The organism is Salmonella sp. 2020_1459, assembly GCF_043847915.1.
Lineage (GTDB): Bacteria > Pseudomonadota > Gammaproteobacteria > Enterobacterales > Enterobacteriaceae > Salmonella > Salmonella enterica.
In genome coordinates this window covers 1-230,686 of sequence record NZ_JBCMFA010000008.1, presented here as the reverse complement: position 1 = coordinate 230,686, position 230,686 = coordinate 1, and the positions used below count along the sequence as shown (strand labels likewise).

The window sequence follows — 230,686 nt, the reverse complement described above, 5'->3', positions numbered from 1 at the left end:
CGCGCGACGTTGATTCCGACTATTGCGGTTCCGGTGGTGTTGTTGGGAACCTTTGCCGTGCTTGCGGCATTCGGTTTCTCGATAAACACGCTGACGATGTTCGGGATGGTGCTCGCCATCGGCTTGCTGGTGGATGACGCCATCGTGGTGGTCGAGAACGTCGAACGTGTTATGACGGAAGAAGGCCTTCCGCCGAAGGAAGCGACGCGCAAATCCATGGGCCAGATTCAGGGCGCATTGGTGGGTATCGCGATGGTACTGTCGGCGGTATTTATTCCGATGGCCTTCTTTGGCGGCTCAACCGGGGCAATTTATCGTCAGTTCTCTATCACCATCGTATCGGCGATGGCGCTGTCGGTGCTGGTCGCGCTGATCCTGACGCCTGCGCTGTGCGCGACGATGCTCAAACCCGTCGCCAAAGGCGATCATGGCGAAGGGAAAAAAGGCTTTTTCGGCTGGTTTAACCGCCTGTTTGATAAGAGCACGCATCACTACACCGATAGCGTAGGCAATATTCTGCGCAGCACCGGGCGTTATCTGCTGCTCTATCTCATTATCGTCGTCGGTATGGCTTATCTGTTCGTTCGTCTGCCAAGCTCTTTCTTGCCGGATGAAGACCAGGGCGTATTCCTGACAATGGTCCAGCTCCCCGCGGGCGCAACGCAAGAGCGCACGCAAAAAGTGCTGGATGAGGTCACGGATTACTATCTGAACAAAGAGAAAGCCAACGTTGAATCGGTATTCGCCGTCAACGGCTTCGGTTTTGCAGGGCGCGGTCAGAATACCGGTATTGCATTCGTGTCGTTGAAAGACTGGGCCGATCGTCCAGGCGAAAAAAACAAGGTTGAAGCGATTACCCAGCGGGCAACCGCAGCGTTTTCACAAATTAAAGATGCGATGGTCTTCGCCTTTAACCTGCCGGCGATCGTTGAGCTGGGCACCGCAACCGGCTTTGACTTCGAGTTGATTGACCAGGCGGGACTTGGTCATGAAAAACTCACCCAGGCACGTAATCAGTTGTTCGGCGAGGTGGCGAAATATCCTGATCTGCTGGTCGGCGTTCGACCTAACGGTCTGGAAGATACGCCGCAGTTTAAAATCGATATCGACCAGGAAAAAGCTCAGGCGCTGGGCGTATCTATTAGCGACATTAATACCACGCTGGGCGCAGCATGGGGCGGCAGCTATGTAAACGACTTTATCGATCGCGGTCGTGTGAAGAAAGTTTACGTGATGTCCGAAGCGAAATACCGCATGTTGCCGGATGATATTAACGACTGGTACGTTCGTGGTAGCGATGGTCAGATGGTGCCATTCTCCGCATTCTCCTCTTCCCGCTGGGAATATGGTTCGCCGCGTCTGGAACGCTATAACGGTCTGCCTTCGATGGAAATTCTGGGGCAGGCGGCGCCAGGCAAGAGTACCGGTGAAGCGATGGCGATGATGGAAGAACTGGCCAGCAAGCTGCCGTCAGGCATTGGGTATGACTGGACCGGGATGTCCTACCAGGAGCGGTTGTCCGGCAACCAGGCCCCTGCCCTGTATGCTATATCGCTGATCGTCGTCTTCCTGTGTCTGGCGGCATTGTATGAGAGCTGGTCTATCCCGTTCTCCGTAATGCTGGTTGTTCCGCTTGGGGTTATCGGCGCGCTGCTGGCTGCGACCTTCCGCGGACTGACTAACGACGTTTACTTCCAGGTGGGCCTGCTCACAACCATTGGGTTGTCGGCGAAGAACGCGATACTTATCGTCGAATTCGCCAAAGACTTAATGGATAAAGAAGGGAAAGGTCTGGTAGAAGCGACGCTGGAGGCCGTCCGGATGCGTTTGCGCCCGATTCTGATGACCTCGTTAGCGTTCATGCTGGGGGTTATGCCGCTGGTTATCAGTTCCGGCGCGGGTTCCGGCGCGCAGAATGCGGTAGGTACTGGCGTACTGGGCGGGATGGTAACGGCAACCGTACTGGCTATTTTCTTCGTACCGGTCTTCTTCGTGGTGGTACGCCGCCGCTTTAGCCGTAAAAGCGAAGATATTGAGCATAGTCATTCGACAGAACATCGCTGATTTGCTCACTGTTGATAAGGCCGCGCAAGCGGCCTTTTTTACGCAAAAATCATAAAATACGCTTATTGTTAGATTGATTATTTTTTGCCATATTAATAAAAGGTATAATCCTTACTGCGTTAAAGGCTTTTCTTAGGAAAGTTGACCATTTCTTAATTCAGCCATTAATTAAGAAATATTAAGAATATTCCTGGCTATTTTCTCCTGTCAGAGTCTATTGTTTTAGCCTGAAAAGCTAAAAAACGTTAACCCAATGATTACACAAACAATAAAACTGGTTCCTTTTTAGGCGACCGACGATCACTGTTAAAATTCGAAAAAGTATGGCAACACGCGGCTTTCACGCAATTGTAATTTTTAGTAATATGACGATGAAAAGTTTTTTAGAGTAGATTATAGTTAAATCATAAGGTGACGTGGGAAGTACCAGGTTAGTTAGTTGTATCCATCCCGAAGGTGTTCGGTTAGTTTAAGCCACTAAAAAGGGGATGCATTATGGACGAATACTCACCCAAAAGACATGATATAGCACAGCTTAAATTTCTTTGCGAAACCCTGTATCATGACTGTCTTGCAAACCTTGAAGAAAGCAACCATGGCTGGGTTAATGACCCGACCTCAGCAGTCAACCTGCAGCTCAATGAGCTGATAGAGCATATTGCAACTTTCGCGCTTAATTATAAAATTAAGTACAATGAAGACAATAAATTGATTGCGCAGATAGATGAATACCTGGACGACACCTTTATGTTGTTCAGCAGCTATGGTATTAATACGCAGGATTTGCAAAAATGGCGTAAATCGGGCAACCGCCTGTTCCGTTGTTTCGTCAACGCCACCAGGGCCAATCCTGTTAGTTTGTCTTGTTAAAAATTATTACAATCATAGGTAGAATTTATGTCTGATAAACCATTAACTAAAACTGATTATTTGATGCGTTTACGGCGCTGTCAGACAATTGACACTCTGGAGCGCGTCATTGAGAAAAATAAATATGAATTGTCCGACAATGAGCTGGCTGTATTTTACTCAGCTGCGGATCACCGTCTTGCAGAATTGACGATGAACAAACTCTACGACAAGATCCCCTCTTCAGTATGGAAATTCATTCGTTAATCACGCTACATTACTTTTTAGAGAACACGCAGGTGTTATCTGCCTCCTCGTTCTGGCTAATAACACAACGGGCTATTATAGAACAGTGATATAGATCACATAGCAATAGCAGGGAACGTTCCCTCTAATACTTTATTATTGCTTCTATTGCGATAATATCCACCAAGGGGAGCGCGCGATGAGTGACGAAAAACAAAAAATGATCGCTGGGGCACTGTATTGCCCGACCGATGAAACTTTATGCCAGGATCGACTGCGGGCGCGTCAACTCATCCATCAATACAATTATACTACGCCTGATGAAATAAATAAGCGTCAGGCGATTTTACGCGACCTGTTGGGTCGATGCGAAGACGCCTATATTGAACCTTCCTTCCGTTGCGACTACGGCTATAATATTTTTCTTGGTCACTCCTTTTACGCTAACTTCGACTGCGTCATGCTTGATGTTTGCCCAATTCATATTGGCGATAATTGTATGCTCGCGCCAGGGGTACATATCTATACCGCCACGCATCCGCTGGACGCCGTCGAACGCAACAGCGGCAGAGAATTAGGTAAACCCGTCACTATCGGAAATAATGTCTGGATAGGCGGACGAGCCGTCGTTAATCCGGGCGTAACCATCGGCGATAACGTCGTCGTCGCTTCAGGCGCTGTGGTGATAAAAAACGTACCGCCAGACGTTGTGGTAGGCGGAAATCCGGCGCGAATCATTAAAAAATTGTAGTCAAAATGATAACTGTTATGCTAATTCGTGGTTAATCTGTTACTTTTTTCACGTTACACCTCCCTTTAAAATGGGCTGTTACTACCCCTATGTCGCAGAAATCATGAAGGCAAAAGATGACAGAGATACAGCGCCTGCTTAGCGAAACTATTGATGACTTAAACATCCGTGAAAAACGCGATAACAGGCCGCGTTTTAGTATCAGTTTTATCCGCAAGCATCCTGGGTTATTTATCGCGATGTATGCAGCCTGGTTTGCGACGCTGGCGGTCATGCTGCAATCAGAAACGCTGGTGGGGTCAGTGTGGCTGTTAGTGGTGTTATTTATCGCATTTAATGGCTTCTTCTTTTTCGACATCGCCCCGCGTTATCACTATAACGACATCGATGTGCTGGACCTCCGGGTCTGTTACAACGGCGAATGGTACAACACCCGCTTTGTTCCCCCCACGCTCATTGAGACGATTCTTCAGTCTCCACAGGTGGATAATGAACATAAAGTCCAGCTGCAAAAAATGGTTGCCCGTAAGGGCGAACTTTCCTTCTACGATATTTTTACGCTGGCCCGCGCAGAAGCCAGCCGGTAATAAAAAAGTGCGCACCCTCCCTGGTACGCACTGCTTTCCCTGAACTGTTGGTTTTTTAACGTCTTTTTTTACGCCCCTGAACCGCCTTAAAACGCGGATTTGTTTTACAAATCACGTATAAGCGTCCTTTGCGTTTGACTATCTGGCAATCCGGATGCCGTTGTTTTGCATTGCGAAGTGAGTTTAACACCTGCATTTCATTTACCCCCGTTTAGCGCCGATAAAATGACCGAAACGTTTCTGGAAGCGTGCGGCGCTACTTTCGCTATCAAACGTTTTCTGTCTACCGGTATAAAAAGGATGCGATTTTGATGACACATCAATAGTGACATACGGATATGTCACGCCGTCCAGTTCGATTTCACGTTCAGTTTTGATAGTTGATCCCACTTTCACATATTCATTTGCGCTGGTGTCGTGAAATACGACGGTGCGGTATACAGGATGAATATCAGGTTTCATTGCGCCCTCTCAATTATGTTATAACATAACAATAAAATACGCTATCAACGCTCCTTTTTCAACCGGTAAACATTCACGATCTCTTCCTGGCGGCAAAAGCAACGTGGCGTAACGCGTTAGCCTGGCGCCTGAATCTGTAAAATCGATAAAATAGCTTTATCATTCAAGGGCGCGATTTACGATCGGATATACTTTCTCTACGCTGTGTTTATAAGGACATCACTGTGACAACACGACATCTGGTCAGCCTGGTAACGGGAGTGCTTATCCTGTCTGTCCTTTTCCCGATAGGATTGAGCCTGTGGCTGGCGCACCGTCAAGTTGAAAAAAGGTTTAACGAAGAGCTGGATATCTTCTCGTCCCGGGTGGCGCTACGTACAGAAAGGGTCAGTGACCAGGCAAAAGCCGCGTTAACGCATATTGCCTCCTTTAAAGGCGAGCCCTGCAGCAGCGCCCATTTACTCGCCATGCGCCGCGTGTCTTATAGCTTTCGGTATGTCCAGGAAGTTCTGTATCTTAAAAATTCGATTCCCGTTTGCTCCTCACTTGAAAAAGAGAGCCATATTCCCGCGTTCCCTCCGCCCATGAAAATCACTCGCGACGGTTATCGCGCCTGGTTTACGGCGCAAAACGATCTGGGTATAAAACGCTATATGGCGGCACTCGGGAGCGACAGCTATATCGTGATGATCGACCCGGCGTCCTTTATCGATGTGATTCCGTTTGGCGCATGGCCGATTGACGTCGCTATTATTGGCCGGGAACGCAATACTGTGGTTGCCAGCAGCGGTAACCTTGACCCCGCTATTCTTCCGCTCATTCACCATGAGACGCCCCTGCGGCTGGAAAACCGAGGCATTCAGTATGCTATCCACCCCTTTCCGGAAATGGGCATTACTATCGTAAGCTGGGCACCGACCGCTCCGCTGGAAAGGAGCTGGTATCGACAGGCGTTTATCTGGCTACCGGCGGGCATCGTAACGGGTCTGCTGGCCGCGGCCTTTATTCTGCGTATTTTGCGTCGACTACAGTCGCCCCGCCACCGTCTCCAGGATGCGATAGACAATCGCGAAATTAACGTACACTATCAGCCTATTGTCTCCCTGAGCAGCGGAAAAATTGTCGGTGCCGAAGCCTTAGCTCGCTGGCAACAGGCGGACGGCACCTTCCTTTCGCCGGAAATTTTTATCGCGCTGGCTGAACAAACCGGGCTCACGGAGCCGCTAACCCGGCTAATCATCGACACCGTTTTTGAAGACATGGGGAGTTGGTTAAAGTCCCATCCCGAACAACATATTTCAATCAATCTTGAGGCATCCGATCTGGCGTCGGAAACGTTGCCGACGCTGTTAAGCACGCTGCTGAACCGTAGCCAAATTTCTCCGTCGCAAATCGCGCTTGAGTTAACGGAACGCGAGTTCGCCGATCCGAAAACCAGCGCGCCCATTGTCGCCAGATACCGTAACGCGGGACATTCAATTTATATTGATGACTTTGGCACCGGCTATTCCAGCCTCAGCTACTTACAAAATCTGGATGTGGATGTCCTTAAAATTGATAAATCTTTTGTCGATGCGCTGGAATATAAAAACGTCACGCCGCATATTATTGAAATGGCGAAAACGCTCAAACTTAAGATGGTCGCAGAAGGCATCGAAACGGCCAGGCAAGAACAGTGGCTACGCCAGCATGGCGTACATTATGGTCAGGGCTGGTTATACAGTAAACCCCTACCCGCTACGGCATTTATTCTTTGGGCGGAACAGCGGCTATAACGTCGCACAGCAGAAAAGAACAGTGTGGAGAGGCACAAATGGGTGGGGGCCCTGCCAGCTACATCCCGGCACACGCGTCATCTGCCTTGGCTGCTTCCTTCCGGACCTGACCTGGTAAACAGAGTAGCGTTGCGGGAGAACCAACAGAGCCCCCATTGAGAGCGTTGTGAACCAACGCGCAGGCGCATTATCACTGCTATATCGTGCAATTGCAACCCATCAGGCATCGGATGCTGGTTTCTTGCGCATCCGGGCTTTCCTCCCCCCTTATTCCAGATTATCCTGAAGCATTAACGCAGGATTCTATTATGGATATTCAGGACACATTTCCTCAACGCGTCTGGCAAATCGTCGCCTCGATCCCGGAAGGGTTTGTCACGACCTACGGCGATGTCGCCCGGCTTGCCGGTTCGCCTCGGGCGGCGCGTCAGGTCGGCGGAGTTTTAAAACGTCTGCCGGAAGGCAGCACTTTACCATGGCATCGGGTGGTGAACCGCCACGGCGCAATATCACTTACCGGGCCGGATCTACAGCGGCAACGTCAGGCATTACTGGCGGAAGGCGTGGTGGTGTCGGGAAGCGGACAAATCGATTTACAACGCTATCGCTGGGTGTATTAACCCTCTCCGTAACGGAGAGGGTTGGCGCAGGATTAATACTGGGTAGGCGCAGGAACGGCAGAAGACGAATTGACCTGGGTCGGCGAAGTCGATGGAACCGTCGTCGTCGCACCACCGCTGGCCTGCACAGGCACCGCCGTTTGCTGTACCGGTACCAGCGTCAGATCCGCTTTAGTGCCGCCATTATTAATCACCGGTTTCACGCTATCGGTAATAAATACCAGCTTATTATCAACGGTGATGGCCGCGCTCAGGAGGATGCGCGCGTTAGGTTGAATATCTGATGGGTTAAACGGCAACACAAAACTGAAAGGCGCCTGTTTACCTTCGGTACGTACCGCTTTTTGCGACAGCACCTTAGACGGCGCATCAGCCAGCGAAGCATCTGAAAGCGTCACGGTCAGCACCGCATCTGGCGGCAGAGCGACCTTCTGGCGGATCCAGACGGTACCGGAAACATTGGGTTGCTGAATAGTAGACTGGTTAGCTGTAATCGACATGTTAGGGTTTGGCGCAGGCGTCTGGATATCAGCGCTTTTATCAGCGCAGGCCGCCAGAGATATCGCAACCGCTAAACCACTTACGATGTGCACGAGTTTCATTCAATTCTCCTTATCATCAATGCACCAGCAGGCCTTTCCCCCCGCCGGAAGAGTGGTTAACAGAAACATAACGTGATTAAGTGTGGCACATGTCACTCATTTTTGCCTGGAATTGGTCTGTTATTCAGACTTTTGTACCCATCGGACCACTTGCAAAATTGCGTTATACTCTGCCCTACCTCGCTTCGGCATCGTTGTCACCTGGAGAGTATGTATGAGTCAGACACTGAATAATTTGCTGACATTATTGAATCTGGAAAAAATTGAAGAAGGACTCTTTCGGGGCCAAAGTGAAGACTTAGGGCTGCGCCAGGTATTTGGCGGTCAGGTGGTGGGCCAGGCGCTCTATGCCGCCAAAGAAACGGTGCCGGAAGCGCGACTGGTGCATTCATTCCACAGTTATTTTCTGCGGCCAGGCGACAGCCAAAAACCCATTATCTATGACGTAGAAGTGCTGCGCGATGGGAATAGCTTCAGCGCCCGCCGCGTTGCCGCTATTCAGAACGGGAAACCCATCTTTTACATGACCGCCTCATTCCAGGCGCCGGAACCGGGTTTTGAACATCAAAAAACCATGCCGACGGTAGTCGGGCCGGAAGGACTACCGTCAGAAACGGAAATCGCGCAATCGCTGGCGCATTTACTGCCGCCGATTCTGAAAGAAAAGTTTCTCTGCGATCGCCCGCTGGAAATTCGTCCCGTCGAATTTCACAATCCGTTGAAAGGTCACGTCGCCGCGCCTGTGCGTCAGGTATGGATTCGCGCCAACGGCACCGTTCCGGATGACATTCGCGTCCATCAATATTTACTGGGATATGCCTCTGACCTGAATTTCCTTCCCGTCGCGCTTCAGCCTCACGGCATCGGTTTTCTGGAAAAGGGCATTCAGATCGCCACTATCGATCACTCTATGTGGTTCCATCGCCCGTTCAATTTTAATGAATGGCTACTTTATAGCGTGGAGAGCACTTCCGCCTCCAGCGCCCGGGGCTTTGTTCGCGGCGAGTTTTATACTCAGGATGGCGCGCTGGTCGCTTCAACCGTGCAGGAAGGGGTAATGCGCAATCACAATTAAAAAACATGCCGCTATGCGGCGTTAATGGCCTGATGACGCTGCGCTTATCCGGCCTACGGTAAACTGGATAAGCGCAGCGCCATCAGGCATGTTGCGCAATCACGCGTTATACGCATTCTCGCCGTGACTGTTCACATCCAGCCCCTCGCGCTCCTGCTCTTCCGGTACACGCAGTCCAACAAGGATATCCGCCAGTTTGTAACCAACAAACGCGACAACGCCGGACCAGACGACCGTAATAGCAATACTTTCCAGCTGTACCATCACCTGATGTCCCATCGTAACGCCGTCGACAAAGCCAACGCCGCCCAGCGAACTGGCGGCAAAAACGCCGGTCAGGATACAGCCGACTATTCCGCAAACGCCGTGAACGCCAAATACGTCGCACGGATCATCTACCCGTAGCAGACGTTTAAGCATGGTGACTCCCCACAATCCCGCCAGACCCGCAATAACGCCGATAACCAGCGCGCCGCCAACGCCAACATAGCCACAGGCTGGCGTCACGCCGACCAGACCGGCAATCGCGCCGGAACACGCTCCCAGCAGGGAAGGCTTACCGCGTAGCGTCCACTCGCCGATAATCCACCCCAGAATCGCGGCGGCGGTCGCCACCACGGTGTTCACAAAGGCCAGCGCTGCTATCTCGTTTGCGCTACCGGCAGAACCCGCGTTAAATCCAAACCAGCCGATATACAGAATCGCAGTACCGGTAAAGACCATCGGCAGGTTATGGGGTTTAAATGCTTCCTTCCCAAAGCCGACGCGTTTGCCAATTAAATAAGCCCCCACCAGCCCAGCGATAGCGGCGTTAATATGCACCACTGTACCACCAGCAAAATCCAGCGCGCCGTGAGCAGCCAGCAGGCCGCCGCCCCACACCATGTGCGCAATCGGGATATAAGAGAGCGTGAACCACACCACGACAAAAATCAGTACCGCCGAAAAACGAATACGCTCCGCCAGCGCGCCGACAATCAGCCCGACGGTAATACAGGCGAAAGATCCCTGAAACGCGACATGAATATACTGATAAATCGTACCCGTTACCGCCGTCAACGCGATATTCTTCAACATCGCCCCATCGGCATTACCGAAAAAATGATTCCCTTCGCCAAAAGCCAGCGAATAGCCGTACACCACCCATAAAATACAGACCAGCGCAAAGGTGACGGTCACTTGCGTTAACATTGACAGCACGTTCTTGGCGCGAATTAATCCGCCGTAAAACAGCGCGATACCCGGTATCGTCATGAACAGCACCAGCGCGGTGCAAATCATCATAAAAGCACTATCCGCTTTATCGGCAACCGCCGGCGCGGCTATCGTTAGCCCAGGCAGCAGCGCCAGTGAAGCCAGTGTGGTTTTTATCATCGCTATCTTCATTTTTTCATTTCCTGTTGCTGTGTGGCGGGTCTTACAGCGCTGCTTCGTCAGCTTCGCCGGTACGAATCCGAATAACGCGCATGAGCTCCGCGACGAAAATTTTGCCGTCGCCAATTTTTCCGGTGTAAGCCGCTTTACTGATGATATCGATCACCTCTTCCAGTTGGTCGTCGGCGATAGCCACATCAATTTTGACCTTCGGCAGGAAATTCACGCTGTACTCCGCGCCGCGATACAGTTCGGCGTGTCCTTTCTGACGGCCAAACCCTTTCACTTCGGTGACGGTCAGTCCCTGAATGCCAATGGAAGAAAGCGCCTCCCGCACGTCCTCCAGCTTGAACGGTTTGATAATCACGGTAACCAGCTTCATAGAACCCTCCAGTCAGAATTAGGTAACGGCTGCCGCCGCGCATGGACTCTTCTGAATGGATATTGCAAAGGATGTGCCAGAAGCTGGCGAGCGAGGAAAAGCGCGGTTAGCGGCGCGTCTTTATATTGACGCGCCCCAAAATCGAAACAGGGAAAGAAAAACGCACCACGACGGTGCATGATGGGCGAGGTTTTGCCCTGTGGCGCCAAACCTTACGCCGCAGGGCCGGGTTCTTCGTGTACGCTGGCGGCTAACTCCTCGCCAACTAACTGTAATTGATACATTTGCCAGTAGCGTCCTTGTGCCGCCAGCAATTGTTGATGCGTCCCGCGCTCCACCGCCTGGCCGCGATGGAGAACCAGAATGGTATCCGCCTCCACGATTGTCGATAGCCGATGGGCAATAACCACCAGCGTGGTGCGCTCGCGAATCGCCGCCAGCGCCTGCTGTATCGCCTGCTCAGTGCCGGAATCGATGCTGGCCGTCGCTTCATCAAGAATTAATATTTGCGGGGCGTCAACCAGCACGCGCGCCAGCGCCAATAGCTGTTTTTGCCCGACGGACAGCGTATTTCCCTGCTCGCCGAGATGCGTATGCAGCCCGTCGCTCAGGCCGCGCGCCAGATCTGCCAGTTGTACCGTTTCCAGCGCCTGCCACACCTGCGCCTCGGAGACATCGCGCCCCAGCGTCACATTAGCCAGAAAGGTATCCGCCATCACTACCGGGTCCTGTTGAACCATCGCCACGCCCTGGCGTAAAACGCGATGATTAAGAGAGGCGATTTCTCGCCCATCCAGCCGAATTTCGCCTTGTGTCAGGGGGTAATACCCCATTAATAAGCTGGCGAGCGTGCTCTTCCCGCTGCCGGTGTGCCCCACCAGCGCCACAAAGCTACGGGACGGTACTGATAGCGTAATGTCCTGTAAAACAAGATTATCGTCGCGGTAAGCAAACGACAGATGATCAATATCAATCGCCCCGCTTTGTAACGGCCTGTCGTCGCTGCCATAGCGCTGGCGCGGGCGATCCATCAGTTCAAAAACACGTTCTCCCGCCACAACCGCCTGCTGTAGCATGGATTGCTGGGTGGTCAGTTCAATGAGCGGCTCGTTCAGACGTGACAAATAGCTAATGAACGCATACAGCACCCCGACCTCAATCGTGCCGGCAGACGTAAAGCTGAAAAGCATCAACAAACCGCATAAAATGAGCGCGGAAAAGAGGCTAAGCAGCGGACGCAATAAAAAGCCATCCAAGCGCAGCGTCTGCATCCGCGCCATGTAGTGCGAGCGGCTGGCCTCGCCCATGCGTTCGCCGAAGCGCGCCTGCTGGCGAAACTGCTGGATTACGCTCATCCCATTGATGATTTCGTTAAAGCCGTCGTTAATATCCGCCAGGTATGCCCGCACGCGGCGTACAATCGGCGTGCTGTAGCGCTGATAAATGATCATCACGGTCAATACCGCCGGAAAAATCAAAATCGCCACCAGCGCCATCCGCCAGTCAAGGCTGAACATAGCGACCAGCATGGCGCCGATCAACGCCGCGCTACGTAATACCGTTGCGACGACCGTGACGTACAGATCGCGGATGACTTCCGTATCGTTGGTCACGCGTGAAATTAATTGTCCGACAGGCTGCGTGTCGAAGGCGCTTAGCGGCTGGCGCAAGGCGGCATCCATGACGTCCGTGCGCAAGGACTGAACCACGCCAACGGCCGCCCGGTTAAATAATAAAGACTGGGCGTAATGCAGACCCGCCGCCAGAAATTGTAGCCCCACATAGGCGGCCGCCAGCCCCGCGACCTTGCCCAACGGTAAATGGTGGCGGGCCACCATGTTATCAATGAAATAGCTGATCAGCAGCGGACCGCTAACCTCCGCCGCCGCCGCAATCCACAGCATCATCACCGCGACAGAGAGCGGTTTTCGCCATGGCGAGCCATACGCCAGCAACCGTTTCAGCGTCGGCCATAGCTGTCCAAAACTACGCATTCACCGCCTCCTCGCCGCGTTCCGGCGCGTCATCCAGCGCGGCCTCCAGTTGCTGATAGCGATACATATCGCGATACCAGCCAATCTGCTGCGCCAGTTGATCGTGATCGCCGCGCTGAACAACATGACCATGTTGCATAACGATAATTTCATTGGCGTCGGTCAGCGCGGATAAACGATGCGCGCTGATGATGACCGTACGCCCTTCGCCCCACTGGCGCAAATTATGCAAAATCTGATGCTCCGTGCGGCCATCTACTGCAGAAAGCGCATCATCGAGAAGCAGAATTTCCGCATTTAACAGTAGCGCTCTGGCAATCGAGATACGCTGTTTTTGCCCTCCCGATAACATGACGCCACGTTCACCTACCTGCGTGTCGTAGCCCTGAGGCAAGCGGAGAATATCCTCATGTACGCTGGCTAAACGCGCCACCTGTTCAATCTCCTCCTGAGTCGCCTCCGGGCGTCCGAGCGCAATATTATTCGCAATAGAGTCCGAGAACAAAAACGGCGTCTGGCTGACAACCGCCAGTCGGCTACGCCAGCTATCCAGTTGCAGATGCGTCAACGGCATGTCATGGAATCGGATCTCTCCCTGCGTCACATCAAAATGGCGCTGGATAAGCGACAATATTGTGCTTTTCCCCGCGCCGGTCGGACCGCATATCCCCAGCATCTGACCCGGTTTAAGACGAAAGTTCACATTCTCCAGCGCCGGATGCGTCGTTTGCGGATAGCAAAACTCACGAATGGCCGCCGTCAGTTCGCCGCGCCCCGCCGGGACCGGCTCTTCGCCATCCTTAACTACCGGCGCTTCCGCCAGCATGGCGCGGATGCGGCTGTATGCGGCGCTACCCCGCTCCACGATATTAAACATCCAGGCCAGCGCCAGCATCGGCCAAATCATCAACCCCAGATACATCATAAAGCTGGTGAGTTCGCCCAGCGTCAGGCTGCCGTTAACCACCATCCAGCTTCCGCCGCTAATCGCGAGCAGGTTCGCCATGCCAATGGCGATGTAAATGGTTGGATCAAAACGCGCGTCAATACGCGCCACGCGCATATTTTTCTTGCCGGTATCTTCGGCATCCGCCGCAAACAGCGAAGACTGGCGGTCCTCCAGACCAAACGCTTTGATCATGCGGATGCTGGTCAGACTCTCCTGCGTGCGGTCGTTCAGGCTGGAGAAGGCGGCCTGCGCCAGTTTGAAATAATCATGCAGCCGATCGCCGTAACGTTTGATCATCAGCGCCATAATCGGCATCGGCAACAGCGCTAATAGCGTTAGCTGCCAGCTAATTTGCGTCGACATGACAATCAGTACCGCACAGCCCATTACCAGCGAGTCAACCAGCGTCAGAACGCCCTCGCCCGCTGCAAATACGACGCGATCCACATCATTCGTCGCACGCGCGATAAGATCGCCCGTCCGATGGCGCTGATAAAATTCAGGATGCTGACGACTCAACTGGCGATAATAATCTTCACGCAGTTCAACGGCTAATTGATAAGAGGCGCCAAATAGCAGCACGCGCCAGACATAGCGCAACAAATAGACCACTACGGCGATCAGGGCAATGGTGCCAATCCACATCGCTATTCGGCCTGGAGTAAACTGCTGTGCGGTTACGCCATCCACGACAATCCCCACCACTTTGGGCGGGATTAGCTGTAGCATCGCAATAAGCATAAGCAGGGCCACTGCGCCAAGATAGCGACGCCATTCCCGGCGAAAGTACCAGCTTAATTGAGCAAATAATCGCACGCGTTATTTCCTGATATGATTTCCGGCAATACCGGGAGAATTATTCAATGGGCAGAGAGGTGGTGTACTTAATCTGTTCCATCGCAAAACTGGAGGTGACGTCTGACAGTCCTGGGACGCTATTGACCAGACGTTTATAGAAGTCGTCATACCGCTTCATGTCGGCCACCTGAACTCGCATCAGATAGTCGTATTCCCCCGCCATCCGCCAGAAGCCAAGCACTTCCGGCATCTCAGAGACGACGGTCACGAACCGACAGTACCATTCACTGCTGTGGTGCTGCGTTTTTATCAACACGAAAGCGGTTAATCCCAGCCCCAGTTTTTCCGGGTCCAGCAGCGCGACCCTGCCAAGCAGGATACCGTCATCTTCCAGGCGTTTAAGCCGCTTCCAGCAAGGCGTTGTCGTCAGATTAACGGCATCCGCCAGCGCCTGCAAAGAGAGGGTACAATCCTGCTGCAATAAGCAAAGCAGCTTACGGTCAATTTTATCTAACATACCCACTCCATAGAGAATATTTTTCTCCTTACATTGTAATTTAAAGGTCAAATAGCAACAATTTTTTCCGTACTTTTCGCTACTCTTGGCACAAAATGATAAATGGATATTAATGATGAGTAGCAATTGGGTTAAAAATGCCATTAATGAAATTAACGCTGACCACCAGCGCTCGGCGGATACGCATCTTATTCGTTTGCCCCTGTCGGCATTTCCAGGTATCCAGCTTTACCTGAAAGACGAAAGCACGCATCCCACCGGTAGCCTCAAGCATCGTCTGGCGCGCTCGCTGTTCCTTTATGGGCTGTGCAATGGCTGGATTAAAGAAGGCACTCCGATTATTGAAGCGTCATCAGGCTCAACGGCGATTTCCGAAGCCTGGTTCGCGCGTTTACTGGGACTGCCGTTCATCGCCGTCATGCCCGCCTGTACCGCAAAACGTAAAATCGAACAGATTCAATTTTACGGCGGCCACTGTCATTTTGTGGAGAGCGCCTGCGAAATTTATGCCGCCTCCGAGCGGCTGGCGCATGAACTGAACGGTCACTATATGGACCAGTTTACCTACGCAGAACGAGCTACCGACTGGCGGGGCAACAATAATATTGCCGACAGTATTTTCCGCCAGATGCGCAACGAACCCCATCCGGTACCGCGATTTATCGTCATGAGCGCCGGAACGGGCGGAACCTCTGCGACGATTGGGCGCTATATTCGCTGCCAGGGCTATGATACTCAGCTCATGGTGGTGGATCCGGAAAATTCCGTCTTTTTACCTTACTGGCAGGATCGCGACGCTTCATTACGCAGCCCGGTGGGCAGTAAGATTGAAGGAATTGGTCGTCCGCGAGTAGAGCCTTCTTTTATTCCGGATGTCGTGGATGAGATGCTGCGCGTGCCGGACGCCGCCAGCGTTGCCACCGCACACTGGCTGGAAACGCAGCTAGGCCGTAAAGTCGGCGCCTCTACCGGCACGAATATGTGGGGAGCGCTGCAGCTTGCGGCCCGGATGCGCGAGGCTGGAGAAACCGGCGCTATCGTGACGTTATTGTGCGATAGCGGTGATCGCTATCTGGATACCTATTACCATCCGTCCTGGGTTAGCGACCATATCGGCGATTTGACGCCGTGGTCAGCGGCCATCGAAAAATTACTTACCGGCGACTAGAAACAAAAAAAAGCCAGACTGAATGTCTGGCTTGCTGGAAGAGATCTCTCATTCGGGGGAATAAGGTAGATGCGGATTGTCCAGCCAATGCGTCAAAAAGTGTGATACCGCTTGATTACCACAATGTCCGATAACCGAAAGGTGTGGCAGCGCGGCGATAAGCTGCGGCATGGCATTGCCCATAATGAGCCCCCGCCCGACGCTGCCCAGCATTTCCCGATCGTTCATCGCGTCGCCAAACGCCATGCAATCTGCCAGTGAAAGCCCTAAATGGTTGCTCAATACCGCCAGCGCCGATCCTTTATTGCACCCCAGCGGTAGCACTTCCAGGCAGTCGACGGCAGAGAAACAGAGGTGCGCGCGTTCTTCCAGCGCCTCATTGAGCTGAATGCGCAAACGGATCAGATCGTCATGATCGCCGCAAAAACAGATCTTCGTCACCTGATGGGCCGGAATACTTTTTATATCGATAACCTGATAACGAAAGCCGCTGTAGACGTGCGCCTGGAGTAGCGCGGGGATCTCCTGGCCTGTAAACCAGCCGTTGTCATTAAACACATGCATACTGGCTCGGGTATCCCAGGCATGGTGCATCACCGTATCGGCAACCTGAGGATCGAGATCCTGACGATGCAGCACGTCGCCTTCCAGCGAGTGAATTCGCGTCCCGTTACCGGTAATAAGATAAGCATCCAGTGAAAGCGTCCCCAGAATATGCCGCATCTCCAGCACGTGACGACCCGTAGCGAATGTCAGAGTGATATCGCGTTCGCGCAGACGCGACAGCGTGGCGATCGTTTCTCTACCCAAATGGTGATCGGGCATTAATAACGTGCCATCCATATCAAATGCTGCCAAACGGGCCATCTCTTTCTCCACACTGTGACGCGGTTAACTTGTTGTTCAGTATTACCTGAGATATACGGAAGTAATAGTGAACAGATAAAAGGAAGTGTTCCGGGTTTCTATGAGGCTACTGAATCGGCTTAATCAATATCAACGCCTCTGGCAGCCTTCCGCCGGGGAAACGCAACATGTCACCGTTAGCGAACTGGCCGAACGCTGTTTTTGTAGCGAGCGCCATCTGCGAACGCTGCTGCGTCAGGCCCAGCAGGCGGGTTGGCTAAGATGGGAGGCGCAGTCCGGACGCGGGAAACGTGGACGGCTCCAGTTTCTGGTCACGCCGGAATCGCTCCGCACCGCCATGATGGAACAGGCGCTGGAAAAAGGGCAGCAGCTCAACGTACTGGAACTGGCGCAGCTGGCGCCGGGCGAGTTACGGGCGATGCTCCAGCCTTTTATGGGCGGCCAATGGCAAAACGATACGCCGACATTGCGTATTCCCTACTATCGTCCGCTTGATCCGCTGCAGCCGGGTTTTCTGCCAGGACGCGCGGAACAGCATCTCGCAGGGCAAGTTTTTTCCGGGTTAACGCGCTTCGACCGCGATAGCCAATATCCTTGCGGGGATTTGGCGCATCACTGGAAGGTTTCCGCCGACGGTTTACGCTGGGATTTTTATATTCGCTCCACGCTGCACTGGCATAATGGCGATGCGGTGGATACCGCGCAGCTACACGAACGCCTGGAAAGGCTGCTTACCCTACCGGCGCTAAGCAAATTGTTTATTAGCGTCGCACGGATCGAAGTAACGCATCCTCAGTGCCTGACCTTTCTCCTTCACCGACCTGATTACTGGCTGGCGCATCGTCTGGCGAGCTATTGTAGCGGTCTGGCGCATCCTGACCTGCCGCTTATCGGCACCGGTCCTTTTCGCCTGGCGTTGTTCACGCCGGAACTGGTGCGTCTGGAAAGTCATGACCATTATCACCTCAGCCATCCGCTGCTGAAAGCGATTGAATTCTGGATCACCCCGCAACTGTTTGCCCAGGATCTGGGCACCAGTTGCCGCCATCCGGTGCAGATTGCCATCGGCAAACCGGAAGAGCTGGCGACGCTGAGTCAGGTAAGTAGTGGTATCAGTCTTGGCTTTTGTTATTTAACCCTCAAAAAGGGCTCACGGCTCAACGTACAGCAGGCGCGGCGTCTGATACATATTATCCATCATACTTCGCTGCTGAAAACCTTACCGGTAGATGAGAACTTGATTATGCCAAGTCAGGGGCTGCTACCCGGCTGGACAATCCCGCAATGGCAGGACGTTGATGAAACCCCATTGCCGAAAAAACTTACCCTGGCGTATCACCTTCCCGTAGAGCTGCATACGATGGCGGAACAGCTTCGACATTACCTGGCGACGCTCGGCTGTGAGTTAACGTTGATTTTTCATAATGCCAAAAACTGGGATAACTGCCCTGCGTTGGCGCAAGCGGATCTGATGATGGGCGACAGGCTGATCGGCGAAGCGCCGGAATATACGCTGGAGCAGTGGCTACGTTGCGATCAGATCTGGCCGCATGTCCTTGACGCGCCTGCGTTTTCCCATCTGCAGGCTACGCTTGACGCTCTGCAAATTCAGCCCAATGAAAAAGATCGCCGCGCCGTGCTACAACAAGTTTTTGCCAACCTGATGGATGACGCCACACTTACGCCACTATTTAATTATCACTATCGCATCAGCGCCCCACCGGGCGTTAACGGCGTTCGACTCACCCCTCGCGGCTGGTTTGAATTTAGCGAAGCCTGGCTTCCGCCGCCTTCGCCGTGAAGAAGCTGGTCGGGATTATCCGTACGCGTTACCATATTGGCTTTCGTCATTGATCAGGATAACTATGAAACGCGCCGTTGTTGTATTTAGTGGAGGTCAGGACTCCACCACTTGTCTGGCGCAAGCGCGGCATCAGTATGATGAAGTGCATTGTGTCACGTTTGATTATGGTCAGCGCCACCGCGCAGAGATTGATGTCGCGCGCGCACTGGCGTTAAAACTTGGCGCACGCGCGCATAAAGTGCTGGATGTCACTTTGCTGAACGAACTGGCGGTCAGCAGCCTGACGCGGGATAGCATTCCGGTGCCGGACTATGAACCGAACGCTGACGGTATCCCCAATACTTTCGTACCGGGACGCAATATTCTCTTTCTGACGCTGGCGGCGATTTACGCTTATCAGGTCAAAGCCGAAGCGGTGATCACCGGCGTTTGCGAGACCGATTTTTCCGGCTATCCAGACTGTCGCGATGAGTTCGTCAAAGCGCTGAATCACGCGGTGAATCTGGGCATGGCGAAAGATATCCGTTTCGAAACGCCCTTAATGTGGATTGATAAAGCTGAAACCTGGGCGCTGGCCGATTATTGGGGCCAACTGGATTTGGTTCGCGAAGAGACGCTGACCTGCTATAACGGCATTAAAGGCGATGGCTGTGGTCATTGCGCGGCCTGTAATCTGCGCGCTAACGGCCTGAATCATTATCTGTCGAATAAAGCGGCGGTGATGGCGGCAATGAAGCAAAAAACCGGGTTAAGGTGATTGTTTTGCCGGATGGCGGCGCACGCGCCTTATCCGGCCTGGCGATATGCACCATGGTCAATATCGCCAGGCCGGACAAGTTCAACGCCATCAGACAGCGAGGCGTTATTGCACCATCTGTTCCAGCTTTTCACGCAATTCGCCTTCCAGCGGCAGCGCTTTTTGCGTTTTTAAATCAATACAAACAAACGTGATGAGCGCATCGGCCACCACCTGCCCTTCTGGCTCCAGCGTAATCGTCTGGCTTAATACGCCGCTTTTACCGTTAAGCTGTTGTACCTGGCTGGTCACGGTCAATAGATCGCTCAATACCGCCGGGCGACGGTAATTTATATTGATGTTTACCACCACAAAGGCAATATTGCGGGCCGTCATCCACTGAAAGCTGTCGCTGTTTTCCAGACCATCCCAACGGGCCTCTTCCAGAAACTCCAGATAGCGGGCATTATTAACATGTTGATAAACATCAAGATGATATCCACGAACTTTGATTTGTGTTTGCATAGCGCAATAACCTTACGTTGTTGTTATAAGTAAACGACAAGTACAGAGGTCATAACTGGTATGACCTCTACAGTCTGGCAAATTTTGGCCACTGTGCAAGTGATTACAATGTTAAAACTGCCAGATTACGCTCCACCAGCGCGCTTCCCATTCCCGGCACCAGCTTTAAATCATCCACCGTTTTAAAAGGACCATACTCCTCCCGATAGCTCACAATAGCCTGCGCTTTTTTCAGCCCAACGCCGTTCATCACCCGCGCCAGATCCTCCGCAGACGCGGTATTAATGCTCACCCTGGTACCTTCATCATCGCTGGCTTTAGCAGGTAATGCCGCTTTGGCGGAGGATGAAGAAGGCGTATCCGCTTTTGTTTCCACCGCTGCATTTTTTGCGACAGGCGTCGCCGCCAGCGCGCTATGGGCCATGCCCGCGCAGGTTAAAGAAAGCGTAATAAGCAGTGCTTTAATTCCGTGTTTCATACTGTTTTCTCCTTGTTTGTTAACAGTGCAGCCACGATAGCGGGACGGAGAAAAACGAACAAACGGCAATTCTCAGAAATGGAAAAGGCCGCGAAAGCGGCCTTTGTGAGATACAACGTTTTGCAATTTTTTGCGAAGCGCCTCGACGATTACTGCTGTTCCAGAGCGTCGCCGATTTTGATTTTCGCCTCTTTACGCAGATTGCTCATCAGCGCCTCAAAGACAATTTGCGCATTGTTCTGCGTGATGCCCTGCACCATCGCTTTTTTCTGCGCTTCCGGCATGGCGCCCGCTTTCACCTCGTCAAACGCCAGCAGAACGACGTTACCCTGCATATCGTTCGCCACGCCATAAACTGGCTTATCTTTCGTCGGAAGGCTTAACGCAAAGGCCGCCTGACTCACCGGATCCTGACTGGTACGACTTAACGTTTTAGGCTCGCCAAAACTCAGACCCGCCGCTTTCATCGCTTCCGCGCCTTTGCCCGCTTTCAGCTCGACCAGCAGTTTTTCCGCATCCAGCTTCGCCTGTTGTTCCGCTTTGTTATGCTTCACCAGGGCAGTGACCTGTTCTTTCACTTCTGCCAACGGCTTCACGGCTTCAGGTTTATGTTCGCTCACGCGCACGACAAAAGCCCGGTCGCCATCCACGGTGATAATGTCTGAATTCGGCCCCGGCGTACCGTTTTCGCCCACCAGACCGCCATTAAAGATAGCATCGGCTACCGGTTTGAAGTTCAGCTCTTCCGGTAAGGTGTCACGGCTAAACCAGCCGGTTTCAACGGCTTTTACGCCAGCGACCTGTTCAGCGCCTGCTAACGACTCATTGTCGTTGCTTGCCGCATCGCTCACTTTCTGCTGCAACGCATAGTAAGCATCCAGCGCTTTTTCCTGTTTCACTTTCGCGGCAATGTCGTCGCGAACCTCGCTTAACGGTTTCACTTTGGCAGGCTGAATATCATCCAGACGCGCCACCAGAAAACCGACAGACGACTTAATCACGCCAGATATCTGGCCTTTTTCTTTTAATCCGGCGTTTTTCAGTTCCGGCACCGTGGCAGACTCTTCCAGCCAGCCCATATCGCCGCCATTACGCGCAGAGATGATATCGGTAGATTTCTCTTTCGCCAGCGTGGCGAAATCTTCGCCCTTGTTCAGCGCATCCAGTACCGCTTTCGCATCATCTTCCGTTTTGGTCTGAATAATGCTGTAACGAATACGCTCCGGCTGAGTAAACTGATCTACATGCTGGTCATAATAGGCCTGAATATCCGCATCGCTGACCGGTGCCTGCATCGTCGCGGCATCCAGCTTGATATAGCTTACGCGGAACTGTTCCGGCGTCATAAAGCGGACTTTATTCTGATCGTAGTAGCTGGACACTTCCTGATCGGTCACCTGCTGCTTCGCCGCCAGCGCGTTGACATCAATAACGGCTTCACGCACCACGCGCTGTTGAGAGACTAATGCCGCCAGTTCGTCGGTTTCCCCTTTCAGCATAAAATCAGTACCGGCCACGCCGTTGATCAGTTGCTGAGTGGTAAGCTGGTTACGCAGCGCCTGAGCGTACTGATCGGCCGTCATTCCCATCTGATTCACAATCGCGTTATAGCGGTTGTTGTCAAACTTACCGTCCACCTGAAAAGCGGGAGTGGCGAAAATCGCCTGCTTTACCTGCTCATCGCTGATGCCCAGTTTCAGTTCGCGGGAATATTGATCCAACAGCGCTTCATCTATCAGACGATTCAGCACCTGCTGGCGCAGGCTTTTCATATAACCTTCGTTGGCCGCCAGTTCAGAATACCTGTCGCCCAATTGCTGCTGCATACGGTTACGTTCGTTGTTAAACGCATTCTCAAACTGTGCCCGGCTGATTTCCTGGCCATTCACTTTTGCGGCGTAGTTATTGCTTCCGCCAATCAGGTAACCACTAACGCCGGTCAAAATGAACGACACGATAATGATAACGAAAATAATCTTGAGCACGAGACTGTTTGCAGCCGTGCGTAAGCTGTCCATCATGGTGTAACCACACTCCGCTGTAGGTGACTTTACACTTTATCTTTCAGGCGGCTTCTCTGCTGGCTACTGAGTGCTTCGCTCAGTCGCCGCGTCGACGCAACCTGAATGATTTGCGTATAGAGACTTCACGCGCATCGCATTTTCTGAACGCGGCGCACAAAAGCCTATTGTGACAAGAAACGAGGGCAATTGTCAGCCCGCAACGCACAGAAAGTCCCGAATCGCCAATAAAAAAGGCACATCAGTTGATGCGCCCTTGTACTTTGTCACATCCCCCGAGGGGATCACGCTTAGTTTACCGCGTCTTTCAGCGCTTTACCTGCACGGAAACTCGGCACTTTGGCAGCGGCGATGGTGATCTCTTTACCTGTTTGCGGGTTGCGACCAGTACGGGCAGCACGCTCTTTAACAGCAAAAGTACCAAAGCCTACCAGTGCAACGTCATCCCCTTCTTTCAGAGATTCGGTAACAGAAGCAATAATCGCATCTAACGCACGTCCAGCCGCAGCCTTAGAGATATCAGCCCCTGCAGCAATTTTTTCGATCAGTTGAGATTTATTCACTCTTCTCTTCCTCTTTATAATTTATATCGCACCTGAATCCTTCGAAGTACGACCGCGCAGCAGTTATATCAGGCCTGCCACGCCCTTACAACACCCGTTAATGGTGGCAGACCCAATCAACCATCTAAATTAGCTATACAAAAAAAGGCTGGCAAGTCCGAAATAGCCTGCCAGCCCTGTTTTTATTAGCGCTATTTGCGCGAGGTCACTATTTTGCGGTTACAACCTGCATTCCAGACGGTTCGTTTTGCAGAGCAAGCGTCAGAACTTCCTCAATACGCTTAACCGGGTGAATATCCAGATCGGCAATGACGTTGTCCGGAATTTCCTCCAGGTCACGTTTATTTTCGAATGGAATTAAGACCGTTTTAATCCCGCCGCGATGCGCCGCCAACAGTTTTTCTTTCAGGCCGCCGATCGGCAATACCTGACCACGCAGCGTGATCTCACCGGTCATTGCCACATCTGCGCGCACCGGATTACCGGTCAGGCAGGAAACCAGCGCGGTACACATCGCGATACCGGCGCTTGGACCGTCTTTCGGCGTTGCGCCTTCCGGCACGTGAACGTGGATATCGCGTTTTTCGTAAAAGTCCGGATTAATACCCAGTTTTTCCGCGCGCGCGCGCACCACGGTCAGCGCCGCCTGAATGGATTCCTGCATCACTTCACCGAGCGAGCCGGTGTAGGTCAACTTGCCTTTGCCCGGTACGCAGGCGGTTTCGATGGTCAACAGATCGCCGCCCACTTCCGTCCACGCCAGCCCCGTCACCTGACCTACGCGGTTTTCGCTATCCGCGCGGCCATAATCAAAGCGCTGCACACCGAGGTAGTCGTGCAGATTATCGCCGTTAATTTCGATATGTTTTAACGACTTATCGAGCAACAGTTGTTTAACCGCTTTGCGGCACAGTTTGGAGATTTCACGCTCCAGACTACGCACGCCCGCTTCACGCGTGTAATAGCGGATAATACCGATAATCGCGCTATCGTCGACCGTCAGTTCGCCTTTCTTCAGCGCGTTACGCTCGATCTGCTTCGGCAACAGGTGACGTTTAGCAATATTCAGCTTCTCGTCTTCGGTATAACCGGACAGACGGATCACTTCCATACGATCCAGCAGCGGCGCCGGAATGTTCATGGAGTTGGAAGTGGCGACGAACATCACATCGCTGAGATCGTAATCCACTTCCAGGTAATGATCGCTGAACGCCACGTTCTGCTCCGGATCCAGCACTTCCAGCAGGGCGGAAGCCGGATCGCCGCGCATGTCAGAAGACATTTTGTCGATCTCATCGAGCAGGAACAGTGGGTTTTTAACCCCCACTTTGGCCATTTTTTGGATCAGTTTACCCGGCATAGAGCCAATGTAAGTCCGGCGATGACCGCGGATTTCCGCTTCATCACGCACGCCGCCCAGCGCCATACGGATGTATTTACGCCCTGTTGCTTTAGCGATGGACTGGCCCAACGAGGTTTTACCTACCCCCGGCGGCCCCACCAGACACAGGATCGGCCCCTTGATTTTATTTACACGGCTTTGAACCGCGAGATACTCAAGGATGCGGTCTTTCACGCGCTCCAGACCATAATGGTCAGTATCGAGGATTTCCTGCGCCTGACGCAGGTCTTTTTTGACCTTGCTACGCGCATTCCACGGCACCTGCACCATCCAGTCGATGTAGCCGCGCACCACGGTCGCTTCCGCCGACATCGGAGACATCATTTTCAGCTTCTGCAGTTCCGCTTCCGCTTTCTCTTTCGCCTCTTTCGGCATTTTCGCCGCGTCGATCTTACGCTTCAGCGCTTCGTTTTCGTCCGGCGCGTCGTCCATCTCGCCAAGTTCTTTCTGAATCGCTTTCATTTGCTCGTTCAGATAGTACTCGCGCTGGGATTTCTCCATCTGCTTTTTCACGCGGTTGCGAATGCGTTTCTCAACCTGCAGCAGATCGATTTCAGATTCCATCATCGCCATCAGATATTCCAGACGTTCGTTAACGTCGGACATCTCCAGTACGGACTGTTTATCCGCCAGTTTCAGCGGCATATGCGCGGCGATGGTGTCAGCCAGACGTGCAGGGTCGTCAATGCTATTGAGTGACGTCAGCACTTCCGGCGGAATTTTTTTGTTCAGCTTGATGTAGCCTTCGAACTGGCTGATAGCGGTACGCACCAGCACTTCTTGTTCTCGCTCATCAATGGCTGGCGAATCAAGGTACTCCGCCTTCGCGGAGAAATGTTCGCCGTTGTCAGACAGCGCGGAAATACGCGCGCGCTGTAACCCCTCGACCAGCACTTTTACGGTGCCGTCAGGCAGTTTCAACATCTGCAAAATAGAGGCCACGGTCCCGACGGTGAAAAGATCGTTTACACCCGGCTCATCCGTCGATGCTTCCTTCTGGGCGACCAGCATGATTTTTTTATCATGGTCCATAGCCGCTTCCAGACAACGGATAGATTTTTCCCGCCCTACAAATAAGGGTATGACCATGTGCGGATAAACCACCACATCGCGCAAGGGCAATACGGGGATTTCAATGCGTTCAGAACGCTCAGGATTCATAGAGCTCTCTCTTAGTTTAGTGTCCGCCAGGTAATCAGATAGTATAGCTGTGCTCCATACCACCTATAACATGTACGTCAGTATATGGGGATGTTTCCCACACATTCAACGGCGTGTTTACAGGAAAAACGAAAGGGGAGATAAAATCCCCCCTTTTTTGGCTAACTGATTGTATGAATGTTTAATTATTCGCCAGAAGCCTGCGCTTCCGGTTTGCCGTAAATCAGCAACGGCTTACTCTGACCGGCAATAACGGACTCGTCGATCACCACTTTTTCGACGTCTTCCATAGATGGCAAATCGTACATGGTATCCAGCAGCGCCGCTTCGACGATAGAACGCAGGCCACGGGCGCCGGTTTTACGCGCCATTGCTTTCCTGGCGATAGCGTCCAGCGCTTCGTCACGGAATTCCAGATCGACGCCTTCCAGGTTAAACAGCGCCTGATACTGCTTGGTCAGCGCATTTTTCGGCTCTTTCAGGATTTGAATCAGCGCTTCTTCGCTGAGTTCGTTCAGCGTCGCCACCACTGGCAGACGACCGATAAACTCAGGAATCAGACCAAATTTGATCAAATCTTCCGGTTCAACCTGCGACAACAGCTCGCCTTCGCTGGCTTTGTCGGACTTCGCTTTCACCGTCGCGCCAAAACCAATGCCGGAGCCGGTTTCAACACGGTTAGCGATCACTTTATCCAGACCGGCAAACGCGCCGCCGCAGATAAACAGAATCTTAGAGGTATCTACCTGTAAGAACTCCTGCTGCGGATGTTTGCGACCGCCCTGCGGTGGAACCGCGGCGACAGTGCCTTCGATCAGTTTCAGCAACGCCTGCTGTACGCCTTCGCCGGAAACATCGCGGGGAATGGACGGATTGTCTGATTTACGCGAAATCTTATCGATTTCATCAATGTAGACAATCCCACGCTGCGCTTTTTGCACGTCGTAGTCGCATTTCTGCAACAGTTTCTGAATGATATTCTCGACGTCTTCACCAACGTAACCCGCTTCGGTTAGCGTGGTCGCATCCGCCATAGTGAACGGCACATCCAGCAAGCGCGCCAGCGTTTCCGCCAGCAGCGTTTTACCGGAACCGGTCGGTCCAATCAGCAGAATGTTGCTTTTGCCTAACTCGACGCCATTGCTGGTATCGCCGTTACGCAGACGCTTGTAGTGGTTATAGACCGCCACCGCCAGCACTTTTTTCGCCTGCTCCTGGCCGATAACGTAATCGTCCAGGTGGGTACGAATTTCATGCGGCGTCGGCAGCGCACTACGTTCACGGTGCGGAGCAACTTCTTTAATTTCTTCGCGAATAATGTCGTTACATAAATCGACGCATTCGTCGCAGATATACACGGATGGACCGGCAATCAGCTTGCGCACTTCATGCTGGCTTTTGCCGCAAAAAGAGCAGTACAACAATTTGCCCGAGCCATCTTTGCGTTTATCTGTCATGAGTCAAAACCTCTTCTTTGTTCTTTGTGCCGCACACGACGACGCAAATGCCATTCTCAGGCGCAAGCCGCTAATCAGCGTTGTGCCGCCCTTCATTAGTATATACACAAAATCATTCGAGCTACATCAAGGCGGCAACTCGGCGACTCCGCAGGCGCTTACATAAGTAAGTCACTGGGAGGCGCGCTGGCAGCCAACACCGAGGTAGCGTGAAGGATGAAGTGTATAGCGGCACACTTGCGTCCAGGGCATCAATTACGATGGGTCAAAATTGAGTCAACCAAACCGTACTCTACCGCTTCAGGCGCGGAGAGGAAGCGATCGCGCTCAGTATCACGTTCAATCTGCTCAAGAGATTGACCCGTATGATGCGCCATAAGTTCATTCATGCGCCCTTTTACTTTCAAAATTTCGCGGGCGTGAATTTCAATATCCGTCGCCTGGCCCTGGTAGCCGCCCAGCGGCTGGTGGATCATGACGCGAGAGTTCGGCAAGCAGAAACGTTTGCCTTTCGCCCCGGCAGTCAGCAGAAACGCCCCCATAGAGGCCGCCTGTCCCATACAAATGGTGCTGACGTCTGGCTTAATAAACTGCATGGTGTCATAGATGGACATCCCCGCAGTAATTACGCCGCCAGGAGAATTAATGTACAGATAGATATCTTTTTCCGGATTTTCCGCTTCCAGGAACAGCATCTGCGCCACGATCAGGTTAGCCATATGGTCTTCGACCTGGCCGGTCAGAAATATGACGCGTTCCTTAAGTAGACGAGAATAGATATCAAAAGAGCGCTCACCGCGTGAGGTCTGTTCAATGACCATCGGCACCAGCGCCATATGAGGGGCCAAATTATCTCGTTCTCCGCTGTATGACATTTCCGTCTCCTGGATAAAAATTGAAAAAACCTGCTGTACTGATTGTAACCTGATGGACGGATTATCAGCCAGTCCCTCTGTAATGGGTACGGCATCGCCATAATTCAAGCATAACAATCTTTTGCTCTAACGCTAACACTGAAACGCGGTTTTCGCACCCTTACCATGCAAAATGCGTGACAAAAAAAACCCGTCACTGAAAGGTGACGGGTTTTTGTGCAAATTTCGTGCTTTTAACGCGAAAAATTACGCCTGCTGGTTCATCAGCTCATTGAAGGAAGTGGCTTTTTCAGACACTTTCGCTTTTGCCAGAACCGCTTCAACAGCCTGTTCTTCCAGAGCGACGTTACGCATATTGTCCATCAGCTCTTTATTTTTGCTGTAGAACTCAATCACTTCTTTCGGATCTTCGTAAGCAGACGCCATCTCTTCGATCAGGCCTTTAACGCGTTCTTCGTCCGCTTTCAGCTCGTTGGTACGAATGACTTCGCCGAGCAGCAGACCGACAACTACACGACGCTTAGCCTGTTCTTCGAACAGTTCGCGCGGCAGCTCCAGAGCCTGTTTCTCGTTACCACCAAAACGCTGCGCAGCCTGACGACGCAGAACGTCGATTTCGCTGTCGATCAGCGCAGCCGGTACGTCGATGTCGTTAGCTTTTACCAGACCTTCGATCGCCTGAGACTTAACGCGGTTACGCACCGCGCCTTTCAGCTCGCGTTCCATGTTTTTACGTACTTCAGCGCGCAGACCGGCTACGGAACCATCTTCAACGCCGAAACGTTTGATGAATTCTTCGGTCAGTTCCGGCAGTTCGCGTTCTTCAACTTTCTTCAGGTTGATAACGAACTTAGCCGCTTTACCTTTCAGGTTTTCAGCATGGTACTCTTCCGGGAAGGTCACATCGATAGTGAACTCTTCGCCAGCTTTGTGGCCTTTAACGCCGTCTTCAAAGCCCGGAATCATACGACCCTGGCCCATCGCCAGAACGAAATCGGTCGCTTTGCCGCCTTCGAACTCTTCGCCGTCTACAGAGCCGGTGAAGTCGATGGTCACGCGGTCTTCCGCATCAGCAGCGCCGTCTTTTTCTTTCCAGGTCGCCTGCTGCTTACGCAGGGTGTCCAGCATCACATCAACGTCAGCGTCGGTGACTTCAACAACCGGTTTTTCAACTTCGATGGACTCGAGGCCGGTCAGCTCAACTTCCGGATAGACTTCAAACTCGACGGAGTAAGTGAAGTCTTCACCCACTTTGTATTCGCCCGGAACATAGTTCGGCGCGCCTGCCGGGTTAATTTTTTCTTTGATGATCGCGTCAACGAAGTTGCGGCTCATCAGATCGCCCAGCACGTCCTGGCGAACAGAAGCGCCATAACGCTGAGCGACGATATTCATCGGTACTTTGCCTTTACGGAAGCCGTCAATACGTACTTTTTTCGCTACGTTGACCAGCTCGCTTTTTACAGCGGTCTCGATGCTGTCAGCAGCGATTGTAATCGTTACACGGCGGCCAAGGCCCTGAGTGGTTTCAACTGAAACTTGCATCTTGTTACCTCAAAAAATCACAGTGCTCGGTCAACTCTACTCCGCAAGCACGTGCTATTTGCTTCGCGGAACCGGGATGTTCTCATAATCAATCACATTCCCTGTCGTCAGAATCATCCCGAAGACGTTCATATATAAGACGGCGCATTATAGCGGCATCACTTTTGTGAGTCGAGAACGGTGATTGTGCGATGCTGCGGCGGTTTTCACAATTCTCGGCTAATTTTTGTCTGAATACTGTACGACACGCTCAAAATTCAGACAAAACAAAACGGCCCGCAGGCCGTTTTCACATAATTCTGTAGCAACATACTGGAAAAGCGGAGGTAGTTGCAAATCCGTTTTGCTACGCGATGCTTCCCGCGCCGCGACAAGGAGGCGACGCGAAGATAGTATCCTGCAACCCTTCCCACTCTTTGAGGGTATAAGTATGCAGTGCCAGCGCATGTACGGTTGTGGAGAGTTCCGCCGTTAACGTACCGTAAATCATCCGATGACGATTAAGAAAACGTTCGCCTGTAAAGCGATCGCTCACCAGCACGACCTTAAAATGGCTTTCCGATCCTGCAGGAACATTGTGACGATAGCTTTCATCCACAACTTCGAGAAACACGGGGTCGAACGCTGTCCTTAATTTTTCTTCTATTTGCTCACGTATCATCATGAAAATCTCCTCCGACAACGCTGTGATGTCACCCATCCCTTTAAATACTAGCCGCTTTTACCGTTTCCATTACAGCATGACAACAAAAATTTAGCTTTCGTCTGATTATTTCAGCCAAACGTATGAAGTTTACTGCCTTAATCATTCTTTTAGCGCTCAAAATCCCCGCTCGCGCCGTTATCAATACCAAATCGGACATTACGACGAATTTACCTGCGTTGACCACTTCCCCTCGCCGTTAGCGGTGTTATGATGGCGGGAATTTTTACCTATCACGTTTTAAGCGTCATTGAGAGCCTGAATATGTTAAAAAAACTTCTCTTTCCGTTAGTCGCTCTGTTTATGCTGGCAGGATGCGCCACACCGCCGACGACCATTGACGTCGCGCCGAAGATCACCTTGCCACAGCAGGACCCGAGCCTGATGGGCGTCACCGTTAGCATTACCGGCGCGGACCAGCGCCAGGATCAAGCGTTAGCGAAAGTCACGCGTAACAACCAGCTGGTAACGTTAACCGCCTCCCGCGATTTACGCTTCCTGTTACAAGAAGTCCTGGAAAAACAGATGACGGCGCGGGGCTATATGATCGGGCCTAACGGCGCGGTTAATCTGCAGATTATTGTTAACCAACTGTATGCTGATGTTTCCCAGGGCAGCGTGCGCTACAACATCGCGACCAAAGCGGATATCGCGATTATTGCGACCGCGGCAAATGGCAGCAAGATGACCAAAAACTATCGCGCCAACTACTCTATTGAAGGGGCGTTCCAGGCCTCTAACCAGAATATTGCCGACGCGGTGAACAGCGTTCTGACCGATACCATTGCTGATATGTCTCAGGACACCAGTATTCACGATTTTATCAAGCAAAACGCCCGTTAATAGCAACAACAAGACCCGGCAGAAGCCGGGTCTGTAGATGCCTATGTCAAGTCAATATTTACGTATTTTCCAGCAACCGCGTTCAGCCATTCTGCTGATATTGGGTTTTGCCTCTGGCCTCCCGCTGGCGCTCACCTCCGGTACGCTACAGGCGTGGATGACCGTCGAGAATATCGATCTTAAAACGATTGGCTTCTTCTCGCTGGTTGGTCAGGCCTATGTGTTTAAGTTTCTCTGGTCCCCGCTGATGGACCGCTACACGCCGCCTTTTTTAGGTCGTCGTCGCGGTTGGTTACTCGCCACCCAACTGTTGTTACTGGCGGCGATTGCGGCGATGGGCTTTCTTGAACCCGGCACGCAGCTACGCTGGATGGCGGCGCTGGCGGTGGTGATTGCTTTTTGCTCCGCCTCGCAGGATATCGTGTTCGACGCCTGGAAAACCGATGTTTTACCCGCAGAAGAACGCGGCGCTGGCGCGGCAATCAGCGTGCTTGGCTACCGGTTGGGGATGCTGGTTTCCGGCGGACTGGCGCTATGGCTGGCCGATCGCTGGCTCGGCTGGCAGGGCATGTACTGGCTGATGGCGGCATTGTTGATCCCCTGCATTATCGCCACCTTACTGGCGCCGGAACCGACCGATACTATCCCGTCCCCGAAATCGCTGGAGCAGGCCGTCGTCGCGCCGCTACGCGATTTCTTTGGCCGTAACAACGCCTGGCTGATTTTACTGCTCATTGTGCTTTATAAACTGGGTGACGCCTTCGCCATGAGCCTGACCACCACCTTTTTGATTCGCGGCGTCGGCTTTGACGCCGGCGAAGTCGGCGTGGTCAATAAAACGCTGGGCCTGCTGGCAACGATCGTCGGCGCGTTATACGGCGGCATATTAATGCAGCGTCTTTCGCTGTTTCGCGCGCTGCTGATTTTCGGCATTTTGCAAGGCGCGTCCAACGCCGGTTACTGGTTGCTCTCCATTACCGATAAAAACATGTTCAGCATGGGCGCGGCGGTCTTTTTCGAAAATCTGTGCGGCGGGATGGGTACTGCCGCCTTTGTCGCCTTATTAATGACGCTATGTAATAAGTCGTTTTCCGCAACACAGTTTGCCCTACTGTCGGCCCTCTCCGCAGTAGGCCGCGTTTATGTTGGTCCTGTGGCGGGCTGGTTCGTTGAAGCGCACGGCTGGCCGACATTCTACCTCTTCTCGGTTGTTGCCGCCGTTCCCGGGCTGTTACTGTTGCTGGTCTGTCGGCAAACGCTGGAATATAGCTGGCAGAGCGAGCGTTTCATTCCCCGCACGCAATACCGTGGCGCCTACAATTTCGCGCTTTCAATCCTGCTCGCGGGCGTCGCTTTGCTGGCGGTATGGGTACTCCTGCTGACCATGAACGCGGTGGATTACACTAACTTCTCATTCCTGCCCGAATTGCTTGAGACTGCGGTAGTGGTTGCCGTGTGCGGCATTGTCTTTGGCGGGTTGCTGGACTACCTGGCGCTACGAAAAACACGCCTGCTCTAAAACATTATTTGCCGTTGTAATAACGACCCGGAATTATAACGGCTAAATAACCATCAATTGATAAAAAATATATTTGTCTTTTTGTGCGCAACAGAATTTTGGAAATTATTGGTAATTTCTACGCTACCTATTTTCTTTACACGATTCAGCCGATTAAATTTAAATTTCTGCCGTTGATTGTCCTTTTATTGATAATAAATTGTTAAGTAATTGTTTTATTTTTACATTGGTTATACCAATTATCCCTCAACATCCCACTTACAGACCTCATCCGTTATAACGCAAAGTTTCAACAGTGTCTTAAAGTTATTTCGACATACTTGGCAACATATGTGACATGCGCGGCAGAACTTGGTAACACAGAACCAATCATGTTTACAGTAATGTAACCTTACCGTAAAATGCCCCTACACTTTAAACGCCACCAGGTCCCGTGGAATTGAGGTCGTTAAATGAGACTCAGGAAATACAATAAAAGTTTGGGATGGTTGTCATTAATTGCAGGCACTGCATTACTCAGTGGCTGTAATTCTGCGCTGCTGGATCCCAAAGGACAGATTGGACTGGAGCAACGTTCGCTGATACTGACGGCATTTGGCCTGATGTTGATCGTCGTTATTCCCGCCATCTTGATGGCTGTTGGTTTCGCCTGGAAGTATCGTGCGAGTAATAAGGATGCGAAGTATAGCCCGAACTGGTCACACTCCAATAAAGTGGAAGCCGTGGTCTGGACGGTGCCTATCTTGATCATCATTTTCCTTGCCGTACTGACCTGGAAAACCACGCACGCGCTTGAACCAAGCAAGCCGCTGGCGCATGACGAAAAACCGATCACCATCGAAGTGGTTTCCATGGACTGGAAATGGTTCTTCATCTATCCGGAGCAGGGTATCGCCACCGTCAACGAGATCGCCTTCCCGGCGAACACGCCGGTTTATTTCAAAGTGACCTCCAACTCCGTGATGAACTCCTTCTTTATCCCGCGTCTGGGTAGCCAGATTTATGCCATGGCCGGTATGCAAACACGTTTGCATCTGATCGCCAACGAACCCGGAACCTACGATGGCATCTCCGCCAGCTATAGCGGCCCGGGCTTCTCTGGTATGAAGTTTAAAGCTATCGCCACCAAAGACCGCGCAGAATTCGACCAATGGGTCGCAAAAGCGAAGCAGTCTCCGAACACCATGAATGATATGGCGGCGTTCGAGAAAGTGGCTATGCCAAGCGAGTACAACAAGGTGGAATATTTCTCCAGCGTGAAACCAGATTTGTTCAAGGACGTTATTAACAAATTCATGGACCACGGTAAGAGCATGGACATGACCCAACCTGAAGGTGAGCACAGCTCGCATGAAGGAATGGAAGGTATGGACATGAGCCACGCGGAATCCGCCAACTCCAAGGGTTGAGGAAGATAAGATGTTCGGAAAATTATCACTGGATGCAGTACCGTTCCATGAACCTATCGTCATGGTAACAATCGCTGCAATTATCGTCGGGGGACTGGCGATACTGGCAGCGATTACTTACTTCGGTAAGTGGACCTACCTATGGAAAGAGTGGTTAACGTCGGTTGACCATAAACGCCTCGGCATCATGTATATCATCGTCGCGATTGTGATGCTGTTACGTGGCTTCGCCGATGCCATCATGATGCGTAGCCAGCAGGCGCTTGCCTCCGCAGGCGAAGCGGGTTTTCTACCGCCGCACCACTACGATCAGATCTTTACCGCTCACGGCGTAATCATGATCTTCTTCGTGGCGATGCCCTTCGTTATCGGTCTGATGAACCTGGTGGTTCCGCTGCAGATCGGCGCGCGCGACGTTGCTTTCCCTTTCCTGAACAACCTGAGCTTCTGGTTCACCGTTGTCGGCGTTATTCTGGTTAACCTCTCGCTGGGCGTGGGTGAATTCGCGCAGACAGGGTGGCTGGCTTATCCGCCGCTATCGGGAATAGAGTACAGTCCCAGCGTCGGGGTCGATTACTGGATATGGGCGTTGCAACTCTCGGGTATTGGTACGACGTTAACCGGTATCAACTTCTTCGTGACGATCCTGAAGATGCGTGCGCCGGGTATGACAATGTTCAAGATGCCGGTCTTTACCTGGGCCTCTTTGTGCGCCAACGTACTGATCATCGCCTCTTTCCCGATTCTGACGGTTACCGTCGCGTTGCTGACCCTGGATCGCTATCTGGGCACCCATTTCTTTACCAACGATATGGGCGGCAACATGATGATGTACATCAACCTGATTTGGGCCTGGGGCCATCCGGAAGTGTACATTCTGATTCTGCCGGTCTTCGGGGTATTCTCCGAAATCGCAGCGACCTTCTCGCGTAAACGTCTGTTCGGCTATACCTCGCTGGTTTGGGCGACCGTCTGTATTACCGTACTGTCGTTTATCGTTTGGCTGCACCACTTCTTCACGATGGGCGCGGGCGCGAACGTTAACGCCTTCTTCGGTATCACCACCATGATTATCGCCATCCCGACCGGGGTGAAGATCTTCAACTGGTTGTTCACCATGTATCAGGGCCGTATCGTCTTCCATTCCGCAATGATGTGGACCATTGGCTTTATCGTGACCTTCTCGGTCGGCGGTATGACCGGCGTTCTGCTGGCGGTACCGGGCGCGGACTTCGTCCTGCACAACAGTCTGTTCCTGATTGCGCACTTCCATAACGTGATCATCGGCGGCGTGGTGTTTGGCTGCTTCGCAGGTATGACCTACTGGTGGCCGAAGGCGTTTGGCTTCAAGCTGAACGAAACCTGGGGTAAACGCGCCTTCTGGTTCTGGATTATCGGTTTCTTTGTAGCCTTTATGCCGCTGTACGTACTGGGCTTCATGGGCATGACCCGTCGCCTCAGCCAGCAAATTGATCCGCAGTTCCATACGATGCTGATGGTTGCCGCCGCCGGCGCCGCGCTGATTGCGCTGGGTATCCTGTGCCAACTGATTCAGATCTTCGTTTCTATTCGCGACCGCGATCAGAACCGCGATCTGACCGGCGACCCATGGGGTGGCCGTACGCTGGAGTGGTCAACCTCGTCTCCGCCGCCGTTCTATAACTTTGCCGTTGTGCCGCACGTTCACGAACGTGACGCCTTCTGGGAAATGAAAGAAAAAGGCGAAGCGTACCAACAGCCTGGACAGTATGAAGAGATTCATATGCCGAAAAATAGCGGTGCCGGTATTGTTATCGCCGCCTTCGCAACGGTATTTGGCTTCGCCATGATCTGGCATATCTGGTGGCTGGCGATAGTGGGTTTCGCAGGCATGATCATCAGCTGGATTGTAAAAAGCTTTGATGAAGATGTGGATTACTACGTGCCGGTCCCGGAAGTCGAAAAACTGGAAAACCAGCATTTCGATGAGATTACTAAGGCAGGGCTGAAAAATGGCAACTGATACTTTAACGCACGCGACTGCCCACGCGCACGAACACGGGCACCATGACGCAGGCCAGAACAAAATCTTCGGATTTTGGGTCTACCTGATGAGCGACTGCATTCTGTTCTCTATTCTGTTTGCTACCTATGCCGTTCTGGTGAACGGCACCGCTGGCGGCCCGACAGGTAAGGACATTTTCGAACTGCCGTTCGTTCTGGTTGAAACCTTCCTGCTGTTATTTAGCTCCATTACCTACGGCATGGCGGCGATCGCCATGCACAAGAACAACAAGAGCCAGGTTATCTCCTGGCTGGCGTTGACCTTCTTGTTTGGCGCCGGATTTATCGGGATGGAACTCTATGAATTCCATCACCTGATTGTTAACGGTATGGGCCCGGATCGCAGCGGCTTCCTGTCTGCGTTCTTCGCGCTGGTCGGCACGCACGGTCTGCACGTCACTTCCGGTTTGATCTGGATGGCGGTGCTGATGGTGCAAGTTGCCCGTCGCGGTCTGACCAGCACTAACCGTACCCGCATCATGTGTCTGAGCCTGTTCTGGCACTTCCTGGATGTGATTTGGATTTGCGTATTCACTGTTGTTTATCTGATGGGGGCGATGTAATGAGTCATTCTACCGAGAGCGGCGGCGCATCCCACGGCAGCGTAAAAACGTACATGACCGGCTTTATCCTGTCGGTCATCCTGACGGTTATTCCATTCTGGATGGTGATGACCGGCGCTGCCTCTCCGGCCGTTATTCTGGGATCTATCCTGGCAATGGCAGTGGTGCAGATTTTGGTGCATCTGGTGTGTTTCCTGCACATGAACACCAAATCTGATGAAGGCTGGAACATGACGGCCTTCATCTTTACCGTGCTGATCATCGCCATCCTGGTTGTGGGCTCCATCTGGATTATGTGGAACCTCAACTACAACATGATGATGCACTAAGAGCGGCGAGTATGATGTTTAAGCAATACCTGCAAGTAACGAAACCAGGCATCATCTTTGGCAACCTGATCTCGGTGATCGGGGGATTTCTGTTGGCCTCAAAGGGCAGCATTGACTATCCCCTGTTCATTTATACGCTGGTCGGGGTGTCACTGGTTGTGGCGTCGGGTTGTGTATTTAACAACTACATCGACAGGGATATCGACAGGAAGATGGAAAGGACCAAGAATCGGGTGCTGGTCAAAGGCCTGATTTCTCCTGGCGTCTCGCTGGTATACGCCACCCTGCTGGGTATTGCTGGCTTTATGCTGCTGTGGTTTGGCGCCAATCCTCTGGCCTGCTGGCTGGGGGTGATGGGCTTCGTGGTCTACGTTGGCGTGTACAGCTTGTACATGAAGCGTCACTCCGTCTACGGAACGCTGATTGGTTCTCTCTCCGGCGCAGCGCCGCCGGTGATTGGCTACTGCGCCGTAACGGGCGACTTTGATAGCGGCGCGGCGATCCTGTTGGCTATTTTCAGCCTCTGGCAGATGCCGCACTCTTACGCCATCGCCATTTTCCGCTTTAAGGACTATCAGGCGGCCAATATCCCGGTTCTGCCGGTGGTAAAAGGAATCTCAGTCGCTAAAAACCACATTACGCTGTACATCATTGCGTTTGCCGTTGCAACGCTAATGCTCACGTTGGGCGGTTATGCCGGTTACAAATACCTGGTGGTCGCCGCGGCGGTCAGCGTTTGGTGGCTCGGCATGGCGCTACGTGGTTACAAAGTGGAAGATGATAAGGTCTGGGCGCGCAAGCTGTTCGGCTTCTCTATCATTGCGATTACCGCGCTGAGTATCATGATGTCCGTTGATTTTATGGTGCCGAATTCGCAGAATCTGCTGACTTACGTCTGGTAACAAGCGTTGCTATTGAAAAAACCGCCGTGTCACAAACGGCGGTTTTTTTATCCATTTCATCAGGCAGTAACGCCCCACGAGTTATCGATTCTGAATAATATGTAAATTATCCGTTTTCAGTAAATCAACTTTTTTACCATTGATTGTTGCCGTCGCTGACTTCACGGTGAAAGTAAGTTTATGGTAATCACACAAGTCACCGTTTTTCATCAAGAGATATCCCATCGACTTAAAAGAATCCCCCATACCCTGTTCAGCACCCAGAGTATTGAGACCCAAAGGAGGAAAAGCGACCATTCTTTCGTCACTAACTCCAGCATCATTTTTTAATATCAATTTCACACGTAAGTTCGCAACATGAATTAACTTATTCGTATTGACAACAAATCCAATCTGACACAGAGGAATATTATCAATCCTGCCAAATAATCCCGCATATTTTTCTAATGTCAGCTCAGGAAGTTGCTGACTAAAATCATTACGGCGCTTTCGATCTTTTTCACAATAATCAAGATAATCGCGTTGTGTCATCTTTTTTATATAGCTGTTATCGTAATAGTGCCAGGATTGTTGGCAATCGACATCTACACTCTGGCCATTAAAATACATCTGTGCTAAATAATCAGCGGCCACCTGTAATTCTTTCTCATAAGCTTTTTTAAAAAAATACAGCGCTTTATCGTAATCAACGTTAACCATTACGCCAGAATAGTACATACGACCTAACGTATACAATGCTTCTCCATTACCTTGCTGCGCCGCCATTTCATACCATTTCCTGGCTTTCTCTCCATCTGGTTGTAATCCCAATCCAGCGTGTTCATAAAGAAAACCTAACAGCGTCTGTGAGTCGGCATCCCCCTTCTCGGCCGAAATTCGGAGCCATTTCAGCGCTTCAGCAATATCTATCGTTTTCGTTTCATTATTAAAATACAAAGTAGAGACCAGTTTTGCCGTCTGATACGCGACCTCAGGATCACCCTCTCTCGCCCAGAGTATCGCTATCCGCGCAAGATGTGATGAGTCAAAACCTATTCGACTCAGCAGTTTTCGCTCATCTGATTGCGGGGCATAAAAATAGAAACTTAAGCCTTGAATAAAATGAGGACGAAATGAAATGTCTCTATATGCCTCAAGTTTATTACTATAAACACTCCCAATTATACGTTCACTCACCTTTTTATCGAGATTGATATTGGATAGATTAATTTTTTCTCTAAGCTGTTTTGCTAATGTTTTCGCTTGCGTAATGTCCTTTTGGGTACCGATGCCATATTCATAGAAATAAGCTGCATTAAAGCAACCATAATCACCGTCCAAATCACAAGCCTGCTCGTAGTACTTTATTGCTTGCGGAATATCCACAGATACTGAAACACCGTACTCATAAATAAACCCCAACTCCGCCAGCGCTTGAGCATTATTATCTTTGGCTAACGCTTTTAGCTCATTTAGCGCCTGAATATCTTTCTGCGCAATACGGCTATACAACGCGTCAATATCATCACCTGCCTGACATACCGATGCGAAAGAAAGCCCAAGCAGAAGCAAAAGATTCCATTTCCGTTTTATCATTTTTCATTCCCTTATTCTTTATCTAAAAAGCGCACACTGTCAGCTTTCAGTAAATCGACATTCTTACCGTTAATCGTTGCCGTAGCGGATTTCAGCGTAAAATGGATATCGCCGATCCCGTGACAAAAATCTTGCGTATACAGCGGGAGATCGTATGGGGTAACGAGAGGATCAACATCATGATTTTGTATATCTATCCCCAGTGTATTCAAACCGAATGGCGGAATCATTAACGTTTCCTCAGTTGCCATTCCATCATCATTTTTCAGCTCAAGCGTAATATGCAAATTCGCCATGTTACGGATTTTATCTGTGCCAATCTGAAAAATTAGTGCGCATTCTTTCGGTTTAGCCGTTATCCCGCGAGAGAAAATACTCTCTTTTTTTAGGGTTACTTTGGGTAAAGCATCCGCGTTGTTTTTTCGACTCTGAATATCCGCTGCGCATTTACTTAAAAATATTTTTTCCTCAACCTTCTTACCTACATATCGAGATGCTTTCTTGTAATACGACCAGGCTTTATCACAATCAGGTGCAGTACCTAAACCGTTATAATACATCCAACTCAACGGCATCGTTGAGCGCGAATTAGTACCATCATTTTCAACCTGCGTAAATAATGCCAGCGCTTTAGCGTAATCAGTGCGCCCTGTTGCGCCAGAATAATAGATTTTACCTAACGCAATCTGTGCATCGCTGTCCCCCTGCTCAGCCGCCTGACCATACCATTTTTGTGCTTCCTGAATGTCTGGCTTAATCCCCCACTCATCGCCCTCTCCCCCCGAATAAATACCCCCTAAGAGAGATTGGGCCTCAACGACGCCTTTTTCCGCGGCGGCGCGAAAGCACTTCAATGACGCAGGTCTGGCTTGATAAGGCTCGTCCGCATAGCGACCGGAAAAGTCATTAAGGGTGAGTCGCCCCATCTGATAATCCATTTGCGGGTCGCCATCCTGCGACCATAACGTAGCCAGCCGGAATGTTTTTTCTTGGTTAAATCCAATACGGCTAAAAAAAAGCGCATCGCTCTCGGGTCTATTATTTAGAGCATGAATTAGTATACTAATAAATGCCGCCCGCTGCGATTTATCCGTATCGGCCAATGCTTTTGCCATGTAAATTTCTTGCGAAAACTTATCAATATATTCTTGCTCAATCAATAAATTATCCAGATTCATTTTCTTAGCATACTTATTGGCCTGAGCGCTATCTTTCGCCACTCCGTCGCCATACTGATAAGCATACTTCACATTATAACAGCCGTAGTTACCGCCAAGCTCACAGGCCTGCTTGTAATACTGCAACGCCTGTTCGCGATTCATCGGTACATTAAGGCCGTATTCATGGATAAACCCCAGTTCATCCAGAACCGAAGCTCTTTTTTCCACAGGCAAAGCATCAAGATCCTTCTGGGTAAGCGCAGCATATTTTACATCATCTTTACCGTTGTTCTCTGAAGCATTCACCTGGCTAACAAATAAAACACCCGCTAAAATACATAATGATAAGAATTTAATTTTCACAACTAATTCACTCCTTGAATAATATAATAAATAAGACTGATGACGAACCTTCTGCCTGATAAACGCGCGCCATCACGCAGAAAGTTTGCTATCAGTCTCGGCGTTGTTGAATAAATCAAATTTTCAGGAGATGGACGGTTCTGATCATTGCCATCGTTTCAGAATCGGCTTCCTATGGCAAAGCAAAATTTTAAAGTCACCCACCGGCCAGCCACACTCAGGCAGCGCGGTTCGCTGACAGTCTGGCTTGACGAGTTCTGCTATTGCGACATGGAGCAACAGCGCGCACAGCCTGAAGGCCGTGGCTAACCGCTACACTATACTGAGATGGCTCAGATAGCCACTACAGCTCAAGGAGATCGGAATATGAATGAGCACAAGGCTATGCTGACTCTCCCGATCGCCCCTATCGTGTTAACAATTTATCTCTTTTTTAGCTCAACTGTTTCAAAAACATAATATTTGCTAATTAACCCTCTATTTACCCGGCACACTCCCCGCACTACACTACTCCCAGCTTTTATACAGAGGTGGCAATGAACGATTATAAAATGACGCCAGGGGAGCTGCGCGCCACATGGGGTTTAGGGACCGTCTTTTCGTTGCGTATGCTGGGCATGTTTATGGTTCTACCAGTACTGACCACATACGGTATGGCGCTACAGGGCGCCAGCGAAGCATTAATCGGCATTGCGATCGGCATTTACGGGCTGGCGCAGGCTATCTTTCAAATTCCCTTTGGGCTGCTGTCCGACCGCATTGGCCGCAAACCGCTGATTGTCGGCGGACTGGCGGTATTTGTCGCGGGCAGCGTCATTGCCGCGCTCTCCCACTCAATCTGGGGCATTATTCTGGGGCGAGCGCTACAAGGGTCCGGCGCTATTGCCGCCGCCGTCATGGCGCTCCTGTCTGACCTCACCCGCGAGCAAAACCGTACCAAAGCGATGGCGTTTATCGGCGTCAGCTTTGGTATCACCTTCGCGATTGCGATGGTATTAGGGCCGATCGTTACCCATAGTCTGGGATTGAACGCGTTGTTCTGGATGATCGCCGCCCTCGCCACCCTGGGCATTATTTTGACGATCTGGGTGGTTCCCAACAGTACCAACCATGTGCTGAATCGCGAATCCGGGATGGTCAAAGGCAGCTTCAGTAAAGTGCTGGCGGAGCCGAGGCTGCTCAAGCTCAATTTCGGCATTATGTGTCTGCATATTTTATTGATGTCCACCTTTGTCGCCCTGCCCGGCCAGCTTGCCGATGCCGGTTTTCCTGCCGCCGAACACTGGAAGGTGTATCTGGCAACCATGGTGATCGCCTTTGCCGCCGTCGTGCCTTTTATTATCTATGCTGAAGTCAAACGGCGGATGAAGCAGGTATTCCTGTTCTGCGTGGGGCTCATTGTCGTCGCAGAAATCGTGTTGTGGGGAGCGGGCCAGCATTTCTGGGAGCTGGTGATTGGCGTACAACTCTTTTTCCTCGCCTTTAATCTGATGGAGGCGATGCTGCCTTCGCTTATTAGCAAAGAGTCGCCCGCGGGGTATAAAGGAACGGCGATGGGCGTCTATTCTACCAGTCAGTTTCTTGGCGTGGCGCTTGGCGGCTCGCTGGGCGGCTGGATAGACGGCACGTTTGATGGGCAAACCGTTTTCCTTGCCGGGGCCGTACTGGCGATGGTATGGCTGGCGGTGGCAAGTACCATGAAAGAGCCGCCCTATGTCAGCAGCCTGCGCGTGGAAATTCCAGCGGATATCGTTGCTGACGACAGGCTAAAACAGCGACTGTTGGCAATGAAAGGCGTAAGCGAAGCGCTGATCGTGGCGGAAGAGCATTCCGCTTACGTCAAAATCGACAGCAAAGTGACCAATCGCTTTGAAGTTGAACAGCTTATCAGCAAAGGATGAATGCTGCATTGCCGGATGGCGGCGAGGCTCTATCCGGCATAACAACTTAATCGCGGAAGTTTTTGAACTGGAACGGCTGGCCCAAATCGCCGCCGCGAACCAGCGCCATTACCGATTGCAGATCGTCACGTGATTTGCCCGTCACGCGAATCTCTTCCCCCTGAATTTGCGCCTGCACCTTCAGTTTGCTGTCTTTAATCAGCTTGACGATTTTCTTCTGCACGGCGCTTTCAATGCCCTGCTTCAGCTTCGCTTCCACATACCAGGTTTTACCGCTATGCACGAACTCGTCCGGTACATCCAGCGAAGCGCCTTCAATACCGCGTTTAAGCAGCTTGGCGCGCAGAATATCGAGCAACTGATTGACCTGGAAATCGGACTCGCTCAGCACCTTGATGGTTTTATTGGCATCGTTCAGTTCAATAGTCGCCTCTACGCCACGAAAGTCAAAACGAGACTCAACCTCGCGAACCGCGTTATCCACGCCGTTACGCGCTTCCTGCAGATCAACTTCAGAAACAATATCGAAAGATGGCATCTTTTCTTCTCCCTTCATTTTCGTTGCGTTGCATAATACCTGCAACGAGGCTTAACGAGAAGCTTAGCTGATGACGCTATAATTAGCGCCATAACACCTGGCGCTGTTGCAGGTGAGGAGGAACAATGAAAATTACTGTACTGGGATGCGGAGCCTTAGGACAACTTTGGCTTTCGGCACTGTGCAAACATGGACATGACGTACAGGGCTGGCTACGGGTGCCACAACCTTATTGCAGCGTAAATCTGATCGATACCGATGGTTCCTTTTTCAACGAATCACTGACGGCAAACGATCCGGATTTTTTGGCGAAGAGCGAACTGTTGTTAGTCACGCTGAAAGCGTGGCAGGTTTCCGACGCAGTACGAACCCTGGCGTCAACCCTACCGGTGACGTCGCCTATTCTGCTCATTCATAATGGAATGGGAACCATAGAAGAACTGCAAAATATCCAACAGCCGATGTTGATGGGGACTATCACCCATGCTGCGCGCCGCGACGGTAATATCATTATTCATGTCGCTAACGGTACTACGCATATTGGCCCGGCACGCGAGCAAGACGGCGATTACAGTTATCTCGCCGATATCCTGCAGGGGGTACTGCCCGATGTCGCCTGGCATAACAATATCCGCGCAGAGATGTGGCGCAAACTGGCGGTCAACTGTGTTATCAACCCGCTCACCGCGCTTTGGAACTGCCCGAACGGCGAGCTGCGCCATCATACTGATGAAATCAACGCGATTTGCGAAGAGGTCGCCGCCGTGATTGAACGTGAAGGCTACCACACATCGGCAGACGATTTACGCTATTATGTTGAGCAAGTGATTGACAGTACGGCAGAAAACATCTCATCCATGTTGCAGGACGTGCGTGCCATGCGCCATACCGAAATTGACTACATCACCGGTTATTTACTCAAGCGCGCCCGCGTGCACGGTCTCGCCGTTCCGGAAAATAGCCGCCTGTTTGAAATGGTAAAGCGAAAGGAGAGTGAGTATGAGCGCTCAGGCACTGGTATGCCTCGCCCCTGGTAGTGAAGAGACCGAAGCGGTCACCACTATCGATCTGCTGGTTCGCGGCGGAATCCACGTCACTACCGCCAGCGTCGCCAGCGACGGCAACCTGACGATTGTCTGCTCGCGCGGTGTAAAGCTACTGGCGGATGCGCCGCTGGTTGAAGTTGCCGACGGCGATTATGACATCATCGTGTTGCCCGGCGGAATTAAAGGCGCCGAGTGCTTTCGCGACAGCCCGCTGCTGGTCGAAACCGTAAAACAGTTTCACCGCTCCGGGCGCATTGTCGCAGCCATTTGCGCCGCAGCCGCCACAGTGCTCGTGCCGCACGATATCTTCCCTATCGGCAATATGACCGGTTTTCCGGCGCTGAAAGATAAGATCCCCGCCGAACAGTGGCAGGATAAGCGTGTGGTGTGGGATGCGCGGGTAAAATTATTAACCAGCCAGGGACCGGGTACCGCTATCGATTTTGGTTTGAAAATCATCGACCTGTTGGCTGGTCGTGAAAAAGCGCATGAAGTAGCTTCGCAACTGGTGATGGCGGCGGGGATTTATAACTACTACGAATAAGAATGATTGCCGGATGGCGGCGTAAACACCTTATCCGGCCTACAAAACGGTACAGTCTGTAGGCCGAATAAGCGGCAGCGCCATCCGGCAGTTATTTTACGGGCGTTCGCCCTGCGCCAGACGCGCATTAATATGCGCAATCACCCCAGGTAAATCCGCCAGTGAATCCACCACGTAATGCGCCCCGGCGGCGTACAGCTTGCTGGCCGCGTGCTCGCGGCGGACCGCAACGTCCTCTTTCGACATTGTCTGATAGGCGTCCCATGTTGCGCCGAATTCGTTACCCGATACCGCCAACCCCACCGTCCACATCCCCGCGTTAAGCCCCTCGCTAATGCCTGGCGCGGCATCATCTACCTTCACACAGTGCGCGACCGCATCAATGCCCAGCGCAATCACGTTTTGCAGCGCCATCCACGGCCCCGGGCGACCACCCGCGGCCAGGTCGTCCGTTGCCACCCAATGATCCGGACAATAGCCATGCCCGGCGGCGGCGGGGACCAGGCGCTCCATCACCGCTCGTGGGTAACCAGAGCAGGAGCCTATCTTAATGCCCTCGGCTCGTAGCGCCGCGATCGTGTCGATAACTCCGGCAATAGGAGAAGAAAAATCGACAACTTTAGCAATCTGTAACGGCATGAAGGCGGAATAGATGGCATCAATATCTGCTGCGTTCATGGAGCGGCCAAACTTTGCCTGCCAGCGCGCGTCAACAGCAGGTAATTTTCCCAGCGCTTCAATGTGTTGCCATTTACCCAGCCCCATTGGCACGCGTGCTTCGGCGAGGGTGATCTCCACATCAAATGCCTGACGGAACGCCTCGACGAAAATTTGCGTCGGCGCGAAGGAGCCAAAATCGACGGTGGTGCCCGCCCAGTCGAGAATAACAGCGTGAATACGGTTCATCATGGTTCCTTATTTCGTCCAGTACATGGCGGTACGAATGGCGGTCAGCAGGGCAGTGATATCGGCGGCATATACTTCGCCAATGTTGCCGATGCGGAAGCAGTCGCTTTGCGACACTTTGCCAGGATAGATAACAAAGCCCTGCTCTTTGAGGCGGCGATAAAATTCGCTAAAGCGATACTGCGGGTCTTCCGGTGAATAAAAGGCGGTGATAATGGGCGAATGAAGTTTGTCATCCAGCAGCGTGTTAAAGCCCAGCGCCCGCATTCCGGCCACCAGGCTGCGCTGATTTTGCTGATAGCGTTGATGACGTGCCGCCACGCCACCTTCTTTCGCCAGCTCTTTCAGCGCCTGGGCAAACGCCAGGACGGTATGTGTGGGCGAAGTAAAACGCCATTTGCCGTGGTTATCCTCCATACAGCGCCACTGGGCGTAGAGATCTAACGACAGCGAGCGGGAACGCCCTTTGCACGCGGCCAGTTTTTGCTCGCGGGCAATCACGAAGGCAAAACCCGGCACGCCCTGAATGCATTTATTGGCGGAGCTGATCAGATAGTCGATGTGTAATGCTGCAATATCCATGGGGATGCCGCCGAAGCTGCTCATGGCGTCAACGATGTAGGTTTTGCCATAGCGATGCGCCAGAGCGCCCACCTCATCAATGGGGTTGAGCATCCCGGTGGTCGTTTCGCTATGCACCATGGCGATATGGCTGATCGTCGGGTCGGCGTTGAGGATCGCGTCGATCGCCTGCACGTCCGGGCGCGCAACTTCGCCGCAGTCGTAAGCGTGATGGGCGATACCCATAAGGCCGGCCATCTCGACCATTCGTGCGCCGTATGCACCGTTGCTGACGATCAGCACCTTATCCTGCGGCCCCAATGCGCTGCCCAGTACGGCTTCCACAGCATAGCTACCGCTGCCTTGCAGTAGTACGGAGGTGTAGCCTTCGGAGGCCGTTGCCAGTTCGGTCAGCTGCTGGCGGATCTGTTCCACCACGCCGATATTGTAATCATCATCCCAGGTACAGCTATCGAACAACATCGCTTCTTTCACGGTACGAGAGGTGGTGAGCGGGCCAGGAGTCAGCAACAGATAGTTACGCGAAGTCATGTTATTTACCTTTGGTCTATACCAGATTGCATTTATCATGACGATCTTTGCCGCGACGGGTCAAAGAGAAAATCGCGCTGCAACAAAAAATTCATCTCTGCTTGTATAATGGCGGCAGGCAAAACGGAAGCGAGTAAGCATGAAATCTATCCCGGGCGATATCCCGCAGTACCTGTTGATCAAGGCACAGCTTCAGGCGCGTATTCAGAGCGGTGCGTTGAAAAGCGGTGATAAACTGCCGTCTGAACGCGAACTGTGCGCGATCTTCAACACCACGCGAATTACTATTCGCGAAAGTCTGGCGCAGCTGGAGTCCAGTGGGCTTATCTGGCGCGCCGATCGTCGCGGTTGGTTCGTTACGCCGGAACGCCTGTGGCTGGATCCGACCCAGAACACCAACTTCCATAAGCTTTGCCGCGAGCAGGGGCGGGAGCCAAAAACCGCGCTACTGAGCGGCGTGTTAACCACCGTGCCTGTCGAGGTCATGGAGCCCCTCCAGCTCCAGCCATTTGATCAAATCTATCTGCTGACCCGTCTGCGTTACGCCGATGGCCGCGCCGTGTGCTACTGCGAAAACCATTGTTTGCCCGCCCGCGTGCCTGAGCTGCTGCAGTACGATCTCAACGGCAGCCTGACCGAGGTATACGAGTCGCACTACAACCTCATCTATACCAGCATGCATCTGTCGTTCTACCCCACCGCCATGCCTGCGCAGGCCGCACATGCGCTGGGAGTTATGGAAGGACGCCCGGCGCTGTTGCTGCGCCGTCTGAACTACGATCAACACGGGCGAGTGCTGGATCTGGATATCGAATACTGGCGTCACGACAGCCTGCGTATTGAGGTAGATACCCACTAGCGGATGCGCCGGATGTTGGCTGCGGGACTTATCCGGCCTACCAATCGTATCGTCTCACGGCTATCCGGATAAGCGCAGCATCATCCAGCGTGGACTGATTTATTTCTCTTTCATCGTTTTGTCATATAAGCCGTTTAGCGTAAAAAGCAAACCTGGTATAGGCCAGAAAATGCAACGTACGCTATGAGGCTATTACGATGAAACTTTCCCGACTTGCTCTGCTGTCTGTCTTCGCTCTCGCCAGCGCCCCGTCATGGGCGGAATCGGTGGTCACGGTGTACTCCATCGACGGGCTGCACGATGGCGATAACAGCTGGTACCAGGTGCAGTTTGACGCATTCACCAAAGCGACCGGCATTACCGTACGCTATGTTGAAGGCGGTGGTGGCGTGGTAGTGGAACGTCTGGCAAAAGAGCGTACGAATCCACAGGCCGACGTGCTGGTAACCGCGCCGCCATTCATTCAGCGCGCCGCCGCCGAAAAGCTGCTGGCGAACTTTAACACCGACGCCGCCTCGGCTATCCCCGATGCCAACAACCTTTATTCGCCGCTGGTAAAGAACTATCTGAGCTTTATCTACAACAGCAAGCTGCTGAAAACTGCCCCGGCGAGCTGGCAGGATCTGCTTGACGGTAAATTCAAAAATAAACTCCAGTATTCCACGCCAGGTCAGGCCGCTGACGGCACGGCGGTGATGCTGCAGGCTTTCCACAGCTTCGGCAGTAAAGATGCCGGTTTTGCGTATCTCGGCAAGCTGCAGGCCAATAACGTCGGGCCATCTGCCTCTACCGGCAAGCTAACCGCGCTGGTTAATAAAGGTGAAATCTACGTCGCTAACGGCGACCTGCAAATGAACCTCGCGCAGATGGAACGTAACCCGAACGTGAAAATCTTCTGGCCGGCCAACGACAAAGGCGAGCGCAGCGCGCTGGCCATCCCTTATGTCATTGGCCTGGTCCAGGGGGCGCCGCAGAGTGAAAATGGTAAAAAGCTGATTAACTTCCTGCTGAGTAAAGAAGCGCAGACTCGCGTCAGCGAACTCTCCTGGGGAATGCCGGTACGCAGCGACGTGACGCCGAGCGACGAACATTACAAGGCCGCCACTGCCGCGTTGGAAGGCGTGCAGAGCTGGCAGCCAAATTGGGATGACGTAGCCGTTTCGCTGTCGGCAGATATTAGCCGTTGGCACAAAGTGACCGAAAGCGAGTAAGCCTGATGCTGATGAAAACGACCGCCGTTCACGCCCCTGCATCGCAGGGGACATCGGGGATAGTCCTCGACTCGCTGCGCGTTGCGTATCACGGCAACGTGGTGCTTAAACCGCTCTCTTTGACGATTGAACCTGGCGAAGTGCTGGCGCTGATTGGCCCATCAGGATCTGGAAAAACGACGGTGCTGCGTGCGGTGGCGGGCTTTGTGCAACCTGCAGGCGGTCGTATTCTGATTGGCGATACGGACGTCACCCATCTGCCACCCTATAAACGCGGGTTGGCGATGGTGGTGCAGAACTACGCCTTGTTCCCGCATCTGAAAGTGGAAGACAACGTCGCTTTTGGCCTGCGTGCGCAGAAGCAGCCAAAGGCGCTAATTAATGAGCGTGTAACGCAGGCGCTGAAAACGGTTGGCATGAGTGATTACGCCGCCCGTTATCCGCATCAACTTTCCGGCGGCCAGCAGCAACGCGTGGCCATCGCCCGCGCGATTGCCGTGCGCCCGCGCGTGCTGTTGCTGGATGAACCACTGTCAGCGCTGGACGCACAGATTCGTCATAATATGGTGGAAGAAATCGCCCGTCTTCACCGTGAGCTGCCGGAACTCACTATTCTCTACGTCACCCACGATCAAACGGAAGCGCTCACTCTGGCCGATAAAATCGGCATTATGAAGGATGGCTCGCTGATTGCTCACGGCGAAACCCGCGCGCTATATCAGCATCCGCCCAATCGTTTTGCCGCCGAATTCTTAGGTCGCGCCAATATTCTCTCCGCTATCGCGCTGGGGATAACGGAGGCTCCGGGGCTGGTGGACGTCAGCTGCGGCGGTGCGGTGATTCGCGCGTTCAGCCGGGGCAGCCACCACGGTTACAACAAACTGCTGTGCATTCGTCCTCAGCACCTCAGCCTGACGCCGCGTTCGGCCTACAGCAACCGCTTCAACGCCACACTGCAATCGGTGCACTGGCAGGGCGATTTAACCCATCTGCTGTGTGACGTTGCTGGCGAAACGGTGCGGATGGTGTTGACGCATGTCAATCCGCTGCCGCGCGTGGGCGACAAGCTGGCGCTGTGGTTCGAACCGGATGATGCGGTCCTGATTGAGGTATAACCATGTCACTCATTTTACCTCTGGAAAAACCGGCGCTTAACCTACGCCCACTGCTGTGGCTGCTGCTCCCGTTGCTGGTGCTGGCGACGCTGTTTTTCTGGCCTCTGTCGCTCATCGTTGAACAGGCGCTACGCGGTGCCAATGGCGAGATCGGGCTCGAGACCTTCCGGCAGGTGGTCGACTCGAAACGCTTTGTCGGCGCGTTGCTGAACACGTTGCAAATCGCCTTTTTCGCCACCGCCGGTTGCCTGCTGCTGGGCAGCGTGATGTCGCTGATTCTGGTGTTTATTCCTTTCCCCGGCAGCGAGTTGATTGGTCGGGTCGTCGATACTTTTATTGCGCTGCCGACCTTCCTGATTACGCTGGCGTTCACCTTTATTTATGGGTCAGCGGGTCTGCTCAACGGTGCGCTGATGAGCCTGTTTGCCTTTGAGCTACCGCCGGTGGATTTTCTCTACTCGATGCAGGGCGTCATTCTGGCGGAGATCACGGTGTTCACTCCGCTGGTGATGCGGCCACTGATGGCCGCGCTGCGGCAAATTGATAAAAGCCAGCTAGAGGCAGCCAGTATTCTGGGGGCGCACCCGTTACGGGTGATTGGGCAGGTGATTTTCCCGGCGGCGCTACCGGCGCTGATGGCTGGTGGCAGCCTGTGCCTACTGTTGACCACTAACGAGTTCGGCATCGTACTGTTTATTGGCGCGAAAGGGGTTAACACCCTGCCGATGATGGTTTACAGCAAAGCGATTCTGGAGTCCGACTATACGGTCGCCTGCATGATTGCGTTGATTAACATTGTCTTGTCGCTGGGGCTGTTCTCCCTCTATCGCCTGGCGGCATCGCGTACCGGCGTAAGGAGCTAGCCATGCTAATTTGGTCACCTAAAGGACGCGCAGCGGCGGGCGTTGTGGCTAGCGTACTGTTTATCGTGTTCTTTTTCCTGCCGCTGGCGGTGATTCTGATGTCCAGCCTTAGCCAGCAGTGGAACGGTATTCTGCCGAGTGGCTTCACGCTGAACCACTTTGTTAACGCTCTGCACGGTGCGGCATGGGATGCCCTACTTGCCAGCCTCACGATTGGCTTTTGCGCCAGCCTGTTTGCGCTGCTTTGCGGCGTTTGGGCGGCGCTGGCGCTGCGTCAATATGGGGTGAAAACGCAGAAGTGGTTAAGTATGGTGTTCTATCTGCCGAGTGCGATTCCGTCAGTGTCCGTGGGTCTGGGCATTCTGGTTGCTTTCAGCCAGGGGCCATTGCAAATGAACGGCACCCTATGGATTGTGCTGACAGCGCACTTTGTGCTGATTTCCGCCTTTACCTTCAGTAACGTGTCGACCGGACTGGCGCGCATTTCCGCCGATATTGAAAACGTCGCGTCGAGTCTGGGGGCATCGCCCTGGTATCGTCTGCGTCACGTGACGTTGCCGTTATTGATGCCGTGGATGGTGTCAGCGCTGGCGCTGAGTTTATCGCTCTCCATGGGGGAGTTGGGCGCGACGATGATGATTTATCCACCGGGCTGGACGACGCTGCCGGTAGCTATCTTTAGCCTGACCGACCGTGGAAATATTGCCGACGGCGCGGCGCTGACTATTGTGCTGGTGGCCATTACGCTGCTGCTGATGATGAAGCTGGAGCGCATTGCAAAACGGTTGGGGCAGAAATAAAACGGTAGGCCGGGTAGGACATAGCCGCCACCCGGCAAAGGAATTACGGACGATACACTTTCACGTTTTCAAAGCCCTGCTCGCGCAGATAGAGCGCCTGCAGGCGGCTCATTACCCCGCGTTCGCACCACAGCAGCCAGGTTTTGCTCTGATCGAGGTCGCCAAATTTAGTGCTCAGCTTGTAGAACGGCAGCGAAACGACGTCCACACCTTCCACTTTCAGCGGCTTGTCATCCTGCTCATCCACAGAACGGATATCCAGAATCACGTCGTTCGGGCCGAAACCGCTCACGGTTTCTACTTCCACCACCTCCTGCTGGGTCTGCTGGGCGATTTCACGAATATCGACGTTGTTCGCTTCTTCTACCACCTTATCGAGAATACTGAAGTCGAAATTTTCTTCTTCAGCTTCAATTTTCGCTTTAATGGCTTTCACCGTCGGACTTTTTGAAATCACGCCACAGTATTCCGGCATCGTACGGGCAAAATCTTCCGTACCAATCTGGCGCGCCAGGTTGATAATGTGCTCTTTATCGTAAGAGATCAGCGGGCGCAGGATCAGCGTGTCAGACACGTTATCGATCAAGCGCAAGTTGGTTAGCGTCTGGCTGGACACCTGGCCCAGCGCTTCGCCGGTCACCAGCGCCTGTACGCCGTAACGTTCCGCTACTTTCGACGCCGCGCGTACCATCATACGTTTGAGCACCACGCCCATCTGGCCGTCGTCAACTTTCTCCAGAATCTCGCCGACCACCGGTTCGAAGTTAATCGCCACAAAACGCACGCGATGGGAGCTGCCAAAGCGGTTCCACAGGTAATGCGCCACCTGGCGAACACCGATTTCATGCGCCGCGCCGCCAAGGTTAAAGAAGCAGTAGTGTACGCGACAGCCGCGACGCATCAGCATATAGCTGGAGACGCCGGAGTCAAAACCGCCGGAGATCAGCGACAGCACGTCTTCCTGGGTGCCAATCGGGAAACCGCCAATACCTTCATAACGCCCTTTGATCAGCAGCAGGCGATCATCTTCCACTTCCAGATGCACCGTCACATCCGGGTTAGTGAGCTTCACGCGCGCCGATTCAATATGCTGATTTAATCCGCCGCCGACATAGCGCTCCACCTCAATGGAGCTAAACTCATGCTTACCGCGACGTTTTACGCGCACGCAGAAGGTTTTGCCTTCAAGCTGCTCGCGATACTGCGCCAACGCTTTCTCGAAAATGTCGTGCATATCGGTGAACGGCACATCTTCGACTTCAAGAATATGGTGGATCCCCGGAATGCGGGTCAGCGCGTCGCGAATCGCCAGACGCTGGTTTTCATCTTTGGCGCGAACTTCAATGTTATCCCAGTGACGGACAACCGCGAGGGTCTCATCGTAGTGCTTTAAAACGTTACGGATGTTCCCGGTTAAAATTTTTATAAAGCGCAAACGCACAGATTGGCTTTTGATAGTGATTTCCGGGAACAATTTAATGATAAACTTCATGGCGGCAATGGTTCTTTAGCAAGCTATCTAAGGCTTGTCGTGGAGAAATAGTACAGCAGCCCATACCTACGGCTGCATCCAGGCGCGGAAGTATATCACTATCACGGACATCTTGCGCATTTCCCCTTACCATTGCGCGTTATTTGCTTATCAGTGTGAGTCCGTTACCATAGACTTGTGCTGCCATTACAGAGAGTCAAACAGTCATCATGCCGAAGAAAAATGAGGCGCCCGCCAGCTTTGAAACTGCGCTGAGCGAGCTGGAACATATTGTTACCCGCCTGGAAAGCGGCGATTTGCCGCTGGAAGACGCGCTGAATGAATTCGAGCGCGGCGTACAACTGGCGCGTCAGGGGCAGGCAAAACTGCAGCAGGCGGAACAGCGCGTGCAAATTTTGCTGTCTGATAATGAAGAGGCTTCACCTGAGCCTTTTATCGCGGATAATGAGTAAATGGACTTTACGCAGCAGCTACAGGCTTGCGTAACGCAAGCGAATCAGGCGCTGAGCCGTTTTATCGCGCCACTGCCCTTTCAGAACACTCCCGTGGTCGAAGCCATGCAGTATGGCGCATTATTAGGCGGTAAACGCCTGCGGCCATTTCTGGTTTACGCCACCGGTCAAATGTTTGGCGTCAGTACGGCAACGCTGGATGCGCCAGCTGCGGCGGTCGAATGCATTCATGCCTATTCGCTGATCCATGACGACCTGCCAGCGATGGACGATGACGATTTGCGTCGCGGCCTGCCGACTTGCCATATTAAATTTGGCGAAGCCAACGCAATCCTGGCGGGAGACGCGTTGCAAACGCTGGCGTTTGCCATTATCAGCGACGCGCCGATGCCGGAAGTCACCGATCGCGATCGTATCGCGATGATCGCCGAACTGGCGAACGCCAGCGGCATCGCCGGCATGTGCGGCGGTCAGGCATTGGATCTGGCGGCAGAAGGCCAGCGGATCACTCTGGACGCGCTGGAACGCATTCATCGCCATAAGACCGGCGCGCTCATTCGCGCCGCCGTTAGACTTGGCGCGTTGAGCGCGGGCGATAAAGGACGGAATACTCTGCCGATACTTGACCGCTATGCAGAGAGTATCGGCCTTGCCTTCCAGGTTCAGGATGACATTCTGGATGTGGTGGGCGATACTGCAACGTTAGGTAAACGTCAGGGCGCAGACCAGCAGCTTGGCAAAAGTACCTATCCTGCACTTCTGGGTCTTGAGCAAGCCCGGAATAAAGCCCGGGACCTGATAGAGGACGCCCGTCAGTCGTTACATCAGCTGGCCGCGCAATCACTGGACACCTCGGCACTGGAAGCGCTAGCGAACTACATAATCCAGCGTGATAAATAAACCCCATATCCAATGAGCTTGCGATGAGTTTTGATATAGCCAAATACCCTACCCTGGCATTGGTCGACTCCACCCAGGAGTTACGACTGTTACCGAAAGAGAGTCTGCCGAAACTCTGCGACGAGCTACGCCGCTACTTACTCGACAGCGTAAGCCGTTCCAGCGGGCATTTCGCTTCCGGGCTGGGCACGGTAGAACTTACCGTGGCGCTGCATTATGTCTACAACACCCCGTTTGACCAGCTAATCTGGGATGTTGGACACCAGGCTTATCCACATAAAATCCTTACCGGTCGTCGCGACAAAATCGGCACCATTCGCCAGAAAGGCGGTCTGCACCCGTTCCCGTGGCGCGGAGAAAGCGAATACGATGTGCTGAGCGTTGGGCATTCCTCCACCTCCATCAGCGCCGGTATCGGTATTGCCGTAGCGGCGGAGAAAGAAGGCAAAGATCGCCGCACCGTCTGTGTGATTGGCGACGGCGCCATCACCGCCGGTATGGCGTTTGAAGCAATGAATCACGCAGGCGATATCCGGCCCGACATGCTGGTCATTCTGAACGACAATGAAATGTCGATTTCGGAAAACGTCGGCGCGCTCAACAACCATCTGGCGCAGCTACTTTCCGGTAAGCTTTACTCTTCTCTGCGCGAAGGCGGAAAAAAGGTCTTCTCCGGCGTACCGCCAATTAAAGAACTGCTCAAGCGTACCGAAGAACATATTAAAGGCATGGTTGTGCCGGGAACCCTGTTCGAAGAGCTGGGCTTTAACTACATCGGGCCGGTCGATGGTCACGATGTCATGGGGCTTATCAGCACATTGAAGAACATGCGTGACCTGAAAGGCCCGCAGTTCCTGCATATCATGACCAAGAAAGGCCGCGGTTATGAGCCCGCGGAAAAAGATCCGATCACTTTCCATGCGGTGCCTAAATTTGATCCCTCCAGCGGATGTTTGCCGAAAAGCAGCGGCGGTCTGCCAGGTTATTCAAAAATCTTCGGTGACTGGCTGTGTGAAACTGCCGCCAAAGACAGCAAGCTGATGGCGATCACCCCGGCAATGCGCGAAGGTTCCGGCATGGTGGAATTTTCACGTAAATTCCCGGATCGCTATTTTGACGTCGCCATCGCCGAACAGCATGCCGTCACCTTCGCCGCAGGCCTGGCGATTGGCGGCTATAAGCCCGTCGTGGCGATCTACTCTACTTTCCTGCAACGCGCCTACGATCAGGTCATCCATGACGTCGCTATCCAGAAACTGCCGGTCATGTTCGCCATCGATCGCGCCGGTATCGTTGGCGCGGATGGGCAAACACACCAGGGCGCGTTCGATCTCTCCTATCTGCGCTGCATCCCGGATATGGTGATCATGACGCCAAGCGACGAGAACGAATGTCGCCAGATGTTATTTACCGGGTATCACTATAACGACGGCCCGACGGCAGTACGTTATCCACGCGGTAATGCGCAGGGCGTGGCGCTAACCCCGCTGGAAAAACTGCCTATTGGTAAAGGCCTTGTGAAGCGTCATGGCGAAAAACTGGCGATTCTGAACTTTGGCACCTTAATGCCTGAGGCGGCGAAAGTCGCCGAAGCGCTGAACGCCACGCTGGTCGACATGCGCTTTGTTAAGCCGCTGGACGACACGTTAATTCTGGAGATGGCCGCGCAGCATGACGCGCTGGTGACGCTGGAAGAAAACGCCATTATGGGCGGCGCTGGCAGCGGCGTAAACGAAGTGCTAATGGCCCATCGTAAACCTGTACCTGTGCTGAATATCGGTCTTCCGGATTTCTTTATCCCGCAAGGAACGCAGGAAGAAGCCCGCGCGGAACTGGGGCTTGACGCCGCAGGCATTGAAGCCAAAATCAAGGCCTGGCTGGCATAATCCCCTCTTTGCTCCTGCTATGCTTGAAGAGTGACGGGTATAACAGGAGCGGAGTCATGCAATACAACACGTTAGGAAATACAGATCTTCAGGTGTCCCGCCTTTGTCTGGGCTGTATGACGTTCGGCGAGCCGAGTCGCGGCAATCACGCCTGGACGCTTCCCGAAGAGAGCAGCCGTCCCATCATCAAGCGCGCCCTTGAGGGCGGCATTAACTTTTTTGATACCGCCAACAGCTACTCCGACGGCAGCAGCGAAGAGATTGTCGGCCGCGCGCTGCGTGATTTCGCCCGGCGCGACGAGGTGGTGGTAGCGACGAAAGTCTTCCATCGCGTCGGCGATCTGCCGGAAGGATTGTCCCGCGCGCAAATCCTGCGCTCTATTGACGATAGCCTCACCCGTCTGGGAATGGAGTATGTCGATATCCTGCAAATCCACCGCTGGGATTACACCACGCCGATAGAAGAGACTCTGGAAGCGCTAAACGACGTGGTGAAGGCGGGTAAAGCCCGCTATATCGGCGCTTCCTCAATGCACGCCTCACAATTTGCCCAGGCACTGGCGCTACAAAAACAACACGGCTGGGCGCCGTTTGTCACCATGCAGGATCACTATAACCTGATCTACCGCGAGGAAGAGCGAGAGATGCTACCGCTGTGCTGGCAGGAAGGCGTTGCCGTGATTCCGTGGAGTCCGCTGGCGCGCGGGCGCTTAACTCGCCCCTGGGGAGAAACCACGGCCCGGCTGGTCTCGGATGACGTGGGCAAAAATTTATACGCTGAAAGCGATAAAAATGATGCGCAAATAGCGGAACGGCTGGCTGGCGTCAGCGAGGCGCTTGGCGCAACGCGAGCGCAGGTTGCGCTGGCCTGGCTACTCAGCAAACGAGGCGTCGCCGCGCCGATTATCGGCGCTTCGCGTGAAGAGCAGTTAGATGAGTTGCTGAATGCCGTTGATTTAACGCTCAAACCGGAGCAGATTGCCGAACTCGAAACACCGTACAAACAGCATCCGGTGGTGGGATTTAAATAATCTGCCATTGCTCGATGGCGCGGCGCTTATCGGGCCTGTGAAATCGACATATTGTTCGGGGGTAGGCCGGATAAGGCATTTACGCCGCCATCCGGCAAACCCTTTAAATAATACCGAGCGGCCAGTGATGACCGATAAAATACAGTATGCCGGCGGATATCACGCCGGCGACGATATCATCGATCATAATCCCCATGCCGCCGTGCACGTTGCGATCAAACCAACGGATCGGCCAGGGTTTCCACATATCCAGAATGCGGAAAATAACGAACCCGGCAGCCACCCACTGCCAGTCCGTCGTCGGCAACGCCATTAGCGTTATCCACATACCGATAAATTCATCCCAGACAATACTGCCGTGGTCGTGTACGCCCATATCTTTCGCCGTCTGATGGCAAAGATAAACGCCAATACAGATCCCAAACATCACGACCAGCGAATAAAGCTGCCACGGCAGAAACGTCATCAGATACCAGAAGGGGATCGCCGCCAGAGAGCCCATCGTACCCGGCACCACGGGGCTCAGCCCGCTGCCAAAGCCGGTAGCGAGCAGATGCCACGGATTGCGCAAATTCAGGCGGCTTTTCGCAACATCTTTATGGCGTGGCAAAATGGTCATATCCTTTCCAGTCAAAAGTGACAGGTTCTCCGTCACGCACAAAGGCGATCCCTTCGATATCCGCCGTCATTTGCCCGATACAGGTAAACGGCACGCCCAGATGACCAAGCGCGACATCCAGCGCGCCACGGTTCAGCTCCGGGACGGTAAAGCACAGTTCATAATCTTCGCCGCCGGATAACATCCAGCGAAGCTTTTGTTCGGGATCATTGGCATGTCCCCACAGTTCTTCGGAGTCAGGCAGCGCCTCCAAATCGATTCGCGCGCCGCAGTTGCTGGCTTGCAGAATGTGACCAAGATCGGAGATCAAACCGTCGGAAAGATCGATCGCCGAACTGGCGAGATCGCGTAGCGCCTGTCCTTGTAAAATACGCGGCGTCGGGCGCAGATGGCGTTTGACCAGATAGTCGGCATCCCCCCAGCTTCCCACGCGAAAATCACCCCGTAGAATCGCCAGCCCGGCAGCGCTATCGCCCAACGTGCCAGTAACATAAATCCAGTCGCCCGGTTTTGCGCCAGAACGTTTCAGCGCCCGACCGGCTGGCACAAGGCCATGAATACCGAGCGTCATCGACAGCGGGCCGCGCGTGGTATCGCCGCCAATGAGCTGCATGTCGTAGTAATCCAGTTGTTCAAACAGGCTGTCGCTGAACGCGGCAAGCCACGCCTCATCGACGTCAGGAAGCGTGAGCGCCAGCGTTAACCATGCCGGATCGGCGCCCATCGCCGCCAGATCGCTTAAATTCACCGCCAGCGCTTTATACGCCAGATCGGCAGGATCGATATCGGGTAAGAAATGGATGCCCGCCACCAGCGTATCGGTACTGATCGCCAGGGTCTGTTTTTCAGGAATATTCAGGAGCGCGCAATCGTCGCCAATACCGGTTTCAACATCAAGACGAGAGCTTCTTACACGGTCAAAATAACGGGCAATCAGGGAAAACTCGCCACATGCCATACGTTATGCCTCAGCAGAAAAAAAGAAAAGGCCGGAGACGGCGGGTATCGATCGCCCGCTATCTTTCCGGCCTGTGAATCACTTTTTGTTGGGACGAATCACCGGAGCTGCTTTATCCAGTACGCCGTTGACGAATTTGTGGCTGTCTTCAGCGCCAAAGGTTTTCGCCAGTTCAATCGCTTCGTTGATGGCCACTTTATAAGGCACATCGCTGCGTTTTGACAGCTCAAACAACGCAATACGCAGCACGGCTTTTTCAACCTGTCCCAGCTCTTCAAGCAGGCGGGACAGATACGGTTTCATTAAACCATCCAGGTACGCGCTGTTAGTCGCCACCCCGGATAGCAGTTCACGGAAATAGAGAACGTCGACGTCTTTTACGTCCTGTTCCGCCAGGAACTGGTATTCAACATCAGCGATGTCGTTCTGGGACAACTGCCAGGAGTAAAGCGCCTGGACGGCACACTCACGGGCGCGGCGACGAGCAGCAGGTTTCACGGAATTCCCCTTACAAAAAATCAGGCCTTAATGGCTTTCAATACATTAATCATTTCAAGCGCGGTCAGCGCAGCTTCTGCGCCTTTATTACCGGCTTTTGTACCAGCACGTTCGATGGCTTGTTCAATACTCTCGGTGGTCAGAACACCAAAGGCTACCGGCACGCCGCTGTCCTGGGCAACGCTTGCCAGGCCATTGCTGGCGCCGCCTGCCACATATTCAAAGTGCGCAGTCCCCCCGCGAATCACGGTTCCCAGCGCAACCACGGCGTCGTATTTACCGCTTTTCGCCAGCGCTTCGGTCGCCAGCGGCAGTTCATAGGCGCCAGGCACCCACACTACGGTAATATTATCATCTTTTACCTGACCAATACGCGTCAGGGCATCAACCGCGCCATCCAGCAGGCTGTCGTTGATAAACTGATTGAAACGCGCAATAGTGATGGCGACACGAGCGTCAGGGGCTGCAACGTTAGCTTTAATAATGTTCATATTCTCTCTTCCAGGGTTCATTTGGCCCCGCAGGGGGGCGGATTTTATCATAATAATTTGAGCGCTGCTCCCCTTTCGACGGGAGAACTCATGCGCTCACCATATGCAGGCAAACATCCGGGCCGACATGACGTATTTCGCTGAAGGTAAATTGCGGCGCGTCGGCGAGCTTCTCAAGCCCCGGCAATTCGCATAATCCCCGCGCCTGGGTTCCCAACAATTTAGGCGCGACATAGACAATCAGTTCATCCACCAGCCCGGCTTGCAGCAACGCGCCCGCCAGTCCCGGTCCGGCTTCAACCCATATGCTATTAATCTGCTGCCTGCCTAACTGCATCATCAGCACAACCAGATCCAAATGTCCGTTGTGCGCCGGCACGCTGATAGTACGAACCGAATCGGGCCACGCGCGGCTATCTTCCTGGGTACGCGCGATCCACGTTTCGCCAGGCTGCTGCACAATACGATGCGCAGGCGTTACCCGGTTTTGGCTGTCGATAACAATTCGCACCGGCTGGCGCAGATTTTCCTGCGGGTAAGACGCCTGCGTAGAGGCGTCTAACTCCGCCCAACGCACCGTCAAGGCCGGATCGTCAGCCAATACCGTCGCGCTACTGGTTAAGATAGCGTGACTTTGCGCACGCAAGCGCTGAACGTCGCGCCGGGCCTGCGGCGAGGTGATCCACTGGCTTTCGCCGCTGGCCATCGCCGTCCGTCCATCCACGGAGGCGCCCAGTTTAAGCTGAAGATAAGGGAATCCGGTACGCATCCGCTTGAGGAAGCCTTTATTGAGCGCCTCCGCTTCACTCATCATTAACCCGTGGCTGACCGCAATACCCGCCTGTTGCAGACGATACAGTCCGCGCCCGGCGACCTGTGGGTTCGGGTCCTGCATCGCGGCGACCACGCGCGCGACGCCGGCCGCAATCAGCGCATCGCAACATGGCGGCGTTCGCCCATGATGGCTACAGGGTTCAAGCGTGACATAGGCGGTTGCGCCTTTGGCTTTTGCGCCCGCCATCCGCAGCGCATGGACCTCGGCGTGCGGCTCTCCGGCGCGATGGTGATAACCTTCGCCGACGATGTCGCCATTGTTAACAATGACACAGCCGACATTAGGGTTCGGGTGAGTGGTGAAACGTCCACGCTGCGCCAGTTTGAGCGCTCGCGCCATGTAAAACTCATCCTGCATGGCTTAGTCCTGTAGGCGAGCGATTTCTTCGCCAAAGTCTTTGATATCTTCGAAACTGCGATAGACGGAGGCAAAGCGAATATACGCGACTTTATCGAGTTTTTTCAGCTGCTCCATGACCAGGTTGCCAATCATCTTGCTGGGAACTTCACGCTCCCCAGTGGCACGTAATTGTGACTTAATATGGTTCAATGCCATTTCAACATCATCTGCGCTGACGGGTCTTTTTTCCAGCGCTCTCAACATGCCGCTACGCAGCTTATCCTCATTAAAGGGTTCGCGCACATCGTTGCTTTTTATCACGCGCGGCATGACCAGTTCAGCCACTTCAAAGGTCGTAAAGCGTTCATTACACACCAGGCACTGCCGACGGCGGCGCACGGACGAGCCCTCGCCTACAAGACGAGAGTCAATGACTTTGGTATCTACGGCGAAACAAAATGGGCAATGCATACGGCGTCCTGACCAGATGATTTAGGAAATGCTATTTTACCCTGAACTGGCGCGACAACAAAGGCGGAGCGCTTTTGAGATAAAGGATCGGTGCCTTTGTGCGTATAGCGCACTACCATTACGCTATCGAACCATGAAGGAAATGATCGACATGACAAGACGTTACCTAAGAATTCTCCTGGTGGGAAGTCTCTTGAGCCTGACCGCCTGCGCGCCGCAGAGCGAAGTTCGCCAGATGCATCAAAGCATTAGCACCCTGAATAAAGAGATGACCCAACTGAATCAGGAAACGGTAAAAATTACCCAACAAAATAAGCTGAATGCGGAGTCAACCCGCGGCGTCTATTTGTTGCCTGGCGCCAATACGCCTGCCCGGCTGGAGAGCCAGATCGGTACGCTACGTATGACATTGCTGGAAATTACGCCTGTCGCAGACGGCGCTCACGCAACGTTACACATTCAGGGCGAGTCCCGCGATCCGCTGCCGGCATTCAGCGCTACCGTAGAGTACGGGCAACTTCAGGGCACTACGGAGAACTATCAGGAGGTGAATGCACAGAGCCTTCTGGTAAATGCCCCAGCCAGCTTGCTGGCGCCCAGTGATGTCAATATTTCGTTACCGTTGAAGGGGATCACTCCGGCGCAGTTAGGCTTCATTCGCATCCATGATATTCAGCCTGTTAATCAATAAACGTTCTGGCGGAGCGTTTTGTGCGTTCCGCAACATCCCCCGCGCGACTTTTGTTGCCCTACTGACATTCCCGTCATTTATGACATGGATTGGTAATATTCATGAAAGATAGTACTGTCGCCGCGTCTAAAATGCGCAAACGTGAACGCAATCGATTACGTAAATGATAGATATGTGAAACAAGACATATTTTTGTGAGCAATGATTTTTATAATAGGCTCCGCAGAAACACGAAATATTTAGAAACGCAAATTGCGTTCTTTTCACTCCCGCAAGGGATTTCAAACAGTGGCATACATATGAAAAAAACTTTACTCGCAGTCAGCGCAGCGCTGGCGCTCACCTCATCTTTTACTGCTAACGCAGCAGAAAATGATCAGCCCCAGTATTTGTCCGACTGGTGGCACCAGAGCGTAAACGTGGTAGGCAGCTACCATACCCGTTTCTCGCCGAAATTGAACAACGACGTCTATCTGGAATATGAAGCATTTGCCAAAAAAGACTGGTTTGATTTCTACGGCTATATCGATATTCCCAAAACCTTTGATTGGGGTAACGGCAACGATAAAGGTATCTGGTCCGACGGTTCTCCGCTGTTCATGGAAATCGAACCGCGTTTCTCAATTGATAAGCTGACCGGCGCAGACCTGAGCTTCGGCCCGTTTAAAGAGTGGTATTTCGCCAACAACTACATCTACGATATGGGCGATAACAAAGCCAGCCGCCAGAGCACGTGGTATATGGGTCTGGGGACCGATATCGACACCGGCCTGCCGATGGGCCTGTCGCTGAACGTGTATGCGAAATATCAGTGGCAAAACTACGGCGCGTCCAATGAAAACGAATGGGACGGCTACCGTTTCAAAGTGAAATACTTCGTCCCCATCACCGATCTGTGGGGCGGTAAACTGAGCTATATCGGCTTTACCAACTTTGACTGGGGATCTGATTTAGGCGACGATCCGAACCGTACCAGCAACTCCATCGCTTCCAGCCATATCCTGGCGCTGAACTACGATCACTGGCACTACTCGGTCGTTGCGCGTTACTTCCATAACGGCGGACAGTGGCAGAATGGCGCAAAACTGAACTGGGGCGACGGCGATTTCAGCGCGAAATCTACCGGCTGGGGCGGCTACCTGGTCGTGGGTTACAACTTCTAAACCTGCAAAAAAGGCCAGAGGTCGTCCTCTGGCCCGTTTCGGGCGCATGCTGCCATGCGGCGGCGAGTCGCGCCCACTTCACATTACTTCCGGCGATGCCACCAGCCTAAAAACAGACCTGTCGCAATCCCGACCAGCGTTGGTGCCGCCAGATCGTGCCAGATAGTAATGCTCAACTCTGTGAGCGTCATATTGCCGCCTTTGTTGCAATGGCAACGGTTCGCGGCTATCCTCAACTTGTCTGGAGTCAAGTTAGCCCCCGTAATGTTGCCGGTGAATACCGAACAATGTGCGGGGGTTTTCTCTTTCCAGCGACAAGGCTACCGGGGATCAAGCCCCCGCAACATTGCGCCTCACCGGGTTGCCCCGGCTTACCGCTGATTCTATTCTGCTCGCCAGTATCGGCAGGACTTAAAAACAAAAAAATCCCAACCTTGCGATCGGGATTCCAGTGACAATGTATGCGTTACAGGACGTTTGGGGGCTGACGACAAACTCCGGGGCTGAAAAAATGTCGGATTGCATCCGACCTACGAAAACCAATAATTCATTTATATTGCGGATTCCGTTGGGTGGAGCGAAGCGTAACCTAACATTCAACAGCACCAACAGCTTTGTCAGCAGTCTGCTTATTTCTTTTTGTTCATCATCGCTTTCAGATCGGCAAACGGGTTATAAGTCGCCTCGCCGACATCTTTTTGCGCATCTTCCCCAGCAATGACCGTCGAACCGTACTGATCGGCTTCGGTATATTTGGAATGCTCGTGATCGTGGCAGTAGAGGCACAATAGCTCCCAGTTGCTGCCGTCTTCCGGATTATTGGTGTGGTCATGATCGATATGATGCACCGTCAGCTCACGCAGATTTGAATACACAAACTCACGGGAACAACGTCCGCACACCCACGGAAACAGCTTCAGCGCTTTTTCACGATAGCCGCTTTCCAGGCGCGCGTAGTTTTTTGGGATGATAGCCATAATTAACAGGTACCTGAATAATACAAAGGGTTATGCGCAGTTTCCCGCGAAGCCGGGCTTTTAGCAATGATTCTGTGCAACTTATATATCCAGGTAAGCAAGGCTATTTCAGGCAAACTGATGACCAATCAACCCGTTTTACAAGCGTTAGAGGTATCGCTATCACATCTTACGGCATTTTTTCGTGCTCGACTTTTCGCAAAAAATCACGCAAAGAACGGTCGATTGTTTCACGAAATCGCCGGTTAAGCGGAGTAATTTGTAAACAGCGATCGAGGCGAAAACACCGATAGTCTTCCCGTCTCTCACACCAGGCAACCAGCAGCCAGTGCTCTCCCCAGAAAAACAATCCCAGCGGTTGTATATCCCGCGAAGAGAGATGCCCCGCTTCATCACGATAATGTAGCGCCAACACCTGCTGCGCCGAAACGGCCTGATGGATAAGATCAAACGCGCTGCGCGAATGTGGAGATGTACCCAAATCCGGAGCGTAAATCCGTGTCTGCTCCGCTTTACGACGGCTCTCTTCCGGTAAAATAGCCAACACTTTTTCCTGGGCGGATTCAAGCTCGCGCGATAGCGAATCGCCGCCCCAGGTTTTCAATAACCGTATAGCCACCATCAGTGCTTCCGATTCACGATGGGTAAGCATCAAGGGCGGCAGATCAAAACCCGCCATTAAACGGTATCCGCTCCCCGCTTCACCTTCGACAGGCACACCGGATAACGACAGATCGCGAATATCGCGATAAATCGTCCGTTCAGAAACCGCAAGCCGCTGTGCCAACAGCGCTGCCGTCGTCAGTCGTCTACCCCGCAAAATTTGCACGATCTGAAACAAACGGTCAGCGCGTCTGGTCATATTGACTCTCTACATTTAGCAAATATCACGCAGGTTGATGTAAACCTATTCGGTTGCCTTCGCTGTCAATAAACAACGCGATGGTTCCAATGTCATCTCCGGGAACCATGGGTTCCAGAACACACTTGCCACCGGCAAGGACGACACGTTCAATCGAGGCTAACAAATCGGCGGTATGCAGATAAATAACGACTCCCTGCGCAACTGGAGCGACATCATCCTGCTTTATCAGCGCTCCGCCGGGTCCGGGTTCAACATACGGGAATACGGCCAGGTCCGCCCCATCCATGGTTTCCCGACGTAACGATATCTGCATCACTTGCTCATAAAAGGCGATTGCACGCGCCATATCAGTAACTGGAATTTCAAACCAGTTAATCAAGTTTTTCATACATCCTCCTGCGAGTGTGGGTAAATTCATGAGGAGTGTATGGCAGGGCTCCTGACAGCATACTGTCAGTAATGTTTATCGTCATGGTACATAAAAAAAATCCCGATCGCATGACCGGGATTCAGATAACACTTAAATACGTGTTTACGGCAGAATGGACGGCTGATCCGCCCCTTCTTTTTCGACTTTCTGCTGCAGCATATGCTCGCGCTTCATACCGAGTTTCAGCGCCAGCGCCGATGCGACATAGATAGAAGATGCCGTACCAATAGAGACACCGATCAGCATCGTCAGCGAGAAGCCTTCCAGTACCGGACCGCCGAAGAGGTACAGCATCAGAATTACCACTAACGTCGTACCGGAGGTAATCAACGTACGGTGTAGCGTCTGGGTCAGCGACACGTTAAAGATTTCGTAAGGCGTCCCGCGACGGATTTTGCGGAAGTTTTCACGAATACGGTCAGACACCACGATACTGTCGTTCAGCGAGTAACCGATCACCGACATCAACGATGCCACAATGGTCAGGTCAATCTCGATATGGAAAAGCGACAGTATCCCCAGCGTAATGATCACGTCGTGCGCCAGCGCGATGACCACCCCTGCCGCCAGTCGCCACTCAAAGCGGAAACCGACATAAACGAGGATAGAGATCAACGCCACCAGCAGCGCCATGGCGCCGGTTTGCGCCAGATCGGCGCCCACGCTTGGCCCCACGAATTCAATACGCTTCACGGCCGCGTTCTGGTTGGTGGCTTCATTAATGATCGTCACCACTTTGCTACCCAGTACCTGACCGCCGGTTTCACCTTCGGTTGGCGGCATACGCACCATAATGTCGTGACTGCTGCCAAAGTTCTGCAACTGCGGCTCTTCATAGCCCGCTTTTTGCAGCGCTTCGCGCATCACGTCCATTTCAGCCGGTTTTTCCAGCGTGATTTCAATTACCGTACCACCGGTGAAATCCAGCCCCCAGTTAAACCCGCGTACGCCCATAATGACAATGGCCGCGATCAGCAACAGCCCGGAGATGCCGAATGCCCAGAAGTCCCAGCGCATAAAGTCATAGACTTTACGGCCGTGGTTTAGTTGTTCAACAGTGTATTCCTGTGCCACATCGCACTCCTCAGATTGACAGCTTAGTGACGCGCTTGCCGCCATATAGCAGGTTTACGATAGCACGCGTACCGATAATCGCGGTAAACATCGACGTCGCCACACCGATACCGGTCGTAATCGCGAACCCTTTAATTGCCCCGGTACCGACAGCATACAGAATGATGACTTTAATCAGCGTCGTGATGTTCGCATCGAAGATGGAACTGAACGCGCCGGCATAGCCTTCGTTTATCGCCTGCTGTACCGTGCGGCCATTACTCAACTCTTCTTTGATACGTTCGTTAATCAGAACGTTGGCGTCGACCGCCACCGCAAGGGTTAACACGATACCCGCAATCCCCGGCATACTGAGCGTTGCCCCCGGCAACAGCGACATGATACCGACAATCAACACCAGGTTAGCCACTAACGCGCTGGTCGCAATCAGACCAAACTTCTTATAGAAGAAGATCATGAACAGGATGGAGACCACCAGACCGGCCAGACAGGCTTCCAGGCCCTGCTTAATATTTTGCATACCCAAAGTCGGGCCAATGGTGCGCTCTTCAACGATCTGAATCGGCGCAATCAGGGCACCCGCACGCAGCAACAACGAGAGCTGACGCGCTTCGTTCGGGTTGCTGATACCAGTAATACGGAAGCTGTTACCCAGCCGAGACTGAATGTTGGCAATGTTAATCACCTCTTCCTGTTTCACCAGTACGGCGCGACCGTTAGCGTCTTTCTTACCGCTGTCTTTATACTCCACAAACAGGGTCGCCATCGGTTTGCCGATATTGTCCTTAGTGAAGTTAGACATGATATTGCCGCCTGCGCTATCCAGCGAGATGTTAACCTGCGGTTGGTTATATTCATCCTGGCTGGACGTCGAGTCGGTGATATGGTCGCCGGTGAGGATCACGCGTTTGTACAATACCACCGGCTGACCTTCGCGGGTCTGTTTCACTTCGGAATCACCCGGTACGCGCCCGGCAGCAGCGGCGGCCTGGTCAACGTTGGTATTCACCAGACGGAATTCCAGCGTCGCGGTCGCGCCGAGAATTTCTTTCGCGCGAGCGGTATCCTGGATACCCGGCAGCTCAACCACAATACGGTCTGCGCCCTGGCGTTGTACGACAGGCTCCGCGACGCCCAGTTGGTTAACACGGTTACGCAGAATATTAATGTTCTGCTGAACGGCGTATTCGCGCGCTTCGCTCAGGCGCGCATCGGTCATTACCGCGCGAAGTTGATTACCGCCCTGGCTGGAAATCACCAGGTCACGATGACGCGGCGTCAGATAGGCGATCGCCTCATCACGCGCTTTGCTGTCACGGAACGTGATGCTCAACCCATAATTATTTTCTTTACGAACGGTGGTATAAGGAATGCCTTTTTCACGCAGATCGCTGCGCAGGCTATCGATATTTTGTTCCTGGAGTTTACCTAACGCGGTATCCATATCCACTTCCATCAGGAAGTGAACGCCGCCGCGCAGATCAAGACCGAGCTTCATCGGATCGGCGTGAATAGCCGCCAACCAGCGCGGCGTAGCCGGCGCAAGGTTAAGCGCCACGACATATTTATCCCCCAGCACGCTCATCAGCGCTTCACGGGCGCGTAGCTGGGTATCGGTGGTGTCGAAGCGCGCAAGAATAGCGCCCTCTTCCAGTGCCACAGACTTAGCGGGAATTTTTTCTTCTTGTAACGTTTTCTGGACCTGGATCAGCGTTTGCTCACTGGCGGCGACGCCGCGCACGCCAGTGATTTGAACAGCCGGATCCTCACCATACAGGTTGGGAAGTGCGTAAAGCAGGCCGACGATAATCACGACGACCAGCATGATGTACTTCCACAAAGGATAACGGTTTAACACGGCAGTTCCCTTTGGGAAAACGAAATATTACAGCGCCTTCATGGTGCCTTTCGGCAGAACGGCAGCTACGAAGTCACGTTTGATAACCACTTCCGTGGTGTCATTCAGCGCGATGGCAATGTAGCCGGCTTCCGCTACTTTGGTCACTCGACCGACCAGACCGCCATTCGTCAGAACTTCATCACCTTTCGCAATGGAGTCCATCAGCTTTTTGTGCTCTTTGGTGCGCTTCTGCTGCGGGCGCAGGATCATGAAATAGAAAATCAGACCAAACACCACCAGCATTAAAATCAGAGACATCGGGCTGCCCTGCGCTGGAGCACCTGTTGCCGCTACCGCATCAGAAATAAAAAAGCTCATTCAAATTCCCTCATTATTAAAATTAATCAACGTTCAAAGGTGGAACGGGTCGCCCCTGACGTTGGTAAAACTCGGTTACGAAGCTCTCTAATTTACCCTCTTCAATAGCCTTGCGTAAACCCGCCATCAAACGCTGGTAGTAACGCAAGTTATGAATGGTATTGAGACGCGCACCTAATATTTCGTTGCAACGGTCGAGATGATGCAAGTAAGCGCGTGAATAATTGCGACAGGTGTAGCAATCGCACTCGGCGTCAAGCGGGCTGGTGTCGCTTTTATGCTTTGCATTACGAATCTTCACCACGCCGTCGGTCACAAACAGATGACCATTACGGGCATTTCGCGTTGGCATGACACAGTCAAACATATCAATACCGCGACGCACCCCTTCCACCAGATCTTCCGGTTTACCCACGCCCATCAGGTAACGCGGTTTGTCAGCCGGGATCTGCGGGCAAACGTGCTCCAGAATGCGGTGCATATCTGCTTTCGGCTCACCGACAGCCAAACCGCCGACAGCGTAGCCATCAAAGCCAATCTCTACCAGACCTTTCACCGAGATATCGCGTAAATCTTCGTAAACGCTGCCCTGAATGATGCCAAAAAGCGCATTCTTATTGCCAAGGCTATCAAAACGGTCGCGGCTACGCTTCGCCCAACGCAACGACATCTCCATCGAGCGTTTAGCATAGTCCCAGTCTGCCGGGTACGGCGTACATTCATCAAAGATCATCACGATATCGGAACCGAGATCGTACTGGATCTCCATCGACTTTTCCGGATCGAGGAAAATCGGATCGCCGTTGATCGGGTTACGGAAGTGCACGCCTTGCTCGGTAATCTTACGAATATCGCCGAGGCTGAAGACCTGGAAGCCGCCGGAATCGGTAAGAATCGGCCCTTTCCACTGCATAAAATCGTGCAGGTCACCATGCAGCTTCATGATTTCCTGACCCGGGCGCAGCCACAGGTGGAAAGTGTTGCCGAGAATAATCTGCGCGCCGGTCGCTTCCACTTCTTCCGGCGTCATGCCTTTCACGGTACCGTAAGTACCCACAGGCATAAAAGCAGGCGTTTCCACTACGCCACGATCAAACACCAGACGACCGCGACGCGCGCGACCATCGGTGGTATCTAACTCAAATTTCATTATCACTCCTGCGTCAGAAAAACAGTCCGACGTTTAACGATTCGCTACGGAATGATTCCATAGCTAATAAATTCCCGAAGGCGTCATCGGCGCAGCCAGTTTGGGGTCGACCAGCGCACAACCACCGGAGCGTACACGCAGTACGTGAGGATGGCGAGCACTGCCCGGCGTCAAAATGGCAAGTGAGATAGCCTTCTTACGGACGCTCAAAAATAGCCTGCGGATTGTACGTGATAAACATCGCGTCCCCGTAGCTAAAAAAGCGATATTTTTGTTCTACCGCAGTCTTATAGGCATTCATGGTGTGTTGATAACCGGCAAATGCGGAAACCAGCATAATCAACGTCGATTCCGGCAGATGGAAGTTGGTGATCAGCGCATCAATCACTTTGTATTGATAACCTGGATAAATAAAGATTTGCGTATCGCCGAAGAACGGCTCTATCAAATCGCTTTTTGCCGCCTGCGCCGCGCTTTCCAGCGAGCGTACCGAGGTCGTGCCGACCGCAATCACGCGGTTGCCGCGCACTTTCGCCGCCAGCACCGCGTCGACCACCTCTTGCGGCACCTCAGCATATTCGGAGTGCATGATGTGATCTTCAATGGTATCGACACGCACCGGCTGGAAAGTGCCCGCGCCTACGTGTAGCGTAACAAACGCCATTTCGATACCTTTCTCACGAAGCGCCGCCAGCAGCGGCTCATCAAAGTGCAGCCCCGCGGTCGGCGCGGCGACGGCGCCCGGTTTTTCACTGTAGACCGTCTGGTACAGTTCGCGATCGGCGTCCTCGTCCGGACGGTCGATGTACGGCGGCAACGGCATATGGCCGATGGCGTTGAGAATATCCAGCACCGGACGCGGGTCATTAAACTCAACTTCAAACAGAGCGCCGTGACGCGCGGTCATGGTCGCGTGGATACTTTCGTCGTCGCCCAGTAGCAGTTCCGTGCCCGGTTTTGGCGCTTTAGAAGCGCGAATATGCGCCAGGATGCGTTTATCATCGAGCATACGTTCGACCAGCACTTCTATCTTGCCGCCGCTGGCTTTACGGCCAAAGAGCCGCGCCGGGATCACGCGGGTATTATTGAAGACCAGCAAATCGCCAGGGTTGAGCTTATCGAGCAGATCGGTGAAAGTACCGTGCGTCAGCGCGCCCGTCGGCCCCTCTAATGACAGCAAACGGCAGCGACTGCGTTCCGGCTGTGGGTAGTGGGCAATCAGGGATTCGGGTAGTTCAAAGGAAAAATCGGTAACGCGCATGACTCTGACTCAGACTAAAATAAGAGGCGGGTAGTCTAGTGCCGGGGCGTTCCCGCTGCAACCGTTACCCGCTTTTTGGACAGAGAATCAATAATGAATTTTCTTGCTCACCTGCATCTGGCGCACCTTGCCGACAGCTCGCTTTCCGGTAATCTTCTGGCCGATTTTGTCCGCGGTAACCCGGCAACGCATTATCCTCCTGACGTGGTAGAGGGTATTTATATGCATCGGCGTATTGACGTCATGACCGACAACCTGCCGGAAGTTCGTGAGGCGCGAGAGTGGTTCCGCCATGAAACGCGGCGCGTGGCGCCCATTACGCTGGACGTCATGTGGGATCATTTTTTATCGCGCCACTGGACGCAAATCTCTCCCGATTTTCCACTTCAGGCGTTTGTCGGCTACGCCCATGCGCAGGTCGCGACGATTCTGCCCGACTCCCCGCCGCGCTTTGTCAACCTGAATGATTATCTTTGGTCAGAAAAATGGTTAGAGCGGTATCGCGATATGGATTTCATTCAAAACGTGCTGAATGGCATGGCGAATCGCCGTCCCCGGCTGGATGCCTTGCGTGATTCCTGGTACGATCTGGACGCGCACTACGACGCGTTAGAAGAGCGCTTCTGGCATTTTTATCCGCGTATGATGGCACAGGCCGCCCGCAAAGCGCTGTGACGGCCTGATAGCGAGGGCGTGCGTCAGATCCGCCGTTGGCAGAAAGATGGTTCGCTGTCATAAAGGGGTCATCATTACGATTTATAATGACCCGATCGATAGGCAAAAGCTGTCTCATTGATTGTCAAGACCGCATTGTTTTGTCGCTTCGCCCTCCCTATACTGCCCGCGTTGCGTTCTAAAACCCTTAATATTGCAGGAGAATTATTATGGTACTGGTTACTCGTCAGGCCCCGGATTTCACCGCTGCGGCGGTACTGGGTAGCGGTGAGATTGTTGATAAATTCAACTTCAAACAGCACACCAATGGTAAAACGACCGTTCTGTTCTTCTGGCCGATGGACTTCACTTTTGTTTGCCCGTCTGAGCTGATCGCCTTTGATAAACGTTATGAAGAATTCCAGAAGCGCGGCGTTGAAGTGGTCGGCGTTTCTTTCGACTCTGAGTTCGTTCACAACGCATGGCGTAACACCCCTGTCGATAAAGGCGGCATTGGCCCGGTGAAATACGCAATGGTCGCCGACGTGAAGCGTGAAATTCAGAAAGCTTACGGTATCGAACACCCGGACGAAGGCGTTGCGCTGCGCGGCTCTTTCCTGATTGACGCTAACGGTATTGTTCGCCACCAGGTCGTAAACGATCTGCCGCTGGGTCGTAATATCGACGAAATGCTGCGTATGGTCGACGCGCTGCAGTTCCACGAAGAGCACGGTGATGTCTGCCCGGCGCAGTGGGAAAAAGGCAAAGAAGGCATGAACGCCTCTCCGGACGGCGTGGCTAAATACCTGGCTGAGAACATTTCCAGCCTGTAAGTCAGTGCATTGATAAAAGGCTCGCGAATGCGAGCCTTTTTTATGCGTAAGGTGTTACGAACCACCTCGCCTCAACGATTCATCCATACCGTCGCGGAAATCGCGGGTAAACTAAGTCTTCCCTCGCGGATATCACCGCTTCCCGTTTTACATTGCCATCCGGCCACGTTCAGCAACGGTAACGCTTCCAGCGCCACTTCACAGGCCTCGCCCCGGTTAATCGCCACCAGCGCCCGCTGCTGCTGATAAACCCGCACGAATACCACTACGTCACCTTCGGCATACAGCGCCTGGCATCCGCCACGACGCAGCGCCAGGCTGCGCTGGCGCAGTTTCGCCATACGCTGGTACAGCGCCAGCAAGCTGCCGTCCTGCTTGCGTTCATCCCACGGGAACGGTTTGCGGCACATGGGGTCATTTGCGCCGTCCACGCCGACTTCATCGCCGTAATAAATACATGGCACGCCGGGCCAGGTAAACAGCCAGACCACCGCCAGCGGCAGGCGCGCCGCGTCTTTACCCAGCAGGGTTTTAAAGCGCGCAGTATCATGACTGTCGAGTTGATTAAACATGCGTAGTTGTTGCTGATGTGACAGCCCGGCGCGGTAGTTATCCATCCACGCGATACAGGTCCGGGCATCAATATGCTGTGGTTCGTAAGCGATATCAGTATTGGCGAGAAATCCCCACAGCGGGAAGGTGAAGCCGCGATAATTCATGGCGGCATCTTCCGCATCGGCCTGTAGCCACTGCCGCGCATCGCCGAAATGTTCCCCCACAATATAGGCTTCGGGCTGCGCTTCTTTTGCCGCCCGGGTAATGCCGGCGACGTGCTGCAAATTGTGGCGCGCCCCGCCCGCCTCGCCCAGCATATGTACGACATCCAGCCGCCAGCCGTCCATATTCCACGGTGCCTTTAGCCAGTGACGAACGATACTGTCCTCACCGCGATAGATCTCATCCACCAGCGTTTCTGATTGATAATCGAGTTTCGGCAGGCTCGGATAACCCAGCCAGTCCAGCGCCACGCCTTGTGGTGAAAAGGAGTACCAGTCACGCCACGGCGAGTCCGGGTGATGGCACGCGCCGCCAGTGCTGCGGTTATGCCTGTCAAACCACGCATGCGAGTCGCCGCTATGGTTAAACACGCCATCCAGCACCAGCCTCATGCCCTGTGCTTGCGTTTCACGCCGCAGGCGTAGCAGCGCCCGATCGCCGCCAAATTGCGGATCGACATGGCGATAATCTTCCGTGTCGTACTTATGGACGCTCGGCGCGGTAAATACCGGATTCAGATATAGCGCTGTGACACCCAGTTTTTTCAGATACGGCAGCTTCTCACAAATGCCATTCAGACAGCCGCCGTAAAAGGTGGAACCGCCCGCCTGGGGAGTGAGCGGTTCATCCCACTCTTTACGCACGATGTCGTGACCGGCAGCATGGTGGTAATACACCTTATCCTGCCCGGCTTCACGAGACTGGCTGCGGGCAAAACGATCCGGGAAGATCTGATAAAAAATTTGATCGGCGACCCACTGCGGGCCGCTATCCGGCACATCAACCGCAAATTGTTCCAGACGCGCGGGCGGAAAGCAGCTAAATCCCTGCGGCGTAAACCAAAGCTGGCGGTCGTGCCAAAGCAATTTAAAGCTGTAACGGCGACGGGGCTGCCCTAACGCGATATTGAGCGTCGCTCGCCACGCCGTCACGCCCGGCTGCGGCTGGCGGCGCTGTTTGCGCATCGCCAGTGAGATTTCTTCATTATCGAATTCTGAGCGCAACGTCACGCGAGACGGCGGATTTTCTCCGCTCAGCCACAGCGTAATGGTTAATTTATCGTTATGTTGCTTCACAAATGGGGCAACCGGTAAGTGCCAGGCATTCAACATCTCGTATCCCCTCTACTGAAAATGGGGCCACCTTGCCACAGAGATTTAAAGGATAACTCATCATCCAGGGATTTATTAGGGGAGGAGACTCCAGGAGGAGAAACGGCTCCGCTTATCCGGCCTACCATTGTCTGCAGACCGGATAAGGCAGAGAAAAACGACTACGCCTGCGCCAATTGACGGTCGCGACGGCGTTTAAACATCCAGCCAATCAACAGCAGAACTATCCAGGCGAAGCCCACGTACAGTGAGATGCGGGTATCCGGATGGTAGCCGATAAGCGCAATAATGAAGACCAGGAAAATCAGACCCGCTATCGTCGTGACGACACCGCCCGGCACCTTAAACTTCAGCGCTTTTACCTCTTCCGGCGGTAAACGACGGCGGAAGGCGATTTGCGACAGCAGGATCATAATCCATACCCATACCGTGGCAAACGTCGCCAGCGAAGCAATCACCAGGAAAACGTTTTCCGGCATGATGTAGTTCAGGTAAACCGCAAACAGCAGCGCAATCGTCATCACCAGCACAGTGACCCACGGAATACCACGGCGTGACGTTTTGGCAAAGATTTTCGGCGCGCTCCCCTGCTCCGCCATACCATGCAGCATACGGCCTACGCCAAACACATCAGAATTGATAGCGGAAAGCGAGGCGGTCAATACCACAAAGTTCAGAATGCTGGCGGCAAAGGTAATCCCCATATGCTGGAACGTCAGCACAAATGGGCTGCCGTTTGTGCCGACCTGATTCCACGGATAGATAGACATAATGACGAACAGCGTGCCGACATAAAATACCAGGATACGCATCGGTACTGAGTTAATGGCGCGCGGAATGGATTTCTCCGGGTCTTTCGCTTCCCCGGCGGTGATACCGATAATCTCAATCCCGCCATAAGCGAACATCACCATTTGCAGCGACATGATCATTCCCAGCCAGCCATTGCTGAAGAAGCCGCCGTTGCTCCACAGGTTATGAATGCCGGTCGGCTGCCCGCCGTTGCCAATTCCCCACACAATGATGCCGATACCCGCGACAATCATGATAATAATGGTGGCGACTTTGAAGAAGGAGAACCAAAACTCCAGCTCGCCGAACACCTTGACGCTCATCAGGTTGATGGCGCAAATGATCAGCACCACGCTAAGTACCCAAATCCAGTGCGGCACGGCGGGGAACCAGACCCCCATATAAATGCCGAACGCGGTCACGTCGGCAATGGCGACGATCAGGATCTCAAAACAGTAGGTCCAGCCGGTAATATAGCCCGCAAGCGGGCCGAGGTTTTCCTGCGCATAGCGCGAAAATGAGCTGGCGGCAGGGTTATGAACGGACATTTCCCCCAATGCGCGCATAATGATATATGCCGCGACCCCGCCAATAATATAGGCCAACAGCACGCTCGGCCCCGCCATTTTGATGGCGTCCGCCGAGCCGTAAAACAGGCCGGTGCCGATTGCCGAACCTAATGCCATAAAGCGAATGTGCCGGGTGCTCAGCCCACGCTTTAGCTTATTATTGCTTTCCATCAATTTCTGACCTATCAACACAATAAAAAACCACGGGGCGTTAAGCCCCGTGGTGTACACATATGTCAGCGATTTTAGTGAGCGCTGGAGGTCACCTGCCGACCCGCCGCGCGATCCCAGATAATCGCCAGGATCACCATCACCACCGTTGGCATCAACCACGCCAGTCCCTGTTCCGCCAGCGGTAAACGCTGACTCCAGGCTGGCAGCATATCGCCAAAGGCAGATGCTTTGATGCCGTCAAGGATACCAAAAAGCAGACTGATAAACATGGCCGGCGCGATGATGCGGGTGGAATTATGCCACCATGAGCGGGTAAAACTTAATACAACCAGTGCGATACACGGCGGATAGATAGCCGTCAGCACCGGAATGGAGATTTGAATCAGATGGCTCAGTCCGAGGTTTGACACCACCATAGAGAAGCCGCCGAGAATAAAGACCAGCGTGCGGTAAGACAGCGGAATATACTGCGCGAAAAACTCAGCGCAGGCGCAGGTCAGCCCCACCGCCGTCACCAGACACGCGATAAAGATCAGCGCCGCCAGCAGGAAGCTTCCCGCGCCGCCAAAGGTATGCTGAACGTAGGCATGAAGAATCGCCGCGCCGTTCGCTGACTGATCGACCAGCGTCGCGCTATCAGAACCTAAGCGGAACAAGGCAAGGTAAAGCAGCGTCAGCCCCACGCCCGCCATCAGGCCGGCCCAGACCGTGTAACGCGTCAACAGGCGCGCTTCGGTAACGCCGCGAGAACGCGCCGCGTTCACAATAACGATACCAAACACCATCGCGCCCAGCGTATCCATCGTCAGATAGCCGTTCACAAATCCGTTAGAAAAGGCCGCATTCTGATAAGCGTCCAGGGCGTTGCTGATTGGACCGGCAGGCCAAACGATAGCCGCGACGGACAGGATGACCAGCGCAATAATTTTCAACGGCGCCAGGAAATTCCCTACCGTATCCAGCAGCTTACCCGGATAGAGGGAAACCAGAATAACGATAGCGAAATAGACCACGCTGTAAATCAGCAACGGCATTGCAGAATCGCCGGTCAACGGAGCGATACCGACCTCAAACGACACCGTCGCGGTACGCGGCGTCGCAAATAACGGCCCGACGGCCAGATAGCAAACGGTCGCCAGCAGGAGTCCCGCCACTTTGCCAATCGGCGTACTGAGGCTGTCTACGCCGCCGCCGACTTTCGCCAGCGCCACAACAGTAAGAACCGGTAGCCCTACGGCGGTAATCAGAAAGCCAATAGCGGCTGTCCAGACGTGTTCACCCGCCTGCAAACCGACCATAGGAGGAAAGATAATATTGCCTGCGCCAACGAACAGCGCAAATGTCATAAAGCCCAGGGCGATGATATCGCGCGATTTTAACTGATGGGTCATAAAGTCTTACTGCCTGTGGATGGTGATGTTGTAAACATTAAAATTTTTGCCTTTCCCGGAGGATTATAAAGCGGCGTTTTTTATCAATTTCAGCGGGAAAAGCTCCCGGACCGATGCGGCGAAGAATTGTTTTTCGATTTACCGCGCAAATGCAGTCGTAATGACAGCACCTGAAGCGCAATTTAAACGCTTATAACGTTTTAAAGCAAGGTGGGATCTAAAAACCAGATGAATATAGCGATATGAAATTTACAACCAGAATAAAACACCATTCTCATGAAAAAGTTATGGCTAATCATGCGAACAAAAAATCACCAAACGTTGAATGTTTCAACGAGCCCGTCTTAACTGCAAAGAAAATAAGCCAGCATCCGCTGGCTTATGGAAAGTTATACTTACGAAAGGCAATTAATCGCTATTTTTGGCAATTAAACGTTCCGGCAGCACAAAGCTAAATCGCGTTCCTTTGCCAGGCGAACTGTCGATTTGAAGGCGGCTTTCATGGTGATTCAACGCATGTTTCACAATCGCCAATCCCAGGCCGCTGCCGCCCGTTTGCCGCGAACGCGCTTTATCGACGCGGTAGAAGCGTTCGGTCAGACGAGGAATATGCTCGGCAGCAATCCCCGGACCGTTATCTTGAATGCAAAATTCAGCGCCATGCGCGGCACGTCGCCAGCTCACCGTAATATGCGTTCCCGCCGGCGTATGGTTTACCGCGTTATACACCAGGTTTGAGATCGCGCTACGTAGCTGCTCTTCGTTGCCCAGAACGCTAAGACTATCGTCGACCTCAAACGTAAAGGTATGTTTCTGCTGGCTGAGCGTCTGCGCTTCACGCTCCACGACCCGCAGCATCATCGGTACATCCACTTTTTCATTTAATAACAGCGCCGGGGCCGCCTCAATTTTAGACAGCGTAAGCAGTTGTTTTACCAGCCCTTCCATACGATACGTTTGCTCGCGCATCGTATGCAGCGCTTTCTCTCGCGTCGCCCCTTCCAGCGCCTGTTCCTGCATCATTTCCAGATAGCCTTGCAATACCGTCAAGGGCGTACGCAACTCATGGCTAACGTTGGCGAAAAAGTTACGTCTGGCGCCTTCAAGCTGATGCATTTGCGTCACATCGCGCGCCACCATCAGGAGTTGTTTATCGGTATAAGGCATGACGCGGATCTCCAGATGCCGCCCGGTATTGAGCACCAAATGAAGCGGACGGGTGAAATCACGCGTTTTTAAATACTGGGTAAACTCCGGATAACGCAGTAGATTGAGAATATTCTGCCCGTTGTCATCCGGCCAGCGTAGCCCCAGTATCTGTTGCGCCAAACCGTTACACCAAAAAATGCCGCCCTCTTCTGTGGTCAGTACCACGGCATCAGGCAGCGACTCCGCGCCACTGCGAAAACGTTTAATCAGGTTCCCCAGCTCGCGGCGACGCTTCTTATTTCGCAACTGCATCTGGTGTAAACCGTATAACAGCGGTTCCCAACTTCCCCGTCCCGGCGGCGGCGTCATACTTCTGTCGACCCAAAGCCACCAGGAGAGGCGTAACAAATTCCAGAAATGCCAGACAAGCAGTCCCGTCACCGCCGCCAGTAAAAACCACGGCAGATAACCAAAAAAAGCGCTAAGGATAAGCGCGGGGATGCAACAGAGCACCAGCTCCAGCACCAGCCTTTTCCATGACAGCCGTTCCAGCACGCGTCATACTCCCTCAAGAATGGAAAGCCTTCTCCGCCAGAAACCTGTGTTCTACTGGCGGAAAAGGCATTAAAAGCGGGTCGAAAAACGATACCCTGTCCCGCGTACCGTTTGCACCATCCGGTCGTGGCCGCTGTGCTCCAGCGCCTTACGCAAACGGCGAATATGCACGTCGACCGTCCGGTCTTCAACGTACACATTGGTGCCCCAGACATGATTGAGTAGCTGCTCGCGACTGTAAACCCGTTCCGGGTGCGTCATAAAGAAATGGAGTAATTTAAATTCGGTCGGCCCCATATCCAGCGGGCTGTCGCCGGTCATCACGCGGTGAGAGCCGGGATCAAGGCTCAGTCCCTGCATCTCGATCACCTCTTCGACCGCCATCGGCGAGATGCGCCGCATAACGGCTTTAATGCGCGCCACCAACTCCTTGGGGGAAAACGGCTTGGTAATGTAATCGTCAGCGCCGGTTTCCAGCCCGCGCACACGATCTTCTTCCTCACCTCTTGCGGTCAGCATAACCACAGGAATATCCCGGGTCATGGCTTCACGTTTGAGATGTTTAATAAACTGTAACCCTGACCCGCCGGGCAACATCCAGTCAAGAAGGATGAGATCCGGCCAGGGTTCATTAAGTTTATTCACCGCACTGTCATAATCTTCGGCTTCTACGGGCTGAAAGCCATTTTGTTCGAGCACGAAGCACACCATTTCACGGATCGGCGCCTCATCTTCTACGACCAGAATACGTCTCGCCATAATTTGCCCTGTTAGTCGTTAGTTATCAATGCCGCGCCATTATGCGTCAGATTTATGACAGATTTATGAAAAAAAAAGGCGGCATTGACAGCATGTTGATGATTTATGACACCGGTGAAACCATGCATTACCGTGTACCGGCGGTAAATTGCGCCCAAAAATGGAAGGGATGACGTGTATAATCCCGTTCACGCTTTTTTTGCATGGAACAATTATGCGCATCCTCCACACCTCTGACTGGCATCTGGGACAAAATTTCTACAGTAAAAGCCGCGCCGCGGAGCATCAGGCTTTTCTGGACTGGCTGCTGGAGACCGCGCAGGCCCATCAGGTGGATGCCATTATTGTCGCTGGCGATATTTTTGATACCGGTTCGCCTCCAAGCTATGCCCGAGAACTTTATAACCGTTTCGTCGTTAATTTACAGCAAACGGGCTGTCATCTGGTGGTGCTGGCCGGTAATCATGATTCCGTCGCCACGCTAAACGAATCGCGCGACATTCTGGCGTTTCTCAATACAACCGTGATCGCCAGCGCGGGCTATGCGCCGCGGCTACTTCATCGTCGCGACGGGTCTCCGGGCGCCGTACTGTGCCCCATTCCCTTTTTGCGCCCGCGCGACATTATTACCAGTCAGGCGGGATTATCCGGCAGCGAGAAACAGCAGCAACTTCTTCATGCGATTGCCGATTATTATCAACAGCAGTATCAGGAAGCGTGCCAGCTACGCGGCGAACGAAAGCTGCCGGTTATCGCGACGGGACATTTAACCACCGTCGGCGCCAGCAAAAGCGATGCGGTTCGCGACATTTATATCGGTACGCTGGATGCCTTTCCGGCGCAGCATTTCCCCCCCGCGGATTATATCGCATTGGGACACATTCACCGCGCGCAATGTGTCGGCGGCACGGAGCATATCCGCTATTGCGGCTCACCCATCGCCCTCAGCTTTGATGAGTGCGGCAAAAGCAAATGCGTGCATCTGGTGACCTTCGAGCAGGGGAAATGGCAAAGTACCGAAAGTCTGGCTGTCCCCGTGACTCAACCGCTGGCGGTTTTAAAAGGCGACCTGGCGTCAATTACCGAACAGCTTGAGCAGTGGCGCGGCGTTGAGCAATCGCCCCCCGTCTGGCTGGATATTGAAATCACCACCGATGATTATCTGCACGATATCCAACGCAGAATACAGACATTAACGGAGTCACTCCCCGTAGAGGTATTACTGGTGCGCCGTAGCCGCGAACAGCGCGAGCGCTCGCTGGCGAACGAGCGGCGGGAAACATTAAGCGAGCTTAGCGTGGAGGAGGTTTTTGCGCGGCGTCTGGCGCTGGAAGCGTTAGATCCCCCGCAGCGCGAGCGCCTGAATCAGCTCTTTTCCAGCACGCTCTACGCGTTGAATGAGGAGCATGAGGCATGAAAATTCTCAGTTTGCGTCTGAAAAACCTGAACTCGCTGAAAGGAGAATGGAAGGTCGACTTTACCGCCGAACCGTTTGCCAGTAACGGGTTATTCGCCATTACCGGCCCGACCGGCGCGGGAAAAACCACCTTGCTTGACGCCATCTGCCTGGCGCTGTACCACGAAACGCCGCGCCTGAATACGGTATCGCAATCGCAAAACGATTTGATGACGCGCGATACAGCGGAATGTCTGGCCGAAGTGGAGTTTGAGGTAAAAGGCGAAGCCTGGCGCGCGTTCTGGAGCCAGAACCGAGCCCGAAATCAGCCTGACGGCAATCTCCAGGCCCCACGCGTAGAGCTGGCACGGTGTTCAGACGGAAAGATCTTTGCCGATAAGGTAAAGGATAAACTGGAGATGATCGCCACGTTGACCGGGCTGGACTACGGGCGCTTCACCCGTTCGATGTTGTTATCACAGGGGCAGTTCGCCGCCTTTCTTAACGCCAAAGCGAAAGAGCGCGCAGAGCTTCTGGAGGAGCTCACCGGCACTGAGATTTACGGGCAGATCTCCGCACAGGTATTTGAAAAACATAAATCAGCCCGTCTCGAACTGGAAAAGTTACAAGCGCAGGCCAGCGGCGTCGCCCTATTGGCGGACGAACAGTTACAGCAACTGGAAGCCAGTTTGCAGGCGCTTACTGACGAAGAGAAACGCCTGCTGGCCGACCAGCAGGGACAGCAGCAGCACCTTCACTGGCTGACCCGAAAAAACGAGCTCCACACTGAATTACACGCCCGGCAGCAGGCGCTGTACGCGGCGCAAGAGGCGCGAGAAAAAGCGCAGCCGCAGCTCGCGGCGTTGACACTGGCGCAACCTGCTCGCCAGTTGCGCCCGCACTGGGAGCGCATTCAGGAACAAACCCGCGCCGTTGAGCGTGTTCGCCAGCACAGTGATGAAGTGAATGCTCGCTTACAAAGCGCGTATCGCCTGCGCCAGCGTATCCGCGCCTGCGCGCATCGACAATTCACGCAACTGAACGCCACAGGGCAGCGGTTGAAGACATGGCTGGCGGAACACGACGGCATCCGCGTCTGGCGCAGCGAACTGGCGGGGTGGCGAGCATTATTAACACAACAATCCCACGATCGGGCGCAACTGAGCCAATGGCAACAGCAGTTGCTGAGCGATACGCGTCAGCGTGATGCGCTACCGCCGCTCACGCTCGACCTCACGCCACAGGCGCTGGCGGAAGCCAGAGCATTGCATACCCGGCAGCGTCCGCTACGCCATCGTCTCGCCGCGCTTCAGGGGCAAATTCTCCCGAAACAAAAGCGTCAGGCGCAGCTACAGGCAGCTATCGCGCGTCATCATCAGGAGCAGGCGCAATACACCCAACGTCTGGCGGATAAGCGTTTGAGTTATAAGACTAAAGCGCAGGAGCTTGCGGACGTTCGCACTATTTGCGAGCAGGAGGCGCGCATCAAAGATCTGGAAAGCCAGCGGGCGCACTTACAGTCCGGCCAGCCGTGTCCGCTTTGCGGCTCGACGACGCACCCCGCCATCGCCGCCTATCAGGCGCTGGAACTGAGCGCGAATCAAACCCGCCGCGACGCGCTGGAAAAAGAGGTCAAAACGCTGGCGGAAGAAGGCGCGGCGCTGCGAGGACAGTTAGATGCCTTAACGCAACAATTACAGCGGGATGAAAGCGAGGCGCAGTCGTTGTTGCAGGAGGAGCAAGCGCTTACTGAGGAATGGCAAACGCTGTGCGCTACGCTGGGCGTTCAGCTCCAGCCGCAAGAAGACCTCGCGGGCTGGCTGACCGCCGCGGAAGAGCATGAGCAACAGTTGGATCAGCTCAGCCAGCGTCATGCTCTACAAACGCAAATCGCGGCGCATACTGAACAGGTAGCGCGCTTTACCGCGCAGATTGCGCAGCGTCAGGCGTCGCTGACGGCAGATTTGGCGCAGTATACGCTTTCCCTTCCTGCGCCAGAAGACGAGGCTTCGTGGCTGAATGAGCGCGCCGACGAAGCGAAAATATGGCAACAGCGTCAGACAGAGTTCGCGGATTTGCAAATGCAGATCGACAGGCTTGCCCCGTTGCTGGAGACGCTACCGCAAACGGATACCGCGGATTCCGACGACGACGTGCCGCTGGATAACTGGCGGCAGGCGCATGATGAGTGCGTGTCATTACAAAGCCAGTTGCAAACCCTGCAGGAACAAACGACGCAGGAGCAGCAGCGCGCCGCCGAGGCGATAGCGCACTTTGATGCGGCGTTAAAAAATAGCCCGTTTGACAGCCAGGCAACGTTCCTGGCGGCGTTGCTGGATGAAGAGACCGTGACCCGTCTGGAAAAACAACAACAAACGCTGGAAAGTCAGCTACAACAAGCGAAGGCGTTAAGCGCGCAGTCCGCGCAGGCGCTGGCTGACCATCAGCAACAGCCGCCCGCAGGTCTGGACCCAACGTGTACGGCGGAGCAGCTCGCGCAGCGGCTGACGCAGTTGGCGCAACAACTGCGCGAGAACACGACACGCCAGGGGGAAATCCGCCAGCAAATTAAACAGGATGCAGATAATCGGCAGCGCCAACGCGCGCTGATGACGGAAATGAAGCAAGCCTCTCAGCAAGCGGAAGACTGGGGCTATCTCAATGCGCTGATCGGCTCTAAAGAAGGTGATAAGTTCCGCAAATTCGCCCAGGGACTGACGCTGGATAATCTGGTCTGGCTGGCGAATCATCAGCTCACCCGCCTGCATGGCCGCTATTTATTGCAGCGCAAAGCCAGCGACGCGCTGGAACTGGAGGTTGTCGATACCTGGCAGGCCGACGCCGTGCGCGATACGCGAACGTTATCAGGCGGCGAAAGTTTCCTGGTCAGCCTGGCGCTGGCGCTGGCGTTATCAGATTTGGTCAGCCATAAAACGCGCATTGATTCTTTGTTCCTCGACGAAGGCTTCGGCACGCTTGATAGCGAAACGCTGGACGCCGCGCTGGATGCGCTCGATGCGCTGAATGCCAGCGGGAAGACCATCGGTGTGATTAGTCACGTGGAAGCCATGAAAGAACGTATCCCTGTGCAGATAAAAGTGAAAAAAATCAATGGGCTTGGTTATAGCAAACTGGACAAAGCGTTTGCCGTGGAGTAACACGAGTGTCATCCTGCGCACAGCATACCGTCATGACATAGCATAATAATGAATACACAAAGACGGATAAGGAATGGTATTACCTCGCGCTTATCCGCAAGCTATACGTTGATTGGCTGTGACAATTCACAGCCACAGCGCGCAACATGCGCCTTTATTTTCGGCAGGTGGTATGAAAAAAGTTATTTTTTCTTTGGCGCTGGGTACGTTCGGACTGGGGATGGCCGAGTTTGGCATTATGGGCGTGCTGACGGAGCTGGCACGCGATGTCGGGATAACAATTCCCGCCGCCGGGCATATGATCTCGTTTTACGCCTTCGGCGTCGTGCTGGGCGCGCCTGTTATGGCGCTCTTTTCCAGCCGCTTTTCGCTTAAACATATACTGTTGTTTCTGGTCATGTTGTGCGTGATGGGCAATGCCATATTTACCTTTTCCTCGTCATATCTGATGCTCGCCGTCGGCAGACTGGTTTCCGGCTTTCCGCACGGTGCCTTTTTTGGCGTCGGCGCCATTGTCTTGTCAAAGATTATCCGCCCCGGGAAGGTCACCGCCGCCGTCGCGGGTATGGTTTCAGGGATGACGGTGGCGAATCTGGTGGGCATTCCGTTCGGCACTTACCTGAGCCAGGAATTTAGCTGGCGCTACACCTTTTTATTGATCGCGGTTTTCAACATCGCCGTGCTCACCGCAATTTTCTTCTGGGTGCCGGATATTCGCGACAAAGCCCAAGGCAGCCTGCGCGAGCAGTTTCACTTCTTGCGTAGCCCCTCGCCGTGGCTCATTTTCGCCGCCACGATGTTCGGCAATGCGGGCGTTTTTGCCTGGTTCAGCTATATCAAGCCATTTATGATGTACATCTCCGGTTTTTCGGAGACGAGCATGACGTTTATTATGATGCTGGTCGGGCTGGGGATGGTGTTAGGCAATCTGTTAAGCGGCAAACTCTCCGGCAGATATACTCCGCTGCGCATCGCGGTAGTGACTGACCTCGTTATCGTGCTTTCTCTCATGGCGCTCTTTTTCTTCAGCGGATACAAAACGACATCGCTGACTTTCGCGTTTATCTGCTGCGCTGGTCTGTTTGCGCTCTCTGCGCCGCTGCAAATCCTGCTACTGCAAAACGCCAAAGGCGGCGAACTGCTGGGCGCGGCGGGAGGGCAAATCGCGTTTAATCTCGGTAGCGCGATTGGCGCCTGGTGCGGCGGGCTGATGCTGACACTAGGTTTTGCGTACCACTATGTGGCGCTTCCCGCCGCCCTGCTCTCGTTTTCCGCCATGTCGTCGTTGCTGGTATACGGACGTCTAAAACACAAGCAGCCATCGGTCACGCCGGTTGCCGGATGACGCGCCATCCGGCTAACAACGTTACGCCAGCGGCCACAGCCAGGCCGCGCCGCGCACGCCGCTCGAATCGCCATGCCGCGCCTTACGTACCGGCGTCTCGCACTCGCCGCCAAAAACAAACGATTTCATCAGCGACGGAACCGTCTTGTACAGGCGCTCAACATTGCTCATACCGCCGCCCAGCACAATGACATCCGGATCCAGAATATTCACGACATGAGATAATGCTTTCGCCAGCCGCAGCTCATAACGGCTTAACGCCAGTTCCGCCACGGCGTCCTGCGCGTCGACCAGACGAATAATCTCATCGCCTTTTAGCGCGTTACCGCTCAAACGCTGGTAATCCGTGGCAAATCCCGTACCGGAAATAAAGGTTTCGATACAGCCTTGTTTACCGCAATAACAGGGAATTTCTTCGCGGTAACGCAACTCATCGTCATCCATCCACGGCAACGGATTGTGGCCCCATTCACCTGCCGTACCGTTGCCGCCGATGTGCGCCCGGCCATTTAGCGCTACGCCCGCGCCACACCCGGTACCGATAATCACCGCAAATACCGTTTGCGCCCCCGCCGCCGCGCCATCCACCGCCTCTGATACCGCCAGGCAATTGGCATCGTTGGCTAACCGCACTTCACGCTTCAGACGACGGCTCACATCGCTATCGAACGGCTGGCCGTTAAGCCACGTAGAGTTAGCGTTTTTCACCACGCCGGTGTAAGGCGAGAGAGAACCGGGAATGCCAATGCCGACGCTACCGGTCTGGCCGGTCGCCTGTTCCGCCATGTCGACCAGCGTAGCGATGGTTTCTATCGTTTGCTGATAATCCTCCCGCGGCGTAGGCAGACGATGGCGAAACCGCTGCTCTCCTGCATCATCAAGCGCAATGACTTCCGTTTTTGTGCCGCCTAAATCGATACCAATACGCACATACCGCTCCTCATTTTTTGGGAATATCAACAGGGTAGAATTCACCGTTCTGATTGGCAATGCAAGCCTGCCGACAATTCGTTACTATACCGCCTGGATTTAACGACAAGGCCGTGGAAATTATCATGCTGTGGTTCAAAAATTTAATGGTTTACCGTCTTAGCCGCGATATTACATTACGCGCCGAAGAGATGGAGAAACAGCTCGCCTCAATGACGTTTACCCCATGCGGTAGCCAGGATATGGCCAAAATGGGCTGGGTTCCGCCGATGGGCTCTCACAGCGATGCGTTAACGCACACCGCCAATGGTCAAATTATTATTTGCGCGCGCAAAGAAGAGAAAATCCTGCCATCGCCAGTGATCAAACAGGCACTGGAGGCGAAAATCCAGAAACTGGAAGCCGATCAGGGACGCAAGCTGAAGAAGACGGAAAAAGATTCCCTGAAGGATGAAGTGTTGCATTCGTTGCTGCCGCGCGCGTTTAGCCGCTTCAGTCAGACAATGATGTGGATTGATACCGTTAACGGCCTGATTATGGTTGACTGCGCCAGCGCGAAAAAAGCGGAAGATACTTTGGCGCTACTGCGTAAAAGTCTTGGCTCGCTGCCGGTCGTCCCGCTGGCGCTGGAAAATCCGATTGAGCTGACGCTCACCGAGTGGGTGCGCTCCGGTACGGTCGCTCAGGGTTTCCAGTTGCTGGACGAAGCCGAATTGAAAGCGATGCTGGAAGATGGCGGCGTGATCCGCGCGAAAAAGCAGGATCTGGTCAGCGACGAGATCGCCGTTCATATTGAAGCGGGTAAAGTGGTCACGAAGCTGGCGCTCGACTGGCAGCAGCGCATTCAATTCGTCATGTGCGATGACGGCTCCATTAAGCGTCTGAAATTCTGCGATGAGCTGCGCGACCAGAACGAAGATATCGACCGGGAAGATTTTGCCCAACGTTTTGACGCGGACTTTATCCTGATGACCGGCGAGCTGGCGGCGCTGATTCAAAGCCTGGTGGAAGGATTAGGCGGCGAAGCGCAGCGCTAACCAGAGGGCCCCTCTCCGCCGGAGAGGGGACTCACCGTTACAAATAGCGGCACAGATACGAGGCGGGCTCAGCAACCTGGAGATGAAACTCGCTGTGGCCAGGCACGTTAAACACCTCACCGGCTGTATACACTTTCCATTCGACAGTTCCCGGCAACAGTACCTTCAACGCGCCGCTCACAACCGTCATCTCTTCGGGTTCGGCGGTGCCAAATGTATACTCCCCTTCCGCCATCACACCAACGCTGGCCCGGCCGGTGCTACTGCTGGTAAATCCAATAGACTTAACTTTCCCGGAAAAGTATTCATTGCTTTGTAGCATAATCAGGCCCCGTCTCATTATTAAATTAACACCCAATATAGAGTCCTGACGTTCGGCCTGTCACGTAAAATTAGACAAGCAGTTCTGAAGCTAACCGCGCAATCAAAACGTTAGAGAGTAAAACCGGCACATCCAGCGCCTGCTGTAAAATATCCCGATGACGCTGATGAAAACCCAGACAATCCAGCATAATGACGTCCGCGCCTTGATCCAGTAGCGCCTGTCCGGCATCAATTAACTGTTGCTCAGAACCGTGAACCGGATTCGCCAGCGAATACACCGGCGGCATTTGCAATACCTGCCATTTTTTCTCCTGGGCCGCCAGAAGTTCTGCAACAGGCACAATCACGCCCACCTGATGTCCATCCACAATAGAGGCGACAAGCGGTGGAATAATACGCAGCGGTTCAAGCAAAATAGAATTACGGGCTGCCATACTTTTAATCGCCGCGGTGCTCATCAGTATAATGACATCGTAACCCTGATTATCCAGCACCTCGACAACGCTCTGTAAATCTCGCTCCACTTTCTGGCGGGAAACATGGGCTATCTGGTTATCATTCAGCAACGTCAAAAGCGGATCGTCGCCAGGCTCTACAGCGTAATCCGCCATAACGTCTTCCCGGCTCATTTTTCCCAGCAGGCTATGATGGGTGATGTGTTGTTCGTCGATGTATTCCGTCAGAAGCGGTAACACTTCGCTCATTGGCACAACGCCGATTGTGAGGATTGCCAACGACGCACTCATTTTTATTCCACCTTATTACTTCGTCGTAATTCCCGGGCAAATATTCACACGCTCACCGCGCTACCTGCCCTACAAATCTCAGAAAGCGTAGCAGCAGATGAGCAACGTATTGTGTAAAGATTCCAAATAACTCCAATATTGTATTGTTATCGCTTAATTTACGGTTTTAGTTGCCAGTATAAATGTTTCAAGAATGTGATGGAGATACAATTTAGGGGTACTCAGAATCCCTTCCGAGTGGTTCATGCGTCTATGATTTATCCGGATCTTCGTAACGATTTTTCGCATCCATCGCTTCTTCTGCGGTCGGATGCTCGCTGATGAGCGAATCAGGTTTCGGATGGTCAGCCCGTAGCTGATACCACGTCACCGTCTGGCCCGGCGTGCCTTTTTCAATGGTGACGATATAAGCTTCCCGCGGATAAGGTGGTCTGGTTGGCATAGCGTTTCCTTTATTCTGGGTGAGCGTTAAGTATAGACATCTCCCTGTAACCGTTGCGTCGACGGCGGCAGCGCCGCAATAATTTCAGAAACGACCTGGGCCGGCGCTTTCGTCGCGTCAATAATGTAATGCGCCGTTTCGCGATACAACGCGTCACGCTGCTCAAGCACTTCCCGAACCTCTTCGCTCAACGGCTTGCCGGTGAGGGTCGGGCGCAGATCCGCTTCAGGTTCAGCCTCAAGCCGGTTAACCAGCGTGGATACCGGCGCGCACAGATAAATCACTACGCCAACACGGTGCATATAACGTCGGTTATACTCCGTGAGAATAATACCGCCTCCCGTCGCCACGACAGTCGAAGGCGCGCTTACCGCCTCCAGGGCCGCGGTTTCCCGGGCGCGGAACCCTCCCCAGCCTTCTTTTTCAACGATATCAGCGACGCTCATCTGCACGTGCGATTGCAGCCAGCGGTCGGTATCTGCAAACCGAAAACCGGTTGCCTGCGCCAGCGCCATACCGATGGTGGTTTTCCCACAGCCCCGCGGGCCAACAAGATAAAGAGGTTGCATCATAGCAGGCGTTCCCCCAGGAACTGCGCATACGCAGGATTTGATATCAGCAATGTTATAATCATATCATCTAACTAGTACAACGCATAAATGTAAATAATAATTTACACAAAGGTACTAAAGTCACAATATTAGTACTATAGCAAGAATCAGAAATGAATAAACTGTAAATTTTTCATTACATGATTTATTTTTTACGCTGGCTTTCCAGCCACCACTTATCCAGCTCGGCGGCAAAATGCTGACGATCGCGCGGCGAGAGAGTGTTTGGCCCCCCCGTTTGTACGCCGCTGGCGCGTAGCGTGTCCATAAAGTCACGCATCGTCAGACGTTCGCGAATCGTGGCGTCGCTATAGCGTTCTCCCCGGGGATTAAGAGCCGCAGCGCCTTTTTCCAGCACTTCAGCCGCCAGCGGAATATCCGCGGTAATCACCAGATCGCCCGCTTCGCATTGACGCACGATTTCGTTATCCGCCACGTCAAACCCGGCGGCCACGCGAAGCGTGCGGATAAAACGCGAAGGCGGCACGCGCAAGGCCTGATTGGCAACCAGAATAAGCGGCAACTGCATCCGCTCGGCGGCGCGGTACAAAATTTCTTTAATGACATTCGGACACGCATCCGCATCCACCCAGATGGTCATAATGTCTCCCGTACGGTATACAATCTTTTATTGTCTCGCGCTTTTGTCTTTCATCAAAGTGCTGTTTCTCCTTCTGCCCGTTTTCAATCCGCGTTAAGCTAACCATTCCCCATAACACACAAACATAGGGAGTGACGAGATGGAGAAGAAAATCGGTTTTATTGGCTGCGGTAATATGGGCAAGGCTATTCTTGGCGGACTGATTGCCAGCGGTCAGGTACTTCCCGGCCAGATCTGGGTCTATACCCCCTCCCCCGATAAAGTCGCCGCCCTGCATGATCAGTACGGCATTAATGCGGCGCAAAGCGCGCAGGAGGTCGCTCAGGTCGCGGATATCGTTTTCGGCGCGGTAAAACCGGGCATTATGGTGAAAGTGCTCAGTGAAATCTCCTCCAGCCTGAACAAAGACTCGCTGGTGGTCTCTATCGCCGCAGGCGTAACGCTTGATCAGCTTGCGCGCGCGCTGGGACACGACCGTAAAATCATTCGCGCTATGCCGAATACGCCGTCGCTGGTCAACGCAGGAATGACCTCCGTCACGCCCAACGCGCTGGTCACACCGGAAGATACGGCTGATGTGCTGAATATTTTCCGCTGCTTTGGCGGGGCGGAAGTGATTGCTGAGCCGATGATCCATCCGGTGGTTGGCGTGAGCGGATCTTCGCCGGCCTATGTCTTTATGTTTATCGAGGCGATGGCGGACGCTGCCGTTCTGGGCGGTATGCCTCGCGCTCAGGCTTATAAATTCGCCGCGCAGGCCGTCATGGGGTCGGCGAAAATGGTACTCGAAACCGGAAAGCATCCCGGCGAACTGAAAGATATGGTGTGCTCGCCTGGCGGAACGACGATTGAAGCCGTACGCGTTCTGGAAGAACGTGGCTTCCGCGCTGCGGTAATAGAAGCGATGACGAAGTGTATGGAAAAATCAGAGGCGCTCAGTAAATCCTGAAGCCCGGCTGGACGTCATGCCGCCACTTCGGTGCGGTTACGTCCGGCATTCTTTGCTTTGTAAAGCGCCATATCCGCAGACTTTAGCCATTCCCGATAATGACCGATTTGTGGCGTTAACGGCGCCACGCCCACGCTGATACGTAACATGACCTGCGGCGCGCCCGGCAAGCGTAAGGTATTTAGCCGTTCATGCACTCGCGACATGGCGGTAATCGCGCTGTCTGCCGGCGTTCCGCACATAATCACCGCAAATTCGTCGCCGCCAAAGCGCCCGATAATATCACTCCCGCGTAGCGTTATCTGTAATTGACGCGTCAGGGCGATAATAGCCTCATCCCCAACATCATGTCCCCAGGTGTCGTTAATGCTCTTAAAATGATCGATATCGATAATCAACAATGTCGCCTCCCGATGGTGGCGTCGGCTGTGATCGAATTCATTACGTAATAAAATTTCCCAGTGGCGTCGGTTATAGACGCCGGTCATGCCATCCCGCGAGCTCATCGCCTGCAAGCGTCGCTTATGTTCCGCTAATTTAATGGCCGTTTGGTAACTTACCCAGGCGAACAGAAGCGGATACAACATAATGACGGGCAAAGAGAGCGTGACTTCCAGCGACGAGCTTCGCATCGCGACGGGTAGCCCGGCAAGCTGCAACGTCACCAGACATGACGCCAGCAAAAGGCCCATTCCGACAGTGAATAGCCGCCGCCCGCCAGCGCCCATCAGATTCATGCTCATCATCATAAACAGCGCGGCGGCAGGCAACATATTGACGCCCATCAGCGCGATCCACATGCCGGAGAGGATCGCATCCACTTTCAGGTTGTAAATTTCCTGGCGTAGCGGATCAAGGGCTTTCGCCGCCCACTGCCATGCCAGATGCGGCCAGACAAAAGACCAGCCGACCAGCAATAGCCACCAGCCGCCAAAGACAGGTTGCGTCACTAACACGGCGGCCACCGGTAAAAACATCCCCCCTAACCCCACCGCACGCGGTAGCCTGATGCGCCGGGCGAAGCGCAACCCGGAGCGCTGACGATCATCAGGAGGGTCAGGCGGCGCTACCGCCTGTTCAACCGCTTTTCGGTAAAAATTTTCATCATTCATTATTTTTGGGAACATTTAGAAACAATTTTCCCAAATTATAGAAACAGAGCGCATGGAGGAAGTATGAAATTTCGGGTGAGTGTTTTTCAGGACTCACCCGATAGCACTACGCCGCTTTTTTCAGGCAGGCGCTCATAAACTTGCTACGGTCATCGCCTTTCAGTGATTGTTCCGTCGCCTGAACATTGCATTCACGCATTTTCTGCTGTTGCGGCGTCAGGCTTTTCTCGCCAGGGGCTGACTGACTGTTTTTCAGGCAGTCGCTAAGGTAGGTTTTACGCGCATCGCCTTTCAACGCTTGCGCTGTCGCCTGCTGATTACAGGTCGTCATGCGCTGCTGTTGCGGCGTTAACGGTTTCTCGGTTGCGCCGACGGCGGTTAAAAAGACTAGGCCAAAAAGTAAAGTCACCAGTAATGTTATTTTCATAGCACCATCCTTTTGTCAGTGTACACATTACACGTTGTCCCTTTGGGAAATATCCCAGGGACTTTATATAAGTCTGGCTGTTACTGGCAAAAATACCACCCGGCTGTAAAAGTATTACTTACCGTTAGCAATAGATGTTTTATTGATTGACAAACCGTAGGCTAATGTGCAATTCGATTATCCACAGTTACACTGGCAGGATGCAGAAGAACAGCGCATAACGTTACACTGTTATTACCATAGCCGCTTCGTTTTTATTTTGCTCTGTATTACCCAGAAGAAAATAAAAACGAAGCGGCTATGTTATTTCATAAAAGTAACGTTATAACAACTGTGTTGTTTTAAATACGATTAGTGCCGGGGGTGTCTCAGCAACTTTTTTACATATTGGCGCAGCAATTCCGTATCGTGATCAGGAACGCTGGCATCCGGCTTTACGCCTTCAAGTGCCCCCTCTACCTGACGTATCAACATCTCCTGCTCGTTTTGCGCCATGTTACGTAACATTGCTGTGACGATAATCTCTAACGCTTCTACCTGAGCAACCAGTTCTTTCGACTCTTCTTCTTTTTGGGCTAGCTTAAGCAACAACTCTGCTATGAGATTTTTCATGACCATATTTCCTTATTAGTTCCAGGGTGACGTTATCACTATGAAGAACCACTGCCTAGAGGCTGAAAGTACTATTTTTATGATACAGGAAGAACTTTACACAAATAATTATCACTGTCGCCGCAGCGAAACGTTTCTCAGACCGAAAACGAGACGATAATAAACCATCAAAAAACAATAATCACGCTATATCATAATTTAAGGTTATGCCATCTATAGAAAAACTTCACGGATAAAGAATATATCTTTTAATTTAAACCATATCGTAACGGCAGAAGCGCCGTTACGATGCACCGCTATTGGCCTTTCGCTTTTTGCGCGTTACGCCGACGACGTAACGCCAGGGTCAGTTGCCCGATATTGATCAACACGATCGCCGCCGTAGCGATAAAAACCCAGCGGAAACCGGCCATCGCCGATACCGTCGCGCCCATCAACGGCCCAACCACGTTGCCCAGGTACATAAATGACTGGTTGTAGCCAAAAATACGTCCGGTAATTTGATCGCTGGAGTATTTCACCAATAACGTTTGTACGGCGGGTAACATCGCGCCATCGGCAAAGCCTAACAAGAAACGTAACAGCCCCAGCTGGAACGGCGTGGTGACCCAGGACATCGCGAAGAAAAGCAGCACTGCGCAGATAAGCGTGGCCATCAGAATTCTTTCCGTGCCGATTCTGTCGCCAAGTTTTCCCAGGCGAGGCGCGGAGATAAGCGCAGAGATACCGGGCACCGAGGCAATTAACCCGCTAAGAAAGGCGATGTTATTACTGTCCGGCATCATTGATTTGATAAACAGCGCCAGGATTGGACTGATGGAACCATTACAGAGTTGAATGACCATCGTGGTAAAAAACAAACTGATCACCAGCGCAGGATAAGGTAACGACGCAAAAACGGCTTTACCGCTCAGGCGTTCGCTTTTCTTGATGACCGGACGCACGCCTTCTTTAATTAAAAATAGCGTGACCAGAAAGCTCACCACCAACAGCATGGCGGTAATCAGAAATACCGCCCGCAGCCCGATATGATCCGCGACAAAGCCGCCCATTAACGGCCCGCCGATAACGCCGCTGATCTGCGCGGTAGAAAGCGTACTGAGCGCCCAGCCGCTACGTTCGCGTGGTACCTGAGAGGCTACCAGCGCCATGGCATTGGGGATATAGCCTGACGTTAACCCCATGATTCCGCGCAGCAGGAAAAGTTGCCAGACATGGGTCGCAAATGCCTGCAGTAGAATAGCTATCGCCATCCCGAGCGACGCGCGCAATAGCATCAGTTTACGCCCTTTACGATCGGCGAGACTGCCCCACATCGGCGACACAATGGCGGAAATAAGAAACGTGATGCTAAACGTTAACCCGGACCACATTGATAACGCTTCATGGGAAGAGACGCCAAGCTGGGAAATATAAAGGGGTAAGAATGGCAGGATTTGGCTGATTGCCAGCCCGGTAAAAAAACATCCAAACCAAACGGAAATTAGATTAACTTTCCAGGATTCCATAAGACTCGTAACGGTAAGTAGCTGAAAATACGCGTTAGCTTAGCAAGTTCTCTTTTTCCTGGTGGTTCCAGAGGTGCGATACGTCACACTTTGCTATTTTGTCTCCCCGTTCATCATTTTTGTGAAACATGTCACATTATATAGCCGCGCAAGGCAGACGTTTATGCTTTAACGACACACGCCGTAGCCCCGCATTCCAAGATGAAAATGGTTAGCATGCGCAGCGTTATAGTCAGGCCCGAGCCCATTGCCATAATAATGGCAACTGGCGTTTAACATAGCGCGTAACCAGGGCCCCGTCTCCTGACGCCCCCAGCCGCGCAGGACAGTGATTTTTCGGCCATCCGATAGCTGAAACCCGCTGACATCCAGCGCTTCTGCGCTGGCATGTTCACTGCGACGCGCATCCGGGCGGTGATAAATATTACGGCAGGCATAGCTGCCCAGATGTTCGATACGGGTCAGGCGGCGCTTCATCCACGTTTCTGTTAAAGGTTTTGCCTGCTGTTCGACAAACAGCGCGGAGCGCAGCGCCAACGGGCAGGAGGCTAAAAAACTGCTGCTCAGTTTTACCTGGCCAAAATCTCTGACGCGCACAACATGGGATAAGGGACATTCACCAGCGCTATCCGCAACAGGTTGTGATGAAATTAATCCCTGTTGATTGGCCGCCGTCAAAAGCTCCCGGCACTGCGACGGCGTCAGGCGCTGTAGTTTGAAGGTAGTGATCCAGCCTGGCGGATCGGCAAGTTGTAGCGGAGCAAAAGGATTATAATAAGAGGGAAGATAACGATATCCCAGCCCGCCAATGCCGCCCAACAGCACAATAATCAGAAAATCCTTACCTCTCACGCGGCCTCCGTTCTCACATCCCATAAACATTATGGCAGAAGCCCGCGAAACCCGCGTTTTGTCGTGGTAATGTATACGCTTTGCATTCGATGGAATGGGTTTTTAAGATGGCGAAATTGCGGGTAGGAATAGTATTTGGCGGTAAGTCGGCGGAACATGAAGTGTCTTTGCAATCAGCGAAAAATATCGTTGATGCGATCGATAAAACCCGCTTCGACGTGGTGCTGTTAGGGATAGATAAGGCGGGACAATGGCATGTTAACGATGCGGAAAATTATTTGCAGAATGCAGACGATCCGGCACATATCGCGCTACGTCCTTCGGCAATCAGTCTGGCCCAGGTGCCTGGCAAACACCAACACCAATTGATTAACGCTCAGAACGGGCAGCCGCTACCGACGGTAGATGTTATTTTTCCTATCGTCCACGGTACGCTGGGCGAAGACGGCTCATTGCAGGGGATGCTGCGCGTCGCAAACTTACCGTTTGTCGGTTCAGACGTGCTGAGCTCCGCAGCCTGCATGGATAAAGACGTCGCCAAACGACTGCTACGCGATGCCGGACTGAATATCGCCCCGTTTATTACACTCACCCGAACGAATCGTCACGCGTTTAGTTTTGCCGAGGTTGAATCCCGTCTGGGACTGCCGCTGTTCGTTAAGCCCGCCAATCAGGGCTCTTCGGTCGGCGTCAGTAAAGTCGCTAACGAAGCGCAATATCAGCAGGCGGTCGCGCTGGCTTTCGAATTCGATCATAAAGTGGTGGTGGAGCAAGGGATCAAAGGGCGCGAGATCGAATGCGCCGTATTAGGTAACGATAACCCACAGGCCAGTACCTGCGGCGAAATCGTACTGAACAGCGAATTTTACGCCTACGATACTAAGTATATTGATGATAATGGCGCACAAGTTGTCGTGCCTGCGCAGATCCCTTCCGAGGTGAATGACAAGATCCGCGCGATCGCGATCCAGGCTTATCAGACGCTGGGATGCGCGGGTATGGCGCGTGTCGATGTCTTCTTAACGGCAGACAATGAGGTCGTGATTAACGAGATCAATACGCTGCCAGGTTTTACCAATATCAGTATGTATCCAAAACTCTGGCAGGCGAGCGGACTGGGCTATACCGATTTGATCAGCCGTCTGATTGAGCTGGCGCTGGAACGCCATACGGCGAATAACGCCTTAAAAACCACGATGTAATAGCGCACGCCCGATAGCGCAACGTTTATCGGGCGTCTTTTACCTCATCCTCTTCGCGCCGGCGAATAATGAACCCCGCCAGCCAGAAGCTAATAATCCATGTTACCAGCCCAACGCCATAGGTTTGCCATCCTTTAGCCTCAAAACCCAGCAATCCTACGACGCCATTCAAAATAAAGATAAGGCCAATAGAGAAGGCATAGTAGTGCCAGTCACGACGAATTTTTACAGGCAAACGCATAACGACTCCGACGTATTAACAGTAACAAAAACGTATTTTTGCATACTTCTGGCGAGCGAGTCTGTGGGGGATACGGAATTTCTTAAATGTTAATTGATTTTGATAAAAGTGATCGTTTTGTGACAACTAACAAAAATTTACGCGATGGATACATTCCGTATGTGAAATTACCATGATTCTGATATTGACAAACACAATGACCTGTCAGACTTCACAGTAAGCCGATGGCATAACGCCAGATCGTAGCCGATCATCCTGGAGGTCTTTATGGCTGATTTCACTCTCTCAAAATCGCTGTTCAGCGGGAAGCATCGAGAAACCTCCTCTACGCCCGGAAATATTGCTTACGCCATATTTGTACTGTTTTGCTTCTGGGCCGGAGCGCAACTCTTAAACCTGCTGGTTCATGCGCCGGGCATCTATGAGCATCTGATGCAGGTACAGGATACAGGTCGACCGCGGGTAGAGATTGGGCTGGGCGTCGGGACGATTTTTGGCCTGGTGCCCTTCCTCACGGGCTGCCTCATTTTCGCCGTTATCGCCGCGTTTTTACGCTGGCGTCACCGTCACCAATAAACCTTAGCGCGCTGGAGAAAGTATCCCAGCGCGAAATTTATCGCCCCATACACCGCGCCCGCCGCTCATCAACTCGTTTAGCAAACCAGGCGGTCGTCAGCTTGCGTGTGATCTTCGGACTTTCCAGTTGAATACCGGGCAACATTTCCCGCGCAAGCGTCTTGCCCGTTTTGGCCTCGGCCAGTTTATAGACTTTCTTGTAGAGCGCCGTTTTTTCAAACGCCAGGCTATCGCCTTTCTCCAGTTGGCTGCGAATTTCACGCTCACTCATTCCCAACTGCCCTGCCAGTTTGCGTACCGCTAACTCTGTTTTGCCCGGTTCCTTGCTGTTATAACGAATCAGATCGCCATCCAGCGCCAGTTTTACCCCACTGGCTTTACTGACGGCATTCTGGAACGCAGCGTTACGGCTGGCGTACCATCCCGCGTTGAAGTCGGCGAAGCGGAAAACAGGCGCGCTGTAGTTCGCCGGGTAATTCAGCAAATGGTAGGTTCCAAACCACAACCCGCCACGGCGCGTAAAGACCTCCTGACGTACCGTACCCGTCATCTTCCACGGATAGCCTTTCGCGTGCTGTTCGGCAAAGGCAATGCTGACCTGCATCGGGCCGCCCGTATGCACCGGGTTATATGAGCCAAATAGCGTCTGCCCCATAGGGACCATATTGATAAAATCGTCAAAAATAGCGCTAAGCTGTTTTTCGGTTTTTACCGTGTCCAGGCGTTCGCTATAGCTCTTGCCGTTGGGGGAGTTAATTTTCAGCGCGGTGTGCACCAGAAACAGCGGGATGTGTAGTCGTTCAGCGCGGCGATCAATCTCCTGCCAGGCGATTTTACTTAGCCCCGGCACGACAGGATCCGCCTGATAACCGGACTCCTGCTGGGCGACAGCCAGCACCGAACAGATATTTTCTACCGTCGGCGCCAGCCCCTGGCTCTTAAACGTTGTCGCGATATCTTTCGCCCAGGCCTCTCTGTCTTTGACACTGGCTGGCATTTTCTGACGTACTACGCTTGCCACGTCGACAGGCTTCTCGCCCTTGCTCACCGGCTGCCCGGATTGACTACTACAGCCAGCCAATATGGCAACCGCCAGAAAAGGCAGAGGATAAAGACGGGACGCCGCCGACATAACGTTTCCTTCTGTTAGCTAAAAGAGTGGGTCACTTCCTGAACTGGCTGACCATCCAACTGGCGTTCAAAGCTACGTAAACGTTTATAAATAGACATCAGCTCCACCAGCGTCGTCCAGGAGTTAATCAAATACTGGAACGAACCGCGCACCTGGCCAAACACGTTGGTGATTTGCGTCATCAGCCCCAGCGTAATCGTACCGGCAACAATGGAAGGAAACAGCAGGAACAAACCGAAAACGTTATCGACCTGCAAATAGAGAATGCGCGCGATGTTGAAATACATATAGTGAAAGTAGAGACGAAAGTAGTTATGGCGCACCGCGCTAAACAGTTCACGGACGGTGGGCGGCGTGGCGCGGCTGGCGTCATCTTCACCGTAGACCAGCTCCTTACGATAAGCGGCTTCCACTCGCTGATTTTTAAATTCCAGCCCTGGCAATTTGATCCCGACGACCGCCAGCAGGCCCGTCCCCATTAATGACCAGACTATGGCGGCAATGACCAAGCCGTAAGGGATATGCCCTACGATGGGTAAATTCGGCACATGCGCTGACAGGGTGACTAACACCGGCAGAAAGGCGATGAGCGTCATGATGGCATTGATAAAACTCACGCCCATATTCTCCAGTGTAGAGGCAAAACGCATGGTATCTTCCTGCACACGCTGGGCGGCCCCTTCGATATGGCGTAGGTACTGCCAGTGCGCCATATAGTGCTCATTCATTGCGGTACGCCAGCGAAATACATAGTGGCTGACAAAGAAGTTGTTCAGCACACCGATCACCACGGCGATAAGCGCAATACCGAGAAACACCCCCACTTCATGATAAAATTGACCAAGAGTGACCTTGTGCGGCGAGCTGAGCGCCGTTTGAATCAAATCATAGAACGGCGCGTACCAGGCGTTAACCGCGACGCCAACCTCCACCAAAAACCAGGTGACAAAAATAATGAGCGAGGTGCCAAGTATCGACCAGTACTGCCAGCGGTGCGGGCTATAGATGAACCAGAACGTTGCAAATAATCCCACGCAAATCAGGTAATAAGCATAAAAAATCAGATAGTCCAGCGACCAGAAGCGCGCTGCGCTGATAGGCACTTCATCGGATGCCCCTACAAGTCGCGCCACCCAATCTCCTCCTCCCGCCTGCCAGAAAATGACGGCGATCAGCGCCCAAACAAACGCCGACATGAAAAACGGCCCTGGCTTTGGGAAAAAAGATTTAAACATCATGCTCTCCTGCTAACTTCTTATCTTTATTACGGCTGCTGTGACGGCGGCAATAGCACGCCATGCCCACGCAAATGAAAGGGCTAAACCAGGCATTGTGACCTACGTTGTGACGCTTAGTTCGCATTTCTGCTCAACAGAATTGTTTCGACGAGTTTCATACACAGCAGGCACGCTGACGCTATCAGGTTATCACAAGCGCTCTATCACAAAAGTAAACATTCTCCATCACGAAAACCCGCCGTTACGTTTTTTCACCCACTTTTTTCTCTTTAACGTTTTGCAATGTGCCGCCGGGTAGTATAAATACGCATAACCACCGTTATTTCACTTATGGACATCACCGTTGAAACGTAGTCTGCTTTTTACTGCCATGCTGTTTGCGGCATCACTTACTTCTGTCCAGGCGGCTCAGCCGATTGCCGATCCGGTTTTTGCCTCTGATATCGTTGATCGTTATGCCGAGCATATCTTTTATGGTAGCGGCGCCACGGGCATGGCGCTGGTGGTGATCGACGGCAATCAACGCGTGTTTCGTAGTTTCGGTGACACCAGACCGGGCAATAATGTTCGTCCACAGCTTGATTCGGTCATTCGTATCGCTTCTCTCACCAAGCTCATGACCAGTGAAATGTTGGTAAAATTGCTCGATCAGGGAACGGTAAAATTAAACGATCCTCTCAGCAAATATGCGCCTCCCGGCGCGCGTGTCCCGACGTATCAAGGCACGCCGATTACGTTGGTCAACTTAGCGACCCACACCAGCGCGCTTCCGCGAGAACAGCCCGGCGGCGCGGCGCATCGTCCGGTATTTGTCTGGCCAACCCGCGAACAACGCTGGAACTGGCTCTCCACAGCAACGTTAAAAGTCGCGCCCGGTTCACAGGCGGCCTATTCCAATCTGGCGTTCGACCTGTTAGCCGACGCGCTGGCGACCGCCTCCGGCAAACCTTATACGCAACTGTTTGAAGAAAAGATTACCCGCCCGCTGGGAATGAAAGACACCACGTTTACCCCTTCTCCCGATCAGTGTAAGCGTCTGATGGTGGCAGAAAAAGGCGCAAGCCCCTGTAATAATACGCTGGCAGCCATTGGCAGCGGTGGGGTCTATTCTACGCCAGGAGATATGATGCGCTGGATGCAACAGTATCTGTCGTCAGATTTCTATCACCGTAGCCAACAGGCCGATCGTATGCAAACGTTGATTTATCAGCGCATACAGTTAAAGAAAATCATCGGGATGGACGTACCGGGTAAAGCCGACGCGCTCGGTCTGGGTTGGGTCTATATGGCGCCAAAAGACGGACGTCCTGGCATTATCCAGAAAACAGGAGGCGGCGGCGGTTTTATTACCTATATGGCGATGATCCCGCAATATAATATTGGCGCTTTTGTGGTGGTAACCCGTTCCCCCCTCACTCGTTTTACCAATATGAGCGACGGGATTAACGATTTGGTTACTGAGCTAAGCGGCAATAAACCGATTGCTATTCCTGCATCCTGAGTCGTCGCGCCTCGCGCTATATCAGACGAGGCGCAACATTTTTGTTAATATTCGGAGGGCAAACGGTTAATACTGATCAGTTTGCCTTTATTCATTTCAATGTAATTACCCTTACGCAGGGCCGCGAGAACTTCCGCCACCACCGATCGCGATACGCGCGTTCGTTGATGAATATAATTCATAACACCAATACGTGAGCGAAGTTCTTCATCCCACTCAATCATTGTCATTAACGTCGCACGAATTTGGTCGTAAGAATTATTACCAATGAGCTGCTTGTCACGAAGTTCCAGTACCTGACTTTTCCATACTATCCAACAGAAGGCTTCACGCCACAGTTGGTTCTGCTCAATGATGGCGAGAGTTTGTGATGATGAGAGGCGATAACCGATGCAACCGCTCTCCGCAATTAATTTATATTGTGCCTCTTTTTTCGCCACGCCATCGGCTAAGCCAAAAATAAAAGGGGCCTGCACAATACCAATAAGAACTTTATCACCCCGAACTAACGAAACAACCCCCTCTAAAATAACAAAGGTATGGGTATTACTTTCATCAGGTGAACAGATAATCTCTTTATCGTTAACAAACTCGAAACGCGTACCATGCTTAGAAAGGCATTTATCGAGTCTGTAGAATTCCTGTAGTGGCTTGCTTAAAGATAACATATGCATTCCTTGCAATAATGCCCGTCAAGTCCTTGACGGGCATTTTTCAGTTTAAATTACCTTTATTTCTCCTGAGAGAAAATGATTACCAGGTATATTTAACACCAACGTTTGCAGACCAGTCTTGATCAACATCACCGCCGCCGAGGTAGTTAGCATCGGTGTAGGCGCTGAAGTTCTTCGTGAAGCTGAACTGAGTACCCAGACCAACACGTACCGCAGAACCTTCTACGCCGTTGTCGATAGAGTCGCCGTTTACGTCAGCATCGTTGTTGGAGTCGTCGTAAACGTAAGCCAGTTTGAAGTACGGGGTCAGCGCCTGATCTTCGCTGTAAGTGAAGGTATAACCTGCATCTACACCGAGTTCATAACGCATGCTGTCGTAAGACTGACCGTCAACTTTCATGTCATTGCTCAGCTGGTAGTCGTCGCCAGACTGGAACAGACCGGATACGCTGCCGTAAGGCGTTACGTAGCCTGCATCACCCAGCTTCAGATCATAACCCAGTTTCAAGCCGAAGCCCCAGGCGTCAGAAGATGTGTTGCCGTCAACGTAAGTACCGTCGCTCATGTTAGCAGACAAATCGTTGTTGAAGTGAGAGTAGCTCAAGTTACCGTCAACAAAGATGTTGTTTGCGAAACGAGCGGAAGAGTAGATGTAGGCAGACTGGCTGTCCTGATCCACCTGACCGGTACGATCGCTCAGATCGCCTTTCGCGAAACCTGCTGCCGCACCAACGATCCACTTAGCGTTGTTACCGTCAACTTTGGTATCAACACCGACCATGATGCCATTAACATCCTGATCGTAGTTAATGGTGCCGTTGTCGCCGTTGAAGTTACCGCCGAAGTAGCTTACCCATGCGCCGCCGTTATCCGCCAGGCCATGACGAGCGTTGGTCAGACGAGTACCAACGGTGTCTTGTTCCAGGTTCCAGATATTGGTGTTCGCAGAAGGAATGCTCAGCGCCATGTTAGCGTAGTCGGTCAGTTCCATCTGTTCCAGCACGACAGTGTTGCCTTCCTGCTTAGCCTGATAGGTGTAAGCACCCAGGTCAGCTTTGTTTGCTGCAGAGAAGGTTGCGTCGGTGTTTACGTCATTGACATAAATCAGCTCGTTGCCTTTGTAATCCGCAACAGAACCGGCACCAGTAGCGTTGTCGATGCGAACTTTATAGTTACCGGTAGCCGCTACAACGTTGTCAACAGAGCTGTTATCCAGTTCGTCGCCGTTGTTGATATCGCCATTACCGTTGATGGTCAGGTGACCGTCAGAGTTCATTGCGATAGTACCGTAACCATAGTTAGCCTGAGTGGTATCCCAGGTACGGTCGTTCACCAGGTCAGCGTTCAGAACATAATCGCTGCTATGGATATTGAACACACCAGAAACAACATTACCGTTGTGATCAGCAGTATTGCCGCTGGTCAGTTCCAGTTTATCAGTGCTGAATACTTCGGTATCAAACTGACCAACATTCACATCCAACACACCACCGTTAGTTACGGTGATGGTATTAGCATACAGGTTTGAGTAAGTACTCCAGCCAGTAGATTCGGTCAAACCAACAGTACTATAGGAGTCAATTGTCAGGTGATCGGTGTCAACATAACCACCTTCACCAATGTTCAGTGAAGAACCATTAGTCAAATCAATGGTGTCTGATGTTAAATCAGAATTAGAAACATTAACCTGAGAACCATTGTTTACAGCCAGCGTATCAACAGTCGAGTCCCCAACGGTGTCCCATTCAGAACCATTGTTCAGCGTCACGTTAAACACGCCGCTCTGGAAAACTTCATTACCAACGATACGATTCCAGGCATTATCTTCCAATGTTGCGCCTGGAGTAAGGCTGTTCGTTTCAACATCATACATACGGGACGTTGTATCAACAGTATAAGTCGCCTGACCAACCCACTTACTGCCATTATCAAGTGTAAGGTTCAGTTCGTCGACGTTGAGGCCGTCATCAGCCCAGCCATGGTTGGTATCAGGAACACCATCACCGTTAGTATCATCACCATCAGCATCGAAATTGGCGTTCCAGTTACTGGTAAATTTGACATCACCCATCAGCGTAGAATTACTGAAGTACACATTGTTCTTCATTGCATAGTCTGAAGCACCATTGTCATCAGTGAAAGATAATGCAACGTCGCCAGCACCAGTATAATCGCTCGGCTCATCGGAATTGCCAAAGTGACCTGTGCCAAAAGTACCAGTGTCAGTAGTATAAGCACTATCCAGGATATAATCTGAACCGGAAGTTACAGTAGAGTCAAATACATTAATATTGTTATCCCAGTTATGGGATTCCGTCGTGTAAGTGTTGTTGTAAGTATTTCCCTGAGACAAGGCAATACCTGCAACACGGGAATTGTTGGAAATATTGATGTTGCTTTCTACATCAAGATTCACCGCCACGCCTTCGCTGACATCGAATGTTTCATTTGTGTACTTAGTTACATCACCATCCTTATAGGAATCAGTGAAGTAAAACGCTTCATAATCATCATCAATGGTGGAATTAGCGATGTTCAGCGTGAACACATCACCGTCATACCAGTTTCCGTCAACAGTATCAGTACCGTTGTTGAACCGATAATATTCAGAATACCCATCGTGATCCAACGTATCAAAACGATCGTAATAACCAATCGGCAGCATGGAAGTAATCGAGCCATGAATAACTGAATTACTAATATTCAGCTCATTACTGGTTGCGTCATTATAATCATGGTTCAGATAATAGGTAGAAATCGTACCGTTAACAGTGTCACCGTTGAACGTCTGATCGAAATCACCATTGGCATTGTTGTAGTAAACGAAACCGCTATAGTTTACATAGTTACCATCAACAGTGCCTGCGGCATCCATATTATTCCAATCAAGCGCGGTGGTAGGATTGTCGTAATAAGTCCAGGTATCGTAAGTAGTAGCATTCGCCTGAGAAGTGATTGCCAGAGTGCAAGCCAATGCTAATTGTGAGACTACAAGTTTCTTTTTCCAGGAGTGCATTTGTCATCCCTCCTCAGGGACGTAATATAGTTGATCCATCAATTATCAATGCATAAAAACATACAGATGTTTAGCAAGAAGGATTATGCGGCGTCATTGCTAAAAGGTTCAATTATTCTTTATCCTCAGTCCGGATTCGGACATGAATTAAAAAGACGTAATAAAAGGAAGTTTTATAATTGAAAAGCATTCTTTTTCATGACCTTACAAGAAAATAAAAAAACAAAATACATATAAGATAAATATAGATTAAAGAAAAACAAAATAAACATGAATAATGTTAAAACCCACATTTACTTAAATGACGATGAAATAAAACTAAAAACAACGTAAAACTAATTCTTATTTAAAATGATATAGTGCCTGAGGTATTAATCTTCGGTATATAAAAGAAGCGCCATGTTCCGCCGCCGCCGGGGCTGCGCCTGCTACGTTAAGGACCGTTTTCGTAAAACATCTGCCTGCAGATTCAGGTATACTGGGCCTTCGATTCCACAAACATCAGGCAGACCATGACAGACCTTATCCATCGCCCTCGCCGCCTGCGCAAATCCGCTGCGCTGCGCGCTATGTTTGAAGAGACAACACTTAGCCTGAACGACCTGGTGTTGCCGATCTTTGTTGAAGAAGAACTCGACGATTACAAAGCTATTGATGCCATGCCCGGCGTAATGCGTATCCCGGAAAAGCAGCTGGCGCGAGAGATTGAACGTATCGCAAATGCTGGCATTCGTTCCGTTATGACCTTCGGCATTTCTCACCATACTGATGACACCGGCAGCGATACCTGGAAAGAAGACGGTCTGGTGGCAAGAATGTCCCGCATCTGTAAGCAAACCGTGCCGGAGATGATCGTCATGTCCGACACCTGCTTCTGCGAATACACCTCGCACGGCCACTGCGGCGTGTTGTGCGAACACGGTGTGGATAACGATGCGACGCTGGCCAACCTCGGCAAGCAGGCCGTTATCGCGGCGGCGGCTGGAGCAGATTTTATTGCGCCCTCCGCGGCCATGGATGGACAAGTCCAGGCTATCCGCCAGGCGCTGGATGCCGCCGGTTTTACCGATACGGCAATAATGTCCTACTCCACCAAGTTCGCCTCTTCTTTCTACGGCCCTTTCCGTGAAGCAGCGGGTACCGCGTTAAAAGGCGACCGCAAGACGTATCAAATGAATCCGATGAACCGCCGTGAAGCGATTCGCGAATCACTGCTCGACGAAGCCCAGGGCGCGGATTGCTTGATGGTGAAACCGGCCGGCGCGTATCTGGACGTGCTGCGTGAAATCCGCGAACGCACAGAGTTGCCGCTTGGCGCTTACCAGGTGAGCGGTGAATACGCCATGATTAAATTTGCTGCTATGGCTGGCGCCATCGATGAAGAAAAGGTCGTGCTGGAAAGTCTGGGCTCGATTAAACGCGCCGGCGCCGATTTGATTTTCAGCTACTTCGCACTGGATCTGGCTGAGAAAAATATTCTGCGTTAATTCTGTTACAGGGCGGCGCGCTGCCGCCCTTTCCCGACTTTACACCCCACTATTCAGTCGCTGAGTCTAACCCGTTGCCGAACGCGGCTTATCCGGCTTACGGCTATTCTTCGATCGCCTGGCGAATTTGCTGCAACGACGCGGGATCGTCAATGGTTGTCAGATCGCCCGGATCGCGGCCTTCGCAGATCGCCTGGATCGTGCGGCGAAGCATCTTTCCGGAACGCGTTTTGGGGAGCTGCGAAACAAACCAGACATGCGCCGGACGACCAAAGTGACCGATCTGGTTGTCCACCAGCGCCATAATCGCGTTTTCCTCGTCGCGCGCCGCCTCGCGATCCGCCAGCGTATCGCTCTGCTTCGGAATGACAAACGCCACCGCCACCTGCCCTTTCAGAGCGTCTTTTATCCCCACTACCGCCACTTCCGCTACGTTCGGGTAGCTGGAGATACTTTCTTCTATTTCTCGCGTCCCCAGCCGATGACCCGCAATATTAATCACATCATCGGTACGGCCCAGAATAAAGTAATACCCCTCGGCGTCGCGGATTCCCCAGTCGAAGGTGGCATAAACCTGACGGGTAAACAGCGACCAGTAAGTCTTCACAAAACGCGCATCGTCGCCCCAAATAGTCTGAATACAGCCCGGCGGCAGCGGCCCTTCGATCACCAGCATGCCTTTTTCATTTATGCCGCAGGGCTCGCCGGTGACTTCATTGAGTAGCTGGACGTTATAACCGTACATCGGCACGCCGGGACTTCCCAGACGCGACGGCCTGTCGTCCAGCGCGCGGGCCAGCGCCATGATCGGCCAGCCGGACTCCGTCTGCCAATAATTGTCGATGACCGGTACGCCCAGCGTCTCCGTCACCCAACTGGCCGTCGGCTCGTCCAGCGGCTCACCGGCCAGATAAAGCGCCTCCAGCGAGGAGAGATCGTGATTGCGGATTTGCGCCGTCGGGAATTTTTTCAGCACGCGAATCGCGGTCGGGGCGGAAAACATCCGGTTAACCTGGTATTTCTCGACAATTTTCCACCAGACCCCGCAGTCCGGGTACGTCGGCAGTCCTTCGTAAACAATAGTCGCCATGCCTGCCAGCAGCGGCGCGTAAACGATATAGGAGTGGCCGACGACCCAGCCGATATCCGATGCGCAAAAGAATACGCCGCCCGCCTTGCCGCCAAAAATGGTGTCCATCGAGGTTGCCAGCGCCACCGCATAACCGCCGACGTCGCGCTGGACGCCTTTCGGTTTGCCGGTAGTGCCGGAGGTGTAAAGAATGCACGAGGTTTCATTGGATTCCAGCCACGCCACCGGCACGCTCGCGCCGAGATGCTGCTGGCGCAACGTGGCAAAATCCAGATCGCGCCCATCCACCCACGCCATTTTCGCCAGCCCTCTGTCCACCAGCAGAACGTGTTTCGGCTGATGCTGCGCCTGCGCAATAGCGTCATCAAGCAGCTTTTTATACGGCAGGATTTTACCGCCCCGCGCTCCGGCATCCGCCGACACAATCAGCGCCGGTCTGGCATCGTCAATCCGCGCCGCTACGCTGTGCGAGGCAAAACCGCCAAAGACCACCGAATGGATCGCGCCAATGCGCGCACAGGCCAGCAGGGTTATCTGCGCTTCGGCAATCATCGGCATATAGACCAATACGCGATCGCCACGCTGCACGCCCAGCGACAGCAGCATAGCGGCCACAGCGTTGACTTCATCATGCAACTGGCTGAAGGTAAATGTGCGCTCTTCATCGGTCTCTGATGAGACGGCAATCAGCGCCAGCGCCTCCGGCTGTTTATCCAGCCAGCGGTCAACGGCGTTATGACATAAGTTAGTGGTGCCGCCGCAAAACCAGCGGGCAAACGGTGGACGGCTATGATCCAGCGTCTGCGTAAACGGCTGTCGCCAGTCGATACGTCGGGCCTGCTCGGCCCAGAACGCCTCCGGTTCGTTAATGGAACGCTGATAAAATTCGCTAAAAGACATCACGCTCTCCTGTTGAACTTACGCCTTACTGCTGGCTGGCTCAGATGACATATAAATCGAGGTATTCGTTAACCGGCATCTGCTCCAGGCGGGCTCTGTCCAGGGAGACATCCAGAATGCGTTGCTGCTGGCGAGTCGGGAACTGACGAGCCAGGTTAATTTTAAATTTTTCGATAAGCTTCGGAATACCGTCGGCGCGGCGACGCGCATGACCAATCGGATACTCCACGACAACCTCGCCAAAGCGTGAGCCATCAGTAAACTCCACGGTGATCGCATTGCCGATAGCTCGTTTTTCCGGGTCGTGATAGTCGGCGGTAAAAGCCGGGTCCTCATAACACACGATTTTCTCGCGCAGGGCGTCAATACGCTTGTCCTGCGCCACCTCGTCTTCATAATCCGCCGCGGTTAACCGTCCGAACAGCAGCGGCACGGCGACCATATACTGGATACAGTGATCGCGGTCCGCCGGGTTATTGAGCGGGCCTTTTTTATCGATAATGCGAAGACAGGCTTCGTGGGTACGGATGGTCACTTTCTCGATATCCGCTGCCGTTTTACCCGCGGCCTGCATCTGCTCATACAGCGTCATCGCCGCTTCGACGGCGGTTTGCGAGTGGAATTCTGCCGGGAAAGAAATTTTAAATAGCACGTTTTCCATCACGTAGGAGCCGTAAGGGCGCTGGAAACGGAACGTTTCACCTTTGAATGAAACGTCGTAGAAGCCCCAGGTTTTGGCGGTGAGCGCCGAGGGATAGCCCATCTCGCCGGTTTTCGCCATCAGCGCCAGACGTACCGCGCGTGAGGTAGCGTCGCCCGCCGCCCAGGATTTGCGCGTACCGGTATTCGGCGCATGACGATAAGTGCGCAACGACTGCCCATCCACCCACGCCAGCGATACCGCGTTAAGGATCTCATCGCGCGTCAGCCCCAGCATTTCAGCGACCACCGCCGTCGAGGCCACTTTCACCAGCAACACATGGTCAAGTCCGACACGGTTGAAGGCGTTTTCCAGCGCGATGCAACCCTGAATTTCATGGGCTTTGATCATCCCGCTCAATACCTGTTTCATGGTCAGCGGCGCTTTGCCGGCGGCGACGGCGTTGCGTGACAGCCAGTCCGCAATCGCCAGAATACCGCCCAGGTTATCAGAAGGATGGCCCCACTCGGCGGCAAGCCAGGTATCATTAAAATCGAGCCAGCGGATCATCGCGCCAATGTTAAAGGCTGCCTGTACCGGATCGAGCTGGAACTGGGTGCCCGGCACGCGTGCGCCGTTGGGCACCACCGTGCCTGGCACGATCGGCCCAAGCAATTTTTTACAGGCCGGGTATTCCAGCGCTTCCAGACCACAGCCGAGCGTGTCGAGCAGGCAATAATGCGCGGTGTCGTACGCCACCTTTGAGGTGATCTCGTAGTTCATCACGTAATCAACGATATCAACGATTTCACGGTCAAAGTCTGGGCGGATGTTCGAAATATGTGCGGACATAGGGTACAACTCCTGTTTTTATATTTAGAGGTTTTAATTAGCAACGCTTTTCGATCGGCACAAACTGGCGATCGTCCGGGCCGGTATAATTGGCGGAAGGACGAATAATTTTGTTGTCCTGACGCTGTTCAATAATGTGCGCCGCCCAGCCGGTAACGCGGGCGATGACAAACAGCGGGGTGAACATTTCGGTAGGGACGCCCATCATGTTGTAGGAGACCGCCGAAAACCAGTCGAGATTCGGGAACATCTTTTTGGTCTCCCACATCACCGTTTCCAGACGGTCGGCGATGTGGTACATCTTCAGCGAGCCGCCTTCTTCTGAAAGCTGTTTCGCCACCCGTTTGATCACCTGATGGCGCGGGTCGGCGATGGTGTAAACCGGATGTCCAAAGCCAATCACCACCTCTTTGTTTTCCACGCGTTTACGGATATCCGCCTCTGCCTCGTCCGGCGTTTCATAACGCTGTTGAATTTCCAGCGACACCTCATTCGCCCCGCCGTGTTTCGGGCCGCGCAGCGCGCCAATCGCGCCGATAATCGCGGAGTAGACATCCGAGCCGGTCCCGGCAATTACCCGGCTGGTAAACGTCGAGGCGTTGAACTCATGCTCGGCATACAGCACCAGCGAAATATGCATCGCCTTTTCCCAGCTTTGGGTTGGCTTTTCACCGTGCAGCAGATGCAGGAAATGGCCGCCGATGGAATCATCGTCGGTTTCCGGCTGAATACGTTCGCCGTTGTGGCTGTAGTGATACCAGTAAAGAAGGATAGAGCTGAGCGAGGCCAACAGCTTATCGGCAATATCGCGCGCGCCGGAGACGGTATGTCCCTCTTTTTCCGGCAGGGTGCAGCCCAGCGCGGAAACGCCGGTACGCATCACGTCCATCGGGTGCGAGGCCGCCGGTAACGCTTCCAGAACGGTACGGACATTGGCGGGTAATCCGCGCAGCGCTTTTAACTTGCTTTTATACGCGTTCAGCTCGTCGCGGGTCGGTAATTTTCCGTGGATCAGTAAATGCGCGACTTCTTCAAATTCGCAGTGCTCCGCCAGATCGAGAATGTCGTAACCGCGATAGTGCAGATCGTTACCGCTTTTTCCCACGGTACACAGAGCGGTATTTCCGGCAGGTACGCCGGAAAGCGCGACCGATTTTTTAGGCTTAATGACATGCGTGTTGTTTTGCAGGATCGTCGTGTCTGTCATATTGTCCTCGTCATTATTGTAATGTGTAGGGTATTGAGGCGTGTAGGCCGTACCGTAGGCGGGTTAAACGTAGTGCCATCCGGCATTGCCTGATGGCGGCTTCGCCTTATCAGGCCTACAGGCTACGATTTTTTATTCCTGTACAGCGCGTCCAGCTTCTCTTCGAACTGGTAGTAATTGATGCTTTCGTACAGCTCGTTGCGGGTCTGCATGATGTCGATCACGTTCTTTTGCGTCCCTTCCTGGCGCAGCACGGTATAGACTTTTTCTGCGGCGCGGTTCATGGCGCGAAACGCCGACAGCGGATAGAGCGCCATCGCCACGTTTGCGCTGCGCAACTCGTCGGTCGTAAACAGCGGCGTCGCGCCAAACTCAGTGATGTTGGCGAGGATCGGCACCTGCGCCACGTCGGCGAACTGGCGGTACATCGACAGTTCGGTGATCGCCTCCGGGAACAGCATGTCAGCCCCCGCGTCCACGTAAGCCTGCGCGCGATCGAGAGCCGCCTCCAGCCCTTCCACCGCCAGCGCATCGGTACGCGCCATGATCACAAAGTTCGGATCGGTGCGCGCATCCACTGCCGCCCGAATTCGGTCTACCATCTCCTCTTTCGAGACGATCGCTTTGTTTGGACGGTGTCCACAGCGCTTAGCGCCAACCTGGTCTTCAATATGCAGCGCGGCGGCGCCCGCTTTGGCTATGGACTTTACCGTCCGCGCGACATTAAAGGCGGAGGAGCCAAAGCCAATATCCGCATCCACCAACAGCGGCAGCGGGCAAACATCCGTGATGCGCCGGATATCGGTTAACACATCATCCAGCGTAGAAATCCCCAGATCCGGCAGTCCGAGCGAGCCCGCCGCTACGCCGCCGCCAGAAAGATAGATAGCCTGATACCCGGCCCGTTGGGCCAACAGAGCATGGTTGGCATTGATAGCGCCGACAATTTGTAATGGATTCTCTTTAGCGAGCGCGGCGCGAAATGCCTGCCCCGGCGAATGTAAAGACATATCTCGTCCTCATGTTAGTAAATTGTTACTCAGGATGTATTCACCAAAGCAAAGGCTATGCCAGGCAAAGAGGCAGCGAGAAAATTAAATACAATGAGATTTAAAAACAGGCAATTACAGTAATGCCTGTTATGAATAAGCGCGATTAAGGGAAAAGAAAAACGTGTCAGCTAACGTTTCATGAAACGAATCACCCTGTTTCATTGCAACATTTATGAAACACGTTTAAAACAAAAAATCGCCCCTTAAAGATGAGCCTACTGCGATGACGACTGCTCACAGCGCTCCGCGCGATAATAGCGATAAACCGGTGATCTGGACGGTCTCCGTAACGCGTCTGTTCGAACTGTTTCGGGATATCAGCCTGGAATTCGATCATCTGGCGACCATCACGCCTATTCAACTCGGCTTTGAAAAGGCGGTGACCTACATTCGCAAAAAACTGGCGACCGAGCGCTGCGACGCGATTATCGCGGCGGGTTCGAACGGGGCCTATTTAAAAAGTCGCCTGTCAATACCGGTGATCCTCATCAAGCCCAGCGGATTCGATGTATTACAGGCGCTGGCGAAAGCGGGAAAGCTCACCTCGTCTATCGGTATCGTGACCTATCAGGAGACCATTCCGGCTTTACTTGCCTTTCAGAAAACGTTTCACCTCCGTCTTGAACAGCGAAGCTATGTCACCGAAGAGGACGCGCGCGGGCAAATTAACGAACTTAAGGCCAACGGTATTGAAGCCGTCGTCGGCGCGGGATTAATTACCGATCTGGCGGAAGAAGCGGGAATGACCGCCATCTTTATTTATTCCGCGGCGACCGTTCGTCAGGCTTTCCATGATGCGCTGGATATGACCCGTCTGACACGGCGACAGCGCGTGGATTACCCATCCGGCAAGGGATTACAAACCCGGTATGAACTGGGCGATATACGCGGCCAGTCGCCGCAAATGGAGCAGCTCCGCCAGACGATTACGCTCTATGCCCGCTCCCGTGCGGCAGTGCTGATTCAGGGGGAAACAGGGACCGGAAAAGAGCTGGCGGCGCAGGCGATTCACCAGACGTTTTTTCACCGCCAGCCTCACCGTCAGAATAAGCCATTCCCTCCCTTTGTCGCCGTCAATTGCGGCGCGATTACCGAGTCGTTGCTGGAAGCGGAACTGTTTGGTTATGAAGAGGGTGCGTTTACCGGTTCACGACGAGGAGGCCGGGCGGGGCTATTTGAAATCGCACACGGCGGCACGCTGTTTCTGGATGAAATCGGCGAAATGCCCTTGCCGTTACAAACCCGACTTTTGCGCGTACTGGAGGAAAAAGCCGTCACTCGCGTCGGCGGACACCAGCCGATCCCGGTGGAGGTCCGGGTGATCAGCGCTACGCATTGCGATCTGGATCGGGAGATAATGCAAGGACGTTTTCGCCCCGATCTCTTTTATCGCCTGAGTATTCTGCGTCTGACGCTTCCTCCTTTGCGCGAGCGGCAGGCTGATATTTTGCCGCTGGCGGAAAGCTTTTTAAAACAGTCGCTGGCGGCGATGGAAATTCCGTTTACCGAATCGATACGTCATGGATTGACACAGTGTCAGCCGCTTTTGCTGGCCTGGCGCTGGCCCGGTAATATTCGCGAACTGCGTAATATGATGGAGCGCCTGGCGCTTTTTTTAAGCGTCGATCCCGCGCCAACGCTGGACAGGCAATTTATGCGGCAGTTATTACCTGAGCTTATGGTGAACACAGCAGAGCTGACGCCTTCAACCGTGGATGCGAACGCGTTACAGGATGTACTGGCGCGCTTTAAGGGCGATAAGAGCGCCGCGGCGCGTTATCTGGGGATTAGCCGCACCACTCTGTGGCGTCGTTTAAAAGCTGGTGCCAAAGACCAGTCGGATAATTAAGACAAATGACCGCGTCCTGAATGCCTGATGGCGCTACGTTTACTGCAGGCCGTCATCCGGCAAAACGGATGCCGGTTGCCAGGAATAAATATACCCGCCGGAAACCCAGGCGGGTATTTTTATGATGCAACGCTTTTATTTCTTTTTATAAATATCAGCCGTACCATGAATTTTATTTTCTGTCTGCCCGGACGTCAGCACCACCACATCCGCCCCTTTTTCATCCGCCTTTTTGATTAAATCTTCTCTGGCATCCAGCGGCGACATTTCCCCGGTGGTGGAAATCGTGCCAATTTTCGTGTATTCGGAGGCGACTTTATCAAAGTCCGTTTTTTTCATAATTTCTGCGGCATAAACGTTTGTCACAACAAACGCTAATGCGCCAAGCATAACCTTGTAGCCAGTTTTCATAGCAAAACCCTCGTTTTATTATTACGCCATCATCGCTTTATCAGAACAAAAAGGCCGTTCGGACTGATTAAATAAGTAGTGTAGATTGCTGGAAAAATCCAGTCAGCCCCCGCTCTGTCGGCGTAACAACGCGGATTAAAACGCCCCTGCTTTGTGATCTCACTCGCAATCATCTGGTTTGACTATTAATAAGATGAAGGTTATTTCTTGAGGCTAAGAGAAGAGTTGCCTATGGAGCCGTTTCATGCCGTTGTGCTTACCGTCAGTCTGTTTGTGTTAACCTTTTTTAATCCCGGCGCGAATCTGTTTGTGGTGGTGCAAACCAGCCTCGCATCAGGACGCCGGGCGGGAGTCATCACCGGCCTGGGCGTCGCCACGGGAGACGCCTTTTATTCCGGGCTGGGGCTTTTCGGTCTGGCGACGCTCATTACGCAATGCGAAGCGGTATTTTCTCTTATCAAAATTGTCGGCGGCGCCTATTTATTATGGTTCGCCTGGAACAGTATTCGCCACCAGGCGACGCCGCAAATGAGCACGCTCCAGACGCCGATTGCCGCCCCGTGGACAATTTTCTTTCGCCGGGGATTAATGACCGATTTATCCAATCCGCAAACCGTACTGTTTTTTATCAGTATTTTTTCCGTAACGCTTAGCGCAGAAACGCCCACATGGGCAAGGTTAATGGCCTGGGCCGGAATTGTGCTGTCATCCGTTATCTGGCGTATTTTTCTCAGCCAGGCCTTTTCGCTCCCCGCTGTCCGCCGCGCTTATGGACGAATACAGCGCATTGCCAGCCGTGTTATCGGCGCCATTATCGGGATGTTTGCGCTCAGACTTCTCTATGAAGGCGTGACGCACCGCTAATGTTTGCCCGGTAGCCTTTGCTACCGGACGATAAGCGTTATCAAAACGCCCATGACACGCTGCCTACAATGCTACGCTCGGCGCCAAAATAACAATAAGAGAGCGAATTACAGGCAGCGACATAGCGTTTGTCCGTCAGGTTATTTACGTTGAGCTGGGCGCTCAAGCCATTTAACCCAATGCTGGATAAATCATACCCTACCACCATATCGACCAGTGTATAGGACGGCAATGTGTGGGTATTCAGGCGATCGCTGGTCACGCCGTTGACGTACCGGATGCCGGAGCCCAAAGTCAGCCCCTCTAACAGACCGCTTTTCACATCGTAGCTTAGCCAGGCGCTGGCCTGGTTCCGTGGAGCATAAACCGCGCGCTTACCCTGTTCTTGCGGGCTACTTTTCTTATAACGGATATCAGTATAGGTATACGCCGCCTGCAAACGGACGCTATCCGACAAATGGCTAATGGCCTCCAGTTCAACCCCTTTAGACTCAATTTCACCAATCGAGCGGTACGGATCGGTAGGTTCTTCTTTGGTCGCGATATTGGTCTGGTTAATACGATACACGGCGGCGCTAAACTGGCTGTTCCCCCCCAGCGGTTCGTATTTTACCCCCGCCTCCCACTGCTTGCCTTTCATCGGTTCCAGCACATTGCCGTTTTCGTCGGCGAAGCTGGTCGGCGTAAACGCGGTAGAATAACTGAGATAGGGGGCGACGCCATTGTCGAACAGATAAAGCAACGCGGCACGGGTGCTGACGTTGTTTTTATCGAGATCGCTGCGTGAATCATGAAGTTTGTCGATGTTAGACACGCTGACCCGATCGTAACGACCGCCCAACGTAAAGCGCCAGCGATCCCATGACATCTGATCCTGTAAATAGTATCCGGTCTGCCGCAGCTTATGTTTTTCACGGCTATACAACGTAATGTAATCCGGCTGAGCGCCATAAACAGGGTTGAAAGCGTCAATCGGCGGAAACGCGCCATAATAGCCAGTAGTATGATTACTGCGATCCTGATAATCGATCCCCACCAGCAGACGATGATTAATCGCCCCGGTATCCACGCTGCCGTCGAGCTGATTATCCAGCGCGATAGCCGACATTTTCTCCCCGGAGCCGGAATAGCCGCGATTCAGCGCCGTTTCATTCAACCAACCTGCGGCATAGACCTGATTCAACGTCACTTTGGTATGCAAATAACGCAATTTTTGCCGTACCGACCAGCCGTTATCGAACAGATGCTCAATGTTATAACCCACCATATTTTCACGGCGATCGTATTTGTCGTAGTCATCTTCACCTTCAAAGAAAGTGTTAGAAATTTTTCTGCCGTTATAAGGTACAACCGTGCCTTGATAAGGCAGTCCGGAGTGGCTACCGCCTTCCGGATCACGGTGCAGATAGGCCATAAGATCAAGACGCGTCCGATCGGTAATTCGCCAGGTCAGGCTCGGCATCAGCGCATAACGTTCCTCTTTCAAGGGGGTAAACTGCGAATCGGCGTAACGTGTCATGCCGCTAAGACGCGCCGCCACACGTTCATTGTCATCCAGTGGGCCGGTCACATCAAAAGCCGCCCCGCGCTGGTTGTGATTGCCGGCAAACAGCTTCACCTCTCCCCCGGCATCAAACGCCGGTTTTCGCGACGTCAGCGCGACAATGCCGCCTGGCGATGAACGTCCATACAGAACGGACGCCGGGCCGCGTACCACCTCGATATCTTCCAGAAACCAAGGGTCAACCACCAACGAACTGTGCGAATTGGTGTCGCCCATCATTTTTAACCCGTCGAGATAGACGTTATCCAGACTACCGTCCGAAAAACCACGCAATACGATGTAATCAAAGCGGTTAGACGCGCCTATCTGATTACTGTATACGCCTGGGGTGTAGCTGACCGCCTGACGCACGCTGGTTGCGCCCTGCTCTTCAAACTGCTGGCGGGTAATAATGGATACCGACTGCGGCGTTTCAATATCTGGCGTCGCCAGCTTGGTCGCGCCACTCTGAACGGGCGAGGTGACAATGACGGTATCATTTTTTGTGGTTTCCTGGGCAAAAAGAGGAAAAGTCGCGCCGCCGATAGCTCCGCCTATCAATAGCGCCATACGCGTTGTCGCAAACATGAACATCTCCAAAGGCATCTTTATTGTAAATAAGAATTATTACCTTTTAGAGATCACGGACCACTATGCGTAACGCCAGATTGCCTATGCGCAATGATAAAAAATCACCCAAAGCGGCAGAAAACCGGGTTAGCGGCGGATATTACCGCTCTGGCGGGGCGCGTTACGCACAGTGGCGGGACGCCGTCAGAGACGCGTCACGCAGCTCGCCGGGCGAGCAGCCATAACGCCGACGAAATGCCGTCGCAAAGTTTGTGGCATGTTGATAGCCTGACATCCAGGCGGCCTGCTGCACGCTGTATCCCTCCATCAGATAACGACGCGCGCGCGCCAGGCGGCAATCGCGCAGATAATCAAACACGGTACACCCATAGGCATGGCGAAACTTGCACCGCAGGCTACTTGGACTCATTGCCGCCCGACGCGCCAGTTCGTTCAGCGTGTAGGCTTTTTCCGGCGTCTGCTCCAGTAAACGCCGAATGAGCTCCAGCCGCTGGTATTCACCGGTGACGGGAAGCCCGCGTTTTTGCGTTGCGGGCTGACATAGATTTAGCGCATAGCCCAGCAATTGCAGCATGATGCCTTCCAGCATTAACTGGCGTGACGCCGCATGAGGTCCGGGCTGCTGCGCATAACGTAGCCCCGAAAGCAGAAACTCCGGCACCTGCCAGACCCTCGCCGAGGTTGCGCTATTTTCCCACTCGTCTGCCAGCGAGACAGGCAAACGCTCCCGCCATCCGCCGTCCGGGTACATTCCCAGCGATAAGGTGCGCAATTTACTGTCTGCGCCGTGATGGGCGCGTATCGTCTGCTGCTCACTCAGTTGCGAGCAAAACGCCATCCCCGCGCTCAACAAAAAGGTCTGCTCATTGACAGCCAGCGCGACGTTACCTTCCAGCACCACCAGCATATACAGCGGACTGCTATGGCGAGAGGTGGTTTCATAAGGTTGTAACACGTGAACATCCGAGCGTGTAATGCAAATCCCGCCGGGAAGCGCTATCTCTTCGATATCGCCATGAAGTACGGGACTACTCTGCGTATACTGCGGTAACGCTGGGAAGCGGTAATCAATGCCATAACGCTCGCCAAACGCGATGAAGTCGCTGACGGAAAAGATCTTTTTCATCGCCGGGGCGGCGGAAGAGTGACAGGAGATCGGAGACATTATCAATACCGTTTATCTGCGTTATACCAGAGCGTTAGCCACTGTGTAACCATATCACTGCGGCCCGGGAACGACAATAAAGATGAGAATAATTATCAACCGCTATTGAGGGAAGAGATAAGGCGAGCAAAGGTGATCGATAAACGCCGATCTGTCGATAAAAACGCGCTTTCGCCAGCGACGAAAGCGCGTCCGGGGGTATCAGTCAGGAGCGAAATCCTGCGGAGGTCATGAGCAGTCTGAATAACATTCCGACGCCCGCCAGCAGAAGCACGCTGGCGCACCATATCGCGACCATCCATACGACTCGCCGCGACCATTTTTTCACTTTAACCATCAGTGATATCCCTCTCCGTGTCGCACTTTTCCACGGAAGACGTAGTAGCTCCAGAAGGTATAAGCCAGGATAATCGGGATGATTATCAGCGCCCCAACCAGCATGAAGCTTTGACTTTGCGGTGGCGCGGCGGCGGCATACAGCGAAATATCCGGTGGAATAATATTCGGCCAAATACTGATGCCTAACCCGCTGAACCCCAGAAAAATCAGCCCTAGCGTGAGAATAAATGGACGCGCATGGGATTCTGGTTTTTTCACGCTGCGCCATAGCCAGATGCTAAAAGCCAACACCAGCACAGGCACCGGCAGGAAGTAGTATAAATTGGGCAGCGTGAACCAGCGCCCGGCGATGTCGTCGTGGGTGAGCGGCGTCCACACGCTGACGCCTCCCATCACCAACAACAAGACGATCAACAACGGGCGCGACAGCGCGCACATCCGGCTATGCAGCGGATCTTCGCTTTTCATAATCAGCCAGGTAGCGCCCAGCAGCGCGTAGGTGACAACCAGACCGATGCCGCAGAACAGATTAAACGGCGTCAGCCAGTCAAGCTGCGAACCGCTAAAGGTTCGCCCTTCCACCTGAAAACCGCTCACCACCGCCCCCACCACAACCCCCTGGGCAAAGGTCGCCAGGATTGACCCGACGATAAAGGATTTATCCCAGAACGCGCGATGCGACTCGGTGGCTTTAAAACGGAATTCAAAAGCGACGCCGCGAAAGATAAGACCAAGCAGCATAACCACCAGCGGGATAGTCAGCGCGTCGGTGATGACGGCATAAGCCAACGGGAACGCGCCAAAAAGCCCGGCCCCGCCCAGCACCAGCCAGGTTTCGTTCCCGTCCCATACCGGCGCGACCGAGTTCACCATAACATCGCGATCGTGTTTATCGCGAATAAACGGAAACAGGATACCGACGCCCAGATCGAACCCATCCATTACGATATACATCAGCGTGGCGAACACGATAATAGCAAACCAGATAACCGGAAGATCGATGGTCATTCGCGTTTCTCCTGCTCAAGCGATTCTCCCACGGCAGAGATAGGACGCGCGGGTCTGCCATCGGTTTCAGCGGTCGGTGTCTCCGCTGGCTGCGGCCCTTTCTGGATAAGACGAATCATATAAATATAGCCAACCCCAAAGACCAGGGAATAGACCACAAAGAAGGCCAGCAAACTGATGCTCATCTGCAAGGTGCTGTGCGCGGAAACCGCATCACGCGTTCGCAGCAGGCCATAGACCACCCACGGCTGACGTCCTACTTCAGTCGTCACCCATCCGGCAAGGATGGCGATAAGCCCGGACGGCCCCATCCACAGCGCAAAGTGCATAAAGGGCCGCGAATGATACAGTCGGCGTCGGTAGCGTAGCCACAGGCTGGCCAGCCCCAGGAAGATCATCAGTACGCCCATGCCCACCATCAGACGGAAAGACCAGAACACCACGGTAGAGTTGGGGCGATCCTCTTTGGGATAATCTTTTAGCGCAGGCACCTGTTTGTCCAGGCTATGCGTCAGGATCAGACTGCCCAACGCCGGGATCTCAAGCGCATAGCGGGTCCGTTCCGCCTCCATATCCGGCCAGCCTACCAGCGTAAGCGGCGTTGGCTCACCGGGCGTATTTTCCCAGTGCCCCTCAATCGCGGCAATTTTGACCGGCTGATGCTTCAGGGTGTTAAGGCCGTGCATATCGCCAATCAATGCCTGAACGGGCGCCACCACGACCGCCATCCATAACGCCATCGAGAACATACGGCGGATAGCCGGCGTATCGTTACCTTTCAGTAAATGCCAGGCAGCGGACGCGCCGACAAACATCGCGCTACTTAAAAACGCCGCAACGGACATATGCAACAGGCGATACGGGAACGACGGGTTGAAAATCACCGCGAACCAGTCCACCGGGACCACCTGACCGTTGTGAATTTCAAATCCCTGCGGGGTATGCATCCAGCTATTAGACGCCAGAATCCAGAACGTCGACATTAACGTGCCCAGCGCCACCATACAGGTAGACAAGAAATGCAGGCCCGGCCCGACTTTGTTCCAGCCAAAAAGCATCACGCCTAAGAATCCCGCTTCCAGGAAGAATGCGGTGAGCACTTCATAGGTTAATAAAGGCCCGGTGATACTGCCGGCGAACTGGGAGAAACCGCTCCAGTTCGTTCCGAACTGGTAAGCCATGACCAGACCGGAGACCACGCCCATCCCGAAGTTGACGGCAAAAATTTTGAGCCAGAACTGATAGAGCGAGCGCCAGACAGGATTACGCGTTTTTAGCCATAAACCTTCCAGTACCACCAGGTAACTGGCTAAGCCAATCGTAATCGCGGGGAAAATAATATGAAAAGAGACGGTAAAGGCAAACTGGAGTCTCGCTAAAAAGAATGCATCAAACTCCATGTTCCCTCCCGTTTATATATAGTCACTTCGTGTAAAATATTCACTGTTCGCAACCAGGTTGAAACGAAACGGTTATTTTCCCCAAACGTAAAAACGTCGGGGAATATCCAGATAAATTACGATTTTTTTTGCGGCTGGCTGTCAGGCTTATCGCCCGACTCTGGCGCTTCGGAGGGGTCGTCTTTTTCGACAGCGAAACGGTAGTATCTATTTAGCATAACATGTCTCCCTTAGTTACATTCACTTGGCAATATCTACCTAGCCGTTATAAAAATAACGGCAAAACAAAAAAACAGCGTCTTCAAGACTATTTGCAATTTCAGCAAAATACGCTTAGCTGAAAGTTAAGAATAGACGTAAAACGATAACCTTCAAGTCAACGCGGTTTACGGGACGGGGGATTAGCACAGGGAGAATGACCGCAACGCTCGCTGCGCGGCGGCCATTTTATATGGTCTATCAAAAAGATAACCGTTAAGGTCCATTCAAACCCGTTAGTTTGCCTTCCCCTCAATCAAGCCATTGATCGTAGAAAATACCGCCGGCGCGCTGGTCGCTTCCGCAAACTCGACATTAATATTTTGCCGACGCAGCATATCGAAGAATTTACGTTGCGCATCAAGAATAACCTGATCGCCTACGCGCATATTTTCTGCTTTAGTTTCAACCAGTAAATAAACGCTGTCGGCGTCCTGACGCTCAATACGGTACACAAAATCCGGCGTAGTAGAGCCCCCCGTATATTTGGGGATCTGAATGGCCCGCTTAGGCAGTTTGCCAAACACAGAAACCTGTTGCGGATAATCGTATTTTAATAGCGGCAATTCTGGATCGACGCTGTCATAACGCAACGGCGGTATTTGATAGAGAGAACGAGGATCGTCTATCGCATTCTCATCCACATTTTTCCCCACAATTTCAGCGCTAATCTCCTCTCTGAACTGCCGTGCCGTGGAATCAAATACCGACGTTGAAGCCTGGAAGTCGAGAGGCAGATAATCGTGGCGCTGCGCAAAATGCGCATTAATCCGCGTCTGTAATGCGCGGGTCATATTGTCCAACGAGATCTCGCTTAAATAGCGTGAATCTCCGTGCAAAACATCACGCAGCATCGCCATTAACACCGGGTGCAGGACGTTAACCGGCAGACTGGTGCGTAACGCCAGTTGCTTAAGAAAATGGCCATATTTCATGCCCGCCATAAATTCGCTGGCGGCTAATTCGCCTTCCCGCTGCGCCACTTCAAAACGGCCATTATCTTCATTCGATACCAGCCGTTGTTGCACCTGGCTTGGCTTCTGGCGTATATACAGCGACGGATCGCGCAGCACCTCGGCGGCAATCTGTTCCAGAGACGCGCCGCTACGCTCGAATTGCAGCATATAACGGCGGGAAAACTGCTCCCAGATACTGCTAAGTTGTTCCCAATTCTCTTTGCGTAACCTGACTCGCAGTCGGGAGGCGGGCTTATTGTCACGAATGCGATCCGCTCGCACCCGCGCCTGCGTCAGCTCAGGGTAGAACTCCAGTAGCCACGCAAAGCCACTTTTGGTTTCCCCGTTAAGCGTGACGCTGGGTTTAAACTCATTACTCCGGTTGATCAGTTTTTTATCATCCAGATCTTCCAGCAAACGAAGCTCCGTAAACGCAGGATCGACTTTTTGCCGCTCGGTGACGATGAGTGTGATCATCGCCTCATCCAGTTTCTGCTCGTTAAGCTGAACTTTGCTGTCGCGATTAATCTCATCAACCAGCATACTGGCAAACGCTTTTTCATCATAACCAATCAGAAACGACAGTCGGGACGGCCACTCTTCCTGATGAACGCGATGGCCGTTTTCATCTACCGGTAGCCGCAGGCCGCGCCCCACTTCCTGAATTTTGCTCGACTCGCTACCGGAAGAACGTAATTTAGCAATGACAAAAACATTCGGGTTATCCCAGCCTTCGCGAAGCGTCCATTTTGAAAACAGAAAGCGGCGCGTTTCCCAGTTGTCGTGATGGTCTGAAAAACTGAGCAACTTCTCTTTATTTTTCAGAATATCATCTACCTCAGCCTGGATCGCCTCATCGCCGCTTCCGCGGTCTTCGCCAAAGTAACCAGCGTGGACGTTTTGGTTATCCGAGTGCAGGCTGGCGAGCGTGGCCTGCAGAAACGACAGATACTCCACTTCTCGCGGCAGGGTCTTGCGCTGATAATCGTCAATCAGTTGCGTCAGTTTCTTTTTCAGCAAACGCTCAAAAGTGACTTTCAACCAGCCTTCGTCATCACGATAGCTTTTAATACTGTCAATAAAGAAAAGGCTTAAGGTCTTAATACGCGGGGCATTATTTTCTGGCTCATTGCTGCGTAAGAAATTTGCCTGCTCGGTATCAAAATGCTTATCAATGGCGTCCTGAATAATCAGTTCCTGGTAGCTCGCGCCAAAGGTTCCTGGCACCAGCGCCATCCCTGCCTCCAGCTCCAGATCGTTCGACAACATTTTACTGCCGGCATATTCGATACTGCCTTCAAATCCTGCATCGACATCGGCGAGATTTTCGCCCACGCCAACCTCGGCAATTTTGCTCCCCCGTCGGAGGATTAATTTCTTTGCCGTGACGCTGTCAACGATATAACGATTGTTGGCCTGTTCTTCGGGGAGATTCGGGTAATAAATATCAATACCTTTCACCAAACCATCGTTAAAACTGTCCACCGCGTTGAGATCAAACTGCGGTTGCCGGCGATAGTAATCTTTACGTACACATTTATTTTTACCCTTACCTTCGACAATATCCGGGAAGGTAGCGCCAAAGCGGACGATCATTTGCGGCTGAATGGCCTGAATCGCTCGATAAAATTTGTTATCTCGCGCAAAACGATGCGGTTCATCAATAATGACCACCGGTCGCGTCATTTGCAGCCCTTTAACAGGCGACGTCAGCCCGCCCAGGAGCGTTTGATCGTAATCGTCTCGCGTCATACTGGCGGAATTGAGCATTTGCGCATTGATCAGCAAAACCTGAATCGTATGGCTATCACGACGGCTGGCATCAGTAAAACTTAATAACTGGGCCGGAAAATTTTTACGCCCCGACTTTACTTTAAAATCACCGGCGTTGATGGTGCAAAGTTCCATCCGCGTATTTTCGTAGAACTGTGAAAAATGCTGTCTGGCGTAATCGCTGGTGATAAAGTTCCGCGCGCCTTCTTTAATGGCTGGCGTCGGCACCACCAGCACAAATTTGAAGAGGCCATACTTCTGATGCAGTTCATACATCAACCGGGTATAGACATAGGTTTTGCCCGTCCCGGTCTCCATTTTAACGTCAATATTGGCCTTATCGTCGTAACGTTCCTTAATCAGCGGATTAGCATAGTGATTATGATCGGCCTGCGCGTGATCGATACCGGTGAAACTCGCCAGAATCGCCGCTAACGCCTGTTCCTGATGGGGAAGTTCTTCCAGTAAAATATTCATCATCATCCCCTCTTAATAACGCTTCACCAGGTTCACTTTTTGATCAAGCTGTTTTAAGCCGATTTCCAGTTCACGAATGGATTCAAGGTCGAAAGAGTAGCCGTAAATGACAATGGTCTGAACCGGAAGCTGGTGCGTACCAATGTGGTTGAGAAGATCGCGGGTCTGCTCTGTTCCCCATCGTTCATCAATCAGATACAGGCGCGTATTATCAACATACCTGGCGCAATAGCCGGAAAAATCAATGGCCTGTACGTCAATATCCATTTTATAACCATCGGCGACCAGCCATGTCGTTAATAAGGTCTCTTCGCCGCTTGCGCCGCCCGGCACGCCCAATCCTCTGGCGGAAAAAGGATTGATCATGTCGGTAAATCCTGACTCGGTGAAAGCGGCCAGTTGACCGCTGGTATTGATAAAATGGCCGGTAGCAATATCGAAGCTATCCAGATCGTCCAGCGTCTGCTGTGTCGGAGTGGCAAAACGATAATGTTTAAAACCGAGATCGCTATTGGTCGCGGGATTGTTGGCGCGGATCTTCGCCGCAACGCGTGTAATTCGCTCGCGGCTGATTTCATCAATAGTGTTATAACCTGCTTTTTTCGCGATAGTGTTATTGCTTAATGCCTGATCGATAGTACACAGAATAAACGTGCGCTGCCCCCCATCTTCTTCATTCAGCGCCATCACCGCATGGGCCGTAGTACCGGAACCGGCAAAAAAGTCCAGAACGACGCCGTCTTTATCGATAGCGAGCTTGATGATTTTCTTCAATAATGCGGTCGGTTTCGGCGTATCAAAAACGTTGTCGCCGAAGAGATCCAGAATCTCCTTTTTCCCCTCTTTATTCGACGCTACGTTATCCCAGTAATTGGTCGTTGGCTGCCCTTTACTGTGATGCGCGTACATGACTCGCTGGGGAATACCGCCGTTATCTTTGCCAAAATAGACCAGATTATCGGCCACCAGTTTTTGGTAACTGGCTTCAGGATAAGCCCATAGTCTTTCGTGTACCGTACCGTTCGGCGTGGTAATTTTATAGGTATAGCCGCCGCCGCTCAGCCCTTTTGACACCGTTAACGGCACCGGCCGCCATTTCCCTTCTGGAAACTGTTCGGTCGGTTCTTTATAGGATTTCTGAATATACTCTTTAGAAAGCGGTTCTAAACGTAAAGCGCCCTGACCGGTTTTGGTATAAACAAGAATGTATTCCCCCTGGATGGAAACGTTATCAGAGTCGTTAGAAATCTCTTTTTTGCGCTTCCACATCACATTGGTGACAAATCCGCCTTCGCCAAAAATCTCATCCATCATTAATTTAAGATTGGCGTACTCATTATCGTCGATAGAGATAAAAATAAATCCGGTATCTTTCAGGAGTTTCCTGGCCAGGAAAAGACGCGGATACATGAAAGATAACCACGCGGAGTGCGTCGATTTACCCTGAATGGATTTTAAACGTGCCAGTTCAGTATCATTAAGACCAAACATATCCTGCAACGCCCGATCGCTATATTCAAAATGATCGGGATAGACAAACCCGTCCGATCCGGTGTTATAAGGGGGATCGATATAGATCATATCGACGGTATCGGCGTAATTATTTTGCAGATGGCGTAACACATCCAGATTATCCCCGGTCAGAAAAAGATTATGGCTGTTTTTATTTTCTGCCAGAGTATTGTGTTCCACGTCAGGAACGATAACGGTAACGGATTTTTCACCTGCCTGTTTTTTTGCGTAATCTTTACCAATAAAATCAATCTGATAACCGCTAGTCAGCTCATCAATATTACGCGCTTTCAGCGCGCGCTCAAATTTGGCGAGATCAAATCCGCCTTTCGCGATCAGTTCGCCCTGCTCGTTATAGCGATCGGCGGTAAAAAATTCCGGTAATGCACGTTGTAACTCAGACAGAAAGGCGCTATTCGGGGCAACAGACTCGTTGTGTTTTTGGTTATCTTTCAACATGATATCTTCGCTCCGTTGATAATTTTAAGGTGCAGCAATCAATTTCTTATAAAGAAAAAAGTAAGCGATGATTGTAATGGTCACGAACGGCAGATGCCATCATTAACCTTTGTTGTTCGTTGAAAGGGCGTAAAAACCACAGGAGGAAGGAGCGCTCCCGGCGACAGTATGCGCCAGGAGCGTAGTGTTTACGTGCGATGACTGATGGCCGACTCCGGGAGGGCGTCGCTATCTGTACCGGAGATGACGACTCCCCGGGTCTCGCGACCAAATGCCACAAATACACAGATTAAAATAGCCACCGCGCCAGCCACGATCGCCATTGCCAACCCGTAATTGCCACCATGCGTTTCCGCGATGCGGGCCTGTAACGTCGCATTAACCGACGCCAGTAAATTACCCAGTTGGTAAACAAACCCTGGCAGCACGGCGCGCGCATTCGCCGGAACCAGCTCGTTCAGCCAGGTCGGCACAACACCCCAGGCGCCCTGCACCATAAACTGCATCAGGAACGCGCCCAGGCCAATCGTGAATGATCCGCTGGAAAATGCCCATAGCGGGAGTACCGGAAGCGCAAGAAAGGCGGCGATCATGATCGCTTTTTTACGCCCAATACGTTCCGATAGCGTACCGTAGAAAATACCGCCGAGCATCGCGGCAATGTTATAAAAAATCGCAATGATACTGATCAGATGCGGATCAAAACCATGCTGCATCTTCAGGAAGGTAGGATAGAGATCCTGCGTGCCGTGACTGAAAAAGTTAAAGAACGCCATGACCAGCACCAGATACAGACACAACTTCCACTGTTTGCGCAGAACAGGAAGCAGCGCGGTATTCTCTTTACGCGCGCTGGCCGCCAGCCAGACGGGGGATTCCGGCACTTTAAACCAGATATAAGGCAGCAAGACAACAGGCAGGGCGCCAATCAGGAACATACCGCGCCAGCCTACCATACTGTAGAAGAGGCCAAAAATAACCGAGGCGAACAGATAGCCGCAGGGATAGCCCGCCTGAAAAATGCCCGACATCAGGCCACGCGAACGATCGGGAATGGTTTCCATCGCCAGTGATGACGCGACGCCCCATATCCCGCCCATCGCCACGCCGTACATGACCCGAAAAATCAGAAATGCCATGAAGGTGGGCGACCAGGCGGAAAGCAGTTCAAACACCGTAAAAAACAGAATATTGAGCATCAGTATCGGTCGACGTCCGTACTTTTCCGCCATTCGGCCAAATAGCAGCGCGCCAATGGGACGTACCGCCAGGGTCAGCATAATCGCAATGGAAACGTCCGATACGGAAGCGTGAAACCATTCGGCGAGATCGCTAAGTACAAAGACAAGGATAAAGAAATCAAACGCATCCAGCATCCAACTGGTAAAGCTGGCAAACGCCACATGTCGTTGTGTCGTCGTCCAGTTCAGGGGGGTGTACATAGGTAGTGTCCTGCATCAAAAAATAACATCAAGCTTTGAAGCGGGCGAAACGCTGGAGCGCTCCCGTCGTCAAAGCGACGTAACAAGGTAGCGTTGCGCTACTTATTTGTTATCTTTTTGTATATAGCAGGTAAAATGTTAGCAAAAATAGACAAATCATTACATATTATTAACAAAGCTTACTGACACATGATTTGTCACACTTTTTATGGGGATTATCTCATGCAAAGGAAAGCGAAGCGTGGCTAGCGTATCGCGACCGGCCTGTCGCCAGACCGATCGCCATTGACGATTACCTCTCGCGCGGCGGGAAACCGGCCTTTTGCAGGGCGGCGGCAATCTGCTCCGCGGATAGCGACGTTTCAACGTCAACCAGACGCGTCGCCGGGTCGGTTCTCACCGTCGCATTAGCATCGAGAGTCAGAATCGTCTTTTTTACCGTACTGGCGCAGCCGCCGCAGGTCATGTCATCAATATGGAACTGCATAGTGAACTCCTTTTGTGTGGGAACTGTTGCCAGTCTGGGCCTTGCCAGTGTTGGAAGGTCAAGCGTAATCTCAGGACTTACAGACGCTTTGCCAGTCCGTGGCGACGAGGACGGCGCAATACCGCTCCGGTACGCGCCTCCGGCTCGCTATCGTCAGGTTGTCCAAGCGTATGCAGAATGGGGCAATCTGGCAGCGCGTCGCCAGCGCAGCAGTGAATCAGCGCTTTGAGGGTTTGCGCCATGTGCTGCATGTTCTGGATACGTCTGTCCAGTTCATCAATGTGCGTCTGCGCCAGGCGTTTGACGTCAGCGCTTTGCCGCGACTGGTTATTCCAAAGATTCAGTAAGTCGCTGATTTCAGCAACTGAAAAGCCGAGATCGCGCGCGCGGCGTATAAAATGCAATTGATTAACATCAGCCTGGGTATAGGCCCGATAGCCGGAATCCGTCCGACTTGCCGCGGGAATCAGACCAATCTGTTCATAGTAGCGAATCATTTTGGCCGAGACTTTCGATGCTTTAGCTGCTTTACCGATGTTCATGACGCTCCTCCTCATGTCGTGGATGTGTCGGATGGGGTTGCCATCGGCGCCCGGAAACGGCGCAGCCGCAAAGCGTTGCCCAGCACGAACACGCTCGACATCGCCATCGCCCCTGCGGCGAATACCGGGGACAATAATATGCCCCAGACCGGAAATAGCGCGCCTGCCGCGACAGGAATCAGCGCCGTATTGTAAGCAAAGGCCCAGAACAGATTCTGGTGGATATTGCGGATGGTCGCTTTAGACAGCGCGATAGCATTCGGCACGCCTTGCAGATTGCCGGACATTAGTACGACGTCGGCGGATTCCACCGCCACATCGGTGCCGGTGCCAATCGCCAGCCCCACGTCGGACTCCGCCAGCGCTGGCGCATCGTTGATGCCATCGCCGACAAACGCCACCTGCCCATACGCCGCTTTCAGGCGCCGTATCGCCTCGACTTTCCCTTCTGGCAATACCTCGGCAACCACGTCATCAATCCCTAACTGTCTGGCGATAGCCTGTGCCGTGCGGGCATTATCGCCAGTGATCATGGCGACCTTAATCCCGAGCTGATGTAAAGCGTTAATTGCGGCGGGCGTACTGGGTTTGATCGGATCGGCCACGGCGATAATCGCCGCCAGTTGACCGTCAATAGCCGCATAGAGCGGCGATTTCCCTTCCTGTCCTAACCGTTCGGCGGTGGTGGCGAAGCCGCTAATATCCACGCCAATTTCGCGCATATAGCGATCGGCCCCCACGTCAACACGCGTACCGGCAACGGTAGCGTATACGCCCATCCCGGTCACCGATTCGAAGCCGCTCATGCCTGGTAGCGCGATCCCTTCCTCTTCTGCCGACACGACAATCGCACGGGCAATCGGATGCTCTGAACGCGATTCTACCGCCGCGACTTTCGCCAGCACCTCACGGCGCTCAAAGCCGCTGGCCACGTCGAGATCGGTCAGTACCGGGCGGCCTTCGGTAAGCGTCCCGGTTTTGTCTACGGCCACCACCTTAGCGTCTTTGAGTAGCTGTAACGCCTCCCCCTTACGGAACAGCACGCCCATTTCCGCCCCACGACCGGTTCCCACCATAATGGAGGTCGGCGTCGCCAGGCCCATCGCGCAAGGACAGGCGATAATCAGCACCGCAACGCCATTGATCAGAGCGAAAGTCAGCGCAGGCGACGGCCCAAACGCCAGCCATACCACAAAGGTCAGCGCAGCAATAAGCATCACCATCGGGACAAACCACAGCGTCACTTTATCCACGACGGCCTGAATCGGCAGTTTTGAACCCTGCGCCTGTTCCACCAGACGAATGATTTGCGCCAGCATGGTCTGTCCGCCGACGGCGGTCGCCCGCAGCGTGAGCGCGCCTTTTTGGTTTACGGTACCGCCCACCACCGCGCTTCCTGCGGATTTCTCAACCGGTATCGGTTCGCCGGTAATCATCGACTCGTCAACGAAGCTGCGGCCTTCGGTCACTTCGCCGTCAACCGGGATCCGCTCGCCTGGCCGAACCTCCACACAGTCGCCCAGCACAACCTCGTCGACAGGGATATCCACGATGCGGCCCTCGCGTAACACATGCGCGACCCGCGCCTGTAGCCCCACCAGACGTTTAATCGCTTCGGAAGTCCGCCCCTTCGCCCTTGCCTCCAGAAAGCGCCCCAGCAGAATAAGCGCGACAATCACTGCGGCGGCCTCGTAATAGACGTTTACCGTCCCTTCAGGCAACAGGTCGGGCGTAAAGGTCGCCACCAGCGAGTAGCCGAACGCCGCAGCGGTTCCCACGGCGACCAGCGAGTTCATGTCCGGCGCCAGACGCGCCAGCGCCGGAAACCCTTTAAGGTAAAAACGGCGACCGGGGATCGTCAGCACCAACAGGGTCAGTGCAAATTGCCAGTACCAGCTTTGTTGCAGGCCAATCGTTTTTATCACCCACTCGTGCATACCAGGAATAAGGTGCGAACCCATTTCAAGCACAAAAACGGGGAGCGCCAGCACGCTGGCGAGAATCAGATCGCGCTTCAGCCTGACGCGCTCGGCCTCTTTTTTCTCTTCAGAGTCGTCTTCGCCCTGCCCCGCCGTCTCTACCGGTCGCGCCTCATACCCCGTTTTTTCAATCGCCGCGATCACCTCCTCCGCCGACGCCGTCCCGCGAACGGTGGCGCGCTCCGTCGCCAGATTCACCGTAGCGTCCGTTACGCCAGGCACAGCCTTAATACCTTTTTCAACGCGAGCGACGCACGACGCGCAGGTCATACCTTCAATAAGCAAGCTTATCGTGTCGTGACGATTTTCTGACTGACTCATGACGAGTTCCCCATCCTGACTATTCGGTATCAGAAAGCCTAAAGCTTGCCATTGTGGGAAGGTCAAGCGTATTCAGGCTGCACGGTTCGGCGAGAATGTGAGATGGCTCATAAAAGAGGATGATGCGAGACATTTACGCCACGATGCCGACCCACGCCCCGTAAAAACCCGCCAGGAACGCTTGACCTTTCCTTCGTTGTAACGCCTAGCCTTTGCCAAAAATTCTGCGGCAGCGTTGCGGAATGGCCGACACGCTGCGGTAAAGAGGGAAACGACATGCGTAGAACATTCAAAATTATGTTGATAGCTGGCGTCATCGCCGCCATCGGGGGCGTGATTTACATGGCCGGCGAAGCACTATGGGATAAAGACAACGCCGTCGGACCACCGGCCAGCGCGCCGCCTCCACCGTCGGTACCGGTTGCTAAAGCCCTTAGCCGCACACTCGCGCCTACGGCGGAATTCACCGGTTTTCTGGCCGCGCCGGAGACCGTGGAGCTGCGTTCGCGCGTGGGAGGAACCCTTGACGCCGTCAGCGTTCCGGAAGGACGTCTGGTAAGCCGCGGACAACTGCTGTTCCAGATCGATCCGCGCCCGTTCGAGGTCGCCCTCGACACCGCCGTCGCGCAATTACGTCAGGCTGAAGTACTGGCCCGCCAGGCGCAGGCGGATTTCGATCGCATTCAACGACTGGTCGCCAGCGGCGCCGTATCACGTAAAAACGCTGACGATGTCACCGCCACGCGTAATGCGCGACAGGCGCAGATGCAATCGGCCAAAGCCGCCGTCGCCGCAGCGCGCCTTGAACTCTCCTGGACCCGTATTACCGCGCCCATTGCCGGACGCGTTGACCGCATACTGGTGACCCGGGGCAATCTGGTCAGCGGCGGCGTAGCGGGTAACGCCACGCTTCTGACGACTATCGTGTCTCACAATCCCATGTATGTGTATTTCGATATTGACGAAGCCACCTGGCTGAAGGCGTTACGGCATACCCGCTCCGACAAAAATCCACCGGTAGTCAACATGGGGTTAACCACCGATAACGGGCTGCCTTATCAGGGCGTACTCGACTTTATGGGCAATCAGATGAACCGCAGCACCGGCACTATCCGGGCGCGCGCCGTGATTCCTGACCCCGACGGAATGCTTTCTCCCGGCCTGTTTGCCCGAATCAGTTTGCCCATCGGCGAGCCGCGGGAAACCGTGCTGATTGACGATCTGGCGGTGAGCGCCGATCAGGGCAAAAACTATGTGCTGATCGTCGGCAAGGAGAATCAGGTGGAGTATCGTCCGGTTGAGTTGGGACAAATGGTCGATGGATTCCGCGTCGTTACACAGGGAGTACTGCCGGGAGAAAAAATCATCCTCAAGGGGCTGGTGCGTCCTGGCATGACCGTTGCGCCACGTCTGGTGCCGATGCGGCAGAATGTGACCGACAAACAGACCGCGACATTGACTAAAGCGGACGGCGACAGTGCGCCGAAGGCGGTGCGCCAATGAAATTCACCCACTTTTTCATTGCACGCCCCATCTTCGCCATCGTCCTGTCGCTGTTAATGCTGCTGGCTGGCGCTATCGCCTTTTTAAAACTGCCGCTGAGTGAATATCCGGCCGTTACGCCGCCCACGGTACAGGTTAGCGCCAGCTACCCCGGCGCTAACCCGCAAGTGATTGCCGATACGGTAGCCGCGCCGCTGGAACAGGTGATCAACGGCGTTGACGGCATGTTGTATATGAATACCCAGATGGCCATTGATGGTCGCATGGTTATCTCTATTGCCTTCGAACAGGGAACCGATCCTGATATGGCGCAAATTCAGGTGCAAAACCGGGTATCCCGCGCGCTGCCTCGCCTGCCCGAAGAAGTCCAGCGAATTGGCGTTGTAACGGAGAAAACGTCCCCCGATATGTTGATGGTGGTCCATCTTGTCTCGCCGCAAAAACGCTATGACTCGCTTTACCTGTCTAACTTCGCCATCCGGCAGGTTCGCGACGAGCTGGCCCGTTTACCCGGCGTCGGCGATGTTCTCGTCTGGGGCGCGGGCGAGTACGCCATGCGCGTCTGGCTGGACCCGGCGAAAATCGCCAACCGCGGTCTTACCGCCAGTGATATCGTTACGGCGTTGCGGGAACAAAACGTACAGGTCGCCGCCGGTTCCGTCGGGCAACAGCCGGAGGCCTCCGCAGCTTTTCAGATGACGGTAAACACGCTGGGCCGCCTGACCAGCGAAGAACAGTTCGGCGAGATTGTGGTAAAAATCGGCGCTGACGGCGAGGTGACGCGTCTGCGTGATGTCGCCCGCGTCACGCTGGGCGCAGATGCCTATACGCTGCGCAGTTTACTGAATGGCGAAGCGGCGCCAGCGTTACAGATTATTCAAAGTCCGGGCGCCAATGCGATTGACGTTTCTAACGCGATTCGCGGCAAAATGGATGAGTTACAGCAAAACTTCCCGCAGGATATCGAATACCGGATTGCCTATGATCCTACGGTCTTCGTGCGCGCATCGCTACAATCGGTGGCGATTACGTTGCTGGAAGCCCTCGTGCTGGTCGTCCTTGTCGTGGTGCTGTTCCTGCAAACCTGGCGGGCGTCCATTATTCCTCTGGTGGCGGTTCCCGTTTCGCTGGTCGGCACCTTTGCCTTGATGCACCTGTTTGGCTTTTCGCTGAATACGCTTTCGCTGTTTGGTTTGGTCCTGTCGATAGGTATCGTTGTCGATGACGCCATCGTTGTGGTCGAAAACGTGGAACGGCATATCTCGCAGGGCAAAAGCCCCGGAGAGGCGGCAAAGAAGGCGATGGATGAAGTCACTGGTCCCATTCTTTCTATTACCTCGGTGCTAACGGCGGTCTTTATCCCTTCCGCATTCCTGGCGGGCCTGCAGGGTGAGTTTTATCGTCAGTTCGCGTTGACCATCGCTATTTCGACCATCCTTTCGGCCATTAACTCACTGACGCTCTCCCCTGCGCTGGCCGCCATTTTGCTAAGACCGCACCACGATACTGCGAAGGCTGACTGGCTAACGCGGTTGATGGGCACGTTCACTGGCGGTTTTTTCCATCGCTTTAACCGTTTCTTCGACAGCGCGTCGAACCGCTATGTTAGCGCCGTCCGTCGGGCCGTGCGCGGCAGCGTCATTGTGATGGTGCTCTATGCTGGCTTTGTGGGGCTGACCTGGCTTGGCTTCCATCAGGTGCCGAACGGGTTTGTGCCTGCGCAGGATAAATACTATCTCGTCGGCATCGCCCAGCTCCCAAGCGGCGCATCGTTGGATCGCACAGAGGCGGTCGTGAAACAGATGTCCGCTATCACGCTGGCGGAACCCGGCGTTGAAAGCGTCGTCGTCTTCCCCGGTCTGTCGGTTAACGGCCCGGTAAATGTGCCAAATTCGGCGCTGATGTTCGCCATGCTGAAACCCTTTGACGAGCGTGAAGATCCTTCACTTTCCGCTAACGCTATCGCCGGAAAGCTAATGCACAAATTTAGCCACATTCCCGACGGGTTTATTGGCATCTTCCCGCCGCCGCCGGTTCCAGGGCTTGGCGCGACGGGCGGCTTTAAATTGCAGATTGAAGATCGTGCGGAACTGGGATTTGAAGCGATGACAAAGGTGCAAAGCGAGATTATGTCTAAGGCGATGCAGACGCCCGAACTGGCCAATATGCTGGCCAGTTTCCAGACGAACGCCCCGCAATTACAGGTGGATATCGACCGGGTAAAGGCGAAATCAATGGGGGTATCGCTCACCGACATCTTTGAAACGTTGCAAATTAACCTCGGCTCGCTTTACGTCAACGATTTCAACCGATTTGGCCGTACCTGGCGGGTGATGGCGCAGGCCGATGCGCCATTCCGTATGCAACAAGAGGATATCGGCCTGCTTAAAGTCCGCAATGCGAAGGGCGAGATGATCCCGCTTAGCGCTTTCGTCACGATTATGCGCCAGTCGGGGCCGGACAGAATCATCCATTACAACGGCTTCCCCTCGGTAGATATTAGCGGTGGACCGGCTCCAGGCTTCTCCTCCGGACAGGCGACGGACGCGATTGAAAAGATCGTGCGTGAAACGTTGCCGGAAGGGATGGTCTTCGAATGGACCGATCTGGTTTATCAGGAAAAACAGGCCGGCAACTCCGCGCTTGCTATCTTTGCGCTGGCGGTGCTGTTGGCCTTCCTGATCCTGGCGGCGCAGTACAACAGTTGGTCGCTGCCCTTCGCCGTCCTGCTTATTGCGCCTATGTCATTACTCTCAGCCATTGTCGGCGTGTGGGTATCTGGCGGAGATAACAATATCTTTACGCAGATTGGTTTCGTGGTGCTGGTCGGCCTGGCGGCCAAGAACGCCATTTTGATTGTCGAGTTTGCCCGCGCCAAAGAACACGACGGCACAGACCCGCTGACCGCCGTGCTGGAAGCGTCCCGCCTGCGTCTGCGTCCTATCCTGATGACCTCATTCGCCTTTATCGCAGGCGTAGTACCGCTGGTACTCGCGACGGGTGCCGGCGCGGAAATGCGACATGCGATGGGCATCGCCGTGTTTGCCGGCATGTTGGGCGTCACGCTCTTCGGCCTGTTATTGACGCCTGTATTTTACGTGGTGGTTCGCAGGATGGCATTAAAGCGTGAGAACCGCGTTGATTCGCATGATCAGCAAGCATAATGATGGGAATGGCATAATGAAGATCACTTTTACAGGCTATCGGCAGACCGCCACGCTGGCGACGCTTGCTTTCGTCACCACGCTTGCTGGCTGTACGATGGCGCCGAAGCACGAACGCCCCGCATCGCCGACTGCGATGGTCTATCCCTACGCAACGTCAACCGTTTCTGGCGCGCCGGATGCCGCTGACATTGGCTGGCGTGATTTCTTCCACGATCCGCTTCTACAGGAACTGATCGCGATCGCGTTACGCAATAATCGGGATTTACGCAAGGCAGGGCTCAATGTTGAAGCCGCCCGGGCGTTATACCGTATTCAGCGCGCGGAGATGCTGCCGACGCTCGGCATCGCCACCGCCATGGACGCCGGTCGCACTCCCGCCGATCTCAGCGTCACGGACGAGCCTGAGATTAACCGACGCTACGAGATGGCTGGGGCGACGACGGCCTGGGAACTGGATCTCTGGGGGCGAGTGCGAAGCCTTAGCGACCAGGCATTAGCCGCCTATATGGCGCTTGATGAGACGTACATTGCGGCGCGAATGAGCCTGGTTTCCGAAGTCGCCAGCGCCTGGCTGACGCTACGGGCTGACCGGGAGCTGCTGCGCTTAACCGAAGATACGCTGGCCGCGCAAAAAAGTTCATACACATTGACAACCCAGCTTGCCCGGACAGGCAACGCCACACAGCTCGATCTGCGTATGGCGGAGATCGCGCTGCGTTCTGCGGAAATCAATCGCGCGGCGTATACGCGACAGTTGGCGCGGGATCGTAACGCGCTGGAATTGCTGTTGGGCCAGCCGCTCACGCCTGAACTGTCGCGTCGACTAAACGAGGCGGTCACGCTTACGGAAGGCGCGATCCCGACCACACTGCCAGGCGGATTACCGTCAGATCTGCTGGTACGCCGCCCGGATATTCGCGCCGCCGAGTACAGGCTGCGTGGCGCAAACGCCCGAATAGGCGCAGCGCGCGCCGCCTTCTTCCCGACCATCAGCCTGACAGGCACGGCGGGAACGGCCAGCGCGTCTCTTAGCGGACTCTTTGAACCGGGATCGGGAAGCTGGCGTTTTCTACCGCAAATCACCTTGCCTCTCTTTCACGGCGGCGCATTACGCGCTGACCTGGATAGGGCGCATGTCCAAAAACAGATTGAAATCGCCAGGTATGAAAACGTTATTCAGCAAGCCTTTCGCGACGTGGCGGATGGTCTGGCGGGACAGCGTACGCTGAATGACCAGGTGCAATCAGAACAACGCGCGGTTGAAGCCAGTCAAATCGCCTATGAGCTGGCCGGACTCCGTTTTCAGGAAGGCGTCGATGACTACCTTACGCTGCTTGATACCCATCGTATGCTTTATGGCGCGCAGCAGCGTCTGGTGCGCACACGGCTCATGCAGCAGTTGAATATCATCAGGCTGTATAAGGCCTTAGGCGGCGGTTGGCGGGAATACAGCGAGAAAAAGCAAGGTTAGCCCAAATAGCGCCCGCGTCGCCAGTGCGGCGCGCGCGCTAAACAGGCATATATTGCCTGCAAAATAAGGTTAACGAGGGCAACGATAAACGTTCCCGCTTAACGTGACATTCGTTTGTTTGCTTGAGCCCGAACCGTGCCATGAACTTCCTGTCTGGCCTGCACGCTGGGTTAACAGGACTACCGTATTTCCGCCCATTTTATAAGCTTTGTTTTTCAGATCGTTACGGGCACCCGTTTCCAGGTTACTGTTGGAAGTCCAGCCACCGGTAAAGAAATTCCCCTGGCTGCCCGTGATATCCCCTAAGTAGCTGCATTCCTTACCTGGCTCGCTGGTCATCACCCGTACCTGTTCAGCGCCATAATTCAACGAATTAGCGCTACATGCGGTTAAAGCCAAGCCGACGAAACATACTAAGATCTTTTTCATACTAATACCTGGTCTATTAATCATTAAATAATAACGCGTTCTTGCTTCTGAACGCCGTCAAGGAACTATATTTAAGATGTAACGAATGTCTTTCATTTGCTGAAGAAAAGTCTCTGTCATGATGCTATCATGTATGCTTGAGGCTATTTCTTGTTCAGTTTTTTCAATATGCTCTCTGAGTCTTATTTTTGTTTTTTCGTCAAGCGCCGAGATAAGTATCTTAATGGCAAGCAGCATAGTAGGATTGATGCTTTCACACTCTCTCATCGTTAACTTTTTCATCTTGTTTGCTTCAAGCCTGATCGGCGTTTTTGTCTACACGGCAAATTTTAGATGCGAAGATATGGCGACTTCTTTGGTAAATAAATAGCAAATGGAAAAAGCGTTTGAAGCCATATTTACGACAGATACGCAATCTATGAATGTACAAAGTCTTACGACTCATGCCATAGCTACTGGCGATCTGACTCATCGACTTTTTATATAAAAAGTGCCATAACACTCCTCCTCCTTTTTTGTCAACGGCGTAAGTTCACCGACCGCTACATCATTTGCACAAGCGTATTTAATGAAATGCTCAATAAAAACAGGCTTTGCCAAATCGGGATCGATATCAGGATCTCTATCGCAGCCATGTGGATAAAGTTTTCCAATATCTCTGCGCGTGAGCCAGATTCGACGAGCATGTGGATAATGCTGCATGAGCGCCTTAAAACCTTTCCAGACCCCCTGAATCAAAACTCGTCCATCAATAATAATTATGATATCTTCGCTAGCTGATATCTGACACGAATTATATTCTCCATTGAGTGGGAACATAAAGCACTTCCCATCCTCAAAGAGTGAAGCGATGCCTAAATAAGTATAATAATCATCCGTTAAAACTATACCTATCGTTTTTAACGGAAGTTGTTCCGATAGTGAATTTATCATAATTTCATCAATAGAATAACGCTACGGTGAGTGTTTTTATCTTCCTCTTAAGATTACCTGAGCGCTCATAACCATCCCTATTCTGTAGCAGCACCATATTATTTTTAATTCCTTGCCATAAACGTAACGCTTATACTTTTAATGTCAGAAACGATAACCTACGCTGACACCAAATGTATTGGTATCCACAGCGAAGAAACGACTGGCTTCCCATGATGCATCGATAGATATACTCTTAACTGGATTAAATATTACGCCAGCGCCGTAGGCAAAGGAGTCTTCTTTTGAGTGTTTATTAAATTTCATCGTCGCTATACCCGCATTGCCGTACAGGCTCACATAGTCATTAAAACGATATGTTGGTCCAAACATCAAAGAACCATAGTCCACAGAATCGGAACCATTTTTATGCAATTTCCCCTCTTTCCAGGTGTAATTCTCCATTTCATTGCGCGTCGCGGTGAATGAGCCTAACATCCCCCAAGTCTCATTAAACTCGTAACGATATTTAAAATTAAAGCCTCGCAGATCTTTGCTATCGCTATTTTTCAATGAACTGAGATGAGTTTGTGCATAACCAAACGATACGGTGTGCTGATCGTTAGCCAAAGCTAAAGGTGACGCTAATAATAAACCTAAAAAAACAAGGAACGAAGACCGTCTTTTCATTAAAACCACTCCATTTTTGATATATAATTAAGGCGGTACCGGAACTTATGGCACACAAATAGCATTTAGATTAAGAGCACCTAATGCGCTTATTACCAGTCATGCCAACTGCGGAGGTAATATAACCTGATATATTCGATAATGGATATGAAATCAGTCTTACAGAGTTCTTACTTTTTTATTAATAGCGGATTCATAGTTGCTTCAGACCCGATCCTGGCATCGCATCCGTCAGGCGGGCTGCGAGAGGTTATCAGCGAGTATCAGTTACCTCCATGAAGAATAAAAAATTCATAACCAATTGTTTTATATGTATTTTAATTGATTATTGAGTTAATCTTTACCCTTGCGGAGGGCAATTTCGCAACTCGCTTTCTGACGCATTCAGACAACATTCAGATCTACTGCGCGGTACAAACGTTATAAAGCTGCCGATTAAGAGAATAAAAAAAGGTTTTCTCACCCACTTTAGATATTCGAATCTCATTAGCCGCTTCCGGATGCAGAACCCGTAAATATGATAACAGATCGCCAGCCGTGTCCGTGGCAAAGACTTTTACCTGGGATACTTCGAACGTATAAACACCAGGCGCTGTTCGATGTAAATTTTTCATATACACGTCCCGGTATAATATTTTTACACCGTTATCTTTTTTTTTATTTCATATTGAAGCGTAATTCTCTTCATCTTAAAATCAAGAACAAGACTGCCATCGGCATGGATATCTTTAGGTTGTATCGTCGTTACCGTTCTTGTCGTACATAAAAATTCATTAGTATTAATAGAACTATGGCTACTGTTTCGTACCCAAACTACCATCAGTACGACTGAAACAGCCAACATACCAAACGTCGCCACGCTTAATAACGTTCTTTTATGGAAATGCATTTCGGCTCCGCTATATCAAGTTGGTTAAGACACTGGACAAAAATATTTGTATTAGGAACGCGAATATAATAAATGATTTTCCCGTTTTGTTTATGTATTTCATTACTCATCTCAGAGTACGCTTCAACGATATCCGTCAGATGGGTTTTATCATGCCCGACACTATAAAAAGTGTATCCATCATACGAACCCTGGAGGGTAAAGTAATCAATAGTTTCACCCTTAACTTTATACATCATAAAAAACATCAGAAGCGCGGCCAGGCAAAAGTAGAGCCAATCTTTTTTATTCACAGCGCCCGGTATTGGGGGGATAATAGTGTCATCGCGCCGCACTTCAACCGTCGATACTTCTGTTTCAGCAACAGCAGGCAACGGCATATTTTGCGCCTCATCACTCAACGGTTCAATGGAAACTGAGAGTAAAACACCCACGCGAGGACGAGTCACAACAGACGCCCCCTTAAGACCAATTTTATCAAATGATCCTCGTAACTGGTTAATCAGTTTATAATAACTGGCATCAGAGACCACGACACCTTTGCGCCCCCAGACATAGTTAATTAAATCATCTTTTTTAAAAAGGCCTTCATGAAAAGCGATAAGCAAACTGCGTTCCGATTCAGATATCGTTATCGACTCTCCGGCGCAGGAAAGTGTCATTCGTTCACAATCAAGAATAACTCTTTTGTCAATCAGATAATTGTTCTGACTCATAAAAATATCCGCCCCAGTGCTATCACGTTTCTTCACGGCATAAACATATTACCAGGATATATCGCGCTATTGAATTTTTTTCCGTAGCGAGCTCCTGTATTATTCAGCCACCAGGCCACTCGCAGATTCGTTTTCCCCCTTGAGCAGACCATTTTGCCTCTGGGCCGACTTGCCAAGCCAGCTCATAAAGTCATTAGCCTCCATCGGCCTGGCATAAAGAAATCCCTGAACGAATCCTACCCCGTGGCTTAAGATGTAACGCAATTGGTGCTGGGTACTGACCCCTTCGGCAACCACATTGAGCCCCAGTCGCTGACTCAGCGTAATGATAGTATCCAGGACAGGAACATCATCGCTGCTGGTATCAATGGTATCGATAAACGTTCTGTCTATTTTAAGAGAGTCTACAGGTAATTGCTGGAGATAGGAGAGGGAGCAATAGCCGGTCCCAAAATCATCAATCGCTATTAACACGCCTTTTTCACGGAGCGTTGAAAGTTTTTCTGCGACCTGTGAAGGTTCTACAATCAGGCTACGTTCGGTGAGCTCCAACATAAGCGTTATCGTTCCCAAACGAGTCCTGAGCGCCTCTATATCTTGTATAAAACCGTCATCCATAAGATGCGCAGGCGATATATTTACGCTGATATAGAAATCATCCGATACAGTCCAGTTTATCACGTCATGAGCAATCAGTTCGAACAGATGACGAGAGAGTGGAATAATCATGCCTTCATTTTCTGCGGCGGTAATAAAAATATCCGGGGTTATAAAACGGCCATCCGGTTGCGGCCAGCGCATTAGCGCCTCCACGCCGCCGCAACTACCGTCTTTAACATTAAAAACAGGTTGATAATGTACCGTAAATTCATTGTGCGTTATTCCCCTGGCAATCTCCCGGGCCAGAGATAAGCGTTTTAAATACCAGCGCCTGTAGAACAACATCATCCCTACAGAAAGACATAATGACAGCGGAATAAAAATAAAAAGGTTTTGTAACCAGTATGCCGATAACGTTGAGAAAGGGGTTCGCACCATCAGCTGGATAGTGTGATCGGTTGAGGTGAACCGCTGCGTTAAAAACGCCTTACCGCGCAACGTCGCAGCGCTGGTAATCGCCTCCCCTGCGCCGAATGTCAGGCTAAAGGCTGATGCTCTCTCTGCAGCCAATATCTCCATGAGCTCCTGGACATACTGCGAATCCACAATGACGAAGGCCGCTTTATTCGCTGCTACTTTTTTCACATAAACCACAACAAGGCGATCGGGTCCTTCGGCCATACTACCGATAGATCGCAACCACCGTTCCGGATAAGAAGCAGGTAAAGAAAGCCCTGCCAGCCGGGAAAAATGATAGCGTTCGGTTCCGGTGACAAAGGAGCAAGTGATATCGCCATTTTCCAGAAACCCAATGTCACGGACATAAGGAGTGAAGGCCCGCGTTCTGGACAGTTCTTTCAGCGTGTCAGTGCAAGAACTCTCAGCCAGTCTGGCGGCTTTTCTGGCGACTTGCCAGGAGGCGGCAGATATATCCGCGCTAAACCGCAGCAGTGTATTGGCGCTGACGGCGATATCTCGTTTTAGCTGGAAGATACCCGCGAGTAACCCCACCAATATCATTACGATCAGTGGAACGGCAATAAACAACATCAGAAATAGCTTTCTTACTTTCAAATCATTGCCCTCTTACCGGCCTTCCTTTTGCCACTGTACGCTTTTATAGGATAACTAAAGTAACATTAATATAGAAAAGCAATATTGAGAGATAGATTATACGTTCTTAATGATAGCAAGATGGCACTCCCTGTGCCGAAAATAGACAAGAAAATATCAATATCCAACAGGTGCAGGATACTATCGTTAAAATAAGCGATAGCAGATATCTAAATTCAATATGTTAGCCAGATGCCAGGTTCGCTGCCTGATGAGGCATAACCATCACGGAACGAATTCCCATCAATACAGGGATTATTGGCTACAACTCAACGTTACTACTGGTGGTACACACATTATACAAATGTCGATTAAGCGAAAACATGTAGGTATTTTTCCCAATTTTGACCATCTTTAACTCATTAATCGTACCAGGCTGTAACAGTCTCAACCAGGAAAACAAATCGCCAGCAGTATCAGACTCAAAAGTCTTAACTGAATTGACTTTAAAAGTAAATGTTTTCATACCCGTTCTGCGCAGTTTGCTGATGCAGATATCACGAAAAAAAAGCCGTTTCTCTTTCGTATCGGTAGTAACATCGTAGTGTAGGGTAATCCTGCCGGATTTAAGATCCAGCACAAGTCCACCATCCATGTACAATTTTCGTGGTTCAATATACGCTTCTGATTTTGTCGTGCATATAAGATTATTGGTTCTATAAGAGTCACGATTTACCCACTCAAGCGCTATTACCGATCCGATTGCGACAATGGCGATAAATATTACAAATATAATCAGTAACGTTCTTTTACTGTAATACATTTTGGCACCGCCATTTCAACAGGATTTAAGCATTGCAGAAAAATATTCATATTTGGCTCCCTGATATAATAAAGATGGCGTCCATTTTGCCGGTAAATTTTAATTTTTAGAGAGTTAAAAGCAAAAACTACTTCACTTAATGTGACCTTATCCTCTTTTGTTTTATAGATTGCATAATCGTTATATTCACCAAGGTATGTAAAAAAACTATCAGGGCTGTTACGAACAGGCGCTTTATATATAGTAAATACACCATAGAGCAATGCCAGAAGAATGGCTCCTGTTAATACCACAAATACGCTGTGACGTTTAATTTTGTAAAATATGTTCTCCCGAGTCGGGGTGCCTTTAACGTTTTCATCACTCACCTTTAGGGAGGTGATTTTTTTTATAGGTTCAATGGCAACAGACAGCGACACCCCCACCCGAGGACGAGTTACGATGTCAGATGACTGTAGACCGATGCTACTAAAATCATTTCTCATTTGATTAATGAGTTTATAGTAACTTGATTCTGAGACGCAGCCTCCACGATTTTCCCAAACAAAATGAATAATATCTTCTTTTTTGTAAAGACCATGCCAAAAAGCAAGAAGCAGATGGGTCTCAGCTTCTGATATTCTGATTATCTCATTACCATGCGATAAGGTCATCTTCGTACTATCAAATACAACACGCTTATCAAGTAAAAATATAGTTTCATTCATGACAATCCTAAAGGTAACTGCATCCATCATTCAGACGACATATTATCATGCTCAAAAAAGAATTCAGCCCCCTAATTAACCTGAGTTTAACTTATAAGTCTCACTTATAGTAAACAATAATTGACACAAGTATTACCTGCACATTACAAATCAAACAGTTATAGGTAAATCTGAACACTTTTCTTTACCTTAACGCAAACTCAGGAAACTTCTGAAAGGCCAAAAGTAAGAAAAAAGTAAGACTAATTATACTGTTTCAGAAGCACATTTCAGAAAATTTACCTTAATCTCACCATCGTATTATCCATCGGGAGGTTTAACTGATACGGATTTTACATAGCAAAAATGTGCAGGTTTGTATTGCAACATAGTCTATCTATTCAGACGCGGAGAGAATTGTTATCGGATTACACTCAATCAAATGATAACACTATCAGTTGTACTAATGAGATGTATGGACGAAAGCGCTTATCGCTCTATTTCATGATAAGAGAAATAAGTCTGTTTGTTTTATATCGCATTATCAATAGTCAGGAGGGTATAGCTCACATCCAAAAATAGAGTTAATGATCGTTATTTTTACCACTCCTCCATAAGCACGAAACATTCGGGCGAATTGCACTCGTCCTGAAAAAGTAAAGATTAATACAGGAACATTATCATATGTCTATGAAAAAATATTTAGCAATGATCACAGGCTCACTTCTTGTCTCCAGCAGCGCGATGGCTGTTTCTGATAACACCATCACCTTTCAAGGGGAAGTCTCTGATGAAACATGCTCTGTCGTGATTAATGGTAATCAGGCTAAACCCGTCGTGTTATTACCAACAGTAAGTACTAAAGATTTATCAGAACAAGGGAAAACCGCGGGGCCAATAACGTTTGATATTGGGCTGTCCGGATGTACCGGCTCTCAGGACAAAACAACAAAAATTTCCACTGTCTTTGTCGGTAATCAGGTCACCAGTAACGGTAACCTGGGTAATACTGGCAGCGCGAAAAATGTTGAAGTCCAATTACTCGACACCTCAGGGGAGCCAATCAATCTGACCGGCGGCTTTACTGGCGACGGCGACCTACAGCTGGAACCAAATGCTTCTGAAGCGAGCGCGACTTATACCGCGCGGTATTACTCTACCGGGAAAGCAGAGGCTGGGACAGTCGCTGCCACCCTACAATACGCCGTTTCGTATAAATAATCGTCGCTACGGTCTGGCGTTGAAACGCCAGACCATTTTCAATCGCCAGGGAGTTGTTGAGATGAAAATGGATACCCGACATTCCGCATTATATTACTTAATAGTTTTTCTATTGCTGGCCCTACCCGCCACAGCATCGTGGGCGAGCGTTACTATTTTGGGTAGCCGAATAATTTACCCATCAACAGCCTCCTCCGTAGATGTGCAGTTAAAAAATAATGATGCAATACCTTATATCGTACAAACCTGGTTTGACGATGGCGATATGAATACCAGCCCGGAAAATAGCAGCGCGATGCCGTTCATTGCCACGCCGCCGGTATTTCGTATTCAACCCAAAGCAGGCCAGGTGGTACGCGTAATTTATAACAACACGAAAAAATTGCCGCAGGATCGTGAGTCAGTATTCTGGTTTAACGTATTACAGGTACCACCAACGAATATTGGCAGCGACAGTGGGCAAAATAAAATGTTGGTGATGCTGCGCTCAAGAATAAAACTTTTCTATCGTCCTGACGGGCTAGGTAAACCTGATAATCTGGCGAAAAAACTACAGATTAAAACGGTAAATAAGGGTTCCGGAAAAAGCGGTATTGTTATTGTTAATCCGCAGCCCTGGTTTGCCTCTTTAAGTAACCTGAATGTAAAAGTGAACGGCGCTTCGTATAACCTGGATGCTGACATGATTGCCCCTTTCTCCAGTCAAACCTGGTGGCTGCCGGGCAAACGGTCACTCAAATCCTTCTCCGGTACAGTCACCGTTACTTTAGTTAACGACCTGGGCGCAAGGATAAGCGAGAGCTACGATGTCTCCCACCATTAATTTGAACCGCAAAAGCCTTGCGCTATTGATCGCCATAGTTTGCTCAGGCTCCGCGCAGGGTGAAGAGTATTATTTTGATCCTGCGCTACTTCAGGGGGCCACTTACGGACAAAATATTGCCCGTTTTAATGAACAGCAAACGCCTTCCGGAGACTATCTTGCCGACGTTTACGTTAATGGCACGCTGGTAGCCTCGAGCACTAATATTCGATTTAATGCTGTAAAAGAGGGTCAACAGGCTGAACCCTGCCTGCCCTTATCGGTGATGAAAGCAGCACAGATAAAATCACTCCCCGCGACCGACGCTGCGACCGAGTGTCGCCCGCTCAGGGAGTGGGTGCCTCATGCCGGTTGGCAATTTGATAGCGCCACGCTTCGCCTGTTGCTGACGATTCCAATGACCGAACTTACGCATAAACCGCGCGGTTATATCTCCCCTTCAGAGTGGGATAGCGGCGCGCTGGCGCTGTTTTTACGCCATAACACAAACTGGACCCACACCGAAAATACCGACAGCCATTATCGCTACCAATACTTATGGAGCGGTTTAAACATGGGCGTTAACCTCGGACTTTGGCAGGTCCGTCATCAAAGTAATCTGCGCTATGCCAATAGCAACCAGAGCAGAAGCGCCTGGCGCTATAATAGCGTTCGAACCTGGGTGCAAAGACCTGTCGCGTCTATTAACAGTATTCTGTCGCTGGGCGATAGCTATACGGACTCCAGCTTATTCGGCAGTCTGTCTTTTAACGGAGCTAAACTTGTCACCGACGAGCGGATGCGCCCGCAGGGCAAACGCGGTTATGCGCCGGAAGTTCGGGGCGTAGCGGCCAGTAGCGCGCACGTGGTAGTAAAACAACTGGGGAAAGTGATTTATGAAACCAACGTTCCGCCGGGCCCATTTTATATTGACGATCTGTACAACACCCGTTATCAAGGCGATCTGGAGGTAGAGGTTATCGAGGCCAGCGGTAAAACCTCACGTTTCACCGTGCCTTATTCTTCCGTGCCGGATTCGGTTCGCCCCGGTAACTGGCACTATTCGCTGGCCTTCGGCAGGGTCCGTCAGTACTACGATATTGAAAATCGTTTCTTTGAGGGAACGTTCCAGCACGGCGTTAATAACACCATTACCCTCAACCTCGGTTCACGAATTGCGCAGCGTTACCAGGCATGGCTGGCGGGCGGCGTCTGGGCCACCGGTATGGGCGCGTTCGGCCTTAACGCCACCTGGTCGAATGCGCGCGCAGAGCATAACGATCGCCAGCAAGGCTGGCGCGCGGAACTCAGTTACAGCAAAACGTTTACCACCGGCACTAACCTGGTGCTGGCGGCTTATCGTTATTCAACCAACGGCTTTCGCGATCTTCAGGACGTGCTCGGCGTACACCGGGAAGCAAAAACGGGGATTGATTACTACTCCGACACGCTGCATCAGCGCAATCGCCTGTCCGCGACGGTAAGCCAGCCGTTAGGACGGCTTGGCACGCTTAACCTCAGCGCCAGCACCGCAGACTACTACAATAACCAATCGCGTATAACACAGCTACAAATGGGGTATAGCAACCAGTGGCGGAATATAAGCTACGGGGTGAATATCGCACGACAGCGCACCACCTGGGATTACGATCGCTTTTATCACGGCGTTAACGAACCACTGGACGTGAGTAGCCGACAAAAATATACCGAAACCACAATGTCGTTTAATGTCTCTATACCGCTGGATTGGGGCGAAAACAGAACGTCTGTCGCCATGAATTATAACCAGTCCAGTCAAAGTCGTTCCTCAACCGTATCCATGACCGGCAGTAGCGGTGAAAACAGCGACCTGTCATGGTCGGTTTATGGCGGCTACGAGCGTTATCGCAATAGTAATAGCGATAGCAGCGCGCCAACGACGTTTGGCGGTAATCTACAACAAAACACCCGGTTTGGCGCACTTCGCGCCAACTATGACCAGGGTGATAACTATCGTCAGGAAGGGCTGGGCGCGTCCGGCACCCTGGTACTTCACCCTGGCGGTCTGACGGCTGGCCCCTATACCAGCGATACCTTTGCGCTTATTCATGCCGATGGCGCGCAGGGCGCGATCGTACAAAATGGCCAGGGCGCTGTGGTTGATCGCTTTGGTTACGCCATTCTGCCTTCGTTATCTCCTTACCGCGTCAATAACGTTACGCTCGACACCCGTAAGATGCGCAGCGATGCCGAACTGACGGGAGGAAGTCAGCAGATTGTGCCGTATGCCGGCGCCATCGCGCGTGTCAATTTCGCCACTATCAGCGGCAAAGCAGTGCTGATCTCCGTGAAGATGCCGGATGGCGGCATACCGCCAATGGGCGCTGATGTTTTCAACGGTGAAGGCACAAACATCGGCATGGTCGGCCAGAGTGGGCAGATTTATGCCCGTATCGCCCATCCGTCGGGTTCTCTACTGGTGCGCTGGGGAACAGGGGCAAACCAGCGTTGCCGGGTTGCCTACCAACTCGATCTTCACACCAAAGAACCGTTTCTCTATCTGAACAAAATCTGCGAGAAGGAATAGCACAATGCTTTTTAGTTTCCGAACGCTATTGTTTATCACCAGCCTGTTCGTCAGCGCCGGAACATGGTCGTCATGTATCAAAGTCACCGATAAGAGCGCGCTCTCTGACGCGGCGATAAAAGCGGGCTACACGGCGCAAAACTGGATCGGCGCAACTGACACGAATACCGGTAATATCGGTTTGCCAACGGTGATTAGCGTCAGTAATAGTGAAACTTTTCAACCCTCCGGCACACTATTGGCCAGTGGGATCGGTAACTTCCTGACGGCCGCCACCGGCACGCCCTATTCCAGTAAACAGGTACTTTACCGCTGCGATTCCGCCGATGCCGGGAAGCTCTATGAGATGTATTCGACAAATGGCGATAGCGCTTTTGCGGGGGCATTTTTTACTCCCGAAGTAGAAGGCGCTTATTATGATGTGGAGCGTAATGTTGCTGTCCGTATGACAAACCTCAGTACCGGCGAATATTACAGCCGTTTCTGGAAAGAACGCCAACTTACCGCAGACAGTTGGTTTCAGGATGACAAATATATTTATATTCCTGCCAGCGCGTTTAGCAACGTGTTATATGAGATGTTTAAAATTGACTCAAGAAAATATTTTGCCTACCAGAATCCAATGGACCGAGATACCTGGACGCAGCCTCGGGGTTATATCGCGTTTAAAGGCCCAGGCTTGATTACCGAGCGGATCAAAGCGGGACTGGATCATGCCAGCGATTATTATGGCTGGCCCAGCTATTGGCCCGGGGCATGGAGTACATATAATAGCGTCACCTATGTTCGCGGCGCGTTATGTAAAATCAAAGATTATCCTGCGATCGTGAAAATTCCCCCTGTCGCCGTTGGCATATTAGCCGCCGGAGGCAATAGCCAGGCGCCTTTCCACGTCAGCCTAGAATGTGAGTCCGGCGCAGTGTCCAGTGCCCTCCCGTCCACCAGCGCCGCTAATGTCGCAATGGGGTTTGTCGTTAATCAACCCACCGCCGTGGCGGCGGCGCGTCGCCTGGGGCTAACCACATCCGCAGGCGGTCTGTCGTGGCTACTGGACACCCATTATGGCGAACCTGGCGTAGCTTCCGGAGTGGGTATCCGCATCTATAACGATGCCGGTACGCCGATTAACCTGTTACCCGATCGGATCAAGACAGGCACTGGCAACGCCCGAGGCTGGTATGGCTATAAAGATTTAACCACACGGGTCTCATCCGGTTCAGTAGAAACCTATAGCGGTGATTTTACTGCCTCGCTTGAGGCGATCGGCGGACAAACAGTAACGGCAGGAAGCGTGAATGCGCAATTACAGGCAGTGGTTAGTTTTCAGTAAAGCCATATTAACGCTACTTGGGTTGACGGGATGGTATGGCCCGGCACAAGCCGCCGTTAATATTGACAGAACCCGAATTATTTTTGCTTCAGATGATGTCGCTCAATCGTTGACATTATCCAACGATAATACAACGCCGATGCTGTTACAGGTATGGACCGACGCCGGAAACATTGACGCCTCTCCGGATAACAGCAAAACGCCGCTGGTGGCGCTGCCGCCGGTATTTAAAATGCAGCCAGGAGAACTGAGAACGCTTCGCCTGCTCCTGAGTTCCCGCCAGCAGCTTGCAACGGACCGGGAGAGTCTCTTCTGGCTAAACATTTATCAGATACCGCCAGTCACCCAGGACATTAAAAACCACCCGCGAAAACTGGTGTTACCGCTTCGTTTGAGGCTAAAAATTTTAATTCGCCCGACTGGGCTAAAAGCGCCCACGGAAGCGGAGGAGAAAAAATTACGCTTTATTGCTAAAGAGAATACTATACGGATAGTTAACCCCACCTCGTGGTATATGAGTTTAACGTTAACGATGGATAACAAGAAAAGTATCGGCGATATCATGGTTGCGCCGAAAACAGCACGTGATGTGCCGCTAACACGCTCGCCAACGCCGGGAGCATCGATAAATTATGCAGTAATCAATGACTCCGGGAACTGGCGACAATATACCGCCATACTGGAAAAATATATTAGTGAGAGTGATTTTACTCCTGAGTTTTGATGGGAAATATTCAGGGATGCGATCGTATCCCTGAGACAAGTCAGACTCAGCATGTACCATTGTCAAAAATAGTATTAAGCTGATATTTTACTTTTTGCACGGCATCTTTGTTCTGTTGAGTTCCCTTCTCCTCAACAGACATATCCCATACGTTTTCATTATCTGACTCAATTAATGTGTAGAACGTATTATTATTACGCATCATATAACCACGAAAATTATTTTCGATGCCCGTTGTCACAGGCTTAGCAACCCCTGAAATAACAGATTCCGTCTCTTTATTGAAAAGCTGATATTGAATATTTGCGCAGTTTAAATCACAGGGAGAACATTTAAGATTTAAAACAAGCAGTATCGTGTTATTTTCAAAAACAAGGGCATAATGATTGCTGGCAGATGAACATAACGGGAATAGCGCGAGAAGGAGGATTATTATCAATTTCATATAGTTATATAGACTCCATCAAAGAAAACTTTCATTTCACGCCCCTGAGAATAGCGAAAGGCATACCATGCAGAACGAATGCTTTCCGAGCTGACGTCCTCATAGACATTTATACCATGCTCAGCAAGTATGCGAGAAAGAAAATGAGAAGATTGTTATGACAGAAAAGGTTGTAACGATAACAGGAACAATACCTATTTCATATTCATTTAATTAATAATATTAATTTTCTATTTCATCTTTGGTAATACCCCCAATGGATTTTCCGCCTATAATGCTGCACAGGTAGCTACTTCTCTTTTGCTGTGAGAAAACATTACATTGGTATAACTAATGAGAATGAGCAGAGGCATTAAGTCACGTAATATTGCGTTTCCTCTGTTAAGGCTTTTGTGTGAAAAGAGCATTACTTTTAGTCAGTTAGGTAGCATTACATAAGCATAACTAAATTTGAGAAAACCTCGAAAAATCAGCATATTGAATTGATGGATGGTATTGTTTTTTAAAAGGATTTTAATTGCCAACCTGCGATAATACGCTTAAGATGAACACATATCTATTGAGCTAAAGTAGTCGCTCAATCAATCTGATTGTTATGGAGTGAGTGTGTGATACTTACAATGCCATCCAGCCGATACCAATAGAATTCTCAACCTCCGATAATCGTCACCCAAAAATCAGGAGATAAAATATGACGTTAAAACCAGGTGAGAAATCCGGTAATAATGGAGGTATCTATGTGGAGGTTGGGCCGCGTGGTGGGATAAAAGATAACTTCGCCACGATAGCGGAAACAAAACCGCGCCACCAACGCAACGCCCTAAAAGCTACTGGGTGCTGGCAAAAAGAACACCTAACAGTAAACGTAAGTCAGAGCATCTGGCGCCACGACAGTTGGCACCGACTGATCACAGTACGCCCGGTACTTTACCGCCTGGCAAGCATTGTGCAAGATGCTCCGTGAGGAAATCGATGCAGATTTTGATACGATCAGAACTTGATGAACGCCGGGTATATACAGCCCAGATATTCGCTTCCTGATACCACTGAGGCAACACGCGAACCAGCTCACCTCGTTCAATATACTGCGCAACATCCCATTCCGACCGCAATGTAATGCCATGGCCTTTCAGGGCCCAAATAAGCACCACACTGCCGCTGTTGGAAGAATGAAAACCGTTTAGTCGGCAATGTGTCTGCTGCTTACCGTCCGTTAATATCCAATTGCCAAATGCCGAGTTTTTTTCCTGAATCATTAGGCAATCGTGCTGCACAAGCGCACTAACAGACTCTGGCTTGCCGTGGCGTTCGAGGTATTCAGGGGAAGCACACAGGATCCGTCGATTAGTGGCTAACTGCCGTGCGATATACAATTCGTTGATATCATCCCCAACGCGAATTTCAATATCGATCCCCTCTTCCACCAGATCCACTTCACGATCTGTTAGCGTGAGTTTTACCGTAATATCAGGATAGGTGATCATAAATGACGACAGCGCCTCTGCGACATATTTATGCCCAAAACCAAATGAGCAGTTGATGGTGATATTACCAGCCAACACACCACGTTGATTATCCAAACGACTTACAAAACCATCCATTTCACTGACGACCTGCATAGCCCCACCCAGCGCATTTTCGCCTTCCGGTGTGAGACGCATCACTCTGTTATTTCGAAAAAAAAGCCGGGCGTTGAGACATTTTTCAAGGATAGCGATACGTTTGCTGATATAGGAGGGAGATAACCCCAGCTCCAGCGCTGCCCGGGCAAATCCACCGTTGCGAGCAACGGTGACAAAAACGAAAAGATCTTCAACAGAAGGCCAGCCCTCAAGGGGCTGGCGATGTTTTTTTCCTACAGGTGTCGTTTTCATAGCATCAGTGCGAAGTTGCAAAGGATGACCGAGTTATAACACTGAATGTAAAAAGGACTGAAGTTTCTGGATAAAGTACTCAGGACACTCTTCCTGCGGGGAGTGTCCGCAAGGCAATGCTTCCCCCTGAACGTTTAGCGCCTTTTCTTTCCAGGTACCAACCACATTATATAGTTGCCCTACCGTTCCCAGCCCTCCCCACAGCAACTGTAACGGACACCGGATACGCGCCGACGTATCTGCGGCATCATCGTCCAAATCAATCGTCGCAGCAGCCCGGTAGTCCTCACAGATCGCGTGGATCATCTCAGGGTTCTGGTAACAGCGCAGGTATTCATTGAATGCTTCCTGCGAGGTCGCGCCCTCTATTTTTAGCTGGCCAGAAATATGCTTACGCAGAAAAAATGCCGGATCGTGCGCAATCATCGTTTCGGGTAACGGGAAAGGTTGAATCAGGAAAAACCACCAAAAGTAACGCGTAGCAAAGGATTTATCGGTCAAGGCGTACATCGTCGCGGTTGGAGCAATGTCGATAAAAGTACAACAGGTCACACGATCCGGATAATCCAGCGCGAGCCTGTGTCCTACGCGTCCGCCACGATCATGCCCTACAAAGGCAAAACGGGAAAAGCCGAGCGCATCCATTAACATGACGATATCCTGCGCCATGGTGCGCTTTGAATAGGTACGGTGCGCCGGATCGCTCGTTGGTTTATCGCTGTCGCCATAGCCACGCAAATCCGGCAAAATGACTGTATGATTTTGCGCCAATGTCGGTGCGACTTTCCGCCATGTTGTATGATTCTGCGGATGCCCATGTAGCAGTACCAAAGGTGAACCGCTGCCTCCGATAGCCACTCTTACCGTCAGACCATTTTCCAGACGAACATCCTTGAGCGCAAACCCCGGAATAAACGGAGAGGCGCCGCATTCAATCAGTGTACTCATCACTTTCTCCCGTCATGCCAGCTAACAGATGATGTTAAATAACGGCTATCCCGGACGACATTGCGCAGGGTTCCAATATGTTCAATCTCAACTTCAATAACATCACCATCGTGTAAAAACAGCGGTGGAACGCGTTTTTTGCCCACTCCACCAGGCGACCCTGTGAGGATCGTGTCGCCAGGGGAAAGCAGAGTAAAGGTGCTTATATAAGCAATGAGTGAAGCGATAGGATGGATCATATTTGCCGTAGATTCGTTCTGCACCTCCCGCCCGTTTAGTCGTGTCAGTAAACGTAGCATCTGGGGATCGGGAATGTCGTCTGTGGTCACCAGACACGGACCGAATGATCCTGTCGAAGGCCAGTTTTTTCCAGCCGTAAACCAGCTATGCTGCCAGTCCCTCACTGAACCATCCATATAGCAGCTGTATCCGGCGACATAATCTAAAGCATCCTCAGCGCTGACCCGGGAGCATCGCCGCCCAATCACTACGGCTAATTCACCTTCGTAGTCGAACTCATTGGTATTTTCAGGCTTCAGCAGCAGGCCATTATGCCCGGTCTGAGAATCCGCAAAGCGGACAAAAAGGGTTGGGGCCGGGTTGGTTTCATTAAACTCAATACGCTTATCGGCATAATTCATTCCGACACAGATGATCTTCTGCGGATCGTCAATCACCGGCAGAAAAGTGACTTCCTGGTAGTAATAATCCGCCGGCTCATCACACCATAACGCCGCATCCGTCAGCGCATTAGCGCACAGGAGAGATTTCAAAGTGGGATATTTGTCGCCAAGCCGCTGCGAGAGATCAATTATTCCGGTTTCCTGCATAATGCCATAGCGTTTGCCACCGTTCACAAGATATTGAACCAGTTTCATTGCAGTCTTCTTCCTTAACCGCGCGGGGATGCAGGGCGTTTTAACCACGGCCGCCGTGAATAATGCGCAACCTCAAAATTTTCAATCTCCGGCAAGTATTGCAATGTCCAGGCTATCGCATCTTCGCCTGCGGCCAGCATCGCCCGTTTGAGTTCACTGATCACAAAGGAGATCGTTTCCTCTGCCGTCGTAATTTCGCAGCGATCGAGTGAAACAGTGATAGAATTGGTATCAGCACTCGCGGCAAGCTGCGCCAGGCGCGCCAAAGCAGGTTCATCTAATGAGACCGTGAGGATCCCGTTGCGTTGGCAGTTATCATCGAAAATGCCTGCAAATGTGCTACCTATCAGCCCCCGTACTCCCAGTTGTTTTAATCCCCATACGGCGTGTTCACGACTCGATCCACAGCCAAAATTGGGGCCAACCAGCAGGAATGTCGCGCTCTGCCAGCCCGGCATGTTCAGAATAAAATCAGGATTTGGTTGGCCGCCAGCCATAAAGCGACGATCGAAAAACACCCCTTTATCCAGCCCCTGGCGATCGATCCCTTTCAGGAACTGTTTTGGCATAATCACATCAGTGTCGATATTCGGTTCCAGCATCGGCGCAATTCGCCCGCTGATTTGCTTAAACGTATCCATCTTATTCCCCTGCCTGAAGTAATGACCGAACATCGACCAGATGCCCCGCTACCGCCGCCGCCGCAACCATCGCCGGGCTCATCAAATGCGTTCTTGCTCCAGCGCCCTGTCGTCCAGGGAAGTTACGGTTCGTACCTGATGCACAGCGATCGCCGGGCGACAATACATCTTCATTCATCGCAAGGCACATTGAGCAACCCGACTGCCGCCATTCAAAACCGGCAGCAATAAAGATTTTCGCCAGTCCTTCTTCTTCCGCCTGGCGTCTTACCATTGTTGAACCAGGCACAATGATCCCGCGAACATGGCTGGCGATTTTGCGCCCTTCAAGCACCTTCGCAACGGCACGCAAATCCTCAATGCGACCATTTGTGCATGAACCAATAAAAGCGTGAGAGATACGAATATCTTTCAGCAACATGCCAGCCGTTAATCCCATGTAATGAAGGGCCTTCTCAAGCGCCAGGCGCTTAAGCGGATTGGTTTCCTGTTCCGGGAAAGGAACACGTCCGGTGATGGAACCTGTTTGATCCGGACTGATTCCCCAAGTGACTTTAGGCTCAAGATCATGGCAGTTGATCGCCACCGTCTTATCAAATACCGCATCAGCATCGCTGCTCAACTGTGACCATTCCAGCAATGCCTGCTGCCAGAGTTCACCTACAGGCATTTGCGGTTTACCGTAGATATAGTCAAAAACCTTTTTATCCGGCGCAATAATGGCACCACGCGCCCCCGCTTCTACCGCCATGTTGCAGAGCGTCATTCGTCCTTCAACGCTCAACGCGCTGATGGCCTCACCCACAAATTCAATGGCATATCCGGTCGCGCCATCAGCGCCAATACGTTCAAGCAATTCAAGAACAATATCTTTTGCGGAACAGGCGAAAGGTAGCTCTCCCTGAACACTTACGCGCATGGTTTTGAGCTTGCGGTAAACCAGCGTCTGCGTGGCCAGCAGATGTTCAATTTCCGACGTCCCGATACCAAAGCCCAGCGCGCCAAATGCACCATAGGTTGTCGTGTGACTATCCCCGGCGGCGATCACCATGCCAGGCATCACTAGCCCTTGTTCATGAGCAACCACGTGTTCAATCCCCTGACGCGGATCCAGCACATCAAATAATGTGATGCCAAAGTCAGCGGCATTTTCCCGAAAGTAATCAACCTGTAGCTGTCCTCCCGGATCGGTCATTAAGACATCCCGTTGCGACCGCGTGGGATTAACATGGTCAATATTCAATAAAAACGTGTCGGGGTGCCGAACGGTGCGACCGCGTTCTCTTAACCCGCTAAATGCCTGCGGGCTGGTATATTCATTCAGTATTGAACGATCAATATAAAGTAAAACATGTCCTTCGTTATCAAGTTCACGAATGGTATGTGACTCAACTAATTTTTCATACAGCGTTTTAGCAGACATATATATTCCTTGAGCAACGAATATCCGGGTAGCCAAATATTCACAGTTTAAGCTTTTAGCTATAGTGACACATTAATGAAAAAATGATGATTCCATTATGGAAAGTATAAAAACACACTTCGTGTCTATAATCAGAAACTCTCCTGAACTGACTGTTTTTTGATTTGCGGTTGTTTCTCATATTTTGCGAAAATAAACCGGCAGATAAATAATCCTATCCCCAGCATCATCAGACATGATGCCGCAATAGCATTCCATCCCTGCCAGGAGAAAAGATACCCGTTTAAATACCCCATTACTGCACCGCCAGAGTAGTAGCAAAGCAGATAAAACGATGTCGCCTGTCCTTTTGCGTTTGGACTCCGTGAACTGACCCAGGCTAATACGGTGGAATGAGCAGAGAAAAATGCGACTGACAGTAAAACGATACCTGAAATGAAAACCCACAGAGAAGGGGCGATTAGCGTGAGAAATGCACCGACCATCATACAGATGATCAGCATACTGAGCGCATTCATCGACCCAATATTCAACGCGACACGGGCAGCATATGGCGCAAGAAAAAAAGTTAATGAGAAGCTAACTGGAATCAAACCTATCCAGGTGTAGCTCAGCTCATAAGGCGGTCGATGCAGGTAAAACGCCAGAAAATTAAAGATGGACGTAAAAGAGCCGAAAAGAATAAATCCAATGACAAAACATAATGATACGCGGATATTCTTAAAATGTTCCAACCCGCCTTTCAACACTGCACCAAGCTGTAGTGAAGGTGTAGGAACAAACTGTCGGGATGTCGGGAGAAACAACTTCACCGCGAGTGCCATAGCAATCAGAACACCACCGAAGATAAAGAAAATCGTATCTATAGATACATGCTCCATCATCAAAGTTGCAAACACACGACCAGACATACTCCCTAGCGAATTGCCAAAAATAAAATATCCAGTAACAATCCCTGCCAAAGCAGGAGAGACTTCTTCACTGATATAGACTGTAACAGCCGCCGTAATACCACTTACTGCAATGCCGAGCAAAGCGCGGTATACCACCAGCATCGGCCATGATGATGCAGTTGCGCACAATAGAGTTAAAATACCTCCTGCCAGCAACGAATAAAAAATGATTGGCTTTCGCCCAAAACGGTCAGATAACGTGCCGCTAAATAACATGGCTAATGCCAGAAACCCCACCTCAGCAGACAAAATCATCCCTACCTGATTCAATGGGATATTATAAACCTCACTTAACTTTGGTAATAAAGCCTGGATTGAATATAAAGAAGCTAACTCTGCCAAACCCGCCAGAGGTAATATCATTAAAATAGGCAAGTACTTACCTATTGTCTCTTCAATATTATTTTTCATACACAATGTTCCGTAAAAGATCCTGAGTGCCATCTGCCTGTTTGCCAACAAGCATCCGTGTATACAATATTTATCTTTTACGTTTACAGAATTGACAGCGTTCACATTTTATTTTTCTTAATAGAGACAAAACGGAATCAAGTGTTTTATGAAATGTAGATCATCTAAGAATGACGCGGTAATGGCAACGTAGTAAGTTATGAACTATATATTTATTCAATAAATATATAGACATTAATTTGACGAAAAGAAATGAATCGGCAGTCCAAAACTGTCACTGGCAACCCCTTCTAGACGCCGCCATCCTTAGATGGAAACGTCCGTTAGCGTTTTATTCGATAGTCAGCTCACACGAGTTCTTTGAGCTGCTCCTGCATATAGGTCGAAAAATACTCTGGGTTTTTGATAAGGATGCGGTTACCGGAGGCGACTTTTTCTGCCCATCCGGCCACTTTTTTCGTGAACTCAGGATTCCATCCCTCCTGCTCACCCCGTGCCATCACAACTTCCGGACTCGCTGGCACACCTAAGTCATGCAAATACTTTAGAATTCCCTTAGCGGTGCTTTCATCCATTGAATGGGGCACTGACGCCGAAGTGTTCATACCACCAATAAAATCCAAGGCTTTTTCAATTGCTGTTGGCATGCTCTTATCCTTAAAATTAACCACGTGAGAGACACCTTGATACTATGTACCCAACTCCGCCGGGATATCAAAGAGAACATCGCCTTTCTTTGACTTACCCCGCAGCTAAACGCTTGCGCGGCTGTTTTCTGCACTATTTTTTGGCTTCTCCGGCTAAAACCAGCCCGGTCGCTACCGCATTGCGCGGGCCTTCAGTACCACGGATATTACCCTGCCCGGCGACAACGCCGTACTGCGCCATCGTTATTGATAATGGCGGCATCGGTGGATCCTGCGCCTAAATCGAGGATCGCCAGCGGCACGGCGCATCCATGCGTCGTTAACGCGCCAGCCACAGCCATGTTGGCTTCCACACCACCGACTTCAACTGGGGTATTTAACCGGGCGCTTAGCTCGCTGGCGATAGCCTGCATCTGTAAGCGATCGGATTTCACCATCGCCGCAATGCCAACGGCGTTTTCCATTGAACATTCCCCGGCAATGCCACCCTGTACCGCGCGGGGAATAAACGTATCCACCGCAAGAAGATCCTGGATATGCACGGCGTTCATGTCATGACTGGTCAGCGAGGCCATTGATCTTACCCAGCAATAGTGGACACGCGACTAAGTGAGTAAACTCACAAGTAAGAGGTGACTCACATGACAAAACCAGCATCAACCACCAAAAAGCCACGCAAGCAGCACACGCCTGAATTTCGTCAGGAAGCCCTGAAACTGGCTGAACGCATTGGGGGGGGGGGGCCGCTGCCGCCCGCGAACTTAACCTGTATGAATCACAGCTCCACAACTGGCGAAGCAAACAGCAAAATCAGCTCTCTTCTTCTGAACGCGAGCAGGAGATGTCCGCTGAGATCGCCCGTCTGAAACGTCAACTGGCAGAACGGGATGAGGAACTGGCCATTCTCCAGAATGGCCGCGACATACTTCGCGAAGCGCCTGAAATGAAGTATGTCTTCATCGAAAAACATCAGGCTGAGTTCAATATCAAAGCCATGTGCCGTGTACTTCAGATTGCCCGTAGCGGCTGGTACGTCTGGCATCAGCGTCGTCATCAGATAAACCGGCGTCAGCGGTTCCGCCTTGTCTGTGATAACGTCGTCCGGGAAGCATTCAGTGACGCAAAACAACGCTATGGTGCGCCACGCCTGACGGATGAGCTTCGTGCTCAGGGTTACCAGTTCAACGTGAAAACCGTGGCGGCCAGCCTGCGTCGGCAGGGGCTGCGGGCGAAAGCCTCGCGCCGGTTCCGTCCGGTCAGTTACCGCAAACATGATCTGCCAGTCTCAGAGAATCTGCTGAAGCAGGACTTTTACGCCAGCGGCCCGAATCAGAAGTGGGTGGGTGACATCACGTATCTTCGCACTGGTTAAGGCTGGCTTTATCTGGCCGTGGTTATCGATCTGTGGTCGCGGTCAGTCATTGGCTGGTCGATGTCCTCGCGGATGACAGCACAGCTTGCCTGCGATGCGTTACAGATGGCGCTGTGGCGGCGTAAATGTCCGGAATATGTCATCGTGCATACAGACAGAGGCGGTCAGTACTGTTCAACGGATTACCAGAGCTTACTGAAACGCCATAATCTGCGGGGAAGTATGAGCGCCAGAGGTTGTTGTTACGACAATGCCTGTGCGGAAAGCTTCTTCCATACGCTGAGGGGGGAATGTATCCACTGAGAGGACTTTGTCAGCCGGGAAATAATGCGGACAGCAGTGTTTAATTATAGTGAGTGTGATTACAATCGGTGGCGTCGTCACAGTGCCTGTGGCGGTCTCAGTCCGGAACAATTTGAAAACCAGAGCCTCGCTTAGGGTTGTGCCCATATTACGCGGGTAGGATCACAGCTCTTTCCTTCTGCCACAAGTTTTCGGGCATCATCACGACGAGAACTGGCATCTGCAAGTGTGATCGTCGGATACACACCCAGCGAGATCATTTTTGGCTTACCGGCAAAACGATAACGGAACCGCCAGCTCTTGCTTCCATTAGGTTCAATTAGCAATGACAACCCTTGCCCATCTCCGAATGTATAGGCTTTAGTTTCAGGCTTAGCGCGGCGAATCTGCATATCGTTTAAAGGCATGTGTATAGGAATCCAAGACCGAACAGGAACATATACACAATCCTATACACATTCAGTGTCGGATTCTACTGGATGGTTACGGACGGTGATGGACAAAAAAGCAATAAAGTCGTTATAAATCAGTGTATTTATGGATGAATACGGACGTTTGAGGAACTTGATATGGTGCCGATAATAGGAGTCGAACCTACGACCTTCGCATTACGAATGCGCTGCTCTACCAACTGAGCTATATCGGCCCTGAGAAGGGTGTGTTCACGCAGGTGAATCACGGGGTAGAAGGTTAAAACTAACCGGGCGGTGCGTCAATAGCCTTGCTACTCAACCGGCTATTTTTGCACCGCTCGTCATTAATTACGCACGAATCGTACCATCGCCAAAGCCGATCCACTTATAGGTGGTAAGCGCTTCAAGCCCCATCGGACCGCGGGCATGTAATTTCTGCGTGCTGACCGCCACTTCTGCGCCAAGCCCAAACTGCCCGCCGTCGGTAAAACGGGTAGAGGCGTTGACATAAACCGCAGCGGAATCCACTTCGTTCACGAAACGCGCAGCATTATGCATATCACACGTCAAAATCGCATCGGAGTGCTGAGTGCCATGTTCGCGAATGTGGGTGATAGCGCCATCCATATTTTCGACCACCACAACGTTCAGATCCAGAGACAGAAACTCGTTATCCAGCTCTTCCGGTTTCAGCGGCACCAGTTTGGCAGGGCCATGCAGTACCTGCATGACGGTTTCATCCCCATGCAACGTCACGCCGCTCTCCGCCATCTGCTTGCTCAGCGCAGGCAAAAAGCGTTCTGCGATGTCCTGATGCACCAGCAAGGTTTCCACCGTGTTACAGGTGCTCGGGCGCTGGGTTTTAGCGTTGACAATAATCTTCAGCGCCGGGGCGATGTCTGCGCTGCTATCAACAAAAATATGGCACACGCCAATCCCGCCGGTAATCACCGGAATGGTGGATTGCTCGCGACACAGTTTATGCAAGCCTGCGCCGCCGCGCGGGATCAGCATATCGATGTACTTATCCATACGCAGCATTTCATTGACCAGCGAACGATCCGGATTATCAATCGCCTGAACCGCCGCCTCCGGTAAACCGCAAGCTTTCAGCGCCTTCTGAATGACACGAACGGTTGCGGCATTCGTGCGATGCGTCTCTTTCCCACCGCGTAGAATCACCGCATTACCGGTTTTCAGACACAAAGAAGCCACATCAACGGTAACATTCGGACGCGCCTCATAGATAACGCCAACCACGCCCAACGGCACGCGGCGGCGCTCCAGACGTAGCCCGCTGTCCAGCAGACCGCCGTCGATCACCTGCCCGACCGGGTCGGCGAGATTACAGACCTGGCGCACATCGTCAGCAATCGCTTTCAGACGCGCAGGGGTCAGCGTCAGGCGGTCCAGCATCGCTTCGCTCAGGCCATTGGCTCGCGCCTGCTCAACATCTTGTACGTTCGCGCTGAGGATACTTTCCATTTGCGCTTCCAGTTCATCGGCTATTTTTTCCAGCACGCGATTTTTTTCGCCGCTGGAGAGCAGCGCCAGCTTATACGACGCCACTTTAGCAGCAATGCCCATTTGTTCCAGCATATGCCTGTTCCTTATCGAGTAATCATGTCATCACGATGAACAGCGACCGGGCCATATTCATAGCCCAGAATCGCATCGATTTGTTGAGAGTGGTGACCGGCTATCCGCCGCAGAGCATCACTGTTATAACGGCTGACGCCATGAGCAATATCACGCCCTTGCAGGTTACAAATTCTGATGACCTCCCCCCGCGAGAAATTGCCCGTCACGCTTTTGATGCCTTTTGGCAGAAGTGAACTGCCACGTTCCAGCATTGCCGCGGTCGCGCCTTCATCAACCGTAATTTCACCTGCCGGCGGCGCGCCGAAGATCCAACGTTTGCGGTTCTCCAGCGGCGAGGCTTGCGCATGAAAACGGGTGCCGACGGAAATCCCCTCCATCACATCGCCGATCACGCCCGGTTTACTGCCTGAGGCAATAATCGTATCAATACCCGCGCGACAGGCCACGTCTGCCGCCTGAAGCTTAGTGCTCATACCACCGGTTCCCAGCCCGGAAACGCTGTCTCCCGCGATAGAGCGCAGCGCATCGTCAACGCCATACACATCTTTGATAAGCTCCGCCTGCGGATTGCTACGCGGATCGGCGGTAAATAATCCTTGCTGATCGGTCAGCAGCAGCAGTTTATCCGCGCCTGCCAGGATAGCCGCCAGCGCGGAGAGGTTATCGTTATCGCCCACTTTAATTTCCGCTGTCGCAACGGCATCATTTTCATTGATAACCGGCACAATATGGTTATCCAGTAATGCACGTAGCGTATCGCGGGCGTTCAGAAAGCGCTCTCTGTCTTCCATATCCGCACGCGTCAACAGCATCTGCCCGATATGGATACCGTAAATTGAAAACAACTGCTCCCACAGTTGAATCAGGCGGCTTTGCCCTACCGCCGCCAGAAGCTGTTTAGAGGCGATCGTTGCCGGCAGTTCCGGGTAGCCGAGATGTTCACGTCCGGCGGCAATCGCGCCAGAGGTAACAATAACAATACGATGTCCCGCGGCGTGTAGCTGCGCGCACTGGCGGACAAGTTCTACGATATGGGCACGGTTCAGGCGGCGCGATCCGCCTGTTAGCACGCTGGTGCCGAGTTTTACGACCAGCGTCTGGCTGTCACTCATGATTCTCTGCCGTTCAAAATAAGAAATAAAGACCAAATGAACGTTTTAGCAGGACTGGCTCCGGTTGCCAACAACCTGTACGCGTAGCGTGAAATTTTGTTGCGCAGGATCAGCAAGCGTAGCGGCGGAATTTGACCATTTTATTACCGCAACAATTAAACATATTTTTTTAAAAAAATTCTCACTTTGTCATAAATCTTTCATTACCGAACGTTAAAAACCTTCCTGTTTTTTACCGGGTCTCCCGACAAATCATAGCGCGTAATTAAAACAGGAATGGAAATGAATAAGAGCACTCTGGCAATAGTGGTGAGTATCATCGCATCAGCATCTGTTCACGCCGCCGAGGTTTACAATAAAAACGGTAATAAGCTTGATGTGTATGGAAAAGTTAAAGCCATGCACTATATGAGCGATTATGACAGCAAAGATGGCGATCAAAGCTACGTTCGTTTTGGTTTTAAAGGCGAAACGCAAATTAACGATCAATTGACCGGCTACGGGCGCTGGGAAGCTGAGTTTGCCGGTAATAAAGCCGAAAGTGATTCGTCCCAGCAAAAAACCCGCCTGGCCTTTGCTGGCCTGAAATTAAAAGATATCGGTTCTTTTGACTATGGACGTAACCTGGGCGCGCTGTACGATGTTGAGGCCTGGACGGATATGTTTCCCGAATTCGGCGGCGACTCTTCCGCCCAGACCGATAATTTTATGACTAAACGCGCCAGCGGGCTGGCGACTTACCGCAATACCGATTTCTTCGGCATCGTTGATGGACTGGATCTTACCTTACAGTATCAGGGGAAAAACGAAGATCGCGATGTGAAAAAGCAAAACGGCGACGGCTTCGGCACATCCGTGAGCTATGATTTCGGCGGCAGCGATTTTGCCGTCAGCGGCGCTTATACTCTCTCCGATCGCACCAGGGAGCAAAATCTGCAGCGCCGCGGTACGGGCGATAAAGCCGAAGCCTGGGCTACGGGTGTTAAGTATGACGCTAATGATATTTATATTGCGACCTTCTATTCAGAAACCCGCAACATGACGCCAGTTTCCGGCGGATTTGCCAATAAAACCCAAAACTTCGAAGCGGTTATCCAGTATCAGTTTGATTTTGGTCTGCGTCCGTCATTAGGCTATGTGCTGTCAAAAGGCAAAGATATTGAGGGCGTCGGCAGTGAGGATTTGGTGAATTACATTGACGTTGGCGCAACCTATTACTTCAACAAAAATATGTCCGCGTTTGTAGATTACAAAATCAATCAGCTTGATAGCGATAACACGTTAGGCATTAATGACGATGATATTGTGGCAATAGGGTTGACCTACCAGTTCTGATAAGTCGCATTGTGCCTGATGGCGCTGCGCCATCAGGCATGACAGCAGGGTTATGCCGACAGTTTTACCGGCTCGTCGTTGAAATCGTCAGACGGCTCCAGCGCCAGCTCCATAGAAATCAGCAGGTCGCGTAGCTTTTCATGAAACTCGCGTAGCGTGTATTCCAGTCGCTCCACCACTTCGGTTTCGTTAATCGGCACTGCGGTCCAGTTGCCCTCTTTATCAAACAAACCAAACTGATAACGATAAGTGAAGCGTTTCTCTTGTGCTTCCAGCTCCATCCACCAGCCCCAAAATTCACGCTTCTCTGGCGCGGGCTTCACGTTGACGCAAACTGCCAGGCAATCGAAAAAAAAACGATTGTCTTCGCACTGCCCTTCCCGGATATAGGGGCCAAGCGCGGTAAATTTCTTGATCAATCTACTTTTCGGGTGTCCACTCGGTAACGTCATTGCGATCTCCTTTAATGAAGCAACTGTTTTACCAAATCAATAGAATTTATCAATCTATTAACACAATCTATGATTAATCCAGTCGGTAATTTCTTGCAGCGCGCGGTCAAAATTGCGGTACACCGGGTTAAAAGGGATCTCTATCAGCTTACCGTCTGAAGATGATGTTGTAATTAAGCGAGACTCTTCTTCCGGGCTGAAAGGATCGTTTTTCCAGAAGCCGGAAAGCATTGGCGTAGGACAACGTCTGCCCAGTAGCCCCTGTACTTTCAACGAATAGCGATTGAGCTCCACACGCAGCGCCTCATCCGAAGCATCATGCATACCCAGACGGCTGGCCAGCACATCCAGATACATCTCCGGCACCGTGCTCTGTCGTTGCGGATCGCTAAGTAGCGCATGGACCACCGGCCCCAGGCAGGCCACCGCTTTCAAACGCGGCGCTTCCAGATAGGCCAGACGCACCGCAACGTTGGCGCCAAAACGGAAACCAAACGCCGCAACACGGGTATGATCCACCCAGGGGACATTAGGAAGCGCTTTTAACACATGCTGGTGGAGCAAGCTGGAATCCTGGGTTAATTTCCACTTTGATGAAAATCCAACCGAAGGCATATCAAGCGTTAACATCGCGATACCGCGCGGCGCGAAATAGCGTTCATACAGGGTGTAATAGTCGGTTTGCATGGCGTCCAGGCCGCCGCACATGAGCACCGTCGGAAACGGGCCATCCCCTTTCGGCATATGTAAAAACGCGGTGACAGGCGAACCGCCAGGAACGGCAAATTCCATTTCACGTAACGAGCCTGGCAACCGCTGCGCGGCCTCTTCATAGGCGCGATTCGCCAGCGCCTGCGCCTGCTCCGCCAGCTCATCGCCCTTCAAATGCGGGTAGGCGGCAATGTTATAGAGCGTTGAGGCATGAAGCCAGTAGCGTCCGCTGCGCATGGCGTCCTGTTCCTGACAGGCTTTCTGCTGCCAGTCCATCGCCTGCTTTGCCCACTCATAAATCCAGTTGCCGCCGCGGTAACCGATGACCGTATCGTATAAATCATCATCCGTTCGCTCTGCGTCGCTCATCACAATGCGCGCCTGCACATCAAGGATTTCTCGTGGATCAACGCCGCGCCAAATCCACATCAGGCGGTTTATCATGCGATACCAGTGCGGGACATTCTTACCGTCCAGCGCGGATTGCATGGGCGGCTGCGACCCACGATTGAACCGACGGACAAGGGTAGACGTTTCAGTATGTTTAAAGCGGGGTTTGAACAGGGTTTCGCTGAGGTTAGCCTGTGTCATTCGTGCAGCCTCCTTGGATACTCATAGAGGCTTATTGTAACCAATAAAACAGCGCCCGGCATTGCCGGGCGCTCTGAAAAGCTGCTGATTAACGACCTGAAATCGGCGGTACAAATACCACACCCATATCCCAGGGCTGTTCAATCCAGGTGTTCTGAGGAATATCAATAACATAATCATCAACCAGCGGACGGCCCGCCGGTTTAGCGAAAATCGTGACGAAATGCGCTTTAGGGTACATTTCACGAATCGCGACGGCGGTGCCGCCGGTATCGACCAGATCGTCGATGACGATAAAGCCTTCGCCGTCGCCTTCTGCACGTTTCAGCACTTTCAGTTCGCGCTGGTTATCGTGATCGTAGCTGGAGATGCATACGGTATCGACATGACGAATGCCCAATTCACGCGCCAGTAGTGCGCCCGGTACAAGGCCGCCACGACTTACGGCAATAATGCCTTTCCATTGTTCTGAAGGCATGAGGCGGCTCGCCAGTTTGCGTGCGTGAATCTGCAACATGTCCCAGGTGACGACGTATTTTTCGCTCATGTGAAGTGTCCCAGCCTGTTTATCTACGGCTTAAAAAGTGTTCGAGGGGGAAATAGTTGCGCGAGATTATAGAGACCTGACGCGCTAAAAACCAGTGTTTAGCGGAATCCACGCCTCTTTTTGTATGCTTTATACTACCCGCAGGCGGAGAAAGTGGTATTCTCAGTCGCATCTCGTAAGAGTTATCAATTCCGCTAACCCTGTGGCCTGTAAGAACGTTTTTCAGACCACCGCCAAGGAGACTTATCGTGTCTGAACTGTCTCAGTTATCACCACAACCTTTGTGGGATATTTTTGCCAAAATCTGTTCTATTCCTCACCCGTCCTATCACGAAGAGCAACTCGCGGAACATATTGTGAGTTGGGCCAAAGAGAAAGGCCTTTACGTGGATCGCGACCAGGTCGGTAATATTCTGATCCGTAAGCCCGCCACTGCAGGTATGGAAAATCGCAAGCCGGTCGTTTTACAGGCGCATCTGGATATGGTGCCGCAAAAAAATAGCGACACCGTTCACGACTTCACTACAGATCCTATCCAGCCTTATATTGATGGCGAATGGGTTAAAGCGCGCGGTACTACGCTCGGCGCCGACAATGGTATTGGAATGGCTTCTGCGTTAGCGGTACTGGCTGATGATAATGTCGTCCATGGCCCGCTGGAAGTGCTGCTGACCATGACCGAAGAAGCGGGCATGGATGGCGCGTTCGGCCTCCAGTCCGGCTGGTTGCAGGCCGACATCCTGATCAACACCGACTCTGAAGAAGAAGGTGAGATCTATATGGGCTGCGCAGGCGGTATTGATTTTACCTCTAATCTGCCGTTGACCCGTGAAGCTGTACCCGCAGGATTTGCGTGCTTTAAGCTAACCCTGAAAGGCCTGAAAGGCGGCCACTCCGGTGGTGAAATTCACCTCGGTCTTGGCAATGCCAACAAATTGCTGGCGCGTTTTCTGGCCGGGCACGCAGAAGAACTGGATCTGCGTCTGATCGATTTCAACGGCGGCACGCTGCGTAACGCGATTCCGCGCGAAGCGTTCGCTACCCTCGCCGTTGCCGCAGACAACGTAGGCGCTCTGAAAACATTAGTGAACGCTTACCAGGATATTCTGAAAAACGAACTGGCGGAAAAAGAGAAAAACCTGACGCTGCAACTCAATGAGGTTGCCAGTGATAAAGCCGCATTGACCGCGCCGTCACGCGATACCTTTGTGCGCCTGCTGAACGCAACGCCGAACGGCGTGATCCGCAATTCAGACGTGGCGAAAGGCGTAGTGGAAACATCGCTGAACGTTGGCGTGGTCACAATGTCTGATGCGAATGTCGAAATTCACTGCCTGATTCGCTCTCTTATCGACAGCGGTAAAGATTATGTGGTGAGTATGCTGGATTCGCTGGGCAAGCTGGCTGGCGCGAAAACCGAAGCAAAAGGCAGCTATCCTGGCTGGCAGCCCGATGCGAACTCGCCGGTCATGCACCTGGTGCGGGAAACCTATCAGCGTCTGTTCAACAAGACACCGAACATCCAGATTATCCACGCCGGCCTGGAATGCGGTCTGTTTAAGAAACCCTATCCGGATATGGACATGGTTTCTATTGGGCCTACCATTACCGGACCTCACTCTCCGGATGAGCAGGTACATATCGAAAGCGTCGGCCACTACTGGACTCTGCTGACCGAATTGCTGAAAGCGATTCCTGCGAAGTAAGAAAGCGCTAAAATGCCCGTCCCATTTCTGGACGGGCTATCAATATGGAATATCGGGTATCCATTGCCAGATAAGCTCTCCTGGATGCGCTGAATAGCGCTGCGGCTACACGCGAATAGCCAGACAGCCCTATAACAGCGCTGGTAGCACCGAATTATTGTGGCGTAAACGCCATTCCTTTAAATATCCGCAGCGGATTGCCGCGCTCAATCTGATGATGGAACAGACGCCTTTCAGACTTCAACGCCGCACACTCATTTTGCCGTTGCTGTTCCAGCCGCCAGGCAATCAGCAGCCGGGCCAGACGCTTATTCGCATGTTGACTGCGCTCCGACTGAACCTTCACGCTAATCCCGCTCGCCAGGTGCGTGGCCCGCACTGCCGAGTCGGTTTTATTAACGTGCTGCCCACCCGGGCCGGAAGAGCGCAGAGTCTCGAAACGAATCTCATCAGACTGTATGTGTTCGTCGGCGGAAAAGCGCCCAATGCCGACGTACCAGTTTTTTCGCCCATGGTGCGGGCGATACGGGCTGGTACAAATCCACAGTAACGTGCCGCACCAACGTTCACTGAAAGCCATAGCTTTTTCGCCGTCCAGCGAGACCAGCGCGGAACGCAGCGTGTCTGGTAATCGTCCCGGCTCCGTTTCAAGTCGCGTCAACGATACCTTTTCTCTGGCGGCTTCTTTCGTCAGACAGTCCAGCGCTTTTTTTACCGCCAGACAACACTCGTCCGGTCCCTGTGCGGAAGAAAGTTGCAGTAGGATCATGCGCTTTTCTCCCCTGAGGTTTTCAGCGTCAGCACCGGACGCAGGCAGGCAACCGGCGTAATCAGTCCGGCGTCTGCCAGACAATCCACAACGCTATCGATGGATTTATACGCCTGCGGCGCTTCTTCATAAATGAGCTGGCGATCGCGGCAAATCACCCGGCTACCCATCCCGGTACGGCAGAGCTGTCGCGGGGTAAATTTTGCCGATAACCGGTCTTTACACTCGGTACGCATCCATTTGCGCCCCGCACCGTGCGCCAGGGAGAAGAGGCTCTCCTCGCTGACGACGGGTTTCACCAGCCAGCTATAATCGCCGCGCGAGCCGGGGATAATCACCAGTCCCTGCCCATCTGGCGTAGCGCCTTTACGGTGCAGCCACCCCGCCTTACCCGCGACAGTACAGGGTTCAACGAAGTTATGCGCCACATCCAGCCGCGGTTCGCCCTCAGCCCTGAGCTGTTGCAGTATCCGGCGGGCAATCAGCGCGCGATTACTGCGGGCAAATGCCAGCGCATCGTCATGTTCTGCAAGGTAGTGGCGCGCATCGTCGCTATCTTCCGGCAAACCGTTATGCGAAAACGCCTCCACATGACGACGCAGGATAGCTTGCCCCAGACCGCGTGAACCACTGTGTACCAACAGTAATAACTGCGCTTTTTGCAACCCCGACAAAGCGAACGAATCAGCATCGACGATGCGATCGACCTGTTGCAGCTCGGCAAAATGATTGCCGCCGCCAATAGAACCCAGCGCAGAGCGCCACGAATGATGCTGCATTGCGGCGGGGACATTCTCCTCCAGCCACTGCGCGTCCGCCACGTCAGGCAGCGACGCCAGCCGCTTCTCCAGTTTATCGGCGTTATATTTACGCCCTAAAATATCCGTTTGCCATAACGCCATGCCGCAGCCGATATCGTTGCCGACCAGCGCCGGATAAAAGCGTCCACGCGAGAAAAAGGCTGCGCCAATAGGGTAGCCGCGCCCCGGATGCAGATCTGGCATCCCGATAACGCGTTTCATACCGGTTAACTTAGCCGTCGTATATAATTGTTGGATCGCGGAATCTTCGATCCACAGGTTATCTGATGCGATAGAAAATACCACATCTGATAAAGGACGAATATAATTGCCCATATACCATTCCATATATGAATTAAAAAATCAGGAAATGGCAGACTAATCCAGGGCAATAAAAGAAAATTAATCCTGGAAAGGTCTGCAAAGTGCGTTCAGAGAATAAAGTGTCATGATGAACCTCCTTTGCAGTTATTGAGAATGAGAAAACGCGGGTATAGTAATACTGAAATTTAGATGGCGCAATCGTAATAGTGATAAAATCTTAATAGCCTGACTTATAACCCTAACACCAACTGTCGTTCCAGTTGAGGGTCGAGCAGCGTTACATGTAGCCCCACCAGCCGTACGCCGCGCTCGCCGCGACGCTCGTCCCAGGTTTTACGGGCGGTGGTAATTAAGTCTTCTTTATTTAATTGCGGCCAGACATGTTCCTGAGTGGTTTGCTGAAAATCATTAAATTTTAATTTAACGCCCTGTCGGGCAATCAGTAAATCGGGCTTTACTATAGCCAGACGACGCTCCAGTTCCGGATATAAATGTTCAATAATGGCCTCGCAGTCCGACCATTCATGAATATCCTCCGCCAGAGTACGCTCAACACCTACCGATTTACGCAGCCTTTCGCTGTTAACATCACGCTCGTCAATACCCTGACTACGCTCCCATAATACCCGGCCAAATTTACCAAAGCGTTTGAGAAGCATCGCCAGATCGCACTGTTGAATATCCCCGCAGGTTCTTAACCCCATATTTTCCAGTTTAGCGGCGGAAACTTTCCCCACGCCTGGAATTTTGGCTAACGGCAACGTTTTAAGAAAGCCGGGTACATCGGCTGGCGTAATAACATATTGTCCGTTCGGTTTATTGAGATCGGAGGCGATCTTCGCCAGAAATTTCACTGGCGCAACGCCGGCGGAGGCGGTGAGTTGCAGTTCATTGAAAATAGTCTGACGAATCTCCCTGGCGATCAGAGTTGCCGAACCATAACAGTGCGGGCTGTCAGTCACATCCAGCCAGGCTTCATCCAGCGAGAGCGGTTCAATCAGTGAAGTGTAGCGGGAAAAGATGTCACGTACATGCCGCGAAGCCTCTTTATAGGCGTCAAAGCGGCCAGGCAGTAAGGTGAGATGGGGGCACAGCTTTAGCGCCATGGCGGTCGGCATCGCGCTACGTACGCCAAACTGGCGCGCAGGATAGTTGGCGGTACTGATAACGCCTCTTCGCTCACGACTCCCGCCAATGGCAATGGGGATATCGCGTAACGCCGGATTATCACGCATCTCTACCGCGGCAAAAAAACAGTCCATATCAACATGTATGATTTTGCGCATCGCTCGCCCCCACAATACTGTTTAAGTGTACAGTATGTTTTATTGCGCGCAAAGAGACATTCGCGTTAAAAATGCGACATATTCGAAGGTATGACGACGAAAGCGGCGGGAAAATTGTAAACGTACACACGGGGACTTGCGAAAAACTGCCGTGGTGCTAATGTGAGCGCTCCAAATCCAGATTACTCCGATTTGGGGACTCTTTTGCCGTTCTGGCGTGTGTAACCGTTTTATCAAGGAACAAGCAGTATGCGTAAAATCGCATTTTTTCTTGCGATGCTTCTGATGCCGTGCGTCTCGTTTGCCGGTTTGCTGAGCAGCAGCAGCCCCGTCACGCCGGTCAGTAAAGAGTATAAGCAGCAGTTAATGGGCTCACCGGTCTATATTCAGATTTTTAAAGAAGAGCGCACTCTTGATCTCTACGTCAAAATGGGTGAGCAATACCAGTTGCTTGATAGCTACAAAATTTGCAACTATTCCGGTGGGTTAGGCCCGAAACGCCGTCAGGGCGATTTTAAAAGTCCGGAAGGGTTTTACAGCGTTCAGCGCAATCAACTCAAGCCAGACAGCCGTTTTTATAAGGCCATCAACATTGGTTTTCCCAATGCCTACGATCGCGCGCATGGCTATGATGGTAAATATCTGATGATTCACGGCGCCTGTGTTTCCGTCGGCTGCTATGCCATGACCGATAGCGGCATTGATGAGATTTTCCAGTTTGTCACCGCCGCGCTGGTCTTTGGTCAGCCGAGCGTGCAGGTGAGTATTTATCCGTTCCGGATGACCGACGCCAATATGCAGCGTCATAAATATTCATATTACAAAGATTTCTGGGCGCAGCTAAAACCCGGCTACGATTATTTTGAACAGACGCATAAGCCGCCAACTGTTTCTATCGTTGATGGACGTTACGTCGTGAGCAAACCGTTGAGTCACGAAGTCGTTCAGCCACAGCTGGCCTCAAATTATACGCTCTCCGAGGCAAAATAACGCCCATTCGCCTGGCATAATCTTTTGCCAGGTTTCATTCCCCGTTAGCGGCTGGGTAGCAATCACGGTAACCACGTCATTTGGCGTGGTCTGTGAGCTGAAATCAATTTCCATATCCTGATCCACCAGCGTGGCTACGCCAAACGGCGCCCGGCGAGTGATCCAGTGCAAATGGGTTGAGCAAAACGCCATCACATATCGCCCATCTGACAGCAGCATGTTAAAAACGCCTTTTTCACGTAATACCGTCGCCAGTGTCGCAATATATTTAAATACCGCTGTCATGTTGCCCGGCGTGCGGGGATAACGCTGCGTTAATTTATGCAATAGCCAGCAAAACGCTTTTTCGCTGTCGGTTTCCCCCACCGGACGAAAATTACCGGTTTCCAGCGACTTATAACCGTTGAGCTGACCGTTATGAGCATAAGTCCAGTTGCGTCCCCATAATTCCCGGGTAAAAGGGTGTGTATTTTCCAGCGCCACTTCACCGCGATTAGCCTGACGGATATGGGCGATAACCGAGCAGGACTTGATCGGGTAATTCTGTACCAGTTTCGCAATCGGCGAATGGTAGCTCGGTTGCGGATCTTTAAACGTGCGACAGCCCTTTCCTTCGTAAAAGGTAATTCCCCAGCCGTCTTTATGCGGCCCGGTTCCGCCGCCACGCTGCACCAGTCCGGTGAAGCTAAAGCAGATATCCGTCGGCACATTGGCGCTCATCCCAAGCAGTTCGCACATACATCACCTCCACAAACGCCTTAAGCGGGAAGGCGTAATTTTTACAGCCAATCAAATCTCAAAATATCAAAGAAAACAATATGCTATACCCTAAATAATTCGAGTTGCAGGAAGGCGGTAAGGGAGGAAATCCCCAGGAACATAGATAACTATGTGACTGGGGTTTCTGAGCGCAACCAACGCACCTGCAGCTTGAAGTATGACGGGTATAGTTATTTAACCATCTCTTTTTCGATCAGTTGAATCAGGATATGAATTACTTTGATATGAATTTCCTGAATACGATCGGCATAACCGAAGTGCGGTACGCGAATTTCAATATCCGCCGTTCCCGCCATTTTGCCGCCGTCTTTGCCGGTCAACGTAATCACTTTCATGCCTTTTTCACGGGCCGCGGCAATCGCTTTAATCACGTTACCAGAGTTACCCGACGTCGAGATCCCTAACAGGACATCGCCTTCGCGCCCTACCGCCTCAACGTAACGAGAGAAAATATAGTCATAGCCAAAATCATTACTGACGCAGGATATATGGCTAACATCAGAAATCGCAATTGCCGGGTAGCCCGGACGATTTTCACGATAACGACCTGTCAGCTCTTCAGCAAAGTGCATCGCATCGCAATGGGAGCCGCCGTTACCGCAGGAAAGTACCTTACCACCCGCTTTAAAACTGTCAGCCAACAGGACCGCCGCGCGCTGAATGGCGTGAATATTGGCGTCATCTTTTAAAAAATTAGCCAGCGTTTCCGCCGCTTCGTTCAGTTCGTTACGAATAAGATCCTGGTACATGAGGATATCCTTCAGCATGAATGTAAATGACAGTATGCAGTGTACCGGATAGCAGTACAGGCGAGAAGCATAAGCCGAATTAACGCCTCACGCTTTTGATTTTTCGTGCCCCCAAAAACGGCAACAATGTGAGCTTTGTTGTAATTATTTTGTAAACACATTGCTAAAAGATTTTACATCCACTACAACCTAATCATCACAAGTGGTCAGACCTCCTACAAGCAAGGGAGCTTTTCGTTATGATGATTTTGAGTATTATCGCTACGGTTGTTCTGCTCGGCGCATTGTTCTATCACCGCGTGAGTTTATTTCTCAGCAGCCTGATTCTGCTCGCCTGGACCGCCGCACTTGGCGTCGCTGGCCTGTGGTCCATCTGGCTGTTGGTTCCTCTGGCCATTATCCTCGTGCCGTTTAACCTCACACCGATGCGAAAATCAATGATTTCCGCACCGGTGTTCCGCGGCTTCCGTAAGGTCATGCCGCCGATGTCGCGCACTGAGAAAGAAGCGATTGATGCCGGTACAACCTGGTGGGAAGGCGATCTGTTCCAGGGCAAGCCTGACTGGAAAAAACTGCACAACTATCCGCAACCGCAACTCACTGCCGAAGAGCAAGCGTTTCTCGACGGTCCGGTAGAAGAAGCGTGCCGGATGGCGAACGATTTCCAGATTACCCATGAACTGGCGGATCTGCCGCCGGAACTGTGGGCTTATCTGAAAGAGCATCGTTTTTTTGCGATGATCATTAAAAAAGAGTACGGCGGACTGGAGTTCTCCGCTTATGCGCAGTCCCGTGTACTGCAAAAACTGTCCGGCGTCTCCGGGATTCTGGCTATCACCGTCGGCGTTCCAAACTCACTCGGCCCTGGCGAGTTGTTGCAGCACTATGGTACGGAAGAGCAGAAGAATCACTATCTGCCGCGACTGGCGCGCGGCCAGGAGATCCCCTGCTTTGCGCTGACCAGCCCGGAAGCAGGTTCTGATGCAGGCGCCATTCCGGATACCGGCGTGGTTTGCATGGGCGAATGGCAGGGCCAGCAGGTGCTGGGTATGCGCCTGACCTGGAACAAGCGTTACATTACGCTGGCACCGATAGCTACCGTGTTGGGCCTGGCGTTTAAGCTTTCCGATCCGGATAGATTGTTAGGCGGAGAAGAAGAGCTGGGTATTACCTGTGCCCTGATCCCCACCTCAACGCCGGGTGTGGAAATTGGTCGTCGTCACTTCCCGCTTAACGTTCCGTTCCAGAATGGTCCAACCCGCGGTAACGATATTTTCGTGCCTATTGATTATATTATCGGCGGCCCCAAAATGGCCGGACAAGGCTGGCGTATGCTGGTGGAATGTTTGTCGGTAGGACGCGGTATTACCCTGCCGTCCAACTCCACTGGCGGGGTGAAATCCGTCGCGCTGGCAACCGGCGCCTATGCTCACATTCGTCGTCAGTTCAAAATTTCTATCGGCAAGATGGAAGGTATTGAGGAACCGCTGGCGCGTATTGCAGGTAACGCTTATGTGATGGATGCCGCCGCATCGTTAATCACCTACGGCATTATGCTGGGTGAAAAACCGGCGGTACTGTCGGCTATCGTGAAGTACCACTGCACCCACCGCGGCCAGCAGTCCATTATCGACGCGATGGATATCACTGGGGGTAAAGGCATTATGCTGGGCGAGAGCAACTTCCTGGCGCGTGCTTACCAGGGCGCGCCTATCGCGATCACCGTGGAAGGCGCGAATATCCTGACCCGTAGCATGATGATCTTTGGTCAGGGCGCCATTCGCTGCCATCCTTATGTACTGGAAGAGATGGCCGCAGCGCAGAATAATGATGTGAATGCCTTTGATAAGCTGTTGTTTAAACATATCGGCCATGTCGGCAGCAATACCGTCCGCAGTTTCTGGCTTGGCCTGACCCGCGGATTAACGAGCCATACGCCAACCGGCGACGCCACGAAGCGTTATTACCAGCATCTGAACCGACTGAGCGCAAACCTGGCGCTGCTGTCTGACGTGTCAATGGCGGTACTGGGCGGCAGCCTGAAACGCCGCGAGCGTATCTCCGCGCGTCTGGGCGATGTGTTGAGTCAGCTTTATCTGGCCTCAGCCGTACTGAAGCGTTACGACGACGAAGGTCGCCACGAAGCCGACCTGCCGCTGGTACACTGGGGCGTACAGGATGCGCTGTATCGTGCTGAACAAGCGATGGACGATCTGCTGCAGAACTTCCCGAACCGCGTCGTGGCCGGATTGCTCACCGCGATGATCTTCCCGACTGGCCGTCATTATCTGGCGCCGTCTGATAAGCTGGATCACGCCGTGGCGAAGATCCTGCAAGTGCCGAACGCCACACGTTCACGCATTGGGCGCGGCCAGTATCTGACACCCGCCGAACATAATCCGGTCGGTTTACTGGAAGAAGCGCTGCGTGATGTCATCGCTGCCGACCCTATCCACCAGCGCATCTGCAAAGAACTGGGTAAAAATCTGCCGTTTACTCGTCTGGATGAACTGGCGCGCAATGCGCTGGCGAAAGGGCTTATAGATAAAGATGAAGCCGCCATCCTGGCGAAAGCGGAAGAGAGCCGCCTGCGCAGTATCAACGTTGATGATTTTGAACCTGAAGCGCTGGCGACCAAACCGGTAAAGCTGCCGGAGAAAGTGCGTAAAGTCGAAGCCGCATAATCAGTCTCGTGTCTTTCCTGCCCCGCTTTCGCGGGGCTTTTTCTTGCCGCTTTTTTATTATTGCTCATGCTACAGTGTAAAGACGCTGTTCAATGAGGAGCTCCGATCGTGTCTGGTTTGAAAATTACTCTGTTGCAACAACCTTTAGTCTGGATGGACGGCCCGGCAAACCTGCGTCATTTTGACAGACAGCTAGAGCTCGTATCTGGCCGGGATGTGATTGTTCTGCCTGAAATGTTTACCACCGGCTTCGCGATGGAGGCCGCTAATAACTCACTTTCGCAAGATAGCGTGATTACGTGGATGCAGGCCAAAGCCCGACAAACTGACGCTCTGATTGCCGGCAGCGCGGCGCTACAAACTGAGCGCGGCGCCGTAAATCGCTTCTTACTGGTTGAACCGGAAGGCAAGGTTCATCTCTATGATAAGCGCCATCTGTTTCGTATGGCGGATGAACATCAACATTATGCCGCAGGCGATAAACGCATCATCGTGCAGTGGCGCGGTTGGCGCATTCTGCCGCTGATCTGTTACGATCTGCGCTTTCCGATATGGTCACGCAACCGCAATGATTACGATCTGGCGCTGTATGTAGCGAACTGGCCCGCGCCGCGCTCGCTACACTGGCAAACATTACTGACGGCGCGCGCTATTGAAAATCAGGCTTATGTCGCAGGCTGCAACCGGGTTGGCACCGATGGTAACGGGCTACATTATCGCGGCGATAGCCGGATCATTAATCCCCAGGGCGACATTATCGCCACCGCCGAACCACACCAGGCGACACGTATCGATGCCGATCTTTCTCTCGTCGCCTTGCAGGACTATCGCGAAAAATTTCCAGCCTGGCGCGATGCCGATCCATTCACCTTGTAAGCAACCTGCCGCTCACCGCGGCGGGATTGTTTCACTCCGTAACTCTCCGTAAAACAAATTCGCGTGGCGTAATGTGGCAGGCAACGTATTCTGACTAAGAGCCTATCCCACCAGGCGTTATTGGCGCAGCCAGTTTGGACACGGACAGCGCGCAAAAACCGGAGCGTACACGTAGTACGTGAGGTTTGACTCGCTACGCTCGCCCTTCGGGCCGCCGCTAGCGGCGTTCAAAACGCTAACGCGTTTTGGCGAGCACTGCCCAGGTCCAAAATGGCAAGTAAAATAGCCCTAATGGGATAGGCTCTAAGATAATTGCTCGCCATTCGTGGGTAATAAAAACGGTTAATCACTCCCTTATCAGGATATCTTCATGAAAAACTTTGTACGCACAACTTTACTGGCAGCGACTCTGGCGGGCGTTTCTTTTGGCGCTTTCGCCACCGCTGTCCCCAATCCTCCCCTGCCCGCCCAGGATCCTATTGTCCAGCATCTGAAGCTGACAAACGATCAGATTACCCGGATCAAAAAACTTCACCAACAACTGGAAACCGACGTCAGTCAGATTTCTATGAAGGGAATTAAAGACGGTGCGCTGATAGAGGTGATTAAATCCGGTAAATGGGATGACGCCGCCGTAAAACAGCAGCTTGCAGCCTTCAGTAACATAGAACAACAGGCTCGCTATTATCGGGTTAAATATTATTTTGATTTAAGCAAAGTCTTAACACCAGAACAGCGTCAACAGGTACAACAAGATCTCGCCCAGGCACTTGAGTAAATATTTTTGCCCGTTATTCCTGGATAACGGGCTTTATCCAGGTCGGGTACAAATTCATCTTCATCTTTTTCTTACAGCATCGCTCTATCTCACACTACCCGTTACATAACGTAGAAGTGAAACCGTACGTGGGGCTGGCATACGTTGGGCAATTTGGCGAGGAGATGGATTTCCATACCGACGATTATCGTATTGTTATTTAATATTTTCATCTCATTTTTTACCCGCTTACAGAAAACCCAGCGTTACAATAGACCGTTTTTTGGCTTCGTTTATGTAATCGTTATATCACACCCTATACCGTGAAACTTGTCTTTTAGCCCAATATTAAGGCAGGTTCTGAAATGAAAAACTTTTTCGCAGTCTGCATCATTCCCCTTGTGGTAGCCTGGTCCGCTACTGCATCAGCACAAGAAGGGATCTATATCACCGGGAAAGCGGGGACATCCGTAGTCAATGTCTATGGAATCAACTCAACCTTCAGCCAGGATGAGATAGTTAATGGTCATGCAACGTTACCTGACCGTACCAAAGGCGTTTTTGGCGGCGGGGTTGCTATCGGTTATGACTTTTATGATCCATTCCAGCTTCCAGTACGTTTAGAACTGGATACCACTTTCAGAGGTGAGACGGATGCTAAAGGCGGGCAGGATATTATTGCATTTGGTGATCCAGTACACATAAATGTAAAAAATCAGGTCCGAATGACCACTTACATGGTTAATGGCTATTATGATTTTCACAATAGTACGGCATTTACTCCCTATATCAGCGCAGGCGTTGGCCTCGCTCATGTGAAGCTAAGTAATAACACCATTCCTGTTGGTTTTGGTATTAATGAAACTCTGTCTGCTTCAAAAAATAACTTTGCCTGGGGCGCAGGTATCGGTGCAAAATATGCTGTAACAGATAATATTATGATTGACGCCAGTTATAAATACATTAATGCTGGCAAAGTAAGCATTTCAAAAAATCACTATGCTGGTGATGAACATACCGCTTATGATGCAGACACAAAGGCTGCCTCCAATGACTTCATGCTCGGCATTACTTACGCCTTTTAAACACTATCGGTAAAATAGCTGGTCCTGTGGGTTCCCGAAGGCGCAATGGAGGATATCAGTAATGAATACTCCTGCGCCTTCAGAAAATCTTTGAACAGGTGCAACCTGGCGCCATTTTTCAGTACACTGCAACGTTTCTGGTATGGGCTTAACTTCCGGCTGCCCAAAAACAGTCCCGTCCTGTTGTATGATCTCTAAATGTGAATGGCACGATTATGCGAGATACTTACAAGTGTCTGGTATGAAGATATACTGCGAACGCCGATGTAAACGGCGCGCGTAACATTTTAGAGCGGGACACGCCGTGCTTGCCTGTGGAAGGAGCGTGCAGTCAGGCAGCCCGTTGGAGCAGGAACCCACGCCCTTCAGGACGTGGAGGATGTCAATGCACAAGAATTGGGGAATCTTTAGCAGAATTTATTATCTCTACAGTAGCATCTCTCTTGTTCCCGTCATAAATAACCCAATGCCTCCAGAGCTGAAACCGCCTTCAGCATGAGCACTGGCTGCAAATAACACCAAATAAAATAATAATATAACAACTACCGAGACAAAAAACACCTCTCTAAAGTATTTAGAATTCATACAGTCAGCTCATTTAAATTTAACGTCACATGCAACCATGCATGCGTAAAACAAGAACCACACTCATATTAATAATGATTAGTAATGTGAGTGTGCGTATAACGAGATACAGATGTATATTCCTTAATGTAACGGAACATCATCAATGCAAATAGCAACCATCGATATATTAAACTAAAATAATACATCTAGTGCATATATAAACCATTCGTATGGTGGCTGTAATAAAATTGTTGATAAACGGTCATCCCCTAAACTTCCAGCCTCCCCACCGCACGAACAATGATGTTCTTTATATTTAATCGTAATAAAAAACAAAACAATAATTAAACAAAAAATAAATAAGATATTTTTGATTCAAATTTTCACTCCTTCTGTTATATACACCAAGTTTCATTTTTTTTATGATCCCGAAAGAAAAAACCGTCATATGACGATGGCCATTGCATTCCATACATGTAATCAACTTCGTTCTGGTACACGGCCCTCTGTTCTACATCATTTATATCCCCGACAAGAATCTTTTGGAACTTATGATAATGATAAACACTACTAATAAAATTAGGATCACGAGGCACTACGCAAGCCTGAAAAAAGAACCCAAGGTTTTTAATTTCACTGGAATAAGAATGTTTACCACAAAAATCAAACCAAACTTCCATACCATAATCTCTGCGACTCCTGATGTACTCGCTCAGAAATTTGTGGTTGTTATTAAAGTCAACAGAAACAGCAAATAACCCGACGCTATTTAATTTACTGATCCTTTCCATATGTATGAGCACAAATTCCCAGGGGATCCTGAGTATATATTTATTTAACCCATATTTATGGTTGAATAAATTAAATGACTTTTGTAACTCTTCAAAAAACATCAATGACTCAATTATGTGGTTTTCGCCTTCTTTCCAGAAGGGTTCAACGAAATAAATATCAGTAACATCATCTGTTTTAATGCGGTTTTTTGTTACATGCACGGGGTGATATTTAACCATGTGATATTCCGCTGTGTTATTCTGTGCCGCTTAATTTCACCACTGCTGATTAAAATCCTTGTTCAACAGCCGCAATCTGCCGTTGTTGTTCCGTAAGAAGGATAATAATGTATTAAATCAGTAAGTACACATCACACTTTCACACTGGCAGTTCGTTTGTTTCCTTTATTTGCTCAAGAACAAAGCTCGATGCAGATCCACTAATTGAAGAATTAGTTAATATTATTTTCTCATAAAAACTATAGTAATCGTTCATATCTGTAAATACTGTATGCATTAAATAATTAAATGATCCAGAAATTCGATAAAAGGCAATAACCTCAGGCATTGACTTTATTTTCTCAGAAATACTAGCGTATTGCTCCTCAGATATGTTAATCATAATAAAGACATTAAGTGAAAGACCTAGTTTTTCTTTATCCAATAAAGCGAACTGACCAATGATAACCCCCCTGTCTTTAAGTTTTTTTAAACGTTTGAAACATGGTGTGGGCGTAAGTCCCACTTTATATGCAAGTTGCCATAAAGTTTGTGCACAATCTTTTTGGATTTCTTTCAATAATTCTTTATCTTTATCATCTAAATACACAGTCATAGGAAAGCAGAACCTCACGCATTGATTTTCATAAGTAAATAGATTCTCTTTATTAAATAAAACAAGTATATAAAGAGAACTCTGATTTAAAAAACCATATAAGAAAGATATCAATAAAATAAATAATTACTGTCAGGGGGTTTGTGTTCCCATCAGCATTGTCACTGTCAGCGTTCCCTGATACTCACCAGAACGCTTCTCTCTGATGTTAAAGGGTTGTGTTGTCAGGGTAAGGGGCACTGGCACACAACGTACCGCCTGCCGTTGCCCGGGAAGTACCACCGGACGCGTTGCTGCTTTATCCACGTTATCCAGACTGAACTCCACGCCACGGGTGACAGGAATATTTCGTCCCCCATAATTCATACTGACCGCATAATCAATCGTATCAGCAGAATCGCTCTTCATAACCTGAAATCCCGTACCTGACTTATTGCTTCCTTCTATCTTCATCTGTAATGAACGGGCTTTCACACCTCCGTCATACAGACACATATCCAGATTAGCCCTGCCCGACATTTGTGAGGCATTCATCCGGTGAAGATTCAGGTCCACCCGGGGCGTTGCTGTACCAAATTGCGGAAAGTAAATAGCCGCATTTTCAGCAAAGTGGTCTGTTACATTCAGCGTGATATCCGACACTAAACTACCGATTGGAATATTCCACCATCGCAAAGATCGCATCTGCAGATGCGCAGTCCAGATGCCGGTAGTCGGGATTTTTTTCAACTCCTCACGCAGAATCCATGTTTTTATAATGACGTGATCCTCCATTGCTCTGTAGGTAACCGATCCTGCAAATCCCTCATCATGATTAGCAAACCTACCTGCCACGGTCAGGGTAATCGTCTCACCACTACCCTGCCGCGTAAACCGTAATGGCACGTTTTGGAAAGGTTGAACATACACACCGTCTGGAACCCTTGTCCGGCATTTTCCGAAAACATCATCGTTTTCAGACAGGCACATTAATGAAAAGTACCCTAGACCGAAATCCCTTTGGACTACCTTAATAGACCATATATCCTGTTGTTCAGGGAGTGCATTCAGGTCTATATTCCCAGAGACTGGCAGGTTCCATGAATAGTCGCTCTCCCTTTCAGCCTGAGCTGAAACAGGTAACCACAGTACCAGAAGATGAATTGCAACCATCCTTGCAGAGCGAACGTATTTTCGGATGAAATTAATAATTGCTGACCAATGGGCTGTCATACTCGTCCACTTCATTTTATTACTCATAGTTAACGCCTTTATCTCTACGTCAGGCTTCCTGAACGGAATGGCGCAGCAAACCTGCCACGTTCAGCAAACGGATGACCCGCGGCGATATTTGCAACGCCTGTGGCAGGGCATCCACGTCACTTAATTCACACCGCACATCACCCACTACCTGCATAACATCCCGACGTTTATGTACTGACATCGGACAACGCAGGATCCTGTTTTTTGACAGCAGCCACAGGCTGGATTCTTTATGCTCGCTCTGCAGGCTAAATCGCCCGGAAGGTCCCAACGACAAAAATGGATGGTTCAGTGGCTGTGCGTCCAGCAGCGGTCTGCCATCCTTGTCCAGTACGCGGCCAACGTACAGTCGGCTCATACTGGCGCTGATGTTGTGAACCAGCAGATGCCCGGGTGTCAGGAAGTAACACCTTCTTCCCCCTCCCGCTTTTACGCCTGCCATACCCTGTGAACTAACCCCTGCATCCTCAATGGTCACCTCCGTGGCGTTATAGCCTTCCATCAGCAACAGCGACTGCTGACCAAAACCGAGACTGAACGGCTGGCTGCTGCCACGAACGCTGACTACTTTCCCGCTACTGCCCTCGTCCCCCTCTGACTCCACGTTCACCGCCATGCCAGAGGCCGGTTCACCGTCCTGACCACCTCCCCAGAACAGTCCATTACGGGATAACGCCAGAGACGAGCTGTAGCCAGCGGTGAGTGAACTGGCGCTGCCCGCATTACGTTGATGGGAGTTACTGATAGTGGCGCTCAGTTCACCCATACGGCCGCTCATGCGTCCGCCGAGACTCCCGCTCCAGCTGTCGTCGTTATAACCGGAGAAACCCACCGACAGTTCACGATACAGATCCTGCTGCCAGGATCTCACATGGTTCACATTCCAGGACGTCTGTGTTTTTTGATTCCGGCTACTGTGAATATCGGTCCCGGCTGAGGTATACCCATTACTGCCAGTCATTGTCGGTGGTTGAGAGGCATATGACACACTGACACTCATAAACAAGCCATCATCATTCACTCCGTCATTTCGGGTTCGCCATACTCCCCCATGGGTATTAATATTCATGCCAGCCATATTAAGGCTGTACGTTGCACTAGCCTGAGCAGATTCGCGGTGAGAGGCAGGGATGTATGCCTGTCGCCAGAACACATTTTCTTTGTCACTGTTATCATCATATCCCCGGTAAACCGGCCGACCTTCTGTCCTGCTGGTACTGTATCCCAGTAGGGCATACCAGTTCCCCACCGGAACCGACAGGGAGGCGTTCATCGAAGTCTGGCAGGTCATACTGGCATGCACTGACTGTGGATGACGACCACTACAGGCATCACTTTCCGTATGGTTACGCCACAGACTCGCGGAAAATCCGTCGTTGTATGTCACCTGCTCAGTGTTACCGCTCGTGCTGTCTGTCCCATGCAGTATCCCGGCAGAAAGGTCCAGCGTGCCATCCAGCACTGCATGCTGTGAATTCAGTCGGGTTTCACTGTACCAGGCCTCATGTGCCAGAGAGATACCTTCGGTCAGACTGATATTTTTCCGCAGCCCAGTTTGGAATCCGGCAGCCATGACAGTCTCACCGTCATAATGGCTGGCTTTATCCCCGGTATCTTCCAGCCCGCCCTGAATAAACCACTGGGTCTGTGCACTGAAGCTATTGCCCCCCTTACTGAAGGGCTGGGTCTCCGTTCGCCGCAGAATCCCATCCTCATACACCCGCAACGCCAGAGGATAGCTTCCCGGTGGAAGAGAGTGAGTATCCAGGGTATGCATTCCCGGGGTCAGGAACTGACTCCCCAGCAACTCGCTGCCACGATAAATATCAATACGGGCATTTCGGGTAACCTGAACCATAACCGGAGTGGCATTCTGGTCCACCTCATGGTTAACATAAGCTTGGGTGGTCCCGGTTCGTAATCCATCAAACCGGCTCAGGGGAAGCAGACTGAACCCAAAATCCCCCCCCGTGGCGCTGGACAGATTCCGCTGATCCATCTGACCAGCCTGGAGATAATACTGATTGCCGAGATCCTGACGGACAAACAGATTGTCAAACCAGGTCTGACTGTTATTGTAATGTTCTGACTGATTCCAGATAGCCGCCCAGTTGCCTCCCAGATAACGACCGTTACCAAGCCCCAGGGCACCGCTACCATTCAGTGTCATATTACGACTGTGGAGATCATCACTCAGATACAGCGTCTGGCGGTGAATAAATGCGCTGACACCCTCCGGGGTCGGAGTCAGCCAGCGTTTATCACGTCGTTCTTCATCCGGCAACCAGTCCCGGTTAAGAAACAAAGATAACTGACCGTTGTTCTCATCAAAAATAACCGCAACATCCTCTTTATCTGTTGCCACGTAACCACACTCGCTGCTGTCTTTTGCTTCTGAGACACCACAGACCAGATTGCTGTTACGTAGCAACGGACGGCTGAGTGCAGCCAGCGCTTTTTGCCGTTCTGCGGCCGGCAACGCGGCAAGCCCACTGCTTTCAAGTACCATCAATGGGGACATGAACTGCACGGTGTCCGGTTTAACCACCACCGGAAATAATCCCAGTGAATGCCCTGGTAGCAACACTTCAATTTGCTCAGTCTGTCCTTCCAGCAGAGATTCAAATCCAGGAGGGGGAATAAGAGTTGCCTGGCTGGTAAAACTGCACAATCCCAGTAAATAATACATCCAGAAATAACGACTCACGTAAAGAGACCTGAATTGCAATGAATAATAAGATCAATACCGGATCCGGTTCAGGTACGAACGGTGACACCCCAAAACCGGATCAGATGAAGAGCTAATAACCGGTTATTAGCCGGCAGTGACAGCCTGTGAAATCACCAGACTGACCAATCCGCTGTATTCACCGGCAGGCAGGTTTTGTAAGGCTGCTCCAGCCTTCTGACCAATATCCAGGTTCAGCAGAGCTGAAGCATCGCCAGTTTTTCCGTCCGGGAACAGGGTTTTAGCTTCCAGTACAGAATTGGTGGTGGTCAGTGACCGTCCTCCCAGAGTCACTTCCATATCAATGGTTTTGGTGGGATCCAGGACGTTGATAAGTTGTGGAGCATTCAACAGTTTTACATTAACCGACTTGGTCTGATCGTTGCTGTAAAGGCGGGTCTGGAGTGATTTATGGACCAGGCCCTTACCCGGCATGAAATCCAGCTTCATAGTCGACGGGAGGGATGAACCATCGGCCTGCAGCAGTTCAAGTGTACTGTCAATATTGGCAGTGACGGTAATATCCTTCTGAACCGCAGAAACAGAAAAAGAATAAACGGTGGCCAATGCCACAGCTGCGGCAATAAAAGATGTTTTCATGTTCATAAAAAATAACCTTGCTTTGTTGTTTATTACAGTGATATATGTACACTCGGTATACATCCGCTCCCCCTGAGAATAAATGTAGGGTATAGCGTACGCTCCGTGTGTTTTTACTTTCCGGCTGCTGTTAAATCAGCAGAGATTACCGGTGAATTTGCACCCGTACGATATTCCACACGAAATGCATTACTTTTTATTCCGGCCGGAATATCAGCACTCCCGCCGGGATAAATACTTTTGCCTATATTCTGCCAGTGGCATGTGGTGTCGCAGTTGCCAGCCCGAATAAGAGAAAGCCGTGTGTTTCCCGTATTCAGCAGGTGGTGACCGTCCGTTACCAGCGCAGGCCTGGGGTCTGACGGAGAAACACGCAGCAACACCCCCCAGACAAGATTCACACTTACGGATGAATTTTGCTTTCCGCCTGCCTGTGGATCATCTTCCAGTTCAGGAACAGCCTCGAAGTATACCCGCCAGGCTTCCTCTCTTTCCGGTGCCTGAGTACTGATAACACGTATTGTTTTTTTTGTTCCCGGGGAAAGAGCAAATTTCTCCGGGGAGACAACAAGTCCTGTCTCTATATCATTCCCTGCTGGTACCTCCTTCTCCTGTGGCATACCAGGGTGTTCAATACGCATGATTCTTGTTCGAATATATTGCACATGATCTGATTTAGAATAGACGAACAGCGAGGTGGCCTCTTCGCGGCTACTATTAATTTCTGCCGCCATGGGATAAACGAGCATATTCGCCCTGGCATGACCACATGCAAACATAGCGACACAGAGAAACACCCCGGGAAGAGTATCTTTAAAATTCATACCAGATTTTACCGTATAAAAGTCATCTAAATTTTAGTATTAGCATAGACAGAAAGTTATCAGCATAAAGAAGCAAATTACGATTCAGTGTTAATACATTTTGTGTGGAGGGCATCATACGGAATAAAATTTTTCGCTCAATACCTCTGTTTTTTTCAGGAAAGAAAAAATTAGTAAATAAAAGTCCACGGATTTCATTCACCAAAAGCGAACGACAGATCTGTAAGAATCGCTGAACAATTAATAACGCAGCAGTAAAAATTTTGGAAATTCTTCATAAGAAAGTTGTTACTGTGTACCTGACTTACTCAGATAAATGGAACTGTATCCCCCCCCTTCAAAGCAACAAATACGTAACATAACAACGTAGGAGACAGAGAATCTAAAGAAAGCCCTCCAGGAGGGAGATACAATTCAGACTACAAAACCAAATAAACCTTAAACAAAGCCACAAATAGACTGATCATCATGAGGTTTTACAAAACCAGGTAAAAAAAAAGTAAGCAAAGTAATTAATTTAGAAAACTAAAGTTACAGTTAGATCAGATTTACTTGCTCAATATCTGTTAAAAATATGATATCAGCAAACAAAAACTTATATACATCATATGGTTACGCTTGATGTTTACACCTCTCCAGCAAAGTGTAATCAATATAATACACTATTTTTAGATGAAATATTGGTTAAATATTCCATAAATAACAATATAAAACAGAACAATTCACCATGAAAATACAATTTACCTTTTAAAACATAATGTTATAAAAAAACACCATTCAAATTGATGCCAGTCCCTTACCTGTCAATGTTGTTTACGGTTCCTTTCCCCCTTTTGTGCGAGTAAGCAACATGAATATACAAGTCTTAACGACCAATGCCTCTGTCAGCCCAAAATAAGTCGACATTCCTGTGCATGGCGCTGCAGCAGGAATAGAACGGCAGACATCAGCGCGGAATGGAATCCCGGCTGAAACAGGCTCGTCTGCCATGAGTCAAAACGCTGGAGCAGTTCGACTTCAGCTTCCAGCCAGGCATCGATCGTAAGGTCGTCCGGGAGTTGGCCGGTCTGGCGTTCGTGGAGCGCTGCGAGAATGTGATCCTGCTGGGGCCCCCGGAGTGGAGAAAACCCACCTGGCCGCTGCCCCCGGTGTGAAAGCGGCAGATGTGGGCCATCGGGTGTTGTTCATGCCGCAGGACAGGTTGGTAGACGCTGATGAAAGCGAAGCTGGAAAACCGCCTGGAGCGCCAGCTACAACAACTGAGCTATGTGCGGGGGCTGATCCTGGACGAAATAGGTTACCTGCCAATGACCAGTGAGGAAGCCAGTCTGTTCTTCCGACTGCTGAACCGACGGTATGAAAAAGCGAGCATTATCCTGACGTCAAACAAAGGCTTCGCAGACTGGGGAGAGATGTTCGGTGATAACGTGCTGGCAACAGCGATCCTGGATCGGCTACTGCATCACTCAACCACACTGAATATCAAAGGAGAAAGTTACCAACTGAAGGAAAAACGCAAAGTCGGGGCGCTGACCAAAAGCGCAACGCCAATCAGTGAAGATGAAATGGCGGAAAGCGGACAGCAGAAGTGATCAAACAGCGGATATTAAAAATAGCGAAAAACGACCATAAATCCTGGCGTTGACATCCTCAAGATTTAATATCAGAAGCTTCCATGCCGCCGCATCCAGACTTCCAGTTGTCCCTGGTGGCTTCCGAAATACCGGCCTCCCGGTAGACATCTTTAACAGTCCGTCCGGATTCGACTGATCTAATCACAGCGATGATCTGGTGCGCAGTAATACGGGCTTTACGCACAGCGATCTCCTGCGTCGGCAGATTGATTATGTCGGATGATCTCTAAATGTGAATGGCTCGATTATGCGGGATACTTACAGTGCAACCTGGCGCCATTTTTCAGTACACTGCAACGTTTCTGGTATGGGCTTAACTTCCGGCTGCCCAAAAACAGCCCCGTCCTGTTTCCGGGTATTATCATTTCCGTCAGTCGGCATCATGTTTTGTATTGGGCATCGTCAAAAGACGACTGGCTGACCAGTCGCATATCTCGATGCCTCAATTCAGTCATCATCATGTGGGTTTAAGTCAGGAACGTGTCAAAACCATTCCAAACGGGTTAATCATCATTCAGAAAATCAATTTGTGGGCGATTATTCCATTTATCTTCAATAAAAGACAGAAAGCGTTGAAATAAAGGAGAATAATACTGACGATGACGCCATACAAGATAAATGGGGAGATCTGGAACCCTCCATTCAGGAAGTATAATTTCAAGTTCATTATTTTTTAAGTATTTGGTGGCAAGCCAGGCCGGAGTCATGAGGTTGATACCCTTTCCTTCTAAAACCAAATTAAGAACACTCAAAAGATTATTGGAAGATAAATGAACATTAACAGCGCCACTAATAGTGTATGATTCATCTTGACGGAAAAGAGTAAGAGGTCCGGAAAGACCATGATTGTGAAGACCCACAATAATGTGATTTTCCAAATCGCCAGGGTGTGAGATCCTGCCATATTTTCTGATATATTTCGGACTCGCACAAAGAACCAACTTTAAAGGGCTTATCTTTCGATACACGAGATCCTCACTTTCGATTATGCCACTTTTAAAAACCAGCTCATCAAACTCCAGGGATTTACTAAAAAAATCGCTACGCTCTCGTGAATCCAGGTAGATTTTTGTATCCGGATAGCTAGCTGTAAATTCCCATATCCACTTATTGGCAAGAAACTCACAGACAATAGCCGGAGCCGAAAATTTTATACTCCCTCTGATAATTTTATCCGGATTTCGCAATTCATCCAGCAAGGACTGAAAGGAAGATGTTATCCTTTTCATGCTTGCATAGGCTGTCTGACCAGCTCCAGTCAGTTCTAAGTGATGTGAATCGCGCCGAAGTAAAGTAACCTCAATAGAATTCTCAAGGCGACTAAGCGATTTACTGACAGCAGAAATGCTAATATCTAATTCCCGTGCAGCCCGGGAAAGATTCCCTACTTCCGCCACTTTAATAAATATCATCCAGTCTCGCATACCACGATTATTGATCAGTTCCATCATTATCTTCCGTTGATAAAAGAAATTCTTATATCAAATGAGCTATCAACGACTTACTGATACGTCATTGTGTGCCTCAATGTCCTTGATATCATCTTAATAAAAAATCTATTGGCTGCAAAATAGCATCTGAATCGATCATGATTTTGCATCCATCTCCGGTTACTAATTGAACCTGTTTACCACTCAGTGTAAATACCCTATCTCAGAAGCGATCGTCAAGGTTGTCGCCGAACCAGATCTCAATAATAAAGTGGTTCATTGTCATGCACCCGTTCTGCAAAGGCATTCTCCTTTTCTGTGACGCAGTCTGGAGCACATTAATTGCATCGTTCACCTAACAAAGTATCCCGTGGAAACAAGCAAAACATCGCCAGATTATTCTTACTTGCGTACCCCCCACCCGGCTCGATATTATTTGTGAAAGCGGAGGAAACAGAACAGACGGTTTAAATAAGACACTTACTCAAAACACAAACCTATGTGCAGGCTCCTCTCATTTCGTCACGTCGCTGATATCCAGCTTTACTGGCGCCAGGGGAAGATATCTGCGCAAGGCAATAATTCCGGCGCAACAACAACCACTCCCGCTGGGCCTCTGTACATTCAAAATCGCCCATGACCAAAAGCCAGCGGGTAGAAGCCCTGCGCCAGTGACCTGCTGCCTCCAGATTCTGCGCAACCGGGTCTATCACGGCCTCCGGTGTTATCTTATTTCTGCTCAAAATCAGCACCATCATTTGGGATATAGCCTACAACCCCTGCCCGCCGATGATGGGGGAGGATTCGGTATGCAGCACTTTCATCCTGGTCTCCGGCTCAGTCAGCTATCCGACGTGGCCCCTTATGCCGGGCCAGCAGCGAAGAAAATCCGGGCGTGGTGTGATAAAACAGACGACGTTTCAGCCAGCCCACATTCTTTCGCTCCTTTGTGTTGATACGACCAATACGCTGTGAACCGATGACTGGATTGTTCATACGCCTTTCTGTGGTATACAGGTATGTGAACCCCAGCTCTTCAGCCACATGAATATAGTCAGAACAATACCAGCCCTCAGGCCAGCACAGATGCTGACTGCAGTAACCCAGCATCTCCCTCATCCGCTTACGACTAAGAAGAATATCGACACGAAGCAAATCCGACGGATTACGGGACACAGGTTTCTGGTCCCAGCGTCGGTGGGTGTGCGTGTGCGAGTGAAACTCAACAAGGCCACTGAGGTGCATCTCCCGGACCTCTGACCAGCGCAGCATGACCTCATCAGCCCGGCCTTGTTTAACCAGCATCTGACACTCATCATGAGAGTACACCGGTTCGCCTGCAGGAATACGGACCGGTCCGTCACTGATCAAACTGGTCACAAGAAAGAGATGCGCATGCAGATTAAACTCCTGCAGCACCGGAAAAACCTGCAACCAGTTATCCAGCCAGCCGCCATCAAAGGTCAGCATGACGCTTTTACGAGGCAATCTTGCACCATGATAAAAAGCTTCCACCTCTGCAGCGGTAACGGTTTTCCAGCCAGATTCAGCCAGCCATTTCATCTGCGCCCGGAACGTACAGGGAGATAAGGTTATCTGTCCGGGTTTATCACTGACATGGTGATACATTAATACCGGTAAATGTCGTGCATAAGACATATGCTTTATTCCTTTATGTAAAAAATAAATTATTTTTACGCCTGAGGGGACAAGAAAAAGCCCCCTAAACATAAAATCTTAAATATCACATATGAATACCTGACAGATAAACAAACCTTATACCAGGGGCTTATAAAGCCCCGCTCACAAAAGAGTGAATCAAACAAACCCATAAAACAGAAAATAATAAAGGCATCAGTGTCCGTTAAATTATTTTACGAAACATAATATTCCTCTCCCTACAAAAAAAGATGAATTTCAGATTTTAAAATCAATCAGCAATTGATTTTTCTGCAATGAAGATTGCTAACCATATTTGCCTTGAGTAAATTTTCAATACATCCTCGAGCCTGATATACAGTATTCGCCTTATTCACTGATACAGGAAGTATGAGTGGAACGGATGTCTACGCCTCCTCGTGTGTCAATGCACAGGCCTTAAAATCCAGCGTCCAGGTATCCGCAGGCACTTCCTGATTGCCATCAACGACCACACTGAAACTGGCGTTATCTGCAGCGGTTCTTAAAATGGCGCCACGACCACTCACCGTATCTGGTTGCCACCCCTCACCCTCCAGGCGAACCTGAATGTGATGGCGAGGATCCTGTTGCCCGCTCAGCAGCAATACGGCAGGCGTGTTACCCGCCTTTTGCTCATCGCTCCATACCCGAAACCCGCTGTGACTGCCGTGATAAGTCACCCAGCCTTGCGCAAGCACCATCCCATCTGGCACGTGCCCAGCCCGAAAGTAAGTCCCTACACGTAGCGTTGTCTGAAGTTTTTCTGCGGCGTTCGCTATCGGCATCAAGCTACTGGCAGCGACCAGTAAGGTTACGCTATAGATAACCGTTTTCACTCGCTGTATTTTCATCCACATTATTCTCTCCTTCAGAATCGGCTATCTGCAGAGACCGCTCATTTGATACAAGCCCGCGATTCCCTTGTGGGCAGGTAGCTGGTAGTTAACCCGACATTGCTGTGCTCCCCATTTCACCGTCAGTTCGCCCTTATCCGCCAGACCAGTGAGATAAACCTGGCTATCAGTATCCACCAGAGCAGCACTGCCATCCTGCCCATTGACTGTAACCTGCGCCCCGAAAGGAATGGCGCTACCATCTTCCCGTTTCAGCGTCATCAGTGCCCTGGCCCCGATGCGAGTGTGAAACTTCGCTTCCACCACCGCCCCTTCGGTTGGCACCACGCGCACATCGGTTTGTGTGACCTCTGCGTCATCCGGTAGTCGCGACGGATCGAGGCTGACTGTATTCTCCTGATAGACGTTCAGGTTGCCCACTGTGGTGTCGCCACGAAAATCCGTCTTAACGCCAGGCCAGCCGCCAACTGGCACCCCCGAGGCCCCTGGCGCTTCAACCAGCGCCACTGAGCCTTGCAAAGGTTGCCCCAGCGTCACACCATGATGGTGGATAACTATACCTCCCGCGATATTGACTCCCATCTGGCGCATCGCCCGGCTGTAGCTATAGTCACCACCTAACAGGCCGTAATCCCCATTCCATGCCAAGTGCAATGCGCTGTTATTACCACCACCTGGCGGGGCATCGGCACGGTAACTCTGACGCACCTCCCAATCCAGTTGCTGACTGAATGCCTCTCCGTTGACCCCCACTTGTTGCGTCTGACCACCGTGTGATGGTGAAGTCATCTGCCAACTAGCACTTACATTATTCCCCGTCCAGCGGCTTAATGGCATACTGAACCACAGGCTGGTTATGTTCTCTTTACGGTGCGCGCCATTGCGCCACAGCGTTCTGTTTTGATTCCAGTTCAATGACAGCGAGCCCCCTCCGATAGAGGTTCCCCAACTCAGTCCGTAGCTGTCATCATGACCGGGGCGATTACGCCAGTCGGTACGGGAACCGGTTAAACTCAGATTGCCCAAATGCCTCCCCCATGACTGACTCAACATCAGGGTAGTACGCGAGCTCGGCTGCAAATTTTCCCGCCACGACCATAGACGGTTGCCATCATGTCGATAACTGTCGAGCACATCGGATAGGGTGTTATAGCCCTGCGAGGCATACTGCCATCTCGTCAGAAAAAAATTTGTCCCCGTCGCAGTCAGCTGGTTGCTGTAACGCAGTCGCCAGGAGGCTCCTTGCTGTACCGCCTCCCCCTGACGCTGACTGTGTGTGTCGCTTCCATCGACAGATAAACTCCCCCACCGCCCGAGAGATCCCCCCAAACCAAGCAATGCAGCTTGATAGTGCGTTGCACTCTGTATACCGCCGTATGCAGTGAGATTCCACGGCAGACCATACATCAACGTAGCCTGCGCGATCTGCGCCTTATCCGTTGCAGAGTCTGACGATCGGTATCGGCCCGCCAACAGGCTGTACTTCAAATATCCCTGGTGCAGTGCTATCGCCGGGGTCTGATACGGCACCACAAACATTTGTGTACTGCCATCGGCCTCCCACACGGTGACATGCAGATCACCACTACTGTCTGTTACCGACAGATCCCGCAGTGCAAACGGTCCGGGCGCCACGGTGGTGTTGTAAATGGTGTAACCATTCTGTTTGACCTCCACCCGAGCCTGCGTGCGGGCAATCCCACGCACTACCGGAGCAAACTGCCGCTCACTGTAGGGCACCATGTTGTCATCCGATGCCAACATCACACCGGTAAATGGCACACTATCAAATATCTCCCCCTGCGAAGTCTTTTGCCCCAGAGTCAGACGACTTTTTAGTGAGTACAGTCCACGCTCAGCATAGGTATATGCTGCCTGCCACTTCCCCGACTGTTGACCACTCCGCTGCCAGCTGGTCGCATTGCGGACACGCCACGCACCTATATTGATTCCCGGTTGCAGTTGTACCCAGGAAGAGTTGTCACGCCTCTCCATATCCATTTTGTAATCCGTCTGCGTTGTCCTCGCACTGTAGTTCATCAGAAACGCCGGAATACCATCATCCCAGAGATCTTCAGGAGCGATCCCCTTAAATTTCGTACGCAACGCCACCTGAGGAATACTCAGTTGCAGTTGCTGATTATTGATATCCAGTACCGCTTTAGCCTGTGGAATGGCGCTCAGATCCGCACACTCATCTGGGGTCTTTGCTGCTTTCCACAACTGAGGGTAATCTTCCGTTTTTACGCCGTAGCGTGAAAGCTGACTGACCGTCAAACAAGGAGCCAGAAAAGGCGTTCCTTGCCCATCCTTTTCCAATTTGAACACCACATCACGGGTGTCGACACGTTTACCATTCACCATCACGTCCACGCGATAAGTCCCTGGCTGTTGTACCCCCTGGTTAAAGAGCGACATATCAACCCCTTTCGCTGCATCGCCCAACATTGATGCATCGAATGTGTAAGCGTGCGCATTTGCGCAATGAACCACTCCCGCGATGAACAGTAGCAAGGCAGGTTGTTTGAACTTCATTTTCTGCCGCTAATTCCTTGAACTTATTTAAAAACGTAGTGGAACGGATGACTTTCACCACCTAAGTCTGTAATAATTTTCCACTCGACATCACCACGAGTGCCACCTGGCATATTTAGTGTTTTGTCAGCAAAGGGGGGGATATACTCAAGCCCTGTAATGGGCTTTCCCCCTACTGTGACAGAGGCTAAATTCATGTAAAACGGGGTGGGGTTCTCTACCTTAAGTTTGTTGCCCGTCTCCACCCATCTTAAATTTCCTGCAACATCTTCCGGCGTCCCCTTCACGGCATCCGGGCGGAAAATCAGCTTGTCACAGGTGCTGATGGACAAATTGAGGTCAAGGGTCGCGCCCTTAGCCTGTGTATCCGACGGTTCATTTTCGGGTGGTACCGCCTTTATACAGACCCACTGTAAAGTTTCACGATCCGTTGGCATGTCACCACCAGTACGGATAATACGCAGTTGACTCTGCTGGTTCGCTTCTAAACGAAATAGAGGCGGCATCACCATAAAGGGGGCTGGCGAATTTTTGTCTTCTGCTTTGACTGAAGACTGAACCAAAATAGGGTAATCCTGCGGGTTGCTCACCGAGAGCGTCGCGCCGGGTGTACCAGCGTGATAAATCACCCGTGTAGCTCCCAGCTTCACGCTGAATGATTTAGTGGCTGAATTTAATTGCTGCCTGGCGGCATATACTGAAACCATAGAATTAGAGGCGAACAAAGCTACCGCCATTAAAACAAAATTAATTGTTTTCATATCAAAAATTGTAAAAGAAAAACGAAAAATTTGATGTGTATTACGCCTTAAACAAGGCGCAATACACTAATAGTTGTTTACTATTACGCCTGATATCCCACTACATCTAAAGTCAGTGGGTACGTATCAGGTGAGATATTCTGCTCCCCCACCGTAGTAATATAAAGTGGGACATTGGTATCAAAGGTGATCCACTCTCTCCCATTCCACGTTTGCCTGCCCTGACTATTGTTGGTCACATCCTTAGGTGATAAGCCCACAGTGAGTGAGTTGCCACTATTTTTACCAGTTATTCTCCATACAATGCCAGCATTGTCCATCATCACGCCAGAAGCCCCCCTGGCCCCGAATTCTTTAACAGAAGTAGAATCAACTGTAAGCTTCGCAATAGCCGTACCTGTAGGCTCATCCCCAGCAATTAAACCCGGCACTTGATCCAACGATACGGTTAAATGTTCGGGAGCGGCAAAGTTAATATCCACTGATTTCTCTTGCATTGTGTTCGGCAAAAATGAGCCAGCATAACAACTAGCAGCCATCATGCTCAACGCACTTGCGATAATCAATTTTTTTATGCTTTTCATTTGAATAACCACCTTTTTTTAACCAAATTAAAATAATCCAGCACATCCAGAACACATAACACCATACCAAATCTTACCGTATGGAAAAATCCGTGGCTGGTAATAACAGCTTGTGCTTATTGGTATTTGTTACCAATTCAAATAAGTAATGTCATAAAAATCTATATATCAGAGCACCTCTTAATCTGAAAAAAATTGCGTTATTGCCAATATAAACAGTGTTGATGTTAACATCGTGTTGTCAGGGTGGAATAGAATACTAGTCAAAAAGCAATTATACCTTCCATTTACATTCAAGTGATAACATTACAATGACACCCACCACACTGGGTGTGGGAAACTTATCTTCGAAGAGAGGATAATTATCAGGCATCGTTGCAACATTGTTTATATTTAAACATACATCTCCTAACTCGACGGTAAGATTATTAGTTAACTTTTCCTCGCAGGGAAGATCTTTAATGGAAAATCTTGTTTTCCGAAACGGAAAAGCAATTATAACGCTCCAACGAGAGTCTCAACACTAAGAGCTGACTGACACAGGTCAGACTGATTATACAGGCATGAAAAAGCTCTCCCCTTCCTTTCAGTTCTTGCTGGATTATGCAAACGTCGCACCACCTCCCCGTGAACATGGCACATTAATTTGAAGCAGCTCTCATCCGGTATCGCTTTTCAGTACAGCGAAATTCATCGCAGGTGCCCCTGTAAATAGACCCGTTTTAGTTCCATGCATTTTTAAGATTCCGGCCAGATAATGTTGTTAGTGGTATTCCTTCGGTATCATATTGTTCCGCGATTCATATGGACGTTCGCAGTTATATTCTGATAACCCTTTATCCGCAATTTCCCGCACCTCATTCAGCGTTCTGAACAGATAAGAATTGAGTATTTCTGTACGGTATGTCCGGTTAAAGCGCGTGATGAAAACGTTTTTCTTCGGCTTACCCGGCTGGATAAACGCCAGCTTTACTACATGTTTCTTTGCCCATTCAGCCAGTGCCAGCGAGATAAATTCCGGTCCCTTATCCATACGCAGCATGGCCGGATAACTGGTGCAGCCAGTGAGTCAGCTCAACCCAGGGATTAGAGCGTAGTTTGCAAAATGCCGTTGCCGATTCCAGCGACCGGAATAGTGGGCCGGCCAGTTTTCCATACAACGCACTGCGTGAAACAGGAGTTTCCATGTGTTATGCCTTGTGACATAAAAATTCATAAAAATAATGCATCAATGCACATAAATATATAAACAATTCTTTATTGATAGCCTCGAAAAAATATCGAAACAAAACAATGATACAGATCAGGGACTAATTAGCAACCAAGCCGTTAATATTAAATAATCAATGAACAGCAAGATAAAAATCGCAATTGAAGAATTAAAAGAAATAATATTTCAAAAAAGACATCTATGCATACAACAATGCATTCACGACGAAAATAATAAAAAGGGTGTCATCAATAATGACTCCCTATGAATTTAGTTAAAATTATTTATGAATTAAAACTCCCTAAACGTTTCCTCCAGAAAAATAAATACATTTAAGGGACATAATGAAACAAGACATGTGGGAATTACGGAAAATACAGTCGCAGGGTATAACGGATAACGCACAGTATCCCGCAGGGACATACATCGTATTTACTGCCGCCCCCCCTACATTCCGCTTTTTGAGCAACATGGGAAAGACGATATCGCGCTCAGTCTTGTTCGCCACGAAGAGGCGTGGTGGATTGTTAATCACTCTGATGAACTGTGTTGTGCCGTCAATGAGCAGGTGATGGAACCTCATCACCGTATGCGGCTGAATGATGGAGATACGATTGAATGGGGTCTGTCATCCTGGTGCCTTGCCCGCACCAATGATGAGTCCCGTCCCGATGTTTCGTTTCCTCAGTTGGTTCAGTCATCTGAATCTGTTGCTGAGTACCTGGATCTGGACTGGTTTAAACAACAACAGCTCAATCCGCAGAACCCGTTCGATATTATTCCCGTCCGGGAAACCGCATCCTCTTACACTGGCCATGAAGCGGATAGCACGCTACACCAGCTTTACCAGGAATATCAGCAGGCATTGCGGCCCTCCGGGCAGGAAAAGCCCCTCCGTGCTAAACCGTTTCCCCGAAATGAAGACGCTGTCACCCAGGATTTGACGTCGTTATACGATAAAAAGGGCGACACCGACACGTTACAGGATATGGTGGCAGGCGCGCCCGGTATTGATGCCATTCTGGATACGCTGGACACGACCGGTGAAGGTGAAATGCACTGGCTGGCGATGGAATCAATGCCCGATACCCGTAGCAGAAAGTCATAATAATCAGCACTTAACGTTAACGCATCATCCCGAGTGAACCACGCGCTGTGATTCTTCGGAAAATGCGGGAGATAAGCATATTCAGGATAATCAAGACCAATGGCGCTGCACCAGGCTTTCTGTATCCGGGTCCCCATATTATCAGCGTCAGGCTTTGTATAATCTCCCAGATAGGCATAGGCCTCTCTGTCAAACAGCAGAACCAGATGGTAGTGAGGATGTTCCCTGGTAACCCGTTCCCTGGCCCAGATATAGCCGAGTGGCACAGGCTCACCAGGTCTGCCAGAACGCTTGTGTTCTTCCCTTAACTGGCTTTTAAGGGATTCCATAGCCCGAGTAATGGCTTTCTCATCATCCTTCTGAAAGCATATCGGCAAGTCCGGCTCTCCTGGCACATGGGACTGAGCAAACCTCAGGTCAGCGCGCAGAGCGAATATCCGGTTATAGTTTTCCAGATAATTAGATATTACAGCAAGCGATCGACGAAGCATATGGCGTGATATTCTCGAATCATATTTATCTTCAGCTTCCTGCAGCAGAAATTTAAACTCTCTCTCAGCTAAATCATAAGGTGACTTCATAATAATCTCTTTTATCGAAATTCATTAGATAATGGGTAGCAAGCAGCTACCCATGCAATTAGGCATACAGGTTCCCCTGCAGGAATGTGTTACCTCTGCAGACATACAGATTTTATTATTACGTTAGCGCATACATACCGATACTTATCGTATTAGTGTAAGAGTACCTACCCACGATAAATATAGTACCTACCCACGATAAATATAGTACATATACCGACTAATCAATACGGATAATAATTCCACTCACAACAGCGAAACCCGCTACACGCCAGGGAATGCGTGGAATATAATCATCTGATATTGAATGAAAATCACTCTGAAGTTATCCTTTCAGCGGGACGCTACTGATAGCACTACCTCCCCCATGATATTCTGGTATACCTTTCAAAGCCTTGTGTTCTGTATCCAGTTCTGAAGGTGCCATTTCGGAAGCCAGGTATTTGATGTAATGCGTCCCACTTTCGTCCTCCCACAACTGGATTTTACCCTCCTCAGCAAGCTGTTCCAGAACAGGCTCAAGATCAGCTTTTTTTCTGAGTGAACGATGTATCTCTTGCATCATTTCACGCCTTAAAAAATCATAAGACCCATTTTTAACAAGATGGTTTTCAAGCCAACTGAGTACTCTTTCAGAATGGGAAGGTCCCCTGACCACATCCATTTTTACAATAAAATGATTAAGGTGCCATTCCGATATTAACAACGCAGCTTCCAGTGTTTCCAGCGTAATAACGGTTGAGTCAGGGGTGATAAACAACTGCATCACAGCAGCACTCCTAGCGGTATGTTCGCAGTACCGCGCAGCCCAGTCGTTATAATGGTACAGCTTTCCCCCCTGCTGCATCAGACGCTTTACGTCCCTGCCAACATAACGCAACCGCTTCTTTGCGTCAGGAGCAAAAGTCATACAGATTCGGGGTTGATTTTTTTTTCTGCGTTCAATCCCGGCAAGTAAATGTTTTTTCTGAATGGCATAAAACTTTTCCAGATCGGACTCATCGCCAGAAACCAGCTCATCAATATCAATCTGTCTGGTGAGTAACGTAAGATCCATGGTTAACGTACGCGCATAAATTCCCGTAGCTCGTATTGCGTTACCCAGTGATTTCAGTGTGCAGTCATGTGGCTCCGGCTGTGTCATCAACAGCATACCAAGCCGGGGATCTTTAATATCTGTGATACCCGTTGACGCACGACTGATCCGATAATCATCACCACACCATAGCGTATTATGAATTGCGATCTTACGGCGCATGATGCTTTCATACAGAGCACTTCCCTCGTCAGAGGTGATACCCAGACTGGAGTATTGCCCCAGCTCTTTCAGAAGGGCTTCCGGCGTGGGATCCGTTACCGTCAGATGCACCCTTACAGGCTTAACCGGTTCATTTCTGAGACATTCATCCAGTTCATTTCTGGCTGTCTCCACTCCCTCTTTCTGGCGTACAGCTTTCTGAAACGATTTCTTAAGGCTCTTACATTCTTCATCCCATAGCACGTGTTGCCGTTCATACTCCTTCAGTCTGACTGAAAACACCTCTGCCAGCTCACGTTCAGTCTGATGAATTTGCGCCATAATGAGCCTGTATACTGTCGTTTTTTTGCTTCCGGACCTTGCCAGTATTATGTGAAAATGCGATACAGGAACGATAATATCATCTTCAATTTCAACATCATACATATCCTGGCAGGCCAGAGCCATGCTCCCCTGGAGGGTTGCAAAGATAAGCTCAACCGCCGCGCTGGTTTTGCCATATATGAAAGATATGATTTGTTGAAAAAACGTCAAAATTGCTCTGGTGTTCAGATTAACATGATGATTTTGAGTTTTTTTATGGGTAAGCTTCATTGCATAGTCTCTTTTGAGAAAAAATTAAACGCTTCTGGAGGCGATCCACTCATCAACGGAAGTGGAACGTCATCCAACGGAAGCAGCACCAAGTCTCACGATTTTTGGAAACGTTTCGTCGTAATACCTGGATTCGGGATTTAGCTTTTCATAGATAGTTGACCGGGACAGACCGACTATCTTCGTCAGTTCTCTCATGCGCAGAATGCGCTGTTGTGGCTCTGATTGTCTGGTGTAAACAGATGACATTTTCGATTCTCCTGTTGGATGTCTCTGGCTGTGGTCGCAATTTTCCACAGGAGCTGAAATACTGTCCCCGTAAAAAAAACAAAACCAACCGCAGGGAGTGACAATGCACACTTTTGCCAGTCTGATGTACGATGTTTATCGGTCTTTTGGCTTATTCAGTAAAGGGAACAGGCGGGCTGCTATACGGGGGGCTGCGACCTTTTCCAGCCATCAGCGCTTTTTCGGTAATCGTGAGGATGAAAGACATCAGGAACAGAAACACTATGATGAAATCATCGGGGTTCTTGATGCAGAACAGGTGTTCAGCACAACTCAACGAAGGGAGATTTTTTACAAATACGAGCAACTTTATAATGCCCTGATGGCTCGCCCCGTCTTTACTGAACTGAGCCGGGAACAAATAAAAAAGCGATATGCTCTGCATATAATCCCCAGATTAATCGCACTTGACATATATAAAACGTACAAAGACGAAAACAAAAACTGTTTTTATCACCATATACACCAGTTCTTGCTGAAAGATTATTGCCCATGCTGGCAGGATAAAAAGAAAGGGGGTTTATCTGCTGTCCAGAAGTATCTGAAAAGTTTAGCAAGAAAACAAAAGTTCTCTCATACAGATTCAGAAAACCTGGCGCCTCTTTTCAAAGTAATTGAAAATATCCGCCCAGGTAATACACAGAAAAAAAGCACGCTGGAAGCATCAATTATAGACTGCATTAAGGCGTATTCTGGTATTGTTGACGATGATACGCTTAACAGCGTCAGAGTCAGTCTTGATAATATAAAAAAAGCCCATTACTCCCTGACCGTACTCCTTAATGTCGAACGAAAACTCCCTGTCATTAACATCATATCACGGTACTACAGAAACTATGTAGACAATGGAATAAAACCCGGGAATATATCAGCAATGTTATGCAGACTACTGTATGAGCCAGAACCCCATGATTTTATCCATCATGATACCATGATTAACTCAATTGCGGATTATTATCATGAGAGAGTAATAAAACCGTTCTCCCTGAATATAAACGAGGAATGTTTACAGAGTATCAGCGCATTAAAAAACATCATTTTCAACTTCAATGATAAAACCATTATCTCCGAAGTACAGTTAACTGACATCGCTGTAAAATTAAAAAAAGAACCCCATAAACAGTTTATTCAACCGTATATTGAACTCTGGAAGGTTATAGATTTAATCAGTAAAGGCGAAACAGAGGAAGCATTTGAGAAAGTCAAAACTATTTCTCTGGACGATTTACCTGCAGGATATCTGGCATCCGCTTTTTTAGTTATCCATATTGCATTACGTATAAAATTTGAGAGGAAAAACGTTAAAAATGGTGTTTTCTCATTATCTGTAACATCCATCCTGGAAAATCAGGGGATTTACACTGACTATATCCCCGTCAGTCAGGCTTATACAGAAACCCACAGTGACGACTCTGTTATAAAAAGTACTCTCCTTTCTGAATCCATTTTATCAGATGCCAACAATCTGACCATCATCCGTTCGGTAAGGATGTATAATAACATGGTCAGGAGAATAAGTGACTGGAATGACCTTGAGCTGGAAGGCATTTATCCTGAGTCTGTTTACGGGCTTCTGGATAAAGTTGACACTATCCTGGGTAAGATACTCAACATTATCTTTTCTGAAAAAATTACTTCCAGTCAAGATTTATCCTGCATCCTGAAAAATAATAAAATTCTGACCCGAGGTGAACTGAATGATAGCCTTATAGGCATACTGGTTAACTGTCCTCTTTTGGCGTGCGTACGGGACATCGAGAGTCTGATAAAATATCTTCGCTGCCCTGGGGAGGAAATAAGGAATATGATTCTTTCAGTTGATAAAAAATTGTGGGATTTGATATATGGAGCCCTGACGATTCTGGAGGAAGAAAGAAAAATACAGACTGGGAAAACACAGGGGGGTGGAAAATAATTGCATATTTTTACATATCCCCCCGGCTACAGTGGCTACGTGTAGCCACTGTAGCCGGGGGCTTACATTGAAAGTAACATTTTACTGATCAGAAAAAGCAGGTGAATCAAGGCTTATGGGTGATCGAGGTGCTCAATAATCGCACTAACTGGTAATAGGTAACGTCTAGCAGAGACGATACTTGGCCTGGATGTATGTCTTTTTATTAAAAAGGGCTTATCCATTAAGAATAGGCCCTGTAAACTCAGACATCAATCTCTAATAAGAACCAAATATAACTAATATGAATCCAAATAATTGCTAACCCAATAATACAGTTATTCCGTAGATATTATGCCAAGCAAATTTTGTAATCCTTGATAGGCAACAGGAACGTTTTCACTATCATACATAGATGTAAATATTTGTTTTGATCTCGTTGATTCAGATATCAATGAACTTGCTATTTTCAAATGTTCCACCTCAGACGAGATAAACCCTATTGGGATGCTAACCGGCTGATGTTCCAAATGGAAATGAAAAAGAACACATACAATTAAACCAGGTATAAGTAACAACTCTAATTTCCCATCCATAAGACATATATCTAGATTAAATAAATATTGAAACTGATCTCTATATTTAAATGCACGATCTTTAGCTGCATTATTCCGACCAGAGATCATTACATAAGTACCAACAGGATTGCTCTTTTTTTTATTCCTAGAATCCAACAGACGGTCAATCTTCTGAACAAACTCTCTTGCCCCGCGAGTTCTAGCCCAAAGGGATAGTTGGGGGGCAAGCCACAACCCGCTTTGAACGATAGTTTTTTCTGAAACAGGGAGGGTATCTATTTTTTCACCATCCTCACCAGATTTTAAACTAACCTCCTTATTAACTAACATTTCCTCCTGTTTTAGTATCTCATCTCCAAGCCTAGTGATAATTAAATCGGCGTTATGTTGTAGATAAAATGCTCCAAGTAATGGGGTGACACGTCTATTATCATAACAAACAATACGTGTTAAATGAACATCTTGAACATATCGACGCAAATCAAAAGCATCATTCGAAACATAACGTTCAAATAACGAATAATCAAAATAATGAATAAAATCCATAAAACTATTGTTTTGCGGACGTTCTTGTTTTGAAAGTGCATCAGTAATAGCCTCTGATATTTCAAGTCTATTATTAAAAGCTTCATTATCTATATCACGTCGAATATTAACTTGGCCATCCAAATCCAGATAAAACATACACGGCAGTGGAATGCTAAAATGCTCGCCAGCATCTACCGCACTAATCTTATAGATCTCTGCTTTATTCTTCTTACAAATACTATGAAAGTGCTCTTGAAAGGCTTGCTCTGCATATTGAATTGTTTTAGATTGCCTCTCAATATTTCGTGCTGCTAACTCCACTAATGAATTTACACGTTTCAATCTGTTGGGGCGTCCTGCTGGACTAAAACTTATTAGATCAAAAATAACTTCAGAACTCCATTCTTGGATTTTAAAGAACCGAGGTAGATGATCTGAGCTATCTTGAAAACGAGTTAATGCATAAGAAGTTAGCTCTAACAGCTCATCTTCATTCCATTTAATGAGGCGTTCGTTAAGTAATGTCTGAATTATTGCATCAGTTTCTTTTTTTGTGAATCCAAAAAAATCCTGAATTTGTACAGGACTCAATGTACCACAAACATAAGCGATGCGAAGCGCGAACTCAGTAACAACGGGCAATGCCTCCTCAGCACTTATTGAGCATTCGATAGCGAAACTTTGTGCAGGAATTGCAAAAGTAATTTCATCAACAGCTAATATTTCTCTTAGTTTTTTTCTTCCAATGTAATCATTTCTGTCCCTCCTCAATGGCTAATGCCTGAACCAAATTGAAGTTATTCCCATCACGATGTGTTTCAATGTGGTTTAATACACGGCCTAACGCTGAAGTTTGATGCCTCTCACGCCACATACGAGCAGCCCCAATGATTACTAATCTATCCATTGCACGCGAAATCGCCACATTTATTCGCTCCGAGCTGCTAAGGAACCCTTGAATACACTGATTATTATTGCGCGTCGTTGCAACGATAATGATCCGATTTTCCTTACCTTGATAACTATCAACTGTATCAATTTTAATAAGATGTCTATAACCAGTAGCCCAATCTTGTTCGCTAAGTAAACGTTGCAATAGGCGTTCTTGATTTGCATACATGCAAATTACACCAATTGGTTTTTCCTCATCTGAAGTTTCATCAATTAAATATTTGATGAATGATTCTGCTGTACATATTGAACGCAGCGTATCAATAATTTCTCTAGCTTCATAAGGATTGTCAAATCCAGGATGTTTTGCTCTTTCATAAGATTCTCCCCCAGCATCGGAAGTATCAACCCAAGTAATAATAGAACTTAATCTTTTAGGTAATTGATTAAACCAAGGTTCTGGATTTCCACGTCCAGGTTCTAACGGTTTGGGATAAAAACAAGCTGAAACCATTTCACCTATTGGTGGGCCATTCTATATTGAGTACGTAATGTTGCTCCGACTTGTTTACCATAATCTGATTCGAAAGCACGTTCAAAATCACTACGTGTTAGTACCGCGCGATCAGAGTAATTTAGTTCTATCGATATTTTTCGCACCACTGGTTCAGGATACAAAGGTGGCAATTGACGATGATCGCCGACCAGTAACACCCTGCGACCCGACTGAATTGCTATAGCCAATTCGCCAGGTGTCGCACGAGCAGCTTCGTCGACTATCACCCAATCATAGCGATTTTTTGCTACACCAAATTGTGAGCGTCCTAGACCCACACAAGTCCCACATACAAGTGATCGGGTCTTCGCAAGAAATTCTTCAAATATTGATTTTTTTGTCGGAATCAGAACGCTGAAAAATTGGCGGTAATATTAACACTAATCAACGACTTCAGCGATCCTAAAACAGGAAAGTACAGGTTATTACCAGCATGTTTGCAGCTCGATTCCCTCGATCAGTATCATCAGACAATCCCAAATAATTTCAGATAGATATCATCAAAGTGAATCCCCCGCCTCTTTAACCGGAGTGCGGGGATTTTTATTTTTTCACGCTGAGAACCCTGTATGACTAAACCTCACGGCCTTCAGGCCCTGGAACAACCGCTGTCGGCGCTTCCCGATACGCTTCGTCAGCTTATTCTTGAACGTATTCAGAACCTCACCCACTACGAGCCGGTGATTGGCATCATGGGCAAGAGCGGTGCGGGTAAGTCTTCGCTCTGTAATGAACTCTTCCGGGGTGAGGTCTCCCCCATCAGTGATGTGAACGCCTGTACCCGTGACGTGCTGCGCTTCCGGTTGCGCAGCGGTCGTCACAGTCTGATGATTGTTGATTTACCGGGTGTGGGAGAAAACGGGCTGCGGGACCAGGAATACCGTGCCCTGTACCGGCGTATGCTGCCGGAGCTGGACCTGGTGCTGTGGGTCATTAAAGCCGACGACCGGGCGCTGTCAGTAGACGAGCAGTTCTGGCATGGGGTGATGCAACCTTACCAGCAGCAGGTGCTGTTTGTGCTGAACCAGGCTGACAAAATCGAACCCTGCCACGAATGGGATATCCGCACCAGTACCCCCTCGCCACAGCAGCAGACTAACCTGAAGGCGAAACAGGCCGCCATTACCACGATATTCACTCCCCGTCATCCGGTCTGCATGGTGTCAGCGTTGACCGGTTGGGGCGTGGAAGCGATGGTGGCAACCATGATGCGCTGTCTGCCGGACCATGCCACCAGCCCGGTGGCGACACAACTGCACGGGAGGCTCTGCACCGGGCCGGTCAGGTCACAGGCCCGTGATAGCTTCGGTGAGGCCGTGGGGCGGGTGTTCGATACGGCAGAATCATCGTCGTTTCTGCCTGCGCCGCTGAAGACTGTGATACGTACCGTGCGTGATGCGGTGGTGTCCGTGGCCCGCGCGGTATGGGACTGGATTTTCTTCTGAATGAGTAAAAGGTCATCAGGACTGTAGTGAATGACTCTGTTTATTCACCGCCTGGTAGATGATTATTTCCAGGCAGACATAACCTGTCCTGACCAGCAAAAGATACCACCAGTCGTAAGCGCGTCACCACTGCCGACGTTGCATCCACACAGTCTTCTTGCACCAGGCGTTTCGCTACGTATGACGGACACAACCCGTCAGTCCCATCCTTTACAGTAATACCATCTTAATTAACCAGTTATTAAACACGGAGATAATGCATGTCTCAGGCTGAGCGTCGTTATGACCGCTTGTCTGTCCGGCTATCGCTGATTATCAGCCGTCTGCTCGCGGGTGAAACGCTGAATATGCGCAAACTGGCCGCTGAGTTTGGCGTGTCGGTTCGCACCCTGCATCGTGATTTCCGCGAGCGTCTGATTTACCTCGACATCGAGTATCAGGATGGCTGCTGCCGTCTGCTGACCGGGGGCCGTCAGGAGATTCGGGAGGAGGCAGCAATGCAGTTCGCCCGTCAGTCAGGCACTGGCACATTGTTTCCTGATATGGACCACCATCTGGTCAGTTCGTTGCTGAGTAGCCAGGATTCCTCGCCATGCCTTATCTGGCATCAGGGGGCAACCATACCACTTTCCCGACCGGGCATCTTCACACGACTGGTCAGGGCGGTATCAGAACACCAGAAGGTAACCCTGCTTACTGACGGGAGTCGTTGTGACAGCCTTGCCCCATATCGGCTGATTTTCAGCACCGGTGAGTGGTTTCTGGCGGGAGAACATCTCGGCCGGATAACCGTTTTTGCGCTGCACACCGTTCACTCCGTGACGTTTCACCCGGAAACCTTCACACCAGACGGACATTTCACCCGCATTCTGTCCCGCCCGGACTTTTTACAGGCGTTACCTCATTTTCATATTTTACATTCACTGCTCGCTGACGACAGTTACGGGCAACTTACCCATAAGGAACAGGTATGAAATTATTCACCACGGCGGCGCTGGCCGCCAGCCTCTGCATTACCTCTGTGCCTCCGGTCCTCGCAGATGACATCATGGGCTCCGTCAGGTCCTGGCAGTACATGCAGGCCGACGGCTGGAAATCGGCCGACGGTACGGATAACAACACACTGCATAACGCCCTTTATCAGGCTGATGTAATAGGCAATTATCCCTGGACGAAACAGTTTCTGCTGCGTATTCGTGGCGGCGGTGCCTATTACCTTGCCGACAAGAAAACGCACACGGTACGCAGGCTAAATCTGAAACCGGCCAGCGGCTACACCTCTGACCTGACTTCGGTGTACCAGGGCGAAGACCAGGGGAAAGGCTGTTATTTCACCATTATCGATACGCAATATCAACTGGAGCTGGCCGAAGAACCTCACAGCAATCAGGTGCTGGCCGCCTTCCCGGAAAATTGCGTCAACAAAAAACAACAGGCGGCCCTGGCGGCCAGAAGCTCTGAAGCCGACAGGAAACTGCAGCAATGGGTGGCGCAGCAGAGCCTGGCAGAATTATGTCGTCGTACAGGCAACTGCTGAACCCGCTGAAAAACAACCATAACAGGGAGTTTTACCATGAATATATTCAATACGCGTCTGACGACCTTTCTGGTGGTTATCGGCACTCTGCTGGCATCCGGCTGCGACAGCAAGGAAGATGCTGGCGTGAAGGCGATTGCCCGGTTTAAGGACCTGACTCCGCCGCCGTTCAGCGACGTGGTGTCTCACAAATCCGATGTCGTGCAGGAATGGGTAAAAAAGGATGCCTTCGGCACACCGCTATACACGGTAATGAAAACCCGCCAGTCGCCGGAAGGCTGTGAGTCCGGTAATTATTACTACATTGCTGATATGCAGCAGAAAACGGTGCAGCCGCTGATAGCCGCCCTGTGTCTCGCGGGCAATATTACTCTGAGCTTCCGGATCGAGACTGACAGCTATACGGGTGAAAAATCGGTGGTGTATTCGCACGATGGCAAGGAAATGGGGAAACTCTATCTGCCGGATAACCAGGAGAACCATCCATGAAGAAGCTGAAAGGTGTTATCTCTGCTGCAGTCCTGAGTCTGTATTTGCTGACACCGGCCCATGCTGATGACGGTTTTCAGGGTGCCATCAAAGGCGGCATTCCGGCCTACACCCGCGATATGCAGCATAACAAACCCTTCTGGTGTAACCAGTACAAACTGGAGAGAAAGATGTGTGAAGTGGTTTCGCAATCGGAAAACGGGCGCGTTGCCATTGTCAGAATGGTCCCCACCGACTGGAAATGCCCCAACGGTATCTGGGGGGTGGTTGACCGTTCTAATGGTGACGCCATGGAGTTGATTCCGACGGCGAAAATGTCCCTGGAGCAGTACTGCAGCAAGGCATTCAGTGCAGGTTTTGTCAAACCACAGAACAGGAAATCACTGGCCGACGTCGTGATGTACTACAACGGCAAGCCAGTCGGTTCTTTCGAATACATTGAAGAGTGAACTCCCTGCCTCAGGGAGAAGCCTCCCATATTCATTTAACACATTAAAAATAAAGGAAAAGAATGAACAGGCATTATGAGAAAAATGGCGTGCGTCACGACAATGTGACCGAAGCCGACATAACCGAACGTATTCAGCGCGGGGAGCTGAATGCCTCAACGCTGGTATGGCAACAGGGCATGACGGAATGGCAGCCGCTGTCAGCCACGCCGCTGGCAGATGTCCTGAAACAATGTGCGGTTCCCCCCGCGCTGCCCGGCAATCGTATCCCCGGAAGCGTGGTCTGGACGCTGGCCTTTGCGCCCCTGATTGGGTATGCCCTGGAGATGTGGACGGCCGGGCTGAGCGGAATGGAATTTGAAGAGGCGTATGCCGCCGTGACGGAGGGGCAATACTGGTTTATCACACTGATACTGAATATTGCGCTGGGGTATCTGGATGAACGACGGCTCCGTAAATCCGGCGTTGATACCGCTGCCTTTGGCTGGCTGGCCTGGCTGGTTCCGTTTTATCTGTGGCGCAGGGCTAAAGCCCTCGGTCAGAAACCGGCTTATTTCTGGGTCTGGTTGGTTATGTTAATACTGGTGTTATTAACTGCCTGATATTCTTTATCACAGAGTTTACTAAATAATCAGGTCATTAGTGTAATTAACAAGTAAATGATGTAAATCGCCTTGGAGCAGCTGTGTCTTATTTGATTCAGAGGACAGTCAAAGTCACAATATAAAATATTCCCCCGTTGAAGTGCATACTTCGGGCATGTGTTTAATAAACAGGCCGGACTTTAATTTCGGCCTCTCGGGGGGGAGTTATAAGTGTTGCGGAAACAGGGGGCTTATATTTTTATTTAACATCAGAAACACTGGAGTATTTATCATGAAAAATATTATCACCATTTTAATGGTTGCAGTTATCAGTTTCTTTACCGGTAATGTATCTGCAAACACGGCTGTACCTTTACCGCACAACCTTACTGACGTCACTGACGGTACGGAGTTCTGGTGTCAGGGGACCGATACCACTGATGGAAGATGTAAATACCTGGGTACATCCAAAGACATGCAATACGGTCTGGTACACGCTATGGGCGGTACGGCGTGTTGGGATGGTTTCTACGGCGTGATTAACTTTTACACCGGCAAAGCTCAGACCATCAAATACAACGACAATCAAAGTTGTGAAGGCGATATCAAAGCCAGTTTCGTTACGCTGAAAAACGGTAAACTGGGCGTTAAACTTTACGACAACACAATTCACGAAGTTGTCGGACTTGACCAAATTAAAATCTAAGGAATAAATCATGCGCCTGATCTGTGTGTTATTAATTTATTAATATTAGTAATTAATACAGCGCCTGCCATGATGACAGGCGCTTTTTACTATAAAGTAACAGATATGCCAGACTGTACATCACTTTTATTGCCTGAAGGCGAAGGCCCTTTCTCACGCACGCAGGCGATTGCCGTCACAACAGCTTACCGCAATGTGTTTATTGAAGATGACCAGGGCACACATTTCCGGCTGGTCATACGCGACAGTTATAATCAGTTGCTCTGGTGGGCATGGAATTTTGAAGCCCGTGCCTGGTACTGGCTGAACCGCTATCTGCTCAGCCACGGAATACCCCGACACTGACTCACCGCTGCTCACCCCACCAGCAACCACGCCAACAGGCCATGTTCCCACAGGAGCATGGCTTTTTGTTTATGCAGTTAAATCAACCCACGAAGGAAATTAACAATGCGCTTAGCCAGCCGCTTTGGACGGATTAACCAGATACGCCGCGACCGTCCCTTAACCCGTGAAGAATTAATACAGGTGGTCCCCAGCGTTTTTGGTGAGGACAAACATGCGTCCCGCAGTGAACGCTACACCTGCATACCGACCATCACCATCCTGGAAAACCTTCAACGGGAAGGGTTCCAGCCGTTCTTCGCTTGTCAGTCACGGGTTCGTGACCCTGCTCGTCGGGAATATACGAAGCACATGCTCCGCCTGCGTCGCACCGGTCAGATACACGGTCAGCAGGTGCCGGAAATCATCATCCTGAATTCGCACAGTGGTGAGTCCAGTTTTCAGTTATTGCCGGGAATTTTCCGCAGCGTATGCACGAATTCGCTCGTCTGCGGGCAGTCCTTTGGCGAAATCAGAGTTCCGCACCGGGGCGATGTCGTTAACAAGGTCATTGAGGGAGCCTACGACGTACTCAGCGTCTTTGACCGGATGGAAGAGAAGCGCGACGCCATGCAGTCACTTTTATTACCGCCACTGGCACAGCATGCACTGGCGAATGCTGCCCTGACGTACCGTTTTGGTGAAGAGCATCAGCCGGTGACGGCAACGCAGATACTGACACCCCGACGTTATGAAGACCGCAGTGATGACCTGTGGACAACGTACCAGCGTATCCAGGAGAACCTGCTGAAAGGCGGGCTTCCGGGACGTACTGCGAAGGGCAAACGCAGCCATACCCGAGCCGTTAACGGCATTGACGGGGACATCAGGCTAAACCGTGCCCTGTGGGTGATGGCGGAACAGATGCAGCAGGCGCTGAGTTGATGCGCCATGTTCCTGCTGATGCCCGTCAGGCCAGAATATATCCGGTATCCCTGGCGAACCAGCCAGGCTGCCGTTCCATATCCGACGACGACCTCTGTGCCTGGTGTTCTCACCTCTGTTACCGGCCCGGTGAGCTCAGCCTGTGTCGGCTGTTCATTACTGATGGTACCTGGCCCGCACGGTCTGGCGCTGACGGCTATGCACAGTCCTGCCCGGCATTCCACCTGAACCAGAATACTCACCCCGGCAAATAAGACGAAAAGCTTGTTCTCCTGCCCCCCGATATTGCCAGTAACAACATCCGAAAGTCACCCCACTCCGCTTATTCACCGACAGACACCCCGGGCCATGCTCTTCCCGTGCATGGCCTTTTCATTTATCTCAGCGTAATCAGGAGGTTCCCCATGGGACTCGATTTATATTTCATTAAACGTCCGGCCGAAACCACGGCAGACACCACCCGCCGGGAGCAGGACGAGGCCGTCGGGTATTACCGCAAGTTCAACGCTCTGCTCAACTGGATTGATGCCAACGCCGGGGAGGTGGAGAACTGTACTGATGTCCCCCTGACCCGCCAGGACCTGGAAAAACTCCGGGCCACTCTTGACCGCCTCACGCCGGAAAACTGCCACGACCTGTTCCCGACCACCGAAGGGTTCTTCTTCGGCTCGCAGGAGTACGACGACAGTTACTGGTCTGACGTGGAAAACCTGAAACAGTTTGTACAGCAACAGCTGGCGTCGTTTGATTTCAGCACCCACCGCCTGTGTTTCCACGCCTGGTGGTGACGTCCCCGTAGATCCCCTTCAGTTCAGCCGGTTCCGGATATCCCCGAACCGGTTATATTTCAGTCTGTTAAGGAAACCATAATGACCACAGCAATTAACCCTGAACTTATCCCTGCGCCTGATGAAACCCTCATCACCGCCACGCCCGTACCGGATGAGGACCGCCCTGACTTCTGGCCCCGCCACTTCCGGGGCGTTCCGCAGTGGATATTACTGGAGCCCCGTATCTTCGCCTGGACGGACCGCCTGTGCGCGGACTACAGCGGCGGTATCTGGCAGTTTTACACGCTGAGCAACGGTGGCGCATTTATGGCCCCGGAGGCGGATGACGGGGACGACACCTGGTCACTGTTCAACGCCATGAACGGCAACAGCGCGGACATGAGCCCTGAGGCGGTCGGGATCACCGCCTGCCTGCTGGAGTACAGCCACCATGCCTGCCGTACCGGCAGCGACCTGATGACCGCGCATTACCTCCACCTGCGGGATCATACCCTTAACCATCCTGAATGCAGCGCCATCATGCATATCACCGACTGAGGATACCGACATGAGACAACAGTTACCGCTGTTTGCCGCCACATTACCGGCATCCGCACAACAAATCATCCGGGAAGCCTTAACCCTGCTGGAGAGCCAGTTACGCGAACCCGGGGCGGCATTTACCTCCAGCCATGCTGTCCGGGACTGGCTACGCCTGCAACTCTCCGCGCCAGAGCGGGAAGAATTTGTTGCGCTCTTCCTCGATAACCAGCATCGCCTTATTGCTCACGAAACGCTCTTCAGCGGCACTATCAACCATACTCAGGTCCATCCCCGCGAAGTGGTGAAATCCGGTCTGAAACATAACGCCGCCGCTGTCATTGTGGCGCATTGTCATCCGTCGGGGCTTGCCGATCCCAGCCTGGCGGACCGTCAGATAACAGAGCGGCTCAGACAGGCCCTGGACCTGGTGGATATCCGTCTGCTGGATCACCTGGTGGTTGGCGGCATGGAGATTGTCTCGTTCGCTGAACGCGGCTGGCTTTAAAAAGGTAATGACACCATGAGAAACGATGAAACGCAGGTTATACCCGCTGATATTTTCAGTGGCGTGACCGTTCTTCGTCTGGAGAACGGGGATGAAGCGGTTTATGTACACGGTCTCTTCCTGGAGTGTGCTGATATCGCGCAGGGCGACAAACCTCTCACGGATATTGCAGCACGCCTCGCCGGGCTCCTGAAGATACCGTTCAGACAGATAACGCTACCTGTCCCGGAGGATGAGGAGTGGTGCTGGAATGATATTGTTGATGCCCTGCTGAAAAACACCAGCTCAGGCGGGACTGCCGTATGAAAATTATCAGCAAACGCCGGGCAATGGCGATATACCGCCGGCACCCGCAGTCCCGTCTGTTTCGCTTCTGTACCGGGAAATATCCGTGGTCCGGCAGCGTCTGTCACTGGTACGACCGGGACGTACAGGATATCAGTGGCGTACTGGCCGTGTACGCTGAACGACGCCGGGACCGCCACGGCCCGTACACCCGCCTGATGTGCGTCACCCTGAATTAACCCACGGAGGAAAACCGATGTCAGATAACCCCGACCGCAAACAACCGGATAATCATTCAGTCCCCTGCATCCGGGGCCGTCTGCTGCAGGACGGCTGTCTGTTCCGTTTACAGACCAGCAGGGACGATATCAGGGCGGCATTCACGGAGGAGGAGGCCCGCTGGCTGGAGCAGGCCTTCCCGCTGATATTACAGCAGATGGTCACGATGGCGTCCCCCGGCTCACCGGAGGCACAGACGCCGCATGTCTTTCACCACAACGGGCTGACCTGTGAATCAGAACCCGGTCCACAGGGCGCTGTCAGCCTGATGATTTACCCGAAATCTGATGAATCCCCCTTGTCAGAGGAACCCTTAAATGACGAAGACCACAACCACCGTACATGACCTCACGTCTCCCTGGTGGGGACTCCGCCGCAATGTGTCACCATGTTTTGGCGCACGGCTGGTTCAGGAGGGCAACCGCCTGCATTACCTGGCTGACCGCGCCGGCATTACCGGACAGTTCAGCGACGCGGATTTACGTCACCTGGACCAGGCCTTTCCGGTACTGCTGAAACAACTGGAGCTGATGTTACTTTCCGGTGAGCTTAATCCCCGCCATCAGCACTGCGTCACCCTGTACGCAAAGGGACTGGTATGCGAGGCCGACTCACTCGGGTCGTGCGGCTACATTTATCTCGCCATTTACCCCGGAGAACCGCCTGAAACCGGAGGTATGGCACGATGAGCCGGGTCATTTCCACCACGGTGTATCTGTCTGATGAACTCTCAGAGTCAGCCCGCAAGAAGGCCCGCGCCTGGTACTGCGAAGGGGGGCTGGAGTATGAGTGGTACGACGCTGTTTATGAGGATTTCACCCTGATTTGCAACATCCTGGGCGTGAGACTCAAAACACGTATCTTCACCACCACCGGCGGCAGATCCTACGAAAAAGCCTGTATCTGGTTTTCCGGTTTCTGCTGTCAGGGGGACGGAGCCTGCTTTGAGGGGCTGTACCACTATCAGCCCGGTGCCGCACAACACATCAGAAAGCATGCGCCTCAGGACGAAGCGCTTCACCGTATTGCTGATGAGCTGCAGGCAATCCAGCAGCGTAACCTCTGGCAGCTTCAGGCTGATATTCAGCATCAGGGGCGCTATTACCATGAATACAGTATGCACATTACTGTTGAGCGGGACTCCCCCACCGGTCAGGAAGCCACCGATGACGCAGACGGTGTCCTGGGTGACGCGTTACGCGATCTGGCCCGCTGGTTATATCAGCAACTTGAAACGCAATACGACTGGCTGACCTCACCGGAGGCCGTGGATGAGGCGCTTATCGCCGGCGGTTACACCTTCACCGAAACCGGCCAGCGCTTCGGTTAAACTTTTTCGTCACTCCCTTCCGGTTCATTTCTTACCTTCCACCAACAGAGAACACATTATGCAGATTTTACCCTCACTCCCGCCCGGGGCGACTTCGTCACACCCCACGCCTGTCGGCATCTGGCAGACCCTGCTGTCGCATCTGCTGCAACAACACTACGGTCTGATGCTGAACGACACCCCGTTTGCTAACGACGGCGTCATTGAGCAGCATATCAACGCCGGCATCTCCCTGTGCGATGCGCTGAACGGTATTGTTGAAAAATATGACCTGGTCCGGACCGACCGCCCGGGATTCAGTATTGCAGTGCAGTCTCCGTTCATTACCCGTATCGATATTCTCCGCGCCAGAAAAGCCTGTGGCCTGATGAAACGTCGTGGCTACCGGGCCGTTACCGACATCACCACCGGCAGATACAGCGGGGTGGCACGATGAAGCTGTCCATGACCGTGGAAGCCGATACAATCAACGTCCGGGCCCTTAATGGGGGCCGGATCGTCGTGGATATCGACGGTATTGAACTCGCCAGCCTGATCGATGTGGTCTGTGATAACGGATATTCACTTCGCGTTGCTGACGAGCCCGGAAAGCTGATTGTTGAAGATCCGCTTCCGCCCGTCGCCCGCGTTAACGGCATTCAGTGCAGCACCGCACATATCACGGAGAAAGACAATGCTCTGCTGTTTACCCTTTCACACCAGTATGAAGACTTTGGCGAGTCGGAGTGGATTTTGTATACCGGCTCCGGCTCCTTACTCCACCTGGAGGCATGGTCATTTCCGGTTCTGCGGCTTAAACGGCTGGGGCTGTCGAAAGCCTGTCGACGGTTAGTGGTGACGCTGATACGCCGTTACGCCGCTGGTATTCTCCACCTGGATGCTTTCGGCGAACTCCTGCCAGGCTTTGCCACCTTCGACTGGTAACCCACTTCCCCACTGAGGTAAACACATGCCATTAACCACTGAAGAAGGGCTGCAGATCCTGATCTGCTGGCTGCAGGACAATATCGACTGTGGTACAGAGATCATCTTCGATAACGACGATACTCTCACCGGTTCAGCAGCACTCCTGCCCTCTGTTGAACAGGCCCTGAACGAGGTCCGGATGATACACTACCTCCGGCTTTTACTTTCTCCGCAGTAACACCACCTTACTGACACTCGCATAAGCGCCGGTCCTCACAGACCGGCGTTTTGTGCTTATATAAAGGAAAGAAAATAATGTCAGAACACACTAATGCCGACCCCGAAGTCTTAACTGACCATACCGATATGATTTGCTCCACCAGCATTGAACGTATCGTCACCGGACGCAACGCTGCACTTGAACAGATCAGAACCGTGACTGAGCGGATTGCAGAAATATCGGCGCTGACCAGAAGCATCGGCGGTAAAGCCGCCCTGGACTGGGGCATGAAGCAGGATTTTCGCTGCGGCTGCTGGCTGATGGAGAAACCAGAAGCGGCAATGAAAGCTATTACCCGTAATCTCGATCGCAGCATATGGCGGGACCTGATGAAGAAGTCCGGAATGCTGAGTCTGATGGACGCTCAGGCCCGTGACCAGTGGTACAGAAACCTTGAAGGTGATGATATTCCAGCCATCAGTGAAGCGAATATACTCAGTACCTTTGAGCAACTGCACCAGAGCAAAGACGAGGTGTTTGAACGCGGTGTGATTAATGTGTTCAAAAGCCTTAGCTGGGATTTTAAGTCAAATTCGCCGTGTAAATTCGGGAAAAAAATTATCGTGAACGGTCTGGTAAAATGCGACAGATGGGGATTTGGACTGAACTGGGGCTGGCAGCGTGATCGGCTCGCTGACCTGGAACGTATGCTTATGCTGCTGGATGGGAAACCCGCTCCTGATAACCGTGCTGATGTGACCCGACGCCTAGGCGATCACATTCACGATAACAGAGGGAGTAACAGTTACGAGGACGAGATGTTTAAAATCAAATATTTTCAGAAGGGAACTGCCCATATTACTTTCAAACGACCGGAACTGGTGGATAAACTGAACGACATCATCGCCAGACACTACCCGGGGAGAGTGGCGGCAGGATGAGGCTCAATCGACACGCTGATGTCCGGTACAGGCTGATTTACACCGATGCAAGCCGGACGCTGATGGCATACTGAATGGCACACCAGAAAAAACAGGAAAAGAAAAAGGCCATGCTAATCAATAGCATGGCCTCGAATAGTGGCGGAACGGACGGGACTCGAACCCGCGACCCCCTGCGTGACAGGCAGGTATTCTAACCAACTGAACTACCGCTCCGTGATGTTCCCGCTGGGAACGAGGCGAATATTACGGTTTGCGGTGTCGCCCGTCAACGCTTTTTCTCACCTTTTGAATCAGTTGCTGCAAAAATCGCCCGAAGGATGATTTTTATAGCCTAAAAAGGAATAAATTACGCCCGCCAAAGGCAACTTCCGCCCTTTTTCTGCACCAGATCAAGCCGCGATTCATGCGCAGCCAGCTCTTCCTCAGAGGCAAAAACGACCCGTAACCGGCTGGCCTGGCGAACGATTCGCTGAATGGTCGCTTCACCTTGCTGCCGTTGCGTCTCTCCTTCCATCGCAAACGTCATGGACGTTTGTCCGCCCGTCATCGCCAGATACACTTCAGCAAGGATCTGGGCATCGAGCAATGCGCCGTGCAAAGTACGTTTGCTATTATCTATCTCATAACGCGAACACAGTGCATCAAGGCTGTTACGCTTGCCGGGGAACATTTTCCGCGCCAACGCCAGGCTGTCGGTAACTTTGCAGAAAGTATTGGTTTTAGGAATATCGCGTTTAAGCAGACCAAACTCATAATCCATAAAGCCGATATCGAACGATGCGTTATGGATGACCAGCTCCGCGCCGCGGATATAATCAAGAAACTCATCGACCACATCAGCAAAAACCGGCTTATCCAGCAGAAACTCATCGGCAATACCGTGTACGCCAAAAGCCTCTGGATCGACAAGGCGATCGGGCTTCAGGTAAACATGAAAATTGTTGCCGGTCAGACGACGGTTTATCACCTCAACCGCACCGATCTCAATAATCTTGTGACCTTCATAGTGCGCGCCTATCTGGTTCATACCGGTGGTTTCGGTATCGAGGACAATCTGTCGTGTAATTGCAGTGCTCATATCGGTCATTTATGTCAGACTTGCGTTTTGTTATCGATTTCAATTACAGGAAGTCTACCAGAGATGCTTAAACAGGTAGAAATTTTCACCGATGGCTCTTGCCTGGGGAATCCAGGGCCTGGTGGTTATGGCGCTATCTTACGCTATCGTGGTCATGAAAAAACGTTTAGTGAAGGTTACACGCTGACCACCAATAACCGTATGGAACTGATGGCGGCGATCGTCGCGCTTGAAGCGTTAAAAGAACATTGCGAAGTGACATTGAGCACCGACAGCCAATATGTGCGGCAAGGAATTACCCAATGGATTCATAACTGGAAGAAACGCGGCTGGAAAACTGCGGAAAAGAAACCCGTAAAAAATGTCGATCTCTGGAAACGTCTCGATGCTGCGTTAGGTCAGCATCAGATCAAATGGGTATGGGTCAAAGGCCATGCAGGCCATCCCGAAAACGAGCGTTGTGATGAACTGGCGCGCGCCGCGGCAATGAACCCCACGCAGGAAGATAGTGGCTACCAGGCGGAGGCTTAGCCATCCGGTTTGCGATATTGCCGGGTGGCGCCAACGGTCTGGCGGATAGGGGTTTTACTTTTATTATGTCGCAGCGGATTAAGCGTAAGCGGGATGGTCCGCTTACGGGCCACAATAAGCTGTAAACAGCCCAGCGCCGGGATATGCGTATTTAAAAGCCGCCCCCCCTGCTTTTTCCAGGGTAAGACATGAAAACGGCTATAATGTAGCACTTCAAAATTGAGTAAAGACAGCCAGTCCAGTTGCCGCATAAGGGTAAACATCCGACTATTATAGGGCGGTGTTTTACGTAAAACGGGTACCAGTTTACGTAACCCCATCAAACTCAGCGGGTTAAATCCACTGATGACCAGCCAACCGTCATCAATCAATACGCGGTCGGCTTCCCGCAATAAACGGTGCGGGTCGGTACACCACGGCAAAGTATGCGCCAGCAGACAAACATCGACGGATTTATCTGCAAAAGGAAGGTGTAGCGGATCGGCCAGAACCTGCATCGGCGACCCCTGCGACGAAACATTCACCTGATGGGAGACCGCGCACGCTTCGGAATTGATTTCTGCGCTTAAATTACCGATTTTAAGCAAATGGAAACCATACATTTTTGCAAACCACGGATTTAGCTGCTGTTCCAGCGCCTCACGGTAGTAATTGCCCCAGGGCAACTCACCCCAACATCCGGGCGCAACGACAGTTTGAGAGAGCCTTGCCGGTTTCATCGCAACCTTCCGCTAATTATTTGAGAGGTAATATATGAATCTTAACAGTATTCCCGCGTTTCAGGACAATTACATCTGGGTGCTGACCAATGATGAAGGCCGCTGTGTGATTGTTGATCCCGGCGAAGCGGCACCCGTCTTAAAGGCCATTGCTGAACATAAGTGGATGCCGGAGGCGATTTTTCTGACGCATCACCATCACGACCATGTTGGCGGAGTCAAAGAGCTGTTGCAACACTTCCCGCAAATGACGGTTTATGGACCGGCGGAAACGCAAGACAAGGGAGCAACCCATCTTGTTGGCGATGGCGATACTATTCGCGTTTTAGGCGAGAAATTTACTCTTTTTGCCACGCCGGGTCACACGTTAGGACACGTCTGTTACTTTAGCCACCCTTACTTATTCTGCGGCGACACGCTGTTTTCTGGCGGCTGTGGTCGACTGTTTGAAGGCACGCCATCACAGATGTATCAGTCACTTATGAAAATTAATTCTCTGCCTGACGACACGCTCATTTGCTGCGCTCACGAATACACTTTAGCTAACATTAAGTTCGCATTGAGCATACTTCCGCACGATTCGTTCATAAATGAATATTATCGTAAAGTTAAAGAGTTACGTGTAAAAAAACAAATGACATTACCCGTTATTCTTAAAAATGAACGTAAGATTAATCTTTTTTTAAGAACTGAAGATATTGATTTAATTAACGAAATAAACAAAGAAACAATATTGCAACAACCAGAAGCGCGTTTTGCATGGTTAAGGTCAAAGAAAGACACGTTCTGATAATTCTTACTTGTCATTCGCTAACTTCGCCGTTATGATCGGTCGTCTTTTAAGCAACTATTGACACACACATGAAGGCAAAAGCGATATTACTCGCCTCTGTCCTGCTTGTGGGGTGCCAGACGTCTCAGAACACTGGCAACGTCCAACAGCACGCACAGAGCCTTTCTGCAGCTGGTCAAGGGGAAGCAGGAAAGTTTACGAGTCAGGCACGATGGATGGACGACGGAACGTCTATCGCGCCAGATCAGGACTTGTGGGCTTTCATTGGCGACGAGCTAAAGATGGGAATTCCGGAAAACAGCCGGATTCGCGAACAGAAACAGAAGTATTTACGCAATAAGAGCTATCTCCACGATGTAACTTTACGGGCAGAGCCGTATATGTACTGGATAGCGGGGCAGGTTAAGAAACGTAACATGCCTATGGAGCTGGTACTACTACCCATAGTGGAGAGCGCTTTTGATCCTCACGCAACGTCTGGCGCCAATGCCGCAGGCATCTGGCAGATCATACCGAGCACAGGGCGCAATTATGGTTTAAAGCAGACCCGTAATTATGACGCGCGTCGCGATGTTGTAGCCTCTACGACCGCCGCGTTAGACATGATGCAGCGTCTGAACAAAATGTTTGACGGCGACTGGCTGTTAACCGTTGCAGCGTATAACAGCGGCGAAGGCCGTGTTATGCGGGCAATTAAAGCAAACAAAGCGCGTGGAAAACCGACGGATTTCTGGTCGCTTTCTTTGCCCAGAGAAACAAAACTCTACGTACCTAAGATGCTGGCATTGAGTGAAATTCTCAAAAACAGCAAACGCTACGGCGTACGTCTGCCAACAACAGATGAAAGCCGAGCGCTGGCACGAGTTCGTTTAAACAGTCCAGTTGAAATGGCCCAGGTTGCGGATATGGCGGGCATGTCTATCAGCAAGCTGAAGACGTTTAATGCCGGTGTAAAAGGGTCTACCTTAGGCGTAAGCGGTCCGCAATATGTTATGGTGCCCAAAAAGCATGCCGAGCAGTTGCGTGAGTCGCTGGCTTCCGGTGAGATTGACGCCGTTCAGTCCCAACTGATCGCCGACAATACGCCGTTGAATAGCCGTAGCTATAAGGTGCGCTCTGGCGATACGCTTTCCGGTATTGCTTCGCAGCTTGGCGTAAGCACGAAGGACTTGCAGCAGTGGAACAACCTGCGTGGTTCACGCCTGAAAATCGGGCAAAGCCTGACCGTGGGCGCTGGCAGCAGCGCGCAACGACTGGCAAACAATAGCGATAGCATTACCTATCGTGTCCGTAAAGGCGATTCGCTTTCCAGTATCGCCAGACGTCACGGGGTGAATATCAAAGATGTGATGCGCTGGAACCATGATACGGATAATCTACAACCGGGCGATCAGCTTACGTTGTTTGTGAAGGACAATAGCACGCCAGACTCCTGATATTGTCCGACGAAAAAGCCAAAAGGCGCCGCTTCCCCCGGCGCCTTTTAAATTGCTATACCGCTTTATGCGCTTCCAGCATGATAGTATCGCTGCTAAACGAACCGTCATCCTGCAACTCAAAATAACGCTTCACCTCTACCGGGGCACTCGCCTGATATAATCGAATCGCCTCAACCAACGGCGCTGGCGTACGCATCCGCGTTACCCATGAGCGAAACTCCAGCGATAAACGATCGGTTATCACGGTATTCGTTACCAGCATCGCATTATTGACCATCGCCAGCCATTCACCACTGGAATAATTACGGACATGCGACGTGTCGCGTAACGCCTCCACCGTTTGCAGCCAGATATCGCGTACAGGATGTCCAGGCGACATGACATCCATGATAATCAGCACGCCGCCGGGTTTTAATACACGATAAACCTCACGCAATGCCTGACCAACGTCGTGCCAGTGATGCGCGGAATAGCGGCTAATCACCACCTCAAACGATGCATCTTCAAAGGGCAGTTTTTCGGCATAGCCTTGCCGGAGAGTAATATTACTTAAATGTCTTTCTTCCGCCGCTCCAGCGACAACCTCAAGCATGCTGGCGGATAAATCGTATGCCACGACCGAGTAGGCATGTTGCGCAGCGACAAAACTCGCGTGTCCAGCTCCACATCCCATATCCAGTACGTTCGCGTGGGAAAAATCAGACAGCCTTTGCGCCAGCCGCGCTAAGTCACGACCCGATGCGTGAACGGCGCTATGTAAATAGGCGTTCGCCTGTGAACCAAACTGCTTTTCAACATTGTCATGGTGGGAATGCGTTGTCATGGTAGTGCCCTTCTGTTATGAGAAAAGTAAAGGGCAGCACCCGAAGAGGCCTGCCCCACGGCAGACCTGACGCACCTTTATTGCTCAGGTTTGCCGGGACTGAATTCAACGAGTAGCGGATTGTGATCGGAAGCGCGCGTCACCAGTACGGAGGCTTCATTCACGTTTAAACCACGATAAAAAACAAAATCCAGCGGTCGTCCAAACGCACGACGGCGCTGATCGTCAGTGAAACGCACCTGGCGCAGCGACATCTCACGTGCAAAGCGGTACAACGCATTCATACGTGGGCGGCTCCAGGCATTAAAATCACCCGCCATAATGACAGGGCCGCTATGGTGCGCAATCTGGTCGCCGATCGGAAGTAACTGCTTACTGTATACGTCCACGCCCAGACTAAAATTTACCGCATGAACATTTACTACCATTAATAAACGGGTATCCGGCAAGGGATATACCGTCACCAGGGCTGATTTCGCCAAACGTAAAATTGGTTCTCTTTCCCGTAAAGGGCAGCAGTAAACAGGATGGGCGGCAGAAAGCGTCATGACGCCAGACGGATGCTGAGGTAATACAAAAGCGGGAACCTGGTCGGCGGCAAGATAGTTAGCGGTGGCAAACTGTACCAGTTCAGGCGTCGTCTGTGCCTCCTGCAACAGGACCAGATGCGCATCTTTGCCGTAGTTCTTCAGCACCGATAACCATTCGGCTCGCTGCTGCTTGAATATATTCCACACGAGGATACGGATCCGCTCTTCACTGCTTAGCGGTTCCCCGGCGGGCAATGCCTGGCCAATGCTCGCAAACGACCCTGGCGGCAAAATCCGCTCGGCGGGCTGTCCGGCAACATAGCGCATCGCATAGGTGTTTTTTCGCACTTTTGACTTTCAAACCTCTGTAACGTCAACCAGTCCTCAACCGGACTGGTTCTTCTGTTATAGGGATTTTAGCACTCACTTTCAACGAACAATTGCAGTTTGTTTTGTAAGTAGGCGCTTACATCAATAATTTACTCCAGAGCAATGCGTACAGGTTTATCAAGACGTCCGCTGACGCCCACCAGCAGGAAAGCCACCAGAACAATGAGGGCGCCAATCCACGGCGTCTGCGCCAAACCGTAATGCGCCACCGTTTGTCCGCCAATCACGGAACCCAGCGCAATACCAATGTTAAACGCCGCAATGTTCAGACCTGACGCCACATCTACTGCATTAGGCGTGAATTGTTCCGCTTTCTGTACCACGTAGACCTGCAACCCCGGTACGTTACCGAAGGCAAAGACCCCCATCACCAGAATGGTAGCCAGCGCGGCATACTGCGTGGAGGCCGTCACCTGGAAGACCATCAGCAGAACAAACAGCACGGCGAAAATGAATTTCAACGCCGGCACGGCACCATGCTTATCTGCCAGTTTACCGCCCCAGATATTGCCGATAGCCACTGATACGCCATACCCCAGTAAGATCCAGCTTACCGCTGCCGGGGAGAATCCCGCCAGATCCTGCATCATTGGCGCCAGGAAGGTGAATGCCGTGAATACCCCGCCGTAGCCCAGCGCCGTAACGGCGTAAATCAGCAACAGACGAGGATGAGTCAGTACTTTCACCTGGTCACGAATGCTGGCGGCCGCCCGACCGGGAATATTGGCAGGGATCAGCAGTTGACTGCTCATCAGCGCAATCACGCCTAACAGTGATACCGCAAGGAAGGTCTCACGCCAGCCAAAATGCTGACCGATAAATGTGCCCAGCGGAACGCCCGTGACCAGCGCTACCGTTAAACCACCAAACATAATAGCGATCGCAGAAGCCGCTTTCTCTTTTGGCACCAGACTTGTCGCGATGGTAGATCCAATCGAGAAGAACACGCCGTGCGCCAGGCCCGTCAGCAGACGGGCGACGATTAATGTCATATAGCCCGGTGCCTGCCATGCCAGCAAATTCCCCGCCGTAAACAAGACCATCAGCGCGACCAGTAACTGTTTACGCGGCAGGCGTCCGGTCAGCGCGGTTAGCACCGGCGCGCCAATAGCCACACCCAGCGCATAGATTGAAACCAGCATTCCGGCGGAAGGTAACGAGATAGCCAGTTGTTGAGCAATGGTCGGCACCAGGCCGACAATCACAAACTCAGTCGTACCGATAGCGAAGGCACTTATTGTCAGTGCAAATAAAGCGAGAGGCATAAATAACTCCATAACAGCAGTAATCAGATGACACGCAGTATGCCTGGATGTTTTAATGACAAAAATAGCCAAAATATCAATTTAATTTTGCTTCAGGAGCAAAAATGAAAGCCACCTCCGAAGAACTCGCAATTTTTGTCGCTGTCGTGGAAAGCGGCAGCTTCAGCCGGGCGGCAGAGCAGCTTGGACAGGCCAATTCCGCTGTCAGCCGGGCAGTTAAAAAGCTGGAGATGAAGCTCGGCGTCAGTCTGCTTAATCGTACGACCCGACAGCTGAGCCTGACTGAAGAAGGAGAGCGATACTTCAGGCGCGTGCAGCAGATACTGCAAGAAATGGCCGCCGCAGAAACGGAAATCATGGAGTCGCGTAATACCCCGCGCGGCTTACTGCGTATCGATGCGGCAACGCCGGTAATGCTGCATTTCCTGATGCCGCTGATTAAACCTTTTCGTGAACGGTATCCGGAAATGACGTTGTCTCTTGTCTCCTCAGAAACGTTCATCAATCTTATTGAACGAAAAGTGGATGTTGCGATACGCGCAGGCACGTTGACAGATTCAAGTCTGCGCGCGCGCCCGTTATTTACCAGCTATCGCAAGATTATCGCTTCACCTGACTATATTGCCCGCTTTGGCAAGCCTGAGAGCGTTGAAGAGTTAAAACGGCATCTGTGCCTGGGGTTCTCTGAACCCATCTCGCTCAATACCTGGCCAATAGCCTGTAGCGATGGGCAGCTCCATGAGATCGAATGTGGGATTTCTTCCAACAGCGGGGAAACGTTAAAACAACTTTGCCTGAACGGTAACGGCATTGCATGTCTTTCAGATTATATGATTGATAAAGAGATCGCGCGGGGAGAACTGGTGGAACTGCTGGCCGATAAACGTCTGCCGGTAGAAATGCCTTTCAGCGCCGTTTACTACAGCGATCGCGCCGTCAGCACACGTATTCGGGCATTTATCGACTTTTTGAGCGAATATATAAGAACAGCTCCCGCAGGAGCTGTGAAAGAGGGGTAAAGGTACAAAGGATCGGGTAATTAATCCCAGGCAGGAGCCAGTCCTTCCGGGCTAACCAGACGATCGTTGCAGTCCAGTGCCGCGATCGCATTTTTATCTTCGACATCCAGATGCAGGTCCAGTGCCAGCAGGTTGCTTGCCAGGTTTTCACGCCTGGTGGATGAAGGGATCACCGAGTAACCTTCACCCATTGCCCATGCCAGAATAACCTGCGCCGGGGTCGCATTATGTTTAGCCGCAATGCGTGCAATCACTTCATCTTTCAGCGCTTTACCGTATGCCAGCGTCATATAAGAGGTGATATGGATACCGTGCGCTTTCGCCCAGTCAACCACCTTACGATTCTGCAGATACGGAGATAGCTCAATCTGGTTGGTGGCGATATTGTGTGCGCCCACCGCGGCAATAGCCTTTTCCATCAACGGAATGGTGAAGTTTGAAATGCCAATTTCGCGAGTCAGCCCTTGTTTTTTAGCTTCAAGCAATGCCTGCATAAATTCTTCGACAGACACGGCATCACCCGGAGATGGCCAGTGGATCAGCGTCAGATCGACATAATCGGTACGCAATTTTTTCAGGCTCTCTTTCAGGCTTGGGATTAGCTTGTCTTTGCTAAGGTTTTCAATCCAGATCTTGGTGGTGATGTACAGCTCGCTACGCGGTACGCCGCTCTCAGCAATCGCCTGTCCAACAGCCGCTTCATTATCATAGATTTGCGCAGTGTCGACAGCACGGTAGCCCAGTTCAAGCGCCGTTTTAACAGAAGCGATAACCACGTCGTCTTTCAGGCGAAAAGTACCTAAACCGAATGCAGGGATAGTCATAGAATTCCTCTTTTTAATCACTATGTTCGTTAACTGAGGGAATTATGACCTTCAGCGCTTTGCAGAAAAAGAGCGAGAAATGCAGAGGATTTTTGCGAATTGAGCAATAATTAAATGACAGGAAAAGAAAAAGCCCTGAGCTAATGCTCAGGGCTCTTAACAAGTGGCGGAACGGACGGGACTCGAACCCGCGACCCCCTGCGTGACAGGCAGGTATTCTAACCAACTGAACTACCGCTCCACCGAATTTCTTTGTCACAACCCGGATTTTCATCCCGGTTTACTGCAATTTGATGCCTGGCAGTTTATGAATCACTTCGTGATTCACCCTTCGGGCCGTTGCTTCGCAACGTTCAAAAGCTTTCGCTTTTGTCCTACTCTCTGTCGAGTAGTGAACTGCCCCGAAAGTTAATGCCATACTTCTAATTTGATGCCTGGCAGTTCCCTACTCTCGCATGGGGAGACCCCACACTACCATCGGCGCTACGGCGTTTCACTTCTGAGTTCGGCATGGGGTCAGGTGGGACCACCGCGCTACTGCCGCCAGGCAAATTCTTTTGTGCTCTGTACGCAATTCTTTATCGCATCAGCGGCGTTGCCTGCGCTCGTAAACTCAGTCACATACTTCTGTATGCTCCTTCCTTTCCTTCGCTTGCCGCCTTGCTGCTGCGCAAATTATTGCG

General features: G+C 51.3%; 214 protein-coding genes, 3 tRNA genes, 1 rRNA gene, 1 other RNA gene and 17 pseudogenes (1 of these 236 cut by a window edge). 92 read left to right on the top strand and 144 right to left on the bottom strand.

Annotation, left to right across the window (positions count from 1 at the left end; genetic code table 11):
* From acrB to ACH0VJ_RS20145, 5 genes are all read left to right on the top strand, one after another.
* Positions 1-2,064, top strand: the 3' portion of a protein-coding gene (gene acrB / locus ACH0VJ_RS20165; RefSeq protein ID WP_001132508.1) for an efflux RND transporter permease AcrB. 1,086 nt of this gene lie to the left of the window's left edge; the window shows 2,064 of its 3,150 coding nt (coding positions 1,087-3,150); its start codon lies beyond the left edge, outside the window; the stop codon is at positions 2,062-2,064.
* 495 nt (positions 2,065-2,559) lie between these two features.
* On the top strand, positions 2,560-2,934 hold the full coding sequence (gene tomB / locus ACH0VJ_RS20160) for an Hha toxicity modulator TomB (protein WP_000344807.1): 375 nt from the start codon (positions 2,560-2,562) through the stop codon (positions 2,932-2,934).
* 27 nt (positions 2,935-2,961) lie between these two features.
* Positions 2,962-3,180 (top strand): HHA domain-containing protein, encoded by a 219-nt coding sequence (locus ACH0VJ_RS20155; RefSeq protein ID WP_001280991.1) that lies wholly within the window; start codon positions 2,962-2,964, stop codon positions 3,178-3,180.
* 178 nt (positions 3,181-3,358) lie between these two features.
* Positions 3,359-3,910, top strand: coding sequence for a maltose O-acetyltransferase (gene maa / locus ACH0VJ_RS20150; protein WP_001278792.1), 552 nt, complete (start codon positions 3,359-3,361; stop codon positions 3,908-3,910).
* Positions 3,911-4,026: 116 nt separating this feature from the next.
* On the top strand, positions 4,027-4,497 hold the full coding sequence (locus ACH0VJ_RS20145) for a YlaC family protein (RefSeq protein ID WP_000136181.1): 471 nt from the start codon (positions 4,027-4,029) through the stop codon (positions 4,495-4,497).
* 55 nt (positions 4,498-4,552) lie between these two features.
* Here the strand turns inward: ACH0VJ_RS20145 and ykgO are convergent, their stop codons facing one another.
* Positions 4,553-4,693, bottom strand: a complete 141-nt coding sequence (ykgO, locus tag ACH0VJ_RS20140; protein WP_001197749.1) for a type B 50S ribosomal protein L36 — start codon at positions 4,691-4,693, stop codon at positions 4,553-4,555.
* Between the two features lie 5 nt (positions 4,694-4,698).
* Positions 4,699-4,959: a type B 50S ribosomal protein L31 gene (locus tag ACH0VJ_RS20135; RefSeq protein ID WP_000801415.1), complete on the bottom strand. Its 261-nt coding sequence runs from the start codon at positions 4,957-4,959 to the stop codon at positions 4,699-4,701.
* A gap of 224 nt (positions 4,960-5,183) precedes the next feature.
* Between ACH0VJ_RS20135 and ACH0VJ_RS20130 the strand changes: the two genes are divergently transcribed.
* A complete protein-coding gene (locus tag ACH0VJ_RS20130; RefSeq protein ID WP_000213139.1) occupies positions 5,184-6,734 on the top strand; it encodes an EAL domain-containing protein in 1,551 nt (516 codons plus the stop codon).
* A 49-nt stretch (positions 6,735-6,783) separates the two neighbouring features.
* On the opposite strand, the gene ffs is transcribed toward ACH0VJ_RS20130, so the two are convergent.
* Positions 6,784-6,880: signal recognition particle sRNA small type (gene ffs / locus ACH0VJ_RS20125), an RNA gene on the bottom strand.
* Between the two features lie 84 nt (positions 6,881-6,964).
* On the opposite strand from ffs, the gene ACH0VJ_RS20120 reads away from it, so the two are divergent.
* Complete coding sequence (locus ACH0VJ_RS20120; RefSeq protein ID WP_000961285.1) at positions 6,965-7,354, top strand: MGMT family protein; 390 nt, start codon at positions 6,965-6,967, stop codon at positions 7,352-7,354.
* Between the two features lie 32 nt (positions 7,355-7,386).
* Here the strand turns inward: ACH0VJ_RS20120 and ACH0VJ_RS20115 are convergent, their stop codons facing one another.
* Positions 7,387-7,956, bottom strand: a complete 570-nt coding sequence (locus ACH0VJ_RS20115) for a YbaY family lipoprotein (RefSeq protein ID WP_000779803.1) — start codon at positions 7,954-7,956, stop codon at positions 7,387-7,389.
* A gap of 214 nt (positions 7,957-8,170) precedes the next feature.
* On the opposite strand from ACH0VJ_RS20115, the gene tesB reads away from it, so the two are divergent.
* The gene (gene tesB / locus ACH0VJ_RS20110; RefSeq protein WP_000084180.1) at positions 8,171-9,031 is read left to right on the top strand and encodes an acyl-CoA thioesterase II; all 861 of its coding nucleotides are present in this window, start codon (positions 8,171-8,173) and stop codon (positions 9,029-9,031) included.
* 99 nt (positions 9,032-9,130) lie between these two features.
* Here the strand turns inward: tesB and amtB are convergent, their stop codons facing one another.
* The 5 genes from amtB to decR form a co-directional block, all read right to left on the bottom strand.
* The gene (gene amtB, locus ACH0VJ_RS20105) at positions 9,131-10,417 is read right to left on the bottom strand and encodes an ammonium transporter AmtB (RefSeq protein WP_000684912.1); all 1,287 of its coding nucleotides are present in this window, start codon (positions 10,415-10,417) and stop codon (positions 9,131-9,133) included.
* A gap of 31 nt (positions 10,418-10,448) precedes the next feature.
* A complete protein-coding gene (glnK, locus tag ACH0VJ_RS20100; protein WP_000780341.1) occupies positions 10,449-10,787 on the bottom strand; it encodes a P-II family nitrogen regulator in 339 nt (112 codons plus the stop codon).
* 212 nt (positions 10,788-10,999) lie between these two features.
* Positions 11,000-12,781, bottom strand: coding sequence for a SmdB family multidrug efflux ABC transporter permease/ATP-binding protein (locus tag ACH0VJ_RS20095; protein WP_001256070.1), 1,782 nt, complete (start codon positions 12,779-12,781; stop codon positions 11,000-11,002).
* Positions 12,774-14,546: a SmdA family multidrug ABC transporter permease/ATP-binding protein gene (locus ACH0VJ_RS20090; RefSeq protein ID WP_001235572.1), complete on the bottom strand. Its 1,773-nt coding sequence runs from the start codon at positions 14,544-14,546 to the stop codon at positions 12,774-12,776. The genes ACH0VJ_RS20095 and ACH0VJ_RS20090 overlap by 8 nt, the downstream gene beginning before the upstream one ends.
* Before the next feature lie 40 nt (positions 14,547-14,586).
* Complete coding sequence (decR, locus tag ACH0VJ_RS20085; RefSeq protein WP_000884593.1) at positions 14,587-15,045, bottom strand: DNA-binding transcriptional regulator DecR; 459 nt, start codon at positions 15,043-15,045, stop codon at positions 14,587-14,589.
* Positions 15,046-15,157: 112 nt separating this feature from the next.
* Between decR and cdsH the strand changes: the two genes are divergently transcribed.
* Positions 15,158-16,213, top strand: coding sequence for a cysteine desulfhydrase (cdsH, locus tag ACH0VJ_RS20080; protein WP_000987851.1), 1,056 nt, complete (start codon positions 15,158-15,160; stop codon positions 16,211-16,213).
* Positions 16,214-16,261: 48 nt separating this feature from the next.
* On the opposite strand, the gene cof is transcribed toward cdsH, so the two are convergent.
* Complete coding sequence (cof, locus tag ACH0VJ_RS20075; protein WP_000113040.1) at positions 16,262-17,080, bottom strand: HMP-PP phosphatase; 819 nt, start codon at positions 17,078-17,080, stop codon at positions 16,262-16,264.
* Between the two features lie 100 nt (positions 17,081-17,180).
* Here cof and ACH0VJ_RS20070 point away from each other — a divergent pair, with 100 nt between their 5' ends.
* Both ACH0VJ_RS20070 and queC read left to right on the top strand, forming a co-directional pair.
* Positions 17,181-18,881, top strand: a complete 1,701-nt coding sequence (locus ACH0VJ_RS20070; RefSeq protein WP_001238176.1) for an SgrR family transcriptional regulator — start codon at positions 17,181-17,183, stop codon at positions 18,879-18,881.
* Between the two features lie 64 nt (positions 18,882-18,945).
* A complete protein-coding gene (gene queC / locus ACH0VJ_RS20065) occupies positions 18,946-19,641 on the top strand; it encodes a 7-cyano-7-deazaguanine synthase QueC (protein WP_000817201.1) in 696 nt (231 codons plus the stop codon).
* Positions 19,642-19,746: 105 nt separating this feature from the next.
* On the opposite strand, the gene fadM is transcribed toward queC, so the two are convergent.
* From fadM to bolA, 9 genes are all read right to left on the bottom strand, one after another.
* Positions 19,747-20,145, bottom strand: coding sequence for a long-chain acyl-CoA thioesterase FadM (fadM, locus tag ACH0VJ_RS20060; protein WP_001194543.1), 399 nt, complete (start codon positions 20,143-20,145; stop codon positions 19,747-19,749).
* Between the two features lie 103 nt (positions 20,146-20,248).
* Entirely contained in the window at positions 20,249-20,623 is a 375-nt protein-coding gene (locus ACH0VJ_RS20055) for a helix-hairpin-helix domain-containing protein (RefSeq protein WP_000680320.1), read from the bottom strand.
* A gap of 149 nt (positions 20,624-20,772) precedes the next feature.
* Complete coding sequence (ppiD, locus tag ACH0VJ_RS20050; protein ID WP_000969434.1) at positions 20,773-22,644, bottom strand: peptidylprolyl isomerase; 1,872 nt, start codon at positions 22,642-22,644, stop codon at positions 20,773-20,775.
* A 290-nt stretch (positions 22,645-22,934) separates the two neighbouring features.
* The gene (gene hupB / locus ACH0VJ_RS20045; protein WP_254888479.1) at positions 22,935-23,225 is read right to left on the bottom strand and encodes a nucleoid-associated protein HU-beta; all 291 of its coding nucleotides are present in this window, start codon (positions 23,223-23,225) and stop codon (positions 22,935-22,937) included.
* Positions 23,226-23,415: 190 nt separating this feature from the next.
* Entirely contained in the window at positions 23,416-25,770 is a 2,355-nt protein-coding gene (lon, locus tag ACH0VJ_RS20040) for an endopeptidase La (protein ID WP_001067723.1), read from the bottom strand.
* Between the two features lie 185 nt (positions 25,771-25,955).
* Positions 25,956-27,227, bottom strand: coding sequence for an ATP-dependent protease ATP-binding subunit ClpX (clpX, locus tag ACH0VJ_RS20035; RefSeq protein WP_371359482.1), 1,272 nt, complete (start codon positions 27,225-27,227; stop codon positions 25,956-25,958).
* A 251-nt stretch (positions 27,228-27,478) separates the two neighbouring features.
* On the bottom strand, positions 27,479-28,102 hold the full coding sequence (gene clpP / locus ACH0VJ_RS20030) for an ATP-dependent Clp endopeptidase proteolytic subunit ClpP (RefSeq protein ID WP_000122257.1): 624 nt from the start codon (positions 28,100-28,102) through the stop codon (positions 27,479-27,481).
* A gap of 246 nt (positions 28,103-28,348) precedes the next feature.
* Positions 28,349-29,647 (bottom strand): trigger factor, encoded by a 1,299-nt coding sequence (tig, locus tag ACH0VJ_RS20025; RefSeq protein WP_001198403.1) that lies wholly within the window; start codon positions 29,645-29,647, stop codon positions 28,349-28,351.
* Between the two features lie 346 nt (positions 29,648-29,993).
* Positions 29,994-30,311, bottom strand: coding sequence for a transcriptional regulator BolA (gene bolA / locus ACH0VJ_RS20020; RefSeq protein ID WP_000973433.1), 318 nt, complete (start codon positions 30,309-30,311; stop codon positions 29,994-29,996).
* Between the two features lie 303 nt (positions 30,312-30,614).
* Here bolA and ACH0VJ_RS20015 point away from each other — a divergent pair, with 303 nt between their 5' ends.
* The 7 genes from ACH0VJ_RS20015 (at position 30,615) to cyoE (ending at position 37,958) form a co-directional block, all read left to right on the top strand.
* Positions 30,615-31,193 (top strand): lipoprotein, encoded by a 579-nt coding sequence (locus tag ACH0VJ_RS20015; RefSeq protein WP_001537832.1) that lies wholly within the window; start codon positions 30,615-30,617, stop codon positions 31,191-31,193.
* 43 nt (positions 31,194-31,236) lie between these two features.
* Positions 31,237-32,712: a muropeptide MFS transporter AmpG gene (ampG, locus tag ACH0VJ_RS20010; protein ID WP_000098481.1), complete on the top strand. Its 1,476-nt coding sequence runs from the start codon at positions 31,237-31,239 to the stop codon at positions 32,710-32,712.
* A 452-nt stretch (positions 32,713-33,164) separates the two neighbouring features.
* Positions 33,165-34,121 carry a cytochrome o ubiquinol oxidase subunit II gene (cyoA, locus tag ACH0VJ_RS20005; RefSeq protein ID WP_001239448.1) on the top strand — a complete coding sequence of 319 codons (957 nt, stop codon included), beginning with the start codon at positions 33,165-33,167 and terminating at the stop codon, positions 34,119-34,121.
* A gap of 10 nt (positions 34,122-34,131) precedes the next feature.
* Positions 34,132-36,123 (top strand): cytochrome o ubiquinol oxidase subunit I, encoded by a 1,992-nt coding sequence (gene cyoB, locus ACH0VJ_RS20000; RefSeq protein ID WP_000467158.1) that lies wholly within the window; start codon positions 34,132-34,134, stop codon positions 36,121-36,123.
* Positions 36,113-36,727, top strand: a complete 615-nt coding sequence (locus ACH0VJ_RS19995) for a cytochrome o ubiquinol oxidase subunit III (RefSeq protein WP_000179833.1) — start codon at positions 36,113-36,115, stop codon at positions 36,725-36,727. The genes cyoB and ACH0VJ_RS19995 overlap by 11 nt, the downstream gene beginning before the upstream one ends.
* Positions 36,727-37,056, top strand: a complete 330-nt coding sequence (locus ACH0VJ_RS19990) for a cytochrome o ubiquinol oxidase subunit IV (protein WP_000019878.1) — start codon at positions 36,727-36,729, stop codon at positions 37,054-37,056. The genes ACH0VJ_RS19995 and ACH0VJ_RS19990 overlap by 1 nt, the downstream gene beginning before the upstream one ends.
* Positions 37,057-37,067: 11 nt before the next feature.
* Positions 37,068-37,958: a heme o synthase gene (gene cyoE / locus ACH0VJ_RS19985; RefSeq protein WP_000971352.1), complete on the top strand. Its 891-nt coding sequence runs from the start codon at positions 37,068-37,070 to the stop codon at positions 37,956-37,958.
* An 81-nt stretch (positions 37,959-38,039) separates the two neighbouring features.
* Here the strand turns inward: cyoE and ACH0VJ_RS19980 are convergent, their stop codons facing one another.
* Positions 38,040-39,533: a tetratricopeptide repeat protein gene (locus ACH0VJ_RS19980; protein ID WP_000595922.1), complete on the bottom strand. Its 1,494-nt coding sequence runs from the start codon at positions 39,531-39,533 to the stop codon at positions 38,040-38,042.
* Positions 39,534-39,544: 11 nt separating this feature from the next.
* Positions 39,545-41,056, bottom strand: a complete 1,512-nt coding sequence (locus ACH0VJ_RS19975) for an SEL1-like repeat protein (protein WP_000693744.1) — start codon at positions 41,054-41,056, stop codon at positions 39,545-39,547.
* Between the two features lie 174 nt (positions 41,057-41,230).
* On the opposite strand from ACH0VJ_RS19975, the pseudogene ACH0VJ_RS19970 reads away from it, so the two are divergent.
* Together ACH0VJ_RS19970 and ACH0VJ_RS19965 are read left to right on the top strand one after the other, a co-directional pair.
* Positions 41,231-41,362: pseudogene (locus ACH0VJ_RS19970) on the top strand (IS5/IS1182 family transposase); the annotation flags it as partial.
* Positions 41,363-41,592: 230 nt separating this feature from the next.
* Positions 41,593-42,957 carry an MFS transporter gene (locus ACH0VJ_RS19965; protein WP_001000929.1) on the top strand — a complete coding sequence of 455 codons (1,365 nt, stop codon included), beginning with the start codon at positions 41,593-41,595 and terminating at the stop codon, positions 42,955-42,957.
* A gap of 46 nt (positions 42,958-43,003) precedes the next feature.
* Here the strand turns inward: ACH0VJ_RS19965 and ACH0VJ_RS19960 are convergent, their stop codons facing one another.
* Positions 43,004-43,495: a YajQ family cyclic di-GMP-binding protein gene (locus ACH0VJ_RS19960; protein ID WP_001138913.1), complete on the bottom strand. Its 492-nt coding sequence runs from the start codon at positions 43,493-43,495 to the stop codon at positions 43,004-43,006.
* Between the two features lie 125 nt (positions 43,496-43,620).
* Here ACH0VJ_RS19960 and panE point away from each other — a divergent pair, with 125 nt between their 5' ends.
* Positions 43,621-44,532, top strand: a complete 912-nt coding sequence (gene panE, locus ACH0VJ_RS19955; protein ID WP_000705816.1) for a 2-dehydropantoate 2-reductase — start codon at positions 43,621-43,623, stop codon at positions 44,530-44,532.
* Entirely contained in the window at positions 44,495-45,085 is a 591-nt protein-coding gene (gene yajL / locus ACH0VJ_RS19950) for a protein deglycase YajL (RefSeq protein WP_001275807.1), read from the top strand. The genes panE and yajL overlap by 38 nt, the downstream gene beginning before the upstream one ends.
* An 8-nt stretch (positions 45,086-45,093) precedes the next feature.
* Here the strand turns inward: yajL and ACH0VJ_RS19945 are convergent.
* The 3 genes and pseudogenes from ACH0VJ_RS19945 to phnW all read right to left on the bottom strand — a co-directional run.
* Positions 45,094-45,176 (bottom strand): annotated as a pseudogene (locus ACH0VJ_RS19945) (hypothetical protein); the annotation flags it as partial.
* A 5-nt stretch (positions 45,177-45,181) separates the two neighbouring features.
* Positions 45,182-45,991 (bottom strand): phosphonoacetaldehyde hydrolase, encoded by an 810-nt coding sequence (phnX, locus tag ACH0VJ_RS19940; RefSeq protein ID WP_001518130.1) that lies wholly within the window; start codon positions 45,989-45,991, stop codon positions 45,182-45,184.
* A 9-nt stretch (positions 45,992-46,000) separates the two neighbouring features.
* Positions 46,001-47,104, bottom strand: a complete 1,104-nt coding sequence (gene phnW, locus ACH0VJ_RS19935; RefSeq protein WP_000203970.1) for a 2-aminoethylphosphonate--pyruvate transaminase — start codon at positions 47,102-47,104, stop codon at positions 46,001-46,003.
* Positions 47,105-47,243: 139 nt separating this feature from the next.
* On the opposite strand from phnW, the gene phnR reads away from it, so the two are divergent.
* The 5 genes from phnR (at position 47,244) to phnV (ending at position 51,952) form a co-directional block, all read left to right on the top strand.
* A complete protein-coding gene (phnR, locus tag ACH0VJ_RS19930) occupies positions 47,244-47,963 on the top strand; it encodes a phosphonate utilization transcriptional regulator PhnR (RefSeq protein ID WP_000836266.1) in 720 nt (239 codons plus the stop codon).
* 197 nt (positions 47,964-48,160) lie between these two features.
* Positions 48,161-49,174 carry a 2-aminoethylphosphonate ABC transporter substrate-binding protein gene (gene phnS / locus ACH0VJ_RS19925; RefSeq protein ID WP_000778008.1) on the top strand — a complete coding sequence of 338 codons (1,014 nt, stop codon included), beginning with the start codon at positions 48,161-48,163 and terminating at the stop codon, positions 49,172-49,174.
* Positions 49,175-49,179: 5 nt separating this feature from the next.
* Positions 49,180-50,289 (top strand): 2-aminoethylphosphonate ABC transport system ATP-binding subunit PhnT, encoded by a 1,110-nt coding sequence (gene phnT / locus ACH0VJ_RS19920; RefSeq protein ID WP_000928787.1) that lies wholly within the window; start codon positions 49,180-49,182, stop codon positions 50,287-50,289.
* 2 nt (positions 50,290-50,291) lie between these two features.
* Positions 50,292-51,152, top strand: a complete 861-nt coding sequence (gene phnU, locus ACH0VJ_RS19915) for a 2-aminoethylphosphonate ABC transporter permease subunit (protein ID WP_000052713.1) — start codon at positions 50,292-50,294, stop codon at positions 51,150-51,152.
* Positions 51,153-51,154: 2 nt separating this feature from the next.
* Entirely contained in the window at positions 51,155-51,952 is a 798-nt protein-coding gene (gene phnV / locus ACH0VJ_RS19910; protein ID WP_000909793.1) for a 2-aminoethylphosphonate ABC transport system, membrane component PhnV, read from the top strand.
* A gap of 43 nt (positions 51,953-51,995) precedes the next feature.
* Here the strand turns inward: phnV and thiI are convergent, their stop codons facing one another.
* Entirely contained in the window at positions 51,996-53,444 is a 1,449-nt protein-coding gene (gene thiI, locus ACH0VJ_RS19905) for a tRNA uracil 4-sulfurtransferase ThiI (RefSeq protein ID WP_000668652.1), read from the bottom strand.
* A 209-nt stretch (positions 53,445-53,653) separates the two neighbouring features.
* Between thiI and xseB the strand changes: the two genes are divergently transcribed.
* The 4 genes from xseB to ACH0VJ_RS19885 are packed head-to-tail and all read left to right on the top strand — an operon-like array spanning position 53,654 to position 57,713.
* Positions 53,654-53,896, top strand: coding sequence for an exodeoxyribonuclease VII small subunit (gene xseB, locus ACH0VJ_RS19900; RefSeq protein ID WP_001124944.1), 243 nt, complete (start codon positions 53,654-53,656; stop codon positions 53,894-53,896).
* Complete coding sequence (ispA, locus tag ACH0VJ_RS19895; protein WP_000348076.1) at positions 53,897-54,796, top strand: (2E,6E)-farnesyl diphosphate synthase; 900 nt, start codon at positions 53,897-53,899, stop codon at positions 54,794-54,796. It begins immediately after the preceding gene.
* A 23-nt stretch (positions 54,797-54,819) separates the two neighbouring features.
* Positions 54,820-56,682, top strand: a complete 1,863-nt coding sequence (dxs, locus tag ACH0VJ_RS19890) for a 1-deoxy-D-xylulose-5-phosphate synthase (RefSeq protein WP_000006777.1) — start codon at positions 54,820-54,822, stop codon at positions 56,680-56,682.
* 56 nt (positions 56,683-56,738) lie between these two features.
* The gene (locus tag ACH0VJ_RS19885) at positions 56,739-57,713 is read left to right on the top strand and encodes an aldo/keto reductase (protein ID WP_001199854.1); all 975 of its coding nucleotides are present in this window, start codon (positions 56,739-56,741) and stop codon (positions 57,711-57,713) included.
* A 103-nt stretch (positions 57,714-57,816) separates the two neighbouring features.
* Here ACH0VJ_RS19885 and pgpA read toward each other — a convergent pair whose 3' ends face one another.
* The 6 genes from pgpA to nrdR form a co-directional block, all read right to left on the bottom strand.
* Positions 57,817-58,332: a phosphatidylglycerophosphatase A gene (gene pgpA / locus ACH0VJ_RS19880; RefSeq protein ID WP_000154063.1), complete on the bottom strand. Its 516-nt coding sequence runs from the start codon at positions 58,330-58,332 to the stop codon at positions 57,817-57,819.
* On the bottom strand, positions 58,310-59,290 hold the full coding sequence (gene thiL, locus ACH0VJ_RS19875) for a thiamine-phosphate kinase (RefSeq protein WP_000752133.1): 981 nt from the start codon (positions 59,288-59,290) through the stop codon (positions 58,310-58,312). The genes pgpA and thiL overlap by 23 nt, the downstream gene beginning before the upstream one ends.
* A 78-nt stretch (positions 59,291-59,368) precedes the next feature.
* On the bottom strand, positions 59,369-59,788 hold the full coding sequence (gene nusB / locus ACH0VJ_RS19870) for a transcription antitermination factor NusB (protein ID WP_000801129.1): 420 nt from the start codon (positions 59,786-59,788) through the stop codon (positions 59,369-59,371).
* 20 nt (positions 59,789-59,808) lie between these two features.
* A complete protein-coding gene (gene ribE, locus ACH0VJ_RS19865) occupies positions 59,809-60,279 on the bottom strand; it encodes a 6,7-dimethyl-8-ribityllumazine synthase (protein WP_001021372.1) in 471 nt (156 codons plus the stop codon).
* 88 nt (positions 60,280-60,367) lie between these two features.
* The gene (gene ribD, locus ACH0VJ_RS19860; RefSeq protein WP_001150218.1) at positions 60,368-61,471 is read right to left on the bottom strand and encodes a bifunctional diaminohydroxyphosphoribosylaminopyrimidine deaminase/5-amino-6-(5-phosphoribosylamino)uracil reductase RibD; all 1,104 of its coding nucleotides are present in this window, start codon (positions 61,469-61,471) and stop codon (positions 60,368-60,370) included.
* 3 nt (positions 61,472-61,474) lie between these two features.
* Positions 61,475-61,924: a transcriptional regulator NrdR gene (nrdR, locus tag ACH0VJ_RS19855; protein WP_000543533.1), complete on the bottom strand. Its 450-nt coding sequence runs from the start codon at positions 61,922-61,924 to the stop codon at positions 61,475-61,477.
* Positions 61,925-62,075: 151 nt separating this feature from the next.
* Here nrdR and ACH0VJ_RS19850 point away from each other — a divergent pair, with 151 nt between their 5' ends.
* The gene (locus ACH0VJ_RS19850) at positions 62,076-62,615 is read left to right on the top strand and encodes a DUF3251 domain-containing protein (RefSeq protein WP_000198484.1); all 540 of its coding nucleotides are present in this window, start codon (positions 62,076-62,078) and stop codon (positions 62,613-62,615) included.
* A 299-nt stretch (positions 62,616-62,914) separates the two neighbouring features.
* Positions 62,915-63,778: a nucleoside-specific channel-forming protein Tsx gene (locus ACH0VJ_RS19845; protein ID WP_000752021.1), complete on the top strand. Its 864-nt coding sequence runs from the start codon at positions 62,915-62,917 to the stop codon at positions 63,776-63,778.
* An 83-nt stretch (positions 63,779-63,861) separates the two neighbouring features.
* On the opposite strand, the gene ACH0VJ_RS19840 is transcribed toward ACH0VJ_RS19845, so the two are convergent.
* From ACH0VJ_RS19840 to queA, 9 genes are all read right to left on the bottom strand, one after another.
* Complete coding sequence (locus tag ACH0VJ_RS19840) at positions 63,862-63,969, bottom strand: type I toxin-antitoxin system toxin Ldr family protein (protein ID WP_000176312.1); 108 nt, start codon at positions 63,967-63,969, stop codon at positions 63,862-63,864.
* 438 nt (positions 63,970-64,407) lie between these two features.
* Positions 64,408-64,755 carry an HNH nuclease YajD gene (gene yajD / locus ACH0VJ_RS19835; RefSeq protein ID WP_000974818.1) on the bottom strand — a complete coding sequence of 116 codons (348 nt, stop codon included), beginning with the start codon at positions 64,753-64,755 and terminating at the stop codon, positions 64,408-64,410.
* A 169-nt stretch (positions 64,756-64,924) separates the two neighbouring features.
* Positions 64,925-65,617 (bottom strand): YafY family protein, encoded by a 693-nt coding sequence (locus ACH0VJ_RS19830; protein WP_000198318.1) that lies wholly within the window; start codon positions 65,615-65,617, stop codon positions 64,925-64,927.
* 25 nt (positions 65,618-65,642) lie between these two features.
* On the bottom strand, positions 65,643-66,008 hold the full coding sequence (locus tag ACH0VJ_RS19825) for a VOC family protein (RefSeq protein ID WP_000793037.1): 366 nt from the start codon (positions 66,006-66,008) through the stop codon (positions 65,643-65,645).
* 144 nt (positions 66,009-66,152) lie between these two features.
* Positions 66,153-67,124 carry a protein translocase subunit SecF gene (gene secF / locus ACH0VJ_RS19820; RefSeq protein ID WP_000046629.1) on the bottom strand — a complete coding sequence of 324 codons (972 nt, stop codon included), beginning with the start codon at positions 67,122-67,124 and terminating at the stop codon, positions 66,153-66,155.
* Positions 67,125-67,134: 10 nt separating this feature from the next.
* On the bottom strand, positions 67,135-68,982 hold the full coding sequence (secD, locus tag ACH0VJ_RS19815; RefSeq protein ID WP_000934808.1) for a protein translocase subunit SecD: 1,848 nt from the start codon (positions 68,980-68,982) through the stop codon (positions 67,135-67,137).
* Positions 68,983-69,009: 27 nt separating this feature from the next.
* A complete protein-coding gene (gene yajC / locus ACH0VJ_RS19810) occupies positions 69,010-69,342 on the bottom strand; it encodes a preprotein translocase subunit YajC (protein WP_000007628.1) in 333 nt (110 codons plus the stop codon).
* 22 nt (positions 69,343-69,364) lie between these two features.
* Positions 69,365-70,492, bottom strand: coding sequence for a tRNA guanosine(34) transglycosylase Tgt (gene tgt, locus ACH0VJ_RS19805; protein ID WP_000667305.1), 1,128 nt, complete (start codon positions 70,490-70,492; stop codon positions 69,365-69,367).
* A 196-nt stretch (positions 70,493-70,688) separates the two neighbouring features.
* Positions 70,689-71,753 (bottom strand): tRNA preQ1(34) S-adenosylmethionine ribosyltransferase-isomerase QueA, encoded by a 1,065-nt coding sequence (queA, locus tag ACH0VJ_RS19800; RefSeq protein WP_001266526.1) that lies wholly within the window; start codon positions 71,751-71,753, stop codon positions 70,689-70,691.
* A gap of 93 nt (positions 71,754-71,846) precedes the next feature.
* On the opposite strand from queA, the gene acpH reads away from it, so the two are divergent.
* Positions 71,847-72,428: an ACP phosphodiesterase gene (gene acpH, locus ACH0VJ_RS19795; RefSeq protein ID WP_001009858.1), complete on the top strand. Its 582-nt coding sequence runs from the start codon at positions 71,847-71,849 to the stop codon at positions 72,426-72,428.
* Positions 72,429-72,637: 209 nt separating this feature from the next.
* Positions 72,638-73,240: a peroxiredoxin gene (locus tag ACH0VJ_RS19790; protein WP_000244731.1), complete on the top strand. Its 603-nt coding sequence runs from the start codon at positions 72,638-72,640 to the stop codon at positions 73,238-73,240.
* 71 nt (positions 73,241-73,311) lie between these two features.
* On the opposite strand, the gene malZ is transcribed toward ACH0VJ_RS19790, so the two are convergent.
* The 5 genes from malZ to phoB form a co-directional block, all read right to left on the bottom strand.
* Positions 73,312-75,129 carry a maltodextrin glucosidase gene (gene malZ, locus ACH0VJ_RS19785; protein ID WP_000930716.1) on the bottom strand — a complete coding sequence of 606 codons (1,818 nt, stop codon included), beginning with the start codon at positions 75,127-75,129 and terminating at the stop codon, positions 73,312-73,314.
* Between the two features lie 161 nt (positions 75,130-75,290).
* Positions 75,291-76,661, bottom strand: a complete 1,371-nt coding sequence (gene proY / locus ACH0VJ_RS19780) for a proline-specific permease ProY (RefSeq protein ID WP_001727981.1) — start codon at positions 76,659-76,661, stop codon at positions 75,291-75,293.
* Positions 76,662-76,735: 74 nt separating this feature from the next.
* Entirely contained in the window at positions 76,736-78,055 is a 1,320-nt protein-coding gene (brnQ, locus tag ACH0VJ_RS19775) for a branched-chain amino acid transporter carrier protein BrnQ (protein ID WP_000149625.1), read from the bottom strand.
* A gap of 408 nt (positions 78,056-78,463) precedes the next feature.
* The gene (gene phoR, locus ACH0VJ_RS19770) at positions 78,464-79,759 is read right to left on the bottom strand and encodes a phosphate regulon sensor histidine kinase PhoR (RefSeq protein WP_000893643.1); all 1,296 of its coding nucleotides are present in this window, start codon (positions 79,757-79,759) and stop codon (positions 78,464-78,466) included.
* Between the two features lie 69 nt (positions 79,760-79,828).
* A complete protein-coding gene (phoB, locus tag ACH0VJ_RS19765) occupies positions 79,829-80,518 on the bottom strand; it encodes a phosphate response regulator transcription factor PhoB (protein WP_000113921.1) in 690 nt (229 codons plus the stop codon).
* A 214-nt stretch (positions 80,519-80,732) separates the two neighbouring features.
* Here phoB and sbcD point away from each other — a divergent pair, with 214 nt between their 5' ends.
* The 3 genes from sbcD (at position 80,733) to araJ (ending at position 86,417) form a co-directional block, all read left to right on the top strand.
* A complete protein-coding gene (gene sbcD / locus ACH0VJ_RS19760) occupies positions 80,733-81,935 on the top strand; it encodes an exonuclease subunit SbcD (RefSeq protein WP_001221261.1) in 1,203 nt (400 codons plus the stop codon).
* Complete coding sequence (sbcC, locus tag ACH0VJ_RS19755) at positions 81,932-85,072, top strand: exonuclease subunit SbcC (RefSeq protein WP_001537363.1); 3,141 nt, start codon at positions 81,932-81,934, stop codon at positions 85,070-85,072. Before sbcD ends, sbcC begins: the two co-directional genes overlap by 4 nt.
* 172 nt (positions 85,073-85,244) lie before the next feature.
* A complete protein-coding gene (gene araJ, locus ACH0VJ_RS19750; protein ID WP_000755620.1) occupies positions 85,245-86,417 on the top strand; it encodes an MFS transporter AraJ in 1,173 nt (390 codons plus the stop codon).
* A 21-nt stretch (positions 86,418-86,438) separates the two neighbouring features.
* On the opposite strand, the gene mak is transcribed toward araJ, so the two are convergent.
* The gene (gene mak, locus ACH0VJ_RS19745) at positions 86,439-87,347 is read right to left on the bottom strand and encodes a fructokinase (RefSeq protein ID WP_001219277.1); all 909 of its coding nucleotides are present in this window, start codon (positions 87,345-87,347) and stop codon (positions 86,439-86,441) included.
* A gap of 125 nt (positions 87,348-87,472) precedes the next feature.
* Between mak and rdgC the strand changes: the two genes are divergently transcribed.
* Complete coding sequence (rdgC, locus tag ACH0VJ_RS19740) at positions 87,473-88,384, top strand: recombination-associated protein RdgC (protein WP_000964305.1); 912 nt, start codon at positions 87,473-87,475, stop codon at positions 88,382-88,384.
* Between the two features lie 37 nt (positions 88,385-88,421).
* Here the strand turns inward: rdgC and ppnP are convergent, their stop codons facing one another.
* From ppnP to ACH0VJ_RS19715, 5 genes are all read right to left on the bottom strand, one after another.
* The gene (gene ppnP / locus ACH0VJ_RS19735; RefSeq protein WP_000941952.1) at positions 88,422-88,706 is read right to left on the bottom strand and encodes a pyrimidine/purine nucleoside phosphorylase; all 285 of its coding nucleotides are present in this window, start codon (positions 88,704-88,706) and stop codon (positions 88,422-88,424) included.
* 70 nt (positions 88,707-88,776) lie between these two features.
* Complete coding sequence (locus tag ACH0VJ_RS19730) at positions 88,777-89,454, bottom strand: AroM family protein (protein ID WP_001276437.1); 678 nt, start codon at positions 89,452-89,454, stop codon at positions 88,777-88,779.
* A 250-nt stretch (positions 89,455-89,704) separates the two neighbouring features.
* Positions 89,705-89,896, bottom strand: a complete 192-nt coding sequence (gene yaiA / locus ACH0VJ_RS19725) for a protein YaiA (RefSeq protein WP_001143163.1) — start codon at positions 89,894-89,896, stop codon at positions 89,705-89,707.
* Between the two features lie 26 nt (positions 89,897-89,922).
* Complete coding sequence (gene aroL / locus ACH0VJ_RS19720; protein ID WP_000983569.1) at positions 89,923-90,468, bottom strand: shikimate kinase AroL; 546 nt, start codon at positions 90,466-90,468, stop codon at positions 89,923-89,925.
* A 184-nt stretch (positions 90,469-90,652) separates the two neighbouring features.
* Positions 90,653-91,108, bottom strand: a complete 456-nt coding sequence (locus ACH0VJ_RS19715) for a YaiI/YqxD family protein (protein WP_000158137.1) — start codon at positions 91,106-91,108, stop codon at positions 90,653-90,655.
* A 139-nt stretch (positions 91,109-91,247) separates the two neighbouring features.
* On the opposite strand from ACH0VJ_RS19715, the gene proC reads away from it, so the two are divergent.
* A complete protein-coding gene (proC, locus tag ACH0VJ_RS19710; protein ID WP_000412195.1) occupies positions 91,248-92,057 on the top strand; it encodes a pyrroline-5-carboxylate reductase in 810 nt (269 codons plus the stop codon).
* Positions 92,058-92,071: 14 nt separating this feature from the next.
* Here the strand turns inward: proC and adrA are convergent, their stop codons facing one another.
* From adrA to ACH0VJ_RS19685, 5 genes are all read right to left on the bottom strand, one after another.
* Complete coding sequence (gene adrA / locus ACH0VJ_RS19705; RefSeq protein ID WP_000484086.1) at positions 92,072-93,184, bottom strand: diguanylate cyclase AdrA; 1,113 nt, start codon at positions 93,182-93,184, stop codon at positions 92,072-92,074.
* Positions 93,185-93,275: 91 nt separating this feature from the next.
* Complete coding sequence (psiF, locus tag ACH0VJ_RS19700) at positions 93,276-93,596, bottom strand: phosphate starvation-inducible protein PsiF (protein ID WP_000705165.1); 321 nt, start codon at positions 93,594-93,596, stop codon at positions 93,276-93,278.
* Positions 93,597-93,947: 351 nt separating this feature from the next.
* The gene (iraP, locus tag ACH0VJ_RS19695) at positions 93,948-94,208 is read right to left on the bottom strand and encodes an anti-adapter protein IraP (RefSeq protein ID WP_001518423.1); all 261 of its coding nucleotides are present in this window, start codon (positions 94,206-94,208) and stop codon (positions 93,948-93,950) included.
* Between the two features lie 296 nt (positions 94,209-94,504).
* Positions 94,505-95,716 carry a multidrug efflux MFS transporter gene (locus tag ACH0VJ_RS19690; protein ID WP_000446768.1) on the bottom strand — a complete coding sequence of 404 codons (1,212 nt, stop codon included), beginning with the start codon at positions 95,714-95,716 and terminating at the stop codon, positions 94,505-94,507.
* 168 nt (positions 95,717-95,884) lie between these two features.
* The gene (locus ACH0VJ_RS19685; protein ID WP_000480782.1) at positions 95,885-96,598 is read right to left on the bottom strand and encodes an extensin family protein; all 714 of its coding nucleotides are present in this window, start codon (positions 96,596-96,598) and stop codon (positions 95,885-95,887) included.
* A gap of 77 nt (positions 96,599-96,675) precedes the next feature.
* On the opposite strand from ACH0VJ_RS19685, the gene ddlA reads away from it, so the two are divergent.
* Positions 96,676-97,770 (top strand): D-alanine--D-alanine ligase, encoded by a 1,095-nt coding sequence (gene ddlA, locus ACH0VJ_RS19680; RefSeq protein WP_001096588.1) that lies wholly within the window; start codon positions 96,676-96,678, stop codon positions 97,768-97,770.
* Between the two features lie 25 nt (positions 97,771-97,795).
* Here the strand turns inward: ddlA and ACH0VJ_RS19675 are convergent, their stop codons facing one another.
* The gene (locus tag ACH0VJ_RS19675; RefSeq protein WP_001239243.1) at positions 97,796-98,011 is read right to left on the bottom strand and encodes a DUF2754 family protein; all 216 of its coding nucleotides are present in this window, start codon (positions 98,009-98,011) and stop codon (positions 97,796-97,798) included.
* Between the two features lie 267 nt (positions 98,012-98,278).
* Here ACH0VJ_RS19675 and ACH0VJ_RS19670 point away from each other — a divergent pair, with 267 nt between their 5' ends.
* A complete protein-coding gene (locus tag ACH0VJ_RS19670) occupies positions 98,279-98,587 on the top strand; it encodes a YaiY family protein (protein ID WP_000763139.1) in 309 nt (102 codons plus the stop codon).
* Positions 98,588-98,624: 37 nt separating this feature from the next.
* Here ACH0VJ_RS19670 and yaiW read toward each other — a convergent pair whose 3' ends face one another.
* Together yaiW and sbmA are read right to left on the bottom strand one after the other, a co-directional pair.
* Complete coding sequence (gene yaiW, locus ACH0VJ_RS19665; protein ID WP_001271421.1) at positions 98,625-99,719, bottom strand: surface-exposed outer membrane lipoprotein YaiW; 1,095 nt, start codon at positions 99,717-99,719, stop codon at positions 98,625-98,627.
* A 14-nt stretch (positions 99,720-99,733) separates the two neighbouring features.
* Positions 99,734-100,954: a peptide antibiotic transporter SbmA gene (gene sbmA, locus ACH0VJ_RS19660; RefSeq protein ID WP_000477024.1), complete on the bottom strand. Its 1,221-nt coding sequence runs from the start codon at positions 100,952-100,954 to the stop codon at positions 99,734-99,736.
* A gap of 346 nt (positions 100,955-101,300) precedes the next feature.
* Here sbmA and ampH point away from each other — a divergent pair, with 346 nt between their 5' ends.
* On the top strand, positions 101,301-102,458 hold the full coding sequence (gene ampH, locus ACH0VJ_RS19655) for a D-alanyl-D-alanine-carboxypeptidase/endopeptidase AmpH (RefSeq protein WP_000830784.1): 1,158 nt from the start codon (positions 101,301-101,303) through the stop codon (positions 102,456-102,458).
* Between the two features lie 44 nt (positions 102,459-102,502).
* On the opposite strand, the gene iprA is transcribed toward ampH, so the two are convergent.
* The gene (gene iprA / locus ACH0VJ_RS19650; RefSeq protein WP_000950242.1) at positions 102,503-103,126 is read right to left on the bottom strand and encodes a hydrogen peroxide resistance inhibitor IprA; all 624 of its coding nucleotides are present in this window, start codon (positions 103,124-103,126) and stop codon (positions 102,503-102,505) included.
* Between the two features lie 85 nt (positions 103,127-103,211).
* Entirely contained in the window at positions 103,212-106,148 is a 2,937-nt protein-coding gene (locus ACH0VJ_RS19645; RefSeq protein ID WP_000556518.1) for an autotransporter outer membrane beta-barrel domain-containing protein, read from the bottom strand.
* A 512-nt stretch (positions 106,149-106,660) separates the two neighbouring features.
* Between ACH0VJ_RS19645 and hemB the strand changes: the two genes are divergently transcribed.
* Positions 106,661-107,635, top strand: coding sequence for a porphobilinogen synthase (gene hemB, locus ACH0VJ_RS19640; protein ID WP_000130724.1), 975 nt, complete (start codon positions 106,661-106,663; stop codon positions 107,633-107,635).
* A gap of 103 nt (positions 107,636-107,738) precedes the next feature.
* On the opposite strand, the gene prpE is transcribed toward hemB, so the two are convergent.
* From prpE to prpB, 4 genes are all read right to left on the bottom strand, one after another.
* Complete coding sequence (prpE, locus tag ACH0VJ_RS19635) at positions 107,739-109,625, bottom strand: propionate--CoA ligase (protein ID WP_000010206.1); 1,887 nt, start codon at positions 109,623-109,625, stop codon at positions 107,739-107,741.
* 40 nt (positions 109,626-109,665) lie between these two features.
* Positions 109,666-111,117 (bottom strand): bifunctional 2-methylcitrate dehydratase/aconitate hydratase, encoded by a 1,452-nt coding sequence (locus tag ACH0VJ_RS19630; RefSeq protein ID WP_001272701.1) that lies wholly within the window; start codon positions 111,115-111,117, stop codon positions 109,666-109,668.
* Between the two features lie 37 nt (positions 111,118-111,154).
* Positions 111,155-112,324, bottom strand: a complete 1,170-nt coding sequence (gene prpC / locus ACH0VJ_RS19625; protein ID WP_000132748.1) for a 2-methylcitrate synthase — start codon at positions 112,322-112,324, stop codon at positions 111,155-111,157.
* A gap of 122 nt (positions 112,325-112,446) precedes the next feature.
* Positions 112,447-113,334 carry a methylisocitrate lyase gene (prpB, locus tag ACH0VJ_RS19620; RefSeq protein ID WP_000052223.1) on the bottom strand — a complete coding sequence of 296 codons (888 nt, stop codon included), beginning with the start codon at positions 113,332-113,334 and terminating at the stop codon, positions 112,447-112,449.
* A 265-nt stretch (positions 113,335-113,599) separates the two neighbouring features.
* Between prpB and prpR the strand changes: the two genes are divergently transcribed.
* The gene (prpR, locus tag ACH0VJ_RS19615; protein WP_000205274.1) at positions 113,600-115,225 is read left to right on the top strand and encodes a propionate catabolism operon regulatory protein PrpR; all 1,626 of its coding nucleotides are present in this window, start codon (positions 113,600-113,602) and stop codon (positions 115,223-115,225) included.
* Between the two features lie 135 nt (positions 115,226-115,360).
* Here prpR and yahO read toward each other — a convergent pair whose 3' ends face one another.
* Positions 115,361-115,636 carry a DUF1471 family periplasmic protein YahO gene (yahO, locus tag ACH0VJ_RS19610; RefSeq protein ID WP_000848026.1) on the bottom strand — a complete coding sequence of 92 codons (276 nt, stop codon included), beginning with the start codon at positions 115,634-115,636 and terminating at the stop codon, positions 115,361-115,363.
* A 231-nt stretch (positions 115,637-115,867) separates the two neighbouring features.
* On the opposite strand from yahO, the gene ACH0VJ_RS19605 reads away from it, so the two are divergent.
* Positions 115,868-116,500 (top strand): LysE family transporter, encoded by a 633-nt coding sequence (locus ACH0VJ_RS19605; RefSeq protein WP_000433131.1) that lies wholly within the window; start codon positions 115,868-115,870, stop codon positions 116,498-116,500.
* A gap of 40 nt (positions 116,501-116,540) precedes the next feature.
* Here ACH0VJ_RS19605 and foxA read toward each other — a convergent pair whose 3' ends face one another.
* The 13 genes from foxA to golT form a co-directional block, all read right to left on the bottom strand.
* A complete protein-coding gene (foxA, locus tag ACH0VJ_RS19600) occupies positions 116,541-118,649 on the bottom strand; it encodes a ferrioxamine B receptor FoxA (protein ID WP_001127719.1) in 2,109 nt (702 codons plus the stop codon).
* A gap of 145 nt (positions 118,650-118,794) precedes the next feature.
* On the bottom strand, positions 118,795-119,799 hold the full coding sequence (gene foxR / locus ACH0VJ_RS19595; RefSeq protein WP_000074605.1) for a ferrioxamine uptake transcriptional regulator FoxR: 1,005 nt from the start codon (positions 119,797-119,799) through the stop codon (positions 118,795-118,797).
* Positions 119,800-119,894: 95 nt separating this feature from the next.
* A complete protein-coding gene (locus ACH0VJ_RS19590) occupies positions 119,895-120,086 on the bottom strand; it encodes a hypothetical protein (RefSeq protein WP_229024486.1) in 192 nt (63 codons plus the stop codon).
* Positions 120,005-120,190 (bottom strand): DUF2474 domain-containing protein, encoded by a 186-nt coding sequence (locus tag ACH0VJ_RS19585; RefSeq protein WP_306292668.1) that lies wholly within the window; start codon positions 120,188-120,190, stop codon positions 120,005-120,007. The genes ACH0VJ_RS19590 and ACH0VJ_RS19585 overlap by 82 nt, the downstream gene beginning before the upstream one ends.
* Positions 120,136-121,146, bottom strand: a complete 1,011-nt coding sequence (gene cydB, locus ACH0VJ_RS19580) for a cytochrome d ubiquinol oxidase subunit II (protein WP_000151041.1) — start codon at positions 121,144-121,146, stop codon at positions 120,136-120,138. Before cydB ends, ACH0VJ_RS19585 begins: the two co-directional genes overlap by 55 nt.
* Positions 121,143-122,546 (bottom strand): cytochrome ubiquinol oxidase subunit I, encoded by a 1,404-nt coding sequence (locus ACH0VJ_RS19575; protein ID WP_000393711.1) that lies wholly within the window; start codon positions 122,544-122,546, stop codon positions 121,143-121,145. The genes cydB and ACH0VJ_RS19575 overlap by 4 nt, the downstream gene beginning before the upstream one ends.
* 116 nt (positions 122,547-122,662) lie before the next feature.
* Complete coding sequence (gene ssaA / locus ACH0VJ_RS19570) at positions 122,663-122,764, bottom strand: small effector SsaA (protein WP_000934834.1); 102 nt, start codon at positions 122,762-122,764, stop codon at positions 122,663-122,665.
* Between the two features lie 276 nt (positions 122,765-123,040).
* Positions 123,041-126,013 (bottom strand): type III restriction-modification system endonuclease, encoded by a 2,973-nt coding sequence (locus ACH0VJ_RS19565; protein WP_077906472.1) that lies wholly within the window; start codon positions 126,011-126,013, stop codon positions 123,041-123,043.
* A 9-nt stretch (positions 126,014-126,022) separates the two neighbouring features.
* Entirely contained in the window at positions 126,023-127,981 is a 1,959-nt protein-coding gene (locus tag ACH0VJ_RS19560) for a site-specific DNA-methyltransferase (protein WP_000910367.1), read from the bottom strand.
* A 188-nt stretch (positions 127,982-128,169) separates the two neighbouring features.
* Entirely contained in the window at positions 128,170-129,423 is a 1,254-nt protein-coding gene (locus tag ACH0VJ_RS19555) for an MFS transporter (protein ID WP_000288509.1), read from the bottom strand.
* 292 nt (positions 129,424-129,715) lie between these two features.
* Complete coding sequence (golB, locus tag ACH0VJ_RS19550) at positions 129,716-129,910, bottom strand: gold resistance metallochaperone GolB (RefSeq protein ID WP_001159470.1); 195 nt, start codon at positions 129,908-129,910, stop codon at positions 129,716-129,718.
* Between the two features lie 77 nt (positions 129,911-129,987).
* The gene (gene golS, locus ACH0VJ_RS19545; RefSeq protein WP_001020583.1) at positions 129,988-130,452 is read right to left on the bottom strand and encodes an Au(I) sensor transcriptional regulator GolS; all 465 of its coding nucleotides are present in this window, start codon (positions 130,450-130,452) and stop codon (positions 129,988-129,990) included.
* A gap of 11 nt (positions 130,453-130,463) precedes the next feature.
* Positions 130,464-132,752 carry a gold/copper-translocating P-type ATPase GolT gene (golT, locus tag ACH0VJ_RS19540; protein WP_000083321.1) on the bottom strand — a complete coding sequence of 763 codons (2,289 nt, stop codon included), beginning with the start codon at positions 132,750-132,752 and terminating at the stop codon, positions 130,464-130,466.
* 276 nt (positions 132,753-133,028) lie between these two features.
* On the opposite strand from golT, the gene mdsA reads away from it, so the two are divergent.
* From mdsA to mdsC, 3 genes are read left to right on the top strand one after another with little or no spacing between them, the layout of a single operon-like run.
* Positions 133,029-134,255 carry a multidrug efflux RND transporter periplasmic adaptor subunit MdsA gene (mdsA, locus tag ACH0VJ_RS19535; RefSeq protein ID WP_001254845.1) on the top strand — a complete coding sequence of 409 codons (1,227 nt, stop codon included), beginning with the start codon at positions 133,029-133,031 and terminating at the stop codon, positions 134,253-134,255.
* Positions 134,252-137,419, top strand: a complete 3,168-nt coding sequence (gene mdsB / locus ACH0VJ_RS19530) for a multidrug efflux RND transporter permease subunit MdsB (RefSeq protein WP_000673147.1) — start codon at positions 134,252-134,254, stop codon at positions 137,417-137,419. Before mdsA ends, mdsB begins: the two co-directional genes overlap by 4 nt.
* Positions 137,420-137,435: 16 nt before the next feature.
* On the top strand, positions 137,436-138,893 hold the full coding sequence (gene mdsC, locus ACH0VJ_RS19525) for a multidrug efflux transporter outer membrane subunit MdsC (RefSeq protein ID WP_001537333.1): 1,458 nt from the start codon (positions 137,436-137,438) through the stop codon (positions 138,891-138,893).
* A 69-nt stretch (positions 138,894-138,962) separates the two neighbouring features.
* Here the strand turns inward: mdsC and ACH0VJ_RS19520 are convergent, their stop codons facing one another.
* The 9 genes and pseudogenes from ACH0VJ_RS19520 to ACH0VJ_RS19480 all read right to left on the bottom strand — a co-directional run bounded on the left by ACH0VJ_RS19520 (position 138,963) and on the right by ACH0VJ_RS19480 (position 145,712).
* Positions 138,963-139,322 carry a DUF4156 domain-containing protein gene (locus tag ACH0VJ_RS19520; protein ID WP_000722978.1) on the bottom strand — a complete coding sequence of 120 codons (360 nt, stop codon included), beginning with the start codon at positions 139,320-139,322 and terminating at the stop codon, positions 138,963-138,965.
* 57 nt (positions 139,323-139,379) lie between these two features.
* Positions 139,380-139,604, bottom strand: coding sequence for a membrane protein (locus ACH0VJ_RS19515; RefSeq protein WP_000737127.1), 225 nt, complete (start codon positions 139,602-139,604; stop codon positions 139,380-139,382).
* A gap of 10 nt (positions 139,605-139,614) precedes the next feature.
* A pseudogene (locus ACH0VJ_RS19510) lies at positions 139,615-140,255 on the bottom strand (helix-turn-helix transcriptional regulator).
* Between the two features lie 144 nt (positions 140,256-140,399).
* Positions 140,400-140,924, bottom strand: coding sequence for an Ail/Lom family outer membrane beta-barrel protein (locus tag ACH0VJ_RS19505; protein WP_000830237.1), 525 nt, complete (start codon positions 140,922-140,924; stop codon positions 140,400-140,402).
* A gap of 401 nt (positions 140,925-141,325) precedes the next feature.
* Positions 141,326-141,813: pseudogene (locus ACH0VJ_RS19500) on the bottom strand (hypothetical protein).
* The gene (locus ACH0VJ_RS19495) at positions 141,786-142,529 is read right to left on the bottom strand and encodes a transcriptional regulator (RefSeq protein ID WP_020839552.1); all 744 of its coding nucleotides are present in this window, start codon (positions 142,527-142,529) and stop codon (positions 141,786-141,788) included. Before ACH0VJ_RS19495 ends, ACH0VJ_RS19500 begins: the two are co-directional and overlap by 28 nt.
* Positions 142,530-142,628: 99 nt before the next feature.
* Complete coding sequence (locus ACH0VJ_RS19490; RefSeq protein WP_000868302.1) at positions 142,629-144,203, bottom strand: EAL domain-containing protein; 1,575 nt, start codon at positions 144,201-144,203, stop codon at positions 142,629-142,631.
* A 501-nt stretch (positions 144,204-144,704) separates the two neighbouring features.
* Positions 144,705-145,005, bottom strand: a pseudogene (locus tag ACH0VJ_RS19485) (hypothetical protein).
* Positions 144,978-145,712 carry a hypothetical protein gene (locus ACH0VJ_RS19480; protein WP_023193129.1) on the bottom strand — a complete coding sequence of 245 codons (735 nt, stop codon included), beginning with the start codon at positions 145,710-145,712 and terminating at the stop codon, positions 144,978-144,980. Before ACH0VJ_RS19480 ends, ACH0VJ_RS19485 begins: the two are co-directional and overlap by 28 nt.
* A gap of 663 nt (positions 145,713-146,375) precedes the next feature.
* Here ACH0VJ_RS19480 and ACH0VJ_RS19475 point away from each other — a divergent pair.
* The 5 genes from ACH0VJ_RS19475 to stbE all read left to right on the top strand — a co-directional run bounded on the left by ACH0VJ_RS19475 (position 146,376) and on the right by stbE (position 152,334).
* On the top strand, positions 146,376-146,912 hold the full coding sequence (locus tag ACH0VJ_RS19475) for a fimbrial protein (RefSeq protein WP_000062035.1): 537 nt from the start codon (positions 146,376-146,378) through the stop codon (positions 146,910-146,912).
* A 61-nt stretch (positions 146,913-146,973) separates the two neighbouring features.
* Positions 146,974-147,735 (top strand): fimbrial biogenesis chaperone StbB, encoded by a 762-nt coding sequence (gene stbB / locus ACH0VJ_RS19470; RefSeq protein WP_000781493.1) that lies wholly within the window; start codon positions 146,974-146,976, stop codon positions 147,733-147,735.
* The gene (locus ACH0VJ_RS19465; RefSeq protein ID WP_000075314.1) at positions 147,719-150,280 is read left to right on the top strand and encodes a fimbrial outer membrane usher protein; all 2,562 of its coding nucleotides are present in this window, start codon (positions 147,719-147,721) and stop codon (positions 150,278-150,280) included. Before stbB ends, ACH0VJ_RS19465 begins: the two co-directional genes overlap by 17 nt.
* 4 nt (positions 150,281-150,284) lie before the next feature.
* On the top strand, positions 150,285-151,610 hold the full coding sequence (gene stbD, locus ACH0VJ_RS19460) for a fimbrial usher protein StbD (RefSeq protein WP_000899096.1): 1,326 nt from the start codon (positions 150,285-150,287) through the stop codon (positions 151,608-151,610).
* Positions 151,576-152,334, top strand: a complete 759-nt coding sequence (gene stbE, locus ACH0VJ_RS19455) for a fimbrial biogenesis chaperone StbE (protein WP_001247017.1) — start codon at positions 151,576-151,578, stop codon at positions 152,332-152,334. Before stbD ends, stbE begins: the two co-directional genes overlap by 35 nt.
* A gap of 46 nt (positions 152,335-152,380) precedes the next feature.
* On the opposite strand, the gene ACH0VJ_RS19450 is transcribed toward stbE, so the two are convergent.
* Entirely contained in the window at positions 152,381-152,779 is a 399-nt protein-coding gene (locus ACH0VJ_RS19450; protein ID WP_000766845.1) for a hypothetical protein, read from the bottom strand.
* A gap of 691 nt (positions 152,780-153,470) precedes the next feature.
* Between ACH0VJ_RS19450 and ACH0VJ_RS19445 the strand changes: the two genes are divergently transcribed.
* Positions 153,471-153,743: a hypothetical protein gene (locus tag ACH0VJ_RS19445; protein ID WP_023193128.1), complete on the top strand. Its 273-nt coding sequence runs from the start codon at positions 153,471-153,473 to the stop codon at positions 153,741-153,743.
* Here ACH0VJ_RS19445 and ACH0VJ_RS19440 read toward each other — a convergent pair.
* From ACH0VJ_RS19440 to ACH0VJ_RS19400, 9 genes and pseudogenes are all read right to left on the bottom strand, one after another.
* A complete protein-coding gene (locus ACH0VJ_RS19440; protein WP_000859025.1) occupies positions 153,688-154,653 on the bottom strand; it encodes a LysR family transcriptional regulator in 966 nt (321 codons plus the stop codon). The genes ACH0VJ_RS19445 and ACH0VJ_RS19440 overlap by 56 nt on opposite strands.
* Positions 154,654-154,686: 33 nt before the next feature.
* Positions 154,687-155,601, bottom strand: a complete 915-nt coding sequence (locus tag ACH0VJ_RS19435; RefSeq protein WP_000105593.1) for an alpha/beta fold hydrolase — start codon at positions 155,599-155,601, stop codon at positions 154,687-154,689.
* On the bottom strand, positions 155,601-156,479 hold the full coding sequence (locus ACH0VJ_RS19430) for a fumarylacetoacetate hydrolase family protein (RefSeq protein WP_000780210.1): 879 nt from the start codon (positions 156,477-156,479) through the stop codon (positions 155,601-155,603). The genes ACH0VJ_RS19435 and ACH0VJ_RS19430 overlap by 1 nt, the downstream gene beginning before the upstream one ends.
* 14 nt (positions 156,480-156,493) lie before the next feature.
* Positions 156,494-157,120, bottom strand: a complete 627-nt coding sequence (leuD, locus tag ACH0VJ_RS19425) for a 3-isopropylmalate dehydratase small subunit (protein WP_000379343.1) — start codon at positions 157,118-157,120, stop codon at positions 156,494-156,496.
* Between the two features lies 1 nt (position 157,121).
* Complete coding sequence (gene leuC, locus ACH0VJ_RS19420) at positions 157,122-158,543, bottom strand: 3-isopropylmalate dehydratase large subunit (protein ID WP_001274861.1); 1,422 nt, start codon at positions 158,541-158,543, stop codon at positions 157,122-157,124.
* A gap of 131 nt (positions 158,544-158,674) precedes the next feature.
* Positions 158,675-159,913, bottom strand: coding sequence for an MFS transporter (locus ACH0VJ_RS19415; protein ID WP_012543325.1), 1,239 nt, complete (start codon positions 159,911-159,913; stop codon positions 158,675-158,677).
* A gap of 341 nt (positions 159,914-160,254) precedes the next feature.
* On the bottom strand, positions 160,255-160,578 hold the full coding sequence (locus ACH0VJ_RS19410; RefSeq protein WP_001573898.1) for a DUF1889 family protein: 324 nt from the start codon (positions 160,576-160,578) through the stop codon (positions 160,255-160,257).
* 109 nt (positions 160,579-160,687) lie between these two features.
* Entirely contained in the window at positions 160,688-160,795 is a 108-nt protein-coding gene (locus ACH0VJ_RS19405) for a diol dehydratase reactivase ATPase-like domain-containing protein (protein WP_021294037.1), read from the bottom strand.
* Positions 160,764-161,129 (bottom strand): annotated as a pseudogene (locus ACH0VJ_RS19400) (diol dehydratase reactivase ATPase-like domain-containing protein); the annotation flags it as partial. The gene ACH0VJ_RS19405 and the pseudogene ACH0VJ_RS19400, both read right to left, overlap by 32 nt.
* A gap of 66 nt (positions 161,130-161,195) precedes the next feature.
* Between ACH0VJ_RS19400 and ACH0VJ_RS19395 the strand changes: the two are divergent.
* Positions 161,196-162,364 (top strand): annotated as a pseudogene (locus ACH0VJ_RS19395) (IS3 family transposase).
* Between the two features lie 17 nt (positions 162,365-162,381).
* On the opposite strand, the pseudogene ACH0VJ_RS19390 reads toward ACH0VJ_RS19395, so the two are convergent.
* The 4 genes and pseudogenes from ACH0VJ_RS19390 to proB all read right to left on the bottom strand — a co-directional run.
* Positions 162,382-162,636, bottom strand: a pseudogene (locus tag ACH0VJ_RS19390) (Arm DNA-binding domain-containing protein); the annotation flags it as partial.
* Between the two features lie 163 nt (positions 162,637-162,799).
* A tRNA-Thr gene (locus tag ACH0VJ_RS19385) sits at positions 162,800-162,875 on the bottom strand.
* Positions 162,876-162,990: 115 nt separating this feature from the next.
* Complete coding sequence (gene proA / locus ACH0VJ_RS19380) at positions 162,991-164,241, bottom strand: glutamate-5-semialdehyde dehydrogenase (protein WP_000893318.1); 1,251 nt, start codon at positions 164,239-164,241, stop codon at positions 162,991-162,993.
* A gap of 11 nt (positions 164,242-164,252) precedes the next feature.
* Positions 164,253-165,356, bottom strand: a complete 1,104-nt coding sequence (gene proB, locus ACH0VJ_RS19375; RefSeq protein WP_001285275.1) for a glutamate 5-kinase — start codon at positions 165,354-165,356, stop codon at positions 164,253-164,255.
* 282 nt (positions 165,357-165,638) lie between these two features.
* Here proB and phoE point away from each other — a divergent pair, with 282 nt between their 5' ends.
* On the top strand, positions 165,639-166,691 hold the full coding sequence (phoE, locus tag ACH0VJ_RS19370; RefSeq protein WP_001043667.1) for a phosphoporin PhoE: 1,053 nt from the start codon (positions 165,639-165,641) through the stop codon (positions 166,689-166,691).
* A gap of 50 nt (positions 166,692-166,741) precedes the next feature.
* Here phoE and crl read toward each other — a convergent pair whose 3' ends face one another.
* From crl to gpt, 3 genes are all read right to left on the bottom strand, one after another.
* On the bottom strand, positions 166,742-167,143 hold the full coding sequence (gene crl / locus ACH0VJ_RS19365; protein WP_000174693.1) for a sigma factor-binding protein Crl: 402 nt from the start codon (positions 167,141-167,143) through the stop codon (positions 166,742-166,744).
* 57 nt (positions 167,144-167,200) lie between these two features.
* On the bottom strand, positions 167,201-168,445 hold the full coding sequence (frsA, locus tag ACH0VJ_RS19360; protein WP_000189588.1) for an esterase FrsA: 1,245 nt from the start codon (positions 168,443-168,445) through the stop codon (positions 167,201-167,203).
* Positions 168,446-168,533: 88 nt separating this feature from the next.
* On the bottom strand, positions 168,534-168,992 hold the full coding sequence (gpt, locus tag ACH0VJ_RS19355; protein WP_001292018.1) for a xanthine phosphoribosyltransferase: 459 nt from the start codon (positions 168,990-168,992) through the stop codon (positions 168,534-168,536).
* Positions 168,993-169,240: 248 nt separating this feature from the next.
* Here gpt and pepD point away from each other — a divergent pair, with 248 nt between their 5' ends.
* Complete coding sequence (gene pepD / locus ACH0VJ_RS19350; protein ID WP_001292977.1) at positions 169,241-170,698, top strand: cytosol nonspecific dipeptidase; 1,458 nt, start codon at positions 169,241-169,243, stop codon at positions 170,696-170,698.
* 154 nt (positions 170,699-170,852) lie between these two features.
* Here the strand turns inward: pepD and prfH are convergent, their stop codons facing one another.
* The 3 genes from prfH to dinB form a co-directional block, all read right to left on the bottom strand.
* Positions 170,853-171,467, bottom strand: a complete 615-nt coding sequence (gene prfH, locus ACH0VJ_RS19345; RefSeq protein WP_000602086.1) for a peptide chain release factor H — start codon at positions 171,465-171,467, stop codon at positions 170,853-170,855.
* Positions 171,464-172,603: an RNA ligase RtcB family protein gene (locus tag ACH0VJ_RS19340; protein ID WP_000528883.1), complete on the bottom strand. Its 1,140-nt coding sequence runs from the start codon at positions 172,601-172,603 to the stop codon at positions 171,464-171,466. Before ACH0VJ_RS19340 ends, prfH begins: the two co-directional genes overlap by 4 nt.
* A gap of 218 nt (positions 172,604-172,821) precedes the next feature.
* Positions 172,822-173,877: a DNA polymerase IV gene (gene dinB, locus ACH0VJ_RS19335; RefSeq protein WP_001226204.1), complete on the bottom strand. Its 1,056-nt coding sequence runs from the start codon at positions 173,875-173,877 to the stop codon at positions 172,822-172,824.
* Between the two features lie 249 nt (positions 173,878-174,126).
* Between dinB and dpaA the strand changes: the two genes are divergently transcribed.
* Positions 174,127-174,867, top strand: a complete 741-nt coding sequence (gene dpaA, locus ACH0VJ_RS19330) for a peptidoglycan meso-diaminopimelic acid protein amidase (RefSeq protein ID WP_001225658.1) — start codon at positions 174,127-174,129, stop codon at positions 174,865-174,867.
* On the opposite strand, the gene ACH0VJ_RS19325 is transcribed toward dpaA, so the two are convergent.
* Positions 174,838-175,605, bottom strand: a complete 768-nt coding sequence (locus ACH0VJ_RS19325) for a class II glutamine amidotransferase (RefSeq protein WP_000333387.1) — start codon at positions 175,603-175,605, stop codon at positions 174,838-174,840. The genes dpaA and ACH0VJ_RS19325 overlap by 30 nt on opposite strands.
* Before the next feature lie 212 nt (positions 175,606-175,817).
* Entirely contained in the window at positions 175,818-176,396 is a 579-nt protein-coding gene (lpcA, locus tag ACH0VJ_RS19320; RefSeq protein ID WP_000284051.1) for a D-sedoheptulose 7-phosphate isomerase, read from the bottom strand.
* Between the two features lie 239 nt (positions 176,397-176,635).
* Here lpcA and fadE point away from each other — a divergent pair, with 239 nt between their 5' ends.
* From fadE to pagN, 4 genes are all read left to right on the top strand, one after another.
* Positions 176,636-179,080 (top strand): acyl-CoA dehydrogenase FadE, encoded by a 2,445-nt coding sequence (fadE, locus tag ACH0VJ_RS19315; protein WP_000973041.1) that lies wholly within the window; start codon positions 176,636-176,638, stop codon positions 179,078-179,080.
* 108 nt (positions 179,081-179,188) lie between these two features.
* Positions 179,189-179,956 carry an amidohydrolase gene (locus ACH0VJ_RS19310; RefSeq protein ID WP_000015789.1) on the top strand — a complete coding sequence of 256 codons (768 nt, stop codon included), beginning with the start codon at positions 179,189-179,191 and terminating at the stop codon, positions 179,954-179,956.
* Between the two features lie 370 nt (positions 179,957-180,326).
* Positions 180,327-180,734 (top strand): Spy/CpxP family protein refolding chaperone, encoded by a 408-nt coding sequence (locus ACH0VJ_RS19305; protein WP_000788200.1) that lies wholly within the window; start codon positions 180,327-180,329, stop codon positions 180,732-180,734.
* A 344-nt stretch (positions 180,735-181,078) separates the two neighbouring features.
* Positions 181,079-181,798, top strand: coding sequence for an adhesin/invasin protein PagN (gene pagN / locus ACH0VJ_RS19300; protein WP_000787610.1), 720 nt, complete (start codon positions 181,079-181,081; stop codon positions 181,796-181,798).
* Positions 181,799-181,801: 3 nt separating this feature from the next.
* Here pagN and ACH0VJ_RS19295 read toward each other — a convergent pair whose 3' ends face one another.
* Positions 181,802-181,990 carry a hypothetical protein gene (locus ACH0VJ_RS19295; RefSeq protein WP_031607265.1) on the bottom strand — a complete coding sequence of 63 codons (189 nt, stop codon included), beginning with the start codon at positions 181,988-181,990 and terminating at the stop codon, positions 181,802-181,804.
* 56 nt (positions 181,991-182,046) lie between these two features.
* Between ACH0VJ_RS19295 and ACH0VJ_RS19290 the strand changes: the two are divergent.
* Positions 182,047-182,159: pseudogene (locus ACH0VJ_RS19290) on the top strand (hypothetical protein); the annotation flags it as partial.
* 601 nt (positions 182,160-182,760) lie between these two features.
* On the opposite strand, the gene tioA reads toward ACH0VJ_RS19290, so the two are convergent.
* The 6 genes from tioA to tcfA all read right to left on the bottom strand — a co-directional run bounded on the left by tioA (position 182,761) and on the right by tcfA (position 189,367).
* A complete protein-coding gene (gene tioA, locus ACH0VJ_RS19285; protein WP_000241747.1) occupies positions 182,761-183,378 on the bottom strand; it encodes a protein TioA in 618 nt (205 codons plus the stop codon).
* A gap of 139 nt (positions 183,379-183,517) precedes the next feature.
* A complete protein-coding gene (locus tag ACH0VJ_RS19280) occupies positions 183,518-183,973 on the bottom strand; it encodes an Lrp/AsnC family transcriptional regulator (protein ID WP_000219490.1) in 456 nt (151 codons plus the stop codon).
* Positions 183,974-184,105: 132 nt separating this feature from the next.
* Positions 184,106-185,212: a CfaE/CblD family pilus tip adhesin gene (locus ACH0VJ_RS19275; RefSeq protein ID WP_000066475.1), complete on the bottom strand. Its 1,107-nt coding sequence runs from the start codon at positions 185,210-185,212 to the stop codon at positions 184,106-184,108.
* A 22-nt stretch (positions 185,213-185,234) separates the two neighbouring features.
* On the bottom strand, positions 185,235-187,922 hold the full coding sequence (gene tcfC, locus ACH0VJ_RS19270; protein ID WP_000092515.1) for a fimbrial outer membrane usher protein TcfC: 2,688 nt from the start codon (positions 187,920-187,922) through the stop codon (positions 185,235-185,237).
* 108 nt (positions 187,923-188,030) lie between these two features.
* Positions 188,031-188,606, bottom strand: a complete 576-nt coding sequence (gene tcfB / locus ACH0VJ_RS19265) for a fimbrial protein TcfB (RefSeq protein WP_000287810.1) — start codon at positions 188,604-188,606, stop codon at positions 188,031-188,033.
* Between the two features lie 50 nt (positions 188,607-188,656).
* Entirely contained in the window at positions 188,657-189,367 is a 711-nt protein-coding gene (gene tcfA / locus ACH0VJ_RS19260) for a fimbrial chaperone TcfA (protein ID WP_001009503.1), read from the bottom strand.
* 1,001 nt (positions 189,368-190,368) lie between these two features.
* Here tcfA and ACH0VJ_RS19255 point away from each other — a divergent pair.
* A pseudogene (locus tag ACH0VJ_RS19255) lies at positions 190,369-190,959 on the top strand (ATP-binding protein).
* Between the two features lie 64 nt (positions 190,960-191,023).
* On the opposite strand, the pseudogene ACH0VJ_RS19250 reads toward ACH0VJ_RS19255, so the two are convergent.
* From ACH0VJ_RS19250 to ACH0VJ_RS19200, 11 genes and pseudogenes are all read right to left on the bottom strand, one after another.
* A pseudogene (locus tag ACH0VJ_RS19250) lies at positions 191,024-191,185 on the bottom strand (transposase); the annotation flags it as partial.
* Between the two features lie 80 nt (positions 191,186-191,265).
* Positions 191,266-191,385: pseudogene (locus tag ACH0VJ_RS19245) on the bottom strand (hypothetical protein); the annotation flags it as partial.
* A gap of 119 nt (positions 191,386-191,504) precedes the next feature.
* Entirely contained in the window at positions 191,505-192,452 is a 948-nt protein-coding gene (locus tag ACH0VJ_RS19240; RefSeq protein WP_000970302.1) for a LysR family transcriptional regulator, read from the bottom strand.
* A gap of 496 nt (positions 192,453-192,948) precedes the next feature.
* Positions 192,949-193,186 (bottom strand): annotated as a pseudogene (locus ACH0VJ_RS19235) (PerC family transcriptional regulator); the annotation flags it as partial.
* 82 nt (positions 193,187-193,268) lie between these two features.
* Positions 193,269-194,090, bottom strand: a complete 822-nt coding sequence (locus ACH0VJ_RS19230; RefSeq protein WP_000119375.1) for a polysaccharide deacetylase family protein — start codon at positions 194,088-194,090, stop codon at positions 193,269-193,271.
* A gap of 407 nt (positions 194,091-194,497) precedes the next feature.
* Positions 194,498-194,968, bottom strand: a complete 471-nt coding sequence (gene afaD, locus ACH0VJ_RS19225) for an AfaD family invasin (RefSeq protein WP_000266948.1) — start codon at positions 194,966-194,968, stop codon at positions 194,498-194,500.
* 21 nt (positions 194,969-194,989) lie between these two features.
* Positions 194,990-197,500 carry a fimbrial biogenesis outer membrane usher protein gene (locus tag ACH0VJ_RS19220; protein WP_000669613.1) on the bottom strand — a complete coding sequence of 837 codons (2,511 nt, stop codon included), beginning with the start codon at positions 197,498-197,500 and terminating at the stop codon, positions 194,990-194,992.
* Between the two features lie 23 nt (positions 197,501-197,523).
* The gene (gene safB, locus ACH0VJ_RS19215) at positions 197,524-198,261 is read right to left on the bottom strand and encodes a pili assembly chaperone SafB (protein ID WP_001537407.1); all 738 of its coding nucleotides are present in this window, start codon (positions 198,259-198,261) and stop codon (positions 197,524-197,526) included.
* A gap of 83 nt (positions 198,262-198,344) precedes the next feature.
* The gene (locus ACH0VJ_RS19210; RefSeq protein ID WP_000835843.1) at positions 198,345-198,845 is read right to left on the bottom strand and encodes a Saf-pilin pilus formation protein SafA; all 501 of its coding nucleotides are present in this window, start codon (positions 198,843-198,845) and stop codon (positions 198,345-198,347) included.
* Between the two features lie 763 nt (positions 198,846-199,608).
* Positions 199,609-199,893 (bottom strand): annotated as a pseudogene (locus ACH0VJ_RS19205) (integrase core domain-containing protein); the annotation flags it as partial.
* Positions 199,892-200,032, bottom strand: a pseudogene (locus ACH0VJ_RS19200) (Clp protease ClpB); the annotation flags it as partial. The pseudogenes ACH0VJ_RS19200 and ACH0VJ_RS19205, both read right to left, overlap by 2 nt.
* A 367-nt stretch (positions 200,033-200,399) precedes the next feature.
* On the opposite strand from ACH0VJ_RS19200, the pseudogene tagK reads away from it, so the two are divergent.
* A pseudogene (tagK, locus tag ACH0VJ_RS19195) lies at positions 200,400-201,163 on the top strand (type VI secretion system-associated protein TagK).
* A 35-nt stretch (positions 201,164-201,198) separates the two neighbouring features.
* On the opposite strand, the pseudogene ACH0VJ_RS19190 reads toward tagK, so the two are convergent.
* The 3 genes and pseudogenes from ACH0VJ_RS19190 to ACH0VJ_RS19180 all read right to left on the bottom strand — a co-directional run.
* A pseudogene (locus ACH0VJ_RS19190) lies at positions 201,199-201,654 on the bottom strand (inovirus Gp2 family protein); the annotation flags it as partial.
* A gap of 415 nt (positions 201,655-202,069) precedes the next feature.
* On the bottom strand, positions 202,070-203,596 hold the full coding sequence (locus tag ACH0VJ_RS19185; protein WP_000778661.1) for a YfjI family protein: 1,527 nt from the start codon (positions 203,594-203,596) through the stop codon (positions 202,070-202,072).
* A 69-nt stretch (positions 203,597-203,665) separates the two neighbouring features.
* The gene (locus ACH0VJ_RS19180) at positions 203,666-203,794 is read right to left on the bottom strand and encodes an AlpA family phage regulatory protein (RefSeq protein ID WP_371356333.1); all 129 of its coding nucleotides are present in this window, start codon (positions 203,792-203,794) and stop codon (positions 203,666-203,668) included.
* Between the two features lie 154 nt (positions 203,795-203,948).
* Here ACH0VJ_RS19180 and ACH0VJ_RS19175 point away from each other — a divergent pair, with 154 nt between their 5' ends.
* Positions 203,949-205,799 (top strand): hypothetical protein, encoded by a 1,851-nt coding sequence (locus tag ACH0VJ_RS19175; RefSeq protein ID WP_000556732.1) that lies wholly within the window; start codon positions 203,949-203,951, stop codon positions 205,797-205,799.
* Positions 205,800-206,116: 317 nt separating this feature from the next.
* On the opposite strand, the gene ACH0VJ_RS19170 is transcribed toward ACH0VJ_RS19175, so the two are convergent.
* From ACH0VJ_RS19170 to ACH0VJ_RS19160, 3 genes are read right to left on the bottom strand one after another with little or no spacing between them, the layout of a single operon-like run.
* The gene (locus ACH0VJ_RS19170; RefSeq protein WP_001250528.1) at positions 206,117-207,655 is read right to left on the bottom strand and encodes a hypothetical protein; all 1,539 of its coding nucleotides are present in this window, start codon (positions 207,653-207,655) and stop codon (positions 206,117-206,119) included.
* Positions 207,636-208,298 carry a C-terminal helicase domain-containing protein gene (locus ACH0VJ_RS19165; RefSeq protein ID WP_277752259.1) on the bottom strand — a complete coding sequence of 221 codons (663 nt, stop codon included), beginning with the start codon at positions 208,296-208,298 and terminating at the stop codon, positions 207,636-207,638. Before ACH0VJ_RS19165 ends, ACH0VJ_RS19170 begins: the two co-directional genes overlap by 20 nt.
* Positions 208,295-208,660 (bottom strand): AAA domain-containing protein, encoded by a 366-nt coding sequence (locus ACH0VJ_RS19160; protein ID WP_077916518.1) that lies wholly within the window; start codon positions 208,658-208,660, stop codon positions 208,295-208,297. The genes ACH0VJ_RS19165 and ACH0VJ_RS19160 overlap by 4 nt, the downstream gene beginning before the upstream one ends.
* 240 nt (positions 208,661-208,900) lie before the next feature.
* On the opposite strand from ACH0VJ_RS19160, the gene ACH0VJ_RS19155 reads away from it, so the two are divergent.
* The 21 genes from ACH0VJ_RS19155 (at position 208,901) to ACH0VJ_RS19055 (ending at position 220,589) form a co-directional block, all read left to right on the top strand.
* Positions 208,901-209,776, top strand: a complete 876-nt coding sequence (locus ACH0VJ_RS19155) for a GTPase family protein (RefSeq protein ID WP_000165430.1) — start codon at positions 208,901-208,903, stop codon at positions 209,774-209,776.
* 260 nt (positions 209,777-210,036) lie between these two features.
* Positions 210,037-210,750, top strand: coding sequence for a WYL domain-containing protein (locus tag ACH0VJ_RS19150; protein ID WP_000075762.1), 714 nt, complete (start codon positions 210,037-210,039; stop codon positions 210,748-210,750).
* Positions 210,747-211,313, top strand: coding sequence for a hypothetical protein (locus ACH0VJ_RS19145; protein WP_000765650.1), 567 nt, complete (start codon positions 210,747-210,749; stop codon positions 211,311-211,313). The genes ACH0VJ_RS19150 and ACH0VJ_RS19145 overlap by 4 nt, the downstream gene beginning before the upstream one ends.
* A 36-nt stretch (positions 211,314-211,349) precedes the next feature.
* On the top strand, positions 211,350-211,802 hold the full coding sequence (locus ACH0VJ_RS19140) for a YfjS/YafY family lipoprotein (protein ID WP_001020194.1): 453 nt from the start codon (positions 211,350-211,352) through the stop codon (positions 211,800-211,802).
* Positions 211,799-212,251, top strand: a complete 453-nt coding sequence (locus ACH0VJ_RS19135) for a hypothetical protein (RefSeq protein WP_000734134.1) — start codon at positions 211,799-211,801, stop codon at positions 212,249-212,251. The genes ACH0VJ_RS19140 and ACH0VJ_RS19135 overlap by 4 nt, the downstream gene beginning before the upstream one ends.
* A 62-nt stretch (positions 212,252-212,313) precedes the next feature.
* Entirely contained in the window at positions 212,314-212,853 is a 540-nt protein-coding gene (locus ACH0VJ_RS19130) for a DUF4339 domain-containing protein (protein WP_001079432.1), read from the top strand.
* Positions 212,854-213,127: 274 nt separating this feature from the next.
* On the top strand, positions 213,128-213,541 hold the full coding sequence (locus tag ACH0VJ_RS19125; RefSeq protein WP_000789537.1) for a hypothetical protein: 414 nt from the start codon (positions 213,128-213,130) through the stop codon (positions 213,539-213,541).
* Positions 213,542-213,646: 105 nt separating this feature from the next.
* Positions 213,647-213,886 (top strand): DUF905 family protein, encoded by a 240-nt coding sequence (locus ACH0VJ_RS19120; RefSeq protein WP_001112363.1) that lies wholly within the window; start codon positions 213,647-213,649, stop codon positions 213,884-213,886.
* A 105-nt stretch (positions 213,887-213,991) separates the two neighbouring features.
* A complete protein-coding gene (locus tag ACH0VJ_RS19115; protein ID WP_001234415.1) occupies positions 213,992-214,810 on the top strand; it encodes a DUF932 domain-containing protein in 819 nt (272 codons plus the stop codon).
* 404 nt (positions 214,811-215,214) lie between these two features.
* Positions 215,215-215,598, top strand: a complete 384-nt coding sequence (locus ACH0VJ_RS19110; RefSeq protein ID WP_000522007.1) for a hypothetical protein — start codon at positions 215,215-215,217, stop codon at positions 215,596-215,598.
* An 81-nt stretch (positions 215,599-215,679) separates the two neighbouring features.
* On the top strand, positions 215,680-216,138 hold the full coding sequence (locus tag ACH0VJ_RS19105) for an antirestriction protein (protein WP_000205294.1): 459 nt from the start codon (positions 215,680-215,682) through the stop codon (positions 216,136-216,138).
* Positions 216,139-216,148: 10 nt separating this feature from the next.
* On the top strand, positions 216,149-216,628 hold the full coding sequence (gene radC / locus ACH0VJ_RS19100) for a DNA repair protein RadC (protein WP_001249724.1): 480 nt from the start codon (positions 216,149-216,151) through the stop codon (positions 216,626-216,628).
* Between the two features lie 15 nt (positions 216,629-216,643).
* Entirely contained in the window at positions 216,644-216,934 is a 291-nt protein-coding gene (locus ACH0VJ_RS19095; protein WP_001243218.1) for a hypothetical protein, read from the top strand.
* The gene (locus ACH0VJ_RS19090; protein WP_000691989.1) at positions 216,931-217,152 is read left to right on the top strand and encodes a DUF987 family protein; all 222 of its coding nucleotides are present in this window, start codon (positions 216,931-216,933) and stop codon (positions 217,150-217,152) included. Before ACH0VJ_RS19095 ends, ACH0VJ_RS19090 begins: the two co-directional genes overlap by 4 nt.
* A 17-nt stretch (positions 217,153-217,169) precedes the next feature.
* Positions 217,170-217,538 carry a type IV toxin-antitoxin system YeeU family antitoxin gene (locus ACH0VJ_RS19085; protein WP_001282841.1) on the top strand — a complete coding sequence of 123 codons (369 nt, stop codon included), beginning with the start codon at positions 217,170-217,172 and terminating at the stop codon, positions 217,536-217,538.
* Positions 217,510-217,881: a type IV toxin-antitoxin system YeeU family antitoxin gene (locus ACH0VJ_RS19080; protein WP_000169463.1), complete on the top strand. Its 372-nt coding sequence runs from the start codon at positions 217,510-217,512 to the stop codon at positions 217,879-217,881. Before ACH0VJ_RS19085 ends, ACH0VJ_RS19080 begins: the two co-directional genes overlap by 29 nt.
* Entirely contained in the window at positions 217,878-218,522 is a 645-nt protein-coding gene (locus ACH0VJ_RS19075; RefSeq protein WP_000091992.1) for a hypothetical protein, read from the top strand. Before ACH0VJ_RS19080 ends, ACH0VJ_RS19075 begins: the two co-directional genes overlap by 4 nt.
* Positions 218,523-218,580: 58 nt before the next feature.
* The gene (locus ACH0VJ_RS19070; protein WP_001166553.1) at positions 218,581-218,958 is read left to right on the top strand and encodes a TA system toxin CbtA family protein; all 378 of its coding nucleotides are present in this window, start codon (positions 218,581-218,583) and stop codon (positions 218,956-218,958) included.
* Positions 218,955-219,446 (top strand): DUF5983 family protein, encoded by a 492-nt coding sequence (locus ACH0VJ_RS19065; protein WP_000777707.1) that lies wholly within the window; start codon positions 218,955-218,957, stop codon positions 219,444-219,446. Before ACH0VJ_RS19070 ends, ACH0VJ_RS19065 begins: the two co-directional genes overlap by 4 nt.
* A gap of 25 nt (positions 219,447-219,471) precedes the next feature.
* Positions 219,472-219,666 carry a DUF957 domain-containing protein gene (locus ACH0VJ_RS19060; RefSeq protein ID WP_001537473.1) on the top strand — a complete coding sequence of 65 codons (195 nt, stop codon included), beginning with the start codon at positions 219,472-219,474 and terminating at the stop codon, positions 219,664-219,666.
* A 77-nt stretch (positions 219,667-219,743) separates the two neighbouring features.
* A complete protein-coding gene (locus ACH0VJ_RS19055; RefSeq protein WP_001289297.1) occupies positions 219,744-220,589 on the top strand; it encodes a DUF4942 domain-containing protein in 846 nt (281 codons plus the stop codon).
* A 139-nt stretch (positions 220,590-220,728) separates the two neighbouring features.
* Here ACH0VJ_RS19055 and ACH0VJ_RS19050 read toward each other — a convergent pair.
* Positions 220,729-220,805: transfer RNA gene (locus ACH0VJ_RS19050), tRNA-Asp, on the bottom strand.
* Positions 220,806-220,938: 133 nt separating this feature from the next.
* Positions 220,939-221,670 (bottom strand): DNA polymerase III subunit epsilon, encoded by a 732-nt coding sequence (gene dnaQ, locus ACH0VJ_RS19045; RefSeq protein ID WP_001670675.1) that lies wholly within the window; start codon positions 221,668-221,670, stop codon positions 220,939-220,941.
* Positions 221,671-221,733: 63 nt separating this feature from the next.
* Here dnaQ and rnhA point away from each other — a divergent pair, with 63 nt between their 5' ends.
* The gene (gene rnhA, locus ACH0VJ_RS19040) at positions 221,734-222,201 is read left to right on the top strand and encodes a ribonuclease HI (protein WP_000917872.1); all 468 of its coding nucleotides are present in this window, start codon (positions 221,734-221,736) and stop codon (positions 222,199-222,201) included.
* Here rnhA and ACH0VJ_RS19035 read toward each other — a convergent pair.
* The gene (locus ACH0VJ_RS19035; RefSeq protein WP_000801238.1) at positions 222,198-222,920 is read right to left on the bottom strand and encodes a class I SAM-dependent methyltransferase; all 723 of its coding nucleotides are present in this window, start codon (positions 222,918-222,920) and stop codon (positions 222,198-222,200) included. The genes rnhA and ACH0VJ_RS19035 overlap by 4 nt on opposite strands.
* A 34-nt stretch (positions 222,921-222,954) precedes the next feature.
* On the opposite strand from ACH0VJ_RS19035, the gene gloB reads away from it, so the two are divergent.
* Both gloB and mltD read left to right on the top strand, forming a co-directional pair.
* On the top strand, positions 222,955-223,710 hold the full coding sequence (gloB, locus tag ACH0VJ_RS19030; RefSeq protein WP_001052773.1) for a hydroxyacylglutathione hydrolase: 756 nt from the start codon (positions 222,955-222,957) through the stop codon (positions 223,708-223,710).
* Positions 223,711-223,781: 71 nt separating this feature from the next.
* Entirely contained in the window at positions 223,782-225,149 is a 1,368-nt protein-coding gene (mltD, locus tag ACH0VJ_RS19025) for a murein transglycosylase D (protein ID WP_000644703.1), read from the top strand.
* A 55-nt stretch (positions 225,150-225,204) separates the two neighbouring features.
* Here mltD and ACH0VJ_RS19020 read toward each other — a convergent pair whose 3' ends face one another.
* The 3 genes from ACH0VJ_RS19020 to ACH0VJ_RS19010 form a co-directional block, all read right to left on the bottom strand.
* Positions 225,205-225,975: a class I SAM-dependent methyltransferase gene (locus ACH0VJ_RS19020; RefSeq protein WP_000207240.1), complete on the bottom strand. Its 771-nt coding sequence runs from the start codon at positions 225,973-225,975 to the stop codon at positions 225,205-225,207.
* A gap of 77 nt (positions 225,976-226,052) precedes the next feature.
* Complete coding sequence (locus ACH0VJ_RS19015; protein ID WP_001230970.1) at positions 226,053-226,853, bottom strand: endonuclease/exonuclease/phosphatase family protein; 801 nt, start codon at positions 226,851-226,853, stop codon at positions 226,053-226,055.
* Positions 226,854-226,984: 131 nt separating this feature from the next.
* The gene (locus tag ACH0VJ_RS19010) at positions 226,985-228,160 is read right to left on the bottom strand and encodes an MFS transporter (RefSeq protein WP_001127540.1); all 1,176 of its coding nucleotides are present in this window, start codon (positions 228,158-228,160) and stop codon (positions 226,985-226,987) included.
* 104 nt (positions 228,161-228,264) lie between these two features.
* On the opposite strand from ACH0VJ_RS19010, the gene yafC reads away from it, so the two are divergent.
* Entirely contained in the window at positions 228,265-229,179 is a 915-nt protein-coding gene (yafC, locus tag ACH0VJ_RS19005) for a DNA-binding transcriptional regulator YafC (RefSeq protein ID WP_000648540.1), read from the top strand.
* A gap of 20 nt (positions 229,180-229,199) precedes the next feature.
* Here yafC and dkgB read toward each other — a convergent pair whose 3' ends face one another.
* The 3 genes from dkgB to rrf form a co-directional block, all read right to left on the bottom strand.
* Positions 229,200-230,003 carry a 2,5-didehydrogluconate reductase DkgB gene (dkgB, locus tag ACH0VJ_RS19000; RefSeq protein WP_000154881.1) on the bottom strand — a complete coding sequence of 268 codons (804 nt, stop codon included), beginning with the start codon at positions 230,001-230,003 and terminating at the stop codon, positions 229,200-229,202.
* A 164-nt stretch (positions 230,004-230,167) separates the two neighbouring features.
* A tRNA-Asp gene (locus ACH0VJ_RS18995) sits at positions 230,168-230,244 on the bottom strand.
* A 191-nt stretch (positions 230,245-230,435) separates the two neighbouring features.
* Positions 230,436-230,551: ribosomal RNA gene (gene rrf / locus ACH0VJ_RS18990) — 5S ribosomal RNA — on the bottom strand.
* Between the last annotated feature and the right edge of the window lie 135 nt (positions 230,552-230,686).

What these genes read in the sequence shown, in the direction of transcription:
- adrA (WP_000484086.1), bottom strand. Translation starts at nt 93,184, where the DNA reads ATGTTCCCAAAAATAATGAATGATGAAAATTTTTACCGAAAAGCGGTT.
- ACH0VJ_RS19675 (WP_001239243.1), bottom strand. Translation starts at nt 98,011, where the DNA reads ATGCGTTTGCCTGTAAAAATTCGTCGTGACTGGCACTACTATGCCTTC.
- phnU (WP_000052713.1), top strand. Translation starts at nt 50,292, where the DNA reads ATGTCACTCATTTTACCTCTGGAAAAACCGGCGCTTAACCTACGCCCA.
- ddlA (WP_001096588.1), top strand. Translation starts at nt 96,676, where the DNA reads ATGGCGAAATTGCGGGTAGGAATAGTATTTGGCGGTAAGTCGGCGGAA.
- frsA (WP_000189588.1), bottom strand. Translation starts at nt 168,445, where the DNA reads ATGACACAGGCTAACCTCAGCGAAACCCTGTTCAAACCCCGCTTTAAA.
- araJ (WP_000755620.1), top strand. Translation starts at nt 85,245, where the DNA reads ATGAAAAAAGTTATTTTTTCTTTGGCGCTGGGTACGTTCGGACTGGGG.
- ACH0VJ_RS20115 (WP_000779803.1), bottom strand. Translation starts at nt 7,956, where the DNA reads ATGAAACTCGTGCACATCGTAAGTGGTTTAGCGGTTGCGATATCTCTG.
- sbcC (WP_001537363.1), top strand. Translation starts at nt 81,932, where the DNA reads ATGAAAATTCTCAGTTTGCGTCTGAAAAACCTGAACTCGCTGAAAGGA.
- safB (WP_001537407.1), bottom strand. Translation starts at nt 198,261, where the DNA reads ATGAAAACAATTAATTTTGTTTTAATGGCGGTAGCTTTGTTCGCCTCT.
- tcfB (WP_000287810.1), bottom strand. Translation starts at nt 188,606, where the DNA reads ATGTATACCGAGTGTACATATATCACTGTAATAAACAACAAAGCAAGG.
- ACH0VJ_RS19840 (WP_000176312.1), bottom strand. Translation starts at nt 63,969, where the DNA reads ATGACGCTCACAGAGTTGAGCATTACTATCTGGCACGATCTGGCGGCA.
- acpH (WP_001009858.1), top strand. Translation starts at nt 71,847, where the DNA reads ATGAATTTTCTTGCTCACCTGCATCTGGCGCACCTTGCCGACAGCTCG.
- ACH0VJ_RS19560 (WP_000910367.1), bottom strand. Translation starts at nt 127,981, where the DNA reads ATGTTGAAAGATAACCAAAAACACAACGAGTCTGTTGCCCCGAATAGC.
- ACH0VJ_RS19790 (WP_000244731.1), top strand. Translation starts at nt 72,638, where the DNA reads ATGGTACTGGTTACTCGTCAGGCCCCGGATTTCACCGCTGCGGCGGTA.
- ACH0VJ_RS19645 (WP_000556518.1), bottom strand. Translation starts at nt 106,148, where the DNA reads ATGCACTCCTGGAAAAAGAAACTTGTAGTCTCACAATTAGCATTGGCT.
- ACH0VJ_RS19590 (WP_229024486.1), bottom strand. Translation starts at nt 120,086, where the DNA reads ATGGTGCGCCAGCGTGCTTCTGCTGGCGGGCGTCGGAATGTTATTCAG.
- iprA (WP_000950242.1), bottom strand. Translation starts at nt 103,126, where the DNA reads ATGTTATCTTTAAGCAAGCCACTACAGGAATTCTACAGACTCGATAAA.
- tig (WP_001198403.1), bottom strand. Translation starts at nt 29,647, where the DNA reads ATGCAAGTTTCAGTTGAAACCACTCAGGGCCTTGGCCGCCGTGTAACG.
- rdgC (WP_000964305.1), top strand. Translation starts at nt 87,473, where the DNA reads ATGCTGTGGTTCAAAAATTTAATGGTTTACCGTCTTAGCCGCGATATT.
- yahO (WP_000848026.1), bottom strand. Translation starts at nt 115,636, where the DNA reads ATGAAAACTGGCTACAAGGTTATGCTTGGCGCATTAGCGTTTGTTGTG.
- ACH0VJ_RS19210 (WP_000835843.1), bottom strand. Translation starts at nt 198,845, where the DNA reads ATGAAAAGCATAAAAAAATTGATTATCGCAAGTGCGTTGAGCATGATG.
- phnT (WP_000928787.1), top strand. Translation starts at nt 49,180, where the DNA reads ATGCTGATGAAAACGACCGCCGTTCACGCCCCTGCATCGCAGGGGACA.
- decR (WP_000884593.1), bottom strand. Translation starts at nt 15,045, where the DNA reads ATGTTAGATAAAATTGACCGTAAGCTGCTTTGCTTATTGCAGCAGGAT.
- ACH0VJ_RS19080 (WP_000169463.1), top strand. Translation starts at nt 217,510, where the DNA reads ATGACGAAGACCACAACCACCGTACATGACCTCACGTCTCCCTGGTGG.
- ACH0VJ_RS19055 (WP_001289297.1), top strand. Translation starts at nt 219,744, where the DNA reads ATGTCAGAACACACTAATGCCGACCCCGAAGTCTTAACTGACCATACC.
- ACH0VJ_RS19605 (WP_000433131.1), top strand. Translation starts at nt 115,868, where the DNA reads ATGGAGCCGTTTCATGCCGTTGTGCTTACCGTCAGTCTGTTTGTGTTA.
- ACH0VJ_RS19435 (WP_000105593.1), bottom strand. Translation starts at nt 155,601, where the DNA reads ATGAGTACACTGATTGAATGCGGCGCCTCTCCGTTTATTCCGGGGTTT.
- ACH0VJ_RS19990 (WP_000019878.1), top strand. Translation starts at nt 36,727, where the DNA reads ATGAGTCATTCTACCGAGAGCGGCGGCGCATCCCACGGCAGCGTAAAA.
- pagN (WP_000787610.1), top strand. Translation starts at nt 181,079, where the DNA reads ATGAAAAACTTTTTCGCAGTCTGCATCATTCCCCTTGTGGTAGCCTGG.
- ACH0VJ_RS19035 (WP_000801238.1), bottom strand. Translation starts at nt 222,920, where the DNA reads ATGAAACCGGCAAGGCTCTCTCAAACTGTCGTTGCGCCCGGATGTTGG.
- ACH0VJ_RS19275 (WP_000066475.1), bottom strand. Translation starts at nt 185,212, where the DNA reads ATGAGTAATAAAATGAAGTGGACGAGTATGACAGCCCATTGGTCAGCA.
- ACH0VJ_RS19095 (WP_001243218.1), top strand. Translation starts at nt 216,644, where the DNA reads ATGAGAAACGATGAAACGCAGGTTATACCCGCTGATATTTTCAGTGGC.
- yajC (WP_000007628.1), bottom strand. Translation starts at nt 69,342, where the DNA reads ATGAGCTTTTTTATTTCTGATGCGGTAGCGGCAACAGGTGCTCCAGCG.
- ACH0VJ_RS19480 (WP_023193129.1), bottom strand. Translation starts at nt 145,712, where the DNA reads ATGAATGAAACTATATTTTTACTTGATAAGCGTGTTGTATTTGATAGT.
- cyoE (WP_000971352.1), top strand. Translation starts at nt 37,068, where the DNA reads ATGATGTTTAAGCAATACCTGCAAGTAACGAAACCAGGCATCATCTTT.
- maa (WP_001278792.1), top strand. Translation starts at nt 3,359, where the DNA reads ATGAGTGACGAAAAACAAAAAATGATCGCTGGGGCACTGTATTGCCCG.
- ACH0VJ_RS19140 (WP_001020194.1), top strand. Translation starts at nt 211,350, where the DNA reads ATGAATATATTCAATACGCGTCTGACGACCTTTCTGGTGGTTATCGGC.
- ACH0VJ_RS19135 (WP_000734134.1), top strand. Translation starts at nt 211,799, where the DNA reads ATGAAGAAGCTGAAAGGTGTTATCTCTGCTGCAGTCCTGAGTCTGTAT.
- thiI (WP_000668652.1), bottom strand. Translation starts at nt 53,444, where the DNA reads ATGAAGTTTATCATTAAATTGTTCCCGGAAATCACTATCAAAAGCCAA.
- ACH0VJ_RS19125 (WP_000789537.1), top strand. Translation starts at nt 213,128, where the DNA reads ATGAAAAATATTATCACCATTTTAATGGTTGCAGTTATCAGTTTCTTT.
- ppiD (WP_000969434.1), bottom strand. Translation starts at nt 22,644, where the DNA reads ATGATGGACAGCTTACGCACGGCTGCAAACAGTCTCGTGCTCAAGATT.
- clpP (WP_000122257.1), bottom strand. Translation starts at nt 28,102, where the DNA reads ATGTCATACAGCGGAGAACGAGATAATTTGGCCCCTCATATGGCGCTG.
- phnX (WP_001518130.1), bottom strand. Translation starts at nt 45,991, where the DNA reads ATGAACCGTATTCACGCTGTTATTCTCGACTGGGCGGGCACCACCGTC.
- ACH0VJ_RS19495 (WP_020839552.1), bottom strand. Translation starts at nt 142,529, where the DNA reads ATGAGTCAGAACAATTATCTGATTGACAAAAGAGTTATTCTTGATTGT.
- ACH0VJ_RS19995 (WP_000179833.1), top strand. Translation starts at nt 36,113, where the DNA reads ATGGCAACTGATACTTTAACGCACGCGACTGCCCACGCGCACGAACAC.
- ACH0VJ_RS19180 (WP_371356333.1), bottom strand. Translation starts at nt 203,794, where the DNA reads ATGAGAGAACTGACGAAGATAGTCGGTCTGTCCCGGTCAACTATCTAT.
- ppnP (WP_000941952.1), bottom strand. Translation starts at nt 88,706, where the DNA reads ATGCTACAAAGCAATGAATACTTTTCCGGGAAAGTTAAGTCTATTGGA.
- ACH0VJ_RS19130 (WP_001079432.1), top strand. Translation starts at nt 212,314, where the DNA reads ATGAACAGGCATTATGAGAAAAATGGCGTGCGTCACGACAATGTGACC.
- ACH0VJ_RS19105 (WP_000205294.1), top strand. Translation starts at nt 215,680, where the DNA reads ATGACCACAGCAATTAACCCTGAACTTATCCCTGCGCCTGATGAAACC.
- dpaA (WP_001225658.1), top strand. Translation starts at nt 174,127, where the DNA reads ATGCGTAAAATCGCATTTTTTCTTGCGATGCTTCTGATGCCGTGCGTC.
- ACH0VJ_RS20145 (WP_000136181.1), top strand. Translation starts at nt 4,027, where the DNA reads ATGACAGAGATACAGCGCCTGCTTAGCGAAACTATTGATGACTTAAAC.
- prfH (WP_000602086.1), bottom strand. Translation starts at nt 171,467, where the DNA reads ATGATCCTACTGCAACTTTCTTCCGCACAGGGACCGGACGAGTGTTGT.
- ACH0VJ_RS20095 (WP_001256070.1), bottom strand. Translation starts at nt 12,781, where the DNA reads ATGCGTAGTTTTGGACAGCTATGGCCGACGCTGAAACGGTTGCTGGCG.
- malZ (WP_000930716.1), bottom strand. Translation starts at nt 75,129, where the DNA reads ATGTTGAATGCCTGGCACTTACCGGTTGCCCCATTTGTGAAGCAACAT.
- clpX (WP_371359482.1), bottom strand. Translation starts at nt 27,227, where the DNA reads ATGACAGATAAACGCAAAGATGGCTCGGGCAAATTGTTGTACTGCTCT.
- ACH0VJ_RS19450 (WP_000766845.1), bottom strand. Translation starts at nt 152,779, where the DNA reads ATGAAATTGATAATAATCCTCCTTCTCGCGCTATTCCCGTTATGTTCA.
- proA (WP_000893318.1), bottom strand. Translation starts at nt 164,241, where the DNA reads ATGCTGGAACAAATGGGCATTGCTGCTAAAGTGGCGTCGTATAAGCTG.
- phoB (WP_000113921.1), bottom strand. Translation starts at nt 80,518, where the DNA reads ATGGCGAGACGTATTCTGGTCGTAGAAGATGAGGCGCCGATCCGTGAA.
- ACH0VJ_RS19845 (WP_000752021.1), top strand. Translation starts at nt 62,915, where the DNA reads ATGAAAAAAACTTTACTCGCAGTCAGCGCAGCGCTGGCGCTCACCTCA.
- ACH0VJ_RS19465 (WP_000075314.1), top strand. Translation starts at nt 147,719, where the DNA reads ATGTCTCCCACCATTAATTTGAACCGCAAAAGCCTTGCGCTATTGATC.
- fadE (WP_000973041.1), top strand. Translation starts at nt 176,636, where the DNA reads ATGATGATTTTGAGTATTATCGCTACGGTTGTTCTGCTCGGCGCATTG.
- ACH0VJ_RS19850 (WP_000198484.1), top strand. Translation starts at nt 62,076, where the DNA reads ATGACAAGACGTTACCTAAGAATTCTCCTGGTGGGAAGTCTCTTGAGC.
- ACH0VJ_RS19505 (WP_000830237.1), bottom strand. Translation starts at nt 140,924, where the DNA reads ATGAAAAGACGGTCTTCGTTCCTTGTTTTTTTAGGTTTATTATTAGCG.
- cyoA (WP_001239448.1), top strand. Translation starts at nt 33,165, where the DNA reads ATGAGACTCAGGAAATACAATAAAAGTTTGGGATGGTTGTCATTAATT.
- yaiA (WP_001143163.1), bottom strand. Translation starts at nt 89,896, where the DNA reads ATGCCAACCAGACCACCTTATCCGCGGGAAGCTTATATCGTCACCATT.
- mdsA (WP_001254845.1), top strand. Translation starts at nt 133,029, where the DNA reads ATGCGTAGAACATTCAAAATTATGTTGATAGCTGGCGTCATCGCCGCC.
- iraP (WP_001518423.1), bottom strand. Translation starts at nt 94,208, where the DNA reads ATGAAAAATCTCATAGCAGAGTTGTTGCTTAAGCTAGCCCAAAAAGAA.
- crl (WP_000174693.1), bottom strand. Translation starts at nt 167,143, where the DNA reads ATGACGTTACCGAGTGGACACCCGAAAAGTAGATTGATCAAGAAATTT.
- aroL (WP_000983569.1), bottom strand. Translation starts at nt 90,468, where the DNA reads ATGATGCAACCTCTTTATCTTGTTGGCCCGCGGGGCTGTGGGAAAACC.
- cyoB (WP_000467158.1), top strand. Translation starts at nt 34,132, where the DNA reads ATGTTCGGAAAATTATCACTGGATGCAGTACCGTTCCATGAACCTATC.
- phoE (WP_001043667.1), top strand. Translation starts at nt 165,639, where the DNA reads ATGAATAAGAGCACTCTGGCAATAGTGGTGAGTATCATCGCATCAGCA.
- lpcA (WP_000284051.1), bottom strand. Translation starts at nt 176,396, where the DNA reads ATGTACCAGGATCTTATTCGTAACGAACTGAACGAAGCGGCGGAAACG.
- mdsC (WP_001537333.1), top strand. Translation starts at nt 137,436, where the DNA reads ATGAAGATCACTTTTACAGGCTATCGGCAGACCGCCACGCTGGCGACG.
- queA (WP_001266526.1), bottom strand. Translation starts at nt 71,753, where the DNA reads ATGCGCGTTACCGATTTTTCCTTTGAACTACCCGAATCCCTGATTGCC.
- ACH0VJ_RS19155 (WP_000165430.1), top strand. Translation starts at nt 208,901, where the DNA reads ATGACTAAACCTCACGGCCTTCAGGCCCTGGAACAACCGCTGTCGGCG.
- mltD (WP_000644703.1), top strand. Translation starts at nt 223,782, where the DNA reads ATGAAGGCAAAAGCGATATTACTCGCCTCTGTCCTGCTTGTGGGGTGC.
- ampG (WP_000098481.1), top strand. Translation starts at nt 31,237, where the DNA reads ATGTCAAGTCAATATTTACGTATTTTCCAGCAACCGCGTTCAGCCATT.
- ACH0VJ_RS19065 (WP_000777707.1), top strand. Translation starts at nt 218,955, where the DNA reads ATGAAGCTGTCCATGACCGTGGAAGCCGATACAATCAACGTCCGGGCC.
- ACH0VJ_RS19565 (WP_077906472.1), bottom strand. Translation starts at nt 126,013, where the DNA reads ATGATGAATATTTTACTGGAAGAACTTCCCCATCAGGAACAGGCGTTA.
- ACH0VJ_RS19575 (WP_000393711.1), bottom strand. Translation starts at nt 122,546, where the DNA reads ATGGAGTTTGATGCATTCTTTTTAGCGAGACTCCAGTTTGCCTTTACC.
- ACH0VJ_RS19670 (WP_000763139.1), top strand. Translation starts at nt 98,279, where the DNA reads ATGGCTGATTTCACTCTCTCAAAATCGCTGTTCAGCGGGAAGCATCGA.
- yajD (WP_000974818.1), bottom strand. Translation starts at nt 64,755, where the DNA reads ATGGCTATCATCCCAAAAAACTACGCGCGCCTGGAAAGCGGCTATCGT.
- prpC (WP_000132748.1), bottom strand. Translation starts at nt 112,324, where the DNA reads ATGACAGACACGACGATCCTGCAAAACAACACGCATGTCATTAAGCCT.
- ispA (WP_000348076.1), top strand. Translation starts at nt 53,897, where the DNA reads ATGGACTTTACGCAGCAGCTACAGGCTTGCGTAACGCAAGCGAATCAG.
- ACH0VJ_RS19075 (WP_000091992.1), top strand. Translation starts at nt 217,878, where the DNA reads ATGAGCCGGGTCATTTCCACCACGGTGTATCTGTCTGATGAACTCTCA.
- ACH0VJ_RS19440 (WP_000859025.1), bottom strand. Translation starts at nt 154,653, where the DNA reads ATGAAAACGACACCTGTAGGAAAAAAACATCGCCAGCCCCTTGAGGGC.
- ACH0VJ_RS19150 (WP_000075762.1), top strand. Translation starts at nt 210,037, where the DNA reads ATGTCTCAGGCTGAGCGTCGTTATGACCGCTTGTCTGTCCGGCTATCG.
- ACH0VJ_RS20015 (WP_001537832.1), top strand. Translation starts at nt 30,615, where the DNA reads ATGTTAAAAAAACTTCTCTTTCCGTTAGTCGCTCTGTTTATGCTGGCA.
- phnW (WP_000203970.1), bottom strand. Translation starts at nt 47,104, where the DNA reads ATGACTTCGCGTAACTATCTGTTGCTGACTCCTGGCCCGCTCACCACC.
- dkgB (WP_000154881.1), bottom strand. Translation starts at nt 230,003, where the DNA reads ATGACTATCCCTGCATTCGGTTTAGGTACTTTTCGCCTGAAAGACGAC.
- gloB (WP_001052773.1), top strand. Translation starts at nt 222,955, where the DNA reads ATGAATCTTAACAGTATTCCCGCGTTTCAGGACAATTACATCTGGGTG.
- ACH0VJ_RS20070 (WP_001238176.1), top strand. Translation starts at nt 17,181, where the DNA reads ATGAGGCTACTGAATCGGCTTAATCAATATCAACGCCTCTGGCAGCCT.
- phnV (WP_000909793.1), top strand. Translation starts at nt 51,155, where the DNA reads ATGCTAATTTGGTCACCTAAAGGACGCGCAGCGGCGGGCGTTGTGGCT.
- ACH0VJ_RS19340 (WP_000528883.1), bottom strand. Translation starts at nt 172,603, where the DNA reads ATGGGCAATTATATTCGTCCTTTATCAGATGTGGTATTTTCTATCGCA.
- tgt (WP_000667305.1), bottom strand. Translation starts at nt 70,492, where the DNA reads ATGAAATTTGAGTTAGATACCACCGATGGTCGCGCGCGTCGCGGTCGT.
- ACH0VJ_RS19885 (WP_001199854.1), top strand. Translation starts at nt 56,739, where the DNA reads ATGCAATACAACACGTTAGGAAATACAGATCTTCAGGTGTCCCGCCTT.
- dinB (WP_001226204.1), bottom strand. Translation starts at nt 173,877, where the DNA reads ATGCGCAAAATCATACATGTTGATATGGACTGTTTTTTTGCCGCGGTA.
- golT (WP_000083321.1), bottom strand. Translation starts at nt 132,752, where the DNA reads ATGAGTCAGTCAGAAAATCGTCACGACACGATAAGCTTGCTTATTGAA.
- yafC (WP_000648540.1), top strand. Translation starts at nt 228,265, where the DNA reads ATGAAAGCCACCTCCGAAGAACTCGCAATTTTTGTCGCTGTCGTGGAA.
- golB (WP_001159470.1), bottom strand. Translation starts at nt 129,910, where the DNA reads ATGCAGTTCCATATTGATGACATGACCTGCGGCGGCTGCGCCAGTACG.
- leuC (WP_001274861.1), bottom strand. Translation starts at nt 158,543, where the DNA reads ATGTCTGCTAAAACGCTGTATGAAAAATTAGTTGAGTCACATACCATT.
- ACH0VJ_RS20155 (WP_001280991.1), top strand. Translation starts at nt 2,962, where the DNA reads ATGTCTGATAAACCATTAACTAAAACTGATTATTTGATGCGTTTACGG.
- ACH0VJ_RS19280 (WP_000219490.1), bottom strand. Translation starts at nt 183,973, where the DNA reads ATGACTGTGTATTTAGATGATAAAGATAAAGAATTATTGAAAGAAATC.
- thiL (WP_000752133.1), bottom strand. Translation starts at nt 59,290, where the DNA reads ATGGCATGTGGCGAGTTTTCCCTGATTGCCCGTTATTTTGACCGTGTA.
- ACH0VJ_RS19115 (WP_001234415.1), top strand. Translation starts at nt 213,992, where the DNA reads ATGCGCTTAGCCAGCCGCTTTGGACGGATTAACCAGATACGCCGCGAC.
- ACH0VJ_RS19240 (WP_000970302.1), bottom strand. Translation starts at nt 192,452, where the DNA reads ATGATGGAACTGATCAATAATCGTGGTATGCGAGACTGGATGATATTT.
- brnQ (WP_000149625.1), bottom strand. Translation starts at nt 78,055, where the DNA reads ATGACCCATCAGTTAAAATCGCGCGATATCATCGCCCTGGGCTTTATG.
- ribE (WP_001021372.1), bottom strand. Translation starts at nt 60,279, where the DNA reads ATGAACATTATTAAAGCTAACGTTGCAGCCCCTGACGCTCGTGTCGCC.
- ykgO (WP_001197749.1), bottom strand. Translation starts at nt 4,693, where the DNA reads ATGCAGGTGTTAAACTCACTTCGCAATGCAAAACAACGGCATCCGGAT.
- tomB (WP_000344807.1), top strand. Translation starts at nt 2,560, where the DNA reads ATGGACGAATACTCACCCAAAAGACATGATATAGCACAGCTTAAATTT.
- ACH0VJ_RS19120 (WP_001112363.1), top strand. Translation starts at nt 213,647, where the DNA reads ATGCCAGACTGTACATCACTTTTATTGCCTGAAGGCGAAGGCCCTTTC.
- ACH0VJ_RS19475 (WP_000062035.1), top strand. Translation starts at nt 146,376, where the DNA reads ATGTCTATGAAAAAATATTTAGCAATGATCACAGGCTCACTTCTTGTC.
- ACH0VJ_RS19085 (WP_001282841.1), top strand. Translation starts at nt 217,170, where the DNA reads ATGTCAGATAACCCCGACCGCAAACAACCGGATAATCATTCAGTCCCC.
- leuD (WP_000379343.1), bottom strand. Translation starts at nt 157,120, where the DNA reads ATGGATACGTTTAAGCAAATCAGCGGGCGAATTGCGCCGATGCTGGAA.
- ACH0VJ_RS19060 (WP_001537473.1), top strand. Translation starts at nt 219,472, where the DNA reads ATGCCATTAACCACTGAAGAAGGGCTGCAGATCCTGATCTGCTGGCTG.
- proC (WP_000412195.1), top strand. Translation starts at nt 91,248, where the DNA reads ATGGAGAAGAAAATCGGTTTTATTGGCTGCGGTAATATGGGCAAGGCT.
- ACH0VJ_RS19110 (WP_000522007.1), top strand. Translation starts at nt 215,215, where the DNA reads ATGGGACTCGATTTATATTTCATTAAACGTCCGGCCGAAACCACGGCA.
- ACH0VJ_RS19230 (WP_000119375.1), bottom strand. Translation starts at nt 194,090, where the DNA reads ATGTCTTATGCACGACATTTACCGGTATTAATGTATCACCATGTCAGT.
- tcfA (WP_001009503.1), bottom strand. Translation starts at nt 189,367, where the DNA reads ATGAATTTTAAAGATACTCTTCCCGGGGTGTTTCTCTGTGTCGCTATG.
- ACH0VJ_RS19070 (WP_001166553.1), top strand. Translation starts at nt 218,581, where the DNA reads ATGCAGATTTTACCCTCACTCCCGCCCGGGGCGACTTCGTCACACCCC.
- queC (WP_000817201.1), top strand. Translation starts at nt 18,946, where the DNA reads ATGAAACGCGCCGTTGTTGTATTTAGTGGAGGTCAGGACTCCACCACT.
- ACH0VJ_RS19325 (WP_000333387.1), bottom strand. Translation starts at nt 175,605, where the DNA reads ATGTGCGAACTGCTTGGGATGAGCGCCAATGTGCCGACGGATATCTGC.
- ACH0VJ_RS19515 (WP_000737127.1), bottom strand. Translation starts at nt 139,604, where the DNA reads ATGAAAAAGTTAACGATGAGAGAGTGTGAAAGCATCAATCCTACTATG.
- ssaA (WP_000934834.1), bottom strand. Translation starts at nt 122,764, where the DNA reads ATGCTAAATAGATACTACCGTTTCGCTGTCGAAAAAGACGACCCCTCC.
- ACH0VJ_RS19520 (WP_000722978.1), bottom strand. Translation starts at nt 139,322, where the DNA reads ATGAAAAAGATCTTAGTATGTTTCGTCGGCTTGGCTTTAACCGCATGT.
- cof (WP_000113040.1), bottom strand. Translation starts at nt 17,080, where the DNA reads ATGGCCCGTTTGGCAGCATTTGATATGGATGGCACGTTATTAATGCCC.
- afaD (WP_000266948.1), bottom strand. Translation starts at nt 194,968, where the DNA reads ATGTGGATGAAAATACAGCGAGTGAAAACGGTTATCTATAGCGTAACC.
- tesB (WP_000084180.1), top strand. Translation starts at nt 8,171, where the DNA reads ATGAGTCAGACACTGAATAATTTGCTGACATTATTGAATCTGGAAAAA.
- panE (WP_000705816.1), top strand. Translation starts at nt 43,621, where the DNA reads ATGAAAATTACTGTACTGGGATGCGGAGCCTTAGGACAACTTTGGCTT.
- lon (WP_001067723.1), bottom strand. Translation starts at nt 25,770, where the DNA reads ATGAATCCTGAGCGTTCTGAACGCATTGAAATCCCCGTATTGCCCTTG.
- prpB (WP_000052223.1), bottom strand. Translation starts at nt 113,334, where the DNA reads ATGTCTTTACATTCGCCGGGGCAGGCATTTCGCGCCGCGCTCGCTAAA.
- proY (WP_001727981.1), bottom strand. Translation starts at nt 76,661, where the DNA reads ATGGAAAGCAATAATAAGCTAAAGCGTGGGCTGAGCACCCGGCACATT.
- sbmA (WP_000477024.1), bottom strand. Translation starts at nt 100,954, where the DNA reads ATGTTTAAATCTTTTTTCCCAAAGCCAGGGCCGTTTTTCATGTCGGCG.
- ACH0VJ_RS19010 (WP_001127540.1), bottom strand. Translation starts at nt 228,160, where the DNA reads ATGCCTCTCGCTTTATTTGCACTGACAATAAGTGCCTTCGCTATCGGT.
- stbE (WP_001247017.1), top strand. Translation starts at nt 151,576, where the DNA reads ATGCGCAATTACAGGCAGTGGTTAGTTTTCAGTAAAGCCATATTAACG.
- ACH0VJ_RS19715 (WP_000158137.1), bottom strand. Translation starts at nt 91,108, where the DNA reads ATGACCATCTGGGTGGATGCGGATGCGTGTCCGAATGTCATTAAAGAA.
- glnK (WP_000780341.1), bottom strand. Translation starts at nt 10,787, where the DNA reads ATGAAGCTGGTTACCGTGATTATCAAACCGTTCAAGCTGGAGGACGTG.
- xseB (WP_001124944.1), top strand. Translation starts at nt 53,654, where the DNA reads ATGCCGAAGAAAAATGAGGCGCCCGCCAGCTTTGAAACTGCGCTGAGC.
- hemB (WP_000130724.1), top strand. Translation starts at nt 106,661, where the DNA reads ATGACAGACCTTATCCATCGCCCTCGCCGCCTGCGCAAATCCGCTGCG.
- nrdR (WP_000543533.1), bottom strand. Translation starts at nt 61,924, where the DNA reads ATGCATTGCCCATTTTGTTTCGCCGTAGATACCAAAGTCATTGACTCT.
- fadM (WP_001194543.1), bottom strand. Translation starts at nt 20,145, where the DNA reads ATGCAAACACAAATCAAAGTTCGTGGATATCATCTTGATGTTTATCAA.
- ACH0VJ_RS19020 (WP_000207240.1), bottom strand. Translation starts at nt 225,975, where the DNA reads ATGACAACGCATTCCCACCATGACAATGTTGAAAAGCAGTTTGGTTCA.
- ACH0VJ_RS19690 (WP_000446768.1), bottom strand. Translation starts at nt 95,716, where the DNA reads ATGGAATCCTGGAAAGTTAATCTAATTTCCGTTTGGTTTGGATGTTTT.
- ACH0VJ_RS19220 (WP_000669613.1), bottom strand. Translation starts at nt 197,500, where the DNA reads ATGAAGTTCAAACAACCTGCCTTGCTACTGTTCATCGCGGGAGTGGTT.
- yaiW (WP_001271421.1), bottom strand. Translation starts at nt 99,719, where the DNA reads ATGTCGGCGGCGTCCCGTCTTTATCCTCTGCCTTTTCTGGCGGTTGCC.
- foxR (WP_000074605.1), bottom strand. Translation starts at nt 119,799, where the DNA reads ATGTCTCCGATCTCCTGTCACTCTTCCGCCGCCCCGGCGATGAAAAAG.
- ACH0VJ_RS20120 (WP_000961285.1), top strand. Translation starts at nt 6,965, where the DNA reads ATGCTGGTTTCTTGCGCATCCGGGCTTTCCTCCCCCCTTATTCCAGAT.
- ACH0VJ_RS19145 (WP_000765650.1), top strand. Translation starts at nt 210,747, where the DNA reads ATGAAATTATTCACCACGGCGGCGCTGGCCGCCAGCCTCTGCATTACC.
- stbB (WP_000781493.1), top strand. Translation starts at nt 146,974, where the DNA reads ATGAAAATGGATACCCGACATTCCGCATTATATTACTTAATAGTTTTT.
- ACH0VJ_RS19405 (WP_021294037.1), bottom strand. Translation starts at nt 160,795, where the DNA reads ATGGCGCAGTACGGCGTTGTCGCCGGGCAGGGTAATATCCGTGGTACT.
- amtB (WP_000684912.1), bottom strand. Translation starts at nt 10,417, where the DNA reads ATGAAGATAGCGATGATAAAAACCACACTGGCTTCACTGGCGCTGCTG.
- psiF (WP_000705165.1), bottom strand. Translation starts at nt 93,596, where the DNA reads ATGAAAATAACATTACTGGTGACTTTACTTTTTGGCCTAGTCTTTTTA.
- phnR (WP_000836266.1), top strand. Translation starts at nt 47,244, where the DNA reads ATGAAATCTATCCCGGGCGATATCCCGCAGTACCTGTTGATCAAGGCA.
- dnaQ (WP_001670675.1), bottom strand. Translation starts at nt 221,670, where the DNA reads ATGAGCACTGCAATTACACGACAGATTGTCCTCGATACCGAAACCACC.
- prpE (WP_000010206.1), bottom strand. Translation starts at nt 109,625, where the DNA reads ATGTCTTTTAGCGAATTTTATCAGCGTTCCATTAACGAACCGGAGGCG.
- ACH0VJ_RS19630 (WP_001272701.1), bottom strand. Translation starts at nt 111,117, where the DNA reads ATGTCCGCACATATTTCGAACATCCGCCCAGACTTTGACCGTGAAATC.
- bolA (WP_000973433.1), bottom strand. Translation starts at nt 30,311, where the DNA reads ATGATGATACGTGAGCAAATAGAAGAAAAATTAAGGACAGCGTTCGAC.
- radC (WP_001249724.1), top strand. Translation starts at nt 216,149, where the DNA reads ATGAGACAACAGTTACCGCTGTTTGCCGCCACATTACCGGCATCCGCA.
- ACH0VJ_RS19185 (WP_000778661.1), bottom strand. Translation starts at nt 203,596, where the DNA reads ATGAAGCTTACCCATAAAAAAACTCAAAATCATCATGTTAATCTGAAC.
- ACH0VJ_RS19825 (WP_000793037.1), bottom strand. Translation starts at nt 66,008, where the DNA reads ATGAAAAACTTGATTAACTGGTTTGAAATTCCAGTTACTGATATGGCG.
- phnS (WP_000778008.1), top strand. Translation starts at nt 48,161, where the DNA reads ATGAAACTTTCCCGACTTGCTCTGCTGTCTGTCTTCGCTCTCGCCAGC.
- proB (WP_001285275.1), bottom strand. Translation starts at nt 165,356, where the DNA reads ATGAGTGACAGCCAGACGCTGGTCGTAAAACTCGGCACCAGCGTGCTA.
- ACH0VJ_RS19965 (WP_001000929.1), top strand. Translation starts at nt 41,593, where the DNA reads ATGAACGATTATAAAATGACGCCAGGGGAGCTGCGCGCCACATGGGGT.
- ACH0VJ_RS19830 (WP_000198318.1), bottom strand. Translation starts at nt 65,617, where the DNA reads ATGACCAGACGCGCTGACCGTTTGTTTCAGATCGTGCAAATTTTGCGG.
- ACH0VJ_RS19175 (WP_000556732.1), top strand. Translation starts at nt 203,949, where the DNA reads ATGCACACTTTTGCCAGTCTGATGTACGATGTTTATCGGTCTTTTGGC.
- mdsB (WP_000673147.1), top strand. Translation starts at nt 134,252, where the DNA reads ATGAAATTCACCCACTTTTTCATTGCACGCCCCATCTTCGCCATCGTC.
- cydB (WP_000151041.1), bottom strand. Translation starts at nt 121,146, where the DNA reads ATGACCATCGATCTTCCGGTTATCTGGTTTGCTATTATCGTGTTCGCC.
- pgpA (WP_000154063.1), bottom strand. Translation starts at nt 58,332, where the DNA reads ATGACCATTTTGCCACGCCATAAAGATGTTGCGAAAAGCCGCCTGAAT.
- ACH0VJ_RS20055 (WP_000680320.1), bottom strand. Translation starts at nt 20,623, where the DNA reads ATGAAACACGGAATTAAAGCACTGCTTATTACGCTTTCTTTAACCTGC.
- gpt (WP_001292018.1), bottom strand. Translation starts at nt 168,992, where the DNA reads ATGAGCGAAAAATACGTCGTCACCTGGGACATGTTGCAGATTCACGCA.
- ACH0VJ_RS19445 (WP_023193128.1), top strand. Translation starts at nt 153,471, where the DNA reads ATGACGTTAAAACCAGGTGAGAAATCCGGTAATAATGGAGGTATCTAT.
- ACH0VJ_RS19685 (WP_000480782.1), bottom strand. Translation starts at nt 96,598, where the DNA reads ATGTTTATGGGATGTGAGAACGGAGGCCGCGTGAGAGGTAAGGATTTT.
- golS (WP_001020583.1), bottom strand. Translation starts at nt 130,452, where the DNA reads ATGAACATCGGTAAAGCAGCTAAAGCATCGAAAGTCTCGGCCAAAATG.
- ACH0VJ_RS19305 (WP_000788200.1), top strand. Translation starts at nt 180,327, where the DNA reads ATGAAAAACTTTGTACGCACAACTTTACTGGCAGCGACTCTGGCGGGC.
- ACH0VJ_RS19430 (WP_000780210.1), bottom strand. Translation starts at nt 156,479, where the DNA reads ATGAAACTGGTTCAATATCTTGTGAACGGTGGCAAACGCTATGGCATT.
- ACH0VJ_RS19555 (WP_000288509.1), bottom strand. Translation starts at nt 129,423, where the DNA reads ATGTACACCCCCCTGAACTGGACGACGACACAACGACATGTGGCGTTT.
- sbcD (WP_001221261.1), top strand. Translation starts at nt 80,733, where the DNA reads ATGCGCATCCTCCACACCTCTGACTGGCATCTGGGACAAAATTTCTAC.
- ACH0VJ_RS19090 (WP_000691989.1), top strand. Translation starts at nt 216,931, where the DNA reads ATGAAAATTATCAGCAAACGCCGGGCAATGGCGATATACCGCCGGCAC.
- ACH0VJ_RS19980 (WP_000595922.1), bottom strand. Translation starts at nt 39,533, where the DNA reads ATGATAAAACGGAAATGGAATCTTTTGCTTCTGCTTGGGCTTTCTTTC.
- ACH0VJ_RS19960 (WP_001138913.1), bottom strand. Translation starts at nt 43,495, where the DNA reads ATGCCATCTTTCGATATTGTTTCTGAAGTTGATCTGCAGGAAGCGCGT.
- dxs (WP_000006777.1), top strand. Translation starts at nt 54,820, where the DNA reads ATGAGTTTTGATATAGCCAAATACCCTACCCTGGCATTGGTCGACTCC.
- ACH0VJ_RS19730 (WP_001276437.1), bottom strand. Translation starts at nt 89,454, where the DNA reads ATGAGTGCGTCGTTGGCAATCCTCACAATCGGCGTTGTGCCAATGAGC.
- yajL (WP_001275807.1), top strand. Translation starts at nt 44,495, where the DNA reads ATGAGCGCTCAGGCACTGGTATGCCTCGCCCCTGGTAGTGAAGAGACC.
- tioA (WP_000241747.1), bottom strand. Translation starts at nt 183,378, where the DNA reads ATGGTTAAATATCACCCCGTGCATGTAACAAAAAACCGCATTAAAACA.
- ACH0VJ_RS20135 (WP_000801415.1), bottom strand. Translation starts at nt 4,959, where the DNA reads ATGAAACCTGATATTCATCCTGTATACCGCACCGTCGTATTTCACGAC.
- foxA (WP_001127719.1), bottom strand. Translation starts at nt 118,649, where the DNA reads ATGCCTTTGGAGATGTTCATGTTTGCGACAACGCGTATGGCGCTATTG.
- rnhA (WP_000917872.1), top strand. Translation starts at nt 221,734, where the DNA reads ATGCTTAAACAGGTAGAAATTTTCACCGATGGCTCTTGCCTGGGGAAT.
- cdsH (WP_000987851.1), top strand. Translation starts at nt 15,158, where the DNA reads ATGATGAGTAGCAATTGGGTTAAAAATGCCATTAATGAAATTAACGCT.
- stbD (WP_000899096.1), top strand. Translation starts at nt 150,285, where the DNA reads ATGCTTTTTAGTTTCCGAACGCTATTGTTTATCACCAGCCTGTTCGTC.
- prpR (WP_000205274.1), top strand. Translation starts at nt 113,600, where the DNA reads ATGACGACTGCTCACAGCGCTCCGCGCGATAATAGCGATAAACCGGTG.
- ribD (WP_001150218.1), bottom strand. Translation starts at nt 61,471, where the DNA reads ATGCAGGATGAGTTTTACATGGCGCGAGCGCTCAAACTGGCGCAGCGT.